At 68.1% G+C, this 230686-nt stretch carries 204 protein-coding genes, 3 tRNA genes, 1 other RNA gene and 3 pseudogenes (2 of these 211 only partly in view); 95 read left to right on the forward strand and 116 right to left on the reverse strand.

What is annotated here, in order from left to right; genetic code table 11:
- On the reverse strand, positions 1-186 hold the 5' end (the start) of the coding sequence (locus tag ACAG25_RS00550; RefSeq protein WP_370486350.1) for a cytochrome c oxidase subunit 4. Its footprint begins 234 nt before the window's first position; only the first 186 of its 420 coding nucleotides appear in the window; its start codon is at positions 184-186; the stop codon falls past the left edge of the window.
- An 8-nt stretch (positions 187-194) separates the two neighbouring features.
- Entirely contained in the window at positions 195-1247 is a 1053-nt protein-coding gene (locus tag ACAG25_RS00555) for a cytochrome c oxidase subunit II (RefSeq protein ID WP_370486351.1), read from the reverse strand.
- Positions 1248-1387: 140 nt separating this feature from the next.
- Here ACAG25_RS00555 and asnB point away from each other — a divergent pair, with 140 nt between their 5' ends.
- Positions 1388-3325 carry an asparagine synthase (glutamine-hydrolyzing) gene (gene asnB / locus ACAG25_RS00560; protein ID WP_370486352.1) on the forward strand — a complete coding sequence of 646 codons (1938 nt, stop codon included), beginning with the start codon at positions 1388-1390 and terminating at the stop codon, positions 3323-3325.
- Here asnB and ACAG25_RS00565 read toward each other — a convergent pair.
- The gene (locus ACAG25_RS00565) at positions 3322-4296 is read right to left on the reverse strand and encodes a carbohydrate kinase family protein (RefSeq protein WP_370486353.1); all 975 of its coding nucleotides are present in this window, start codon (positions 4294-4296) and stop codon (positions 3322-3324) included. The genes asnB and ACAG25_RS00565 overlap by 4 nt on opposite strands.
- A gap of 216 nt (positions 4297-4512) precedes the next feature.
- On the opposite strand from ACAG25_RS00565, the gene ACAG25_RS00570 reads away from it, so the two are divergent.
- Positions 4513-5172 carry a hypothetical protein gene (locus tag ACAG25_RS00570; RefSeq protein WP_370486354.1) on the forward strand — a complete coding sequence of 220 codons (660 nt, stop codon included), beginning with the start codon at positions 4513-4515 and terminating at the stop codon, positions 5170-5172.
- Positions 5173-5196: 24 nt separating this feature from the next.
- Here ACAG25_RS00570 and ACAG25_RS00575 read toward each other — a convergent pair whose 3' ends face one another.
- Both ACAG25_RS00575 and ACAG25_RS00580 read right to left on the reverse strand, forming a co-directional pair.
- Positions 5197-5556 (reverse strand): HesB/IscA family protein, encoded by a 360-nt coding sequence (locus ACAG25_RS00575; RefSeq protein WP_370486355.1) that lies wholly within the window; start codon positions 5554-5556, stop codon positions 5197-5199.
- Between the two features lie 91 nt (positions 5557-5647).
- Positions 5648-6709, reverse strand: coding sequence for a glycerate kinase (locus tag ACAG25_RS00580; RefSeq protein ID WP_370486356.1), 1062 nt, complete (start codon positions 6707-6709; stop codon positions 5648-5650).
- A gap of 98 nt (positions 6710-6807) precedes the next feature.
- Here ACAG25_RS00580 and ACAG25_RS00585 point away from each other — a divergent pair, with 98 nt between their 5' ends.
- Genes ACAG25_RS00585 through ACAG25_RS00595 form a run of 3 tightly spaced genes read left to right on the forward strand, consistent with a single transcriptional unit; the run spans position 6808 to position 9288 of the window.
- Entirely contained in the window at positions 6808-7503 is a 696-nt protein-coding gene (locus ACAG25_RS00585; protein ID WP_370486357.1) for a DUF3043 domain-containing protein, read from the forward strand.
- A gap of 8 nt (positions 7504-7511) precedes the next feature.
- Positions 7512-8555 carry a nicotinate-nucleotide--dimethylbenzimidazole phosphoribosyltransferase gene (gene cobT, locus ACAG25_RS00590; protein ID WP_370486358.1) on the forward strand — a complete coding sequence of 348 codons (1044 nt, stop codon included), beginning with the start codon at positions 7512-7514 and terminating at the stop codon, positions 8553-8555.
- A gap of 1 nt (position 8556) precedes the next feature.
- Positions 8557-9288 carry an adenosylcobinamide-GDP ribazoletransferase gene (locus tag ACAG25_RS00595; protein WP_370486359.1) on the forward strand — a complete coding sequence of 244 codons (732 nt, stop codon included), beginning with the start codon at positions 8557-8559 and terminating at the stop codon, positions 9286-9288.
- Here ACAG25_RS00595 and ACAG25_RS00600 read toward each other — a convergent pair.
- Together ACAG25_RS00600 and gcvT are read right to left on the reverse strand one after the other, a co-directional pair.
- The gene (locus ACAG25_RS00600) at positions 9281-10384 is read right to left on the reverse strand and encodes a branched-chain amino acid aminotransferase (protein WP_370486360.1); all 1104 of its coding nucleotides are present in this window, start codon (positions 10382-10384) and stop codon (positions 9281-9283) included. The genes ACAG25_RS00595 and ACAG25_RS00600 overlap by 8 nt on opposite strands.
- Before the next feature lie 53 nt (positions 10385-10437).
- Entirely contained in the window at positions 10438-11535 is a 1098-nt protein-coding gene (gcvT, locus tag ACAG25_RS00605; protein ID WP_370486361.1) for a glycine cleavage system aminomethyltransferase GcvT, read from the reverse strand.
- A gap of 41 nt (positions 11536-11576) precedes the next feature.
- Here gcvT and ACAG25_RS00610 point away from each other — a divergent pair, with 41 nt between their 5' ends.
- The gene (locus ACAG25_RS00610) at positions 11577-13094 is read left to right on the forward strand and encodes a leucyl aminopeptidase (protein WP_370486362.1); all 1518 of its coding nucleotides are present in this window, start codon (positions 11577-11579) and stop codon (positions 13092-13094) included.
- Here ACAG25_RS00610 and ACAG25_RS00615 read toward each other — a convergent pair.
- Complete coding sequence (locus ACAG25_RS00615) at positions 13091-13444, reverse strand: oxidoreductase (protein WP_370486364.1); 354 nt, start codon at positions 13442-13444, stop codon at positions 13091-13093. The genes ACAG25_RS00610 and ACAG25_RS00615 overlap by 4 nt on opposite strands.
- A gap of 168 nt (positions 13445-13612) precedes the next feature.
- On the opposite strand from ACAG25_RS00615, the gene sucB reads away from it, so the two are divergent.
- Genes sucB through ACAG25_RS00645 form a run of 6 tightly spaced genes read left to right on the forward strand, consistent with a single transcriptional unit; the run spans position 13613 to position 20573 of the window.
- Complete coding sequence (sucB, locus tag ACAG25_RS00620; protein WP_370486365.1) at positions 13613-15445, forward strand: 2-oxoglutarate dehydrogenase, E2 component, dihydrolipoamide succinyltransferase; 1833 nt, start codon at positions 13613-13615, stop codon at positions 15443-15445.
- Between the two features lie 12 nt (positions 15446-15457).
- A complete protein-coding gene (locus ACAG25_RS00625) occupies positions 15458-16369 on the forward strand; it encodes a TIGR01777 family oxidoreductase (protein ID WP_370486367.1) in 912 nt (303 codons plus the stop codon).
- 16 nt (positions 16370-16385) lie between these two features.
- A complete protein-coding gene (gene lipB / locus ACAG25_RS00630; RefSeq protein ID WP_370486368.1) occupies positions 16386-17081 on the forward strand; it encodes a lipoyl(octanoyl) transferase LipB in 696 nt (231 codons plus the stop codon).
- On the forward strand, positions 17078-18010 hold the full coding sequence (lipA, locus tag ACAG25_RS00635) for a lipoyl synthase (RefSeq protein ID WP_370486369.1): 933 nt from the start codon (positions 17078-17080) through the stop codon (positions 18008-18010). Before lipB ends, lipA begins: the two co-directional genes overlap by 4 nt.
- Positions 18011-18014: 4 nt before the next feature.
- The gene (locus ACAG25_RS00640; protein ID WP_370486370.1) at positions 18015-18767 is read left to right on the forward strand and encodes a DUF4191 domain-containing protein; all 753 of its coding nucleotides are present in this window, start codon (positions 18015-18017) and stop codon (positions 18765-18767) included.
- A 6-nt stretch (positions 18768-18773) separates the two neighbouring features.
- Complete coding sequence (locus ACAG25_RS00645) at positions 18774-20573, forward strand: amidohydrolase (protein ID WP_370486371.1); 1800 nt, start codon at positions 18774-18776, stop codon at positions 20571-20573.
- A gap of 6 nt (positions 20574-20579) precedes the next feature.
- Here ACAG25_RS00645 and ACAG25_RS00650 read toward each other — a convergent pair whose 3' ends face one another.
- Positions 20580-21047, reverse strand: coding sequence for an RDD family protein (locus ACAG25_RS00650; RefSeq protein WP_370486372.1), 468 nt, complete (start codon positions 21045-21047; stop codon positions 20580-20582).
- A 147-nt stretch (positions 21048-21194) separates the two neighbouring features.
- Here ACAG25_RS00650 and glnA (ACAG25_RS00655) point away from each other — a divergent pair, with 147 nt between their 5' ends.
- Together glnA (ACAG25_RS00655) and ACAG25_RS00660 are read left to right on the forward strand one after the other, a co-directional pair.
- Positions 21195-22631: a type I glutamate--ammonia ligase gene (glnA, locus tag ACAG25_RS00655; RefSeq protein WP_370486373.1), complete on the forward strand. Its 1437-nt coding sequence runs from the start codon at positions 21195-21197 to the stop codon at positions 22629-22631.
- Between the two features lie 197 nt (positions 22632-22828).
- Positions 22829-23374, forward strand: a complete 546-nt coding sequence (locus tag ACAG25_RS00660; protein ID WP_370486374.1) for a DoxX family protein — start codon at positions 22829-22831, stop codon at positions 23372-23374.
- Positions 23375-23382: 8 nt separating this feature from the next.
- Here ACAG25_RS00660 and ACAG25_RS00665 read toward each other — a convergent pair whose 3' ends face one another.
- From ACAG25_RS00665 to ACAG25_RS00690, 6 genes are all read right to left on the reverse strand, one after another.
- Positions 23383-24012, reverse strand: coding sequence for a PaaI family thioesterase (locus ACAG25_RS00665; RefSeq protein WP_370486375.1), 630 nt, complete (start codon positions 24010-24012; stop codon positions 23383-23385).
- A complete protein-coding gene (locus ACAG25_RS00670) occupies positions 24013-26988 on the reverse strand; it encodes a bifunctional [glutamine synthetase] adenylyltransferase/[glutamine synthetase]-adenylyl-L-tyrosine phosphorylase (protein ID WP_370486376.1) in 2976 nt (991 codons plus the stop codon).
- A 31-nt stretch (positions 26989-27019) separates the two neighbouring features.
- On the reverse strand, positions 27020-28360 hold the full coding sequence (glnA, locus tag ACAG25_RS00675) for a type I glutamate--ammonia ligase (protein ID WP_370486377.1): 1341 nt from the start codon (positions 28358-28360) through the stop codon (positions 27020-27022).
- 71 nt (positions 28361-28431) lie between these two features.
- The gene (locus ACAG25_RS00680) at positions 28432-29931 is read right to left on the reverse strand and encodes an alpha/beta hydrolase (RefSeq protein ID WP_370486378.1); all 1500 of its coding nucleotides are present in this window, start codon (positions 29929-29931) and stop codon (positions 28432-28434) included.
- 77 nt (positions 29932-30008) lie between these two features.
- Positions 30009-31544, reverse strand: a complete 1536-nt coding sequence (locus ACAG25_RS00685) for an alpha/beta hydrolase (protein WP_370486379.1) — start codon at positions 31542-31544, stop codon at positions 30009-30011.
- A 62-nt stretch (positions 31545-31606) separates the two neighbouring features.
- On the reverse strand, positions 31607-32998 hold the full coding sequence (locus ACAG25_RS00690; protein WP_370486380.1) for a wax ester/triacylglycerol synthase family O-acyltransferase: 1392 nt from the start codon (positions 32996-32998) through the stop codon (positions 31607-31609).
- 159 nt (positions 32999-33157) lie between these two features.
- On the opposite strand from ACAG25_RS00690, the gene panB reads away from it, so the two are divergent.
- The gene (panB, locus tag ACAG25_RS00695) at positions 33158-33997 is read left to right on the forward strand and encodes a 3-methyl-2-oxobutanoate hydroxymethyltransferase (RefSeq protein ID WP_370486381.1); all 840 of its coding nucleotides are present in this window, start codon (positions 33158-33160) and stop codon (positions 33995-33997) included.
- Here the strand turns inward: panB and ACAG25_RS00700 are convergent.
- The gene (locus ACAG25_RS00700; protein WP_370486382.1) at positions 33994-34773 is read right to left on the reverse strand and encodes an enoyl-CoA hydratase/isomerase family protein; all 780 of its coding nucleotides are present in this window, start codon (positions 34771-34773) and stop codon (positions 33994-33996) included. The two genes, panB and ACAG25_RS00700, sit on opposite strands and share 4 nt — an antisense overlap.
- A gap of 13 nt (positions 34774-34786) precedes the next feature.
- Positions 34787-36568, reverse strand: coding sequence for a fatty acyl-AMP ligase (locus tag ACAG25_RS00705; RefSeq protein WP_370486383.1), 1782 nt, complete (start codon positions 36566-36568; stop codon positions 34787-34789).
- Between the two features lie 141 nt (positions 36569-36709).
- Between ACAG25_RS00705 and ACAG25_RS00710 the strand changes: the two genes are divergently transcribed.
- Positions 36710-38203, forward strand: coding sequence for a CHAD domain-containing protein (locus ACAG25_RS00710; protein WP_370486384.1), 1494 nt, complete (start codon positions 36710-36712; stop codon positions 38201-38203).
- Here the strand turns inward: ACAG25_RS00710 and rnpB are convergent.
- Positions 38197-38633: RNase P RNA component class A (gene rnpB, locus ACAG25_RS00715), an RNA gene on the reverse strand. The genes ACAG25_RS00710 and rnpB overlap by 7 nt on opposite strands.
- Before the next feature lie 63 nt (positions 38634-38696).
- Positions 38697-39314: a class I SAM-dependent methyltransferase gene (locus tag ACAG25_RS00720; protein ID WP_370486385.1), complete on the reverse strand. Its 618-nt coding sequence runs from the start codon at positions 39312-39314 to the stop codon at positions 38697-38699.
- Positions 39315-39374: 60 nt separating this feature from the next.
- Between ACAG25_RS00720 and ACAG25_RS00725 the strand changes: the two genes are divergently transcribed.
- Positions 39375-39953: a helix-turn-helix domain-containing protein gene (locus ACAG25_RS00725; protein ID WP_370486386.1), complete on the forward strand. Its 579-nt coding sequence runs from the start codon at positions 39375-39377 to the stop codon at positions 39951-39953.
- On the opposite strand, the gene ACAG25_RS00730 is transcribed toward ACAG25_RS00725, so the two are convergent.
- Genes ACAG25_RS00730 through ACAG25_RS00740 form a run of 3 tightly spaced genes read right to left on the reverse strand, consistent with a single transcriptional unit; the run spans position 39944 to position 42866 of the window.
- Positions 39944-41008 (reverse strand): bifunctional RNase H/acid phosphatase, encoded by a 1065-nt coding sequence (locus tag ACAG25_RS00730; RefSeq protein WP_370486387.1) that lies wholly within the window; start codon positions 41006-41008, stop codon positions 39944-39946. The two genes, ACAG25_RS00725 and ACAG25_RS00730, sit on opposite strands and share 10 nt — an antisense overlap.
- The gene (locus ACAG25_RS00735; RefSeq protein ID WP_370486388.1) at positions 41005-41742 is read right to left on the reverse strand and encodes a zinc ribbon domain-containing protein; all 738 of its coding nucleotides are present in this window, start codon (positions 41740-41742) and stop codon (positions 41005-41007) included. The genes ACAG25_RS00730 and ACAG25_RS00735 overlap by 4 nt, the downstream gene beginning before the upstream one ends.
- A complete protein-coding gene (locus ACAG25_RS00740) occupies positions 41739-42866 on the reverse strand; it encodes a Nif3-like dinuclear metal center hexameric protein (protein ID WP_370486390.1) in 1128 nt (375 codons plus the stop codon). Before ACAG25_RS00740 ends, ACAG25_RS00735 begins: the two co-directional genes overlap by 4 nt.
- 94 nt (positions 42867-42960) lie before the next feature.
- Between ACAG25_RS00740 and ACAG25_RS00745 the strand changes: the two genes are divergently transcribed.
- Genes ACAG25_RS00745 through ACAG25_RS00755 form a run of 3 tightly spaced genes read left to right on the forward strand, consistent with a single transcriptional unit; the run spans position 42961 to position 44957 of the window.
- Positions 42961-43647, forward strand: a complete 687-nt coding sequence (locus ACAG25_RS00745) for an HAD hydrolase-like protein (RefSeq protein ID WP_370486391.1) — start codon at positions 42961-42963, stop codon at positions 43645-43647.
- Positions 43640-44131, forward strand: a complete 492-nt coding sequence (locus ACAG25_RS00750; protein ID WP_370486392.1) for a low molecular weight protein-tyrosine-phosphatase — start codon at positions 43640-43642, stop codon at positions 44129-44131. The genes ACAG25_RS00745 and ACAG25_RS00750 overlap by 8 nt, the downstream gene beginning before the upstream one ends.
- A 4-nt stretch (positions 44132-44135) precedes the next feature.
- Complete coding sequence (locus ACAG25_RS00755) at positions 44136-44957, forward strand: SURF1 family protein (protein WP_370486393.1); 822 nt, start codon at positions 44136-44138, stop codon at positions 44955-44957.
- On the opposite strand, the gene ACAG25_RS00760 is transcribed toward ACAG25_RS00755, so the two are convergent.
- Positions 44911-45870, reverse strand: coding sequence for a cobalamin biosynthesis protein (locus ACAG25_RS00760; protein WP_370486395.1), 960 nt, complete (start codon positions 45868-45870; stop codon positions 44911-44913). The two genes, ACAG25_RS00755 and ACAG25_RS00760, sit on opposite strands and share 47 nt — an antisense overlap.
- 64 nt (positions 45871-45934) lie before the next feature.
- On the opposite strand from ACAG25_RS00760, the gene ACAG25_RS00765 reads away from it, so the two are divergent.
- Complete coding sequence (locus tag ACAG25_RS00765) at positions 45935-47644, forward strand: amidohydrolase (RefSeq protein WP_370486396.1); 1710 nt, start codon at positions 45935-45937, stop codon at positions 47642-47644.
- Here the strand turns inward: ACAG25_RS00765 and ACAG25_RS00770 are convergent.
- Positions 47641-48246, reverse strand: coding sequence for a PepSY domain-containing protein (locus tag ACAG25_RS00770; RefSeq protein WP_370486397.1), 606 nt, complete (start codon positions 48244-48246; stop codon positions 47641-47643). The two genes, ACAG25_RS00765 and ACAG25_RS00770, sit on opposite strands and share 4 nt — an antisense overlap.
- Before the next feature lie 89 nt (positions 48247-48335).
- Between ACAG25_RS00770 and ACAG25_RS00775 the strand changes: the two genes are divergently transcribed.
- Both ACAG25_RS00775 and ACAG25_RS00780 read left to right on the forward strand, forming a co-directional pair.
- Positions 48336-50897: a multicopper oxidase domain-containing protein gene (locus ACAG25_RS00775; RefSeq protein ID WP_370486398.1), complete on the forward strand. Its 2562-nt coding sequence runs from the start codon at positions 48336-48338 to the stop codon at positions 50895-50897.
- Between the two features lie 7 nt (positions 50898-50904).
- On the forward strand, positions 50905-51345 hold the full coding sequence (locus ACAG25_RS00780) for a hypothetical protein (RefSeq protein ID WP_370486399.1): 441 nt from the start codon (positions 50905-50907) through the stop codon (positions 51343-51345).
- 3 nt (positions 51346-51348) lie between these two features.
- Here ACAG25_RS00780 and ACAG25_RS00785 read toward each other — a convergent pair whose 3' ends face one another.
- From ACAG25_RS00785 to ACAG25_RS00815, 7 genes and pseudogenes are all read right to left on the reverse strand, one after another.
- Positions 51349-52335, reverse strand: a complete 987-nt coding sequence (locus ACAG25_RS00785) for an SGNH hydrolase domain-containing protein (RefSeq protein WP_370486400.1) — start codon at positions 52333-52335, stop codon at positions 51349-51351.
- A gap of 23 nt (positions 52336-52358) precedes the next feature.
- Entirely contained in the window at positions 52359-53597 is a 1239-nt protein-coding gene (locus tag ACAG25_RS00790) for an acyltransferase family protein (RefSeq protein WP_370486401.1), read from the reverse strand.
- A gap of 489 nt (positions 53598-54086) precedes the next feature.
- A pseudogene (locus ACAG25_RS00795) lies at positions 54087-54316 on the reverse strand (cation-transporting P-type ATPase); the annotation flags it as partial.
- A 199-nt stretch (positions 54317-54515) separates the two neighbouring features.
- Positions 54516-55112, reverse strand: coding sequence for a hypothetical protein (locus ACAG25_RS00800; RefSeq protein ID WP_370486402.1), 597 nt, complete (start codon positions 55110-55112; stop codon positions 54516-54518).
- Positions 55113-55282: 170 nt separating this feature from the next.
- On the reverse strand, positions 55283-55666 hold the full coding sequence (locus tag ACAG25_RS00805; protein WP_370486403.1) for a hypothetical protein: 384 nt from the start codon (positions 55664-55666) through the stop codon (positions 55283-55285).
- A gap of 60 nt (positions 55667-55726) precedes the next feature.
- Positions 55727-56008 (reverse strand): SHOCT domain-containing protein, encoded by a 282-nt coding sequence (locus ACAG25_RS00810; RefSeq protein ID WP_370486404.1) that lies wholly within the window; start codon positions 56006-56008, stop codon positions 55727-55729.
- A gap of 426 nt (positions 56009-56434) precedes the next feature.
- Positions 56435-57887: pseudogene (locus tag ACAG25_RS00815) on the reverse strand (heavy metal translocating P-type ATPase); the annotation flags it as partial.
- Positions 57888-58214: 327 nt separating this feature from the next.
- Here ACAG25_RS00815 and ACAG25_RS00820 point away from each other — a divergent pair.
- On the forward strand, positions 58215-58541 hold the full coding sequence (locus tag ACAG25_RS00820; RefSeq protein ID WP_370486405.1) for an alkylmercury lyase: 327 nt from the start codon (positions 58215-58217) through the stop codon (positions 58539-58541).
- Positions 58542-58588: 47 nt separating this feature from the next.
- Here ACAG25_RS00820 and ACAG25_RS00825 read toward each other — a convergent pair whose 3' ends face one another.
- The gene (locus ACAG25_RS00825) at positions 58589-59275 is read right to left on the reverse strand and encodes a DsbA family protein (RefSeq protein ID WP_370486406.1); all 687 of its coding nucleotides are present in this window, start codon (positions 59273-59275) and stop codon (positions 58589-58591) included.
- 24 nt (positions 59276-59299) lie between these two features.
- On the opposite strand from ACAG25_RS00825, the gene ACAG25_RS00830 reads away from it, so the two are divergent.
- Positions 59300-59683, forward strand: a complete 384-nt coding sequence (locus ACAG25_RS00830; protein ID WP_370486407.1) for an ArsR/SmtB family transcription factor — start codon at positions 59300-59302, stop codon at positions 59681-59683.
- Positions 59684-59824: 141 nt separating this feature from the next.
- The gene (locus ACAG25_RS00835; protein ID WP_011780444.1) at positions 59825-60169 is read left to right on the forward strand and encodes a DUF3703 domain-containing protein; all 345 of its coding nucleotides are present in this window, start codon (positions 59825-59827) and stop codon (positions 60167-60169) included.
- A 48-nt stretch (positions 60170-60217) separates the two neighbouring features.
- On the opposite strand, the pseudogene ACAG25_RS00840 reads toward ACAG25_RS00835, so the two are convergent.
- From ACAG25_RS00840 to ACAG25_RS00855, 4 genes and pseudogenes are all read right to left on the reverse strand, one after another.
- Positions 60218-60785, reverse strand: a pseudogene (locus ACAG25_RS00840) (TlpA family protein disulfide reductase).
- A gap of 91 nt (positions 60786-60876) precedes the next feature.
- Positions 60877-61476: a cadmium resistance transporter gene (locus tag ACAG25_RS00845; RefSeq protein ID WP_370486408.1), complete on the reverse strand. Its 600-nt coding sequence runs from the start codon at positions 61474-61476 to the stop codon at positions 60877-60879.
- 64 nt (positions 61477-61540) lie between these two features.
- Positions 61541-63505, reverse strand: coding sequence for a cation-translocating P-type ATPase (locus ACAG25_RS00850; RefSeq protein WP_152517222.1), 1965 nt, complete (start codon positions 63503-63505; stop codon positions 61541-61543).
- Positions 63502-63909, reverse strand: coding sequence for a helix-turn-helix transcriptional regulator (locus ACAG25_RS00855; RefSeq protein ID WP_173012047.1), 408 nt, complete (start codon positions 63907-63909; stop codon positions 63502-63504). The genes ACAG25_RS00850 and ACAG25_RS00855 overlap by 4 nt, the downstream gene beginning before the upstream one ends.
- A 406-nt stretch (positions 63910-64315) precedes the next feature.
- Here ACAG25_RS00855 and ACAG25_RS00860 point away from each other — a divergent pair, with 406 nt between their 5' ends.
- Together ACAG25_RS00860 and ACAG25_RS00865 are read left to right on the forward strand one after the other, a co-directional pair.
- A complete protein-coding gene (locus ACAG25_RS00860; RefSeq protein WP_152517221.1) occupies positions 64316-64942 on the forward strand; it encodes a class I SAM-dependent methyltransferase in 627 nt (208 codons plus the stop codon).
- Complete coding sequence (locus ACAG25_RS00865; protein ID WP_370486409.1) at positions 64942-65586, forward strand: isoprenylcysteine carboxylmethyltransferase family protein; 645 nt, start codon at positions 64942-64944, stop codon at positions 65584-65586. The genes ACAG25_RS00860 and ACAG25_RS00865 overlap by 1 nt, the downstream gene beginning before the upstream one ends.
- Before the next feature lie 289 nt (positions 65587-65875).
- Here ACAG25_RS00865 and ACAG25_RS00870 read toward each other — a convergent pair whose 3' ends face one another.
- From ACAG25_RS00870 to ACAG25_RS00895, 6 genes are all read right to left on the reverse strand, one after another.
- On the reverse strand, positions 65876-66049 hold the full coding sequence (locus ACAG25_RS00870) for a hypothetical protein (RefSeq protein ID WP_370486410.1): 174 nt from the start codon (positions 66047-66049) through the stop codon (positions 65876-65878).
- Positions 66050-66668: 619 nt separating this feature from the next.
- Positions 66669-66944, reverse strand: a complete 276-nt coding sequence (locus ACAG25_RS00875; protein WP_011780453.1) for a hypothetical protein — start codon at positions 66942-66944, stop codon at positions 66669-66671.
- A 16-nt stretch (positions 66945-66960) separates the two neighbouring features.
- Positions 66961-67194 carry a hypothetical protein gene (locus ACAG25_RS00880; RefSeq protein WP_370486411.1) on the reverse strand — a complete coding sequence of 78 codons (234 nt, stop codon included), beginning with the start codon at positions 67192-67194 and terminating at the stop codon, positions 66961-66963.
- An 85-nt stretch (positions 67195-67279) separates the two neighbouring features.
- Positions 67280-67483, reverse strand: coding sequence for a hypothetical protein (locus tag ACAG25_RS00885; RefSeq protein WP_370486412.1), 204 nt, complete (start codon positions 67481-67483; stop codon positions 67280-67282).
- A gap of 232 nt (positions 67484-67715) precedes the next feature.
- Positions 67716-68531 (reverse strand): sigma-70 family RNA polymerase sigma factor, encoded by an 816-nt coding sequence (locus ACAG25_RS00890; RefSeq protein ID WP_370486414.1) that lies wholly within the window; start codon positions 68529-68531, stop codon positions 67716-67718.
- A gap of 1332 nt (positions 68532-69863) precedes the next feature.
- Positions 69864-70277, reverse strand: coding sequence for a hypothetical protein (locus tag ACAG25_RS00895; RefSeq protein WP_370486415.1), 414 nt, complete (start codon positions 70275-70277; stop codon positions 69864-69866).
- Between the two features lie 478 nt (positions 70278-70755).
- Between ACAG25_RS00895 and ACAG25_RS00900 the strand changes: the two genes are divergently transcribed.
- The 3 genes from ACAG25_RS00900 (at position 70756) to ACAG25_RS00910 (ending at position 73587) form a co-directional block, all read left to right on the forward strand.
- Positions 70756-71802 carry a tyrosine-type recombinase/integrase gene (locus ACAG25_RS00900; protein ID WP_216847980.1) on the forward strand — a complete coding sequence of 349 codons (1047 nt, stop codon included), beginning with the start codon at positions 70756-70758 and terminating at the stop codon, positions 71800-71802.
- Positions 71792-72124: a helix-turn-helix transcriptional regulator gene (locus tag ACAG25_RS00905; RefSeq protein ID WP_024449211.1), complete on the forward strand. Its 333-nt coding sequence runs from the start codon at positions 71792-71794 to the stop codon at positions 72122-72124. The genes ACAG25_RS00900 and ACAG25_RS00905 overlap by 11 nt, the downstream gene beginning before the upstream one ends.
- 128 nt (positions 72125-72252) lie before the next feature.
- Positions 72253-73587, forward strand: coding sequence for a hypothetical protein (locus ACAG25_RS00910; RefSeq protein ID WP_011856875.1), 1335 nt, complete (start codon positions 72253-72255; stop codon positions 73585-73587).
- 349 nt (positions 73588-73936) lie between these two features.
- Here the strand turns inward: ACAG25_RS00910 and ACAG25_RS00915 are convergent, their stop codons facing one another.
- Positions 73937-74629, reverse strand: a complete 693-nt coding sequence (locus tag ACAG25_RS00915) for a TetR/AcrR family transcriptional regulator (protein WP_011856876.1) — start codon at positions 74627-74629, stop codon at positions 73937-73939.
- A gap of 102 nt (positions 74630-74731) precedes the next feature.
- On the opposite strand from ACAG25_RS00915, the gene ACAG25_RS00920 reads away from it, so the two are divergent.
- The 3 genes from ACAG25_RS00920 (at position 74732) to ACAG25_RS00930 (ending at position 76455) form a co-directional block, all read left to right on the forward strand.
- Positions 74732-75244: a PaaI family thioesterase gene (locus tag ACAG25_RS00920; protein WP_011856877.1), complete on the forward strand. Its 513-nt coding sequence runs from the start codon at positions 74732-74734 to the stop codon at positions 75242-75244.
- Entirely contained in the window at positions 75241-75912 is a 672-nt protein-coding gene (locus ACAG25_RS00925) for a TetR family transcriptional regulator (protein ID WP_011856878.1), read from the forward strand. Before ACAG25_RS00920 ends, ACAG25_RS00925 begins: the two co-directional genes overlap by 4 nt.
- A gap of 78 nt (positions 75913-75990) precedes the next feature.
- Positions 75991-76455: a DUF6188 family protein gene (locus ACAG25_RS00930; protein WP_070351816.1), complete on the forward strand. Its 465-nt coding sequence runs from the start codon at positions 75991-75993 to the stop codon at positions 76453-76455.
- 48 nt (positions 76456-76503) lie between these two features.
- Here ACAG25_RS00930 and ACAG25_RS00935 read toward each other — a convergent pair whose 3' ends face one another.
- Both ACAG25_RS00935 and ACAG25_RS00940 read right to left on the reverse strand, forming a co-directional pair.
- Positions 76504-77553, reverse strand: coding sequence for an LLM class flavin-dependent oxidoreductase (locus ACAG25_RS00935; RefSeq protein ID WP_370486416.1), 1050 nt, complete (start codon positions 77551-77553; stop codon positions 76504-76506).
- Complete coding sequence (locus ACAG25_RS00940) at positions 77550-78146, reverse strand: TetR/AcrR family transcriptional regulator (RefSeq protein ID WP_011856881.1); 597 nt, start codon at positions 78144-78146, stop codon at positions 77550-77552. Before ACAG25_RS00940 ends, ACAG25_RS00935 begins: the two co-directional genes overlap by 4 nt.
- Before the next feature lie 73 nt (positions 78147-78219).
- On the opposite strand from ACAG25_RS00940, the gene ACAG25_RS00945 reads away from it, so the two are divergent.
- The 4 genes from ACAG25_RS00945 to ACAG25_RS00960 are packed head-to-tail and all read left to right on the forward strand — an operon-like array spanning position 78220 to position 80992.
- Positions 78220-79416 carry a cytochrome P450 gene (locus ACAG25_RS00945; protein ID WP_011856882.1) on the forward strand — a complete coding sequence of 399 codons (1197 nt, stop codon included), beginning with the start codon at positions 78220-78222 and terminating at the stop codon, positions 79414-79416.
- Between the two features lie 28 nt (positions 79417-79444).
- Complete coding sequence (locus ACAG25_RS00950) at positions 79445-79606, forward strand: hypothetical protein (RefSeq protein ID WP_156442342.1); 162 nt, start codon at positions 79445-79447, stop codon at positions 79604-79606.
- Positions 79591-80043 carry a PaaI family thioesterase gene (locus ACAG25_RS00955; RefSeq protein WP_011856883.1) on the forward strand — a complete coding sequence of 151 codons (453 nt, stop codon included), beginning with the start codon at positions 79591-79593 and terminating at the stop codon, positions 80041-80043. Before ACAG25_RS00950 ends, ACAG25_RS00955 begins: the two co-directional genes overlap by 16 nt.
- A gap of 58 nt (positions 80044-80101) precedes the next feature.
- Positions 80102-80992, forward strand: a complete 891-nt coding sequence (locus ACAG25_RS00960; RefSeq protein WP_011856884.1) for an alpha/beta fold hydrolase — start codon at positions 80102-80104, stop codon at positions 80990-80992.
- Positions 80993-81125: 133 nt separating this feature from the next.
- Here the strand turns inward: ACAG25_RS00960 and ACAG25_RS00965 are convergent, their stop codons facing one another.
- Complete coding sequence (locus ACAG25_RS00965) at positions 81126-81995, reverse strand: metal-dependent hydrolase (RefSeq protein WP_011856885.1); 870 nt, start codon at positions 81993-81995, stop codon at positions 81126-81128.
- A 104-nt stretch (positions 81996-82099) separates the two neighbouring features.
- Here ACAG25_RS00965 and ACAG25_RS00970 point away from each other — a divergent pair, with 104 nt between their 5' ends.
- The 5 genes from ACAG25_RS00970 (at position 82100) to ACAG25_RS00990 (ending at position 91769) form a co-directional block, all read left to right on the forward strand.
- A complete protein-coding gene (locus tag ACAG25_RS00970; protein WP_011856886.1) occupies positions 82100-82735 on the forward strand; it encodes a TetR/AcrR family transcriptional regulator in 636 nt (211 codons plus the stop codon).
- 330 nt (positions 82736-83065) lie between these two features.
- Positions 83066-86188: an RND family transporter gene (locus tag ACAG25_RS00975; RefSeq protein WP_073683302.1), complete on the forward strand. Its 3123-nt coding sequence runs from the start codon at positions 83066-83068 to the stop codon at positions 86186-86188.
- Between the two features lie 190 nt (positions 86189-86378).
- Positions 86379-90971 carry a MobF family relaxase gene (gene mobF / locus ACAG25_RS00980; protein WP_370486417.1) on the forward strand — a complete coding sequence of 1531 codons (4593 nt, stop codon included), beginning with the start codon at positions 86379-86381 and terminating at the stop codon, positions 90969-90971.
- Positions 90972-91037: 66 nt separating this feature from the next.
- On the forward strand, positions 91038-91367 hold the full coding sequence (locus tag ACAG25_RS00985; protein ID WP_370486418.1) for a type II toxin-antitoxin system RelE/ParE family toxin: 330 nt from the start codon (positions 91038-91040) through the stop codon (positions 91365-91367).
- Between the two features lie 6 nt (positions 91368-91373).
- Positions 91374-91769 carry a multiprotein-bridging factor 1 family protein gene (locus tag ACAG25_RS00990; protein WP_370486419.1) on the forward strand — a complete coding sequence of 132 codons (396 nt, stop codon included), beginning with the start codon at positions 91374-91376 and terminating at the stop codon, positions 91767-91769.
- 56 nt (positions 91770-91825) lie between these two features.
- Here the strand turns inward: ACAG25_RS00990 and ACAG25_RS00995 are convergent, their stop codons facing one another.
- Both ACAG25_RS00995 and ACAG25_RS01000 read right to left on the reverse strand, forming a co-directional pair.
- Complete coding sequence (locus ACAG25_RS00995) at positions 91826-92521, reverse strand: hypothetical protein (protein WP_370486421.1); 696 nt, start codon at positions 92519-92521, stop codon at positions 91826-91828.
- Positions 92522-92543: 22 nt separating this feature from the next.
- Positions 92544-93635, reverse strand: coding sequence for a hypothetical protein (locus tag ACAG25_RS01000; RefSeq protein ID WP_370486422.1), 1092 nt, complete (start codon positions 93633-93635; stop codon positions 92544-92546).
- A 934-nt stretch (positions 93636-94569) separates the two neighbouring features.
- Here ACAG25_RS01000 and ACAG25_RS01005 point away from each other — a divergent pair.
- On the forward strand, positions 94570-94734 hold the full coding sequence (locus ACAG25_RS01005) for a hypothetical protein (protein ID WP_370486423.1): 165 nt from the start codon (positions 94570-94572) through the stop codon (positions 94732-94734).
- Between the two features lie 185 nt (positions 94735-94919).
- Here the strand turns inward: ACAG25_RS01005 and ACAG25_RS01010 are convergent, their stop codons facing one another.
- Entirely contained in the window at positions 94920-95444 is a 525-nt protein-coding gene (locus ACAG25_RS01010) for a hypothetical protein (protein ID WP_370486424.1), read from the reverse strand.
- 616 nt (positions 95445-96060) lie between these two features.
- On the opposite strand from ACAG25_RS01010, the gene ACAG25_RS01015 reads away from it, so the two are divergent.
- The 4 genes from ACAG25_RS01015 to ACAG25_RS01030 all read left to right on the forward strand — a co-directional run bounded on the left by ACAG25_RS01015 (position 96061) and on the right by ACAG25_RS01030 (position 98476).
- Positions 96061-96336 carry a transposase gene (locus ACAG25_RS01015; protein ID WP_370486425.1) on the forward strand — a complete coding sequence of 92 codons (276 nt, stop codon included), beginning with the start codon at positions 96061-96063 and terminating at the stop codon, positions 96334-96336.
- Positions 96337-96392: 56 nt separating this feature from the next.
- Positions 96393-96920, forward strand: coding sequence for a CopG family transcriptional regulator (locus ACAG25_RS01020; protein ID WP_370486426.1), 528 nt, complete (start codon positions 96393-96395; stop codon positions 96918-96920).
- A 53-nt stretch (positions 96921-96973) separates the two neighbouring features.
- Entirely contained in the window at positions 96974-97210 is a 237-nt protein-coding gene (locus tag ACAG25_RS01025) for a hypothetical protein (RefSeq protein WP_370486427.1), read from the forward strand.
- A gap of 249 nt (positions 97211-97459) precedes the next feature.
- On the forward strand, positions 97460-98476 hold the full coding sequence (locus ACAG25_RS01030) for a restriction endonuclease (protein ID WP_370486428.1): 1017 nt from the start codon (positions 97460-97462) through the stop codon (positions 98474-98476).
- 110 nt (positions 98477-98586) lie between these two features.
- Here the strand turns inward: ACAG25_RS01030 and ACAG25_RS01035 are convergent, their stop codons facing one another.
- Both ACAG25_RS01035 and ACAG25_RS01040 read right to left on the reverse strand, forming a co-directional pair.
- On the reverse strand, positions 98587-99300 hold the full coding sequence (locus ACAG25_RS01035; protein ID WP_370486429.1) for a class I SAM-dependent methyltransferase: 714 nt from the start codon (positions 99298-99300) through the stop codon (positions 98587-98589).
- Positions 99301-99382: 82 nt separating this feature from the next.
- Positions 99383-99607 carry a hypothetical protein gene (locus ACAG25_RS01040; protein ID WP_370486430.1) on the reverse strand — a complete coding sequence of 75 codons (225 nt, stop codon included), beginning with the start codon at positions 99605-99607 and terminating at the stop codon, positions 99383-99385.
- Positions 99608-100273: 666 nt separating this feature from the next.
- Here ACAG25_RS01040 and ACAG25_RS01045 point away from each other — a divergent pair.
- From ACAG25_RS01045 to ACAG25_RS01055, 3 genes are all read left to right on the forward strand, one after another.
- Positions 100274-100702 (forward strand): helix-turn-helix domain-containing protein, encoded by a 429-nt coding sequence (locus ACAG25_RS01045; protein ID WP_370486826.1) that lies wholly within the window; start codon positions 100274-100276, stop codon positions 100700-100702.
- Between the two features lie 336 nt (positions 100703-101038).
- Positions 101039-101221, forward strand: coding sequence for a helix-turn-helix domain-containing protein (locus tag ACAG25_RS01050; protein WP_370486431.1), 183 nt, complete (start codon positions 101039-101041; stop codon positions 101219-101221).
- Between the two features lie 439 nt (positions 101222-101660).
- Positions 101661-103052, forward strand: a complete 1392-nt coding sequence (locus ACAG25_RS01055) for a tyrosine-type recombinase/integrase (RefSeq protein WP_370486432.1) — start codon at positions 101661-101663, stop codon at positions 103050-103052.
- Positions 103053-103061: 9 nt separating this feature from the next.
- On the opposite strand, the gene ACAG25_RS01060 is transcribed toward ACAG25_RS01055, so the two are convergent.
- The 5 genes from ACAG25_RS01060 to ACAG25_RS01080 form a co-directional block, all read right to left on the reverse strand.
- The gene (locus tag ACAG25_RS01060; RefSeq protein WP_370486433.1) at positions 103062-103904 is read right to left on the reverse strand and encodes a hypothetical protein; all 843 of its coding nucleotides are present in this window, start codon (positions 103902-103904) and stop codon (positions 103062-103064) included.
- A gap of 147 nt (positions 103905-104051) precedes the next feature.
- Positions 104052-104126 (reverse strand) — tRNA-Val (locus tag ACAG25_RS01065).
- 132 nt (positions 104127-104258) lie between these two features.
- Positions 104259-104720 carry a peroxiredoxin gene (locus ACAG25_RS01070; RefSeq protein ID WP_370486434.1) on the reverse strand — a complete coding sequence of 154 codons (462 nt, stop codon included), beginning with the start codon at positions 104718-104720 and terminating at the stop codon, positions 104259-104261.
- Positions 104720-105148 carry a DUF3052 domain-containing protein gene (locus tag ACAG25_RS01075; protein ID WP_370486827.1) on the reverse strand — a complete coding sequence of 143 codons (429 nt, stop codon included), beginning with the start codon at positions 105146-105148 and terminating at the stop codon, positions 104720-104722. Before ACAG25_RS01075 ends, ACAG25_RS01070 begins: the two co-directional genes overlap by 1 nt.
- A 94-nt stretch (positions 105149-105242) precedes the next feature.
- Positions 105243-105821 (reverse strand): hypothetical protein, encoded by a 579-nt coding sequence (locus ACAG25_RS01080; protein ID WP_370486435.1) that lies wholly within the window; start codon positions 105819-105821, stop codon positions 105243-105245.
- 192 nt (positions 105822-106013) lie between these two features.
- Between ACAG25_RS01080 and aceE the strand changes: the two genes are divergently transcribed.
- From aceE to ACAG25_RS01115, 7 genes are all read left to right on the forward strand, one after another.
- Positions 106014-108803, forward strand: coding sequence for a pyruvate dehydrogenase (acetyl-transferring), homodimeric type (gene aceE / locus ACAG25_RS01085; protein WP_370486436.1), 2790 nt, complete (start codon positions 106014-106016; stop codon positions 108801-108803).
- 96 nt (positions 108804-108899) lie between these two features.
- Positions 108900-110186: a PucR family transcriptional regulator gene (locus tag ACAG25_RS01090; protein ID WP_370486437.1), complete on the forward strand. Its 1287-nt coding sequence runs from the start codon at positions 108900-108902 to the stop codon at positions 110184-110186.
- A gap of 143 nt (positions 110187-110329) precedes the next feature.
- Complete coding sequence (locus ACAG25_RS01095) at positions 110330-111250, forward strand: ACP S-malonyltransferase (RefSeq protein ID WP_370486828.1); 921 nt, start codon at positions 110330-110332, stop codon at positions 111248-111250.
- Between the two features lie 67 nt (positions 111251-111317).
- A complete protein-coding gene (acpM, locus tag ACAG25_RS01100; protein WP_370486438.1) occupies positions 111318-111617 on the forward strand; it encodes a meromycolate extension acyl carrier protein AcpM in 300 nt (99 codons plus the stop codon).
- The gene (gene kasA, locus ACAG25_RS01105) at positions 111614-112864 is read left to right on the forward strand and encodes a 3-oxoacyl-ACP synthase KasA (protein ID WP_370486439.1); all 1251 of its coding nucleotides are present in this window, start codon (positions 111614-111616) and stop codon (positions 112862-112864) included. The genes acpM and kasA overlap by 4 nt, the downstream gene beginning before the upstream one ends.
- A gap of 48 nt (positions 112865-112912) precedes the next feature.
- Positions 112913-114166: a 3-oxoacyl-ACP synthase KasB gene (gene kasB / locus ACAG25_RS01110; protein ID WP_370486441.1), complete on the forward strand. Its 1254-nt coding sequence runs from the start codon at positions 112913-112915 to the stop codon at positions 114164-114166.
- A gap of 14 nt (positions 114167-114180) precedes the next feature.
- Positions 114181-115617 (forward strand): acyl-CoA carboxylase subunit beta, encoded by a 1437-nt coding sequence (locus ACAG25_RS01115; RefSeq protein WP_370486442.1) that lies wholly within the window; start codon positions 114181-114183, stop codon positions 115615-115617.
- A gap of 4 nt (positions 115618-115621) precedes the next feature.
- Here the strand turns inward: ACAG25_RS01115 and ACAG25_RS01120 are convergent, their stop codons facing one another.
- Both ACAG25_RS01120 and ACAG25_RS01125 read right to left on the reverse strand, forming a co-directional pair.
- Positions 115622-117154, reverse strand: a complete 1533-nt coding sequence (locus tag ACAG25_RS01120; protein WP_370486443.1) for a glycerol-3-phosphate dehydrogenase/oxidase — start codon at positions 117152-117154, stop codon at positions 115622-115624.
- Positions 117151-117729: a TetR/AcrR family transcriptional regulator gene (locus ACAG25_RS01125; RefSeq protein WP_370486445.1), complete on the reverse strand. Its 579-nt coding sequence runs from the start codon at positions 117727-117729 to the stop codon at positions 117151-117153. The genes ACAG25_RS01120 and ACAG25_RS01125 overlap by 4 nt, the downstream gene beginning before the upstream one ends.
- Positions 117730-117773: 44 nt before the next feature.
- Here ACAG25_RS01125 and ACAG25_RS01130 point away from each other — a divergent pair, with 44 nt between their 5' ends.
- Together ACAG25_RS01130 and ACAG25_RS01135 are read left to right on the forward strand one after the other, a co-directional pair.
- A complete protein-coding gene (locus ACAG25_RS01130; protein WP_370486829.1) occupies positions 117774-119354 on the forward strand; it encodes an FAD-binding oxidoreductase in 1581 nt (526 codons plus the stop codon).
- Complete coding sequence (locus tag ACAG25_RS01135) at positions 119351-120250, forward strand: diacylglycerol kinase (RefSeq protein WP_370486446.1); 900 nt, start codon at positions 119351-119353, stop codon at positions 120248-120250. The genes ACAG25_RS01130 and ACAG25_RS01135 overlap by 4 nt, the downstream gene beginning before the upstream one ends.
- On the opposite strand, the gene ACAG25_RS01140 is transcribed toward ACAG25_RS01135, so the two are convergent.
- From ACAG25_RS01140 to ACAG25_RS01165, 6 genes are all read right to left on the reverse strand, one after another.
- Complete coding sequence (locus ACAG25_RS01140) at positions 120247-120759, reverse strand: DUF3145 domain-containing protein (protein WP_370486447.1); 513 nt, start codon at positions 120757-120759, stop codon at positions 120247-120249. The genes ACAG25_RS01135 and ACAG25_RS01140 overlap by 4 nt on opposite strands.
- 128 nt (positions 120760-120887) lie before the next feature.
- Positions 120888-121712 carry a serine hydrolase domain-containing protein gene (locus ACAG25_RS01145; protein ID WP_370486448.1) on the reverse strand — a complete coding sequence of 275 codons (825 nt, stop codon included), beginning with the start codon at positions 121710-121712 and terminating at the stop codon, positions 120888-120890.
- An 11-nt stretch (positions 121713-121723) separates the two neighbouring features.
- Complete coding sequence (locus tag ACAG25_RS01150) at positions 121724-122629, reverse strand: homocysteine S-methyltransferase family protein (RefSeq protein WP_370486449.1); 906 nt, start codon at positions 122627-122629, stop codon at positions 121724-121726.
- Complete coding sequence (locus ACAG25_RS01155; RefSeq protein WP_370486450.1) at positions 122626-123702, reverse strand: class I SAM-dependent methyltransferase; 1077 nt, start codon at positions 123700-123702, stop codon at positions 122626-122628. Before ACAG25_RS01155 ends, ACAG25_RS01150 begins: the two co-directional genes overlap by 4 nt.
- An 87-nt stretch (positions 123703-123789) precedes the next feature.
- Positions 123790-125397, reverse strand: a complete 1608-nt coding sequence (locus ACAG25_RS01160) for a LuxR C-terminal-related transcriptional regulator (protein WP_370486451.1) — start codon at positions 125395-125397, stop codon at positions 123790-123792.
- 29 nt (positions 125398-125426) lie between these two features.
- Positions 125427-126203, reverse strand: coding sequence for a dioxygenase (locus tag ACAG25_RS01165; protein WP_370486452.1), 777 nt, complete (start codon positions 126201-126203; stop codon positions 125427-125429).
- A 29-nt stretch (positions 126204-126232) separates the two neighbouring features.
- Here ACAG25_RS01165 and ACAG25_RS01170 point away from each other — a divergent pair, with 29 nt between their 5' ends.
- The 3 genes from ACAG25_RS01170 to ACAG25_RS01180 all read left to right on the forward strand — a co-directional run bounded on the left by ACAG25_RS01170 (position 126233) and on the right by ACAG25_RS01180 (position 129151).
- The gene (locus ACAG25_RS01170; protein ID WP_370486453.1) at positions 126233-127318 is read left to right on the forward strand and encodes an S-(hydroxymethyl)mycothiol dehydrogenase; all 1086 of its coding nucleotides are present in this window, start codon (positions 126233-126235) and stop codon (positions 127316-127318) included.
- A 31-nt stretch (positions 127319-127349) separates the two neighbouring features.
- Positions 127350-127979 (forward strand): MBL fold metallo-hydrolase, encoded by a 630-nt coding sequence (locus ACAG25_RS01175; protein WP_370486454.1) that lies wholly within the window; start codon positions 127350-127352, stop codon positions 127977-127979.
- An 86-nt stretch (positions 127980-128065) separates the two neighbouring features.
- Positions 128066-129151, forward strand: a complete 1086-nt coding sequence (locus ACAG25_RS01180) for an SAM-dependent methyltransferase (protein WP_370486455.1) — start codon at positions 128066-128068, stop codon at positions 129149-129151.
- Positions 129152-129160: 9 nt separating this feature from the next.
- Here the strand turns inward: ACAG25_RS01180 and ACAG25_RS01185 are convergent, their stop codons facing one another.
- Positions 129161-129694 (reverse strand): hypothetical protein, encoded by a 534-nt coding sequence (locus tag ACAG25_RS01185; protein ID WP_370486456.1) that lies wholly within the window; start codon positions 129692-129694, stop codon positions 129161-129163.
- 130 nt (positions 129695-129824) lie between these two features.
- On the opposite strand from ACAG25_RS01185, the gene ACAG25_RS01190 reads away from it, so the two are divergent.
- The 7 genes from ACAG25_RS01190 (at position 129825) to ACAG25_RS01220 (ending at position 137611) form a co-directional block, all read left to right on the forward strand.
- Positions 129825-131363 (forward strand): ABC transporter substrate-binding protein, encoded by a 1539-nt coding sequence (locus ACAG25_RS01190; protein ID WP_370486457.1) that lies wholly within the window; start codon positions 129825-129827, stop codon positions 131361-131363.
- 1 nt (position 131364) lies between these two features.
- Positions 131365-132339: an ABC transporter permease gene (locus ACAG25_RS01195; protein WP_370486458.1), complete on the forward strand. Its 975-nt coding sequence runs from the start codon at positions 131365-131367 to the stop codon at positions 132337-132339.
- A complete protein-coding gene (locus tag ACAG25_RS01200; RefSeq protein WP_370486459.1) occupies positions 132336-133196 on the forward strand; it encodes an ABC transporter permease in 861 nt (286 codons plus the stop codon). Before ACAG25_RS01195 ends, ACAG25_RS01200 begins: the two co-directional genes overlap by 4 nt.
- Positions 133193-134803, forward strand: coding sequence for an ABC transporter ATP-binding protein (locus ACAG25_RS01205; RefSeq protein WP_370486460.1), 1611 nt, complete (start codon positions 133193-133195; stop codon positions 134801-134803). Before ACAG25_RS01200 ends, ACAG25_RS01205 begins: the two co-directional genes overlap by 4 nt.
- Before the next feature lie 12 nt (positions 134804-134815).
- On the forward strand, positions 134816-135556 hold the full coding sequence (locus tag ACAG25_RS01210; protein ID WP_370486461.1) for an SDR family NAD(P)-dependent oxidoreductase: 741 nt from the start codon (positions 134816-134818) through the stop codon (positions 135554-135556).
- Between the two features lie 79 nt (positions 135557-135635).
- The gene (locus tag ACAG25_RS01215; RefSeq protein WP_370486462.1) at positions 135636-135872 is read left to right on the forward strand and encodes a hypothetical protein; all 237 of its coding nucleotides are present in this window, start codon (positions 135636-135638) and stop codon (positions 135870-135872) included.
- A 101-nt stretch (positions 135873-135973) separates the two neighbouring features.
- Positions 135974-137611 (forward strand): DUF222 domain-containing protein, encoded by a 1638-nt coding sequence (locus ACAG25_RS01220; protein WP_370486463.1) that lies wholly within the window; start codon positions 135974-135976, stop codon positions 137609-137611.
- On the opposite strand, the gene ACAG25_RS01225 is transcribed toward ACAG25_RS01220, so the two are convergent.
- The gene (locus tag ACAG25_RS01225; RefSeq protein ID WP_370486464.1) at positions 137608-138681 is read right to left on the reverse strand and encodes a dihydrodipicolinate reductase; all 1074 of its coding nucleotides are present in this window, start codon (positions 138679-138681) and stop codon (positions 137608-137610) included. The two genes, ACAG25_RS01220 and ACAG25_RS01225, sit on opposite strands and share 4 nt — an antisense overlap.
- The gene (locus tag ACAG25_RS01230; RefSeq protein ID WP_370486465.1) at positions 138678-139712 is read right to left on the reverse strand and encodes a Rieske 2Fe-2S domain-containing protein; all 1035 of its coding nucleotides are present in this window, start codon (positions 139710-139712) and stop codon (positions 138678-138680) included. The genes ACAG25_RS01225 and ACAG25_RS01230 overlap by 4 nt, the downstream gene beginning before the upstream one ends.
- 71 nt (positions 139713-139783) lie before the next feature.
- On the opposite strand from ACAG25_RS01230, the gene ACAG25_RS01235 reads away from it, so the two are divergent.
- Positions 139784-140422 carry a TetR/AcrR family transcriptional regulator gene (locus ACAG25_RS01235; RefSeq protein WP_370486466.1) on the forward strand — a complete coding sequence of 213 codons (639 nt, stop codon included), beginning with the start codon at positions 139784-139786 and terminating at the stop codon, positions 140420-140422.
- Here the strand turns inward: ACAG25_RS01235 and ACAG25_RS01240 are convergent.
- Genes ACAG25_RS01240 through ACAG25_RS01250 form a run of 3 tightly spaced genes read right to left on the reverse strand, consistent with a single transcriptional unit; the run spans position 140389 to position 143951 of the window.
- A complete protein-coding gene (locus ACAG25_RS01240; RefSeq protein WP_370486468.1) occupies positions 140389-140718 on the reverse strand; it encodes a branched-chain amino acid transporter permease in 330 nt (109 codons plus the stop codon). The genes ACAG25_RS01235 and ACAG25_RS01240 overlap by 34 nt on opposite strands.
- On the reverse strand, positions 140711-141388 hold the full coding sequence (locus ACAG25_RS01245; protein WP_370486469.1) for an AzlC family ABC transporter permease: 678 nt from the start codon (positions 141386-141388) through the stop codon (positions 140711-140713). The genes ACAG25_RS01240 and ACAG25_RS01245 overlap by 8 nt, the downstream gene beginning before the upstream one ends.
- On the reverse strand, positions 141378-143951 hold the full coding sequence (locus tag ACAG25_RS01250) for a M4 family metallopeptidase (RefSeq protein WP_370486470.1): 2574 nt from the start codon (positions 143949-143951) through the stop codon (positions 141378-141380). Before ACAG25_RS01250 ends, ACAG25_RS01245 begins: the two co-directional genes overlap by 11 nt.
- Before the next feature lie 99 nt (positions 143952-144050).
- Between ACAG25_RS01250 and ACAG25_RS01255 the strand changes: the two genes are divergently transcribed.
- Complete coding sequence (locus ACAG25_RS01255; protein WP_370486472.1) at positions 144051-145673, forward strand: alkaline phosphatase D family protein; 1623 nt, start codon at positions 144051-144053, stop codon at positions 145671-145673.
- Positions 145674-145688: 15 nt separating this feature from the next.
- Here ACAG25_RS01255 and ACAG25_RS01260 read toward each other — a convergent pair whose 3' ends face one another.
- The 6 genes from ACAG25_RS01260 to ACAG25_RS01285 are packed head-to-tail and all read right to left on the reverse strand — an operon-like array spanning position 145689 to position 149501.
- On the reverse strand, positions 145689-146036 hold the full coding sequence (locus tag ACAG25_RS01260; RefSeq protein ID WP_370486473.1) for a cupin domain-containing protein: 348 nt from the start codon (positions 146034-146036) through the stop codon (positions 145689-145691).
- Positions 146037-146054: 18 nt separating this feature from the next.
- Positions 146055-146756 carry a helix-turn-helix transcriptional regulator gene (locus ACAG25_RS01265; RefSeq protein WP_370486474.1) on the reverse strand — a complete coding sequence of 234 codons (702 nt, stop codon included), beginning with the start codon at positions 146754-146756 and terminating at the stop codon, positions 146055-146057.
- 41 nt (positions 146757-146797) lie between these two features.
- Positions 146798-147616: a methyltransferase domain-containing protein gene (locus tag ACAG25_RS01270; protein ID WP_370486476.1), complete on the reverse strand. Its 819-nt coding sequence runs from the start codon at positions 147614-147616 to the stop codon at positions 146798-146800.
- 1 nt (position 147617) lies between these two features.
- The gene (locus tag ACAG25_RS01275) at positions 147618-148388 is read right to left on the reverse strand and encodes an ABC transporter permease (RefSeq protein WP_370486478.1); all 771 of its coding nucleotides are present in this window, start codon (positions 148386-148388) and stop codon (positions 147618-147620) included.
- Positions 148385-149050, reverse strand: a complete 666-nt coding sequence (locus ACAG25_RS01280; RefSeq protein WP_370486479.1) for an ABC transporter ATP-binding protein — start codon at positions 149048-149050, stop codon at positions 148385-148387. Before ACAG25_RS01280 ends, ACAG25_RS01275 begins: the two co-directional genes overlap by 4 nt.
- 7 nt (positions 149051-149057) lie before the next feature.
- Complete coding sequence (locus ACAG25_RS01285) at positions 149058-149501, reverse strand: hypothetical protein (protein ID WP_370486830.1); 444 nt, start codon at positions 149499-149501, stop codon at positions 149058-149060.
- A gap of 183 nt (positions 149502-149684) precedes the next feature.
- Between ACAG25_RS01285 and ACAG25_RS01290 the strand changes: the two genes are divergently transcribed.
- Together ACAG25_RS01290 and ACAG25_RS01295 are read left to right on the forward strand one after the other, a co-directional pair.
- On the forward strand, positions 149685-150254 hold the full coding sequence (locus tag ACAG25_RS01290) for a DUF2231 domain-containing protein (protein WP_370486480.1): 570 nt from the start codon (positions 149685-149687) through the stop codon (positions 150252-150254).
- 15 nt (positions 150255-150269) lie between these two features.
- On the forward strand, positions 150270-151154 hold the full coding sequence (locus ACAG25_RS01295) for an alpha/beta fold hydrolase (RefSeq protein ID WP_370486481.1): 885 nt from the start codon (positions 150270-150272) through the stop codon (positions 151152-151154).
- Here ACAG25_RS01295 and ACAG25_RS01300 read toward each other — a convergent pair.
- On the reverse strand, positions 151121-151744 hold the full coding sequence (locus tag ACAG25_RS01300; protein ID WP_370486482.1) for a TetR/AcrR family transcriptional regulator: 624 nt from the start codon (positions 151742-151744) through the stop codon (positions 151121-151123). The genes ACAG25_RS01295 and ACAG25_RS01300 overlap by 34 nt on opposite strands.
- Complete coding sequence (locus tag ACAG25_RS01305) at positions 151737-152990, reverse strand: cytochrome P450 (protein ID WP_370486483.1); 1254 nt, start codon at positions 152988-152990, stop codon at positions 151737-151739. The genes ACAG25_RS01300 and ACAG25_RS01305 overlap by 8 nt, the downstream gene beginning before the upstream one ends.
- Before the next feature lie 193 nt (positions 152991-153183).
- Here ACAG25_RS01305 and ACAG25_RS01310 point away from each other — a divergent pair, with 193 nt between their 5' ends.
- Positions 153184-153597, forward strand: a complete 414-nt coding sequence (locus ACAG25_RS01310; protein ID WP_370486484.1) for a nitroreductase family deazaflavin-dependent oxidoreductase — start codon at positions 153184-153186, stop codon at positions 153595-153597.
- Between the two features lie 226 nt (positions 153598-153823).
- On the opposite strand, the gene ACAG25_RS01315 is transcribed toward ACAG25_RS01310, so the two are convergent.
- From ACAG25_RS01315 to ACAG25_RS01340, 6 genes are all read right to left on the reverse strand, one after another.
- Positions 153824-153897 (reverse strand) — tRNA-Ile (locus ACAG25_RS01315).
- A 39-nt stretch (positions 153898-153936) separates the two neighbouring features.
- Positions 153937-154779, reverse strand: a complete 843-nt coding sequence (locus ACAG25_RS01320) for a carboxymuconolactone decarboxylase family protein (RefSeq protein ID WP_370486485.1) — start codon at positions 154777-154779, stop codon at positions 153937-153939.
- Between the two features lie 7 nt (positions 154780-154786).
- A complete protein-coding gene (locus ACAG25_RS01325) occupies positions 154787-156160 on the reverse strand; it encodes a metallopeptidase TldD-related protein (RefSeq protein WP_370486486.1) in 1374 nt (457 codons plus the stop codon).
- A complete protein-coding gene (locus ACAG25_RS01330; protein WP_370486487.1) occupies positions 156157-157674 on the reverse strand; it encodes a TldD/PmbA family protein in 1518 nt (505 codons plus the stop codon). Before ACAG25_RS01330 ends, ACAG25_RS01325 begins: the two co-directional genes overlap by 4 nt.
- Before the next feature lie 29 nt (positions 157675-157703).
- A complete protein-coding gene (locus ACAG25_RS01335; protein WP_370486488.1) occupies positions 157704-158543 on the reverse strand; it encodes a CbiQ family ECF transporter T component in 840 nt (279 codons plus the stop codon).
- Positions 158540-160591, reverse strand: coding sequence for a DUF2232 domain-containing protein (locus ACAG25_RS01340; RefSeq protein ID WP_370486489.1), 2052 nt, complete (start codon positions 160589-160591; stop codon positions 158540-158542). Before ACAG25_RS01340 ends, ACAG25_RS01335 begins: the two co-directional genes overlap by 4 nt.
- A 104-nt stretch (positions 160592-160695) precedes the next feature.
- Between ACAG25_RS01340 and ACAG25_RS01345 the strand changes: the two genes are divergently transcribed.
- Positions 160696-161154, forward strand: coding sequence for a MarR family winged helix-turn-helix transcriptional regulator (locus ACAG25_RS01345; protein WP_370486490.1), 459 nt, complete (start codon positions 160696-160698; stop codon positions 161152-161154).
- Here ACAG25_RS01345 and ACAG25_RS01350 read toward each other — a convergent pair.
- Entirely contained in the window at positions 161124-161885 is a 762-nt protein-coding gene (locus ACAG25_RS01350; RefSeq protein ID WP_370486491.1) for a VIT1/CCC1 transporter family protein, read from the reverse strand. The two genes, ACAG25_RS01345 and ACAG25_RS01350, sit on opposite strands and share 31 nt — an antisense overlap.
- A gap of 78 nt (positions 161886-161963) precedes the next feature.
- Here ACAG25_RS01350 and ACAG25_RS01355 point away from each other — a divergent pair, with 78 nt between their 5' ends.
- A complete protein-coding gene (locus ACAG25_RS01355; protein ID WP_370486492.1) occupies positions 161964-163928 on the forward strand; it encodes an acyl-CoA dehydrogenase in 1965 nt (654 codons plus the stop codon).
- 3 nt (positions 163929-163931) lie between these two features.
- Here ACAG25_RS01355 and ACAG25_RS01360 read toward each other — a convergent pair whose 3' ends face one another.
- Positions 163932-164402, reverse strand: a complete 471-nt coding sequence (locus tag ACAG25_RS01360; protein WP_370486493.1) for an LppP/LprE family lipoprotein — start codon at positions 164400-164402, stop codon at positions 163932-163934.
- Between the two features lie 30 nt (positions 164403-164432).
- A tRNA-Asn gene (locus ACAG25_RS01365) sits at positions 164433-164505 on the reverse strand.
- Positions 164506-164660: 155 nt separating this feature from the next.
- Between ACAG25_RS01365 and ACAG25_RS01370 the strand changes: the two genes are divergently transcribed.
- Positions 164661-164906, forward strand: a complete 246-nt coding sequence (locus ACAG25_RS01370; protein WP_370486494.1) for a hypothetical protein — start codon at positions 164661-164663, stop codon at positions 164904-164906.
- Positions 164907-164908: 2 nt separating this feature from the next.
- Here ACAG25_RS01370 and ACAG25_RS01375 read toward each other — a convergent pair whose 3' ends face one another.
- The 3 genes from ACAG25_RS01375 to ACAG25_RS01385 form a co-directional block, all read right to left on the reverse strand.
- Positions 164909-165199: a hypothetical protein gene (locus ACAG25_RS01375; RefSeq protein WP_370486495.1), complete on the reverse strand. Its 291-nt coding sequence runs from the start codon at positions 165197-165199 to the stop codon at positions 164909-164911.
- A 77-nt stretch (positions 165200-165276) separates the two neighbouring features.
- Positions 165277-167199, reverse strand: coding sequence for a DNA primase (gene dnaG / locus ACAG25_RS01380; protein WP_370486496.1), 1923 nt, complete (start codon positions 167197-167199; stop codon positions 165277-165279).
- A gap of 9 nt (positions 167200-167208) precedes the next feature.
- Positions 167209-168504, reverse strand: a complete 1296-nt coding sequence (locus ACAG25_RS01385; RefSeq protein WP_370486497.1) for a deoxyguanosinetriphosphate triphosphohydrolase — start codon at positions 168502-168504, stop codon at positions 167209-167211.
- Between the two features lie 54 nt (positions 168505-168558).
- Between ACAG25_RS01385 and ACAG25_RS01390 the strand changes: the two genes are divergently transcribed.
- Positions 168559-170562, forward strand: coding sequence for a TPM domain-containing protein (locus ACAG25_RS01390; RefSeq protein ID WP_370486498.1), 2004 nt, complete (start codon positions 168559-168561; stop codon positions 170560-170562).
- On the opposite strand, the gene ACAG25_RS01395 is transcribed toward ACAG25_RS01390, so the two are convergent.
- On the reverse strand, positions 170559-171962 hold the full coding sequence (locus tag ACAG25_RS01395) for a glycine--tRNA ligase (RefSeq protein ID WP_370486499.1): 1404 nt from the start codon (positions 171960-171962) through the stop codon (positions 170559-170561). The two genes, ACAG25_RS01390 and ACAG25_RS01395, sit on opposite strands and share 4 nt — an antisense overlap.
- A gap of 82 nt (positions 171963-172044) precedes the next feature.
- Here ACAG25_RS01395 and ACAG25_RS01400 point away from each other — a divergent pair, with 82 nt between their 5' ends.
- Both ACAG25_RS01400 and ACAG25_RS01405 read left to right on the forward strand, forming a co-directional pair.
- Positions 172045-172407, forward strand: coding sequence for an ArsR/SmtB family transcription factor (locus ACAG25_RS01400; RefSeq protein WP_370486500.1), 363 nt, complete (start codon positions 172045-172047; stop codon positions 172405-172407).
- Positions 172404-172802, forward strand: coding sequence for a Fur family transcriptional regulator (locus tag ACAG25_RS01405; RefSeq protein WP_370486501.1), 399 nt, complete (start codon positions 172404-172406; stop codon positions 172800-172802). The genes ACAG25_RS01400 and ACAG25_RS01405 overlap by 4 nt, the downstream gene beginning before the upstream one ends.
- Here the strand turns inward: ACAG25_RS01405 and ACAG25_RS01410 are convergent.
- Genes ACAG25_RS01410 through recO form a run of 3 tightly spaced genes read right to left on the reverse strand, consistent with a single transcriptional unit; the run spans position 172791 to position 174869 of the window.
- A complete protein-coding gene (locus tag ACAG25_RS01410; RefSeq protein WP_370486502.1) occupies positions 172791-173201 on the reverse strand; it encodes a hypothetical protein in 411 nt (136 codons plus the stop codon). The two genes, ACAG25_RS01405 and ACAG25_RS01410, sit on opposite strands and share 12 nt — an antisense overlap.
- A 2-nt stretch (positions 173202-173203) precedes the next feature.
- Complete coding sequence (locus tag ACAG25_RS01415; RefSeq protein WP_370486831.1) at positions 173204-174094, reverse strand: decaprenyl diphosphate synthase; 891 nt, start codon at positions 174092-174094, stop codon at positions 173204-173206.
- Positions 174033-174869: a DNA repair protein RecO gene (gene recO / locus ACAG25_RS01420; protein WP_370486503.1), complete on the reverse strand. Its 837-nt coding sequence runs from the start codon at positions 174867-174869 to the stop codon at positions 174033-174035. Before recO ends, ACAG25_RS01415 begins: the two co-directional genes overlap by 62 nt.
- A gap of 63 nt (positions 174870-174932) precedes the next feature.
- Here recO and ACAG25_RS01425 point away from each other — a divergent pair, with 63 nt between their 5' ends.
- From ACAG25_RS01425 to ACAG25_RS01440, 4 genes are all read left to right on the forward strand, one after another.
- Entirely contained in the window at positions 174933-176456 is a 1524-nt protein-coding gene (locus ACAG25_RS01425; protein WP_370486504.1) for an amidase, read from the forward strand.
- A gap of 13 nt (positions 176457-176469) precedes the next feature.
- Positions 176470-177003 (forward strand): CAP domain-containing protein, encoded by a 534-nt coding sequence (locus tag ACAG25_RS01430; RefSeq protein WP_370486832.1) that lies wholly within the window; start codon positions 176470-176472, stop codon positions 177001-177003.
- A gap of 55 nt (positions 177004-177058) precedes the next feature.
- Positions 177059-179668, forward strand: coding sequence for a LuxR C-terminal-related transcriptional regulator (locus ACAG25_RS01435; RefSeq protein ID WP_370486505.1), 2610 nt, complete (start codon positions 177059-177061; stop codon positions 179666-179668).
- Positions 179669-179763: 95 nt separating this feature from the next.
- Complete coding sequence (locus tag ACAG25_RS01440; protein ID WP_370486506.1) at positions 179764-179982, forward strand: hypothetical protein; 219 nt, start codon at positions 179764-179766, stop codon at positions 179980-179982.
- Between the two features lie 30 nt (positions 179983-180012).
- Here the strand turns inward: ACAG25_RS01440 and ACAG25_RS01445 are convergent, their stop codons facing one another.
- The 11 genes from ACAG25_RS01445 to hrcA all read right to left on the reverse strand — a co-directional run bounded on the left by ACAG25_RS01445 (position 180013) and on the right by hrcA (position 193774).
- Positions 180013-183168: an adenylate/guanylate cyclase domain-containing protein gene (locus ACAG25_RS01445; protein ID WP_370486507.1), complete on the reverse strand. Its 3156-nt coding sequence runs from the start codon at positions 183166-183168 to the stop codon at positions 180013-180015.
- A 78-nt stretch (positions 183169-183246) separates the two neighbouring features.
- A complete protein-coding gene (gene era, locus ACAG25_RS01450; protein ID WP_370486508.1) occupies positions 183247-184146 on the reverse strand; it encodes a GTPase Era in 900 nt (299 codons plus the stop codon).
- A complete protein-coding gene (locus ACAG25_RS01455; RefSeq protein WP_370486509.1) occupies positions 184143-184460 on the reverse strand; it encodes a cytidine deaminase in 318 nt (105 codons plus the stop codon). The genes era and ACAG25_RS01455 overlap by 4 nt, the downstream gene beginning before the upstream one ends.
- Positions 184457-185755, reverse strand: coding sequence for a hemolysin family protein (locus ACAG25_RS01460; RefSeq protein WP_370486510.1), 1299 nt, complete (start codon positions 185753-185755; stop codon positions 184457-184459). Before ACAG25_RS01460 ends, ACAG25_RS01455 begins: the two co-directional genes overlap by 4 nt.
- The gene (gene ybeY, locus ACAG25_RS01465; RefSeq protein WP_370486511.1) at positions 185752-186306 is read right to left on the reverse strand and encodes an rRNA maturation RNase YbeY; all 555 of its coding nucleotides are present in this window, start codon (positions 186304-186306) and stop codon (positions 185752-185754) included. Before ybeY ends, ACAG25_RS01460 begins: the two co-directional genes overlap by 4 nt.
- A 3-nt stretch (positions 186307-186309) precedes the next feature.
- Positions 186310-187350 (reverse strand): PhoH family protein, encoded by a 1041-nt coding sequence (locus ACAG25_RS01470; protein WP_370486512.1) that lies wholly within the window; start codon positions 187348-187350, stop codon positions 186310-186312.
- Positions 187351-187398: 48 nt separating this feature from the next.
- Positions 187399-190272: an RND family transporter gene (locus ACAG25_RS01475; RefSeq protein ID WP_370486513.1), complete on the reverse strand. Its 2874-nt coding sequence runs from the start codon at positions 190270-190272 to the stop codon at positions 187399-187401.
- Positions 190272-190703 (reverse strand): MmpS family transport accessory protein, encoded by a 432-nt coding sequence (locus ACAG25_RS01480; RefSeq protein WP_370486833.1) that lies wholly within the window; start codon positions 190701-190703, stop codon positions 190272-190274. Before ACAG25_RS01480 ends, ACAG25_RS01475 begins: the two co-directional genes overlap by 1 nt.
- A gap of 81 nt (positions 190704-190784) precedes the next feature.
- Positions 190785-191540 (reverse strand): 16S rRNA (uracil(1498)-N(3))-methyltransferase, encoded by a 756-nt coding sequence (locus ACAG25_RS01485; protein WP_370486514.1) that lies wholly within the window; start codon positions 191538-191540, stop codon positions 190785-190787.
- 12 nt (positions 191541-191552) lie between these two features.
- Positions 191553-192698, reverse strand: a complete 1146-nt coding sequence (gene dnaJ / locus ACAG25_RS01490; protein ID WP_370486515.1) for a molecular chaperone DnaJ — start codon at positions 192696-192698, stop codon at positions 191553-191555.
- A 44-nt stretch (positions 192699-192742) separates the two neighbouring features.
- Positions 192743-193774, reverse strand: coding sequence for a heat-inducible transcriptional repressor HrcA (gene hrcA / locus ACAG25_RS01495; RefSeq protein WP_370486516.1), 1032 nt, complete (start codon positions 193772-193774; stop codon positions 192743-192745).
- Positions 193775-193910: 136 nt separating this feature from the next.
- On the opposite strand from hrcA, the gene ACAG25_RS01500 reads away from it, so the two are divergent.
- Together ACAG25_RS01500 and ACAG25_RS01505 are read left to right on the forward strand one after the other, a co-directional pair.
- The gene (locus tag ACAG25_RS01500; protein WP_370486517.1) at positions 193911-194225 is read left to right on the forward strand and encodes a type II toxin-antitoxin system VapB family antitoxin; all 315 of its coding nucleotides are present in this window, start codon (positions 193911-193913) and stop codon (positions 194223-194225) included.
- A 183-nt stretch (positions 194226-194408) separates the two neighbouring features.
- Positions 194409-195896: a hypothetical protein gene (locus ACAG25_RS01505; protein WP_370486518.1), complete on the forward strand. Its 1488-nt coding sequence runs from the start codon at positions 194409-194411 to the stop codon at positions 195894-195896.
- An 82-nt stretch (positions 195897-195978) separates the two neighbouring features.
- On the opposite strand, the gene ACAG25_RS01510 is transcribed toward ACAG25_RS01505, so the two are convergent.
- Genes ACAG25_RS01510 through ACAG25_RS01545 form a run of 8 tightly spaced genes read right to left on the reverse strand, consistent with a single transcriptional unit; the run spans position 195979 to position 215490 of the window.
- A complete protein-coding gene (locus tag ACAG25_RS01510; protein ID WP_370486519.1) occupies positions 195979-196194 on the reverse strand; it encodes an MbtH family protein in 216 nt (71 codons plus the stop codon).
- On the reverse strand, positions 196172-197476 hold the full coding sequence (gene mbtG / locus ACAG25_RS01515) for an NADPH-dependent L-lysine N(6)-monooxygenase MbtG (RefSeq protein WP_370486520.1): 1305 nt from the start codon (positions 197474-197476) through the stop codon (positions 196172-196174). The genes ACAG25_RS01510 and mbtG overlap by 23 nt, the downstream gene beginning before the upstream one ends.
- Positions 197473-201771: an amino acid adenylation domain-containing protein gene (locus ACAG25_RS01520; protein ID WP_370486834.1), complete on the reverse strand. Its 4299-nt coding sequence runs from the start codon at positions 201769-201771 to the stop codon at positions 197473-197475. The genes mbtG and ACAG25_RS01520 overlap by 4 nt, the downstream gene beginning before the upstream one ends.
- A 44-nt stretch (positions 201772-201815) precedes the next feature.
- Positions 201816-207092, reverse strand: a complete 5277-nt coding sequence (locus ACAG25_RS01525; RefSeq protein WP_370486521.1) for an amino acid adenylation domain-containing protein — start codon at positions 207090-207092, stop codon at positions 201816-201818.
- Entirely contained in the window at positions 207089-209980 is a 2892-nt protein-coding gene (gene mbtD / locus ACAG25_RS01530; RefSeq protein WP_370486522.1) for a mycobactin polyketide synthase MbtD, read from the reverse strand. The genes ACAG25_RS01525 and mbtD overlap by 4 nt, the downstream gene beginning before the upstream one ends.
- Positions 209980-211281 (reverse strand): polyketide synthase, encoded by a 1302-nt coding sequence (locus ACAG25_RS01535; protein ID WP_370486523.1) that lies wholly within the window; start codon positions 211279-211281, stop codon positions 209980-209982. The genes mbtD and ACAG25_RS01535 overlap by 1 nt, the downstream gene beginning before the upstream one ends.
- Positions 211271-212014 (reverse strand): thioesterase II family protein, encoded by a 744-nt coding sequence (locus tag ACAG25_RS01540; protein ID WP_370486524.1) that lies wholly within the window; start codon positions 212012-212014, stop codon positions 211271-211273. Before ACAG25_RS01540 ends, ACAG25_RS01535 begins: the two co-directional genes overlap by 11 nt.
- Entirely contained in the window at positions 212011-215490 is a 3480-nt protein-coding gene (locus ACAG25_RS01545) for an amino acid adenylation domain-containing protein (RefSeq protein WP_370486525.1), read from the reverse strand. Before ACAG25_RS01545 ends, ACAG25_RS01540 begins: the two co-directional genes overlap by 4 nt.
- 110 nt (positions 215491-215600) lie before the next feature.
- Here ACAG25_RS01545 and ACAG25_RS01550 point away from each other — a divergent pair, with 110 nt between their 5' ends.
- Together ACAG25_RS01550 and ACAG25_RS01555 are read left to right on the forward strand one after the other, a co-directional pair.
- The gene (locus ACAG25_RS01550; protein ID WP_370486526.1) at positions 215601-217250 is read left to right on the forward strand and encodes a (2,3-dihydroxybenzoyl)adenylate synthase; all 1650 of its coding nucleotides are present in this window, start codon (positions 215601-215603) and stop codon (positions 217248-217250) included.
- Positions 217251-217278: 28 nt separating this feature from the next.
- Positions 217279-218751, forward strand: a complete 1473-nt coding sequence (locus tag ACAG25_RS01555) for a pyruvate kinase (RefSeq protein WP_370486527.1) — start codon at positions 217279-217281, stop codon at positions 218749-218751.
- Here ACAG25_RS01555 and ACAG25_RS01560 read toward each other — a convergent pair.
- On the reverse strand, positions 218713-223884 hold the full coding sequence (locus ACAG25_RS01560) for a beta-ketoacyl synthase N-terminal-like domain-containing protein (protein WP_370486528.1): 5172 nt from the start codon (positions 223882-223884) through the stop codon (positions 218713-218715). The genes ACAG25_RS01555 and ACAG25_RS01560 overlap by 39 nt on opposite strands.
- Positions 223885-224001: 117 nt before the next feature.
- Positions 224002-224385 (reverse strand): nuclear transport factor 2 family protein, encoded by a 384-nt coding sequence (locus ACAG25_RS01565; protein WP_370486529.1) that lies wholly within the window; start codon positions 224383-224385, stop codon positions 224002-224004.
- A gap of 46 nt (positions 224386-224431) precedes the next feature.
- On the opposite strand from ACAG25_RS01565, the gene ACAG25_RS01570 reads away from it, so the two are divergent.
- Positions 224432-225292, forward strand: coding sequence for an LLM class F420-dependent oxidoreductase (locus tag ACAG25_RS01570; protein ID WP_370486835.1), 861 nt, complete (start codon positions 224432-224434; stop codon positions 225290-225292).
- A gap of 1 nt (position 225293) precedes the next feature.
- Here ACAG25_RS01570 and hemW read toward each other — a convergent pair whose 3' ends face one another.
- Positions 225294-226481, reverse strand: a complete 1188-nt coding sequence (gene hemW / locus ACAG25_RS01575) for a radical SAM family heme chaperone HemW (protein ID WP_370486530.1) — start codon at positions 226479-226481, stop codon at positions 225294-225296.
- A gap of 84 nt (positions 226482-226565) precedes the next feature.
- Here hemW and ACAG25_RS01580 point away from each other — a divergent pair, with 84 nt between their 5' ends.
- The 5 genes from ACAG25_RS01580 to ACAG25_RS01600 form a co-directional block, all read left to right on the forward strand.
- Positions 226566-226679 carry an Ms4527A family Cys-rich leader peptide gene (locus tag ACAG25_RS01580; protein ID WP_370486531.1) on the forward strand — a complete coding sequence of 38 codons (114 nt, stop codon included), beginning with the start codon at positions 226566-226568 and terminating at the stop codon, positions 226677-226679.
- Positions 226680-226791: 112 nt separating this feature from the next.
- On the forward strand, positions 226792-228474 hold the full coding sequence (locus ACAG25_RS01585) for a nitrite/sulfite reductase (protein ID WP_370486532.1): 1683 nt from the start codon (positions 226792-226794) through the stop codon (positions 228472-228474).
- A gap of 70 nt (positions 228475-228544) precedes the next feature.
- Positions 228545-229252, forward strand: a complete 708-nt coding sequence (locus tag ACAG25_RS01590; RefSeq protein ID WP_370486533.1) for a phosphoadenylyl-sulfate reductase — start codon at positions 228545-228547, stop codon at positions 229250-229252.
- On the forward strand, positions 229231-229956 hold the full coding sequence (locus ACAG25_RS01595) for a sirohydrochlorin chelatase (RefSeq protein ID WP_370486534.1): 726 nt from the start codon (positions 229231-229233) through the stop codon (positions 229954-229956). The genes ACAG25_RS01590 and ACAG25_RS01595 overlap by 22 nt, the downstream gene beginning before the upstream one ends.
- A gap of 87 nt (positions 229957-230043) precedes the next feature.
- Positions 230044-230686 carry the 5' end (the start) of a hemolysin family protein gene (locus ACAG25_RS01600; protein ID WP_370486535.1) on the forward strand. 731 nt of this gene lie beyond the right edge of the window, so the window shows 643 of its 1374 coding nt (coding positions 1-643); it begins with the start codon at positions 230044-230046; its stop codon lies off the right edge, out of view.

The following is a 230686-nucleotide window of genomic DNA, read 5'->3' on the forward strand; positions in this document are numbered from 1 at the left end:
ACGACGAGCCACGAACCGGAAGAACGTGCCGGTGATCAACGTCAGGCCGGTGGTCAGCGTCAGCGCGGTGGTGCCCGCCCATTCGACGCCGCCCTGGGCGAACACCGCGGTCAGCGCACCGTAGACGATGGCAGACAGTGCGAAGAACGCCGTCAGGAACTCGAACAACCTGGCTTCGATATGCATCTACGGTCCTACCTGTTCGCCTGGGCAATCTCGGGCGCACCCTCGCCGCGCCGCGTGTCGAACGGGCGCGTGCTGGTGGCCACCGGGGACTGGTTGATCGCTTGCAGGGCCTCGGAGTTGGTGGCGCCGCCCATCCGCTGCTCGAGGTAGGCCTTGAAGTCGTTGGGTTCGACGACTCGGACCTCGAAGTTCATCATCGCGTGGTAGGTGCCGCACATCTCGGCGCAACGCCCGACGAACGCGCCGGTCTTCATGATCTCGCTGACCTGGAACTTGTTGTCCGAGTTGTTCTGCTCGGGGTTGGGGTTCACGTCGCGCTTGAACAGGAACTCCGGCACCCAGAACGCGTGGATGACGTCGGCCGAGGCGATCTGGAACTCGATGCGCTTGCCCTTCGGCAGCACCAGGACCGGGATCTCGTTCGAGGAACCGAGCGTCTCGATCTTGTTGTAGTTCAGGTAGCTGCGGTCCTGGGGATCCAGGCCGGCGATCGCGCCGACGCGCTCCTTGCCGTGGCTGTCGGTGCCGCTGGGACGCGACTCCACCGCCTGCTTGCGTTCGTTGTCGACGCCGTCATAGGTCAGCGTGCCGTCGGCGAAGTTCACCGACTGGTAGCCGAACTTCCAGTTCCACTGGAACGCGGTGACGTCGACCACGACCTCGGGGTTGGGGTCCTTGTGCAGCATCCTCTCCTGCACCACGACGGTGAAGTAGAAGAGCACCGAGATGATCAGGAACGGCGTGACGGTCAGCGCCAGTTCCAGCGGCATGTTGTACCCGAACTGACGGGGCAGTTCGGTGTCGCCCTTCTTCTTGCGGTGGAACAGGCTCGTCCAGAACAGCAGGATGTAGACGATCGCGCCGACCACGAGGGCGGCGATGAACGACCCGATCCACAGCTCCCGGTTCAGGTGGGCTTCCGGGGTGATGCCCTTGGGCCATCCCAGGCCGAGAACGTCTGACCAACTGCATCCGCTGAGCAGGACCGCCGTCCCTCCCAGGAGCAGGGACAATGCCACCAACTTAAGGCCGCGAGCGGACACGTTGGCGCCTCCTACCAAGTTCGTTGGACCGCCGTGCGGTCGACGGCTGCACTGAATACTACGCAGCGTAGACCACCCGATTCCAGCGAACCCCGGCGACCGTCCCTCCCGCGCCGTGTGAGACCGGAACAGCCTCGTCGATTAGGCATACTGGCGCGGTGTGCGGACTGCTGGCCCTGGTGACCGACCCTGCAACCGAGGTGTCTTCCGACGTGGTCGACACCGTGTCCGGAGCCACCGCCCTGATGCGTCATCGCGGCCCGGACGAGCCCGGCACCTGGAGCGACGACCGGGTGGTCCTGGGCTTCAACCGCCTGTCGATCATCGACATCGCCCATAGCCATCAGCCGCTGCGCTGGGGGCCGCCGGAGACGCCGCAGCGCTACGCGCTGGTGTTCAACGGTGAGATCTACAACTACCTGGAGTTGCGCGACGCGCTGCGCGACGAACACGGCGCCGAGTTCCACACCGACGGCGACGGCGAGACGATCCTGGCCGCCTACCACCACTGGGGCACCGACGCGCTGACGCGCCTGCGCGGCATGTTCGCGTTCGCGCTGTGGGACAGCATCGAGCAGGAGCTGCTGTGCGCGCGCGACCCGTTCGGCATCAAGCCGCTGTATCTGGCCACCAGCGCGGCCGGCACGATCGTGGGCAGCGAGAAGAAGTGTCTGCAGGCGGTGGCCGAGCCGCTCGGCATCGACCTCACCCTCGACGACCGCGCGGTGCAGCACTACACGGTGCTGCAGTACGTCCCCGAACCCGAGACGCTGCACCGCGGGATCCGCCGGTTGGAGTCGGGCAGCTACGCGCGAATCCGCCCCGGCCAGGAACCCCGGACCACCCGGTACTTCCACCCCACGTTCGACGCGGTGCCGTTCCCGTCGTCGGCGTCGGGCCGGCAGCAGCGCTACGACGAGATCACCGCGGTGCTCGAGGACTCCGTGGCCAAGCACATGCGCGCCGACGTCACGGTGGGCGCGTTCCTGTCCGGCGGGATCGACTCGACGGCCATCGCCGCGCTGGCGATGCGCCACAATCCGCGGCTGATCACGTTCACCACCGGTTTCGAACGAGAAGGCTTCTCGGAGGTCGACGTCGCGGTGGCCTCGGCCGAGGCGATCGGCGCCCGACACGTGACCAAGGTGGTCACCCAGGCCGAGTTCGTCGACGCGCTGCCCGAGATCGTCTGGTACCTCGACGAGCCGGTCGCCGACCCGGCGCTGGTCCCGCTGTTCTTCATCGCCCGTGAGGCGCGCAAGCACGTGAAGGTGGTGTTGTCCGGGGAAGGTGCCGACGAACTGTTCGGCGGTTACACGATCTACCGGGAACCGTTGTCGCTGAAGCCGTTCGACTATCTGCCGCGCGGCCTGCGCAAGTCGGTCGGCAAGGTGGCTGGGCCGCTGCCCGAGGGGATGCGCGGCAAGAGCCTGCTGCACCGCGGTTCGCTGACGCTCGAGGAGCGCTACTACGGCAATGCGCGTTCGTTTTCCGACACGCAGCTGCGCGCGGTGCTGCCCCGGTTCCGGCCCGAGTGGGTGCACACCGACGTCACCGCACCGATCTACGAGCGCTCGCAGGGCTGGGATCCGGTGGCTCGGATGCAGCACGTGGACCTGTTCACGTGGCTGCGCGGCGACATCCTGGTCAAGGCCGACAAGATGACGATGGCCAACTCGCTGGAGCTGCGGGTGCCGTTCCTGGACCCGGAGGTGTTCGCGGTCGCGTCACGCCTGCCGTACGACCAGAAGATCACCCGCTCGACGACGAAGTACGCGTTGCGCCGCGCGCTGGAGCCGATCGTGCCCGCCCACGTGCTGAACCGGCCGAAGCTCGGCTTCCCCGTACCGATCCGGCACTGGCTGCGCGCCGGGGAGCTTTTGGACTGGGCGTATGCGACGGTCGCAGCGTCGGGCGCCGGCGACTACGTCGACCTGGCGGCGGTCCGGACGATGCTCGACGAGCATCGCAGCGGCACCGCCGACCACAGCCGCCGTCTGTGGACGGTCCTGATTTTCATGCTGTGGTACGCGATCTTCGTCGACGGCTCGTTGACCCCGACGATCCGGGAACCGAACTACCCGGTGCAGCTCTAGGCCAGGGCCTGCGCGATCTCCTGGCCGGCCTGCTCGCCGTAGGCGGCGCTGAGCCGCTGCACCGCGGAGTCCTTGTCCCACGACCATTCCTGCGGTCCAGGTGCCTCGAGGACCAGCGTGGCGACCAGGGAGGCCAGCTGCGCTGCTCGTTCCAGCGACAGACCGGCGTCGCGTCCGGTCAGGAACCCGGCGCGGAACGCGTCACCGATGCCGGTGGGGTCCTCTTTGTGGGTTTCGGGCACCACGTCGACGTGGACGAAGGTACCGTCCCGGCCGACGAGGTCGACGCCCTTCTCCCCCAGCGTGGTGACCCGCAGCTGGATCTGGCTCATCACCTCGGCCTCCGACCAGCCGGACTTCTGCAGCAGCAGATCCCACTCGTAGTCGTTGGTGAACAGGTAGGTCGCGCCGTCGATCAGCCGGCGGATCTCCTCGCCGGAGAGCCGGGCCAGCTGCTGGCTGGGGTCCGCGGCGAACGGCAGGCCCAGGGCGCGGCATTCCTCGGTGTGGCCGAACATCGCGTCCGGGTCGTTGGCGCCGATGATCACCAGGTCGGGTGCGCCGCTGCGTTCGGCGATGTCGGCGAGCTTGATGTTGCGGGCCTCTGACATCGCGCCCGGGTAGAACGACGCGATCTGGGCCATGTCCAGGTCGGTGGTGCACACGAACCGCGCGGTGTAGGCGCTGTCGGAGACCAGGACGTGGTCGCAGTTGACGCCGTGGCTGGTCAGCCAGGTGCGGTACTCGTCGAAGTCCTTGCCGACCGCTCCGATCAGGGTGGGGTTGCCGCCGAGGATGCCCATGGCGTAGGCCATGTTTCCGGCGACGCCGCCCCGGTGCAGCACCAGATCGTCGACGAGGAAGCTCAGCGACACCTTCTGCAGGTGATCTGCCAGCAGCTGCTCGGAGAACTTCCCCGGAAAGCGCATCAGATGATCGGTTGCGATCGATCCGGTCACCGCAATGGTCACAGGTGTCCACCCTTCATGTCTGTTGTCACCGGCTCGAAGAACCTCGTCGACGAATCCCGTTCACCATAGTGTCGCCTTCCGCGTGGCTGTGTTCTCGCCCCGGTCAACCCCGAGCCTGCCCGCCTGATTGCGCTAGCCTGCCTAGAGTGCCCGCGCGGAGCAGCCGGGCACCTGCGTGCAGCCGCGTCCTGTCCTGCGATCCTCGGGAGTACATGTATGTCTGGTCCCTACCCGCCCCCATACGGCGCCGGACCAGCGGGCCCACAGAGCTATCCGCAGACCTATCCGCAGCCGCAGTACGGTGCGCAGCCCTATCCGGGCGCGTTCGACGGCGGGTATCCGGGAGGCCTGCCGCCGCCGCTGCCCTATCCGCCGAAGCGACGCAAGTGGTTGATCGGTGGGATCGCCGCGGTGGCGGTACTCGCGCTGGCGGGCACGGCGACGGCCGTCGCGCTGTCCGGTGACGATCAGGACTCACCGGTCGGCGGCCCTCTGACGGAGGCGTCGGCGCAGGCGGCTATCCAGGACTACATCGATGCGCTGAACAACGGCGACGCCGAGACGGTGGCGCGACACACGTTGTGCGGCCTGTTCGATGCGGTGAAGGAGAAGCGTTCGGACCTGGCGTTGGCGAGCCTGTCCAGCGACGCGTTCCGCAAGCAGTACAGCACCGCGCAGGTGACGTCGATCGACAAGATGGTGCAGTCGTCGCCGACGCAGGCTCAGGTGCTGTTCACCATCAAGGTCACGCCGAAGACGTCGTCGTCACGCAACCAGCCCAAGGAATCCGACGAGCAGGCCGTCGCGCAGGTGTTGTCGATCGACGACCAGGTGCTGGTGTGCTCGTATCTGCCGCGTACGGCCGGTCAGTACTGAGACCGACCGGCCGTCCCGGTCAGATCAGTTGAAGGAGTCGCCGCAGGCGCAGGAGCCGGTGGCGTTGGGGTTGTCGATGGTGAACCCCTGCTTCTCGATGGTGTCGACGAAGTCGATGGTGGCGCCCTGTACGTAGGGGGCGCTCATCCGGTCGACGGTCAGTTCGACACCGTTGAAGTCGACCGTCAGGTCACCGTCGAGGGTGCGGTCGTCGAAGAAGAGGTTGTAGCGCAGGCCTGCGCAGCCGCCGGGCTGAACGGCGATCCGCAGCGCGAGGTCGTCGCGCCCCTCCTGGTCGAGCAGCGCTTTCGCCTTGGCGGCCGCGGCGTCCGTCAGGATCACGCCGTGTTGTGCCTGCACTGCCGACTCGTCCTGAACAGTCATCGAATCTCCTGTGTGGATGTACGTGGGCGGAGCCCCTCCTACCCGTGGCTCCACTCCGTCAACCGTACCCGCTCGCGGCCGTATTCCCCATCTATCCCCAGCCTGTCGCCACCTCGGTCGCGAGGCCGCGCAGCTGCTCGGCGGCCTCGTCGAGGGCACGCTGCACCGATCCTGCGTGCTCGGCCAGCGAGTGTGCGGCGGTGATGCCGGCCGCGGCGGCGACGGCGGGGTCGATGGTGACCTGCCCGGCCAGCACGATGACCGGCAAACCGCGGGCACGGGCGGCGCCTGCCAGCGCGCTGACCACCTTGCCGTGCAACGACTGGTCGTCGAACCGGCCTTCCCCGGTGACGACGAGGTCGACGGAGGCGATGTCGTCGGCCAGCCCGGTGTGCGCGGCGATCACCGCGGCACCGGATTCTCGGCGGGCGCCGAGGGCGAGCAGTGCGGCACCGATACCGCCGGCCGCGCCCGCGCCGGCGTCCTGACTGACCGCGCGACCGGCGACGGCGTCGAGCTCGGCGGCCCATCGGGTCAGCCGGTCTTCCAGCACCTCGACGGTCTCGGGGTCGGCGCCTTTTTGGGGGCCGAATACCTGCGCGGCACCCATCGGTCCCAGCAGGGGGTGTTCGACGTCGCTGGCGGCGATCAGCTCGACCGGTGCCAGCCGCTCACGCGCCGCCGTCAGGCCGCCGAGGGTCTCGACCAGGCCCCGTCCGCCGTCGGTGCAGCAACTACCGCCCAACCCGACTACGATGCGACCGGCACCGGCGGCCTGCGCCTCGGCGATCAGCTGCCCGACGCCGGTGCTGTGCGCGTCGAGTGCGGTCTGCACGGTCGGCGGACCGTCCAGCAGTGCCAGGCCGCAGGCCTGCGCGCATTCCAGGTAGGCGGTCACCGGCGGATCGGGGTCGAGGACCCAGTGGGCCGTGACGTCGGTGTCGAGCGGTCCGCGCACCGTCGAGGTCCGCACCTCACCCACCCGTCCGGCCAGCACCTCGACGAACCCGGGCCCGCCGTCGGACTGCGGGGCCAGGATCAGGCGGTCGTCGGGCCGGGCCGCGGCCCAGCCCTCCGCGATCGCGTGCGCGGCGGCCACCGCGGTCAGGCTGTCGCCGAACGAGTCCGGCGCGACCAGCACAGAGCGGCTCATCCCGGCAGACTATGGCCTGATCACAGCCGTCGCACGCCGGGTGACCGGCAGCGGCCGCGGATTCGGGTCGGCGCGGGCGGGACAGTAACCTGGCAGGCGTGAAACTCCTGGGCCGCAAGAACGACGACGCCGGCGACCCCGGGGACGACTCGTCCTCCGCCGCAGACGATGATGCGCAGTCCGCGCCGCAGCAGAAGCCGCGCTCCGGCCGACAGACCACCGCACCCAAGGGCCGACCGACGCCCAAACGCAATGAAGCGGCGCGCACCCGACGTCCGGTGGCCCCTGCCCCGATGACGACCGCGGAGGCGCGTAAACGGCGCAAGGAGATGCGCGGCCCGAAGCTGTCGCGCGAGGAGAAGAAGGCGTTGCGCGCCGAGCGTCGTATCGAGATGAGTGAGCGCCGCGACCGGATGATGTCCGGCGAGGAGGCCTATCTGCTGCCCCGCGACAAGGGCCCGGTGCGCCGGTATGTCCGCGACGTGGTCGACAGTCGCCGCAATCTGCTGGGCCTGTTCATGCCGTCGGCACTGTTCTTGATCTTCGTGATGCTGGCCGTGCCGTCGGTCGAGGTCCAGCAGATGCTGTCACCGGCGATGCTGGTGCTGGTGGTCATCATGGTGATCGACGGGTTCATTTTGGGCCGCAAGGTCAACCGCATGGTTGACGAGAAGTTCCGCGACAACACCGAAACCGGTTGGCGGCTCGGCTTCTACGCGGCCAGCCGGGCCTCCCAGCTGCGCCGGATGCGCGCGCCACGGCCGATGGTCGAGCGCGGCACGCGCGTCAGCTGACGACAGCGGTGTCTTATTTTCCCGATATCGCCGCACCCGACGAGCAGGTCGCGGCAGCCGCGCGGGCCCGGCAGGCTCGGCTGACCAAACCGGCGGGCGCGCTGGGCCGGCTCGAGGAGCTGTCCGCGTGGGTCGCCGCGTGTCAAGGAGTGTGTCCGCCACGGCAATTCGAGCGCGCGCGCGTGGTGGTGTTCGCCGGTGACCACGGTGTGGCCGGTGCCGGGGTGTCGGCGTACCCGGCGGAGGTGACGGCGGCGATGGTGGCCAACATCGACGGTGGCGGCGCCGCGGTCAACGCCCTGGCCGACATCGCCGGTGCCACGGTGCGGATCGCCGACATCGCCGTCGACACCGACGAACCGCTGTCCGCGGCGATCGGAGCACACCGCGTTCGGCGCTCCAGCGGCAACATCGCCGTCGAGGACGCCCTGACTCCCGACGAGGTGGTCGAGGCGATCGAAGCCGGCCGACGGATCGCCGACGAAGAGGTCGACGGGGGTGCGGACCTGTTGATCGCCGGGGACATGGGCATCGGCAACACCACACCGGCGACCACACTGGTCGCCGCGATCACCGACACCGAACCCGTCGCGGTGGTCGGCCGGGGCACCGGCATCGACGACGCGGGGTGGGCACGCAAGACCGCCGCGGTCCGCGACGCGCTGTACCGCACACGCGGCCTGTCCGCGGATTCGGTTGCGCTGCTGCGGATCTGCGGTGGCGCGGACCTGGCGGCCATGGCCGGGTTCTGCGCGCAGGCCGCGTTGCGCAGGACTCCCCTGGTGCTGGACGGCCTGGTGGTGACCGCGGCGGCGCTGGCCGCCGACGGGCTGGCGCCGGGCGCCCGGCGGTGGTGGCAGGCCGGGCACCGCTCGACCGAGCCCGCGCACTCGGTGGCGCTGCGGCACCTCGGCCTCGAACCGCTGCTCGACCTCGGTATGCACCTCGGTGAGGGCTCCGGAGCGGTGGTGGCGGTTCCGGTGCTGCGCGCTGCGGTAGGCAGCCTGGCGTCGATGGCGACGTTCGAGGAAGCCGGGATCAGCGGGGGCTGACGTGATCCGTTCCGTCACAGGCGCGTTCGCTTTCGCCACCGTCGCCCCCACCCCGGCCGCACTCACAGGGCATGTCGGTCGGGGCGTGGTGACCGCGCTGCCGGTGGTGGGTCTGGCGTTGGGGACGGCGGCGGCCGGGATCCTGTGGCTGGGACAGCAGGCTTTCGGGCTCGGCAGCGCGTTGGCAGGAGCTTTGGTGGTCGCGGCGCTGCTGTTGGCCACCCGGGGACTGCACATCGACGGCCTGGCCGACACCGTCGATGCACTGGGCTGCTACGGACCGGCCGAGCGGGCGCTGGCGGTGATGCGTGACGGGTCGGCCGGCCCCTTCGGCGTCGCGGCGGTTGCGTCGGCGATTCTGTTGCAGGCTCTGGCTTTCGCGCAGCTCACCCTGGTCGGGGTGGTGGTCGCGGTCGCAGCCGGCCGGGTGGCGGCAGTCGCCGCGTGCCGACGTGGGGTGCCGGCCGCACCGGGTAGCTCGTTGGGTCGGTTGGCGGCGGGCACGCAGCCGCTGTGGGTGGTCTGCGCGTGGGTCGCGGCTCTGGCGGCGGTGGCGGTGTGTGCTGGGACCCGTTGGTGGCAGGGACCGCTGGTGGTGCTGGTCGCGGTGGTGGGCAGCGCGGCCTTGGTGGCTCATTGTGTCCGCCGGTTCGGCGGGGTGACCGGGGACGTGGTGGGCGCCGCGGTCGAGGTGACCACGACGGTGGCCGCGCTGGGGCTGGCGATCAGCTGAGCTTGGCCATCCAGCCGTGTGTGTCGGCGAAGGTACCGCGCTGGATTCCGGTGAGGGTGTCGCGCAGCGCCATGGTGATCTCGCCGGGTTCTCCGTCGGCGATGGTGAACTCGCCTTCGCTGTGCTTGACGTGCGACACCGGCGTGATGACGGCGGCGGTGCCGCAGGCGAACACCTCGGTGATCTCCCCCGCCGCGGCCTTCTTCTGCCACTCGTCGACGTCGATCTTGCGTTCCTCGACGGCGAACCCGGCGTCGGTGGCCAACTGCAACAACGAATTTCGGGTGATCCCGGGCAGCAGCGAACCGGACAGCTCCGGGGTGACCAGGCGCGCGCTCCCTCCGCTGCCGAACACGAAGAACAGGTTCATGCCGCCCATCTCTTCGACGTAGCGTCGTTCCAGGGCGTCGAGCCACACCACCTGGTCGCAGCCCTGTTCGGCGGCTTGGGCCTGAGCGCGCAGCGAGGCTGCGTAGTTGCCGCCGAACTTCGCGGCGCCGGTGCCTCCCGGAGAGGCGCGCACGTATTCGTGGGAGAGCCACACGCTGACGGGTTTGATGCCGCGCGGGAAGTAGGCGCCGGCCGGTGACGCGATCACCATGTAGCGGTACTGGTCGGACGGGCGCACCCCCAGGCCCGGTTCGGTGGCGAAGATGAAGGGGCGCAGGTACAGCGATTCCTCACCACCGGCCGGCGGCACCCACTTCTCGTCGACGGCGATCAGCTGCCGCAACGATTCGATGAACACCTCGTCGGGCAGTTCGGGGATGGCGATCCGGCGCGCCGACGCGCGCAACCGTGCCGCGTTGGCCTCGGGGCGGAACGACACGACCGAGCCGTCGGCCCAGCGGTAGGCCTTGAGTCCCTCGAAGACCTCCTGCGCGTAGTGCAGGACGATGGCCGACGGGTCGAGCTGGATCGGACCGTAGGGAACCACCCGGGCGTCGTGCCACCCTTTGCCGGCGGTGTAGTCGATCGTGACCATGTGGTCGGTGTAGTACTTGCCGAAACCGGGGTTGGCCAGAATCTGCGCGCGCACCTCGTCACTCGCCGGGTTCGCGGAGCGATCGACGGTGAACTCGAGGGCTTCAGTCATGGAGCGATTGTATAACCCGGGGGCCAGCGGATTTTCGCCCCCGACAGCGGGGCTCAGCGGGTCTTGGTGTCCACGAACGGCGGCTTGACGACCTCGCATTCGACGAGGCGTCCGCGGACATCGACGGCCACCGTCGCGCCGTCGGCGATGTCGGCGTCGGTGTCGATCAGTGCCAGCGCGATGCCGATCTTCAGTGTCGGCGAGAACGTGCCCGACGTCGTGAAGCCGACGCGACGGTCACCGTCGACGACGTCGAGTCCGGCGCGCAGCACGCCGCGGCCCCGTGCGCGCAGACCCCGCAGGGTGCGTCGCGGCCCGGCTTCCTTCTCGGCGAGCAGCGCCTCACGTCCCCAGAACGCGTCCTTCTTCCACCCGACCGCCCAACCGCAGCGGGCCTGCACCGGCGAGATGTCCAGCGACAGCTCGTGGCCGTGCAACGGATAACCCATCTCGGTGCGCAGCGTGTCGCGGGCACCCAGACCGGCCAGCTGTCCGTCGGCGGCCTGCACCCTCTCGACGAGAGCATCGAACACCACCGCGGCGTCGTCCCAGGACGGCAGGAGTTCATAGCCGTGCTCACCGGTGTATCCGGTCCGGCACACACGCACGTCGACCCCGTCGAAGGTCGCGTCGGCGTAGCCCATGTAGTCCATGTCGGTGGGCAGTCCCAGCGCGCCCACGACGTCGGCCGAGCGCGGGCCCTGGACCGCGAGCACGGCCCGCGACCGGTGTTCGTCGGAAACGGTGATCCCGGCGGGCGCGTGCTGCTGCAGCGCCGCGACGACGGCCGCGGTGTTGGCGGCGTTGGGCACCAGGAAGATCTCGTCGTCGGAGACGTAGTAGGCGATGAGGTCGTCGATCACTCCGCCCTGTTCGGTGCAGCACAGGGTGTACTGCGCCTTGCCGGGACCGATGCGGCGCAGATCGTTGGTGAACACCGAGTTCACGAAGCCGACGGCGTCTGGACCGGTCACCAGCGCCTTGCCCAGGTGACTGACGTCGAACAGGCCGACGGTGGTGCGGGTGGCGGTGTGCTCGGCGACGGTGCCGGCGTAGGACACGGGCATGAGCCAGCCTCCGAACTCGGCGAAGCTGGCGCCGAGCTCGCGGTGTCGATCCTCCAGGGGCCCGGCCAACAGGTTGTCGCTCACGGCGAACCACACTAGTGGTCGAGTGGATAGGCTGGGTGCCCGTGAGCACCGAAGTCGGTTACCAGTCCCCGTCCGTCACCGTCGCCGCCGCGCTTCCCGAGCAGCCGGTCGCGTCCTCGGTCCTGATCGTTCCGGTGGTCAGTGCGGGTGACGACGAGTCCCGCGCGTCCGTCGTCGACACGGGATTCCTCGGCGCCGAGCAGATCGGTGAGATCGAGAACGCCCTCGCGGCGCTGGGCGCCAAGGGCGGCGCCGAGCAGGTGACCCGGGTGGTCGTCGCGGGCCTGCCGGTGGACAGCGTGCTGGCCGTCGGCTTGGGCAAGCGCCGTGACGACGTGCCCGCCGAGACCGTCCGGCGGGCCGCCGGTGTCGCAGCGCGCGCGCTGTCCGGCGTGAAGACGGTCTACACCACGCTCTCGGCGCTCGACCTGTCCGCCGCGGTCGAGGGACTGGTGCTCGGCGCCTACCGGTTCACCGCATTCCGCTCCGAGAAGACCGCACCCAAGGATGCGCCGGTCTCGTCGATCGTCGCGATGACCACGCAGTCCGACGCCGAGACCGCCGCGGCACGCGCCGCCGCGATCGGCGAGGCGGTGGCCACCGCCCGCGACTTCGTCAACACCCCGCCCAGCCACCTGTACCCCGACGAATTCGCCACGCGCGCAAAAACTCTGGGCGAGGCGGCGGGTCTGGAGGTCGAGGTCCTCGACGAGGCGGCGCTGACCGATCAGGGTTTCGGCGGGATCGTCGGTGTCGGCAAGGGCTCGTCACGTCCACCGCGCCTGGTCCGACTGACCCACCGCGGCGGCACCGGGTCGGATGCCAAGACCGTCGCACTGGTCGGTAAGGGCATCACCTTCGACACCGGCGGCATCTCGATCAAGCCGGCCGCGAACATGCACCACATGACCTCGGACATGGGCGGTGCTGCGGCCGTGGTGGCCACGGTGGTCCTGGCGGCCCGCCAGAAGCTGCCCATCGACGTCATCGCCACCGTGCCGATGGCCGAGAACATGCCGTCGTCGACCGCGCAACGCCCCGGAGATGTGCTGACGCAGTACGGCGGTATCACCGTCGAGGTGCTCAACACCGACGCCGAGGGCCGGCTGATCCTGGCCGACGCGATCGTGCGGGCGTGTGAGGACAAACCGGATTATCTGATCGAGACCTCGACGCTGACCGGAGCGCAGACCGTCGCCCTGGGTTCCCGCACCCCCGGCGTGATGGGCAGCGACGAGTTCCGCGACCGCGTCGCGTCGATCTCGCAGGCAGTCGGCGAGAACGCCTGGGCGATGCCGCTGCCGGAGGAACTCAAGGACGACCTGAAGTCCACCGTCGCCGACCTGGCCAACGTCAGCTCGTCGCGCTACGCGGGCATGTTGGTCGCCGGGGTGTATCTGCGTGAGTTCGTCGCAGACGACGTTCAGTGGGCGCATATCGACATCGCGGGCCCGGCATACAACTCGAGCGGGCCGTGGGGCTACACCGGCAAGGGTGGGACCGGGGTGCCGACGCGGACGTTGTTCGCGGTCCTGGAGGATATCGCGGCCAACGGCTAGCTTTCGAGCTCTTCGCGGGCGGCGCGCTTGCGTTCGATACGTCGGCGCGCGTCGTAGTCGCGCATCCGTTGCGGGTAGCCGACCTTCTGGACGTCGTAGACCGGGATGTTCAGTTGCTTGGACAGCCGGCGCGCCCCGGCGTCCCCGCCGGTCTTGCGCCGGGTCCACTCGCCGTCGGCGGCGACCAGCACGACGGTCACGTCGGTGACGGTGGTCTTCGGTTCGACGAAGGCCTCCACCCCGTGGTGTTCGGCGACCCACCGCTGCAGGTAACGCAGGTCCGCCGCCGGGTCGGAGCCTTTGGCGCCCCGTGTGCGACGTCGACCCCGAAGCCTGTCGAACAGTCCCACCTGGGCGCTCCTTCCTATCGGAGACGACGGATGCCGGCAAACCGGCGTTTTCGATAGTGCCAGAGCAACCAGAACCTATGTCTGCGGCGAAAGCTGTGGCCGAACGTGACAGGATGGGTAAGCGAGACTTCGACCACTGCGATCGACCGTGCAAGGGAGCCACAACACATGGCCATCTCCGTTCAGATGCCCGCACTCGGTGAGAGCGTCACCGAAGGGACCGTCACCCGCTGGCTGAAGCAGGAGGGTGACACCGTCGAGGAAGATGAGCCATTACTGGAAGTGTCGACCGACAAGGTCGACACCGAGATCCCGTCACCTGCATCGGGTGTGCTGAAAAAGATCATCGCCCAGGAAGACGACACCGTTGAGGTGGGCGGCGAGCTGGCGGTCATCGGTGACGATGACGGCGGCAGCGATGACGACAGCGATTCGTCCGGAGACGACGGCGTCGAGGAAGAACCTGCCGACGAAGAACCCGCCTCCGACAGCGACGACAGCTCCGAGGACGAGACTGCCGAAGAGGAACCGGCCGAGGAGTCCGAGCCCGAGCCCGCCCCGGCGAAGAAGTCGTCGGGTTCGTCGGGCGGAGGCTCGGGATCGGCGACGCCGGTGCTGATGCCGGAGCTGGGTGAGTCGGTCACCGAGGGCACCGTGACGCGGTGGCTGAAGAGCGTCGGCGACACCGTCGAGGTCGACGAGCCGCTCGTGGAGGTGTCCACCGACAAGGTCGACACCGAGATCCCCTCACCGGTCGCCGGAACGCTGCTGTCGATCACCGCCGAGGAAGACGACACCGTCGAGGTGGGTGGTGAGCTCGCCAAGATCGGTGAGCCCGACGGTGAGTCCGGCGACAGCGAACCGGAACCCGAGCCCGAGCCGGAACCCGAGCCGGAGCCCGAGCCCGAGCCCGAGCCGGAGAAGCAGACGAAACCGTCGGCGAAGCCGTCGGAAGAGGCCAAGCCCGAACCCAAGTCGCAGCCGGAGCGCAAGCCCGAGCCCAAGCCGGAACCGAAGGCGGAGCCCAAGCCGGCCGCGTCATCGGGTGACTCCGCGCCCTATGTCACCCCGCTGGTGCGCAAGCTCGCCGCCGAGCACGACGTCGATCTGGCGTCGGTCAAGGGCACCGGTGTGGGTGGGCGGATCCGCAAGCAGGACGTGCTCGCCGCGGCCGAGGAAAAGAAGGACGCCGGCAAAGCCCCGGCCGCCGCAGCGGGTTCCGCACCGTCGGCCAAGACGTCGGCCGCGGCGCCGATCCCGGAGGGTGCGCTGGCGCATCTTCGGGGAACCACGAAGAAGGCCAACCGGATTCGTCAGATCACGGCGAAGAAGACCCGTGAGTCGCTGCAGGCCACCGCACAGTTGACGCAGACCCACGAGGTCGACATGACCAAGATCGTGGCTCTGCGCGCCCAGGCCAAGGCGCAGTTCGCCGAGCGCGAGGGCGTCAATCTGACGTACCTGCCGTTCATCGCGCGCGCAGTGATCGACGCGCTGAAGATCCACCCGAACATCAACGCCAGTTACAACGAGGACAGCAAGGAGATCACCTACTACGACGCCGAGCACCTCGGGATCGCCGTCGACACCGAGCAGGGTCTGCTGTCCCCGGTGATCCACAACGCCGGTGATCTGTCGCTGGGTGGTCTGGCGCGGGCGATCGCCGACATCGCGGCGCGGGCCCGCTCGGGCAAGCTCAAGCCCGACGAGCTGGCCGGCGGCACGTTCACGATCACCAACATCGGCAGCCAGGGCGCGTTGTTCGACACGCCGATCCTGGTGCCGCCGCAGGCGGCGATGCTGGGCACCGGCGCAATCGTCAAGCGTCCGCGGGTGATCGTCGACGAGTTCGGCAACGAGTCGATCGGCATCCGGTCGGTGAGCTACCTGCCGCTGACCTATGACCACCGTCTGATCGACGGCGCGGACGCCGGACGGTTCCTGACCACGATCAAACGGCGGCTCGAAGAAGGCGCGTTCGAGGCCGACCTGGGGCTGTAGGGGCGGGTGTCGATGCCATCAGATTCGGTCATCGCGGTTGCGGGGTCGTCGGGTCTGATCGGTACGGCGCTGGTCTACGCGCTGCGCGCCACCGATCGTCGGGTGCTGCGTCTGGTCCGACGGGCTCCGATGAACGCCGACGAGGTGTTCTGGAATCCCGACACCGGCGAATTCGACGCCGAGGCGCTGCGCGGAGTCGACGCCGTCGTCAACCTGTGCGGTGTCAATGTCGGACAGAAACGGTGGTCGGGGGCGTTCAAACAGAGCTTGCGCGACAGCCGCATCGGCCCCACCGAGGTGCTGTCCCGCGCGGTGGCCGAGACCGGGGTGCCGGTGCTGATCAACGCCAGCGCGGTCGGGTACTACGGCGACACCGGCAGCACACCGGTCGACGAGACCGTCGGGCCCGGCGACGGCTTCCTGGCGCGGCTGACCGTCGACTGGGAGGCGGCGACGGCGGCGGCGGCGACCCAGGGCGTGCGGGTGGTGCTGGCGCGCACCGGGCTGGTGATGGCCCAGTCGGGGGGTCTGCTGGGTCGCATCAAGCCGCTGTTCTGGTTGGGGTTGGGTGCGCGGCTGGGCAATGGTCGTCAATACATGTCCTGGATCAGCCTGGAAGATCAGGTGCGCGCTCTGCTGTTCGCCATCAACCGCGACGAGTTGTCCGGTCCGGTGAACTTCACTGGACCGGCGCCCGTCACCAACGCCGAATTCACCACCGCGTTGGGACGTACCGTGAATCGGCCCACCGCGCTGGTCGTGCCGGGCTTCGCGCTGCGCACCGTGCTCGGTGAGTTCGCCCAGGAGGGTGTGCTCAGCGGTCAGCGGGCCATCCCCGCCGCCCTCGAGAATGCGGGTTTCTCGTTCCACCACAACACCATCGGGGAGGCACTGGCGTTCGCCACGGCCCCCGGCAGCGACTGAGAGTAGCGTCGGATCCATGGCCGTTTCGGTTCGCGCGGACGACGCGCCGATTCAGGTGGAGCGCCTGGGCACCGTCGACTACGTCGCTGCCTGGGACATCCAGCGCGACGTGGCCGCCGCCCGCGCCGAGGGCGGGCCGGACACCTTGCTGCTGCTCGAGCATCCGCCGGTCTACACGGCCGGTCGGCGCACGCTGCCCGAGGAGCGGCCGGTGGACGGCACGCCCGTGGTGGAGACCGACCGCGGCGGCAAGATCACCTGGCACGGTCCGGGTCAGCTGGTCGGCTATCCGATCGTCGGGCTGGCCGAACCGATGGACGTGGTCGACTTCGTCCGCCGCCTCGAGGAAGCGCTGATCACGGTGTGCGCCGAGCTGGGCGTGGCGACCGGCCGTGTCGAGAACCGCTCCGGGGTCTGGGTCGACGCCGGCTCGCCGCGACCGCGCAAGATCGCCGCGATCGGGATCCGGGTGGCCCGCGCCACCACGCTGCACGGTTTCGCGCTGAACTGCGACTGCGACCTGTCGGCCTTCGGGGCGATCGTGCCGTGCGGGATCTCGGATGCCGGGGTGACGTCGCTGACTGCAGAGCTGGGCCGTCAGGTCAGCGTCGCCGAGGTGACCGACCGCGTCGCCGAGGCGGTTTCCGACGCTCTGGACGGCCGCATCGTCACCGCAGCGGCGACAACGGCACGCGTAGACTCGGTCAAGTGACTATCGCTCCCGACGGCCGCAAGCTGCTGCGTCTGGAAGTGCGCAACGCCCAGACGCCCATCGAGCGCAAGCCGCCGTGGATCAAAACCCGGGCCAAGATGGGGCCCGAGTACAAAGAACTCAAAAGCCTGGTGCGGCGCGAAGGCCTGCACACGGTGTGCGAGGAAGCCGGCTGCCCGAACATCTTCGAGTGCTGGGAGGACCGCGAGGCCACGTTCCTGATCGGCGGCGAGCAGTGCACGCGGCGCTGCGACTTCTGCCAGATCGACACCGGCAAACCCGCCGAGCTGGATCGCGACGAGCCGCGCCGGGTCGCCGAGAGCGTGCAGGCGATGGGGTTGCGGTACTCGACGGTCACCGGTGTCGCCCGCGATGACCTCCCCGACGGCGGCGCATGGCTGTACGCCGAAACGGTCCGCCAAATCAAGGCGCTGAACCCCAACACCGGTGTGGAGCTGTTGATCCCGGACTTCAACGCCGACCCCGACCAGCTCGGCGAGGTGTTCGCCGCGAGGCCGGAGGTGCTGGCGCACAACGTCGAGACCGTGCCGCGCATCTTCAAGCGGATCCGTCCCGGGTTCCGGTACGAACGCAGCCTGTCGGTGCTGACCATGGCCCGCGCGGACGGTCTGGTCACCAAGAGCAACCTGATTCTCGGTATGGGCGAGACGCCCGAGGAGGTGCGCTCGGCCCTGCGCGACCTCTACGACGCCGGCTGCGACATCGTCACCATCACCCAGTATCTGCGGCCCTCGCCGCGTCACCATCCGGTGGAACGGTGGGTGCATCCGGACGAATTCGTCGAGCACCAGGACTACGCGACGTCGCTCGGTTTCGCCGGGGTGCTGGCCGGTCCGCTGGTCCGCTCCTCGTACCGGGCCGGCAAGCTGTATGCGCAGACGGTGGCCTCGCGGCCGCCCGTATCCTGAAGCAATGGCGAAGAGGCGTAACCCGGCTGAGACGAAGGCGGCGAAGGCCGAGGCGAAGGCCGCCCGCAAGGCGGCGTCCAAGCAGCGGCGCAGTCAACTGTGGCAGGCGTTCCAGATCCAACGGAAAGAGGACAAGCGCCTCCTGCCGTACATGATCCTGGCGTTCGTCGGGATCGTGGGCGCCTCGGTGGCCACCGGTCTCTACGCCGGCGGTTTCACGATGTTCATGCTGATCCCGCTGGGGATCGTGCTTGGTGCGCTGGTGGCTTTCATCATCTTCGGCCGCCGGGCGCAGAGGTCCGTCTACAAGAAGGCTGAAGGCCAGACGGGTGCGGCGGCCTGGGCCTTGGACAATCTGCGCGGCAAGTGGCGGGTCACCCCCGGGGTGGCGGCCACGGGCCACTTCGACGCGGTACACCGGGTGATCGGTCGTCCCGGGGTCATCTTCGTCGCCGAGGGCTCCCCCAGCCGGCTCAAACCCCTGCTGGCGCAGGAGAAGAAGCGCACGGCGCGGCTGGTCGGTGACGCCCCGATCTACAGCATCATCATCGGCAACGGCGAGGACGAGGTTCCGCTGGCCAAGCTCGAGCGGCACCTGAACAAGTTGCCGGCCAACATCACCGTCAAGCAGATGGACTCGCTGGAGTCCCGGCTCGCGGCGCTGGGCACCAAGGTGGGTCCGGCGGCCATGCCGAAGGGTCCGCTGCCGGCCAATGCCAAGATGCGTGGGGTGCAGCGCACCGTTCGGCGACGGTGACGTTTCGTGTGCACCGCGTGTGAATGGGCTCCACATTTCGCACGCTTCGGGCACCGACGGCTGACACGTCGCACCGTCCTGCACGTCGCGGCCGTGACCGCCGTCGCAGCCGCGGCCACCGCCTGCGCAACGACGCCCGGCCCGGCAGCCCCGGACGACTCCGACGCTGATTTCGTCTTCCACAACGCGCGCGTCTACACCGTTTCCGACGCTCAACCGTGGGCGCAGGCGATCGCGGTCTCGGGCAACCGGATCTCCTATGTCGGTGATGACGCCGGCGCGCTGGCACTGGCCGGCGCCGACACCCGCGTCGTCGACATGCAGGGCCGCCTGATGCTGCCCGGCTTCGTCGAAGGCCACATCCACCCGTTCGTCGGGGCCTTCATGACCGCCGGCGTCGACCTCCAGGTACCCACCGGGGCCGACGCCCTGGCCGCCATCGCCGCCTATGCCGACCAGCACCCCGACGGCCCGGTACGCGGATTCGGTTGGCGTGTCGACATGTTCGGCCCCGACGGCCCGACCCGCACCGAACTCGACGCAGTGCTGCCCGACCGTCCCGGCTTCTTCTTCGCGATCGACGGCCACAGCATGTGGGCCAACAGCGCGGCGCTGCGGATGGCCGGCGTGACTCGCGAGACACCCGACCCGGTCCCCGGTTTCAGCTACTACGCGCGCGACGCCGACGGCGAACCGACCGGCTACGTGCTCGAGGTCCCGGCGGTACTGGGGCTCGTCGACGCGATCGAGCCGATTTCCGTCGAGGCGATGGGCACGCTGCTGACCGAGTGGCTGCCGCGCGCCTCCGCGGCGGGAATCACGTCGGTGTTCGACGCCGGGGTGCCGCCTATCGGCGACGACCAGGGCGCGCTGCTGGCCCTCTACACCGACGCCGAGGTCCGCGGCGCATTGCCTATGCGAGTGGTCGCGTCCTACAGCGTCAAGGCGGCTCCGGTCGATGACGTGGTGGCCCAGGCCGGCCGGATCCGCGAGGAGATCGCGTCGGAGTTGGTGTCGGCCCACGTCGTCAAGATCGTCGGTGACGGCACCCAGGGCGGCTACACCGCCTGGCTGCTCGAACCCTATGCCGACAAACCGGATTCGATCGGTGCGTCCCCGTTCACCGAGGCGCAGTGGCACCGACTCGTCGCCGACGTTGACGCCGCCGGAATGGATCTGCACATCCACGCGTGCGGGGAACGCACCGCGCGGGTGGCACTCGATGCGGTGGAAGCGGCCCTCGACGCCAACCCGCCCCGGGACCGTCGCCACACCATCGCGCATCTGGTGTACGTGGAGGATCCGGACAGCGAACGCTTCGCGAAGCTCGGTGTGGTGGCGCAGTTCTCCGCCAACTGGATGTCGGGCGACCCGGACACGCTGGAGAACATGGCGGCACGCTACGGACCACCGCGCCAAGACAACCTGTACCGCCCACGCAGGGTGCTGGATTCGGGTGGCCGGATCTCTCTGGGCACCGACTGGCCGGCCGCAGGCTACTTCTCCACCTACAAGCCGCTCGAGTCCATCCAGATCGGGGTCACCCGCCAGCTGATCGGGGATCTCCAAGGCCCCGTGCTCGCACCGGTCGACGAGAAGCTGACGGTTGCCGAGGCGGTGCATGCCAACACCTTGGGGGCGGCCTACCAGCTGCGGCTCGACGACAAGGTGGGCTCACTGGAAGTCGGCAAGCTCGCCGATCTGATCGCGTTGGACGCGAACATCTTCGACGTCGATCCCCGCGAGATCAGTGCCACCGCGGTCACCATGACGATGATGAACGGCGTCATCCGCCACCAGCAGTAGAGCGGTTCAGCGGCGCACCACGGCCGTCTTGGTCGCCAGGTCGTGCAGGCCGCGCAGATCGGAGTCGGTGAATAGTGCCGGGATGACCAGGGTGATGAGCAGCCCGCGCGCCAGTGCGCGGCCGCTGCCGACGTGGGTGCGATTGTCCACCGAGGCCACTCTCAACCCGAGCGCCCACTGGCCCGGGCTGAAACCGAACAGCCGGACCGACAGCACACCCAACACCAGCCAGACGACCAGGACGGCTGTCGACAGAGCGCCGTAGCTGATCAGCCCGAACGCCATCGCCAGCGTCGCCAGACCGTAGGACACCAGCCAGTCGGTCAGCAGCGCGGCCACCCGTCGGCCGAAGCGCGCGATCGAACCGGGCCCGTCGGCCGGCAGACCGAGGCGTTCGCCGGGATACTTTCCGGGACCCGGGGCGTCCGGTCCGGAAAGCCAAGATCGGAAACCTGAACCGGAACCGCGGGCCATGCAGTCAGGATAGGTGGGCTACCGGACAGCACCCAGTCCGGACGGGGTCCACGACGCGTAACGTCTACGCAACATGGGCTTGACTGCCGTGCAACATCGTGTCCATACCGTCACCGGCGGACTACCAAAGTCAAAGGAGAACAAGCAGTGGCAGAACAGACCGCCGACGACATCATCAAGCTGATCAGGGACGAGAACGTCGAGTACGTCGACGTCCGGTTCTGCGATCTGCCCGGCGTCGTCCAGCACTTCTCGATCCCGGCGTCGGCGTTCGACGAGAGCGTGTTCGAGGACGGACTCGCCTTCGACGGTTCGTCGGTGCGCGGCTTCCAGTCCATCCACGAGTCGGACATGATGCTGCTGCCCGACCCTGCGACTGCGCGTATCGACCCGTTCCGGGCGGCCAAGACGCTGAACATCAACTTCTTCGTCCACGATCCGTTCACCCGTGAGGCCTACTCCCGCGACCCGCGCAACGTGGCCCGTAAGGCGGAGAACTACCTGGCCAGCACGGGTATCGCCGACACCGCGTACTTCGGCGCCGAGGCCGAGTTCTACATCTTCGACTCGGTGACGTTCGACTCCCGCATCAACGGCACCTTCTACGAGGTGGACTCGGAGTCGGGCTGGTGGAACACCGGCGAGCCGCTGGAAGCCGACGGCAGCCCGAACCGCGGCTACAAGGTGCGCCCCAAGGGCGGCTACTTCCCCGTCGCCCCGTACGACCACTACGTCGACCTGCGCGACGAGATGGCCACCAACCTCACCAATGCCGGGTTCATCCTGGAGCGCGGTCACCACGAGGTGGGCACCGCCGGTCAGGCCGAGATCAACTACAAGTTCAACACGATGCTGCACGCGGCCGACGATGTGCTGCTGTTCAAGTACATCATCAAGAACACGGCGTGGAAGGCCGGCAAGACCGTCACCTTCATGCCCAAGCCGCTGTTCGGCGACAACGGGTCGGGCATGCACGCCCACCAGTCGCTGTGGAAGGACGGCAAGCCGCTGTTCCACGACGAGTCCGGATACGCCGGCCTGTCGGATCTGGCCCGCCACTACATCGGCGGCATCCTGCACCATGCGCCGTCGCTGCTGGCGTTCACCAACCCGACGGTGAACTCCTACAAGCGCCTGGTGCCGGGCTACGAGGCGCCGATCAACCTGGTGTACAGCCAGCGCAACCGCTCCGCCTGCGTGCGTATCCCGATCACCGGTAACAACCCGAAGGCCAAGCGCCTCGAGTTCCGTTGCCCCGACAGCTCGGGTAACCCGTACCTGGCGTTCGCGGCCATGCTCATGGCGGGCATCGACGGCATCAAGAAGAAGATCGAGCCGCTGGCCCCGGTCGACAAGGACCTCTACGAGCTGCCGCCCGAGGAAGCCGCCAACATCCCGCAGGCGCCGACGTCGCTGTCCGCGGTGATCGACAAGCTCGAGGAGGATCACGAATACCTCACCGAGGGTGGCGTTTTCACCGAGGACCTGATCGAGACCTGGATCTCCTACAAGCGGGAGAACGAGATCATGCCGATCCAGATCCGGCCTCACCCCTACGAGTTCTCGCTGTACTACGACGTATAAGTCGGCTCGCCGACGCGACGTATAAGTCGGCTCGCCGACGCGACGTATAAGTCGGCTCGCCTTTTCTGCGCGAGCAGACGCACAGGCCCCCAGAATCTCCGGATTCTGGGGGCTTTCGCGTCTGCTCGCGAGGCGTTAGCCGCGGGCTGTACCGCATTAGCCTTTTCGAGGCAGCCTCCCGCGAGTAACGTCGCCCTATGGTTCAGGGATTCGACGCGCGCCTCGCCGCATACTCGTCACCGATGCTGAGCATCTTCCGCATCATGTTCGGTCTGCTCTTCACTGTGCACGGCACCATCAAACTGTTCGGTTGGCCCGTCGGCGAAGCGGTTCCCGTCGGCTCCTGGCCGTTGTGGTGGGCCGGGTTGATCGAGGTGATCACCGGACTCCTCATCACCGTCGGCTTCTTCACCCGGATCGCGGCTTTCATCGCCGCCGGTCAGATGGCCGTGGCGTACTTCTGGAAGCACTGGGGCATCCTCGGCGGTGAACCCGCCAGCTTCTGGCCCACCGAGAACCGCGGAGAAGTCACCATCCTTTTCTGCTTCGGCTTCCTGCTGCTGGCCACCCTCGGTGCCGGTGCGTGGTCGGTCGACGGACGACGAGAGGTCGCGGGTGGCTCCGGCGTACGACGCAACCGGGTCGTCACCGGGACCGCTGCTCCCCCGGTCACCGCAACGCCCGTGCAGCAGCCGGTCCGTCGCGGCGGTCTGCTGAGCCGGTTCCGCAGACCGCGCTACTAGCCACGGGTTCAGCCCGCGTCGCGCGCCCACCCGGGTTTGATGAAGACGCCTTCGGCTTCCACGGTGGCGCCCTGCGCATCGAGCAGATAGCCGCGGGCGAAAGTCTTTACGCCCTCGGAGCGTTCGACGAACGCCTCGGCGCGCAGCGGCCCCAACGGCGTTCCGCGCAGGTAGCGCACGCTGATGGTGCCGGTGAACTTCGGCACGATCAGCCCTTCGCTGGCCGCCTCACCGAGAATATGGTCGAGCACCAGCGCGCAGATCCCGCCGTGCACCCACCCCGGCGGACCCTCGTAGGCCGGCCCGAGTGTGAACTCGCTCCAGCAGCTGCCGTCGGGCTCATGCTCGATGATCATCGGCGGAGCGATCGCATTGCGCAGTCCCACAGCGGGATTCGCCCACGCCACCGGCCGCCCGGTGTCTGCGTGCCGGAGTGTGGACCTGCCGGAGCGCCGCCGCTGCTCCAGGAGCGTGGTCGCGGCCTGCAGATGCGCCAGCGCCTCCGCCACGGTGTCGTCGTCGACCTCGGTGTGGATCCCGACGTCGATCAGTTTGCGCAGTGCGTCGGTCAGCGGGTCGTAGGAGCGACGCTGTTTCGCGTATTCCTCGTCACTGATCGTCTCGAACGCGACGTCCACTCAGCCTCCGAAAACCTTCCGTACCACGGCCTTCGCCCTTCGCGTAACCCGCAGATAGTTGTCCAGGAACTCCCCGCCGTCGCCGTCACGCCAACCCGCCGCAACCGCAACCGCGTTGAGCAGACGACCCGGTCCCGGCAGCTGATCGGTCGGCTTGCCACGCACGAGCACCAGCGCGTTGCGCGCCTTGGTGGCCGTCAGCCACGCATCGCGCAGCAGCTCGACGTCCCCCTCGGCGATGAGCTCGGCAGCGCCGATGGCGTTCAACGTCTCCAATGTCGAGGTGTTGTGCAGCGCCGGGATCCGATGAGCGAACCGCAGCTGCAGCAGCTGCACGGTCCACTCGATGTCGGCCAATCCCCCGCGCCCCAGCTTGGTGTGCGTGTTCGGATCGGCGCCGCGCGGCAGTCGCTCGGCGTCCACACGCGCCTTGATGCGGCGGATCTCACGCATGGCCTCGGCGGACATGCCACCGGCCGGGTAACGCGTCTTGTCGACCATCAGCAGGAAGCGCTCGCCCAGCGACATGTCGCCGGCCACCCGGTGCGCACGCAGCAACGCCTGGATCTCCCAAGGCTGCGCCCACTGCGAGTAGTACGCCTCGTACGACGCCAATGTCCGTACCAATGGGCCGTTTCGGCCTTCGGGACGCAGGTCGGCATCGACCTCCAGCGGCGGGTCCGCGCTCGGTGTGCCCAACCGTGCGCGGACCTGCTCGGCGACGGTCGTCGCCCAGCGCACGGCCACCGACTCCTCGACCCCGGGCTCCGGCTCACATACGAACAGCACGTCGGCATCCGAGCCGTATCCGAGTTCCGCGCCGCCCAGACGCCCCATCCCGATCACCGCCAGCCGTCCCGGCGCACCCTGCTCAGGGGTGTTCGCCCGGGTCACGGCATCCAACGCGGCCTGCAGCACCGCCACCCAGACCGAGGTCAGCTGCTTGCACACATCGGTCACCTCGAGCATGCCGAGCAGGTCGGCCGAGGCGATGCGGGCCAGTTCCCGCCGCCGCAACGAACGCGCGGCGGCGATCGCCCGTAGCGGGTCGTCGTGCCGTGCCGCCGACGCGACCAGCGACCGCGCCGCCGCCTCGGTGTCGACGTCGCAGAGCTTGGGCCCGTTGGGCCCGTCAGCGTAGAGCTGGATGACCTCGGGCGCCCGCATCAACAGATCCGGGATGTAGGCCGAGGTGCCGAGCACGTGCATCAGCCGTTTGGCCACGGCCCCTTCGTCTCTCAGCGTGCCGAGAAACCAGCGCTGGTCGGCCATCTCGTCGCTGAGGCGCCGGTAGTTCAGCAGACCGGCGTCGGGATCAGGTGTGTCGGACAGCCAGTCCAGCAGCGTCGGGAGCAGGACCTGCTGCACGCGGCCGCGGCGGCTGCTACCGCTGGTCAGCGCCCGCAGGTGGGTCAGCGCGCTCTGTGGGCCCTCGTAACCCAGTGCGGCGAGCTGACGTTCGGCCGCTTGGGCATTCATCCCGCCGGCAAGCCCGAGCTGGTCGGGTCCCACCGACTCCAGCAGCGGCTGATAGAACAGCTTGGCGTGCAGCCGCGACACGCGGTGGCTCTGCCGCTTGAGTTCTTCGCGGAGCACCCCGAGGGCGTCGTGCCGGCCGTCGGGTCGCATGTGTGCCGCCCGGGCCAGCCACCGCATCGCCTCGTCGTCGTCGGCCTCGGGAAGCATGTGGGTGCGTTTGAGGCGTTGCAGCTGCAGCCGGTGTTCGAGCAGCCGCAGGAACTCATACGACGCGGTCAGGTTCGCCGCGTCGTCACGGCCGATGTAACCGCCCTCCCCCAGAGCGGCCAGCGCGTTGACCGTCGACGCGACGTGCAGCGACTCGTCGTTGCGGCCGTGCACCAATTGCAGCAGCTGCACCGCGAATTCGACGTCGCGCAGCCCGCCGGTGCCGAGTTTGATTTCGCGCGAACGCTTTTCCGCCGGAAGCAGTTGCTCGACCCGGCGGCGCATCGCCTGCACCTCGGAGACGAAGTCCTCGCGTTCGCAGGCCGTCCACACCATCGGCATCAACGCCTCGATGTAGCGGGCGCCGAGTTCGGCGTCACCGGCTGCGGGCCGAGCCTTCATCAGCGCCTGGAACTCCCACGTCTTGGCCCACCGCTGGTAGTAAGCGACGTGCGAATCCAACGTGCGGACCAGCTGTCCCTGCTTGCCTTCGGGGCGAAGCGCCGCGTCGACTTCGAAGAACGCGTCGGCGGAAAGCCGCATCAGTTCGCCGGCGATGCGGGTCACCGTCGCCAGGCTGCTGTGGGCATCGTCGTCGGCGACGAAGATGACGTCGACGTCGCTGACGTAGTTCAGTTCGCGGGCACCGCATTTGCCCATCGCGATGATCGCCAGCGCCGGCGGCGTATCGTCTCCGCACACCGATTTCGACGCCACCCGCAGGGCCGCTCCCAGCGCGGCGTCCGCCAGATCCGACAAGTGTTCAGCCACGACGGTGAACGGCAAGACGGGTTCGTTCTCGACGGTGGACGCCACGTCGAGCGCGGCCAGCACCAGCAGCCGGTCACGGTAGAGCCTGCGCAGGGCCGGTACCACCGAGGGTTGCGGGTCCGCTTTGTCGACCGTGTCGCGGAACGCGTCGATCAGTCCGTCCCGATCGGGCAGCGCGACGTCGCCGGCGAGTAACCGCCACGAATCCGGGTGCGCCACCAGGTGATCTCCGAGCGCCAGGGACGAACCGAGTACGGCGAACAGCCGCCCCCGCAGACTGCGGTCGTTCAGCAGAGCCTTGTCGAGCTCCGGCCATCCGGATTCCAGCGCCTCGCGCAGCCGCATGATCGCCAGCAGCGCCGAGTCGGCATCCGGGGCGCGCGACAGCGACCACAGCAACTCGACGTGTGCCTCGGTGTTCCAACCCAGCTCATCGAGGTCGGCTTGCGCGTTGGGCTGGACCAGACCGAGCCGACCGACGCCGGGCAACCTGGGGCGTTGGGTCGAAGGTCTGGCCATCTTGTCGAATTTACGGCAGCGGTGGCGTGGCCTAGAGAGACAGGTAGTTCTTCAACTCGAACGGCGTGACGTGGCTGCGGTAGTTCTCCCACTCGGCCCGCTTGTTGCGCAGGAAGAAGTCGAACACGTGCTCGCCGAGGGCTTCGGCCACCAGCTCCGAGTTCTCCATCTCGGCCAGTGCGACACCGAGGCTGCCGGGCAGCTCCTTGTATCCCATGGCTCGGCGTTCCTCGGGGGTGAGGGTCCAGACGTTGTCCTCGGCCTCGGGAGCCAGGACGTAGTTCTTCTCGATGCCGCGCAGTCCGGCCGCCAGCAGGACCGCGAACGCCAGATACGGGTTGCAGGCCGAATCGGGGCTGCGCACCTCGACCCGGCGGGAGGACACCTTGTGCGGCGTGTACATGGGCACCCGCACCAGCGCGGACCGGTTGGCCGCACCCCAGGACGCCGCGGTCGGTGCCTCGCCGCCGTGGATCAGCCGCTTGTAGGAGTTCACCCACTGGTTGGTCACGGCGCTGATCTCGTTGGCGTGCTCGAGAATGCCTGCGATGAAAGACTTTCCGACGGCTGAGAGCTGCAACGGGTCATCGGGACTGTGGAAGGCGTTGTTCTCGCCCTCGAACAGGCTCATGTGGGTGTGCATGGCCGACCCGGGGTGTTCGGCGAACGGCTTGGGCATGAAGGACGCGCGCACCCCGTCGGCGAGGGCGACCTCCTTGACCACGTAGCGGAAGGTCATCACGTTGTCGGCCATCGACAGCGCGTCGGCGTAGCGCAGGTCGATCTCCTGCTGACCGGGCGCGCCCTCGTGGTGGCTGAACTCGACCGAGATGCCCATCTGCTCGAGCGCGTCGATGGCGTGACGACGGAAGTTCGGCGCGGCGTCGTGTACCGCCTGGTCGAAATAGCCACCGTTGTCGGCCGGTTCGGGCGGGGTGCCGTCGTTGGGGCCGCGCTTGAGAAGGAAGAACTCGATCTCCGGGTGCACGTAGCACGAGAAGCCCAGATCGCTGGCCTTGGCCAGCTGGCGACGCAGCACGTGGCGGGAGTCGGCCCACGACGGTGAACCATCGGGCATCGTGATGTCGCAGAACATGCGCGCCGAGTGCGGCTTTCCGGAGCCGTCGGCCCAGGGCAACACCTGGAACGTCGACGGATCGGGGCGGGCCACCATGTCGGCTTCCGATACCCGCGCGAATCCCTCGATGGCCGAACCGTCGAACCCGATGCCCTCCTCGAAGGCGCCCTCGAGTTCGGCGGGCGCGATCGCCACCGACTTCAGGTATCCCAGCACGTCGGTGAACCACAACCGGACGAAGCGAATGTCGCGCTCCTCCAGTGTTCGCAGCACGAATTCCTTCTGCCGATCCATGCTCGAAGCCTAGGTTCCGGGTGTTAATTCTGTGTTACACCGCTGATAGCAGCGCAATCCTGCTGCGCTGCTCAGCAGCGCAGTCCGGCCGGTGGGGTGACCGAGTCGACCAGGAAGGCCACCACCGCGCTGTCCACGCACCGATCGCCGTTGAAGACGACGGTGTGCTGGGCGCCCTCGAAGGTGATCAGACTGGCCCCCATCTGACGGGCGAGGTCGACGCCGGACTGGTACGGGGTGGCGGGGTCGCCGGTGGTCGACACGACCACGACCTTGCCGGGGCCGGGTGCGGTCGCCGGACCCACGATCGGGGTGGGCGGCACCGGCCACAGCGCGCACACGTCACGTGGCGCGTGACCGGTGAACTCGCCGTAGGACAGGAACGGCGCGGCAGCGCGGTTACGGCGGTCGAACTCGGCCCACACAGCCGGGTCTGTCGGGAAGGTCGCGTCCAGGCAGCGGACCGCGGTGAACGCGTCCTGCCGGTTCTTGTAGTGCCCGTTGCGGTCGCGCTGTTGGTAGTCGTCGGCCAGCAACAGCAGATCCACCGGATCGGTGCCGCGCTGCAGTCCGAGCAGCCCGCTGGTCAGATATGTCCAGTAGCGCGGTGAGTACAACGCGCTGGCCGTTCCGGTCAGTGCGTCCTGGTAGCTCAGTCCGCGCGGATCACTGGTGGCGGCGGGCTTCTCGGCCAGCGGGTCGACGAGTTCATGGAAGCGTTCGACGAAGCGGGCGGGGTCGGTGCCCAGCGGGCAACCGGGCGACTGTGCGCAGTCGGCGGCGTAGCGTTCGAACGCCTGCTGGAAGCCGGCTTGCTGCCGGAGGCTCTTGGTCAACGGATCGAGCGCGGGGTCGACGGCGCCGTCGAGGACCATGGCCCGGATGCGGTCGGGGTGGCGTGCGGCGTAGGCGGCGCCGAGTTGAGTGCCGTAGGAGAAACCCAGATAGTTGATCTGCTCGTCGCCGAGCGCGGCGCGCACGACGTCCATATCCTGTGCGGCAGTCGCCGTTCCGACGCTGGCGAGGAATTCCGGGCCCATCCGGTCCAGGCAGGACTGCGCGAGGTCTTGGAGGATCCGTTCGATCTGCGCGACGCCGGCGGGACTGTAGTCGACCATGGAGTGCGCGCGGAACGCGTCGAATTCGGCGTCGGTGCGGCACCGCAGCTGCGGCGTCGAATGACCGACTCCGCGCGGGTCGAATCCGACGAGGTCGAAGCGGTCGAGCAGGTCGGCGCCCGCCAGCGCAGCCGCCATGCTGGCCACAGTGTCCACCGCCGAGGCGCCGGGACCACCGGGGTTGACCATCAGCGAGCCGATCCGGTTTCCTTGCGCGGGCACCCGGATGACCGCCAATTGTGCTTGTGCGCCTTCCGGTTTGGCGTAGTCGACCGGTACGGAGACGGTGCCGCACTGTGCGGTCGGGATCCGCGCGGCCTCTTTGACGACGCCCTCGCACGAGCCCCAGGCCGCAGCCGGAGCGGCCGGTGCTGCCGATGCGGTCGGAACCAGCACTGCCGAGAACACGGCAAGCGCCGCCAAGATCCGTCCCGCCCGAAGCATGGCTGTCATCGTTGCATGCCGACGCCGCCCCGGGCCGCGCGGGAACGCAACGGTGACCCGGCCGTTATCGAGGTCTCAGCTGCCGCTCAGCATCGGGTGTCGGGCGGGGGCAGTGTCAGGTCGACCAGATAGCGGGTCGCGATGTCATCGACACACTTGTCACCCTGCAGCGAGACCGTGTGCTGGGTGCCTTCGTAGGTCAGCATCGTCCCGCCGAGCTGGCGGGCCAGGTCCACACCGGCCTCGTAGGGCGTGGCCGGATCGTTGGTGGTGGAGATCACCAAAACCGGTGGCAGACCGTTGACTTTGATCTCGCGCTGGTCGGTGGTGATCGGGACGGGCCACATGGCGCACGATCCCATCGGTGCGTACCCGGTGAATTCGCCGTAGGCCATGAACGGTGCGGCTTCGCGGGTGCGGCGATCGAGTTCGACCAGCTTGTCGCGGTCGGTGATCGCCGGCTTGTCCACGCAGTTGATCGCGATGCGGGCGTCGGTCTTGTTGGCGTAGTGGCCGTCCTGGTCGCGGCCCATGTACAGATCGGCCAACGCGAGCATGGTGTCGCCACGACCGTTCTTGATCTCGCTCAGCGCGACGGTCAGGTGCCGCCACAGCGTCGGCGAGTACAACGGCAGGATGGTGCCGACGACGGCGTCGTTGTAGCTCAGTCCGCGCGGGTCGGAGGTCTCTGCCGGTTCGTCGACCAACGGCCAGACCAGCGAATGGTATTCGTCGACGGCCTTGGCCGGGTCGGTGCCCAGCGGGCAGTCGGAGTCCTTGGCGCAGTCGGCGGCGTAGTCGTCGAACGCCTGCTGGAACGCGGCCGCCTGGCGGACGTCAGCTTCCAGCGGATCGGCGTTGGGGTCGATGGCGCCGTCGAGGAGCATCGCCCGGACGTTCTGCGGGTACGCCTCGGCGTAGCCGGCCCCGATGCGGGTGCCGTAGGAATATCCGACATAGGTCAGCTTCTCGTCGCCGAGCGCGACCCGCATCGCGTCGAGATCTTTGACCACGCTGGCGGTTCCGACGTTGGCCAGGAACTCCTTGCCCATCTTCTCCACACAGCGGTCGATGAACTCGCGGGTCTGCTTCTCCATGTGGGCCACCCCCTCGGGGGTGTACTCGACGACGTTGTCGGCGCGCAGCCGGTCGTTGTCCTCGTCGCTGTTGCACCACACTGCCGGGGTGGACCGCGCGACACCGCGCGGGTCGAACCCGACGAGATCGAACCGGCTGCGCAATTCCTGCGGCAGCGTCGCGATCATCCCGATCGCCGCGTCGACGCCGGACTCGCCCGGCCCGCCGGGATTGATCACCAGCGACCCGATCTTCTCGCCGGTGGCCTTGAACCGGATCATCGCCAACTGGGCGACGTCACCGGCCGGGGAGTCGGGGTTGTCCCAGTTGACCGGCACCGACAGCATCCCGCACTCCGCATCGGGCGGGATCCGTCCCTGGTCGGTGGGGGCGACGTCGTCACAGGACTGCCACTGGACAGGCGATCCGGGCGGCGGCACCGAGATGACCGCCGTGCCTTCCACCAGGTTGCTGCAGCCGGCGACGAGGGTCACCACCGCCGCGAGGGCCAGGCCGCTGCGCGCGACCCCGGTCTTGAGGCTCATGGCACCACATGCTGCCATGACGGCGCATCGATGCTGGCACGGCGGGTATTCGCCGCAGCGGCCTAGCGTGTCGCGGCGACCAGCTCGGCCATCGCAGGCGCGAACTGGTCGGCCAGGTCCCACAGATCGGGCAGCAGTTCGGGGCACGAGATGATGCCGACGTCGAGGTTGCCGTTCAGCGACATGACCGTGATGTTCAGGCCGCTGCCGTGGAAGATCGGCCCGAGCGGATACATGGCCTTGACCTCGCACCCGAGCATGTACAGCGACATCTGCGGTCCGGGCACGTTGGAGACCACCAGGTTGTGGACCGGACGTGCCCCGCTGAGCTTGCTGCTGGCGTACACCCGCATCGCCGCGCCGAATACCGCCGGCGCGGCGAACTGCGTCCAGTCCTGCAGCAGCGTCGCCCCGATCGCCGAGCTGTGCTGTTTGGCAACACCATTGGCCTCGGCGATGGCCCGCACGCGTTCGGCGGGGTCTTCGATTCCGGTCTCCAGGCGGGAGAACATCGCCGACACTTGGTTGCGGCCGGGCCGGTCGGAGCGGTCGTGCGTCGACACCGGAACCGTGGCGACCAGCGAGTTGTCCGGGAGTTCGCCGCGGCCGAGGAGGAACTGGCGCAGCGCGCCGGAGACCAGTGCCATCACTACGTCGTTGACCTTGACGCCGAAGTGGTTCTTGACGGTCTTGACGTCCTCGAGGTCGAGTTGGGCGAACGCCACGTTGCGGTGGCTGGTGACGTTGGCGTTGAACGCGGTCTTGGGCGCACTGAACGGCGGCGCCATGGTCAGCCCGTTGCGTGCGCGCTTCACCGTGTCGACGACCGTGGAGACGGTGGCCGGTACCACGTTGGCCAGCCGCAGCGGACGGGTGGCGAAGCGCAGCGCGCCGCTGACCGCGATCTCCAGACCGCTCGCGTCTCCGGGTCCGTCGACCGGGTCTGGGGGCGGCGCATCCGGTTCGGTCGAGCACAACTGCGACAGCAGGTTGGCGCCGGTGACGCCGTCGACGCTGGCGTGGTGGACCTTCGTCATCACCGCGATCCGGCCGTGTCCGTTCTCGGGGCCACCACCGAGGTTCTCGATCACCCACATGTCCCAGAGCGGACGCGTGCGGTCGAGCGGCAATGACGCCAGGTGCCCGCAGATCTCGGCCAGTTCGGTGCGTCCACCGGGCGACGGCAGTCCGATGCGGTGCAGGTGCCGGTCGACGTCGAAGTCCTTGTCCTCCACCCACACCGGGTGGTCGAGATTGAATCGGTTGTCCAGCAGCTTCTCTCGGAACTCCGGCATGGCCTTGATGCGCTGGGTCAGCCCGTCGCGCAACCGGTCGAACGTGTAGCCGCCGGGCATCGTTGTGGTGTCGAGTTCGAGGATGGAGCACACGTGCAGCGGCTGCGCCGCGGTTTCGAGATAGAGGAAGCTGGCGTCGAGCCCGCTGAGCCGTTGCATGACGAAATCGTAGGCGCGCGGCGGACGGGTGTGAGCAAATCCACTCAACAGGGGCTTCGCCTGGTCGGGCCACGGTGGCAGACTGGTGGACTGTCAGCGAACCCGGGGACCCGTCTGCGGCCTCGAGGATCGAACGACCGACCCGACGAGGGGACACTCATGTCTGAGCACACCGTCTACGGAGCCGCCGCGACGCCCAAGCCGCGGGTCAAGGTGCGAACCCATCACCTGCACAAGTGGAAGGCCGAGGGCCACAAGTGGGCCATGCTGACCGCCTACGACTACTCCTCGGCCGCGATCTTCGACGACGCGCAGATCCCGGTGCTGCTGGTCGGTGACTCGGCGGCCAACGTCGTGTACGGCTACGACACCACCGTGCCGGTCACCGTCGACGAGCTGATCCCCCTGGTGCGCGGTGTCGTGCGCGGCGCACCGCACGCGCTGGTGGTGGCCGACCTGCCGTTCGGCAGCTACGAGAGCGGCCCGGCGCAGGCGCTGGCCACGGCGACGCGGTTCCTCAAGGAGACCGGCGCGCATGCGGTCAAGCTCGAGGGCGGCGAGCGTGTCGCCGAGCAGATCGCCACGATCAGCGCGGCCGGCATCCCGGTCATGGCGCACATCGGCTTCACCCCGCAGAGCGTCAACGGGTTGGGCGGTTTCCGCGTGCAGGGGCGCGGCGACGCGGCCGAGCAGACGATCCACGACGCCATCGCCGTGCAGGAGGCGGGTGCGTTCGCCGTCGTGATGGAGATGGTGCCCGCCGAACTGGCCACTCAGATCACCGGCAAGCTGACCATCCCCACCGTCGGGATCGGCGCCGGCCCCAACTGCGACGCCCAGGTGCTGGTGTGGCAGGACATGGCGGGTATGACCAACGGCAGGACCGCGAAGTTCGTCAAGCGGTTCGGCGCGGTCGGTGACGAGTTGCGCCGCGCCGCCGTCGCGTACGCCGACGAGGTCGCCGGTGGAACGTTCCCCGCCGAGGAGCACTCCTTCTAAGCGAACTCCGCTTTCCGCTTCGCCAGGAACGCGTCCACGCCTTCGCGGCCGTCCGCGGAGTCGGCACGCCGGGCGATCAGCCGGGACTCCAGTTCCATCTGCTGCTCCAGACCGTTGCCGAAGGTGTCCAGCAGCAGAGCCTTGACGCCGCCGTTGGAACCGGCGGAGGTGGCGGCCATCTGGGTGGCCAGTTCGTCGGCGCGCGCGGCCAATCCGTCGGCAGGGACGACCTCGGTGACCAGACCCCACTCGGCGGCCTCCTGCGCCGTGAGGGTGCGGTTGGTCAGCATCAGTTCCTTGGTCTTGGTGATGCCGATCAGCCGCGGCAGGAAGTACGACGCGCTGCCGTCGGGGCTGAGCCCCACCCGGGTGTAGGCCATGGTGAACGACGCAGAGTCCGCGGCCAGCACCAGGTCGCCGGTCACCGCGAGGGAGAATCCCGCACCCGCGGCGGTTCCGTTGACCGCCGTGATGACCACGGCGTCCATCCGCGCGAAACTCGAGACGGCGCGGTGCAGGTCGTCGGCGACCCCTTTGACGTGGCTGCCCCGGCTCTCGGCGACCGAGAAGTCCTTCAGATCGCCACCGGCACAGAAGAACCGGCCGGCACCGGTGATCACCACGACCTTGGTGGCGGCGTTGTCGCAGCGGGCGGCGACGTCGGCCAGCTCCCGCGTCATGGTGCCGTTCATGCCGTTGGCGGCATCCGGACGGTTCAGCGTGATACGGGCGATCGCACCGGTCTTCTCGAAGGCCAGCGTCTGGTAGTCAGTCACACACCGGACTGTATTACAGCGTGCCGTCCAGGTATTTCGCCCGGCACGCCCGCCGCGCCAACTTGCCGCTCGTGGTGCGCGGAATGCTGCCCGCGGCAACGAGTTTGATGTCGGAGATGGGCAGCGCGTGGGTCCGCGACACCGCGGCACGGATCGCCTCGGCGACCGGTGCGGCGTCCACCTTGCCCGCCCCCGCGGCCCGCTCGGCGACGATCGCGAGGACCTCGCCGGTGGCGCCGGGCACCGAGAACGCGGCCACGAAGCCCGACCGCACCGCCGGGGACGCCTTGGCCACCGTCGCCTCGATGTCCTGCGGGTAGTGGTTGCGGCCGTCGACGATCACCATGTCCTTGATCCGGCCGGTGATGTGCAGTTCGCCGTCGATGTAGACGCCGAGGTCGCCGGTGCGCAACCAGTGCGCACCTTCGGCGCAGCCCTCGGCGTGGCTGCCGGTCTGCAGACGGGTCTGCAACTTGTTGACGAACGTCAGCTCGGTTTCCTCGGTGCGGCCCCAGTAGCCCCGGCCGACGTTGTCGCCGTGCAGCCAGATCTCACCGACGCACCCGTCGGGCAGCTCGGCCTCGGTGTTCGGGTCGACGATCACGGCCCACTGGCTGCGTGCGACGTGTCCGCAGGACACCTGCGGCACCGCATCGGGATGGTCGGACGGCACCCGGACCGCCCGTCCGGCGTTGAGTTCGTTGCGGTCGAGGTGGACCGCCTTGGGCGCCGAACCCATCGGCGTGGTGGACACGAACAGCGTCGCCTCGGCCATGCCGTAGGACGGCTTGATGGCCGACGGGCGCAGACCGTACGGGGCGAACGCGTCGATGAACTTCTCGACCGACGCCATGCTGACCGGTTCGGAGCCGTTGATCAGGCCGGCGACGTTGCTCAGGTCGAGCTCTTCGCCCTTCGGCGGCAGACCCCGGGTGGCGGCCAGCTCGAACGCGAAGTTCGGTGCGGCGGCGAACATCGGCTTGTCGGTGGCGCCGAGTTCCTTGATCCAGCGGTACGGACGGCGCACGAACGACACCGGCGACATCAGCGAGATGTGACCACCCGTCAGCGCCGGGAACATGATCATCAGCAGCCCCATGTCATGGAACAGCGGCAGCCAGCTCACGCAACGGATGTCCCACTTCAGCCCGATCGACATGATCATCTGCACCACGTTGGTGCACGCCGAGCGGTGCGTGATCTCCACACCGGCCGGGGTCCGCGTCGAGCCCGACGTGTACTGCAGGTAGGCGATGGCATCGGTGTCCAGGGGTACCGGCATGAAGCCCGCGCCGACGGTGTCGGGCACCGCATCGACGGCGATCATGCGGGGCCGGCGGTCGCGCGGCAGGGTCCGCAGGAAGTCGCCGACCGCCTTGGCCGCCGAGGTGGTGGTCAGCACCACCGTCGGTTCGGCGTCGTCGAGCACGGCTTCGAGGCGCTCGCTGTGGCCGGGCAACTCCGGTGCGAACAGCGGTACCGCGATCGTGCCCGCGTGGATCGCGGCGAAGAACGCGACCACGTAGTCGACGCCCTGGGGCGCCAGGATCGCCACCCGGTCACCCGGACGCGTCAGGTGCTGCAGGCGCCCGCCGATCGCGCACAGTCGCGCGCCCAACGCGGACCAGGTCAGCTCGACGGTGCGGTCGTGGTCGAAATCGAGGTAACGGTAGGCCGGCTCGTCTGCGAACTTCTCGACGTTGCGGTCCAGGAAAGACGTCAACGTGACACCTGCCGGAATCGCGATATTGCCTTCGGGGTCGAGATAGTCCTCAAGCCTCATCTCTGGACTCATAAGAACAGTCTAAGAGGTTGCTTTACGAAACACCGGTAGGGTGCGCGATCCTCCCTCGGCGAGTCCGTGACTGAGAGCTGATGTTCACCGTCCTGTGGCAGGCTTGTGATCTTTGAACCCGTTGCGAGATGAAGGTGGCCGATGGGCGCTGATTCGACGAAGACCTCCCGTTATACCGAGACCGAGCGCAAGTTCGAGGTCGTCGAGAACACCGTTGCCCCGTCGTTTGCGGGGCTGTCCGCCGTCGCTCGGGTGGAGCGATCGCTGTCACAGTCCCTCGATGCTGTCTATTTCGACACACCTGCTCGCGATCTGGCGCGGCATCGAATCACGCTGCGCCGCCGGACCGGCGGAACCGACGAGGGCTGGCATGTGAAGCTGCCCGCCGGGGTGGACACCCGCACCGAGATCCGCGCCCCGCTGACCGACGACGACACCGGCGAAGTCCCCGACAACATCCGCGATGTCGTGCTGGCCATCGTGCGTGACGCGCCGTTGGCCCCGGTGGCGCGCATCAGCACCGAACGCACCGTGGAGACGCTGTATGACGCCGACGGCGCGCAGCTCGCCGAGTTCTGCGACGACGACGTCCGCGCGAGCGCCGACGGGGGCGACGAACTGCGCTGGCGGGAATGGGAACTCGAACTGGTACCCGGCGCCGACACCGACGTCTTCGACCGGCTGACCGGCCGTCTGCTCGACGCGGGTGCGGAGCCCTCCGGTCACGGATCGAAGTTGGCTCGGGTGCTGGGCACCCCGCCGGCATCCGAGAAACCGTCCCCGACAGGTGATCAGCTGCACGACGCCATCGCCGGACATGTCGCCGAATTGCTCGAATGGGACCGTGCGGTGCGCGCCGACGCGCACGACTCGGTGCACCAGATGCGGGTCACCGTCCGCAAGATCCGCAGCCTGCTGCAGTCGGCCCCGGACACCGAGGCCCCGGAGTGGCTGCTCGACGAGTTGCGGGAGCTCGGCGCCGTGCTGGGGATCGCCCGCGACGCCGAGGTTCTCGCGCAGCGCTACGAGAAGGCGCTCGACGCGCTGCCCGCCGAACAGGTCCGTGGCCCGGTCCGCCGCCGGTTGGTCGAGGACACCCAGAAGCGCTATCAGACCGGGTGGAAGCGCTCTCTGACCGCGATGCGGTCTCCGCGCTACTTCCGTCTGCTCGAAGCGCTGGAGTCGCTCACCACCGCCGCACCGGCCGAACCCGCGCCGAAGTCCGCTGTGGCCGACCGGATCACCGAGGCCCACCGCCGGGTCCGCAAGGCCGCCAAGACCGCACGGAAACTGGCCAAGGACGGCGCCGACGACCGGGCCGCCGACGAGGCGCTGCACAAGATCCGTAAGCGCGCCAAGCGTCTGCGCTACGTCGCCGCGGCGTCGGACCGGCGCAAGGTCGCCGAACGCGCCAAGGCCGTGCAGTCGTTGCTCGGCGACCACCAGGACAGCGTGGTCAGCCGCGGCCATCTGTTGCGCCAGGCCGACCTGGCGCACGCTGCCGGCGAGGACACGTTCACCTACGGAGTGCTCTTCCAGCGCGAGATCGAGACCGCACAGCGCTGCGAAGACCGGCTCGACGACGCGCTGAAGGCGCTGGACAAGGTCGTGTCCAAAGCCACGAAGGGCGGATGAGCTGGCCTGTAAGCCGGATTCTGTTCCCGGACGTCATTGCTGACGACCGGGCGGCGACCATCCATCTGGGCACACCGTCGCCGGGTACCTCGAGCGGCCTACCCGCAGGCTCGGGCGAGCAGCCCTCGAGCGCCTGCGCTACCGCGCCCTCCACGCGGCATTCTTGGCCTTGCTTCGGGTGGGGTTTACCGAGCCGTCCCGGTCACCCGGGACGCTGGTGCGCTCTTACCGCACCGTTTCACCCTTACCTCCGCGCCGGCCCGAGGGCCGGTGCGGCGGCGGTCTGTTTTCTGTGGCACTTTCCCGCGAGTCACCTCGGATTGCCGTTAGCAATCACCCTGCTCTGCGAAGTCCGGACTTTCCTCGAACCGTCGACGACCTTCATCCCCCATCCGGCCGATCGACGGTCCGCGGCCGCCCAGCCAGCTCATCCGCGATACACAAGGTAGCCGGTTCGGGCGTCCGACGGTATCGAACGCCGTTCCTGGGCAGCTCAGCGGCGACGCAGCACGATCAGGTTGTCCAGCAGAACGCCCGATCGCCCGTCCGGTCCGACGGCGTCGCGTTCGACGGTGCCGGCATGCACCTGGTCCCACCCTGCGTCGATGCCCACGACGTCGAGCACGTCGCCGACGGTCGGGAAGACGATGTCGTGCGCGTGGTCGGCCCAGGGCGGCGCGGCGGCGTGGTCGACGATCAACAACGTCCCGCCGGGAGTTACCGCGGCTGCGGCGCGGGCGAAGATCCTCGCCCGGTCCAGGTGGACCAGGGACTGCAGGAAGTGCGCCGACACCAGGTCGAAGGTTCCGCCGGGGAAGTCCACCGACAGGTCGCACGGGACCAACCGCACCCGGTCGTCCACGCCGCGCTGCGTGGCTGCCCGCCTCGCGCGACCCAGCGCGGTTTCGGAGACGTCGACGCCGGTCACCTGCCAGCCGCGCTCGGCCAGCCAGACCGCGTCGGCACCCTCGCCGCACCCGAGATCCAGCGCGCGGCCCGCGGGTAGCGGCCCGGCCACCTCGGCGAGCCAGTGGTTGACCCGACCGCTGAACATCTGCGGCCGCTCCGAATACCGGTCCTCCCAGTGTTGTTTGACGTCCGGCTCGGTCATCGCGTCTTCTCCATGACCCGACCTTGCCTGGCATCCGAAGTCTTGCCAAGATCCCTTGCCATGGAGGCAAACGACGATTTCGACTCCCGGGTGCGGCGCCGGTTGCGCCAGCTGCGGCAGGAGCGCGCGATGACGCTCGAGGACGTCGCGTCGCGCGCGAACATCGACGTCTCCACGCTCAGCCGCCTGGAATCGGGTAAGCGACGCCTGGCGCTGGATCACCTGCCGCGGCTGGCCGCAGCGTTGTCGGTCAGCACCGACGAACTGCTCAACCCACCGACGGTGGCGGACCCGCGGGTGCGCGGCACCGCCCACACCCGCGACCAGATCACGTTCTGGCCCCTGACCGCCGACGGTCCGGCCGGTGGCCTGAACGCCTACAAGATCCGCATCAGCGCGCGCCGCCGCAGACCTCCGGCCGAACTACCGGTGCACGAGGGACACGACTGGATGTACGTGTTGTCCGGACGGCTGCGGCTGGTACTCAGCGACCGCGACTTCACCATCGAACCCGGCGAGGCCGTGGAGTTCTCCACGTGGACGCCGCACTGGTTCGGCGCGGTGGACGGGCCCGTGGAGGCCGTGGCGCTGTTCGGTGTGCACGGGCAGCGGGTGCACGTGCACACCGATCACAAATAGGCGGTCTGGTTGACCAGACGCACCGATGCCGCCCCGTCGGGGTAGAACTCGGCGACCGACAGCGACGCGAGATCCAGGTGCATCCGGTAGAGGACGCTCGGACCCGCATCGAGTGCCATGCGCAGCAGCGTTTTGATGGGCGTGACATGGGAGACCACGAGCACGGTGTGTCCGCCGTGGTCGGTGGTCAGCCGCTGCTGGACGCGGCCCACCCGTTCGGCCACCGCGTCGAAGCTCTCGCCGCCAGGCGGCGCAACGGCGGTGTCGCGCAACCACTTCCGGTGCAGCTCGGGATCGCGTTGCGCGGCTTCGCCGAACGTCAGTCCCTCCCACGCCCCGAAATCCGTCTCGATGAGGTCGTCGTCGACGACGACGTCGAGGTCCAGCGCCTTGGCAGCCGCCGCGGCGGTGTCGTAAGCGCGCTGCAGGGGTGAGGCGATCACGGCGTCGATACCGCCGCGGCTCGCCAGATAACGCGCGGCGGCGTCGGCCTGCCGCACGCCGAGTTCGGTCAGCGCGGGGTTACCCCGGCCGGAATACCGGCGATGCACCGACAGTTCGGTCTGCCCGTGCCGCAGCAGCAACAACCGGGTCGGAGCGCCCTGGGCGCCGGTCCAACCGGCGGGATTGGTGACCACGCGCGACGTGGTCTCGTCCTCGGCGTCCATCGCCGCGTTGGCCAGCGCGTCGGCATGGCTGTTCTGCGCGCGCGGGATCCACGTGTAGGTGACACTGTCGAAGCCGGCGGCCAGCTGCTGGGCCTGCCGATGCAGCGGCGCGAGGTCGGGGTGTTTGACACGCCAGCGGCCGGCCATCTGTTCGACCACCAGCTTGGAGTCCATGCGCACGTCCGCCTCGGTGGCCCCCGCATCGCGCGCGGCCTCCAGACCGGCGATCAGGCCCCGGTATTCGGCGACATTGTTGGTGGCCCGCCCGATCGCCTGCTTCGCCTCGGCGAGCACCGCGCTGCGATCGGCCGACCACACCACCGCCCCGTAGCCGGCCGGTCCGGGGTTGCCCCGCGAGCCACCGTCGGCCTCGACGATCACCTTCACGCTTTGAATCCCTTGACCCGCAACAGGATCGCCGAGCACTCCGGGCACCGCAACACGTCGTCGTCGGCGGCTGCGGCGATGCGCGCCATCTCCCCCTGATCGATCTCCAACCGGCACGCCCCGCACCGCCGACCCTGCAGGGCGCCCGCGCCCACCCCGTTGCGGTCGCGCTGACGTTCGTAGAGCGCCAGCAGCGCCTCGTCGATCTGAGCGGCCAACCGGTCGCGGCGCGCGGTGGCGTCCTCCCGGGTGGTCTCCAGCTCGGCGCGGGCGTCCTCACAGGTGCGCTGGGCGTCGTCGTGCGCCTTCTGCAGGTCCTCCACAGCCTGCTGCTGGCGCGCGATGTCGGCTTCGAGCTCTTCGCGCCGCTCCATGACCTCCAGCAGCGAATCCTCCAGGCTGGCCTGTCGCCGCTCGAGCGTCTCGAGTTCGTGCTGCAGTTCGGTGAGCTGCTTGGCGTCGACGGTGCCACCGGCCATCAGGGCACGGTCGCGGTCCTCACGCTGGCGCACGCCGTCGATCTCGTGCTCGAACTTCGCGACCTGGGCGTCGATGTCCTCGAGCGCGAGCTGCAGGACCGCGAGCTGGTCGCCGCCCTGGCGCAGCGCCGCCAACGCCTCGGACAGCGCGACCTGTTCGGGCAGATTCTTCAGCCGGTGTGCCACCCGGCCGAGCTGCGCGTCCAGCTCGGAAAGCTCCAGCAGCGAACGTTGTTGGTTGACATCGGCTTTCACGGGCAGTCTCCCTCGACGTTCCACGGGTCGGTGCGCACCTCGGACACGGTGACCGGCAGCGCCGCACCGAATCGTGCGCGCAGCAGCTCGGCGGCCTGGCCGCACCACGGTTGTTCACTGGCCCAGTGCGCCACGTCGACGAGCGCGACGTCGCTGACCCGGCGGTGCTCGTCGGCCGGGTGGTGGCGCAGGTCGGCGGTGACGTAGGCCTGCACCCCGGCGGCGGCGACCTCACCCAGCAGGGAGTCGCCGGCGCCGCCACACACTGCGACGCGCGTAACAGTCGCGGCGGGATCGCCGGACGCGCGCACGCCCCAGGAGGTCGCGGGCAGTGCGCGTCGCACCCGGGAGACGAAAGCGGCCAGCGGTTCCGGTGTGGGCAATGTCGCGATACGTCCGAGACCGACGTCGCCGGGCGGCGTCTGCAGCGTGATCACGTCGAACGCGGGTTCCTCGTAGGGGTGGCCGGCACGCAGCGCGGCGTACACGGCGGCGCGCCGGCTCGCCGGGGCCACCATCTCGACGCGGTCTTCGGCGACCTGCTCGACGGTCCCGACGGTCCCGATGGCCGGTTGGGCGCCGTCGTGGGGAAGGAACTGGCCGGTGCCCGGGACACTCCAGCTGCAGTGGGAGTAGTCACCGATGCGGCCGGCACCGGCGTCGAACATCGCCGTGCGGACCGCGTCGGCGTTCTCTGCCGGCACGAACACCACCCATTTGTCGAGGGCGGGACTCGAAGGCACCGGCGAGAGCACATCGGTGACGTGCAGACCCAGCGCCTCGGCCAGCGCATCGGAGACGCCGGGGGCGGCGCTGTCGGCGTTGGTGTGCGCGGTGAACAGGGCCCGACCGGTGCGGATCAGCGAGTGGATCAGCGCACCCTTGGCGGTGTCGGCGGCCACGGTGTCCACTCCGCGCAGCAGCAGCGGGTGGTGGGCCAGCAGCAGACCGCGCTCGGGCACGGTCGCCACCACCTCGGCGGTGGCGTCGACGGCCACCGTGACCGACTCGACGGGCTCCGACCGGTCACCGCAGACCAGTCCGACGGAGTCCCAGCTCTGTGCCAGCGCGGGCGGGTAGGCCTCGTCGAGGACATCGATGATGTCACCGAGCCGCACCGTCATCGCCTCACCCCGCCGTACTCGTTGGACCGCCTGACCACTGCCACGACACTAGTGCGCCGGTTCGGGCAGTTGGACATTGCTGGACAATGGGGTCGTGACCGATACGCTCGACAGTGCCCGCAGCCTCGTCCCGGTGAGCCGGGGCGACCTGGTGATCTTCGACCTGGACGGCACGCTGACCGACTCCGCCGAGGGGATCGTGGCCAGCTTCCGTCACGCGCTGGAAACCGTGGACGCGCCGGTACCCGAGGGCGATCTGGTCAGCCGCATCGTGGGACCACCGATGCCGACCACGCTGCGCCAGCTCGGCTTGGGTGAGCGGACCGACGAGGCGATCGCGGCCTACCGGGCCGACTACACCACCCGCGGTTGGCTGATGAACCGCCCGTTCGACGGGATCGCCGAGCTGCTGGCCGATCTGCAGACCGCGGGCGTGCGGATGGCGGTCGCGACCTCCAAGGCCGAACCGACCGCGCAACGCATTCTGGCGCACTTCGGCCTGGACGGATGTTTCGAGGTGATCGCAGGCGCCAGCCCCGACGGCACCCGGGCCCGCAAGGCCGACGTGGTGGCCCGCGCGCTGGGTGCGCTGGCTCCCGTGCCCGAGCGGGTGACGATGATCGGCGACCGCTCCCACGACGTCGAGGGCGCGGCCGAGCACGGCATCGGCACCATCGTGGTGGGCTGGGGTTACGGCGCCGAGGACTTCCGCGAGGACCCCGGTGGCGCGGTGGCGCATGTCGCCTCGGTCGACGAATTGCGCGGGGTGCTGGGTGTCTGAGCTGCTGCACGTCACGTTCGTGTGTTCGGGCAACATCTGCCGCAGTCCGATCGCGGAGAAGATGTTCGCCCAGCAGATCCGCGACCGCGGGCTCGGCGACGTGGTACGCGTGACCAGCGCCGGCACCGGCCATTGGCATGAGGGCGAGCCGGCCGACCGCCGCGCCGGGCACGTGTTGCGTCAGCACGGCTACCCCACGCAGCACCGCGCGGCGCAGCTGACCGACGACCACCTGTCTGCCGACCTGGTGATCGCGATGGGCCGTAACCATCTGCGGTTTCTCGCCGAGGCGGGGGTGCCGACCGAGCGCCTGCGGATGCTGCGGTCCTTCGACCCACGGTCGGGCGCACACACCCCCGATGTCGAGGACCCCTACTACGGCACGCAGGACGACTTCGTCGAGGCGTTCACCGTGATCGAGGCGGCGCTGCCCGGGCTGCACGACTGGGTCGACGAGCAGCTGTCGCACAGGAAGGTCAGCTGAGACCATGCGCCGCTTCGCATTCCTGCTGCGCCCCCAGTGGTTGGCGTTGTACGTCGTGGTGCTCGCGTTCGCCTACCTGTGCTTCACGGTGCTCGCACCGTGGCAGCTGGGCAAGAACACCAAGACCTCGCGGGAGAACGCACAGATCGCGCGGTCGCTGGACGCGGATCCGGTCGCGTTGACGAGCGTGCTCCCGCAGCAGGATTCGAGCGCGCACGACGAGCAGTGGCAGCAGGTCACCGCCACCGGGCGCTATCTCCCCGACAAAGAGGTGGTGGCCCGCCTGCGGACGGTCGAGGGGGAACCCGCGTTCGAGGTTCTGGTGCCGTTCGCGGCCGACGACGGTCCCACCGTCCTGGTCAACCGCGGGTTCGTCCGCCCCGTCGGCGGCTCGCAGGTTCCCGAGATCGAACCGGCACCCAGCGAGCCCGTCACGATCACCGCGAGGCTGCGCGACACCGAGGCCGTCGCGCAGGGCAAGACGCCGTTCGAGGCCGACGGCGCCCTGCAGGTGTACTCGATCAACACCAGCCAGATCTCCGAGCTCACCGGCGTGCCGTTGACCTCGTCGTATCTGCAGTTGACCGAGAACCAGCCCGGCGGGCTCGGCGTCATCCCGCTCCCCCACCTCGACGCCGGCCCGTTCCTGTCGTACGGCATCCAGTGGATCGCGTTCGGCATCCTGGCCCCGGTCGGGGTCGGCTACTTCGTGTACTCCGAGGTCAAGGTGCGCCGCCGGGAGAAGGCGCTCGCCCGCGCCGCCGACGACACCAGCGAACTCACCTCCGAGGAGAAACTCGCCGACCGGTACGGCCGCCGACGCTGATCGCGACGGCGAGCGCCGCGGCCGCGACCTGCACGGCGCGTGACAGTCGCACCGCGCGCGCCAGATCGTCGACCTCGGGGACGCGTCCGTCGCCCAGGGTGGGCCGGATTTCGAGTTGATGGGCGTACTGGGTCGGACCGCCGAGGCGTACGCCGAGCGCGCCGGCGAACGCGGCTTCGGCCACGCCGGCGTTGGGGCTGGGGTGTTTCCGCGCGTCGCGCCGCCATGCCCGCCAGGCCTGTCGTGGTGACCCGCCCACGAAGGGCGCGCACACGAGCACCAGCATCCCGGTGACACGGGCCCCGACGAGGTTGGCCAGATCGTCCAGCCGTGCTGCGGCCCACCCGAACTGGGCGTAGCGCGCATTGCGGTGGCCGATCATCGCGTCGAGGGTGTTGACGGCGCGGTAGGTCAGCACGCCCGCCGCTCCGGCTGTCGCCGCCCACACCAGCGGTGCGACCGTCGCGTCGGAGGTGTTCTCGGCTACGGATTCCAACGCCGCGCGCGCTAGACCCTCGGCGTCGAGCACCGAGGGGTCGCGCCCGCACAGCGACGGCAGTAACCGCCGCGCCCCGTCGACATCGTCGGCCGCCAACAGGTGCGCCATCTGTGCGCCGGTGCGGCACAGCGATGTACCGCCCAGCGCGATGTATGTCGCTGTCGCCACGACCGCCGCTTCGGCGACGGGCGCCCACCGGCGCGCCGACTGTTCGACCAGCGCGCCACCCAGACCGACCGCCGTGCACAGCGCGGCGGTGTGCCCCACGCCGGCCCACCGGGAGTCGGCGTAGGTGCGGCGTTCCAGTGCCGCGGCGCCCGTACCGAACAGCGCGACCGGGTGGCCGCGGCGGGGATCGCCGAAGACGGCGTCGGCGATCGCCGCCGCAGCGATTCCCGTACTCCGCGCGAACATTCCGGCAGCGTCTCACAGAGCGATTCGACCGGGACCGGGCAGGTCGCGGTGACACACTGGGCCGATGGACGACGTGATCTTGACCGCGGGCACTGTCATCACCGTCGACGACGCGGTCCCCCGCGCGCAAGCGGTGGCCGTCTGCGCCGGTCGGATCGTCGCGGTCGGAACGGTGGATGATTGCCGTACCGCGCTGCCCGACGCCGAGGTCGTCGACACCGGAGTACCGGTGCTGGCACCGGGTTTCGTTGAGCCGCATGGTCATCCGTTGATCAGCGGCGTCGCCACGCAAGCCCCGGCGCGTTCGATCGCGCCGTGGGACGCTCCGTCCTGGGCCGCGGTGCAGGAGGTGTTCGCCGACGCCATCGCGGGCACCGACCCGCAGACCCCGCTGTGGTTCGCCGGGTTCGACGCGCTGCTGCACGGCCATCCCGCGCCCGACGCCGAGGAACTCGACCGGATCTTCGGCGACCGCGTCGCGGTGGTCACCGACAACTCCGGACACGGCGTGTATTTCGACTCCGCATTGATCCGCCGGTACGGCTGGGACACCGCGCCCCCGCCGGACCCGGTCGCCGCGCACTTCGGACGCCGGCCCGACGGGACCCTCGACGGCCGCGGGTTCGAACTGCCGGTGCTTACGGCGGTCACGGGTCCGTTGATGGCGCAGATGGGTGACCCGCTGCTGAGCGCTGCGCGGTACTTCGCGCTGATGTCTCGCGGCGGCTACACCTCCGCGTCGGACATGACCTTCGACCCCAAGTTCGCCGCCGGATACGAAGCGCTGGCCGCTGCTCCGTCGTGCCCGCTGCGGGTCAGCATGTGGGAGATGTCGGTCACCGACTCCTACTGCGAGCCGGCGACTTTCACCGCCGACGACACATGGTTGACCAAGGCCGGGGTCAAGCTGTGGACCGACGGATCCCCCTGGGTCGGCAACATCGCGATCTCGTTTCCGTACCTGGACACCGACGCCACCCGCACCGCGGGCATCGACCCGTCGACCGCGGGCGGTGCGGGCTCGATGAACTACACCCGTCAGCAGCTCGACGCGATCCTGGACCGGGCCGCCCCGGCAGGTTGGCAGATGGCTTTTCACGCCAACGGCGATCTGGCTCTCGATCTCGCGCTGGACGCCTACGAGGACGCGCTGACCCGGCATCAGTTGCTCGGCACCGATCACCGCTGGCGGCTCGAACACTGTGGGGCGGGTACCCGCGCGCATTTCGACCGGGCAGCGCGCCTCGGCGTGCATGTGTCGTTGGCGCCGTTCCAGTACTACTACTGGGGCGATCTGCTCGACGGCGCGATGTTCGAACCCGCGCACGGAGCCCGTTGGGCGGCGTTCGCCGATGCCGTCGCCTCGGGGGCCTGCGTCTCGCTGCACAACGACGGCTCGGTGTCACCGCCCGCGCCGGTGGTCAACATCGCCACCGCGGTCACGCGTCGCACCCGTACCGGTCAGGTGCACCGACCCGATCAGGCCATCACGCTGGAGCAGGCCTGGTGCGCGCAGACCATCGACGCGGCCCGCACGCTCCGTCGTGAGCACCTCGTCGGTTCGATCACCGCGGGCAAGCTCGCGGATTTCGTCGAACTGAGCGCCGACCCGTGGGACGTCCGCCCGGATCGCCTGATCGACGAGGTTCGGGTGACCGGCACCTGGCTGGGCGGTCGACGGATCGACCTGGACGCGTTCATCGGCGCAGTCGGCGGCAACGACAACGCCGCGCACGCACACTTGGCCGCGCGGACCACGACAGGCTGCTGTTAACGGATGTTGCCGTCCTGCGCGTCGACGCGCACCTCGACCTCGGAACCGTCGGCACGCACCAGGTCGATCTTCCAGACCACCTGAGCACCGTCGGTGTCGATCTCCAGTTCGTCGAACAGGGTGTCGACCTCGCGGTCGGCCGCGGTCTGCAGTGCGCGTGCCGCGTCCACCGCCGCCGACTCGGCGCGCCGGGCGTCGTCGTCGGGCCCGTCCTGGCGGGTGGAGGAGATCACCCGGTTGCCTTCGGCGTCGACGACGACGTCGTACTGCTCGCCGTTGGACGCCACCTCGATCTCGAACACGCGTTGGCCTTCGCGCGTCTCGACCTGCACGTCGTAGGGACGTCCGTTCGTGACGGCACCGGCCGCGGCCCGCAGGGCCTGCTGCGCCGCCGGCACCGGCAACCCGGGACCGCCCGGTGTGGGCGGCAGTGGCGTCGGGCTCTCGGCAGGGCTCCCCCCGGGGCTGGTCGGGGCGACGCTGGTGGTGACGGTCTCGGTCACCGTGGTCGGGCTCGGTGTCTCCCCGGTGTTCCCGCATGCACTCACCGCGCATACGAGGGAGAACGCAGCCAATCCGACGCAGACCTGACCCAGTGCCATGAGCGGTGGCTACCCCGCCGTGCGTCCGGCCAACCAGATGGGGACCAATGCCCCTACAGCCGCGCCGGCCGGCGGGCTTGGCTGGAGGCGTGTCAACCGACGATCTGAGGACGCCGCAGGATCGGCGGCGCAACGGTCCCCGCGGTCCGGTGTTCGTCTGGGCCAACGTGGTGGTGCTGTGCTGGCTGGCCGTCGCCGCCGGGTTGCTGGTCGCGCACTCCACGCTGGGTATCTCGAGTTGGGTGGCGCTGCACGCGCTGCTGCTGGGTGCGGTGACCAATGCGATCGTCATCTGGTCCGAGCATTTCGCCGAGGCGTTCTGCCGCATGCCCAGTCCGCCGTCCCGACGGCTGGCGTTCGGTTTGACCGCGCTGAACACCCTGGTGGTCGCGGTACTGGTCGGGGTGAGCACCGACACCGCTGTGCTGGTCGGTGTCGGCGGCACCGGCATCGCGGTGATCGCCACGGTGCACGCGATCCATCTGCGCCGCGCGACGAAGGCGACCGCGCCTGAATCGTTCGACTATCTGCCGGGGTTCTACTGCGCAGCCAGCCTGACGCTGGCGCTGGGTGCGGTCGTCGGCGCGCTGCTGGCCCTCGGATCGGCCGACTGGTACGCCCGGTTGTGGTCGGCGCACGTGCATCTCACACTGCTCGGTTGGGTCGGACTGTCGGTTCTCGGCACGATGTTCACGTTGTGGCCGGTGACCCTGCACGCGCGGATCCGCCCGGATACCGCTGTTGCGGCACGGCGCGCGCTGCCCACGGTGTGCGCGGGTCTGGTGGTCGCGGTCGTCGGCATGCTGGCGTCGTCGGTCTGGCTGGCCGTCGCGGGACTGCTGGGTTACGCGGCAGGCATCGGCATCGCCGTCATCCCGTTGATCCGCAACGCCGTACAACGCAGACCCGAGGGACCGGCGGCGTGGATGCTCGGAGCAGCGATGGCGTGGCTGAGCGTCGCGGTGCTGACCGAGGCGGTACGACTGGCCGTCAGGGGTTCGCTGGACGCGCTACCGGCCATCGCGAGCGACGTGCTGCCCGTGTTGACCGTCGGGTTCACCCTGCAGATTCTGATGGGCGCCCTGACCCAGCTGCTGCCCGCGATCCTGGGCCGCGGGCCGCACCAGCACCGCCGCATGGCCGAGACCCTGTGCAGCGGTTGGCAACTGCGTGTCCTGCTGCTGAACGTCTCGGTGCCGCTGGTGGCCGGCCCCTGGCCGGCGCCCCTGCCGCTGGTCGGCTGGACCTTGGCCGCGGTGAGTCTGGTGACGTTCCTCATACAGGCTTTGCGTATCGCGATTCCGGTGGCGCGGCACGGGTCCCTCGAGCAGGGGCCGCGGCACATCGCCGGTACCACCAGCGGTGTCGTCGCGGGCCTGGCCGTGGTGGCGCTGGCCGTCGCGTTCGCCGGCACCGGCCAGATCGGGCCGCCCGCGGTCAGCACCGCGGAACAGGTCCGCACCATCGACGTCACGTTGGCGGACATGCGTATTCAGCCCGACGTCCTCGACGTCGCGCCCGGGACGCACGTGGTGCTGCGCGTGACCAACGTCGATGCCATGCCCCACGATCTGCGCGTCGACAGCGGCGCCCGCACACCCCTGTTGCGTCAGGGTCAGACCGCATTGCTCGACCTGGGACGGGTCGACGCCGAGATGCAGGGCTGGTGCACCGTGGCCGGGCACCGCGCCGCCGGGATGACGATGTCGATCCGCACCGGCGCGGCCGCCCCGACGCCGCACGCGATGCACATGGGTGACGAGACCCCCGACCCCGAACCGCTCGACCTGTCGGCGCGACCCGCGCCGGATTGGAAGCCCCACGAGGCCCGACTGGCGCCGGCCGACGGCCCGCTGCACAGAGTCGAGTTCACGGTCACCGAACGCGAGGTGGAGGTCGCGCCCGGGCGCACCGAACAGCGTTGGACCTTCGGCGATTCCGTGCCGGGACCCACCCTGCGCGGAAAGGTCGGTGACCGCTTCGAGGTCACGCTGATCAACGACGGCACGATGGGCCACAGCATCGACTTCCACGCGGGCATGCTCGCGCCCGACGAGCCGATGCGCACCATCGCACCCGGCGAGCGACTGACCTACCGGTTCACCGCAACCCACGCCGGAGCGTGGCTCTACCATTGCGCGACCATGCCGATGTCACTGCACATCGCCAACGGCATGTACGGCGCGGTGATCATCGATCCGCCCGACCTGACGCCGGCCGACCGCGAATACGTCCTCGTCAGTTCGCAGGTGTACCTGGGCGATCCGGGCAGTGGGTACCAGACCGACCGGTTACGCGCCGGACAGCCCGACGGCTGGGCGTTCAACGGGATGACCGCGCAGTACGACCACGCGCCGCTGCCGGCCCGCGTCGGTGAACGCGTCCGCATCTGGGTCGTCAACGCGGGTCCCGGTGACAGCACCGCCTTCCACGTGGTGGGCGGACAGTTCGACACCACGTTCGCCGAGGGGGCATGGCTGTTGCGGCCGGATCCGGAAACCCGCGGCGCCGCACAGGTTCTGAACCTGGCGCCGACACAGGGCGGATTCGTCGAGTTGACGTTCCCCGAGGCCGGGAACTACCCGTTCGTCGATCACGACATGCGCCACGGTGAGAACGGTGCGCATGGCGTCTTCGCGGTCACGGAGTGATGCGGCGATGTTCGACGTCTGGACCGTCGTGCGCTTCATCCACGTGGTGGGCGCGATCGTGTGGGTCGGCGGACAGCTGACCGTGACCCTGGTGGTGTTGCCGCAGGTGCGCGACCGACTCGGCACCGCCGAGCGGGCCGAGGTGATGCGCGCGGTCGGCAAGCAGTTCGCCCGGATCACGATGCTGTTGTTCCTGCCGGTGCAGATCGCGACGGGCGTTCTGCTGGCCTGGCATTACGGCGTCACCTGGGCCTCGCTGGCCCAGCCCGGCTACGGGCGCATCCTCGTGCTGAAGCTGGTGCTGTTCACCCTCGTGATGGTCGCTGCCGCGCTACACGGGATCGCCCAGTCGAAAGGTCACACTGACCGGGCGCGTGCCGCGTCGCTGGCGTCGTTGGTCGGATCACTCGGGGTGGTACTGCTGGCCACCTGGCTCGCCGAAGGCTGAGTGTCACGCCAGCGCGGGCGCCATGGCCTCCTCGAGGGCACCGGAGAGGTATCCGGCGTACCCGGACGTGACGTGGTACTTACCGGAGTAGACGAGCTGATCGGCGATCACCGCCGGGCACACCTCCGCGCAGAACCACTCCTTGACGTCGATGAACTTCGCCCCGGTGAGCTCTGCGGCATCCGTCCAGCCCGCTGTCGTGGGCAGCGCGTCGGTAGCCGGGGTGGCGCACCGGGTCAGGTCGGTCGGATTCTGGGCGACGCACTCCGACGGGCCCTCCGCGGGACGCGGAACACCGCCGAGCATGAATGTCTTTGTGCCCTGCGGAAGTTGGCCGATGGTCTTGGCGAGGGCGTCGCGCCAGATCTCGGGCGTCGTGGTCGTGCCGGGGCCCTGATTGCCGCCGTCGAACCAGCCGGCCAGCACCACGACTTCGGCCTTCTCCTGGTGGATGACCTCCATGCGCCACTTCTGCCACTCGTCGCACTCGGTGTAGGCCCGCTCGAGTTGGTACTGGTAGTAGGTCAGCGACGCGGGACCGCAGTTGCTCTTGGTCAACACGATCGCCCGCCAGCCGTTGCGCTTGCCGATGAGGTCGAAAGCGGTGTGCCACATCGCGGCTGCGGAGTCACCGATGACGGCCATGGTCCGCTCGCTGGTGGGGTCGCCGAGGATGCACGGCTCGATGTCGTCGAGGCGACTTTGCTCCAGCGCGGGTTCGCACCCCGGGACCGACCACTGCTCGGTGTAGTCGCCGCTGGCGGCCAGCAGCTGGTCGTTGGCGATACTCGGGGGAAGCTCACGCAGTTGCGTGGCGGCCTGCACGGCCTGCAACACCTCGGCAGCGGGCACCGCCGCGGGGACGGGCGCGGATTTCAGCTCGGCATCCGGGGGCGGCTGCTGCTCGGGCACCGCCTGGCATCCGGTGGTCAGCAGCGCAGCACACATGGCCACGCCGGCAAGGGTTTTGGCGGCAAAGCGCATCGCCATTCGTCGATCCTTTCGAAGAACACTCACAACAACTGCTGGACAAGAGGGACAGGCAGGGCCCATCGGTACCGCTCGAACGCGGCGACGGCGAACACGACAGCGATGCTGACCGGGACGATGGCCAGGCTGAGCCAGGGGCGGGCCGCCAGCAGGCGTGACCGGCGGATCGGGTTCTCGAACCCGTGGTACATGGCTGCTGCGGCCACGAAGGTCGCACCGATGAGGAGAATCTGCAGGGGCCACGAGAAGTCGTCACCGATGCATGCCGCGGTGATGACGAAGATCGGCCAGTGCACGAGGTAGAGCGAGTAGGAGATGTCGCCGATGTAGACCGCGGCGCGGCTGCCCAGGACGGTGGCCGAAACCGTGCGGTGGGCGCACATCCCGGCGACGAGAAGCGCTGCGGTGCCCAGCACCGGGACCGCCGCGACCCACCCCGGGAACCGGCTGGTCTCGTCGAGGAAGATCACCGCCCAGGCGATCGCCGCGATGCCCGAGACGCTGAGCACCGTGGCCGCGATCGGTCTGGCCGCGATCCTGGCGGCCAACCAGGGCTGCGTCACCGCGATCAGACAGCCGATCCCGAGTTCCCATGCGCGGGTCAGCGGAGAGAAGAATGCGGCCACCCCGTTGACCGAGGTCAACACGATCGAACACAGGAAGCTCGCCGCCACGACGGCCGTCAGCAGCCCGACCAGCAGGTGGCGCAGCGTGACCCGGCGTGCGCGGGCCGCGACGGCGATCGCCACGAGTACCAGCAGCGGCCACACCAGGTAGAACTGCTCCTCCACCGCCAGTGACCAATAGTGTTGCAGCGGCGACGGATCGGCGTCGAGCCGGGCGTAGTCGGTGCCGGTGGCGATGAAGTGGAAGTTCGCGAGGAACAACGACGCGGACGTCGCGTCCGGCAACACTCGGGCGCCGCGCAGGAAGTTGGTCAACTCGAACGTCGCGACGACGGTCAGCGCGATCACCAGGGTCGCGGCGGGAACGATCCGTCGCGCACGTTTGGCGTAGAAGTCGAGAAACCAGGCACCGCGCGGTGAATCGGAGCGCTGCAGCAGCATCCGGGTGATGACGTAGCCGGAGATGACGAAGAAGACGTCCACCCCGACGAATCCGCCCGTGAAACCGCGCATGCCGACGTGGTCGAGGATGACCACCAGCACCGCGATCGCGCGCAGACCCTGGATGTCTGCGCGGCGATGTGGGTGCGAAGAGGCGCGCTGGTCGTCACGGGCGGCACCGATTGCAACCGCCACCGAGTCCGCCTTTGCTGTGCCCATGAGTTCCCTGTGAAACTCCCGGCGGGGACTCTAACAGAGGTAAGGCTTACCTTTACTGCTACGTATCCGGGGGCGACGCGGTCGATGCTCGGTGGGCGCGGACGGTATCGAACCGCCGACCGCTGGTGTGTAAATCTCGCCGCACTGAATTCCCTGTAGTTCAAGGTCGTTGCATGGATGCACATACGTCCAGCTCAGCCGTCTCGTCCGTGTCCAAACGTCCATGGCTATAGCGACTGTCGCTGCACGTCCTGGCACACTCTCGGCACAGCGGGGGTAGGGCCTTCCGCTTCGCAATGACGCCCTCGGGCGACGAGCGACGTTCGACGGCGCACACGACTGAAGCCGGCAACCGGACTGGCACACGACACCTCCTACCTGCGACTACAGGAATCCTGTAACAGCAGTTCAGGCCCATTATCGGATCTGCCGAGACGTGCGCCGGCGCCGAAGCCGGTACGCGATGATCAAGCCCAGGGACAGCCCGACGTTTTGCAGCATGATCCGCCGCGCCCGGCGCATGGTTGAACGCTTGGGGCAGGTGGCGCAGGTCTTCGCCCATCAACGCCACGTCGGCGGTTTCGATGTCCACGTCGGCGCACCTCCCATCGCGACACCCACGTCGGCGGTGCCAGCGCAGGAGCGTCGTTCACGCCATCGTCGACCATCGCCGTGAGCCGCTGGGCCCGCAGTCGCGGCGCTGCTGATCAAAGTTGCTTCTACTTCACTGGACTTGTCAATGTTGTTAAGGGGGGCCGAAGGAAGGTTGTCTTGCGTAATCGCTAGTCGGGCCCGTGCGGTGCCCGCCGTGTCATTAGTCACCACATGGTGCCGTGCTGCGGCATCTACCAGTGCCTGTTGCGGCTCCGTCCGGTGGGAGTTGCTTGCTTCGGTTCAGCGGCCCGGTCCCATCGTGCCGTGACCCATGCCGGGACCCATCATTCCGTGGCCCATGCCAGGTCCCATCATCCCGCCGCCCATCATTCCGCTCATCATCGCCGGCATCCCTTCAACGACGAATCCGGTGACTTCGCGGGCGTGTTCGCGAATGGCGTTGGTCAGTTCGGGGTCGCTGGAGGTTTCGACCACCACCACGCCGCTGGCTGTGAGCGTGATCTGACGTTGATAATCGGCAGCGCGGCGGAACAGGGTAGGCAGGCTTGAGCTCATGCAGGTGACTTCACTGCCCTGATCGAGGTGGGTATACATCGATGAGACGTGGGCCTGCAGTTCGGCGACGAGGTCGGCGGAGTCAGATTCGGTGGTGGTGCGCACACCTCCGGGAATCTCTTCGACGCTGCGTCGAAGCTCGCCATGCCGCATGAACATGTTCATATAGGCGCGCATGTCCATACCGGTCGCGCCACCCATCCCGGGTTGGGCACGGCTGACCGGTATGTCGATCATGTTGCGCAAGACATACCCCAGCCCGAAGAGGGCCCCACCGGTGGCCAGCATTCTCAGCGCCGCTCGCCGGCTCATTCCGGTCATTTCCGATGATCCCTTCGCGTGCTCGACATGTGCGGTGAGTCGCGTTGTGGGCGAACGCGTGGTGCGAGTTGCGTCCGTCTTGGGCTTTGGCGGCTTCGTGGCCGATGATGGCCGACTCGACGCGACAACGTGAAATTGCTGCCGTCGCAGCGTGAACCTGTTCTTGTGCGCTACGGCCGAGGTGTAGTTGGAGTGGTTGTCGGCGGCTGCGACTGGCCGGGCCCCCAGGGGCCAGAGGGCCCCATGTTCCCCGGTGGCCACGAGCCCTGCGGCCCCATCATGCCGGGTCCCATCATGCCGGGTCCCATCATGCCGGGCCCCATCATGCCGGGCGTTCCTTGACAATGCCCCCGATTGCCGCCGAAGCCGTCGGTGGCCCTGCCGATGAAGAAGCCGGAAAAGAACACCACCGCGATGATGAACACCGCAGCGGCGGCAATGCCACTCCACGCCAAGGCGTGGTTCACCCCTCGGCGCTGTCCGGCTACGGCGATTCGTTCGCTCGTTGTTTCAGGTGTATCGGTCATTTTTCCAATCTCCTTCGCTACATCCATTTTTGAGGTCCTCGGTCGACTGGCGCGCTCTCGGCCGACCGTGAGCCCGCGGCACGTGAGTCATCGCGGTTCCTGGTGTTCGCGCAGCAGCGTCATCCGCCGCCGATACTCATCCTCGTCGATGTCGCCGCGCGCAAACCGTTGGGCCAGAGCATTCTCCGGCCGCGACCAGGTCCCTGAATCCGTGCGGTTGCGCTGTGCATCGCTACCGGCGAGATGCCGAACGGCCAGCACGACCGCGGTGATCAGGACGGCCGACAACAGCACCATCACCACGCCTATGAGGATCCAGCCGCCCCATCCCCAACCGCCCCACATGCAGTCGTCTGCGCCGTACATCATGGTTGTGAACCTCCTTCACTCGACTCGCCGGGGGAATGTCTCACCTGACACCAGGATGGACTGGCAGGGCGCTCGGACGGTAGGGCCGATGTGCCTCAACATGCCCGCAGCAGTGCGGAAACCTGAAAAGTGCCCGTCTCCATGGTTCGGCATCAGCTCGATCGAGGATCATTTTGCCCTGCTACTCGTCGGCGTGGACCCCATTGTCGAATACCCCTGCGGGTATATCAAGGACCCTTTTCGGGGGCGGATCCAACACGGCTTGGCGATCCGTGCCGCTGCGGCGACCCGGCGACCCGCGCCTATGCCCCTGACCGGCCCTGCGTGTGCGGTGTGGTGTGGTGGGCTGACATGCGGCCTCAGCCCGGTTCGCTTCCCTGCCACGGACGTATGCACTCACGGAGACTGTCGGACAACTCCCGCCGATCATGAGGGCGCCGCTGCTACGTGGGCCGTCGCTGGTTGGCCGGTCGGTGCAAGGGGCAGGGGCTTGGCGCGGCCGGCACGCACACCGTTGGCGATGACGACCACCTCGGCCAGCTCGTGGACCAGCACGACGGCGGCCAGACCAAGCACACCGAGCAGCGCCAGCGGTATCAACACGGTGATCAGCGCAAGTGACAGGCCGACGTTTTGCAGCATGATCCGTCGGGCGCGACGCGCGTGGCTGAACGCCTGCGGCAGGTGGCGCAGGTCTTCACCCATCAACGCCACGTCGGCGGTCTCGATGGCAACGTCAGTGCCCATCGCCCCCATCGCGATACCGAGGTCGGCGGTGGCCAGGGCGGGGCGTCGTTGACGCCATCGCCGACCATGGCTGTGTTGCGCTGAACACGCAGTTCTTCGACGAGCCGCGCCTCGTCCTCGGGGCGTAGCTCGGCGTGTACGTCATCGATACCCACATCTTTGGCGAGCGCGGCGGTGGTGGTGCGATTGTCGCCGGTGAGCATCGCGATGTGGAAGCCGTCGCGGCGCAGCTGGGCGACGACCTCGGCCGCCTCGGGACGCAGTTCGTCGCGCACGGCGACCGCGCCGACCGTTTGGCCGTCGTTTTCGACGAGCACGGCGGTGGCGCCGGCCTGCTGCATCCGTACCACGTCATCAGCCAACGCGCCCGCATCGAGCCACCTGGGGCGGCCCAGGCGAATCGTGTCGCCGTCGCGGCGGCCGGTGAGCCCGGCGCCGGTCACCGCCTGCACGTCAGTAGCCGGGGTGACCTCGTCGACGGCGGCCAGGATCGCCGCGGCCAGCGGGTGTTCACTGCGCGCTTCCAGCGCTGCGGCCAGATCGAGCACCTGCTCGCGAGTGGCGCCGTGGGTGGTGGCCACATCGACGACAGCGGGCCGGTTGGCGGTCAGGGTGCCGGTCTTGACCAGGGCGACGCCGCGCACCGCACCGATCGCGGCGACCACGGTCACGGGCACCGAGATCGCCAACGCGCACGGCGAGGCCGCGACCAGTACCACCAGAGCACGTTCGATCCACACGGCCGGATCGCCGAGCAGGCTGCCGATCACTGCAATCAGGGCCGCGGCGATCATCACCCCGGGAACCAGCGGCTTGGCGATGCGGTCGGCCAATCGCTGAGAGGCGCCCTTGCGGGACTGTTCGGCCTCCACAATCTTCACGATGCGGGCCAGCGAGTTGTCCTCGGAGGTGGTGGTGACCTCGACCTCCAGCACGCCGGTGCCGTTGATCGAGCCGGCGAACACCTCATGGCCGGTTCGGCTTCCACGGGCACCGACTCACCAGTGATAGCCGAGACATTTAGCGCGGTGCGGCCTTTCCGGATAATGCCGTCGGTGGCGATCCGCTCACCGGGCTTGACCAGCATTCGGTCTCCGACACGCAATTCACTTGAGGACACGACCATCTCGGTGTCGCCGACCTCGGCGACGGAGCGATGAAGACTTGACGCGGTTCGACACCAGCTGCGGCAAGCGCGATGAGCTACGGACCGAGGTCCTCTCCTGCGGTGCTCGAGCGTCCGGATCGCTTTGTCGCACCACCACCGTCTCGTTCCGACATCGAGGATCTAAGACATGCCGTGTGAGATAAGACATGAGACACCGCGACCTGGCGCGATGCGACTACAGCGTGAGCCATGCAAGGCCGTCTCATTTCTTTAGAAACGAGATTCAGGGTGGGGTGCGGAGAGGCCCCTGGTTGAGGGTGATCCCTTAGCGATGGCGTCCATAATTGGCACATGAGAGTGGAGATTCTCTATTTCGACGGATGCCCGAACTGGCAGGAAGTCGGTGCGCGTGTGGACGCGGCAGCAGCAGGACTGGTTGACGTCGAGATCACCTATCGGCGAGTCACTACGGACACAGAGGCGGCGGCCTTGCCGTTCGCGGGCTCTCCAACCATCCTCCTCGATGGCACAGACGCTTTTGACGATGCGCTGCCGGTGACCGAGTTGGCGTGCCGGCTGTACCAGACCGATGCGGGCCTGATGGGGTTGCCGACGGTCACACAGCTGACCGGGGCGTTGCGGCGCCGGGCTGCTGATCGACTCATTGACGGCTTGTGAACCGGGCTCTGTATTCGCGCGTCCTGCTAGAAGACGAGACAGTGGCCCTATCCACGTTCCAAGGCCTGGTCGAGTGCGGTGGTCAGGTCGTCGTAGCTGCGGGGCTGGATCCGTTCGTCGTTGATAAAAAAGGTGGGAGTTCCCTGCACGCCGAGTGCGGTGCCGTCGGCGATGTCGAGTTGGATGCGTTCCAGGGTCGCGGGGTCGTTGTAGGTGGCGTCGAAGGCCTCCATGTCCAGGCCCAGTTGTTGGGCGAAGCCGCGGAACACGTCATCGGCGGGGATCTGCTTTTCGCCCCACTGGGCTTGTGTCTCATACATTTTGCGGTACATGGCTTCGAGTTGGCCTTGCTGGGCGGCGGCTTCCACCGCGCGTGCGGCGCGTTCGGCGTTGAAGTGGGATCGCAGCGGAAAGTAGCGCAGCACGAAGTTCACCCGGTCGCCGTACTCGGCGCGCAGCTGCTCGACCGCGGGATAGAGCGCCCGGCAGCCTTCGCACTCGAAGTCGAGGAACTCGACGAAATAGACCTCGCTGTCGGGTACTGAGTTGAGCCGGTGACTGTTCTCCCTGACCGTCTGCCCGGCTGGTGACCCGTCAAGTGCGATGTCGGGAGCTGAGTCCTTGTCGCGAACGGAGAGAAACACCACGGTCCCCACCATTGCGACCGCGATGACGAAGAGCGTGAGGAGCACGCGGGTGTTGGCCAGGATCGAGCCGAGGCCCTTCATGTTCATATCAACGTACTTTAGTATATCGATATGGCCGAGCCGCTCGATACGTGCGATCTTCTGTGTTTAGGCCTGCTCCACGCGGAGGAGATCCGGGCCGCGGTGCCCGACAGCGCCACGGTGCAGGCCGCCGCCGCGGCCGCGCGTGGGTTGGGGGATGGCACCCGGCTGTCCATTACGGCCGCGTTGGCCGCGGGCGAGGAATTGTGCGTCTGCGACGTGGCCTGGGTGGTCGGGTTGTCTCAAGGTTTGGTGTCGCACCATCTGCGCCAGCTCAAGAATGCGTCACTGGTGTCCTCGCGGCGCCAGGGGAAGATGGTCATGTATCGGCTGACCGAGCGCGGGCGACAGTTGACGGCAGCGGTGCTGACCGGTATGGCCGCGGTTGCTGGAGTAAGCCCGAATCGTGGCTGATGCTTGCTGTAGCCCGCAGTCCGCGGCCGACTTCCGGGCGGACGTGAAAAGCGTTGACAAGTAACAGTTTTGCAGCTGGTCGCGGTAGCAGTCTTGCTGCGATGCCCGAGCTGCCGACCGCAGGATAGGAGCGTGAGTGTGATGCCGAGGATCAGTGCGCAGGCCCGCCTTGTGTATCGAGACGAGATGGACGCCGCCAGGAAAGCCGACGATTCGCTGGTGCGGTGGCGACATTTGGAGCGGGCTCACATCGTGTCGCAGCCAGATCCGTGGCTGCACACCGGCAACCACGCCGCCATGCTGGTGTTGGCCGTGCGCCAGCGCAACCGCCGCGAAGCACTCGGGCAGGTGCTGCGCCTCATTGTCGCTGCCCCCGGGTCGATGACCGGTCGGTATCCCGTCGGCAACACCGGCCGCGTCACGGCAGGACTGATGACACCGATGCCCATTCCCGACGACCTCGCCGCAGCCGTAACCAGCAGATGAACACCGCCACGGCGACCGGGCCCTCGAAGCTGCCGTCGGTGTGGGGTGTCAGGGCTCGGTGGTCAGCCGGTCGAGCAGTGGCCGTAGGTCTTCGGCGAGGAGCGCCATGAGGTACACCGCGGCGACCCTGTGTTGGCGGTCCAGGACCATGGTGGGGGGCACCACGCTGGTCGGATAGGTACGTCCCCAGAGTGATGAGGCTGCGCAGCGAGGGGTCGAAGATCGAGGGATATTGCACGTTGCGGTCGGTGACGAAATCGCATGCGGTGTCCCGGTTGTCGCGGACGTCGATACCGACGAACTGCACGCCCCGGTCGCGATATTCGCCGTACACCGTCTCCAGCTCCGGAGTCTCGGTGCGGCAGGGAGCACACCAGGAGCCCCACACATTGATGAGGACCACCTTGCCGGTGAAATCCGACAGCCGGATCGGTTCATCGGTGAACAGATCGGGTCGCTCAGATCGCCGATCGTGCCCCGCGCCGAAGGGAGGGTCATAGAAGATCGCGGTCTGCCCGCCGGGCGATACGAAGTCGAACGTGCCGCCTTGCGCTACGGCGTCCTCACCGGTGGTGCAGCCGGTGAGCGAGGCCGTAGCGGCGACAAGGGCTGCCACGACGGCGACAGATCGCTGGAGTCTAGGCACGAGAACGCCTCTCGCGACGACCACGTTGTCGCGGAGTTCCACTGCCGGTGTTGGTGGCTGCTTAGTTCTCAAAGGCGAGGCCGCTGACCAGGATGAAGATGCCCAGGGCGATCAGGACGATCGGGAACAGAATGTGTTCCCAGCGTTCGAGGACTTCGGCGATCGGCCGGCGGGTGGCGACGAATCGGGCGGCGATGACCAGCACCGCGACGAGCGTGAGGAAGACGACGCAGTAGGCCACCACGGCTGCCGGTTCCACGCTCAAGAAGACCGGAACGTAGACCCCGATGTTGTCCCCGCCATTGGCGAAGGTGACTGCTGCGACGGTTAAGACACCGACGTTCTTGCCGGCAACCTTGCCATCGTCGTCATCGTCGTCATTGCTACGCCCGGCTCCCCATGCCGCCCATAGTCCCAAGGCCAGGGGTATGAGCCCGAAGTACGGGATGACTTGCGGGGGAAGGAACGCTCCGGCACCCAACGTCACCAGCACAGCCGCGCCGAGGATTCCCGCGAACCCCAGGTATTGCCCTGCGGTGATCCGGGCGGTTGTCCCGCGTTGTCCCGCGCCGCGGGCGAAGAACAGCGAGAGCACGATGATGTCGTCGATGTTGGTGACGATGAACAGCCCAATTGCGGGCAGCACTGACGACAGGATCATGGGGTTGCTTTCGTGTCTGCGGTTTTGCTGACCCGCCGACTAGTCACAACGGCGGTGTGGCCGGTCACGACGACGCGCCCACTGCCGCGCGGGTATGGCTGGCTGCCTGATCGACCGGCGCGGCGGCCAGCGGTGTGGTGCGCCCGGCCCGCACGCCGTTGGCGATGACCACGATCTCGGCGAGTTCGTGGACCAGCACCACCGCGGCCAGCCCGAGCACGCCGAACAGTGCCAGCGGCACCAAGGCAATGATCAGGCCCAGGGACAGGCCTACGTTTTGCAGCATGATGCGCCGCGCCCGGCGGGCATGGCGGAACGTTTGGGGCAGGTGGCGCAGGTCTTCGCCCATCAACGCCACGTCGGCGGTTTCGATGGCCACGTCGGTGCCCATCGCGCCCATCGCGATGCCCACGTCCGCGGTGGCCAGCGCAGGTGCGTCGTTGACGCCGTCGCCGACCATCGCCGTGGGGCGTTGGGCCCGAAGCTGTTCGATCAGCCGCGCCTTGTCTTCGGGGCGCAACTCGGCGTGCACGGCGTCGATCCCGACGTCGCGGGCCAGCGCTGCGGCGGTGGCGTGGTTGTCGCCGGTGAGCATCGCCACGTGATAGCCGTCGCGGCGCAACTGCGCGATGACTTCGGCGGCCTCGGGCCGCAACTCGTCGCGCACGGCGATGGCACCGATCACCTGGCCGTTGTCTTCGACGAGGACCGCGGTGGCCCCGGCCTGCTGCATCCGGGTGACGTCGCCGGCGAGTAAGCCGGGGTCGAGCCAGCCGGGCCGGCCGAGGCGAAGCGTGTGTCCGTCGCGGTGGCCGGCGAGCCCGGCGCCGGTGACGGACTCGACGTCGGTGGCGGGAATGACGTCCTCGGCTGCGGCGAGGATCGCCGCGGCCAGCGGGTGCTCGCTGCGCGCTTCCAGAGCCGCTGCCACATCGAGTACCTGCTCGCGGGTCGCACCGTTGGTGGTGGCCACGTCGATGACGGCGGGCCGGTTCGCGGTGAGCGTGCCGGTCTTGTCCAGTGCGACGCCGCGGATCTTGCCCAGCCCTTCCAGTGCGGCGCCGCCTTTGACCAGCGCGCCGAGCTTGCTGGCGGCGCCGATGGCGGCCACCACGGTGACCGGCACTGAGATCGCCAGGGCGCACGGTGAGGCGGCGACCAGTACCACTAGCGCACGTTCGATCCAGGTGGCCGAGTCCCCGAGCAGGCTGCCGATCACCGCGATCAGCCCGGCGACGATCATGATTCCGGGCACCAGGGGTTTGGCGATCCGGTCGGCCAAGCGTTGCGAGGCGCCCTTGCGGGACTGCTCGGCCTCCACGATGCGCACGATGCGGGCCAGCGAGTTGTCCTCGGCGGTGGTGCTGACCTCCACTTCGAGTGCCCCGGTGCCATTGATCGACCCGGCGAACACCTCATCACCGGGCCCGGCCTCTACGGGAACCGACTCGCCGGTGATGGCCGAGACATCGAGCGCGGTGCGTCCGTGGCGGACGATGCCGTCGGTCGCGACACGCTCACCGGGCTTGACCAGCAACCGGTCGCCGATCCGCAAATCCGCAGGCGCCACGGTCTTTTCGGCGCCGTCGCGCAGCACGGTCGCCTCGTCGGGGACCAGCGACAACAGCGCGCGCAGCCCGCGGCGGGTGCGGGCCAGCGAGTACTCCTCCAGACCCTCGCTGATGGAAAACAGGAAAGCCAGCATCGCGGCCTCACCCACCTCGCCGAGGATCACCGCGCCCACCGCGGCAATGGTCATCAGCGTGCCGACCCCGATCTTGCCCTTCACCAGCCGCTTGAGGGTGGACGGCACGAAGGTGTAGGCGCCGGCCAGCAGCGCCACCGCTTCCAGCGCCACGACGACCGGCTCAGCAGCGTCGAGGAACCCGGCGATCACCGCTGCCAGCAGGAACACCCCCGAGAGGGCGGCGAACTGCAGTTCCTTGATCTGCCAGAGCCGCTCGGGCTCACGCTCCTGCTCCTCGGTGCCGCGGGGTTCGTCGTTGCCGCAGCCGCATGCATCACTCATCGGTGAGCCTCCTGCGTACCCTGCGTCGCGACGGTGCCGGAGCGGGCTCCGTAATTGGGGCACAGCGCGACGGCGTTGCCGGTGGCGGCCAACAGCGTCTCGGCCGAGACCAGTAGGTCGAGCAGCTCGGGGCGGGTCAGCGAGTAGAACACCTGCCGGCCTTCGGGGCGCCCGGTAACCAGGCCGCAGTCCCGCAGGCACGCCACGTGCGCCGACACGGTGGACTGCGCCAGGCCCAGCTCGCCGATCAAGTCGACCACGCGGGCCTCCCCGTCGGCCAGGCGGCGCACGATCGCCAACCGGGCCGAATCGGAGAGACTGTGAAACAGTGCCACCGCGGCATCCAGATTCGAACTTCCCGGGGTGGTTCCGGTGAGGCAGCCATCCGCCTTATTCATCGCCATATGACGATGATACCCGGTCGCCGGCGATATTTCGAAGTGAGGTCGGACTCCGAGCCGACCTCGATCCGGTGTGTCGCGTTGGCGGGCACGACCACCTCCGTGCCGCAGTGTCCGCGCGCCGTGCTCGTCGAGCACCGTGAACGCCGTTGTTGCGGTGATGATCTGAACGGCATGGTGGGCATGGGTGTCAGTGGGGCCGATCGATCCGGTGAAGGCCAGCAACCCGGCCGCAGCCGCGCCGCGCCGCCCCAGCGCGGACCGGCAGCTGCATTACCGCCAAGCCTATTCATCGTCACTAAACGATGATAGCGTCTACCATAGATCGTTTAAGGGCGATGCCACCGACGAAGGGCGATCATTCGGACGCTGTGGCAACCGCTACTGAGTGGAAGGAGTTGCGGTGTTGATGAACCGGGCAGAAACAGCTCTGATCAACTCGCCACCTCGGCGCTGGCTGCAGCGCCTCTATGAGGTGCCGGTGCTGCTGCGCTTCGGGGGTCGGCTTCCCCCGGGCAGCGGCGCCCTCGAAATTGGCTGTGGGTCGGGCTACGGCTCGCAGCTGGTGCTGCAGCGCTTCGGCGCCGCGCGGATCGACGCGGTCGATCTGGACCCGGCGATGATCGAGCGGGCACGAACCCGGCTCGCCCCCTACGGCGACCGGGTACACCTGGCTACCGGGAGCGCCACCGATCTGCGTGAGGCGCTCAACGCCGATGATGGCAGCTACGACGCGGTGTTCGACTTCGGGATCATCCATCACATCCCCGACTGGCGCGCTGCGGTCGCCGAAGCCGCCAGAGTGCTCATCCCCGGCGGGCGGTTCTACTTCGAAGAAGTCACCACCCACGCCCTGAGCCGCCCCACCTACCGGCGATTGTTCGACCACCCCACCGAGGACCGGTTCACCGCCGAGGACTTCCTCGACGAGTTAGGCCGGCACGGCCTGGTCATTCTCGGATCGGCGACCCGCATCCAAGGCGACTACCTGCTCGGCGTCGCCGCCAAGCCACTCACTGCGGACGGTGGGCGGTGATGGCCGCGGCCGCGCTGGCCCTGTTCGTGGTCATGATGCTGCTCGCCGGGGCGCTGCGCACCGTTATCCAGCGGCACCGCACCGGTGACAGCGGCAACCGGCGCACACTGTCACCGCGCGGCTCGCTGGGCTGGTCGGCACTCACCGCCACCGACATCGGCTACCTCATGGTGGGTGTCGGCGGCCCCTTGGCGCACTGGCTGGGGCTAGCGCCGGTGAGCGTGCTGCAGCACCCTCCCATTCACGTGCTCGGCGTGGTCCTGGCGGTTCTGGGCATCCTGGCCGCCTTCGGTGCGCAGATGGCGTTGGGCGCGTCCTGGCGGATCGGGGTCGACCAAAGTGAACGCACCGCACTGGTCACCAGCGGCCCATTCGGTTGGGTGCGCAACCCCATCTTCACCGCGGTGCTAGTCACGATCCTCGGCCTGGCGCTCATGGTCCCCAACCTCGTCGCACTCATCGGCTGGGTCCTTGCCCTCGTTGGGATCGAAACCCAAGTGCGCCGCATCGAGGAGCCCCACCTGCACCGCATCCACGGCGAACCCTATGACCGCTACACCGCCACAGTTGGTCGCTTCCTACCCGGACTGGGACGCCTCCGCACCGACCGTCGCGCTGCCACATCGAAAGGGGACAAAAGTTGATCACTCCTACCCAGTCCATACGGTCGATACCATCGCCGCCGCCCAAGCCTCTCGATGAGCAGGCCTGGCATCCCCGCGCCCAGATCGCCCGCATGCTAGGCATATATCCCAATCCGAGTGCGGGCATGAAAAAGCCTCGCGCGTCGAAATCGAGATTCGACGTCTGCGAGGCGAAAGCCAGCGTGGTGTGCGCATGCGGGGGCCGCTGACGGTGGCCGTCCGGCGCGCAGGCGGTTACGGCGGCATCGGCAGGATTCTCCCGGTGACAAGAGTGCTCATCAGAAGAGGGCTAACGCCGCCACTCGCGAAGCGCGACCGCGGCAGCGCCGACTAACTCGGCCAGCCCCTTCAGGAAGGCGATGATGCGCTCCATCGGCTCATCGCGCCGGCAGAACACCGCCCGGTTGACCATCACCAGTACAAGCAGAATCCAGACCAGATTCCACGCGTCCGAGACGACCACGTTGACCTCCTTGCGAGGTGTACCAACAGAAAAGTGCCCGACCGATGGCCGGGCACAAAAAAAGCCGGGAAGACCCCGACTTCAACGCGCAAATAAGCGCGCCCTTTCATGGTAAAACCATGAAAAGATCAGTCCAGCACTACATTTGGATGACTGGACGACATACGGAACTGGCTGTGTACGCCAGTTGTTCGGTGGACCCCGCCAGCAGGGGCGGGAGGAAGATTTCGCGGTAGCGACTGGATGTGGGCACAGTCGAGCTACTGCGCGCTAACCGGATTTTGGGCGCACTAACGGCACCTCATTCACTGTACTCGCAGGTAGATGCGCCAGCATGGAAGCAAGCATCCTGGGCGTGTCGCCTGGCTGGGAGAGCGGGCTGCCCAGTTCCTGCGCCAGATGTTCCGACTTCCCTATCCTGGAGACGTGACGAGCGAGTGCGGTGACACCGAGTCGACGCTGCCTCTGTCCCCCGCTCCCCCGCGCCGTTTCGGTCAGCTGCCCGACCTTGCGGTCTCAGATGACTTCGACGACCCACTACCCGAGACGGAGCTGGCCACGTGGGACGGACGCCCCTCCCGCGAGGGTTCAGAATTTGCCCGCGAAGGACGAGCCGCATTCAGATCAGGCGGGGGTCGCCGTCTTCGTCGAGCACGATGTGCGGATCGCCGCGCTGGAGCGCGTCGAGCGCAAGATCAATCTCATGGACGGCGAGATCGGCTATGCGGCTGGGCCCCAGGACGACGATCTGCTCAGCCTGATCAGCCCCGCCGCCAACCACCAGGCCGACGAACTCGGGATTGCCCGCGACGACGAACTGCAGATCCCAGCCGATGTGGCGGCCGACCTCACGGGCTCGTCGATCCAGTGTCAGCACGTCGTCGTCGGTCAACACGCGATGCCCTCCCTTGTCAGGTGTCGTTGGAGTTGTTGCCGCGCAGCGAGTTCAGCTCATCGAGCAGCTGCTGATAGCGCTGAATGGACATGACGACGGCCGCGGGCTTGCCGGCCGTATCGGCCAGGATGACGTTGCCTGCGCTGGTGGCCACCTGATTTATCAGGTGCTGGTGCAGTTCGCGGGCCGGGATCAGCTCACTGGGGACAGCTTGCGCGCCGCCCAGGGCTTCAACGGTGGTACGGATCATCGGATTGCCTCTCAGAAGTGGTCGGTCTGGTGTCCCCTCAGCCCGCCTGTCCAGCCGAGGGGACACCGCCGAATTCGGTTGATAATCAACCGCGTTCGGTGACCGTGGTGTTGGGGTGACGTGCGGCCGTGGAGCCCTTCACGAACTTGCCGGTGATGGCGCTGCGGTGATGAGTTCCACTGCTGCGGTTGGAGCCCCGTTCGGTGACCGTGGTCTTGGGGTTGCGCGCCGCGGTGGACGCCTTGACGTAGCGACCGGTGGCTGCGCTGCGGTTATGTCCCTTGGCCATTGTTTTGTCCTTTCGTGTTTTCCGGCCCGGTGTTGAGCCGGATACCGGTCTATAAGTGCGCTGGGCGGCTCGACCCTGAATTCCTGTGAGTCGTCGTGCCCATGGCCGCCCTCAGCCGCACGCCGGGCCAGTGCGTCGCCTTCGGCGGCGGTCACCGACCTGCGTGCTGCCCGCGCGGTGCGGGTGCCCAACGAGCTGGCGTTGATGAGTGCGGTGAGGTGCTTGATGGTGGTCACGACGTCCTCTTTCGGAGTTGGCGGAGTTGATAGCCGAGGAGGTTTTCCACGCTCTTGGCGTCAGGCAGGCCCAGCTCGTCGGCGATCTCGCGCTGGGTGAAGCCGTGCTCCTGCATGAACAGGGCTCGGCGTGCCCGGTCGGTGCTCAGCAGCGCCATCGCCTCGGCCACCGTGTCGTTGGCGACGATGGTCTCCTCGATGCCCTTGATGATGTCGAACCGGTCTTCGGGCAGCTCGGCCATCGGCGTGGTGGCCTCCTGGATTCGCTCTTTCTCGGCCCGCAGGGCGCTGCGGTAGATGTTGGCGAACTGATAGAGGCACTGGCCGATGAAGAAGGTGCCCAGCGACGCGCCTCCCGAGGATTGCCAGCGGTGGGTCATCAGCACCTTGTCTCGGAAGTAGATCAGCGCGGCGACCACGGTGTCGGTGGCGATGTCGTCGATGGTCTGATCGTCGGGCCAGCCCTCGATGCGGCCCAGCCCGTAGCCGGTCAGCGCCTTGGCCTTGCCGTAGATGGTGCCGTGGCGGATCCAGGCGCGCAGCACCCCGAGGCCGTAACGGGACAGCTCGCGGGAAAACCGCTCCCACAGCCGGCCGGTGAACTGGTGCAACTGCAGGGCCAACAGCAGCTCCTCGTCTGCTTGAAGACGCCGGATTCGTTCCAGTTCGTCAGCGAGTTCGGCGGTGAGATCAGGGTCGTCGAGCCAGGCACTGACTACGCCATCGTCGATGTGCTGGATGTCGGCCTGGATGTCCTGTTGTAAGCGCGCGGCATCAACGGGCGGGCCGGGGCGGCGGGCCGGTCGATCCATGGCTACATCTCCAGGAGGCGAGAAAGAGACAACCGATCCCTACGGTTGTCGCTTCCTCTTAAGTCCGCACGTACCGCGGACCCCTGAAACCCGGAGAAAGTTTTTTTCCAGGCAAGCGGTCGCGGCCGTGCTGGCGCCATTGTCCCAGGTCGAGCCGACAAACCTCGGCATAGAACGAGGGGCTACTGGCGGCCCAACCCAAAAGCGTCGTACGCGGCTTCTCGGGTCGCGGTCGCTCGTCGTCGTGCAGCTGCCAAGAAGGAAGGTGGGCTTTCAGCCGCGGGCAACGCTGTTCAAAGCAAAGAGCCCGGGTCGGTCGCAAGGACCGAATACCGGGCTCCTCCTGGCTTCAACCGGGCACGCGCTACACGTCACACCGGCCTGTATGAGCTCACCACCGCTGAACGCTGCAGCGGGGCCCTTGCTCAGCCCGTTCCAGCTCCTCGGCTCGGGCATTGCGACACGGCGCGCCACGGCCCGCGTGGGCCCCGGCCCCGGGGCCCACTGCCGACACCGCGTTCGAGCACCTCAGCGAGACGCAGTGCTCACCACAGCGTGGGCTGGTCGCCAAGCTGCGCCGCGTGCACCGCTGCAGCATTCCAGCCGTGCCGTACCGCATACGCAGCGCCACCGAAGGTCCGCGCCGCACATCGCGACTGTCGAAACGTTGCACCGTATGGCGGCCACCGCCGCGACGCATCCGCGCCATCTACTCCATGTTGTCCTGCGAGCCGGAAACGACGTGCTGTCGAACATCCGTGTCGGCCATGCACTTCACGCATACCGGGTTGTCGCACTCATGTAAGCCAGTCTCCCCCGCTGCCACCCTGCGACCTGCGATCGCCGACGCGGAGCGATACGGACGCACCCAGAACCCCACGCCGTCGCGCGTGAGGTAGAACCGGTCGTAGCCGTCCTTCCCGACCGCACGGGCCATATGTCGCAGTCCGAAGGCTTTGGCCCGCAGACGACGTGAATATGGAAGCGCGCAATCTCGGCGGCATGCAGCTGCCGATCGCAATCAGTAGGCCCGCGCTCTTCGTAACCTTCGACCCCAGAACCGGGCACCGACACACGCCGCGGCCGCAGTGGCGGACGCTGCCCACTCGGGCCGGCTACGTCGGACCAAGAGCTGACCGCCGCCAGCGCGGCTCCTTGTCGCGTGTCGGTGCGCTCGACAGCGGGCAGCTGAGCACCGTGCTACCCGTGCACCGCGGCCTGGTCGCGCCACTATGCTCCAGACTCTCGGCACACCGCCGCCCGGCATCTCCGCCGTCACGCCGAGTCTGCCCAGAGATTGTCGGGAGCGACACCGCTGGGGTTCGCTGCTGACTAGGCGACCCCATCGCCGCCGACAACTGCATGCGAACCGTTGCTGGGCGTGGACTTCTCGACTTTCGGAGCGTGCCGCAGAATGGTCCGCACCATTCCGATCCCGACGTCTGTCCGTGCGGCGATCGTGGTCAGCGTCTCACCACGGCCCTGCATGCGTGCAATCGCCGCGCCGGCCTTCGCTCGGTGGGTAGCGACTCGCTTCGCAGCTTCGGCGTCGACTTGCTCGCGCAGCTGGGCCATACGCTCCTTCTTCCAAACCTCGACCTCGGCGACCTTGCCGACCTCGTATAGAAAGTTCGTGGCGTCGTCGATGTTCGCTTTATCCCGCGCAGCGCACGCTTCGTTGGCGCGCCGGGTCGCTTCCACGGCCCGTCGCCGGGCTTCCAACTTGGACGTTCCTGCTGCTGTCATGACCGGGACACTAAAACCGGCCGGGCCCGACGTGCCACCACCACAGCCACATTCGCCACCCACCAGTTTTTTCGTTCGCCGCCCCTACCGCACCACCGCGCTCCGCTCACCATCCGTGCAGCCCGTCCCCTCACCACCGCCGCACCGCCCACTCAGCTCACCCCCTCACAGGCCCCTTCCACGACCCACAGAAAGCCCACACACCTCTTGCATGAAGGTCACGAAGGTCGCGAATCAACCTGAAGTTGACGCGTATATCTGGCGCATGGGACCAGCGCCGGATGCGCTTCATTGAACCACTTTCGTGTTCCTCCTGGTAGACGGATTTCGCTCGCAGGTGTGGTAACTTGCGGTTGTCATTGACAACTCTAAGTTGACGATAGATGGAGGTTCTCTTGTGAGCGTTCCGGGGTCGGCGCACTTGGTTCTTGCCTCGGGCGTGGTTCACCTGGACGAGGCCAGCGCAGTCTTCGAAGCGATGCTGTCTGGGTGGGGTCGTCAACAGGCGTCTCGGCTACTCGCTGCTGAGGCCACGATCGAGCCGCGGCTGGCGTTGGTGCGGCGGTTCGCAGAGTTCGCCGGGGCGCCTCCGTGGGACTGGACTGCCGGCGATGTCGAAGACTTCACGGCCGCTTTGATGTCGGGCCCGGAACGCAAAGCACCGTCGACCATTCGCGGCTATCACATGTCGTTGCGGATGTTCTGCGACTACCTACTCGATAGCCGCTACGGTTGGATCGCGCAATGCGAGAACAGGTTCGGACGGATCCCATCGCAGGTCTGTCACGACTACAACACCGCCGCGCATCTGGTCGACTACGAGGGCAAGCCCGCGCGTCGCCCGTTCACCTACGACGAACTGGAAACATTGTTCGATTTCCTCGATGATCGCGTCGATGTTCTCGCTCGGTCCAGGAACAAAGGCGCGTTCGCGGCGCTGCGCGACGCACAGATGATCAAGACGGCCTACGCCTTCGGTTTACGCCGCCGCGAGCTGTGCTATCTCGATCTCGCCGACCTGCGTCCGAACTCGCGGATGCCGGCCTGGGGCACGTTCGGCGCCGTCCACGTTCGCTACGCCAAATCACGTCGCGGCAGCTCTCCCAGGCGTCGCACCGTGCTCGCCGTTCCGGAGTTCGACTGGGTGATCGACGGACTGCGCCAATGGGTCGACCACGGCCGCCCACTCCTCAGCCCCGGGAACCGTCAAGAGCTCTGGCTGACCGAGCGTCGACGGCGCGTGGCGACCAAGACCATGGATAGGCGATTCGCCGTCGCACGGGTGCAAGCGGGACTGCCTGCCGAGCTCACCTTGCACTGCCTGCGGCACTCCTATGTCACCCATCTGATCGAGTTCGGTTATCCGGAGCGGTTCGTCACCGAACAGGTGGGGCACTCGTATGCCTCGACCACCGCGATCTATACCTCGGTGTCCGACGACTTCAAGACCAAAACACTGCAGGCGGCGCTGCGCCGCGTCTACGGATCATCCACGACGACAGGTGAAGGCGGAGATGAGCACTAGGACCGTGCTGCGGTGGAACCTGCGTCAGCTGATGGCCCAGAACGGAATGTTCGCCACCACCGACCTTGTCGCACCGCTGCACGAGCGTGGCGTGGAGATCTCCCGACAGATGGTGCACCGGATCGCGACCAAGCCCCCGCAGCGCATCAATCTCGACCTGCTCGCCGCCCTCTGCGACATCTTGTCGTGCACGCCCAACGACCTGCTCGAGCTCGTCGCCGAACAAGTCCGTGAGGCGCCCGCGGTCAACGACAGCGGACCCGGCATCGGCGACCTGCGACCCATCCGCGCCACCATCCGCCGCCCCCACGACAACCAGTGACTCAGCGGGCCTGCTGGGAGTGTGCAAGCACCATCCGGCTAACCCCACTGACGCACGGGCGTCGCATCTGTGTCGCATGCCGTCGCAGACGGCACTATCACCCCGAGAAATGCCCGCGGTGTGAGACCGTGCGGCCACTGGCGTGGCAGCTCGACGATGCCATCGTGTGCGCCTCCTGCGCCGGTGTCGCATCGATCTTCACCTGCAGCGAATGCGGCCGCGAAGAACACCCCTACGGGTTCTACCGATGCGCCCGCTGCTTCCTACGCGAGCGCCTCACCGAGCTGCTCACCGACCCGATCAGCGGCACGATTCATCACCGACTACGGCCCGTGTTCGACGAACTGATCAACGCCGACCGCCCACAGACGGTGCTCTGGTGGCTGCGAAAGAAGCCCGGTACCGGCCCGCAGCTCCTTCGCGACATGGCCTGCGGAACGCGTGAAATCAGCCACGACACCTTCAGCGATCTTCCCTCGGACCGAGCCCACGATTACTTGCGCAGCCTCCTGGTCGCGGTCGGCGTTCTGGGCCCGATCGACATCCGCGTCGAACGGATGCTGCCCTGGATCGAGGACGTTGTAGCCGAGCTTCCGGCCGAAGACGCCGCCATCGTTCGCCGATTCGCGCATTGGCATGTACTGCGCCAGATGCGCAAGGCCTCCCACGAGAACCGGCTGACGAGATCGATGACCGATGCCTGCCGTCGTCGCGTCCGCGTGGCGATTCAGTTCATGGCGTTTCTGCACACCCACGACGCCACTCCGGCGACAGCGACACAGGAGATGCTGGAGCGCTACCAGGCGCTCCACCGGAGGCCGCTCACTGCCGAGTACGCCTTCCTCGTCTGGCTACGCCAATCCCGCATCAACACCACACTGAGGGTCACCGATCCGCCACGGTCACCTCCCTCGGTAACCGTCTCGGATTCCCAGCGGTGGGCCGCCGTCGGGCGGCTGCTGCACGACGACACAATCCGCCGCAAAACCCGCATCGCGGGACTGCTCACATTGTTGTTCGCCCAACCTCTTTCGCGCATCGTCGCCCTGCGATCAAGCCAAATCTCGATCTCCGACGATCACGCCGTGCATGTCGTCTTCGCCGCCATCCCCATCCAAATGCCTCCCCTACTCGACGACCTCATCCGCGAGCATCTGGAGCAGCAATGCGAAAGCCGCTACACCCCATCCCATACGGGCTGGCTGTTCCCCGGCCGACTTCCCGGCACCCACCTGTCCACCGAGAACATCCGCACCCAGCTCGTCGCGGTCGGGGTGAAACCCTACGAACATCGCAAAGCCGCGCTCTTCCAGCTCGCCAGCGACATGCCCGCACCCGTGCTGGCCGAACTGCTCGCGATCACCACCAAGAACGCAGCCGCCTGGGCCAAACTCGCCGCCCGCGACTGGACCGATTACGTCACCGAACGCGGCAGATCAATGCCGCATCGAAGGCGGAGCTAACTCGCAACAGCGATGTCGTAACCACTCCATGCCGCCGAGGCCACGATTCGCCTGCTCTCGTCAAAGTTGTTCTTTGTCAATCCTCCTCGCCACAAGTCAAGCAATCGAGAAACGGGTTCAAGCAGTTGCGCGCCCTCAAGCGTCTGAGACGCCGAACCGCGGGTGACCTGCACTTCGGGTAGCTCACTACCCTGCTGCGAGTCTCCGCACCTCGCTGTGGAACGGAAACCAGCGTACGGCCTCGCCGATGATGGCGACGAATGGTCCTTCGATGCCATCACCGACGCGATTTGCGAGAGGCGAAAAGGGCCCGAAGACCAGCCGGCTCGACATTGTGATTTCGTTGTGCCTAGCGAGCTGAGCGCGCCGGGCGGCCCGTCTTCTTGGTGGCGATGTTCGATTTTATGGCGTCGCTGTCGGTGTTGCGGTGGGCGGCGAGAAAGTCATCGACGATGTTCGCGCAGTCATTGTGAGTGATAGTGCGAAGCCCGGTCATTCGGGCGAAGGCGAGTGGTCCGACGAGTTGGCAAAGCGCCAGTTCCTGGTCGAAGTCGTTGAGTTCGGCTTGAGCTTTTGGGCTGGTGAGTACGGCGTCAAATGGTTGACGATATTGATCGACAACTCGGGTCCGTAGCGCCCCGGATGTGTGGCGGTCTTCCGCTTGGGCATTGGAGCCGGTGGGCCCCAATGAGAGCCACGCGAGTGTCGTGACATGCAGCGGTGCGTCGTTGAAAAGGGCGGCTTGGCGGCTGAGCAATTCGATCAGCTGCTCACGGAGGGGTCCGCTGGTCGGTGCCGGAGTGGTCACTTGTGGAAGTAGGCGTTCGAACGTGGCTGCCAGTAAATGCGACGAACTGTGGAAGTGGCGGTACAGCGTGGTTCGGGCCACTTTGGATGCTTTGGTGACGGCATCGATAGTGACCGCTTCCACCCCACCGGTGCTCAGTAGCGTTGCCGCAGCATCCAGCAGCCGGGTGCGTGACCGGATGAGCCGAGGGTCCACGTCGTCGTCAGGGACGGGCACTGCCTGACTGTCGCTCACTCGTTCACCTCGGCGGTCGATCTTCACGCGATGCTGTCACGGCAGTCTAGCAGTGTGGTACTAACGGTAGCGCAGCGAAACCGATCGTATTGGAGGGTGACGGTGCCCGAAAGCCTGTTGCCGCCCGAGCGGCTGCCCTCGCACACCACGACATGCATGGGTTGCGGCCCGGACAACCCCCACGGACTGCGGTTGGTGGTGCATCGTAGCGGCGACGCGGTGTACACCGATGTGACGTTCGATGAGCGCCATATCGGGGCCCCGGGCCTGGCCCATGGCGGGGCAGTGGCCGCGGCATGTGATGACGTCCTGGGCTTCACGTTGTGGATCGCCGGAACCCCGGCGGTGACCCGCACCCTGACGGTCGAATATTTGCGGCCGGTGCCGCTGCATCAGACCCACCGGATTACTGCCCACATCGTCTCTCGTGAAGGGCGGGCGCTGCATGTCACGGCGACAGGCACGGGTGAGGGTGGGATCGCCCGCTTCACCGCCAGTGCAGTGTTCATTGTCGTCAGCCCTGAGCACTTCGCCGCACACGGCGATGTCAGCGCTTTCGGCGATCTTCTGGAGCAGTTCTCGCGCCGCGGCGGCCTCGACCCGGAGCCGTCATGACTGTCCCTCAGGCGCGCAGCCACGGGAAAACCCCGCCTTCGGAAGCGAACTCGGTCGCTGCAGAGAAGCGAGCCGCTAACGCGTCGCGTTCACGCGCGTCCGCACGGCGCCGGGAGACCATTCTTGATGCAGCTTTGGTCGTGGCCGCGGCGGGTGGTTACGAGGCGGTTCAGATGCGGACAGTTGCCGAGCGGGTCGGCATCGCCGTCGGCACGCTTTACCGCTATTTCCCGGCGAAAACCCACTTGCTGGTGGCAGCGCTGACGCGCGAGTTCCGTCGACTCGACTCGGCCGGGGACTGGGCGAGTGGTGAGGGCACACCGCTGGAACGGCTCGAACGGCTCACCGCACATCTGCATGACCGCTGGCAGCGCGACCCATGGCTGACGACGGCCATGACACGGGCCTTCGCAGTCGCAGATACCCGCGCCGCCGCGGAACTCGACCGCGCGGCCGATGAGATCCAGATCCTGCTGGCCCGCACGCTCAGGGGCGGCGAGCCCACTCCTACCGATCTGCACGTGGCTGGGATCATCTCCGACATCTGGCTGGCCAACCTCGTGGCCTTCAGCGGCCACCGCGCGACAGCCGCCGACACCCGCGACCGCATTGACCGAGCCACCAGGCGCGTCGTGACCAGCGCTGCTAGGCCAGCCGTCTACCGGTAACGATACTGCTGGTATCGCAGCGATACTTTGCGTACTCTTTGGGGATACGGCTCAACGATGCGTCGAAAAGAGACTGCCATGTACACCCAATGGATCGAAAACCCTGTCGTACAACGCCTCTCGCTGCACGGCGGCCTGGTTCTGGATTTCGATGATTACAACGAAATCGTCATCTCCTGCCCCCTACTATTGACGCTTCCTGCCGTCGGCACCTACCCCATCGAGGCGGTGCGTATTGACCCCCTCAGGATCGCGACCCACGAACGCCCGCTGCTGAACCTCGCCGGCGCACTGTGCACCCAGGCCTGGTCCAGCGACGATGGAGGGCTACACCTGAGCTTCTCGCGCGGACATCGCATCGATGTCGATCCCGACGCTGAACAGACAGCGTGGGAGCTCTATGGCATGCGCCACGGCTACATGGCCTGTCTACCTCAAGGACGGGTACGCGTGGTCCGCCATGACCTCCCCGACACCGACGACGCCAACATCGTCAACAGCGTCAGGCAATCATCGGCGGGGTCGGCGCGGCAGACCCACTAATCCGGCCGCGGACACTGCGACGGGTCGACTTGGGCGGCAATACGTGGATCAGGTTGAACGTGGACAGGACCGCCCTGGCGACATCGAGGCGGGCGAGCATTCCCGGATGATGCTGTCGAGGTTTTGTTGCACGCGTTCGGCAGTGATGCCGACCGATGGTGAATACAGCATGATGTGGTCGAGGACGCCGTTGTACCGTCTCAATTGTTCACGGACCTCGTGCGCCGTCCCGGCGACACCCATGGCGTCGATCATCTCCTCGGACACAGCGGCGAACATCGCCGGGAAATCGCGCTGGGCGAATGCTTGCCGGATGGCTCGGCCTTCGCTGGCGAAGCCGTTCACATCGAGTACCGTCTCGTAGGATTTGACCGAGGAGTAGAACGCAATCTGCTGCGCCAGTTCGCGCCTGGCGACCTCGGCGTCGTCGTGGATGGCGCACATCACCATGGAAATGATTTCCACGTCATTGGGGTCGCGGCCGGTGTGCGCGGCGCCCCTGGCGATAGCGGGCCGGACGACCTCTTCGACGTAGGTGGTTGTGAACAGCGGATGTCCGGCTAGGCCGTCGGCCACCCGCCCGGCCGCCTCGCACATCCGGGGCCGGACACCGGCAGTGACGATCGGGATCGGCCTGCTGGAGGGTCCCACGTCGCCGGTCGGGGTGAGATTCATTCTGTAGAAACGGCCCTCGTGATGGATCGGGCCTTCATGCAGGTTCCATATCCGGCGCAGCAGCATCACGAGTTCTTCCATCCGCAGGGCGGGTGCGGAGGTGTCGGGCACGCCGTGCCAGTCGCCCATCATCCGTTTGGTGCCGTTGCCGATGCCGAGTACCAGTCGTCCGTTGGAGAGTTCGTCGAAGTCGCGCGCCTCGGTGGCCAGCACCAGGGGGCTTCGGCCGACGCCGTAGAGAATGGAGGAACCGATCCGACAGTTCTGGGTGCTGTTGGCCATCGCGGCCATGGAGATCGATCCGGACCGAGAATAGAACTCCGAGGCCCATACGGCGTCGAACCCGGCCGCATCAGCGGCCTGGGCGGTCTGGGCCAGTGACTTCAGATCCGCGCCGAGAACCGACAGGCCGTAGGTGCTCATGACTGGTCTCCTGTGCGCGGGCGCAGCCCGTCGAACATGACGGCGCTGAGGGTGCTGGCGACCACCGTCTCGTCGAGGTGGTTATCGGTGACCAGGTACATGAGTGCATTGATGGTGACCGCGCCGAACAGCGCAATCGACGTCGATCGCGCATCGGGCTGAGCGACGAGGGATCCGTCGCGGGCCCCTTCGATGAGCAGGGTTTCGACGGGTTGTTGGTAGGCGGTATTGATCATCTCGGCGATAGCCGGCATGCGGGCCGCTCGTCCCAATTCGCCGATGAGTGCACGGCATACCGCTGGCCGCTGCGCCATTGCCCGCAGTTGTGCGCGGATCACGAGTTCGAGGCGTTCGGCACCGGTGCCGCCGGTGTGCACGATCGCGGTCACAGCATCGAAGATGTCCTTGAGGAGGTCTTCGAGCAGGAAAGCAAGGATGTCCTCTTTACCGGCGAAGTAGTAGTACAGCGTCGCTTTCGGCACACCGGTCACCGCGGCGACGTCTTCGATCTTGGAGTCGTTGAGCCCCTTCTCGGCGAACAAGTCCGCCGCGGCGGGAAGCCGGTCAGAGATCTGACGTGGAATCTTGCGCATTGCCCCCCTGTCCCGTTCGGCCGGTTTAGACTGCGAGTCTAAACCGTCGTTACTTTGGTGGTCGGAGGTCTTGGTGGTCTCGGTGCAAATTCGTTACGACCCGTTCGACGCCTCGATTCTCAACGACCCCTATCCGACGTATCGGTCGTTGCGTGACACGGCTCCGGTGTACCGCGCCGAGGAATCCCATACCTGGGTGTTGAGCCGGCACGCCGACGTCCAGGCCGCAGCACTGGATCACGGCACGTACTCCTCGGTGGACGGCATCTTCCCCACCCCACCGGGATCGGACTTCATCGGCTCGTTCCTGCCGATGATGATCGTGATGGACCCTCCGCGCCACGACCAGTTGCGTGCCCTGGTGAGCCGGGCGTTCACTCCCCGGCGGGTGGCCGGGCTGCAGGGCGCCATCACACAGATGGCCGCGGAGTTGTTCGAGCGCCTCGACGAGGGCTCTGGTTCGGCGGACTTCGTGACCGACTTCGCCGCGATCCTGCCCGCCGCGGTGATCGCCGATCTACTGGGCATTCCCGCCACCGATCGTGATCAGTTCCGATTGTGGTCGAGCCAACTGGTCCAGGTCGACGTCAACCACGGACAAACCACCGACGCACTGACCGCCGCCACCTCGATCTACGCCTACTTCACCGACTTCCTCGCCGACCGCCGCCAAACCCCCCGCGAGGACATGATGTCGGCGTTGGCGAACGCCACAGTCGACGGGATCAGACTGACCGACGAGGAAGTCCTCGGCTTCTGCGCGCTGCTGCTCGTCGCGGGCTACGAGACCACCACCAATTTGCTGGGGAACTCCGCGGTCGTGCTGGCCCAGCATCGGCAGACCCGCCGACGCCTGGCCGCCGATCGAACACTATTGGGGCCGGCAGTTGAGGAGTTGCTGCGCTACGACTCACCGGCACAGGGACTTTCACGAACCCTGACCCGCGACGTCACACTGCACGACACGACCATGCGTCAAGGTGAGAAGGTGCTGCTGCTGTTCGGGTCGGCCAACCGCGACGAGCGCGCCTTCCCCGATCCTGACGTGTTCGACATCGAGCGCACCAGTGAGCACCAGGTCGCCTTCGGTCGCGGCATCCACTTCTGTCTGGGCGCGGCACTGGCGCGGATGGAGGCCCGCATCGCTCTGGATGCTCTGTTGGACAAGGTGCCCGACTGGGAGGTCGATCTTGAATCGGCGCGGCGGCTGCGGTCCGGACCGATCCGCGGCTACACATCGCTGCCCATCACTTGGACCACACCGGTCTAGCCCGTGCCCCTCCTCGACGACGCGTCGTGTGCATCACCGCGCGGCCAGGTTCTTCATCGCCGTCGATATCGAGCACTCCGCCGCGCACGGCGACCTCGGCGCATTCGGCGACATGCTCAAACGATTCGCGGGCTCGAACGGTGATCGACCCATGACCGGACAGGAGAAAGGGGCATGGTGGTGGCAGTGACATTCGCGCACTTCGATGAGCAGATCGCCGACCAGCTGCTCAGATCGCCGAACACAGCAGGTGGACTGTCGAGGTTTCTGAGCTTTCGGCACACCGAACTCGCCGCCGGTCGGCTGGTGGCAGAGATGGAAACCCGTGCCGAACTGCTCACACCCTTCGGCACCCTGCACGGCGGATGTCTATCGGCGATGGTCGACCACTGTCTCGGAGTCGTGTTCTACCCCGTCATTCCGGCCGGATCATGGGTCGCCACCACCGAATTCAAGCTAAACCTGCTGCGACCCGTGTCCACCGGTGTGTGTGTCGCCGTCACCGACATCGTGTCGCTGGGCAAGCGCAGTGGAGTGGCGCGCATCGACATTAGCAACGGCGACAAAGCCGTCTGCGTAGCCCAGGGCACGGTCACGATCGTGAACGCCGCGGGCAACGCACTATGAAGGCGCTTGCTGCCGGGCCCACGCTTCGGGCGGACGACGATCTCGCCAGGAAGGTGTCATGACCTCCGCCGTGCAGCATCGGGTCCGAACCCAGGACGGGATCGCCCTGGCTGCGGACTGCTACGGCCACGATGACGCCCGTCCCGTCGTGCTGCTCCTGCACGGCGGCGGCCAGAACCGGCACGCGTGGAGCACTTCAGCGCGTCGCCTCCACGCATGCGGATACACAGTCGTCGCCTACGACACCCGCGGTCACGGCGACAGCGACTGGGACCCAGCCGGCAGGTACGACATCGAGCGACTCGCGACCGATCTTCTCGCCGTGCGCGAGCACTTCAGCGCCTATACCGCCCCTGCGGTCGTAGGTGCATCCCTTGGGGGCATGACCGTGCTCGGCACGCATCTGTTGACATCCGGGGCGTCGTGGGCGGCGGTCGTCCTGGTCGACGTCACCCCGCGACTTGAATTCCAGGGCGCCCGTCGCGTGGTGACGTTCATGGCCGCACATCCCGATGGCTTTAGCACCCTCTCTGACGCCGCAGAGGTGATCGCCGCGTACAACCCCCATCGCTCGCGCCCGGCCAACGTCGACGGCCTGCGCAAGGTGCTACGGCAGCGTCACGACGGCCGCTGGATCTGGCGGTGGGACCCGGCATTCATTCACTCCAACTTCGACTTTCTCCGCGACGAATCGACCACGGGAACGGAGCAATTCGACGCAATCAGCCACCTGCTGATCGACGGAGCCCGACGGGTCAATGCCCCAACACTTCTCGTAAGGGGCCTCTTGTCCGACGTGGTCTCCCAAGCCACCGTCGACGAGTTCAAGCAACTGGTTCCCCACGCCGAGACCGTCGACGTATCCGGCACCGGACACATGATCGCCGGCGACGACAACGACGCCTTCGGCTGCGCCGTCACCGAGTTCCTCGGCCGGAACCTCCTGTAGGTCGCGACGTTGGTCGAGCACCATCGATCGGCCAGTAGTCAGAACCGATCTTGACTTCACAGCGCGCGAAGCGGAGCCCATGAAGTGTTCTTCGGTTAAGGCCGACTTTGAACTGTGCCGGGCTCTGGTCGAGCTAGACGCCACTACGCACTTGCTGGCCACCATCGGCGTCGAAGAGTTCCTTGGTCCAGCGTTCGAGGATTTCTGCGCTGTCCCAGTCGTCGGGATGAAATCCGGCGCGGGTGTAGGAGCGAAAGCGCGCAATTGCTGCTGGGCTGAATAGCGGGTTATGACGGAAGGCTCGAAGGCTGCGCAGCAAGCGCACCGGGTTGTAGGCGGAACGGTCACCAGCCAGAGAGCGGGTGGTCTGGATGACCAACTCGCTGAACAAGAGGAGGCTGGCGATCCGCATCCCCCAGACCCTGGTGCGTTCGCTTCCACCGACCGTCTCGTAGACATCGAAAGCAACGGCCTTATGCTCGCATTCTTCCAGTGCGTGCCAGAGCAGAATAGGCCGCACTTCGGTGTCGCCGATCAGTTCTTGAGCTTCGTCGCTGGTGAGAATGATCTCGGCGAATGTCGCCGTGTAGTGCTCGAGGGCGGCCGTCACAGCCAGGCGCATCTTGGGAGAAAAACGCTTCTCAAGTCGGCCAACCAGCTTCTTGACATGCCGATCGATCCCCTCGGTGGGATAGCCCATTGCTTGAAGCCGATCGTTGAGCAGCCGATGCTGGTGTCGGTGGGTGGCCTCTTGTGCGATAAACCCCTTGACCGCCTCCTTGAGGTCAGCGTCGCTGATGTGGTCCCGGTACTCGCGGACTGACCGGATAAAGAAGTCTTCGCCTTCGGGGAACGTGGCCGACAAGGTGGACACAAAGTGGCTCATCACCAAGTCGCCATCAACGAAGTGCTGCCGACTGGTCCCAGCAGGCATATCGAATCGAACACGGCGGGGCTTCGGGACGACCCGTGCGGTGGGCCGTGTGGACGAATCGTCGCTCATGTTGTTCTCCCATTCGCCAAGGACGCGCTGTCAATCTGACTCTAAGCCTTGTCAGAATTAGATGGCAAGCTATCCACGTGGTTTCGGCGCGGGTGTATAGCGGAATGTCCGCCGAGGAGCGTCACCGGAACCGGCGCACCCGTCTCATCGAGGCCGCAACGGAGTTGATCGGCACGCGCGGCGTTGCCGCCGCCACTGTGACTGCCGTCTGCGCTGAATCGGGTGTCACGTCACGGTACTTCTACCAGCACTTCTCCGACCGAGACGCACTCCTGCGGGCTGTCTACCAGCAGCTCTATGCCACCTTCCAGGAGGTGATAGTCGACGCGATCCCCGATGCCGGCGAGCCACCGGAGGTATTGGCGTACGCGCCAATCCGCAGGCTGGTCGGCATGATCGACAACGACCCGCGGCTGGGTCGGATCCTGTTCGTGGAATCTGCAACCGAGCCGCTGCTCCGAGAGCTACGCAGCGAACTAATGGCAGGTTTCACCGACCTTGTCTTGCGCGAAGCCAGACTTCACCTCGACATCGCCGACTCTGCCGTGGGGGTTGCCCATTTGGCTTCGACCTTGGGCGTGGGAGGGCTATTCGAAGTCTTGCGCCGCCGACTCGACGGAGAACTGGAATTCACCACAGATGAACTCGTTCAGCACTGCGCAGGTTTCCTGGGCAGCCTAGGCAATTACGTGCTGCTGCAGAACACGGGCCAGTCGGCCACAACCGAAGCGCAAACCTAGAGCTAGCGGCCCCGCTACGCGATGTGGCCGTGCGTGCGCCCGACGACCAACGTCCGAGAACAGCAACAGCAAGACCCTGAACGGCATCCAAGGCCAGTGTCGTCGACTTACAGCGTCAGCCCTGGCTTCCAGAAACCCACTGAGTGTTCGATCATTCCTCTGCCCACTGCGACCGTCGGCCCGGTCCCGACTCGATAGCGGTCGCCGGCCCCTTCGCCAGCCGCGCGCTTTGCGCGGCCTGGCGACGACGGCCCCGCCACCACTTGCACTACATGCGGTAGCGTAGCGATACCGATAGTATCGCTACGATTCGCTACTAGTGGAGGCCCAGTGACCGACGGCACTGCAGATTCCCCAGGCCAGGCCACGCGCCGTGGCCAGCGGGACAACGGATCCCCCAACCCGGCCGAAACCCGCGAGTACAGCGAACGGTTGGCAGCGCTAGCCCGATTCACCCTCCGCCACAAAGCGCTGGTCATCGGGGTATGGCTAGGCGCCGCGGTCGTCCTCGCGTTGCTGTTCCCCCAGCTAGAAACCGTGGTGCGCCAACAGTCGGTGGACCTCATCCCTCGCGATGCGCCGTCCTTGCAGACGGTTGACCGCATGAGCGCCGCTTTCGGCGAAGAAGGCTCAAAAACCATGGTGTTCGTCGCCATGGAAGACCCCAATGGCTTGACTCCGACTGCACGGCAGCGCTACGGCGAACTCGTGCGCCGGTTGCAGGGCGAAGGCAACCACGTCCTGCTGGTGCAGGACCTACTGTCCGATCCGATTACCGAAGCCCAGGCAGTCAGCGCCGACCGCAAAGCTTGGTACCTGCCCGTAGGTGTCACCGGCACCCTCGGAGACCCCACGGCCGCCGAATCGGTAAACGCGGTGCGCAACATCGCCGCCGAGGTCTTCACCGGCTCGACCACGACTGTGCAAGTGACGGGACCACCGGCAACCTTCAGCGACATGATCGCATCCGCCGAGCACGACCTGCTGCTGATCTCAATCGCTACCGCGGGCGTGATCGCCCTGATCCTGCTGATCGTCTACCGGTCGGTGTTCACCGCGCTGTTACCGCTGCTAGTAATCGGGTTGAGCCTGGCAGTCGGGCGCGGCGTGCTGTCCGCCCTCGGCGAGATGGGCATGCCCGTCTCCCAGTTCACCGTCGCCTTCATGACTGCGATCCTGCTCGGCGCGGGAACCGACTACACCGTATTTCTGATCAGCCGATACCACGAACAGCGCCGCGCCCAAGTACCCGCCGATCAGGCCGTCATCCACGCCACCGCCAGCATCGGGCGCGTCATCCTCGCCTCCGCCGCCACCGTCGCACTCGCGTTCCTGGCCATGGTCTTCGCGCGGCTCAGCGTCTTCGCCGCCCTTGGCCCCGCGTGTGCCATCGCCGTACTGTTCGGATTTCTGGCCACCGTAACCCTGCTGCCACCGGTGCTGTCGCTAGCCGCCAAACGCGGCATCGGTGAACCCAAACCCGATCGCACCCGCCGCTACTGGAACAGCGTCGCCGTCGCCGTGGTCCGCCGTCCCGTGCCACTACTCATCGTCAGCCTGGTCATCTTGCTCGCCCTGTCGGCAGCGGCAGCAACCATCAAAATCAGCTACGACGACCGCAAGGGCCAACCAGACACCACGGCCAGCAACCTGGGCTACCACCTGCTGGACCGCCACTTCCGCAAAGACGTCGTCATCAGCGAATTCCTCGTCGTGGAAAATCCGACCGACATGCGGACCGGCAAAGGACTGGCCGATCTTGACGAGATGGCCTCCCGCGTCTCCCAGATCCCCGGCGTCACCAAGGTTTCCGGAGTCACCCGCCCCACCGGAGAGCGCCTCGACCAAGCAGAACTGGCCTGGCAGAACGGCCAGATCGGCGACAAAATGGCCGGCGCCGTCGCCGAGGGCAACTCCCGCAAAGACGACCTCACCAAACTCACCGACGGCGCCGACCAGCTCGCCGACGGCCTCGCCCAACTCGACAGCACCGTGCGCACCGCCTTCACACCACTAGCCGGAATCCTCACCCAAGCCCAATCCGCAGGAACTCAGGTCAACCAATTCCGGCCGCTGCTGCAACAACTTTCCGCCACTGCCCCCGCCGTCGACCAAGCCATCCAATCCGGCCCAGGACTACGACCGCTGGCCAACCAAGCCCAAAACGCAATCACTCAACTCGACCCACTCGTCGGCGCCCTCAACACCTCACCCTGGTGCGCCACCACCCCACAATGCGCCCAAATCCGCAACCAGGTCCAGATCCTGGTCACTCTGCGCGACAACGGATTCTTCAACCAAATCGCCGACCTCGGGGACCGCTACGATCCCGCCACCAATGCCACCGTTGGTGGCACCCTCGCCAACGTCCAGAACGCAGTCGCCTCACTGGACAAGGCATTCGGAGCCCTGGGTGACCCCGCCGACCTGACCACAAATCTCCGCCGATTGCAGGACGGAATCGGACAGCTGACCTCCGGCGCCCAAGCACTCGCCACCGGCGTCCGCACCCTCGCCGACAGCAACATCGAAATGCTGTCCGGCATGAGCCAGATCGCCACCCAACTACAGAACTCCTCGCGCGCAGCGGCCGACTCCGACTCCTCGAGCGGTTTCTACCTGCCCGCCAACGCATTCGAGAACCGGCAATTCACCGACGTCGCCGAACAATTCCTCTCACCGGACGGCAAAACAGCGCGGTTCATGATCGAAAGCAGCCACGACCCATACAGCGTTGAAGCCATGGACCTCGCCAGCCGCATCACCGACACCGCCAACACCGCACGACCCAACACGTCACTCGCCGACGCCACCGTGTCCGTAGCCGGCTTCCCCGCCGTCAACTCCGATATCCAACGACTCCTCTGGGCCGACTTCGCACAACTAGCCATCGCCACCATCATCATCGTCGGCGTCATCCTGGTCCTACTACTGCGCGCACTCCTAGCACCGCTCTACCTACTAGGCACCGTCGTGCTCAACTACCTCGCATCACTCGGCATCGGCGTCGTAGTCTTCCAATGGGGACTGGGCCACGAAATCGCCTGGCCCGTACCGCTGCTGGCGTTCATCATCCTCGTCGCCGTCGGCGCCGACTACAACATGCTGCTCGTCTCACGGCTCCGCGAAGAATCCGGAACCAACATCCGCGTCGGCGTCCTGCGCACCGTGGCAAACACCGGAGCCGTCATCACCTCCGCTGGCCTCATATTCGCCGCCAGCATGTTCGGCCTCATGGTCGGCTCAGTCGCCATCATGATCCAAGCCGGCCTCATCATCGGCTTCGGGCTGCTGCTCGACACCTTCCTCGTGCGCACCCTCACCGTGCCCGCCATCGCCACACTCCTACGCGAAGCCAGCTGGTGGCCCACCAAAGCAACAAACCCGCGACCCGGTCAGACCAACCCAGGAGGCATTAAGGACGCACCTCACGTGCTGGTCCAGGAGAGGTGAAAAGCGAACAGAGCAATACCCGGCGCTACATGCCGACCAGCGTGAAGGCGTATTCACCCCGAATGAATACGACCCCTGCGCCGGTAGGTTTGGTAACGGCCGTCGGGAATGTTCCTTTTGGTGGTGGTTTTTTCCGCGGCTGGCTCCGTACTTTCGGGCTCATGCAGACCGAGGGGTGCGCTCGGCGGTGATGTCGATGCACAAGCTGACCGCCGGGGACGGCTACCTGTACCTGGTGCGGCAAGTCGCGGCCGCCGACAGCACCGAGCGGGGCCGCTCCAGCCTGGCTGACTATTACTCGGCCAAGGGGGAATCGCCGGGCCGCTGGATGGGTCGCGGCCTGGCCGCGTTGGCCGACACCGGAGCCCGTGAGGTCAGCGACGAAGTGCGCCAACAGGTGTGGGCCGTCGAAGGCGGATCGGTGGTCACCGAGGAGCAAATGAAGGCCTTGTTTGGGCTGGGTTGGCACCCCAACGCCGACAAGATTTTTGCCCATCTGTCCCCGCGATTGCGCGTTCAACCCGCGACCGCGGCCGCCCAGTTAGGCCGTAAATACCCTGTGCGGGAGGAGCCCTCGTCGGAGTTCACCCGTCGTGTCGGGAAAGCGTTCCGCGCTCACAACATCGAGGCCGGTCTGGCGGGCAACGCCACCATCGACGATGACGTGCGGGCAGGCATCCGTACGCGGGTGGCCACCGAGATGTTCGTCGAGGAATTTGGCCGCGATCCGGCCGATGAACGGGAGCTGTCAGGGTTCGTTGCGCGGGCCACCAGGGCGCGCACTACGGCGGTGGCCGGCTATGACTTGACGTTCTCTCCGGTGAAGTCGATTTCGGCGCTGTGGGCGATTGCCCCGCCGGAGATAGCAGAGCAGATCGAGGCCGCTCACGAGGCCGCGGTGGCCGACGTGTTGGAGTGGCTGCAAGACAACGCCGCGTTCACCCGTACCGGCACCAACGGTGTCGCCCAAGTCGACACCGAAGGGCTCATCGCGGCGGTGTTCACCCATCGGGATTCGCGTGCCGGGGATCCCGATCTACACACCCATGTAGCGATCGCCAACAAGGTGTCTTACCTCGACGCCAATGGGGTGCGCCGCTGGCTCGCTCTGGATGGTCAACCGCTGCACCGGGTCATCGTGGCGGCTTCGGAGATGTACAACACCCGCATGGAAGCCCACATGATCGAGCGCCTGGGTGTGAGCTTCGTCGAGAAGGCCCGCGGGCGGGGTAAGCGGGCGGTCCGCGAGATCGCCGGGATGTCGATGGAATTGATGTCGCGGTGGTCGAGTCGCGGCATCGCGATCAAGGCCCGTACCGCCGAGCTGGCCAAGCAGTTTCAGCACGATCACGGCCGCGAACCCACCACCATCGAGTCCCTTGCGCTGGCTCAACAGGCGACGCTGGAATCGCGTGAAGCCAAGCACGAACCGCGCTCGTTCGCAGAGCAGCGCGCCACCTGGCTCAACCAAGCTATTGAAGTCCTCGGACACGATGGATTGAACCACATGCTGGCCACAGTTCTGGCCCCGCGTCGCGCTCAGAAGACACCCGAAATCACCGCCGAGTGGGTGGCGTCGCGTGCTGTCGCATTGATCGCCACTGTGGCCGAAACACGGGCTACGTGGCAGGCCCACCACGTGCGCGCCGAGGCCCTGCGGATGGTCCGCGCTGAGGGTGTCGCAGACGTGGCGGGGCTTGTCGAACGGCTCACCGACACCGCACTTTCCGAGGCTTTTTCGGTGCCCCATGCCTGCGTCGAGGACGGCGAGTTGGGTGAGCCTGTCGCATTGCGTCGCCGCGACGGTTCCAGCGTCTTCAGCCGCCACGGTGTGGCGACCTACACCAGCCGCGACGTCCTCGCCGCCGAGGCCCGCATCCTGGCCGCTGTCGCACGCTGCGACGGTCGTGTGGCGACGGCTTCCGAGGTCGATCTCGCGCTGTCAGATTCGGCCGCCCGCGGCAAGCCACTTAACCTCGGTCAGGCCGCGCTCGTCGAGCAGATGGCCACCAGCGGCCGCCGCGTCGCATTGGCTCTGGCGCCCGCCGGGGCGGGCAAGACCACGGCCATGGCCGCGCTGGCGCATGCGTGGCGCAGCTCGGGCGGACATGTCCTCGGATTGGCCCCGACCGCGGCCGCGGCGATCGTGCTCGGGGAGGATCTGGGCTCGACCACCGACACCCTCGACAAGTACGTCCACTGCGCTGATCCGGACAACGCTGCGACGTTCGGAACACCGCAGTGGTTCACCGACATCGGACCGGACACGTTGATCATCGTCGATGAGGCCGGCATGGCGTCGACCGCGGGTCTGGACGCGATGATCGCTGACGCTCAGCGCAAGGGCGCGAGTGTGCGGCTGGTTGCTGATGACTGCCAGTTGGCGTCGATTTCCGCGGGCGGGGTGTTGCGCGACATCGCCACCGAGACCGGGGCGCTGACGCTTTCGGAAGTCGTGCGGTTTCATTCCCGCGCCGAGGCCGCGGCGTCGCTGGCGCTGCGCGGCGGCGATCCGGCTGGGATCGGCTTCTACATCGACTCCGGGCGCATTCACGTCGGTACCGAACAGACCGCCGCGGACGCCGCGTTTTCGGCGTGGCTGGCCGACCGCAACGCCGGGCGCGACAGCCTGCTGTTGGGACCCACCAACGCGATCGTCGACGACCTCAACGCCCGCGCCCGCACTGCCCGTCTGGCCGCCCTCATCGAGGCCGATCCGGACTGGCGGCCGGGTCGCGAGACCGTGCTCGCCGACCAACTCCGGGCCAGTGTCGGTGATGTCATCCGCACCCGCCGCAACGCCCGCTGGTTGCCCCTGTCGGGCACTGATTACGTCCGCAACGGCTACGCCTTCGACATCCTCGATGTCGCCCGCGACGGAGCGCTCCGGGCTCGCCATCGCGGCACCGGGCATGAGATCACCCTGCCGGCCGACTACGTCACCGAACACGTCACCCTCGGCTATGCCGCCACCATCAACGGCGCCCAGGGCTCCACCGCCGGGCACAGCTGCCATGTGGTGGGTGCTGAGCACCTGACCCGCCAACAGCTCTACGTCGCCCTCACCCGCGGCCGCGCCGAAAATCACCTGTACCTCTCGACCGCCGAAACCGACCCGCACCGCATCCTGGCCCCCAGGGCCACCCACCCCGACACCGCCGTGGACGTCCTGTCCCGGATTGTGGCCCGCGATGGCGGCCAGGTCTCGGCCACCACCGCCGCCCGCCAGGCCGCCGACCCGACCCGCAGACTGGCCGCGGCCGCCGACATGTTCACCGACGCCCTCGGCGCTGCGGCCGAGCACCAGCTCGGCGCGGGTGCCCGCGACCGTCTCGACGCCATCGCTGAATCAGTGCATACCGATCTCAGTACCTGCGCAGCGTGGCCGGTACTGCGTCGTCGCCTGGCTATCCGGGCGCTCTCCGGTGCCGATCCCGGCGAACTATTGGCCGCCGCCCACGCTCGAGGCGGCCTCGACGATGCCGCCGACGCGGCCGCGGTGCTGGACTACCGCATCGATCCCACCGGTTCCGCCGGCCGCGACTGCGGGCCGCTGCGCTGGCTGCCCGCCATCCCCGCCGCCCTGGCCGGCGACCCGCAATGGGGCGACTACCTGCGCCGCCGCGAAAGCCTTGTCGAGGAGCTGGCCGCGCAGATCCGCGAACAAGCCCGCGCCTGGACCCCCGACACCGCGCCGAACTGGGCACAGCCCCTAGTCACGGCAAACCCCGCCCTGGCCGCAGAAATCGCCGTGTTCCGAGCCGCCACCGGGGTCGATGACGCCGACACCCGCCTCACCGGCCCAGCCCAATACCCTGTGGCCACCCGCGCAATCCAAGACCTGCTGCAACGCCACGGCACCGACGCCATCGAGCGCGACGGCGCCGACCCCACCCGCTTCAACGACCTCCTCGACCAGATCGACCCCCGCATCCGCACCGACGCCTACTGGCCCACCCTGGCCGCCCACCTCACAGGAGCCGCCCGCGGCAACGACATTCGCGATGCTCTCACCGCGGCGGCCCAGCGAGGACCGCTGCCCGATGAGATGCCCGCCGCGGCGTTGTGGTGGCGGCTGGCCGACGCGCTACCCCGCACCGCAGCCCACCCCGATCGGCACGCCGTCGACCACGCCACCGCCCAGGACGAAGGCGCGCACGCAAGCATGCATACCGACGAGCGTGCGCTCGTCGAGGTCCTGGCCGCCGCATGGCGCAACGCCGACCCGCTCACCCTCCCGCGGCGCCTCACCGACCCCGCCGCGGTCGCGCTCTCCGCGCCCTACGTCGTGGCCACCCTGTCGGCCGAGCGCTACACCCCCGAACTCGCCGAAGCGATCCACACAGCGGCCACCGACGCCAACCGCCACCACGTCCGCGTCACCGCGACACCACAACCCGACCTGCTCAGCCTCAACCACCTCGCCGAGCAGATCACCATCCACAAACCCACCCGGCGCGGACCCGTCATCGTCGTCGAGGACGCCGCGGCCGCCGACCCCGACGCCCTCGCAGCGGTGGCCACCGCCCTGGTCCCCGCACACGGCCGCCTCCTACTCATCGACAACGGACAGCCCGGACCCGCCCGACGACTCCTCGACGGACTCACCCTCCCCTGGGCTGAAAACACCCGCCCCGCACCGGACATCGACGATCCAACACTTGCAGCGACAGCAGACCGTCACCGCGCCGTCGCCGCGCGCAGCTGGCACACCCTCACCACCGGACCCACACGCGACCGAGGCAGAGAGCGAGAACGCGGACACGGCCTCGACATCGACTAACGGGCACACCCACCACACCCGGCATATATCGTTGACGGTATATACCGGAATCGATATAGTGGAGGCGTGGGTGAGTGGCGGATCATGCTCAGCGGCGAAGTAAAACGCTGGTATGCCGGTCTGTCTGAAAGTGAACTCGCCCAGGCCGATCAAGCCCTCGACCGGCTCACCGCCGAGGGCATCAACCTAGGCATGCCGCACAACCGCTATCTCTCAGAGAAACTGTGGGAGTTGCGGTTTCGCTGCGGACAGGTCAACCAACGCATAACCTACACCGCCGACCCCGACCGCCAGCTGGTCACCCTGACCGCCTTCCGCAAACAACGCCAAAACGAACGCAACGAGATCACCCGCGCACGCAAAGCGCTACGCCGCCACCAGACCAAGAAGGGATAACCTGCCATGACCGTCAACACCGCCACCGCGAAGAAGACCGCTGCCCCGAAGAGAGCCGCCAAGAAAGCCCCCGCCGCCGCGAAGAAGGCCGCCACCTCCAGCGGTGGGGTCGATTACCGAACTGCCCGCGCCCAGCGCCAGGCCGCCCTCACCGACGAGCAGCGCCAGACCTACAAGCAGGCCTACCACGACGCCGGCCGGGCGATGGACCTCGCCGGGCTGGTCTACACCGCCCGCACCGAGGCCGGCCTCACTCAAACCCAGCTCGCCGCCGCCATGAGCACCAGCCAATCCGCCGTCGCCGCCTGGGAGAACGGTGCACGCATCCCCGGTATCGACGCCCTGGAACGGCTCGCCGCAGCCTGCGGGAAACGCCTCCACATCGCCATCACCGCCGCATAACCCCTTCGCTCCTCAAACAGCGCTGGCAAGGGCGAGACCGGGCCACTCTTGGGCGCTCAACCATCGATCGTCGTATCGGCGGTCTGCGAGCCAGCTGCCCAGGTGGACAGCGCATCAATATGCTGGACGAGCACTCCGGTCTTGTCCGTCCGATTGCGGATAATTGCGCTTCTGGCCTCGGCCAGCGTCTCGTGAATCCTTCCCAGTCGCCGGGCATACCAGTCCTCAGTCGTATCGGCCAGGCCCTGACTGAAGCGGTCGTGGCGGCCAGCACGCTGGTCCTCGTTGATCTCAGTGAATTCCTCGTCAACGCTGCGCTCAAGTCGGCGGGCACGGTGGAGGTGCCGGAGCGCCGCCGGGAACGGTGGCGGCTCCCACGGTGGCGCGTGGGGCACGGTTTCGTGCTGTTCGAGCCGAAAGAGAGCCGCACCGTCCGCATCGCCGGACGCGTCGGACCATTGCTCGCCGATGCGCATGTCGGCAATGTGAAGTCGGGCGATCTCGTCGAGTACGTGATCGCTGACCCAATGGCAGTAATTCGCAGCAACGATCAACGCTGGCACATCGACCAAGAGAACCTGAACCAGGACACGCTGCGCGTCATCCGCGCCTCGGCCGGCGCACATCAAATCCCTGTCGAGTTCACTGGTGATCTTTACCAACCCATGACCAACATCGCCAAGCAGACCCGCGGCAAACCTCGCATACGTGTCCGAAAAAAGCGTGTCACCCACTGCTACTGTCGGGATCACGCCCTGACCTCCGCACTCATAGTCATAGTCGCTGTCGCTCAGCTTGGATGAAAAGGTCAGTGATCCAGTCGGTTCCGCGTCCGTCGAGGTGCGCGTGAGCGGCGGCGTACACGATATCCGCCATCGGCAGCTCGGTGGGCTTGCCGTCAGTGCCGGGGTCCGCGATCCACCCGAGTACGGCCTCTAACGCGCGGGAGATCAGCCATTGGCCGCTGTATTCGGTGACGATGCTGGCTGAGCGTTCTTGATCCCACCCAGGCTGGGCGATGCCGACGCTGAGCCACTGTTGCTGCACCGCCTCAGCGAATCGCGCCCGCTCACCCGCGGCGACCGCGCCCTCCGCCGCGGCCGGCCACACATCGTCGAAGTTGGCGGGCAACCGGGACTCTCCCGGCATCGTGCTGGACTTGACCACTACGAGGCGGGCCTCGGACACCAAGGCATCGGTGATCAGTTTCGCGGCTCGCTGGTCCAATCCCCTGGGCGCCAATTCCGCGACCTGCTTGGCCAGTGCGGGAAACTCACCCGACAGCCGGTGCGTGGTCTGGGCTCCGACCGTCAGTGCTTGCTTCTCGATGCCGGCCGGGATGTTCATCCCTGAGCAAGCGGCCCATTCCGTACCCCAGCGCTGCGCTGCCGTCATCAATGCGTCGACCTCGGCCCAGGTTGTAACGGCCGCGCCCAAACGCCATGCCGCAGACTCGCCAGCTTTGAGTTCGGCGTAGGCGACCAGCGTGGCCGCCGGATCCAGGTTTCCGGTCCAGCGTTGGCGGAAGGAGTCGCTGATGATGGGATCAGTCCAGGCCATTCGCAGTTCTGTGGGTATGGCGATTCCTGGCGGCACATAGCCTGCGCCGTGATGGCTCACTGCCACCACCTGGTGCTCCCCGGTGGCCGAATACATCACTCCGACCGCCCACAACGCGAATGAGCGACCCGATTCGCTAGCAGCCAGCAGTTGCCACGCCAGTCGTTTCACCATCTGTAGATCGCTGGACTCATTTCGCAGGCGCTCAAAATCACGCGCCGCCGCAGCCGCTACCCGCGACGGCAACGTCGCGACCGGCGTCGCTACCGCCGTTGCCGCCGTCACTGAGGTGGCAGCAGGCGTCATCGCCGCCGCAGTACCACCAGCCGGTGCAGCCGCCGCGCTCGCAGTGGGAACCGCAGATGGTGGCCCCATCGGTCCTGGAGGCAAAAGCGCAGCAGGAGCCCCGAGAGCCTGAGCCGGCGCACCAGAACCAGCCGCAGGAAGTCCCGAAATAGACTGCGGATTAACGACATTTGGAGCGGCCGCAACAGGTGAATGCGATGCGCCACTCGGCGCCGACATGAGCGGAGCTGCCGACGCGCTCACCGGCGGCGGTGCAGCAACCGTCGCAGGAGAGGACGCTGCATTGGCCCCGGATGCGAACGACGTCGGCGGAACAACCGGCAGCGCCCGCGAGAACGCGGCGGCCGGTGATGACGCTGATGAAGTTGCCGGACTTGCAGGCGACGCTGCGCCTCCAGACCCAGAGCCCAATAGACCTGCCCCTAGGCCCGTCGAGTCCTCCGGGCGAAACCCCTGAAGATGACAGCGATGAAGCTCCTCCGCCGAATCCGCCTCCGCCGCTGCCAATGCCTCCAAGTGCTGAGGTTGGACCTCTGCCTGTGCCAGGCGAAGAGGGCACAGGCGAACTTGACGACGGAGCAGAGGGTTGCCCGGGGCTCACCCGTGGCACCGCATTCCCAGACACGGAACCAGGCTCTGGTGTGTCTGGCGCGGAGGCTCGGTGCTGAGTTCCACCGCTTTCTTCGGACGTTCCGTAGGGCGGCTCGGGTGTTTCGTCAGTTCGCTTATCGGTCGACCGATCCGAGTCGTCACGACCTTCTGGGTCGCCGCTGGGAGGGCTTTCCGGTACTGAACCGAATCGTTGCCCGAAGTGCCCGGAGAGTGCGGTGATCTCCTCCGCAGCACCTACGGCTGTGCCGCGGGCCATCGTTGCTGCATTGGTGATGATGCCGATAGCTTGAGGGCTCCGGTTTGGTACAGACGCTAGTTGGTTGTGAGCATCAGCGTCGATCGAGTCGATCTGCTGTTCAGCGCCGTGCTGGATCGCTGCGATGTTATCCATCAAATCTGCTGCGGCACTGTCGATGTCAGCTTTATCGTCCGCATCGACTTGAAACCGCCAATACGCCTGATGCATCGCTTCGAACCCAGTAGTTGATTGCGCCACGCCGTCGGCCCGTAGACCGTTTAGGGCATTCCGGTGAGTATCTGCTGCCGAAGCTGTCGCATTGGCCACGCGACGCTGAGAAGAAGCCTTTGCTTCGCATGCTTCGCGAGTTGTCGGCCATACGTCTGGTGCCACGATAAATCGCGAGTACTGGCGATTAGGTAGTGTCGCCCCCATTAGCTCACACCCGCTGCCTTACAAGCATTTTCAACTTCATCCAGCGTCTGCGAATATTCGTCGACAATCTTGTTGGACACCGAGGCCGGTTCACGGCGTAAGTCGGCGTCTACTACAGCTGTAAGGGATGGCCGCAAACTGGCGATGGCGCTGGCGAGTTCCTTTGGTGTCTCAGGGCTCACCCTCGAATCGAGATAGTCCAGTTCCACGCCAACCGCGCTGAAGTAGTAGCCCTGGGTGCCGAGGCTTTGTGGTGACTCCCAGTCATTCGTGCGGTCGACCCTATCTATGAAGGCGCCGCGTGCAATCCCCACGCCGCTCTTGAAGCTACTGAAGCCGGCGCACGCGTCAGTGGCGGCCGCGCGGTAATCCTCTGGAGATGGTGCGGTTGTAGAGGCTGCGGAGGTCGTCGTGGCTGCTGGCGCTAGGGGTTCTGGCCGCAATAAAGCGGTCAGTCCCAACACAAGTCCCGCTACCCCGACCGTGGTGCCGAGTGCTCCGAGGGTGAGAGCTGCCTTACTCATGTATCCACCGCTACGGCGCTGAGTAGGTGGGCGTTGGTTTCGTCGACAGCGACCGCTGAGGTTACTGCGGTCGTAGCGGCGACCCCCAACGTCTCGGCTCGTGAGAGTAGTGCGCTTGCGCGGCTGGTGAGTGCGGTCACCGCAGCGAGGTCTGCGAGGCCGGCGGCCGCATCAATAATCGACATCGCGCCGGTCGCTACTGGTCCTGACGGTTCGATCGCTGCGGCGCCCTGCCCAGCGATGTGGGCTCTAGTGATCCCGGCTTGGGCGATGCCAGGCTGCAACTCGAAGGGTCGGTCCATGAGTTGAAAGTACCGCTGCTCGCTGACAGTCCGCCACCAGCGGAGCACACTTGACTCAAGAAATTCCTGCACTTCAAGGCGCTGCAAGGCAAATCAAGCAAATCGACGGGTCGACGCAGAATGTGTCTGAAATGACCATTTTCGGACACCCGCGCGCGCATCGATTACATGCCGAAAGTCCGAACAGGAAATCCGGACAGGGCGGGGCCGGCCCCTTCTGCATGCAGAGGACCTGCGGATTAAAGATCTATAGTTCTGCACTCCGGCCGCCTCAGCCCTCCACAACATGTAATACAATGTAGTACATTGAAGAGGTGTTTGAGACAGCCGATTGGACGCACCGGGGCGAATACATCGCCAAGCACGGCACCAATCCCGATGCGGCCAATGAGGCGCTCGCCGATCCGGATCGGCTCGTGATCAATCCTGATCCCGCGTCGAAGTCCGGGCGTAGCGTGCGCATCATCGGCTTCTCGATCACCGCGCAGGCGGTCCTGACGGTCATCGTTGTTGACGACGCAGGGATCACTCACGGCGTCAATGCGTGGGAGGCCAATGCGCGTGATCTGCGGCTGTACAACGGTCGCTGATCGTCCACATCCACACTCACATTCACATCGACCCACACACGCACAGGAACCCCAAAATGGAATCAAGGACGGATCAGTCCGTATCGTCTCTGCTTGCTGAAGAAGCTGACGCGATCGACGAGGATCGGGATGCCCCGATCACCGAGAAGTCGACCGTGACGCGCGGTCATCGCCGCTCCAAGGTGTTGCAGATTCGGTTGAACGACGAGGAGCTCGCGGAGCTGGAGCGCCTCGCGGAGACCCGCGGGTTGCCGGCGTCAACGGTGGCCCGTGAGGCGATCCTGCGGCAGCTGCATCCGGAGGTGGCAAGGGAGACCGAAGCTACCCGCCTGATCAACCAGTTCGCGCAGTTCGTGCTTGAGTTCGGCTGTGACACGCCTGCCAGCGATAGTCGCCCCGACTTCGTCGCGACCACTTCGCCAGGCGGCCAAATCGTCGTTGAGACGAAGGGCGGCGTTCACAGGTCCGCGGTCAGCGGTGTCTTCGTGACCGAGTCGACGGTCCGCGCCGGCAAAAGCAAAAGGGTGACGACTTTGCGCGATGCCAAGACCGGACGGAAATCGAAGACTGACCGCGTGAAGTAGTGCGTCCGCGCCATGAAATTGGCGGGGCCAATCACACTAGAGGAGAAGTACACATGAGCAAGAGTGAATTCAAGATCAACCCGGCCGGCATGGCCAAGCTGCAGCGCGACCTTGAGAGAAAATTTTCGGGCGGCGTCAACATCCCACTGGGAGGCGACGAGGCCGCCGCAATCCGCGACGTTAAAAAGCAACTAACTGATCTTGGTGTGGAGCCCAACGACGCCGAGGTGCGACGTCTGGTTCGAGAAAAGCGCCGGGCGGTAAATCGGCACTCCCCGAGGAACAGCTAGAGCCGTTCACAATCGCGATTGACCTTGAAATCCAGCACGAGATCGACTTACGTCGTTAAAAGTAGCCCAGCTGGTACGACAAGGTTTGAGACGCCGCGACCGGGGCGGACGGCACAGCGGAGCGCCCGCCGAATGTCTGTCTCGTTTCTCTAGATATGAGACTTGGGCAAAGTGCGTTGCGTTGCGACGCTTGGCCCCGGCGGGTGAGGGGTAGCGTTTTCACTGCATCAGCCAATGGAGTGGTGACACATGCCGAAACGGTCAAACGATTTCCAACGCCTTATCGCGATGCTTACTCAGCTGTCGAGCGGCGGCGCCGCTGTGCATGAGTCCGTCGAGGTACTAGAGATCGCCTCTGGTCAACGACGCGAAGTAGATGTCGTGGCGCTCGGGGAGGTTGCCGGACATCAAACTACCGTGTTCATCGAATGCCGGGACTGGCAGCGCAAGCAAGACGTGCAATGGGTGGAGCAGGCCCGCACAAAGTTCGATGACCTGGGCGCGAATGTAAAGGTCCTTGTCTCGTCTAGCGGATTCACGAAGTCTGCCCTTCAGAAAGCTGCTCACTACGGCATCAAGACCATCAGTCCAGGCGAAATCACGGACGAATTCGTCGGTCGGTTAGTTAACAGCGTCAGCGAAATTCAATACCACCACTGGGTCACCTTGACGCTGAAAGCTGAGGCGGTCATTACACGCGACGGAGTCACGCAGCAGCAGGAGCTGCCTGGCAACGTTCCCGTTTGGCTCGCTGACGGCTCACAAGCCTCCCTTTTCGTCGACCTTGTGCAGCATGTCACGTCCAGTCATACACGCATGCACGACGACGAGTGGGACGAGATGTTCCGTACTGGCCTGGAAAAGTACGGCGAGGGCAAAGTGAAATTCGTCGCGACCGGCGACGGCCCGGCCCCGGTGTTCAATGGCCAAAAGGTCTATCTCAAGGGAATATCAAGCCAAAGCGGTGAAGAGGAGCTATTTGAGATCGCTAATGTGATTGTCCAATTCGAGGCGCAGAGAACAGTAGTGGATGTGGGCGTGACTCACGGGGAGTACGACGGCACCTACTTTTCTACCGGTAAAGGCGTTGTCGGCCGGGGCAACTCCCTGCAACTTGTGTGCACCGAGAACGTCGATGGAGAATTCGACCTGATGGGGCGGATTGACGGAACCGTGGAATCTCTCGGTCCGTTGATCGGGGCCACAATGGGCACCAAATCGGAACCACCCGTAGAAGCCGAAGAGTCGGCTCGCATCGTCGAGTAGAAGGTCAGTTTCGTCCGAGACAGGATCCGATCGACCTCGAATCTTTAGAAACGAGACACCTCGTGCGCCTTTTCCGCACTTGCGAGTGGTAAGTACGGCGCCCATCCGACCTAGGTCAGCCGCGGATCTGGGATTGCCCTGATCGCCATGAAGCCGGTCGGCTCGCGGCACAGCCTGGCGTACCGGTCCGCATCAATGTCAGCGGCTTGTGTGGTGGGGCGCGGTTCGAGGAGACGCTCAATCAGAAATCCCGCATGGTGTAGTTCTTCACAGGTCTGCTCCAGCGGTGACAACCAGTAGCGGACCTGCCACCCCCGGCTCCAGGTCTCTTCGATAATCCGCGCTTGAAAGTAGTTCCCGCCGTGGCGAAGCCAGTCACCGGCCGGATGCTGACGCGACATCACCAGCGCCCCGTCGGGCCGTAGAACCCGACGCAGCTCCCGCAGTGCCGCGGTCCGATCATCGACGTATTCAATGGCCAGCGCGAACAACACCCGATCCACCGACCCGTCGGGCAGCCAGTCCAGCGGAAGGGTCAAGTCATGGGTACGAAAATCGCCAGAAGGGATGCGCTGGCGACACAAATCGACCATCCGCGGGCTCTGGTCAAAACCGATGACCCGAGCACCCCGGGCGTCCAGCTCGGCCGCATAAAGCCCAGGGCCGCACGCGGCGTCCAAGACCACACGGCCGCTGACGTCACCCAACAGCGAAAGACAGGCTGGGCGGTCGTAGTGCGCGTTGTAAAAGCCGTCGCTCGCGTGCTCGAAGTACTCATCGGCGAACACCTCGTACTGGGGACCAGGGCCAACGGCATCAGGCATGAGACTCATCTCCAGCTAAACATTGGGGTCCGTGCGACGTAGCCAGGCGCCGCGCCGCGGCCCGGCCAGGTTGGACGGCGCGTCACTCCGTGGGGGTGGCTGCAGGCTCGAATGCCTCGCCAGCGTTGAACTCGTCTTCGAGGCGGTCGCACAGGTCAGCGATCGCCTTTCGGATGAACTTCTGCTGGTGACTGATGCCGGTGTAAGGCCGCGTCCACGAGATGGTGTTGACCATCCGTTCTTTTAACTCCACGGGCAACGACAGCAGGACGTCGGCGGACTTATGGCCACGGTCGCTTTGAGGCATCCGGACATTTTGCCTGCCGCTTGATCATGTTCGTACGTAGTTACCGAATTCATCAAGGCTCCCACTAAAGGCAGGCGGCCTATCCTTCGACTATGACGGACGAGGAAAGCGGCACCGGAAGTGGGTCCACTCGGCCGCGCCGCTTCGGTCAACGGACCGACCTTGTTATCCCGGATAACTTCGATGAACCCCTACCACCGGACGAAATCGAAGCGTGGGAAGCGCCTGACTTGGAATCCCACGTAGATGTTGCACACGAGAATCTTGGCGACGACTAGCTACCGACACTACGGGCCTTCACGTCGCTCCCGGAGCCGGAGGCCGTCCCCGCAGCTGGCGTCTGACCTGAATGCAAATCTCATCGGAACCGCTCGAAATTCGCCGCGAACTGACGACGACGGAAGACAAACGGCGAATTTAATGCCAATGCGCCTCAGGTGTTGGACTACGCGTCAGGCGTCGACATACGTTCAGCCCCATGACAGATCACCTCCGAGAAACGCAGCTCGGTCGTCAGGAACGCTCGACAAAACGAACACTTCGTGCTCGTTGTCTTTTGGCACACGCAGCTAGTTCCGCCCGCGACTCCGCTCCGTCCCTCCCTGGCCTATGAGCTGGAAGGCCCTTGATTGGGCGACTGATATCGACGACGTCGGCTCGCCGACAATGAGGCTGATCTTGATACTTCTTGCGAACAAGGCCGACGAGCGATTCTCCTGCTTTCCATCGGTCCGGACGCTCATGACGGAATCCTGCGCGGCGCGGAGCACAGTCCTCAACGCGCTGAACCTGCTCGAGCAGGCAGGGCTTATTACGCGAGTCGCCCAGTATCACGAATCCGGTGCACGAAGATCCAGCCGGTACTTCCTCAATCATCCGCAGGCACCTCACATGCAGGTCGGCCGAGATCCTGATAGCCCGGGTCCACCCGCCGGACGGGGGGTATCTCGCTGTGAGACAGGGGGGGTCCACGATCTGGACCCCCCGGGGGTCCGGCAGCCGGACGCCTTGAACCCCTCATTAGAACCCCATCCGAACCTGCAGATTTGTTGCGACTTATGCCGACTCCGTGGCGACTCAGCCGTCGAGAGATAGCGAAACTTTCACCCGCAGTTGAGCGAGCCTTCGCTGCAGGATGGACCGCGCCGAGCCTGATGGCTCACCTATCGCGAAGTTCAGAAGGCATCCGCCATCCAGCTGCAGTCCTGGCCCAGCGGCTTGCTCAGCTCCCGCAGCCACCCACCATTTCGCGCCAGCGTCGCAAACCATGGTGCGGCGAATGCGGAGACGATCGGTCGCGGACCATCAACATCACGCTCCCCGACGGCACAGACGAGGTGCAGTTCTGCCCTCGCTGCAGTCCCCAATTGAACCCACCGCGAACCAGACCAAACGTATCCCATGCCCAGCAATTGAAGGAGTGAACATCAAATGGAGAACAGCGTTTTCGACAGATTGCCGCTACTGCTCGCTGTCCCCCGGGCTGCAGAAATCCTGGGGATCAGTCGCGCATCCGCCTATCGGCTGGTGGCCACTGGGGAGCTCCCGTCGCGACGACTAGGCGGCCGCGTGTACGTAGTAACGGCTGAACTGCGCGAGTTCGTTGCTGCGTGATCATCCAGCACATGCGAAGGCGCGGACACGCCCCTCGCCGAGGCTAGTCAGTCGAATGGGGTGAAGGCTTTGTTCCGCGACGCTAAACACGTTGAGGCGATCGAATGTCGTTGTCGTATAACAGAACCCGCAGCGCTAATCATGCCACTGGAGTACAGTATTGCAAGCCGGTCGCCGAGCCGCCCACCTGACAACAGTCTGTCACCACGGTCAGTACGACGTGCCGGCGTCGAGCAGCTTCAACGGATCCCGACTATGTCATTGACACAGTCCGTAAGGGAATTCGTTGCAGGGGACTACAGCACCGATCGCCACCACCTCGAGTCGTTTCGAATTGATGATTAGCGCGAGCCACCTCTGACCACGTCACGACCGCCGCCCGCCAAATATCTTCGGCGCGAAATCGACCTCTAGCAAACCGCCACTCAAAGGACCAGCGATGAGCAGCAACGGCACAAATGAACAGCCGCAACGACGCACCCGCCGCGCTGAGCCCATCACCCGGAAGGTCGCCCGTAACGGCGAGGTGGCCTACACATTCCAGACCGACGTGGGCACCCGGCCCAACGGCAGCCGCGACCGGCAGCGGTTCACCTACCCCACCCTGGCCGAGGCCCGGCGCGAGTACCGGCGCATCACAACCGAGGCCGCCGCAGGCACATTCGTCAAACGTCACCAGGTCACCGCGGCGAAATATTTGACCGAATGGCTCGACGGCCGCCGCGATGTACGACCCAACACCCTTGCCGGGTACCGGTATTCGCTCAAGCCGGTGATCGACCACCTGGGTGCCATCCCCCTGCAACACCTACGGACCGCTGACATCGACGCCCTGGTGACGGTACGGCTTAGTGGTGCACCGGTGGCCCAGCGGGACAAGCGCGGGCGCCGCGCCGCGGAGGTCTTGACGCTCCTGCGGCAGCACGCTGACGGTGTGCAGTACGCCGACATTTACGCCGCGCTGGGCAATCCCGGCATCAAGGCACTGGACCGGCTGGTCGCCGCCGGGGAGGTATTGCGGCCTTGCCGTGGGCGTTACGTCGCCGCCAACCCAGCTGACCCCGAACGCCCCAAGGTGTCGGGCGGAGTCAGTGCCCGCACCGTTGTCACCATGTTGGTGGTGCTGTCGTCGGCTCTGGACGATGCAATAAAGCAAGGCCTCGTCGCCCGCAACGTCGCGAGGATGGTTAAGCGCCCGGCAGTTGAGCACCACGAGATGGCGACCTGGACGCCCGAGCAGGCGGCTAAGTTCCGCGACCATGTGCGCGACGACCGACTAGTAGCCTGCTGGCTGCTGACGCTGGCAGGGCTACGCCGGTCGGAGGTACTGGGGCTGCGGTGGTCGGACGTTGACTTCGGCGTTGGCACGGTGTCGGTGACCCAAGGCCGCGTGGTCGTCCCTGGTGCAGGCACGGTGACCGGTGACCCGAAGTCGAAACGGTCCCGACGCGCGCTGCCTATGCCCAACGACGTCATGGTCGCGCTCAAAGCGCTGAGGGTTCAGCAGGCCGAGAAACGGCTGGCGCTCGGTGCGGGGTATCCCGATACCGGCCTGGTCGCAATCAACGCCGACGGCTCCCCCATCCGGCCGGAAACTTACTCGGCCGAGTTTACTCGACGGGCGAGCGCCGCTGGCGTGCCGGCGATCCGCCTGCACGACGTCCGGCACACCGCGGCCACCATGCTGCTGGACGGCGGGACCACACCGTCGGCAACGGCCAAGTGGCTGGGTCATGACCCGGCCATCACGCTGCGGGTTTACGGACACGTGTACGACGACGCGCTGGCGGCAGCGGGCGATGCCCTGCTCGGCCGGTCGCGAGCCACGTAACGCCGGGGGTTATTTGGTCTCGGTGTCGGTCTGCTGGCGTAATTCGTGAATGAGGTTGTACGCCGGACGGAAGTGCGGCGGCACCGGTCCTCCAATAGCCACATCGCCGGTGTCCGCGCCCACCTCACCCTCGTAGAGCGCGCCTTCGACCACGAACTCCGTCACACGAACTGCCACGGGGTCGCTGAAAGTGCCTACTGGGAGTGCGATCTCATCAAGCTCGACAAGCGCATTGATGTAATGCAATGTCTCGATCGCGACCACCGCCATATGCGAGAACACGCCCACCGCGGCCCGATAACGCTCGGTGACATCGAAATAGCCCGTGCTGACTTCGTCGCCGTGCGCGACGTCCTGGTAGAGCCACGCATAGGCGAGGTCGATATCTGTAAACCGGCCCTTCCCGCCTTCACCGTTCTCGCCAGCAACATAGCTACTCCAGAACGCACGCGTGCGCGAAGTGCGGTCGGTCGCCTCGGTCCATTCTTCTCGAAGGTCGCGTGACGAGGCGCGCAGGCTCTTGTCCTCCATATTCGTCAAACGATCAAGGGCATCAAGAGCCTTCACCCAGTAGAGGCGGTCTGACGCCAGGGTGAACGCACGCACGCGGGTGGCCAGCGACTCGAACTGCACCTCATCCGGCAACCGGGTGCGCAGCGTGGCGGTGCCGTCACTCCGCACCTCCGCCTCGACCGGCACTCGCATCAGCTTCCGAAGGAGGTCGCCTGGCATCGGCTGCTCCTCACCCGCTTGGTCATCTAAAGCGAGCGGGTGCAGTGCGACGCGCCGAAGACGACGGACGAAGTCGGCCACCACCGAGGTGTCCTTCTCTCGCTGCCCTCGGGCGGTCATGCCTAGGACGGTAGGTCTCAGCTCCGACAAGGCAGAGTAGGCACGGCTCAGCTCCGCCGGCCGCCGGTTGGCACGCTCTTGGCACAGCGGGTGTTCTGCCGGTGAGTGAGACTCATCAGACATACAGGGCTCAACCTGCAATAACTTTGGTGGGCGCGGACGGTTTCGAACCGCCGACCGCTGGTGTGTAAAACCAGAGCTCTACCACTGAGCTACGCGCCCGATCCCGGGCAGGCTACACGCCGTCGGGCCCCGACCGGAAATCCAGCACCATCAGCGCACCGATGCGATCGCCGAGTGTGCGCTCTTGGCGGGAAAACGCCCGAAAGTCCGCCCTGAGCGCACAACCGGCGCTCAGAGCCCCAGCGCAGCCCTCGCCGCCGCGAACACCGCCGCGTCCCGCTCCTCGCCCGGCTGACGGCAGTCGGCGAACCGCACCACCCCCGACCGGTCGACGGCGAACGTACCCCGGTTGGCGAAGCCCGACGCGTCGTTGAACACGCCGTAGGCCTGGCTGACCGCACCGTGGGGCCAGAAGTCCGACAGCACCGGGAAGGTGAACCCGCGCTCGGTGGCCCACACCTTGTGCGTCGGCGACGGCCCCACCGAGATGGCCAGGGTAGCCAGCTCGTCGGTGACGAAGTCCGAGACATGGTCGCGGACGTGGTCGAGTTCGCGTTGGCAGATGCCGGTGAACGCGAGCGGAAAGAACACCAGCAGAACGCTTTTCACGCCGCGGAAGGCGCTGAGGGTGACCGGCTGGTTGTTCTGGTCCTTGAGGGTGAAGTCCGGGGCGCTGTCGCCGAGCGCCGGCATCAGGCCCGCCGGCCGGCAGCCTTGGACTTGGGTTGCACCAGCCGGCTGGCGATCCAGTCCCCCAGGTTGGCCGAGGACGTCTGCATCAGACCGGCCGTGGGCGCCGACTCGGCGATCTCGGCGGGCTGCACGTGCCCGGGTTTACCGGTCTTGGGAGTCACGACCCAGATGACACCGTCATCGGCGAGTGGCGTGATGGCGTCCATCAACGTGTCCACCAGATCCCCGTCGCCGTCGCGGTACCACAGCAGCACCACGTCGACGACTTCGTCGGCGTCTTCGTCGAGCAGCTCGCCGCCGCACGCGTCCTCGATGTCGGCCCGGATGTCGTCGTCGGTGTCCTCGTCCCAGCCCAACTCCTGGACAACCTGATCTTTTTGGATGCCCAGCCTTCGGGCGTAGTTCGGGGGGTCACCCGCCGACACCACGGTCGTTCCTCCTTCGGTCAGTTCCCAGCACACGGTGCGCTGGGCCACACACGCGCTCTATCGTCGCACGCCATCGCTCATCGGCAAGCGCAGTTCACCGGTAAGCCGCGTCGCAGCGATCCAACGCGACGGTCTTGGTGTCGTTGAGGCGTGCGATGGCGGCGTTGATCTCCACGATCGGATAGTTTCCGGCGATCGCGTTGGCCACCCCCCGCGCCGCGTCGATCCAGCTGGTGAGCGGGTCGCGCAGGTCGGTGGGCAGTTCGTCGGACAGGGTGGCGTTCACCAGGTCGGCGCTGTTGTTGAGGGCGTCGATGGCCGGGCCCATCACCGGTGCCGCGGCAGCCGGATCCTCGTTCAGCGCGGTGACGAACGTGTTGACCGCGCCCACCGCGTCGGCGCTGCTGGAGCTCAACTCCTCACACGAGCGCCGGATCGCCTCGGCGGTCAGCGTCGCCTGGCGTTCGGCTTCGCGGGCACGGGAACTGGCCACTGCCGCGGAGCTCGCCGCCGTCACCGAGGCCCGGTATTGGGCAGCTTCGGCGGGTGCGGCCCCGGCGCCCCCATCGGTGACCTGCGTACACCCGACCACCACCATCGCCAGCGCGGCGAAGATCCCGACGGCGAACGCGGCAATGCGCACCCTTGGGCGGCTCACCCAACCGTTCAGCACGCTGGCTGACGTTACCGTTTCACCCCCGGTTTGACCCGCGGGTTGGGCGCGTCGCGATCAGCTTCGTCGCAGCACCTGACCCGGTGACGCGAATGGGGCAGGATTGGACAAGGATAGGACGTACACGCGCCCCGACAGCAGACCCACTCGACGGGTGCGTGCACACCCACACCTCCCAACAAGGAGCGGAAGTTGACCACCGAGTTCGTGCGCCAGGACCTGGCCCAAAACTCCGGCAGCACAGGCGAACCCGATCGCGTTCGAGTCATTCGTGAAGGCGTCGCCTCGTATCTGCCCGACATCGATCCCGAGGAAACCGGCGAGTGGCTCGAGTCGTTCGACGCCATGCTCGAACGGTCCGGGCCTGCACGGGCGCGGTACCTGATGCTGCGACTGCTGGAACGATCCCGCGAGAAGCGGGTCGCGATCCCGGCGTTGACCTCCACCGACTACGTCAACACCATCCCGACCGAGCTCGAACCGTGGTTCCCCGGCGACGAGGAGGTCGAACGCCGCTACCGGGCCTGGATCCGGTGGAACGCCGCGATCATGGTGCACCGCGCGCAGCGGCCGGGTGTCGGCGTGGGCGGACATATCTCGACTTATGCGTCGTCGGCGGCGCTCTACGAGGTGGGCTTCAACCACTTCTTCCGCGGCAAGAGCCACCCGGCCGGCGGCGACCAGATCTTCATCCAGGGTCACGCCTCCCCCGGCATCTACGCGCGCGCCTACATGGAGGGGCGGCTGACCGCCGATCAACTCGACGGGTTCCGCCAAGAGCACAGCCATCCCGGCGGCGGGATCCCGTCCTACCCGCACCCCCGGCTCATGCCCGACTTCTGGGAGTTCCCCACGGTGTCGATGGGCCTGGGCCCGGCCAACGCGATCTACCAGGCGCGCTTCAACCAATATCTGCACGCGCGCGGCTTCAAGGACACCTCGGGCCAACATGTCTGGGCGTTCCTCGGCGACGGCGAGATGGACGAACCCGAAAGCCGCGGCCTGGCACACGTCGCCGCCCTGGAGGGCCTGGACAACCTCACGTTCGTCGTGAACTGCAACCTGCAGCGCCTCGACGGCCCGGTGCGCGGCAACGGCAAGATCATCCAGGAACTGGAGTCGTTCTTCCGCGGCGCGGGCTGGAACGTCATCAAGGTCGTCTGGGGCCGCGAGTGGGACGCGCTGCTGCACGCCGACCGCGACGGCGCGCTGGTCAACCTGATGAACACCACGCCCGACGGGGACTACCAGACCTACAAGGCCAACGACGGCGGCTACGTGCGCGACCACTTCTTCGCCCGCGACCCGCGCACCAAGGCGCTCGTGGAGCACATGAGCGACAGGGAAATCTGGAACCTCAAGCGCGGTGGTCACGACTACCGCAAGGTCTATGCGGCCTACCACGCGGCGCTGGAGCACAAGGGTCAGCCCACGGTCATCCTGGCCAAGACCATCAAGGGCTACACGCTGGGCAAGCACTTCGAGGGCCGTAACGCCACGCATCAGATGAAAAAGCTTGCGCTGCAAGACCTCAAGGACTTCCGCGACGTGCAGCGCATCCCGGTCAGCGACAAGGAACTCGAGGAGAACCCGTACCTGCCGCCGTACTACCACCCGGGACCGGAAGCCCCCGAGATCCGTTACATGCTCGACCGTCGGCGCGCGTTGGGCGGTTTCATCCCCGAGCGCAGAACCAAATCGAAGGCACTGCCGCTGCCGGGCCGCGACACCTACAAAGCGCTGAAGAAGGGTTCGGGCAAGCAGGAGGTCGCCACCACCATGGCGACCGTGCGGACGTTCAAGGAACTGCTGCGCGACAAGAACATCGGGCCGCGCATCGTGCCGATCATCCCGGACGAGGCCCGCACGTTCGGCATGGATTCATGGTTCCCGAACCTGAAGATCTACAACCGTCTGGGCCAGCTCTACACCTCCGTCGACGCCGAGCTGATGCTGGCGTACCGGGAGAGCGAAGCCGGCCAGATCCTGCACGAGGGCATCAACGAGGCCGGCTCGACGGCCAGCTTCACCGCCGTCGGCACGTCGTATGCCACCCACAACGAGCCGATGATCCCGATCTACATCTTCTATTCGATGTTCGGGTTCCAACGCACCGGCGACGCGTTCTGGGCCGCCGCCGACCAGATGGCGCGCGGGTTCGTGCTGGGCGCCACCGCCGGGCGCACCACGCTGGTCGGTGAGGGTCTGCAGCACGCCGACGGGCATTCGCTGTTGTTGGCCGCGTCGAACCCGGCGGTCGTCGCCTACGACCCGGCGTTCGCCTACGAGATCGCCTACATCATCGAGAGCGGTCTGGAACGGATGTACGGGCCTGACCCGGAGAACGTCTACTTCTATATGACGATCTACAACGAGCCCTACGTCCAGCCCGCCGAGCCCGACGGTCTGGATGTCGACGGTCTGCTGCGCGGCATCTACCGGTACCGGCCGGCACCGGAGAAGCGCAGCCACGTCGCCCAGATCCTGGCCTCGGGCGTGGCGATGCCCTCGGCGCTGAAGGCCGCCGAGATGCTGGCCGATGAGTGGGACGTCGCCGCCGATGTGTGGTCGGTGACCAGCTGGAACGAACTGAACCGCGACGGCGTGCACATCGAGCAGCAGACGCTGCGGTACCCGGACAAGGACGCCGGCACCCCGTACGTCACCAAAGCGCTGGCGGATGCCGCCGGACCGGTGGTGGCGGTGTCGGACTGGATGCGCGCGGTGCCCGAGCAGATCCGGCCGTGGGTGCCCGGCACCTACATCACGCTGGGCACCGACGGGTTCGGGTTCTCCGACACCCGGCCCGCGGCGCGCCGCTACTTCAACACCGACGCCGAATCGGTGGTGGTCGGCGTCCTGCAGGGGCTGGCCCGCGACGGCAACATCGACGCTTCCCTTGCCGTCGAGGCGGCCAAGAAGTACGAGATCGACGATGTGATGGCGGCGCCGGAGCAGATGTCGGATCCCGGAGTCGCGTAGCGACGACATCGGGCTTGAGAGTCGCGTAGCGACGACATCGGGCCTGAGCGTCGCCCCTTGGAGGTTTTCGCCAGAAAACAGGCGTAGCTTTTAGGGATGCCCGACAACCGGTTCATACCGCCTCGCTCCACGGTGGAAATGCTGGAGAACGTCCCCGAGTCGGCGCTGCGTCGACTCAAGCAGTACTCCGGCCGTCTGGCGACGGAGGCCGTCCAGGCCATGGGGGAACGGCTGCCGTTCTTCGCCGAGTTGGAGGCCTCGCAGCGCGCCAGCGTGCAGCTGGTGGTGCAGACGGCGGTGGTGAACTTCGTCGAGTGGATGCGCCACCCCGACAGCAACGTCAGCTACACCGCGCAGGCCTTCGAGGTCGTTCCGCAGGATCTGCGCCGGCGGATCGCGCTGCGCCAATCGGTCGAGATGGTGCGTGTGACCATGGAGTTCTTCGAGGAATTCGTGCCCCTGCTGGCCCGCAGCGAGGAACAGCTGACCGCGCTGACCGTCGGCATCCTGCGCTACAGCCGTGACCTGGCGTTCGCCGCCGCGACCGCTTACGCCGATCAGGCCGAGGCGCGCGGCGCGTGGGACACCAGGATGGAGGCCAACCTGGTCGACGCGGTGGTGCGCGGCGACGTCGGTTCGGGCCTGCAGTCCCAGGCGGCGGCGCTGAACTGGGACGCCACCGCGCCGGCCACCGTCATCGTCGGGATGCCGCACCCCGACCGCGCCGAGTTCGCCGGTGACGACGTCCACGACGTCGCCAACCGGCACCAGCGGTCGGCGCTGGCCGACGTGCACGGCACCTGGCTGGTGGCGATCGTCTCCGGCGGACTGTCCCCGACCGACCGGTTCCTGGCCGACCTGATGCAAGCGTTCGGCGACGGTCCGGTGGTGGTCGGCCCGACGGCCGCGTCGCTGGCCGCGGCCAATCGCAGCGCGACGGAGGCCATCGCGGGGATGAACGCGGTGGCCGGTTGGGCGGGCGCACCGCGGCCGGTGCCCGCGCGCGAGCTCCTCCCGGAGCGTGCGCTGCTGGGTGACGTCACCGCGGCGACCGCACTCGAAGCCGAGGTGATGCGGCCGTTGTCAGACGCCGGACCGGCCCTGATGGAGACGTTGGACGCGTATCTGGACTCCGGCGGAGCCATAGAAGCTTGTGCACGCAAATTGTTCATACATCCAAATACGGTGCGGTACCGACTGCGCCGGATCGCCGACTTCACCGGCCGGGATCCCACGGTTCCGCGGGATGCGTACGTGCTGCGGGTGGCCTCCACGATCGGCCGATTGCACCGGCATGTGCATTCCAGCGCCGCGAGCGAAGCGCGATTCGGGCAGCTCAAAGGTGTTGCGCCGGTCACACCTGATCGCGATCCCGCACAGTGAGATATTGCATAGCGGTCTCGATGACGTCGCATCACATGCTGTTTTGTGGGGTACCTACAAAAACATAAGAAAGAGTTCATAGTCTCTTACACCCTGCAAAACCGTCTTCACAATGTTTTCTTAAAGACGTGCCTGACAAGACTGTGCTTGCATTCCTCGCGCCCGGACAGGGCTCCCAGACCCCCGGCATGCTCGCCGAGTGGGTCGAGCTCCCCGGTGCCGCGCAGCGGATCGCAGCGTGGTCGGAGATCAGCGGGCTGGACCTGAGCCGTCTGGGCACCACCGCTACCGCCGAGGAGATCACCGACACGGCGGTGACGCAGCCGCTGGTCGTGGCGGCCACGCTGCTGGCCTACGAAGAACTTCTCAACCGCGGAGTGCTGACCGGCGACGAGGAGATCGTCGCCGCCGGTCACTCGGTCGGTGAGATCGCCGCCTACGCGATCGCCGGCGTCATCTCCGCCGACGAGGCGGTCTCGCTGGCCGCAACCCGCGGTGCGGAGATGGCCAAGGCCTGCGCGTTGGAGCCCACCGGCATGTCGGCGCTGCTCGGCGGCGACGAACAAGAAGTGCTGGCGCGTCTCGAAGCGCTCGACCTGGTCCCCGCCAACCGCAACGCGGCCGGACAGATCGTGGCCGCCGGAGCGCTGGCCGCGCTGGAGAAGCTCGCCGAGGATCCGCCGGCCCGCGCCCGGGTCCGGCCGCTGGCCACCGCCGGCGCGTTCCACACCCAGTACATGGCCTCGGCCCTGGACGGGTATGCCACTGTGGCCGACCGCATCAACCCCTCGGAGCCCAGCGCGACGCTGCTGTCGAACGCCGACGGCCGGCCGGTGTCCTCAGCCGCCGATGCGATGGCCAAGCTGGTGGCGCAGATGACCAAGCCGGTGCGGTGGGATCTGTGCACCGCCACGATGAAGGAACGCGGGGTGACCGCGCTGGTGGAATTCCCCCCGGCCGGCACGCTGACCGGCATCGCGAAACGCGAACTGAAGGGGATCCCGACGTACCCCGTCAAGACCCCTGCAGACCTGGACGGGCTCGCCGAGGCGCTGCGCGCCTGAGCCCGCGACAAGTTCATATCTCGATTTCACCGTTCGAAGTAACAACCAAAAGATAGAAGGAGCCACCGTGCCCGCCACTCAGGAAGAAATCATCGCCGGCCTCGCCGAGATCATCGAAGAGGTCACCGGTATCGAGCCTTCGGAGGTCACCCCGGAGAAGTCGTTCGTCGACGACCTGGACATCGACTCGCTGTCGATGGTGGAGATCGCCGTGCAGACCGAGGACAAGTACGGCGTGAAGATCCCCGACGAGGACCTCGCCGGTCTGCGCACCGTCGGTGACGTCGTCGCCTACATCCAGAAGCTCGAGGAAGAGAACCCCGAAGCTGCTGCTGCCATCCGCGCTCAGATCCAGGGCGACAAGTGACCCGTCCTTCCACTGCTAACGGCGGTTTCCCCAACGTTGTGGTGACCGCGGTCGAGGCCACCACTTCGCTTGCTGCGGACATCGACAGCACGTGGAAGGGCCTACTGGCGGGCGAAAGCGGCATCCGCATCCTGGAGGACGAGTTCGTCGACAAGTGGGACCTTCCGGTGCGTATCGGTGGTCACCTCGTCGACAACGTCGACAGCCACATGACGCGCATCGACATGCGCCGCATGTCCTATGTGCAGCGCATGTCGAAGCTGCTGGCCGGTCGGTTGTGGGAGACCGCGGGCAAGCCCGAGGTCGATCCGGACCGGTTCGCCGTGATCATCGGCACCGGCCTGGGTGGCGGCGAGAAGATCGTCGAGACCTACGACGCGATGAACGAGGGCGGCCCCCGCAAGGTGTCCCCGCTGGCTGTTCAGATGATCATGCCCAACGGTGCGGCGGCGGTCGCCGGGCTCGAGCTGGGCGCCCGCGCCGGGGTCATCACCCCGGTGTCGGCGTGCTCGTCGGGCTCGGAGGCGATCGCACACGGCTGGCGTCAGATCGTCATGGGTGACGCGGACTTCGCAGTCGTGGGCGGCGTGGAAGGCGGCATCGAGGCGCTGCCCATCGCGGCGTTCTCGATGATGCGCGCCATGTCGACCCGCAACGACGAGCCGGAGAAGGCGTCGCGGCCGTTCGACAAGAACCGCGACGGCTTCGTGTTCGGCGAGGCCGGTGCGCTGATGATCATCGAGACCGAGGAACATGCCAAGGCCCGCGGCGCCAAGCCGCTGGCCCGACTCATGGGCGCCGGCATCACCTCCGACGCGTTCCACATGGTGGCCCCGGCCGCCGACGGTCAGCGTGCGGGTGCGGCGATGAAGCGGGCGATGGAGACGGCCGGGTTGTCCCCCAAGGACATCAGCCACGTCAACGCGCACGCCACTGCCACCCCGATCGGTGACACCGCGGAGGCCAACGCCATCCGCGTCGCCGGTGTGGAGCACGCCGCGGTGTACGCACCGAAGTCGGCCCTGGGCCACTCGATCGGTGCCGTGGGTGCGTTGGAGTCGGTGCTGACCGTGCTGGCGTTGCGTGACGGCGTCATCCCGCCGACGCTCAACTACGAAACCCCGGACCCGGAGATCGATCTCGATGTCGTTGCGGGCGAGCCTCGGTATGGCGACTACCAGTACGCCATCAACAACTCGTTCGGCTTCGGCGGCCACAATGTCGCTCTGGCCTTCGGTCGCTACTAGGAACACCAGCGTCTGAACCGGACCCGCAGAAAGGACGCGCGCTTCGACATGGCAACGCCGACAACAGGTAGCGGGCTGCCCGATGTGGTGGTCACCGGTATCGCGATGACGACGAGTGTCGCCACCGATGCCGAAGCAACCTGGAAGGCGTTGCTGGACGGGAAGAGCGGCATCCGGCTGCTCGACGATCCGTTCGTCGAGGAGTTCGATCTGCCGGTCCGCATCGGCGGACATCTGCTGGAGGAGTTCGACGGGCAACTGACCGACGACGAGAACCAGCGGATGTCCTATCCGCAGAAGATGGCCACGGTGCTCGGCCGGCGGGTCTGGGCCGACGCCGGGTCCCCGGAGGTCGACTCCCGTCGACTGTTGGTGTCGATCGGGACCGGTCTCGGCGGCGCCGAGGCGCTGGTCTTCGCCTACGACGGGATGCGCGACGAAGGCATCGGCGCGGTGTCCCCGCAGGCGGTCCAGATGTACATGCCCAACGGCCCTTCGGCGGTCGTCGGGCTCGAACGCGGCGCCCAGGCCGGTGTGGTCACACCGGTCTCGGCGTGCGCGTCCGGTTCGGAGGGCATCGCGCAGGCCTGGCGCAGCATCGTGCTGGGCGAGGCCGACATCGCCATCTGCGGCGGTGTGGAGCAGCGGATCGAGGCGGTGCCCATCGCGGGTTTCGCGCAGATGCGCATCGTGATGTCCACCAACAACGACGACCCCGCCGGTGCGTGCCGTCCGTTCGACAAGGACCGTGACGGCTTCGTGTTCGGCGAGGGTGGCGCGCTCATGGTTATCGAAACCGAGCAGCACGCAAAAGCAAGGGGTGCAAGGATTCTGGCTCGCCTCATGGGGGCCAGCGTCACCTCGGACGGCTATCACATGGTGGCCCCCGACCCCAATGGGGAACGTGCCGGGTATGCGATGTCGCGGGCGATCCAGCTCGCCGGGCTGACCGCCTCCGACATCGACCACGTCAACGCCCACGCCACCGGCACGACCGTCGGTGATGTCGCCGAAGGCCAGGCGATCAACCTCGCGATGGGTGGGCATCGGCCCGCGGTGTACGCACCGAAGTCGGCGCTGGGCCATTCGGTCGGTGCGGTCGGCGCGGTCGAATCGATCCTGACCGTGCAGGCGCTGCGCGACGGCGTCGTCCCCCCCACACTGAACTTGAAGAATCTCGACCCCGAGATCGACCTCGACGTCGTCGCCGATGCGGCACGTCCCGGTAATTACCAGTACGCCATCAACAACTCTTTCGGATTCGGCGGGCACAACGTCGCACTCGCCTTCGGGAAGTACTGACAGCAGGAGAATTCATGACGACAATCGAAAACCGGCTGGGGCCCGAAGCAGTCAGCGAATCGGTCGACCCGCGTGACCCGCTGCTGCGTCTGGCGACGTTCTTCGACGACGACAGTGTCGAGCTGCTTCACGAGCGCGACAAGTCGGGCGTGCTGGCCGCTGCGGGCACCGTCAACGGTGTGCGCACCATCGCGTTCTGCACCGACGGGACCGTCATGGGCGGCGCCATGGGTGTCGACGGTTGCAAGCACATCGTCGATGCCTACGACGTGGCCATCGAGGAGCAGAGCCCGATCGTGGGCATCTGGCATTCCGGTGGCGCCCGCCTGGCCGAGGGTGTGCGCGCGCTGCACGCGGTGGGCCAGGTGTTCGAGGCCATGATCCGTGCGTCGGGTTACATCCCGCAGATCTCGGTGGTCGTGGGATTCGCGGCGGGCGGCGCGGCCTACGGGCCGGCCCTGACCGACGTCATCGTGATGGCGCCCGACAGCAAGGTGTTCGTCACCGGGCCCGACGTGGTGCGCAGCGTGACCGGCGAGGACGTCGACATGGTCTCCCTCGGCGGTCCGGAGGCCCACCACAAGAAGTCCGGTGTGTGCCACATCGTCGCCGACGACGAGCTCGACGCCTACGAGCGCGGCCGTCGCCTGGTCGGATTGTTCTGCCAGCAGGGTCATTTCGACCGCAGCAAGGCCGAAGCCGGGGACACCGACCTCAAGGCGCTGCTGCCCGAGTCGGCGCGGCGCGCCTACGACGTGCATCCGCTGATCGACGCGCTGCTCGACGAGGGTGTGCCGTTCGACGAGTTCCAGTCGAAGTGGGCTCCGTCGATCGTGGTCGGTCTGGGCCGGTTGGCCGGTCGCACCGTCGGCGTGATCGCCAACAACCCGTTGCGTCTCGGCGGCTGCCTGAACTCCGAAAGTGCGGAGAAGTCCGCACGTTTCGTGCGGCTGTGCGACGCGTTCGGAATCCCCTTGGTGGTCGTCGTCGACGTGCCCGGTTACCTGCCGGGTGTCGACCAGGAGTGGGGTGGCGTGGTGCGCCGCGGCGCGAAGCTGCTGCACGCGTTCGGTGAGTCCTCGGTGCCGCGCGTGACGCTGGTGACCCGCAAGATCTACGGTGGCGCCTACATCGCGATGAACTCGCGTTCGCTGAACGCCACCAAGGTCTTCGCGTGGCCGGACGCCGAGGTCGCCGTGATGGGCGCCAAAGCCGCGGTCGGCATCCTGCACAAGAAGAAGCTCGCCGCCGTCGAGGACCCCGCCGAGCGCGAGGCGCTGCACGAGTCGCTGGCCGTCGAGCACGAGAGGATCGCCGGCGGTGTGGATTCGGCGATCGAGATCGGTGTGGTCGACGAGAAGATCGACCCCGCGCACACCCGGTCGCGGCTGACCCAGGCGCTGGCCGAGGCCCCGCTGCGCCGCGGCCGGCACAAGAACATCCCGCTGTAGATCCTCAACTCGCTTCGGCGAGGATCTCCTCGGCGGCTGCCTGTGCGCGTTCGCGGTCCTGGGCCACCAGACCGATCCGGGTGCGACGGTCGAGAATGTCGTCGACGGTCAGCGCGCCCTCGTGGGTGACCGCATACTCGAATTCCGCGCGGGTGACGTCGATGCCGTCGGCGACCCGCTCGGTGGGCCGGTCGCCACTGGCCTGGGCGATCACGTTCGCCGATTCGGCGCCGTATCGGGCCAGCAGCGATCCGGGTAGCTCCACCGGAGTACGCAGTGTGGCAACGGGATTGGATGGCGCCCCGACCAGCGGGACGTTGCGGGTGCGGCACGGTCCGGCGCGCAGCCCGCGCAGGGTCACGGCACGATCGAGGACGTCCTCGGCCATGTGCCGGTATTCGGTGAGTTTCCCTCCGATGATCGTGAGCACACCGGACGATGACTCCGTGACCGCATGCTCGCGTGAGATGTCGGCGGTGCGCCCGGCGCCGGTGTCGATCAGGGGACGCAGCCCCGCGTAGGCGCCGCGGACGTCGGCCGTGCTGAGCTCCGTCTGCAGCGCGGTGTTGACGGTGTCGAGCAGGAACGCGATCTCCTCCGAGGTGGGTTCGGGCACGTCGGGCACCGGCCCCGGCGCATCCTCGTCGGTCAGCCCGAGGTAGACGCGGCCGAGTTGCTCGGGCATCGCGAAGACGAATCGGTTGATCTCCCCCGGGATCGGAACCGTCAGTGCCGCAGTGGGATTGCCGAACGCTGCCGCATCGAAGACCAGGTGCGTGCCCCGGCTGGGGCGCAGTTTGATCGACGGGTCCACCTGGCCGGCCCACACGCCCGTGGCGTTGATGACGCTGCGCGCGGCGATCTCGAGCGTCTCACCGGAGAGCTGATCGCAGACGGTGACCGAGGTACCGGTGGCGGCGACGGCCGCGACACGGGTCAGGATCATCGCGCCGTGCTGGGCGGCGGTGCGCGCCACCGCGGTGACCAGGCGGGCGTCGTCGACGAGTTGCCCGTCGTAGGCCAGGAATCCGCCGTCGAGTCCGTCGCGGCGCACCGTGGGCACCAGGTCCACCGCGCGCCCGGCGTCGACGCGCCGCGACCGCGGCAGCGTGGCCGCCGGTGTCCCGGCGAGCTTGCGCAACCCGTCGCCGGCGGCGAACCCGAACCGCACCAACGCCCGCGACGCGGTGTTCATCTGCGGCAACAGCGGCACCAGCTGCGGCATGGCCTTGACCAGGTGGGGGGCGTTGCGGGTCATCAGGATTCCGCGCTCGACCGCACTGCGGCGCGCGATGCCGACGTTGCCGGTGGCCAGGTAGCGCAGACCGCCGTGCACGAGCTTGGAGCTCCACCTGCTGGTGCCGAACGCCAGGTCGTGCTTCTCGATCAGCGCCACCGACAGTCCCCGGGTGGCGGCGTCCAACGCGATGCCGGTTCCGGTGATCCCGCCGCCGATGACGACGACGTCGACGGTCGACCGGTCGCCGAGGCGCTGGAGTTCGGTGGTCCGCCGGGCGGCGTTGAGGGCTGTGGTCATGGTTTGAGGTATCCGCTCAGGGCTCGTTGCAGTTCGGCGTCGAGCGCGTCTGCGTCCAGCAGATGATCGACCATCTGTGCCGATTGGATCGTCGACTGGGTGATCAGCAGGCACATGGCCGCCATGCCTTGCGGGTCCCCGCAACGGACGCTGCCGTCGCGCTGTCCGGCTTCGATCGCGCCGGCCAGGGCGTCGATGAGGATCTGCTGACTGGTGCCCAGCCGGTCGGCGATGTAGGTCATCGCGATCGTCGGGGCGTCGCGGATCACCGCCATCACCACGTCGTCGCTGCGGACGTGGCGGGCGACGGCGATCACCCGCGCCACCGTCGCCTCGCGACTGGCGCCCGTCTCGGGGACCTCGTCGAGCACTCCCGCGATCCGGGTGGTCAGCAGTTCGGCCAGCACGAAGCGGACGTCAGACCAGCGGCGGTAGATCGTCGGTCTGCTGACGCGGGCGCGCCGCGCGATTTCGGTCATGGTGACGCGTTCCACGCCATGGGTCAACACGCAGTCCGCCGCCGCGGCGAGGATCCGTTCCTCGACCGACGAATCGGAGTTACGGATTGACATCATGTGTAAGACTGTAACGCATGAGTGCCCGTTCTCTCGAACCGCCGATGCAGTGGAACGCCTGGGGCGATCCCGCGCTGGCCAAACCGCTCTCGCCGGGTATCCGCAGCCTGCTCTCCCAGGCGTTGGGCATCGACGCCACCGACGTGGAGGCGCCGGACATCGACGAGGTACGGCTGCGTCCGTCCGCGCTGCCACCCAGCGACCGCGCCGGGCTCGCCGCCATCGTCGGCGCCGACCACGTGATCGTCGAGGACCGCGGCCGCCTGCTCCGTGCCGGCGGCAAATCCACGCTCGACCTGCTCCGTCGTAAGGACTTCGGGGTGCAGGACGCTCCCGACGCGGTCCTGCTGCCCGGTAACGAGCAGCAAGTCGCCGACGTGCTGGCGTTCTGCGCCGACCACAGCATCGCGATCGTCCCGTTCGGCGGCGGCACCAGCGTGGTGGGCGGTCTCGACCCACTACGCGGCGACTTCAAGGCCGTGGTCAGCCTCGACCTCCGCCGCCTCGATCAGCTCCATTTCGTCGACGACGTCTCCTGGGAAGCCGAGCTGGGCGCAGGCGTCACCGGCCCGCAGGCCGAGCAGCTGCTGGGCGAACGCGGCTTCTCGCTGGGCCACTTCCCGCAGAGCTTCCGCTTCGCCACGATCGGCGGGTTCGCGGCCACCCGCTCGTCCGGGCAGGGGTCGGCGGGCTACGGCCGCTTCGACGACATGGTCCGCGGACTGCGGGCCGTGACCCCCGCCGGGGTCCTCGATCTCGGGCGGGCTCCGGCCTCGGCCGCCGGACCCGACCTGCGACAGCTGCTCCTCGGCTCGGAGGGAACGCTCGGTGTCATCACCCGGGTCCGGGTCCGCATCCACCCGGTCCCGGCGGCCACCCGCTACGAGGCGTGGTCGTTCCCGGACTTCGCAACCGGCGCCGACGCCCTGCGCGCCGTCGTGCAGACCGGGACCGGCCCGACGGTGATCCGGTTGTCCGACGAAGCCGAGACAGGCGTCAACCTGGCGACCACCGAACACATCGGCGAGAACCAGATCACCGGCGGTTGTCTGGCCATCACGATGTTCGAGGGCACCGAGGCCCACGTCGCGAGCCGTCACGCCGAGACGCGGGATCTGCTCGCGGCCATGGGCGGTACCTCACTGGGTGAACAACCGGCACGCGACTGGGAACACGGACGTTTCGACGCCCCCTATCTGCGCGACTCCCTGCTGGCCGCCGGCGCACTGTGCGAGACGCTGGAGACCGCGACCACGTGGTCGAACCTGTCCGCGGTCAAGACCGCGGTGACCGAGGCATTGACCCGCTCTCTCGAGCAATCCGGCACGCCGGCACTGGTGCTGTGCCACATTTCGCATGTGTATCCCACCGGGGCCTCCCTGTACTTCACCGTGGTCGCCGCACAGCGCGGCAACCCGATCGACCAGTGGCGCGCCGCCAAGATCGCGGCGTCGGAGGCGATGGTGCGTAGCGGAGCGACGATCACCCACCACCACGCCGTCGGCGCCGACCACCGTCCCTGGATGCGTGACGAGGTCGGCGATCTCGGCGTCGACGTCTTGCGGGCGGTCAAAGCAACCTTGGATCCCGCCGGAATTCTCAACCCGGGCAAGCTGATTCCGTGACCGACCGCACGCGCGTCACCGTCCTGACCAACCCGGCCTCAGGACACGGCAGCGCGTCGCATGCCGCCGAACGCGCCGTCGCGCAACTGCACAAACGCGGCACCGACGTGGTGGCGGTCGCGGGACGCGACGCCGCGCACGCCCGGGCCCTGGTCGAGGGCGCGCTCGAACGCGGAATGGACGCGCTGGTGGTGGTCGGCGGTGACGGCATCGTCTCGCTGGCCCTGCAGGTGTTGGCCCGAACCGACATCCCGCTGGGCATCGTGCCCGCCGGGACGGGTAACGACCACGCCCGCGAGTTCGGCATCCCGACCGGCAACCCGGAAGCCGCCGCCGACATCGTCGTCGACGGCGTGGCCGACGCCGTGGACCTGGGCCTCATCGAGGGCGTGGACGGCACCCGCCGGTGGTTCGGCACGGTGATGGCGGCCGGGTTCGACTCGCTGGTCACCGACCGCACCAATCGGATGCGCTGGCCGCACGGGCGGATGCGCTACAACGTGGCGATGGTGGCCGAACTGTCGCGGCTGCGGCTGCTGCCGTTCCGGCTGACGTTCGACGAGAAAGAGGTCGTCACCGAGCTCACCTTCGCGGCCTTCGGCAACACCCGCAGCTACGGCGGTGGCATGTTGATCTGCCCGCACGCCGATCCGCGCGACGGTCAGATCGATGTGACGATGGTGGCCTCGGCGTCCAGGACCAAGCTGTTGAGGTTGTTCCCGACCGTCTTCAAGGGCACCCACGTCGATCTCGACGAGGTCAGCACCGCGCGTGCACGCGTCATCACGGTGGACTCCCCCGGCATCAACGCCTACGCCGACGGCGAATACGTGTGTCCGCTGCCGGTGCGGATCACCGCGGTCCCGGGCGCGTTGCAGGTCCTGCGCCCGGCCTAACCCACGCCCCTGCTGAGCCAGCTGACCTCGCCGCCCTCGCCGCCGTCGCGGTAGGCCTCGAGCGCCTCGTCCCACGCGGTACCGAGCACCGAGTCCAGCTCGGAGGCCAGCATGTCAGCGCCGCCGGCCATCAGCGCGCGCAGCCGCATCTCGCCGACCATCACATCGCCGTTGGCGCTCATCGCACCACTCCACAGACCGAGCTGCGGGGTGTGGCACCACCGGTGCCCGTCCACGCCGTGGCTGGGATCTTCGGTGACCTCGAAGCGCAGCACCGACCACGAGCGCAGCGCATTGGCCAACTGGGCACCGGTCCCGACGGGGCCGACCCAGTTGGTGACCGCGCGCAGCTGTCCGGGCATGGCCGGCTGCGGCGTCCACTTCAGATTCGCCCTCGCGTTGAGGGTCGACGACAACGCCCACTCGACATGCGGGCACACCGCCGCAGGCGAAGCGTGGATGTACACCACGCCCGTCGTGACGTCGGCGAATTGGTTCGCTGCACGCATCTGCTGCTCCTTCGGCTCCACGAGGGACGTCTTCCCCAACGACCTGGTGGTGTGCCGCAGCAACGAGAGTGAATGCAGATGAAGTTGTGGCTTGCGGGTCTATTGTGCCTCGTGAGACAGACGTTGCGCTAGTCCGGTCCCCACTCTCTCAGAGTTCTGTCAGACAACTCGGGCATCACGCTGTGAGCCCAGTCACCGAACTTGCGGTCGGTGAGCACCACCAGCGCCAACGCAGCATCCGGATCGACCCAGAAGAAGGTCCCGGACTGGCCGAAATGACCAAAGGTCCGGGGCGAGTTCGACGTGCCGGTCCAGTGCGGCGATTTCTGCCCCCGGATCTCGAAGCCCAGGCCCCAGTCGTTGGGCCGCTGCACACCGAACCCGGGCAGGACGCCGTCGAGTCCCTCGAAGACGACACCGGTCGCCTCTTCGTGCATCGGCGCCGACACGAGCGCCGGATCCAGCAGCTCCCCGGCGAAGACCGCCAGGTCCTCGACCGTGGACGTGGCCCCGTAACCGGCCGCGTCCGTACCGCCCTCGAACGACGTCCCCGACATGCCCAGGGGCACGAACACCGCCTCGCGCAGGTAATCGGTGAACGCGATCTCCGTAGCGCGTTCGATGGTCTCGGCCAGCACGGTGAAGCCGTAGTTGGAGTAGATCCGGCGGGCCCCCGGCGCGCCGATGACCTTCGACGAGGTCATGTCATACCCCGCGGCGTGCGCGAGCAGATGCCGCACGGTCGACCCGGGCGGACCCGCCTCGGTGTCGAGGTCGACCGCGCCCTCCTCCACGGCAACCTGCGCCGCACGAGCGACCAACAGCTTGGTCACCGACGCGAGCGCGAACGCATGCGAGGTGTCGCCGTGGCCGGCGATGACGCCGTCGGGTCCGACCACGGCCGCGGCAACGGTGGGGACCGGCCAATCGTCCAGCACATCGAGAGCGCTCATCGCGCCCGAGCCTAGTGCGCCTCCCACGCCGCGCACAGCGCGGCGACATGGCGGGCGTCGGTGCCGCAGCACCCGCCGAGCAGCGTGACCGCCGGCAGCCGGTCGCGCAGCGCCACGTGCCCGGCGGCGAACTCGTCGGGATCGCCCTCGTCGAGTTCGGTCGCGACGTCGAGTTCGGCGTGGCTGCGCGCCGAGGCGTTGGCGCGCAACCCGCCCAGCCGGTGCAACCACGGCCCGTCGTGCCGCAACGCCGAACCGAAGTGGGTGGGGTGCGCGCAGTTCACCAGGAAGAAGGCTGCCGCCCCGTCGGTCTCGGCGTCGGTCTGGAGGATCGCGTCGTGCAGCGGTTGGCCGGTCGGCAACCGGCCGTCGGTCTCGACGGTGAACGAGATCGCCGACGCGATACCGGCTGCGGTCGCCGCGCGCACCACCCCGATCGCCTCGGTCACGTTGGTCATGGTGATCGCCGTGACCCGGTCCGCGGATGTCTGCGCGAACGTCCCGATCTGCACGGCGTGGTAGTCCTCGGCCTCGTCGGCACTCATCACCGCGCCGGGGTCATAGCCGTCGCCGCGCGGGCCGACACACCCGCTGATCACCGACGGCACCCCGGCGCTCGCCGCCGCCGTACGCACGGACTCAGCGAAGTCCACTGCGGCGCGGTTGATCTCGTCGAGACGCTGCGCGGTGTACCCGAGCTTGTCCGCCCAGTCGGGATTGGCGCGCCAGGTCGGGGTCTCGATCACGAATCCCGCCTGGTGCCGACGCGCGATGTCGACGTATCCGTCGTAGTAATGGCGCAGCCGTGCGCACCCCTCGGCGTCCTCGAGCAACGGGAACGCCGCGAACGCCGGAAGGTCCCGACCGTCGTGGAAGACCAGTTCGGTCTCCAGACCGCCGTCGGTCACGAACATCATCGGTCTCGCTTCCGGCCGATGTAGTAGAAGTTCAGCGGATCGCTGTCGATCTCCCGCACCACCACCTCGTCGAACCCCGCGTCGGCGAGCATCGACGTCGCCAGTTCGCGGCCCCAACAGGTACCCAGACCGTCGCCGCCGAGACCGAGGGACACGCTCATGCAGTGCATCGTGGACACGGTGTACAGGTAGGGCGCGAACGGCACGCCGATGTTGTTCTCCAGCTGAGTCGACGCTTTGATGTCGACCATCAGGAACACCCCGCCCGGGCGCAGCGCCCGGTGGATGTTGGCCAGGACCTGCGCCGGGTGGGCCTGGTCGTGGATCGCGTCGAACGCGGTGATGAGGTCGAATGCGTCGGTCCGGGTATAGGTGGCCACGTCGGCCTGCTCGAAGGTGACGTTGGTCAACCCCAGTCTGCGGGCCTCGGCCGCACCGGTGGCCAGCCCTTCGTCGGAGAAGTCGACACCGACGAAGCGGCCGGCGGGGTAGGCCTGGGCCATCACGTTGACGGCATGTCCGCTGCCGCAACCGAAGTCGGCGACATCGATGCCGGCGGTCAACCGTGACGGCAGCCCGTCGACCATGGGCAGGATGACATCCACCAGGGCGGCGTCGAAGACCTGTCCGCTCTCCTCGGCCATCAACGTGTGAAAGCGTGGGTACTCGGCGTAGGACAGTCCCCCGCCGTGCCGGAAGCACGCGATCACCTTCTGCTCGACCTCGCCCAGCAGCGGGATGAACTGCGCGACGCGGGAGAGGTTGTCGGGTCCGGCGTCGCGGGTCAGCACCGCGGCGCGGTGCGGGGCCAGGGAGTAGGTCTGCGCGGCTGGGTCGTAGTCGACGATGGCGGCGCTGACCACCCCGCCCAGCCACTCGCGCACGTAGCGCTCGTCGAGTCCGGCGGCATCGGCGATCTGTGCGCTGCCGGCCGGGGGTAATTGGGCGAGGGTGTCGAACAGCCCGGTCTGGTGTCCGATGGACAGCAGGAGGGTCACGCTGGCGGCATCGATGGTGCCCACGATCCGCTGGGCGAAATCCTCGGTGCTCTCGAGTTCATGCAGAGTCGTCACGGTCGAGACGCTATGCCGCCCCGCGGTCTCCGGGCATCGGTCGCACCATGCAGGTCGTCGGGCGCGGATGGGGTGAATGATGCAGGCTCAGACGACGTTGTGGTCGCGCGCCCAGGACGCGGCCGCGGTCCGCGACGATACCCCGATCTTGGCGTAGATGTTGGCCAGATGACGTCCGATGGTCTTTTCGCTCAGGTAGAGCTGTTGGGCGGCTTGACGATTGGTGGCACCGCGCGCGATGCACGCCAGCACCTCGCATTCGCGCCGGGTGAGCCGGCCCGGCGGCGCCGACCCGCAGATACCGGCCGGTTGCACCCCCAGCTGGGCGTAGATCGCATCCGCGGTCGCAGCGTCTGCCGCGGCGACGTCGTCCTGACCGAGGCCGCGACGCGCCAGCACCATCCACTCGTAGACCTCGGCGGTGTCGTAACGGCACTGCTGCACCCGGTATTCGCGCAACGCCCTCCCCAACAGCGTCAGCGCCTGTTCGAAGTCACCGCTGCGGACCAGCAATGCGCCGCGGGCGTGCGCGGCCCACGCCAGAAAGCCCGGTGTGCCGAATGCCTCGGCATCGGATTCCAGCTCTGCGCAATAGCTTTCGGCTTCGGCCAGCGAGTTACGGGTGAGCGCGATCTGCACGGCTGCCCGCAACAGATCCACCCGGGCCAGGCGGTCGCCGTTGGCCAGCGCCAGCCGGATGGTCGTCCACGCGGCGGTGGCGTCACCACGGCGGCACGCCAGCAGCGCCTCACCGGGCTGCGGATCCATGCCCAGTGCGCGCGCTTGACCGAAAGCGTCTGCCGCACCGTCGAAGTCGCCCAGCAGGCGGCGCACCTCGCCGAGCTGGTAGTAACCCTCTGCCGCCGCCCAGCCGTTGACGTCCCGCAGCGCGTTACTGGCCGACGCGAGACGATTTTCCAGGGTCCGGTAGTCATCGGTTCCGGCCTGCACCTGGAGGCGGTGGACGTCGCAGACACCGCCGTAGGGCACCGACCCCGACAGCCCGCACCACTGCTCCATCGACTGCGTCCAGGACCGCAGCCGGGGCAGGTCGGCCAGCTTGTGGCAGTGGTGCAGCACCAGGCAGTACAGATCTCCGGCCCACTCGATGGGTACCTGGTCGGCCATCAACGGCAGCATCGCCTCGTCGATGAGCGCGTAGCCCTCGGCGGTGCGGGCATGCAGGATGGCGTCGATGCCGGCGGCGATCAGTCCCAACGCAGTGACCGCCGGGTTGTCGACGGTGTCGGCCAACTGGCGCAGCCGCAGGACGTGGCGGCGCAGCGCATCGAAGTCCTGGGTCACCGCCGCCACCGCCGCGTCGAGGTAGGCGAGGTAGCCGTGGGCGGCGCTGTCCTCGGTTCCGGTCAGCAACCGGCGGGCACGGTTCATCCAGCCCTGCGCGACGTTGACGTCGCCGCGCACCAGCCACGCCAGCGCCAGGTCGTTGGCCTTCATCGCCGCGGCGGCGGAGTCGCTGCGGGTCAGGTCGGAGTAGACGCGTTCGGCGGCGCGGCTGGACTCCCTGATGTGCCCCAACCTCCAGGCCGCGAAGGCGTACGCATCCAGGTCGTCGGTCGCCAGCGGGGCCTGGCGGCCGGCGAGCTCATAGGCCTCGAAGCTGGCGCGCCAGTCCCGCCGCCGGTGCGCGGCGCGCGCCGTGGTCAGCAGATCGGTCTGGGTCGGGGCCAGCATCGGCTCCCAGTATCACGCTCACAGGCAGCTCAGAACAGTTGGATCGAGCGTTTTGCCAATCCCATCCAGTAGCCGTCGATGACCTGCTCGGCGCCGCCGGGGTCGTCGGCGGCACCGAGCGCGACGAACAGTGGGGAGAAGTGCTCGATGGTCGGATGCGCGTAGGGCATCCCGGGTGCGGCGTGACGAAAATCGACCAGCGCATCGACATCACCGTCGGCCAACCGCTCCTGCGTCCACGCATCGAACTCGACCGACCAGCCCGGCGGCGTCGCGGCGGGGGTCCAGTCGGTCAGGAACGGTAGACCGTGGGTCGTGAAGCCCGACCCGATGATCAGCACGCCGCGGTCCCGCAGCGGACGCAGGCGCCGCCCCAGCGTCAACAACTCCTCGGGTTCCAGGGTGGGCAGCGAGATCTGCAGCACCGGCACGTCGGCCTGCGGATACATGACCGTCAGTGGCACGTAGGCGCCGTGGTCGAGGCGGCGATCCGGATCGTGGCGCACCGCGTCGTCACCGCCGAGCAGGCCCGCCACCTCGGTGGCGACGTCGACGGCGCCCGGCGCGGGATAGGTGACGTCGTAGTAATGCTCGGGGAAGCCCCAGAAGTCGTAGGTCAGCGGCCTGGCGGGGTCGGTCGAGCCGATGGTGACCGGCGCGGCCTCCCAGTGCGCCGACACCATCAGGACGGCCGACGGTCGGGGAAGTTGTTGCGACCAGGCGCGCAGCTGTGACACCCACAGCGCGTCGTCGACCAGCGGCGGCGCGCCGTGGGACAGGTACAGCACCGGCATCCTCGCGGGCATATTCCCAGTGTGCCCGATAGGTTGTAGTCATGACTCAGACTGTGCGCGGAGTGATCTCACGTTCGAAAGCTCAACCGGTCGAGGTAGTCGACATCGTCATCCCCGACCCGGGGCCCGGCGAGGTCGTGGTCGACATCCAGGCGTGCGGGGTGTGCCACACCGACCTGCACTACCGGGAGGGTGGGATCAACGACGAGTTCCCGTTCCTGCTGGGCCACGAGGCCGCCGGTGTCGTCGAGTCGGTCGGCGCCGGCGTCACCAACGTCGTGCCCGGTGATTTCGTGGTCTTGAACTGGCGCGCGGTGTGCGGGCAGTGCCGGGCGTGCAAACGCGGCCGGCCGCACCTGTGTTTCGACACCCACAACGCGGCCCAGCCCATGACGCTGACCGACGGCACGCCGCTGACACCGGCGTTGGGGATCGGCGCGTTCGCCGACAAGACCCTCGTCCACGAAGGTCAGTGCACCAAGGTCGACCCGGCCGCCGATCCGGCCGCTGCCGGGCTGCTCGGCTGCGGCGTCATGGCCGGTGTGGGAGCGGCGATCAACACGGGCGCGGTCAACCGGGACGACACCGTGGCCGTGATCGGCTGCGGCGGCGTGGGCGACGCGGCCATCGCGGCGGCCGCCCTCGTCGGCGCCAAACGGATCATCGCGGTGGACACCGACGCCCGGAAACTGGACTGGGCGCGCGAGTTCGGGGCCACCCACACGATCAACGCAAAAGAACAGGACCCGGTCGAGGCCATCCAGGACCTCACCGACGGCAACGGCGCGGACGTCGTGATCGACGCGGTGGGCCGGCCGGAGACCTGGAAGCAGGCGTTCTACGCCCGTGATCTGGCCGGCACCGTGGTGCTGGTGGGCGTGCCGACCCCGGACATGACGTTGGAGATGCCGCTGGTCGACTTCTTCTCCCGCGGCGGCGCGTTGAAGTCCTCCTGGTACGGCGACTGCCTGCCCGAGCGCGACTTCCCCACCCTGATCGACCTGTACCTGCAGGGCCGGTTCCCGCTGGAGAAATTCGTCTCCGAGCGCATCGGCCTGGACCAGATCGAAGAAGCCTTCCACAAGATGCACGCCGGTGAGGTGCTGCGGTCTGTGGTGGTCTTGTGAGCGCAGCATTGCTGCAGAACGGAGGAGACCGATGAACGGTGGACCGATCCATCGGCTGGTCACCAGCGGCACGTTCGAGCTCGACGGCGGCAGCTGGGACGTCGACAACAACATCTGGTTGGTCGGCGACGACAAGGAGGTCGTCGTGTTCGACGCGGCGCACACCGCCGAACCGATCATCGAGGCCGTCGGTGGGCGCCACGTGGTCGCCGTCGTGTGCACCCACGGCCACAACGACCACGTCACCGTCGCACCCGAGCTGGGCGCCGCGCTGGACGCCCCGGTGTTCCTGCACCCCGCCGACGACGTGCTGTGGCGAATGACGCACCCCGACAAGGATTTCCGATCCGTCGCCGACGGCGACACCATTCGGGTGGCCGGCACCGAGTTGCGGGCGCTGCACACCCCGGGCCACTCCCCGGGTTCGGTCTGCTGGCACGCGCCCGAACTGAACGCGGTGTTCAGCGGTGACACGCTGTTCCAGGGCGGGCCGGGCGCGACCGGCCGATCGTTCTCCGACTTCCCGACCATCCTGGAGTCCATCTCGGGGCGGCTGGGCAAGCTGCCGGGCGAGACGGTCGTCTACACCGGCCACGGCGACTCCACCACCATCGGCGACGAGATCGTCAACTACGACGACTGGGTAGCCAGGGGCCACTGAGCGGGCGGCGGCTTTCACGGCACGCCGACCGCAAGCGGGCTACGGTCGTAGGCGACGGATTGTCCCGACGCCCCCGGAGGTTCGCGATGCCTGAATCCAGCATCGTCGTGCGGCCGGAGCCGATGGACAGCGGCACCTACACCGCCGCGTCCCGGCTGCAGGCCGCGGGCCTGTCGCGGGCGATCGCGCTGTTCGAGCGGATCGCCGCGGACGTGCCGCTGCCCGAGCCGCCGCAGCCGATCGTCCTCGCCGACTACGGCGCGTCCACCGGACACAACTCGCTGCTGCCGATCGGGGCCGCCCTGAAGGTCATCCGGGGACGCACCCGGCCGGAGCACTCGGTGCTCGTGGCGCACACCGACCGCCCGGACAACGACTTCACCGCGCTGTTCCGCACGCTGGAAGAAGACCCCGACAGCTACCTGCACAAGGACCGGCTGACGTTCGCCTCGGCGGTCGGCCGCTCGTTCTACTCGCAGATCCTGCCGTCGAACAGCGTGCACCTGGGATGGAGTTCGTGGGCGATCCAGTGGTTGAGCCAGACGCCCGCGGTGATCGAGGGCCACGTTCAGGTCGCCTACTGCGACGACGACGGGGTGCGCGCGGCATTCGCCAGGCAGGCCGCCCGCGACTGGCACGAGTTCATCGCCTTCCGCGGACGCGAACTCTCGCCCGGGGCCCGGCTGGTCGTCGTGACGATGGCGATCGGCGAGGACGGCGAGTTCGGGTTCCGTCCCCTGATGTCGGCGCTGGTGGACGCCCTCAACGAGTTGGCCGGTACCGGGTTCCTGCAGTCCCACGAAGTGGCGCACATGTGCATCCCGACCTTCGCGCGCCGCGCGTCGGACTTCATGGCACCGTTCGCGCCGTCGGGCCGGTTCGAGGGTCTGCAGATCGAGCACCTCGAGGTGTTCGACGCCGAGGACCGGTTCTGGCAGCGCTACCAGGCCGAAAAGGATCCGCAGGCGTTCGGGGCGCGGTGGGCCGGCTTCGCGCGCGCGTCGGCGTTCCCCGCGCTGCTGCACGCGTTGGACGGCGGCACCGGCGACCCGCGCGCCACGGAGTTGTTCGATCGGCTGGAGAAGGCGGTGGCCGACCGGCTGGCGGCCGCGCCGGAACAGACGCAGATCCCGCAGGCCCACGTGGTGTTGACGAAACGTCCGAAGCCCTGAGCCCGGCCGTCAGAAGCAGCGCCGCAGACCGCCGGGTTCGCAGATCAGCGGGTAGCGGTCCACCGGCAGGGCCAGCGGTCCGCGATAGGCAAGGGTGAACGGCGACTTGATGATTCCCGGCTGCAGCCCGCAGTTGCCGTTGTGGGAGATGCTGCGGGTTCCGGACATGGTGACGTTGTCGAACGCCAAGGTGTCGACGGTCGGGGCCCACTGACCGTCGGGGCATTTCATGCCCTTGCCGTTCGGGGTGGTGAAGCTCCACAGCCCGCCCACCAGTCTGGCGTCCCCGCCGGGCGCCCCCTCGGCGCCGGCGACGTGCAGGGTGCAGCCGACCGGAAGGTGCAGCGGTTCACGCAGATCCCCGACCACGGGCACACACGTCGGGTAGATCGTCCAGGTTCCGGGCTCGCCGTCTTCGGGGGTGTAGGTGTAGACACCTTCCATCACGTCGGCGGCCTGGGCAGGCACGGCGGATCCGACGGCGAAACCGGCGATGACGGTCAGTACGGCCGACATGGTCGCCAAACCCCGCAGGATTCTCACTGTTGTTCCCTTCGGCGGACGTGGACGGTTTCTGGAGTATCCCAGCCGTGGCGGCGGGAAGTCACGTGTTTGTCAGGCTGGGACTACGGGTAGAGGTGCCCGAGCAAGCTCGAGTCCCGGGGTGATGCACATGGCGAGAACGGCGGCGCATACCGCTGTTCTCGCCGTTCTGATGCTCGTGGCCGCTTTGACCGGCTGTTCGACGGGGCAGCGCGTCGATCTGGGCGAGGGCGCAGCGGGCAGTCTGGTGGCCGCGATCGCCGGGGAGCCCGACCAACTCGACCCGCACAAGACCACCGCCTACTTCTCCTTCGAGGTGCTCGAGAACGTCTTCGACACCTTGGTCGAACCCGATGAGAACCTACAGATGCGGCCCGCGCTGGCCAAGTCGTGGGAGGTCAGTCCCGACGAGCTGACGTGGACGTTCCGGCTGCGCGAGAACGTGACGTTCCACGACGGGTCCCCGTTCACCGCCGAGGACGTCGTGTACTCCTACCGGCGCATCATCGACGAACAGTTGGCCAACGTCGACAAGTTCGCGGCCGTGACCGCGGTGGAGGCGCCGGACCCGCTGACCGTCGTTATCCGCGTGTCGCGGCCGACGCCGAACATGCTGACCAATCTCGGCGGTTTCAAGGGGATGGCGATCGTCTCCCGTGAGAACGTCGAGAGCGGACGCATCGCCACGCATCCGATCGGCACCGGCCCGTTCAGCTTTCGCGGTCAGCGCAGCGGCGATTCGCTCGTGTTGAGCGCCAACCCGCAGTACTGGGGTGGTGCGCCCGCGCTGACGGGAGTGACGTTCCGGTTCATCTCCGAGCCGTCCACGGCGCTGTCGGCGTTGCAGGCCGGCGAGGTGGACTGGACTGATTCGGTTCCTCCGCAACGGGTTTCACAGTTGCGTGACGACGACTCGCTGACGCTGGCGGTGACGCCGAGCAACGACTACTGGTATCTGGCGCTCAACCAGGCACGCGCACCGTGGAACGACGTGCGGGTCCGACAAGCGATCGCCTACGCCGTCGACCGCGACGCGATCGTCACCGCCACCAGTTACGGCACCGCGGCAGCCAACCAGTTGGCGATTCCGGAGGGCAACCCGTGGTACGTCCCGTACGACCGGTATGCCGACGGCGGCATCGACACAGCGCGAGAGCTGTTGCAGCAGAGCGGCGCCTCGCCGGGCAGCATGGACATGCTGGTCACCACCGAGTACCCGGAGACGGTGACCGCGGCGCAGATCATCGCCGACAACCTTGCGCCGCTGGGCATCACGGTCGACATCCGCACGGTGGACTTCGCGACCTGGCTCGACGAGCAGAACTCCGGCAACTTCGACATGCTGATGATGGGCTGGCTGGGCAACATCGACCCGGACGACTTCTACTACGCCCAGCACCACACCGACGGCACGAGCAACGCGCAGAAGTTCTCCGACGCTGAGGTCGATCGACTCCTCGATGCCGGTCGCGTCGAGACCGATCCCGGGGCCCGCTTCGACCATTACGCCAGGGCCGCAACGCTGATCGCCGACCAGGTCAGCTACATCTACCTGTACAACCCGTCGGTGATCCAGGCCTGGAACCCGGCGCTGGAGAACTACGAGGCGCGTCGCGACGGCGCAGTGCGTTTCCGCAGCGCAGGTTTCGCCGACGAGGACGCGAGCTGACATGACCGTCGCGCGGATCGTCACGCACCCGATCACCCGGTTCGTCGCCCGGCGCCTGGCCTATTCGGCGGTGGTGCTGCTCGGCGTGCTGGTGGTGGTGTTCGCACTGGTGCATCTGGTTCCCGGCGATCCGGTCCGCATCGCGCTGGGCACCCGGTACACCCCGGAGGCCTACGAGGCGCTGCGGTCGGCCAGCGGGCTGGACCGCCCGATCATCGTGCAGTTCTTCGCCTATCTCGGCTCGGCGCTGACCGGGGACCTGGGCGTGAGTTTCCGCAACGGCGACCCGGTGACGGTCACGTTGCTCGAGCGTCTGCCGGCCACGCTGTCGCTCGGGATCGTCGGCATCGCGCTGGCCCTGCTGTTCGCGCTGCCCGCGGGGATCTACTCCGCACTGCGGGAAGGCCGGCTCAGCGACACCATCGTTCGCATCACCAGCCAGTTCGGGGTGTCGGTACCGGACTTCTGGATGGGGATCCTGCTGATCGCGCTGTTCTCCACCACGCTGGGCTGGCTGCCGACCTCGGGGTACCGCCCGTTGTTCGACGACCCGGCGGGCTGGGCCCGCCACATCGTGCTGCCGGCGCTGACCGTCGCGGTGGTGGCCGGCGCGATCATGACGCGGTACGTCCGGTCTTCGGTACTCGACGTGACCGCCATGGGTTTCGTGCGCACGGCCCGGTCCAAAGGGCTCTCGCCGCGGGTGGTGACGTTGCGGCACACGGTGCGCAACGCGCTGGTGCCGATCCTGACCATCACCGGGATCCAGCTGGCCACTCTGCTGGGTGGTGTGATCGTGGTCGAGGTGGTGTTCGCGTGGCCCGGTCTGGGCCGGTTGGTGTACAACGCCGTCGCGGCTCGCGACTACCCGTTGATCCAGGGCGCGGTGCTGCTGATCGCGGCGCTGTTCCTGTTGATCAACCTGCTCGTCGACGTGCTGTATGCGGTGGTCGACCCGAGGATCCGGCTCGGATGAGGACGTCGTCCTGGCGGCTGCTCGCCCGCAACCCGGTCACCTTGGTCAGCGCGCTGGTGCTGCTCGGCGTGGCGGTGGTGGCGCTGACCGCCGATTGGGTTGCGCCCCACGGGGTCAACGACATCAACGTCCCGAATGCGCTGCAGCCGCCCAGCGGTTCGCACTGGCTCGGCACCGACGAACTGGGCCGTGACATCCTCTCGCGCGTCATCGTCGCGATCCAGGCGTCGATGCGCATCGCCGTGGTCAGCGTGGTGTTCGCGGTGCTGGTCGGGGTGACCGTGGGGGTGGTCGCGGGGTACCGCGGCGGGTGGCTGGACACGGTCCTGATGCGCGTCATCGACGTGATGTTCGCGTTCCCGGTGCTGCTGCTCGCGCTCGCGGTGGTCGCCATCCTCGGACCCGGGGTGACGACGACGATGCTGGCGATCGGGATCGTCTACACGCCGATCTTCGCGCGGGTGGCGCGGGCGAGCACCCTGGGTGTGCGTACCGAACCGTACGTGTCGGCGTCGCGCGCGATGGGCAGCGGTGATCTCTACATCCTGCGTCGCCACGTGTTGCCGAACATCGCGGGCCCGCTGATCGTGCAGACGTCGCTGTCGCTGGCGTTCGCGATCCTCAGCGAAGCGGCGTTGTCGTTCCTGGGTCTGGGCATCCAACCGCCGGAACCGTCGCTGGGCCGGATGATCTTCGATTCGCAGGGCTTCGTCACGATGGCCTGGTGGATGGCCGTCTTCCCGGGTGCGGCGATCTTCGTCATCGTGTTGGCGTTCAACATGTTCGGTGACGGGCTGCGCGACGTGCTGGACCCGAAGCAACGCACGACCGTCGAAGCCCGCAGGAGTGCGCAATGACCGGGCCCTCCCCCGTGCTGCGTGTCGAGGAACTCGGCGTGCGCATCGGTGACGCGACCATCGTCGACGGGGTGTCCTTCGAGGTGCAACGCGAGCAGACCGTGGGCATCGTCGGCGAGTCCGGGTCGGGCAAGACGATGACGGTGCTGGCCGCCACCGGCCTGCTCGACGCGCCCGGTGCGCGGGTGTCGGGCAGCAGCACGCTGGGCGGGATTGCGCCGGTGCAACTGGTGGGCGCCGACGCGCGCACGCTGCGGCGTGTGCACGGCGCCCGCATCGGATTCGTCTTCCAGGATCCCGGCACCTCGCTGAACCCACTGCTCACGCTGGAGCGGCAGATCACCGAGTCGCTCGAAACGCACAAGCGCATGACCCGTCGCGAGGCGGGTCGTCGGGCGCTGGAGCTGCTCGAAGCGGTCGGACTGCCTGACCCCGAGACCCGGTTGCACGCCTATCCGCACCAGCTGTCCGGCGGGCAGCGGCAGCGGGTGATGATCGCGATCGCGCTGGCGTGTGATCCGGAGCTGCTGATCGCCGACGAACCCACCACCGCACTGGATGTCACCACACAGGCGCAGATCATCGAGCTGGTGAAGCAACTGCAACGCGACTTCGGTACCGCGGTGGTGTGGATCAGCCACGACCTCGGGGTGATCGGGCAGGTGGCCGACGAGGTGACCGTGCTGCGCGAGGGGGTGCCGGTCGAGCAGGCCCCCATCGACGCGATCTTCGACCATCCCGGGGCGGACTACACGCGAGAACTGTTGGCCGCCCGGCCCGTCGTCGAGCGCGACGGCCCCGAACCGGTGCCGTCGGCAGAACCCCTGCTGCAGGTCGAGCACCTCGACGTCGAGTTCACCGTGTCCACCCCGGTCGGCCGTACGAAAGTCCATGCGGTAAAAGACGTGTCCTTCACCATCCGGCAGGGCACCACGTTGGGTCTCGTCGGCGAGTCGGGTTCGGGCAAGTCGACGATCGCGGCCTGCCTGACCGGACTGGTGACGCCGGACGCAGGCACGGCCACACTGGCCGGAGTGGATGTGTTGGGCGCGAAAGGCCGTGCCGCCAAGGCGCTTCGACGCCGTATCGGACTGGTGCTGCAGGACCCGTTCTCGTCGCTGGACCCGCGGGCGCGGATCGGCACCTCGATCGCCGAACCGCTGGTCGTGCACCGGCTTGCCGATAGCCGCGACGCCCGCCGCGCACGCGTGGCCGAACTACTCGACCTCGTCGGCCTGCCGACGGACTTCGCGCACCGCTATCCGCACGAACTGTCGGGCGGTCAGCGTCAGCGGGTCAGCATCGCCCGTGCGCTGGCCGCTGAACCGGACCTGCTGATCCTCGACGAAGCGACCGCGTCACTGGATGTCTCGGTGCAGGCGCGGGTGTTGGAACTGCTCGCGCGGCTGCAGGGAGAACTCGGACTGACGTATCTGCTGATCGGTCACGACCTGGCGGTGATCCGCCAACTCAGCCACGACGTACTGGTGATGCGCAACGGCGAAGCCGTCGAGAACCGGCCCGCCGACGACGTGTTCGCCGCACCGGAACAGGAGTACACCCGGGCTCTGCTGGCGGCGGTGCCGCCGGTTCGGCCGACGCCGTGAGAAGGTCGTCGCATGAGTCAACTCAGCGGCAAGGTCGCGTTGGTCACGGGTGCGTCGGCGGGACTGGGTGCCGCGACCGCGAAGTTGTTCGCCGAACGCGGGGCCAAGGTGTTCGGCATCGCCCGTGATGCGTCGCGTATGGCCGAGGTGTTCGCCGACCTGCCGGACGCGACATTCGCGTCGGTGGACATCACCTCGCCGGCAGCCTGCAGGCAGGCCGTGGACGATTGTGTGGCGCATTTCGGCCGGCTCGACGTGCTGGCCAACATCGCCGGTTTCCACCAGATGCGCCATACGCCAACGATGTCCGACGACGACTGGGAGCGCGATCTGGCCGTCAATCTGACGGGGCCGTTCTATCTGTGCCGGGCAGCGCTGCCTCATCTGCTGGAGACCGGCGGCAACATCGTCAACGTCTCCTCGATCGCCGGTGTCGAGGGCGAGGTGTACTCGGCGGGGTACTGCGCCGCCAAGCACGGGCTGGTCGGCCTGACCCGGGCGCTGGCCGTCGAGTTCACCAAGGAACGCCTACGCGTCAACGCGATCTGCCCCGGCGGCATGCCGACCGCGCAGACCACCGAGTTCCAGGCACCGGAGAACGCCGACTGGGATTTGATCATGCGGATCGCCTCTCCGCGCGGGTTCATGGAGACCGAGGACGTCGCCAAGACGATCGCGTTCCTCGCCAGTGACGACGCCGCCGCGATCCACGGCGCGGTGTACCGCGTTGACAACGGCAAAGGCGCAGGCTGACTTTCGAGTTATCCACAGGCCGAGCGGACCCGCTTCGGCCGCGCGTTCCTCATTGAGAATGCGCGCGTAGGCCGGATGAATGGGGTTGACGTTGGCTGAGCGCGCGGCAGTGGCGGAGGCGATGATGTGCGGTCCCACTCAGCGCCAGATCCACGCCCTGACCGCCAAGCTGTTCACCCTCGCCATTGACAAGGCCGGACACACCGACGAACCCCAGGTCAATAAGCGCGCACAATTACGTGAGGTAACGAAGACCCCTACGCGCGCATTTCGACATGAGGCAACAGGGGCATCGGGGATGCTCCTGCACCGTTGAGTGGAATGCAATGGTCAAGGCGCAAATCGACTTTCGAGTTATCCACAGGCAGGAAAAATCAGCGCGGCAGAACGTCGGTGCACCGAACTAGAATCGCTAGTATGTTCGAAACATTGTTCGCCGACGTCGCTGAAGAGGCGCTCGTCGAACTGATCGAACGGAGCGCCCGCGAAGAGGCCCGTATCTGCGCACAGCGCTCGGCCGCGATCGCAGAGTTGGTGCATCGCAAGGTCGATGAGAACGATGAGCGGGGCGGCTGGGTCATCGACCAGTGGGCGAACACGGCCGCCCAGGTCGCCGCAGCGTTGAATATCGGCCAGCGTAAGGCCTCGGGCCAGATGCACATCGCCGTTGCGCTGCGCTACCGACTGCCCAAGGTCGCCGAACTGTTCTCGCGAGGCGTGCTCAGCGCACGACTCGTTTCGGAACTCGCCTGGCGCACACAACTCGTCGATGACCTGGCCGCGCTCAAGCAGATCGATACTCGCCTTGCACAGTCGGCCGTGAAATGGGGTCGCCTCTCCGAGGAGAAACTCAAGAACGCGATCGACGCGGTGATCGAACGGTTCGACCCCGACGGTCTGCGTCGAAGCAAAGAGATCATGCGGGCTCGCGATATCCATATCGGTGCCAGCGATGACCCGAACGAGACCGCCGCCATCTGGGGTCAGGTGCTCGCCACCGACGGGGCGGTCCTCAAGGCACGCATCGCAGAGATAGCAGGTGCTCTCTGCGACGACGACCCGCGCCCGCTGGGTGAACGTCGCTCCGATGCGATAGGTGCGATCGCGCGCGGAGCCTCCCACCTGGACTGCCGCTGCGGCTCACCGGAGTGCCCCGCCCCGAAGGACAGCTCACGGTCCAACGTGATGATCAAGATCGTCGCCGATCAGGCCGCCGTCGACGCGGCTCACGCTGTGATCGAAGAAGAGAAAGCTGCCGCCGAGAAGTCCAAGAATCAGACGGCGAACGCCGAGCAGGAGCTCCACGAGAACAGGACTGAGACTGAGGATTCGACCGTGGTCGAGACCCCAGCCCCCACCAAGACAGTGAACCGGGGTGTCGCGATGCGCCTGGACGGACGGCCGGTGCCCATCGCGCTGCTGGCCGAAGCGATCCGCACCGGCGCGAAGGTGTCCGAACTGGTCCTTCCTGGCGCGGATCCCGAACCGCGCTACCGCCCGTCGGCTGCCCTGGCCGAGTTCGTGCGGATGCGCGACCTGTTCTGCCGCTTCCCGGGCTGTGACATCCCCGCCGACCGGTGCGACATCGACCATGTGACGCCCTACCCGTTCGGTCCCACGCACCCCTCGAATCTCAGCTGTAAATGCCGTGGTCATCACTTGTTGAAAACGTTCTGGTGCGGCGACGGCGGCTGGAATGACATTCAACTGCCCGATGGCACAGTCATCTGGACAGCGCCGACCGGACACAAGTACCTCACCAAACCGGGCATTCGCTTGTACTTCCCAGCCGCCGACGTCACGACCGCCGGTCTCCCGCCACCACCGAAACCACCACCCGGTTATGCGGCCGGCACCATGAAGATGCCGCGACGACGACGCACCCGCGCCGCGGACGAAGCTGCTCGGATCACCGAAGAACGCGCCCTCAACGCTGTAGATCGGGCTCTCGAAGAGGAACACGCCCGAGAACTGAACCGCCTCCGAGCCGAGCGCGAACAAGCCCGCACACCGGACCCACCGCACGACCCCGACGCGGACCCACCGCCCTTTTAGAGCTTGAACCGCCCGGCGAAGCCGCGCAGCGGCAGATCGGCGCTGGTGAGGATTCCCGGTGGCGCGGCCACCACCGACCGGATCGCGTTGAGCGCCGGCAGGCCGGTGACCGTCATCCCGATGGATGCGAACGCGGCGGGGTCCGACAGATCGACACCGGGCTTCGGGAAGATCATGTGCTTGTTGTAGATGTTGGGGTCACCTTTGATCTGGGTGATGTAGCAGCCCTTGATGTCCCAGCTCGGATCCGTGTAGGGCGTCATCTGCCATTCCAGATGTGTTTCCACGCGCGGTATTCCGTCGATCATGCCCTGGTACTTGATGTAGTTGCCGCCCAGCGACCCCTTGGGCAGCTGGTACCAGCCCAGGTCGACGTCCTTGGTGCAGGCGCCGAGTTCGTAGGAGAACTTCACCTCGTCGAGTTCCAGACCGAAGCAGTCGGCCATCAGCAGCACACTGTCGGCGAACACCCGTGTGTACTTCTCGAGCTTGCCGGGGATCTCGGGATCGTCGACGGGTTGGCCGTAGCCGACCTCGATCCAGGTGTCCTTGGAATGGTGACAGGACACGTCGACCGACTCGATGGTCGTCACGTTCTCGATCTCGGCGACGTCAGCCGAGCACACCACCCCGAGGATCTGGTTCAGTCCAGGATTCATCCCGGTGCCGTAGAACGTGGAACCTCCCTTCTCGCAGGCCTCTTGGAGTAACTGCGACACGGGCTTACCCGACGGGTGGGGGTGGTTGTGGTCGCGGTGCCAGCCGGTGATCCAGTCCGCGGTGGTGACGATGTCGATACCGGCCTCGAGGATCTGCACATAGAGGTCCTCGTCGGGGAAGACACCGTGGAAGGTCAGCACGTCCGGCTTGGCGGCGATAATCTCGTCGACGGTTCCGGTGGCGGTCACCCCGACGGGCGCCAGCCCGGCCAGCTCTCCGACGTCCCGGCCGACCTTCTCCGGCGAATAACAGTGCACACCGATGAGTTCGAGGTCGGGATGGGTCGCGATGCGCTTGATCATCTCGGTACCGACGTTTCCGGTCGCGACCTGGAAGACCTTGATCGTCATGGGGTTGCCTTTCTGCGGGCGGCCAATTCGGCGGCGCTGCCGCCCTTTCCGTCGGGATAGAACTTCATGGCCCACCGCCGGATCGCGGTGAACCCCTCGAGTTCCGAGCCGGCCAGTGCCGGCGGATCGGAGTAGCGCTGGTGCGCCCAGATGTGGATGTCCTGGCTGAACTGCCGGATGACCTCGGCCCCGAACTCCTCGGCCTTGGCCTGCGCGCGGGCCGGGTCGCGCACGTCGGCTCCGGGTCGGCCGATGTAGACCATGAACCGCACATCGGAGGTCGAGTCGTCGACGGGCGTGATCGCCGAGATCGTCCGGTTGTCGACCATCCCCCAGCTCTTGGTCACGGCGATGCCCAGACCCCCGTTGATGGCTTCCACGCCGCTACGGACGTCGTCGATGGTCTGTCCCTCGTCGCCCTCGAACGTGATGGTGAAGTCGACGTAGGACACCGGTCCGTCGAAGTCGTGGCGGGTGAACTTCGGCACGATCGGGGTGTTGTGCACGTACTTGAAGTGCGCGAAGTCGACGCCGTTCTCCAGCACGTACTGGGGGTGCATCTCCAGCCCCTGCCGGAACAGCCGCTGCTGCGGGTAGTAGTCGTCGATGGTCTTGTCGTCGCCGAAGTCGGCGAAGATGTCGGGGGCGTCGAAAAACGGTTCCCGGCCTTCGATGTCGTGCCAGATGTAGACCGATTCGTTGCGTTCGACCACCGGGTAGGTGGTAATACGCCGGCCACGATTGGGCCGGTCCTCGTACGGGATGCAGACGTTGCGGCCCTGCTGGTTCCACTGCCAGCCGTGGAACGGACATTGCAGCACTTCGCCTTTCACCGTGCCGCCGAAACCCAGGTGCGCGCCGAGGTGCTCGCAGTAGGCGTTCATCACGGTCAACTGCCCGGACTCCGCGCGCCAGGCGACCATCTCCTGGTCGAAGTACTTCATGGTGCGAACATCACCGACCGCGATCTCGTCGGACCACGCGACCTGAAACCAGCCGGTCGGCTTCATCGACAGGGGCGGCTTGGCCATGCACGGATGATAGGTCAGCGAGAACCAGAAACATAGTGGGTTCTACGAAACTTTGGCTTACGCTGTCGGCCATGACCGAGGTGTCCTCGACGCGGGTTCGACGGCCGAACCGGCGTGGCCAGGCCACGAGGGCCAACATGCTCGAAGCGGCGCTGAAGGCGCTGGCCTCTGGAGATCCCGCGTCCGTGTCGGCCAACCGGATCGCCAAGGACATCGGCGCCACCTGGGGTGCGGTGCAGTATCAGTTTGGCGACGCCGACGGGTTCTGGGCGGCGGTGCTGAACCTGACCGCGCAGCGCCGCGCCGACCTGTTCGGCAATGTCGACCAGGGCGCGCCGCTGCGCGACCGCGTGGCCGGCATCATCGAAACGTTGTATCGCGGTCTGGCCGCACCGGATTCGCGCGCGATCGAGAACCTTCGCGCCGCACTGCCCCGGGACCCCGGGGAACTCGAACGCCTGTACCCGCAGACCGCGGCCGAGTTGTACTCCTGGGGTCAGGCGTGGCTGCAGACCTGCCGCAATGCCTTCACCGGTCTGGACGTCGACCCCGAGCGCGTGCGCGAGGTGGCGGCGCTGATCCCCGGCGCCATGCGCGGATTGGCGTCGGAACGACAGCTGGGCTCCTACGCCGACCTCGACATCGCGCGCCGCGGTCTGACCAATGCGCTGGTGGCCTATCTCCAGGGCACCGACATCAACACCACGTAGCACGCGGTGCCGACCAGGATGCTCAGCACGGCGTTGCGCCGCCACAGGTGCAGCCCGGCGGTGAGCGCCACCGCGATCGCGAGGTAGACGCGCTGCAGGGCCGTCTCCCCCGCCACCGACGGCAGCGTGTAGATCGCCAGGATGAGCATGACCCCGACCGGCATGTGCAGGCCGAGATAGGTGATCAGGCGGCTCTGCCGCAGCGGGGCCAGCACCGCGAACGGCACCGCCCGCAACGTCCACGTGATGGCGGCGCTGACCACCACCAGCACCGCGATGTAGGCGTTGTCAGGCATGGCGGGTCCGCATCCGCGCCAGCAGGAGCACCGTGAACCCGGCGAAGGCGGCCACGAGCATCTGGCCGGGGACCAGGATCCAGGCGGCCACGGCGATCACCGTCGCCAGCACGGCGGTCAGCGGATCCGGTCGCTGTCGGTACGCGTCGATGGCGAGGACGACGAACAACGCCGTCAGCGCGAAGTCGAGCCCGACCAGGCGGTCGATCGGCAGCGCGGCGCCGACCAACCCGCCCAGCGTCGCGCCCGATACCCACAACGCGTGTAAAGCCGCCTGCATCAACAGGATCTGTCGGCGCGTCCACGTCTGGGCGGCCGGGCTGACACCGACCGCATACGCCTCGTCGGACAGCGTGTAGGTGCTGTACAGCTTGGCGGGCAGGCCGGGCACCCGGTGCAGCGGGAACGACAGCGCGTAGAACACGTGGCGGGAGTTGACGATCAGTGTGGTCAGCGCGACGGTCGCGATCGGTGCCGCCGACGCCGCCAGCGACACCATCAGGAACTCCAAGGACCCCGCGTAGATGACCGCGGCGAAGACCGGCGCCCACCACCACGCCAGACCCGCGTGCACGACCAGCAGCCCGAGAGCGAAACCCAGCGGGATGAACGCCAGCCCGACAGGTGCGGTGATCGCCAGGACCCGCCGCGGTGACCCCTCAGACGGCAATGGCCAAAGATGTACTGCCGGCGAGGATTCCGACGTCGTCGAACGCGGTCTGGATCGCGGTCACCTGCGCGTCGGTCCATTTCAGGGATCGCGCCGTGTTGACCAGGGCCGCGCGGCCGTCGACGAACGTCGCCGACGTTCCGAGCTTGCCCAGGGACTGGTAGAACACCGTCGCCCACATGTCGTCGGTCACGCGGGCTGTGGCGGGGTCGGTCATCATCCGGTAGACAGCGTGGCTGAAGATCGTGCTGTTGATGTGTTCGCCCCAGTCGTCCTGGCTGCCGGTGTACTTGTCCTCGTAGCGCGCGCGGTAGGGCCCCAACCAGGTCGTGATGGAGCCGGGGTCGGAGAGGTCGCGCAGCGCGCCGTCGTCGGAGTCCTCGCCGATCAGCCACCGGTCGCGGCCCTGCTTGCCTTCGACGAGCATGCCGAAGATGTCGGCGTAGGCCTCGTTGAGCGCGCCGGACTCCCCGGAGTCCAGGACCGCGTCGCCGCGACCGACCACCGATGTCACCACCGCGTGGGTGAACTCGTGGCCGACGACATCGAGCGCAGCCTGCAGGTTCCCCCGATTGCCGAACACGAACTGCGCGGCGGTCGGGTCCCAGTACGCGTTGTTGTAGGCCCGTGACAGCGACGGTGCATACCGGATGCTGACCTCGATCAGCGCGCCCGCGTTGTCGAACGAGGTGCGGCCCAGGACGGTGGAGAAGTAGTCGTAGACGACCGCGGTGTTCGCGTGCGCCGAAACCGCGGCCCGGTCCCAGCCCAGCCAGCCTCGTTTGACCACGGCGCCCGGCAGCCTCGGACCGAGCAGGCCCCACAGCGGGTACGAGGTGCGGTACGTGGTGATGTTGCGGGTGGTGTCGATCAGCTCGTTCACGCGCAACCACGACACCTGACGGGTCTCGGTGGTGATGGTGCGGGTGTTGCCGAGCCAGTCCCGCGCGTAGCCGGTCACCGAGTACGCCGAGGCGTTGGCATTGGTGACGATGACCTCGCCGACGAACGGTCCGTCGGCGTGGAACACCAACATGGTCCCGACCGGCTTCAACTCACCTCGGTCGGGTTGTTCGACCACGACGCGCCACGCCAGTCGCGGATCGGCGTCGTCGAGGGCGTAGACGATGAGATCGGCTGTGTGCAGGGAGGATTCGGGGAAGAGATCGCGGGTGAAGCGTCGCACCTCGTCGAGGTCGTCGAGGGTGGGGTCGGGTGTGACGTCGAAGTTCTGTCCCACGCCGCGGTAGTTGTTGAAGACCCCGTTGACACGGCCGTGCGCGTCGGTCACCAGGATCACATGGCTGCCGACCACCTCGACGCCCTCGACGGATTCGGTGAACCGGTAGGAGGTCTCGGCGGCCGAACCCACGCCGATCGTGTCGACGGTGATGCCGGACGGGTCGGCGAAGTTCGGTGCCAGACCGAGGACGGCGGCCACCTCGTTGAGCACGTCGGCCGCGTCGGCGGCGGTGGTCACGGTGCGGTCGGTGAACCGTCCGTCGACGGCCCGGACCCGGCCCCGGCCGTCGGTGACGACGGCGACGTCGCTCAGGCTGCTGGGCACATCCGCGGCGCTGGGGACGGTAGTGCCCGCGATGGACACGACGACCCGAGTGGGTCCGGACAGGCCCAGCAGTCCGAGGAGCCCGTGGACGTGGAACGGGTTGCCGACGGTGTCGTCGATGCTGACGGTGAAGGAGTCGGCCCGGCCCGAACCGTCCGGGGTGTAGACGAAGCCGCCCGAATCGTCGACGACGACGGTGCCGTGGGCGGGTCCGGTGCGCACGGCGTAGGTGAGTGCGGCGTCGTCGTGGTCGACGGCGTTGAGGTTGCCGGAGACCTCGCCGTCGGGGCCGGGTCCGGAGGTGGTGACATCGGCACGGGGGCGCTGGTTGTTCCAGGTGTACTGCGTCTGGCGCACGGCCAGCCACAGCGACTCCAGCAGTCCCGACACCGGGGCCGCGGGCAGCGGCAGGTTGTCGGCGAGACCGCGCAGCCCCACCCAGGTGAGCGTGTCGGCGACCATGTCGGAGACGGTGACGGGTCGTTGGGTCACGACGCTGCGCAGCGACGTCACCGCGCGGGTGGCGGGCGGGGCGGCGGAATCGGTGGTGTCCGGCTCGGCCGGGAGCTGCGCAGCGGTCGGGGCGTCCTCGACGGTTGGCGCCGGCGTCGACGCCGCGGCGTCGGTGTCCGTGTCGGTGTCGAGAAGGTCGCGGACTTCGTCGACGTCGGCTTTCGATGTCCGGGCGGTCGCGCGTTCGAGGGACCGCTCGGCGGTGCCGTCGCGCTCGGCGGCACGGGCGGATCGTCGACGGTCGATGCTGCGGGTGGTGTCGCCGGTGTCACTCTGCTCGGAGCGCGTGCGCCGGCTCTGGGAATCGGTGGCGTTCGCCGATCCGTCGGCGGATTCCGACGAGGACCGCGACGATTCGGAGTCCGACGGCGAGGCGACGGCGGTCGGCGCGCCCACGACGAGGGCCGCTCCCACGCCGGCCACGACGAGGCCGGTGCCGAGAACTCGCCGACGATCGCCCGGTTGTCGACCCCCGCTGGTCACCTTTGACTCTCCGATCACCGGTACCGGCCACTGAACGCTGACCGTAGCAAGGGAATTTACCGCAGGATTGCATTCGCAGAAAGCGGCTACTCTGGTCCGGTGGCACTGCTGCTCGGCCCCGTCCTGCGTCACGTCAGCGAGACCACCGCGACGGTGTGGGTGCAAACCGACTCCCCTGCCGAGGTCGCGGTCCTCGGCTGCACGGCACGCACATTCGAGGTCCAAGGTCATCACTACGCCCTGGTGGTGGTCAGCGGCCTGGCCCCGGACAGCACCACTCCCTACGACGTCACGGTCAACGGGGAAACATGTTGGCCGGAAAAGGATTCCGCGTTTCCCGCGAGCGTGATCAAGACTCGCGGCCCTCGCAGCGACGAGCGGCTGCGGATGGTCTTCGGATCCTGTCGCTACCCCAAGACCGGTGACACCTCTCTGGACGAGAAACTCGGCCTCGACGCGCTGGACTGTTACTCCACCCGGCTCAACGCGATGCCCGTCGAGAGTTGGCCCGATGCGTTGCTGCTGCTGGGCGATCAGGTCTATGCCGACGAGTTGACCCCCGAGGCCCGCCGTCACCTGGCCGGACGCCGCAAGAACCGTCGCCGCCCACCCGACGAGGTCGTCTCCTTCGGTGAATACGAGGGGCTCTACCGCCACACGTGGGGCGATCCGGAGATCCGCTGGATCATGTCCACCATCCCGACCGCGATGATCTTCGACGACCACGACATTCGCGACGACTGGAACACCTCGGCGGCGTGGCGGGCCGAGGTCAACACCAAACCGTGGTGGCGCGACCGCATCCGTGCGGGACTCAGCACCTATTGGGTCTATCAGCACATCGGTAATCTCAGCCCCGAGACGCTGGCCGCCGACGAGGACTACCAGAAGGTGCTCGCCGCCGAGGGAGACTGCTGGGACCTGCTGGTGGACCTCGCCGACCGTGCCGACCGGGAAGTCGACGGGGAGAAAGGACTGCGGTTCAGCTTTCGCTGGGATCTGGGACGCAGTCGGCTGATCATTGTCGATTCACGCAACGCCCGGATCCTCGACAGCGGTGAGCGCAAGATGCTCGGCGACTGCGAGTTCGAGTGGTTCGAGGAGCAGGTCTCCGACTGCGTGGACGAGGTGGACCACGTGGTCATCGGTTCGTCCCTGCCCTGGCTGCTGCCGCCGTTGCTCGGTGATCTACAGACGGTCAACGAGATCGCCGCCGACAAGACCGGATGGCGCGGTCATCTGGCCGAGAAACTGCGGCAGGCAGCCGATTTGGAGCACTGGCCGGCGTTCTGCAAGTCCTTTCTGCGGCTCAGCGAGGCGATCCGGCGGGCTGCCGCCCAGGACGGACGCGGACCCGCCACGGTGTCGGTGCTCTCCGGCGATGTGCACCACAGTTACGCGGCGCGCGCCGATTTCGTCGATGACGTCGACGCGCGGGTGCATCAACTGGTGTGTTCACCGGTGCACAACTATGTGCCCGCGTTCGTCAAGCCGGCGTTCCGGCTGGGTTGGTCTCCGCGGCTGGCCCGGCTCAGTCGGCGCTGGGCACGCCGGCGCGGTGCTCCCCCGCTGCCGATGTCGTGGCGCAACCTCAGCGGACCTCTGTTCGGCAACACCATCGCCACGCTGTCGATCGCCGGCCGTGACGCCGAGGTCTGGTTCGAACAGCCCCGCGACAACGGCGAGTTGACCACCGTGGCGAAGGTGTCGCTCACCGACTGAGCAGACCGGCCTCGGTCAACTCGTGGCTTCGCGAGTGCCGACCGCAACGGTCAGCAGGATCACCGAGTCCTCCAGCGTGGCCAGGCTGTGCCGCTCCATCGGGATCAGCACGTACTCACCGGCGGAAAGCTCGACGGATTCGTCCTGCACCTGCAAACGCACCCGGCCCCGCAGCACCTGAAGGGTTGCCTCACCCGGGCTTTCGTGCTCGTCGAGCCCGTGCCCCTCGGCCAGCGCGAGCAGCGTCTGACGCAGCGCGTGCTTGTGGCCGCCGAAGACCGTGTGGCCCGACCGGCCGGAGTTGGCGTTGCGCGCCTCCTCGAGTTGCTTGTCAGCGAGCTCGTTCAGAGAGATGACATCCACGTGTCGTTCCACCGTCCTTCATCGTCGTTCGCTTACCGCCGGTGTGTTCACCGGCGTCACCAGGAGGCTGACCTGGCATGCACCCCCACAAGGATCAGGGGTCACCTGCACTTGATACTTCTTACCCAGCGCGTCGGCGTTGATGTCGACGACCTCTTGGATGAGGCCCTGCTGGATGCCGCGCACCACCTCGGGCGCCGTCGACGCGATGTCGGCCAGCGGGCACGTGCAGATCTCGATACGCACCTCGCCGAACGAGTTCAGCACCGAACTCATCTGGAAACCGAGTTCGTCGAGCGTGGCCACCACCAGATCGGTGACCGAGGACTCCCCGCGGGTGCGCGCCAACCGGACGCGGTGGGCGAGGTCGGCGCCGATGCGCAGCGACCGCGCTTCCCGTTCCTCGGCGGACCCGCCGAGGTGCTGGGCGAACAGCGCCACGATGTCGGAGTAGTCCAGACGGGGCACCACCTCGTAGGTGACACGCGGCCGACCGGCGCCCTGTCGGCGCTGACCGGCGCTGCGCCGGATCAGACCCCGCTCCTCGAGCGCACCGAGATGGAACCGCGCGGTGGTGATGTGGATGCCCAGCGCGTCGGCCACGCGGTGCACGTCGAGCGGGACGTCCGCTTGCCGCAACAGGGCCAGCACCCGCTGCCGCTGCTGGCCGGCGGCGCGGTCACGGTCCGCGGTGACGGACTCGGTGCGGTGAAGCTGCACTCAACCCCCTCGACACGGTGGTGACACGCGACGGCCGACCGTCATCGTGTCACTTTATCTCTCGGGTCGGGGACGACTCCGACCACGGCGATCGCGGTGAGCGAATCGCGGTGACGCTGGAACACTCCACGCATGCCCAGCACCCGCTTGCGCGCCGAGGGGTGGCGGAGGATGTTGCCGACGATCTTCAGGGCACCGAAGAATCCCTCGTCGGCGATGACGCGTCTGGGGTTGAGCAGGGCCATGTCGGCGAAGTCGACGCCGGCGATCTCGAAGCCTGCATCGGTGAGCAGCTGCTTCCATTCGGCTGCGGTCAACGGCCGGGCGTTGACCTTGATGGAGCGGGCCAGCGCCTTGCGGATGTCGTCTTTGATGTCTGCCGAGATGGCGTCGGGTTTGAGGCCGAGTTCGTGGATGGCGTAGCGGCCGCCGGGGCGCAGTACCCGGAAGGCTTCCTCGACGATGGCGCGCTTGTTCTTGTCGCCCTGCATGGTCAGCATGGCCTCGCCGACGACGACGTCGACGCTGTTGTCGGGCAGGCCGGTCGCCGACGCGTCGGCGACCACCACGGTGCCGTCCACGGGCGCCACCACGGCACGCACCGCCTCGGTGGCCGCGGCGGTGTCGTCGACCCCGACATAGCTGCGCGGACGCAGCGCCACGATGTCGCTGGCGGTGCGGCCCAGCCCGGGTCCCAGTTCGGCGACGTCGGCGCCGGTGATGCGCGCCGATGACAGCAGCCGCGTGGTCAGTTCCAGGCCACCGGGGCGCAGCACCCGCTTGCCGAGGCGGGCCAGCAGCCAATGGCCAGGCAGATCGGCGATGGGCCGGTTGGCCAGGGGCAGTTCGTGCGCAGTCATGTCAGTTCCTCCTCATCAGTACCGCGGCCAACAAGGGCGCGGTGAACAGCGCACACGCATAGAGCAGTGCGCCGTTCGGGCTCCAGGGTGGGTGCAGCGCGATGTCCTGGCCGGTGGCGTACACCGCGTTGAAGACCGGCAGATAGCGCTGCAGCGACGCGCCGTGCGGTAGATACCCGGCGGCGGTCTCGGCGACGAACGCCCACAGCAGCACCGCGGCGGTCGACCCGACCGGGTTCGGGATCAGGGCTCCCACGCCGATGCCGGCGGCCGCGGCGAAGAACGCGTAGACCGGCACGGTCCACAACAGCCGCGCCCCGACGCTGTCGGTCAGCGACACCGTGCCGTAGACCATCGGCGACACCGCCGGCAGCGCGACCAGGACGACGACAAGCGTCACGGTGCTCACGACCGCGCCCAGCACGCCGTAGAACACCCAGCGCCCCAACAGCACCGGCGCCCGCTGCGGGATCGCCAACCGCACGTAGTCGCCGGTGCGGTGACGTCCGTCAGCGGATTGACCGTCGGCGGCCGCCACCGCCACCAGCACGACGGTGATGGTGATGACCCAGTACGCGCTGTTGGACGTCGGCACCGCCAGGACCGAGATCTGGCCCGGAATCCGCGCGAAACGCTCGGCGACCGCTGCGATGCCCAGCGTGATCACGATCGGCAACAGCACGGCCGTCGGGATCAACGCCACCCACAACCGGCTGGTGCCGCCGGTGCGGATCAGTTCGGCGTGGGCGCTGCGCACCGCAGCGGAGGTCACGCGGCCACCAGGGTCTGTTCCAGCCAGTGTTGGCGGTCCGCTCCATCGGGCACCAGGACACCCAGGGCGCCGGCGACCTCGAGGCGGCCGTCGACGAGGATCGCGGCGCGGTCGGCGGTCTGGACCACCTCGCCGAGCAGATGGGTGGCCAGCACGACGGTCTTGCCCTGATCGGCCAAGCGGCGCAACAGGTTCCGGAACCACAGGATTCCGGGCACGTCGAGTCCGTTGAGCGGTTCGTCGAAGATCAGCGCGTCGGGATCCCCCAGCAGTGCACCGGCGATCGCGATGCGCTGCCGCGCCCCGAGCGACAGGTCGCAGATGCGGCGACTGCGCCGGTCGAGCATGTCGGCCTCCGACAGCGCGTCGCGTACCGCGTCGGCCGGCAGGCCGTTGAGCGCAGCCCGCCAGGTCAGATGCCGCCATACCGTGTGCCGCGGGTCGAGTCCCGCCGGGTCGACGTGCACGCCCAGCGTCCCGGTCACGGTCACCGTCCCGCCGGTGGGGCGTTCCAGTCCGGCGATCACGCGGAGCAGGGTGGTCTTTCCGGCGCCGTTGAGGCCGAGCAGTGCGGTGACGGCGCCTGCGGGGAAGGTGACGGTCACGTCGTCGAGGGCGGTGCGGGGGCCGAAGCGCTTGCCGATGCGCGACAGTTCGATCACGGCAGTCTCACTGGAAGTTGCACGGGATGGGCAGTCCGAGTGTGGCGATGCCGTTGCACAGCGACTTGCTGGCCAGTTTCCACCGCCCGTCGATGCGTCGCCACTCGGCGACCACCTGGATCGTCGGCGAACCTTGCCGGTGGGCGTTGATGACGGCGGTGTGACGGTCGCCCTCATGGGTCTCGGGTCCTGTCACCTGGCTGTAACCCCTTGGCGGACGGAAGAATCCGATGCGGTAGACCATCTTCGGCACCACCACCGCCCGGTTTCCGCCTTCGAGTTGGGCGGCCTTGACGTGATCGGGCGCCTGGGTGGCGACCAGCAGGCGGATCTGCGCGTCGAGTTCCTCGAGTGTCGGCACCTCGGAGGTGATGGCGAAATCTTCCTGCGCCTGGACCACCGGGGCGAACAATCCCGCGGCGAGCACAGCCACGAACATCGCCGCCAGCATGCGCAACCGAGTCATCATGAACCGGACTCCTAATTTAGAGGAAACTTGTCCGGTAATTTACGAGCGCTGGCGAGATTAGGCAAGGCTTACCGACTTTTGGGGTTTGCGACGCTGGTCAGGCGTTTTCGGTGCGGTGATTCAAGTCCTGCGTGCCGGGTAACTCGTCCACAGAGGAGGCCCCCGATGAATGTCCATGCGTTGCTGCGTTCTGCAGAAAAAGTCCGAGCAGCCGACCAGCCGGCCGAGCGCGCCGCCGACACCGTGGAACGGCTGCTCGGTGACGGTGTGGCCGCAAAGACCTTGCGCGGCTCCTGGCTGGGCCATCCGGTCCATCCGCTGCTGATCTTTCTCCCTCTGGGATCGTGGATGACCGCGTTGTTGTTCGACGTGATGTTCCGCGACCACACCACCGCGCGCCGATTACTCGGTGTCGGATTGGCCGCGGCTCCGCCCACGGCGCTGGCCGGCTGGGCGGACTTCCCGTTGCTCAATCGCGAGCAGCGTCGCGTGGGTCTGCTGCACGCCGTGGTCAACGGGACGGGAATCGTCTTGTTCGGTCTGGCCTACCGGGCGCACCGCAAGGAGCACCATCGGCGCGCCACGACCCTGACGGTGATCGGCCTGCTCGTGGTCAGCGTGGGCGGTGCACTCGGCGGGCACCTGTCCTATGCGCAGGGCGCGGGCGTGCACCGCTTTCAATCACCGCACCACAGCGGCGATCTCGTGTCCTACGCCTTGGGCCGAGCGGCCTGAGGCGTTACCGACGTCATGACCGAGATGAAGTTTCTCGACCTACACGGCGACCGGATCGCCTATCAGGACAGGGGCGACGGCGATGAAGCGCTCCTGCTGATCCACGGCATGGCGGGCAGTTCCGAAACCTGGCGCGAAGTCATTCCGCAGCTGGCGAAGAAGTACCGCGTCATCGCCCCCGACCTGCTCGGTCACGGCCAGTCCGCCAAACCCCGCACGGACTACTCTCTGGGCGCCTTCGCAGTGGCGCTGCGAGACCTGCTCGACCAGCTGGGCGTTGACCGTGTCACCGTTGTCGGGCAGTCGCTGGGCGGTGGGGTGGCGATGCAGTTCGTCTATCAGCATCCCGATTACTGTCGGCGGCTGGTGTTGATCAGCAGCGGCGGCCTCGGACCGGACGTCGGGTGGACACTGCGTCTGCTCTCCGCACCGGGAGCCGAGTTCCTGCTTCCGGTGATCGCACCGCCACCGGTGGTGCGGTTGGGTGACAAAGTGCGGTCGTGGGTGTCGACGCGTGGAATCCAGTCGCCCCGTGGCGCCGAGATGTGGAGCGCCTATTCGTCGTTGGCGGACCCGCAGACCCGCCAGGCCTTCTTGAAGACGCTACGTTCGGTGGTCGACTACCGGGGCCAGTCGGTCAGCGCGCTCAATCGCCTGTATCTGACGAGCGACCTGCCTGCCATGGTGATCTGGGGTGACCAGGACGCCATCATCCCGATCGAGCACGGTTACGGCGTCTGCGAAGCCCGGCCGGGATGCCGTCTCGAGGTACTCGAGGGGGTCGGGCACTTCCCGCACGTCGAGCGCCCCACAACGGTGGTCGACCTGCTCGAGGATTTCATCGGGACGACCTCGTCGTCACAGACTCAACCTCGCAACGGCAGCAGCGTCAACCGCTGACAGAGGATTGCGGGTCCGAGCCACCGCGCCACGAAACGGCGCAGCGCAACCTCGTCGTGTGCCCATCGCCCGGGGTCGGTCAGCAGGGAATGCACGGTACGCAGGATCATTTCGGCGAGTTCACTGCGTGCCGCTGCGTCGAAACCGTGCAGCGTCCAGTCGACGTCGAGGCGGTCGAGGACCGACAGGCAGAACGCGATCGCGGTGTCGGATGTCAGTGAGATGACGTCGTCTTCGTCTGTTCGCCGGGTCAGCAGGTTCTCCAATTGTGGATCTCCGGCCAGGTTTTCGACACCGAACGACACACATTCGACGACTGCGGTGACGGGGTCGTTGATGCCTCGAGCATGTTCGGCGACCTGGTCGATGAACCCGTCGACCGCGCGCATGGCGCTGGCCACGAGCAGCGCGTCGGCGTTGGGGAAGTAGCGGTACACCGTCTGGCGGGTGACGCCGAGCTTCCGCGCCACATCGGCAAGGCGGATCGCGGGTCCGTGTTCGGTGACCACCTCGTCGACGGCGTCGAGGATGCGGGCGATCGCTTCCTCGTCCGTGGCGGGTGTCGCGCCCGCCCAGCCGCGACTACGCATCTGCCGACACCAACTTATCTGCGTCGAAGGCGATCTCGAGAACGGTCGGGCCGGTCATGCCCAGCAGCGATTTCCACGGTGCCGGGCCGACCCGGCGCGGCGCATGGAGGCGTTGGGTGAGGACGGCCAGCGCCTCGGCCAGCTCACGGCGTGCGAGGTTGGCCCCGAGGCAGTAGTGGGCACCGCCGCCGAAAGTCAGGATCGGCGGGAGGTCGTTGCGCGTGATGTCGAACCGCTCCGGGTCGTCGTAGATCGCCGGATCGCGGTTGGCGGCAAAGGTGTTGACGAGGACGAAGGTGCCGGCCGGAAAGGTGTATCCGCCGAATTCGACGTCCTCGGTGGCGGCTCGCGGCGCGATGCAGGCCGACGGTGAGTGACGCATGCTCTCCTCGACCGCCTGCATGGCCAGCTCCGGGTTCTCCCCCAGTTTCGCCCACTGATCCGGATGCTCGACGAGCACCTGCACCGACGCGGCAAGCTGGTTGCGTGTGGTGTCTGTTCCCGCCATGAGGAAGCCGGCGGCCAGCATGCGCAATTCGTCGAGATTGAGCCGGTCTCCGTCGGCTTCGGCGCGGATGAGCTCGGAGAGCAGGTCATCGGTCAGGCTGTTGCGGCGGTCGGCGACCATGTCGTCGACGTAGGCGTCGAGTTCGCCCCAGTTCCGCATGATCTCGGCTTCGTCGAAGTTGACGTCGGGCTGGAAGTTGAGGGCCTTGAAGATCTCGTCGGTCCACTGCGCGAACAGAGCCCAGTCTTCGCGGGGCGCGCCGAGCAGGGCGCACATGATGGGGGTCGGGTAGGGCCGCGCGATATCGGTCACGACATCACAGCGCCCCGCGTCCAGCACCCGGTCGATCAGACCGTTGACCACGTCGCGGATCGTCTCCTCGAGCCGCGCGGTCGCACGCGGGGTGAACGCCCGGGACACCAGCTTGCGCAGGCGGGTGTGCGGTGGGCCGTCGAGACCCAGCAGGCTGTTGGCCATCTTGTCGTACAACGGGCCCGACGTGATGCCCTGCGCTGCCAGTGTGATACCCGGCGGCAGCCGGAACCTGTTGTCGCGCAGCATGTCCCGAGCCAATTCGTAGGACAGGATCTCAGGTCCGAGTGGCCCGAGCGCGATGGGCATCTCGGCTTGCGCCTTCCGCACATCGTCGAGGATGTCGTGCGGGGTGGCGGTGAGGTCGTAGGTGAACGTGGGGAGATCGGCCTCGAGGACATTGGGTGCAGCTCGGTGCGCGGTCATTGCTACCTCGATTCCGTGGACGCCCGATCAGCGGGGACGGTTAGACACTTTCTCGACGAATGTATGACCACTGCAAACCCTCGGTCAATACTTGCGCGCCGATTCCTCGAATCTGGTCGTGCGAGTCCGATGTCGTCATACGATCTGACATCGAGTGTATTTTCCGAGCTGATCACCCGACGAGGAGGTTCCCATGCGGATGCCGAAGTCCGCCGCGAACTTCAATCAGCGGGTCACCAATCCCGCAGCTCGGGCGATCACGCCGTGGCTGCCCGGACTGGGGACGCTCGAACACGTCGGACGCAAATCCGGCCGCCGGTATCGGACGCCGCTGCTGGTGTTCCCCACGCCCGACGGCTTCGTCATCCTCATCGGCTACGGGATGGAATCAGACTGGCTGAAGAACGTGTTCGCCGGCGGACAGGCGGTGTTGCACAAGCGCGGCAAGAAGATCGTGCTGGCGGACCCTCGCGTCGTCAGCAAGGCGGAAGCCGCGCACCTCGTCATGGGGCCGGCCGGCGTGTTCTACCGCGTGTTCCCGTACAACGAGGCGGCGCTGGTGCTGACCAGGCCACGCGGTCATGTCGCGAAAGTGCCGCCACGGTAGCCGAACCCACGCAATCACAACCGTGAGTGCACTTTCGCGGCAAGGGGTCAGGTTCTCGCGCGACAAAGCCCCGGAACCGTCCACCGCGAGCGACTTTGTCGACGCTTCGGTAGACGCCCTACGCGTACCCCGACTCTGTCGCTCGCAGTGGGCAGCTACGAAGTCAACACTCACCCGACCGGTCCACCAGCCCGTCCAGGCCATCAGCCTCATACACGCTCTGAAGTGGGGCGGGCGGGGCTCGAACCCGCGACCAATGGATTATGAGTCCACGGCTCTAACCGACTGAGCTACCGCCCCCGGCGCCATCGCGCGGCCCCTATGTTCGCACACCGGCGGTCAGGCGAAGATGGTCTGGCCCGTCTCGTCGACCTCGTAGCGCTCGGTGCCCTCCGCGACACGTGGGGCGTCGGCGCCCAGCGCCACCATGATCTTGTTGGCCGCGTTGCGCATCGCGTCCAGGGTCAGCTCCAGTTGCTGCTTGCCGGTGTAGTGCTCGTGCATGCCGGCCACCACGTCGGCGCCGATCCGCGACGGCGTCCAGATCAACGCGTCGACGTAGCGCAGGGCCACCTTGTGCCCCTCGGTGAGTCCCTCGGCGTGCTCGAAGTCGTCGATCTGGTCGTACAACGCCTCGCTGCCGCCCGCATCGAGCGCGTGCCCCTCCCGCAGCGACTTGCACAGCCGGCAGTTGTGCGCCGCCGCGCCGCGTAACCGCACCACCTCGGTGGTGACCGCATCGAGGTCGCGCAGCCGCGCGACTGTGGGCACCAACCGGGCGAGCAGCGTCTCCACCGGGTCGATGTCGTCACGCCAGTCCACCGACGAGACGCATCCCGGCCGCCCGATGTCCAGCGCGTCGCACCCGGCCCACACCCGTGGCACGAAGTCGGCGAGGAACACCGCGACCACCATCCGAAACGCGTTGTCGCCGAAGGTATTCAGGAAGCAAGTGCGTTGATGCTCGCTGATGCCGGTGACGTCGACACAGAACTGCTCGGCGAAGGCCACCAGCACCCGCTCACCGTCGGTCAGCTCGTCGGGCACGTCGGCCGGCACCGGTAGCGGCGGCAGCGACAATGCACGACCGCAGGTCAGCCGGATCAACGTATCGGCGCGTCGGTCACCCGACGAGGAGGCCACCAGCTCAGCCAGCAGCTCGGGCACCCCGACATCGGTCACACAGCGATTATTGCGCCTGGCTGACCGAGGACATGTGAAAGTCGGGAATCCGCAGCGTCGGCATCTGCGCACGGGTGGCCCAGTCGCCCCACTCCCGCGGCAGGGTGATCTCACTGACTCCGGCCTCGGTCGCGCGGCGCAGCAGGTCCAAGGGGCTCTCGTTGAAGCGGAAGTTGTTGACCGCCGCGGTCACCTCGCCGTCCTCGACCAGGTACACCCCGTCGCGGGTCAACCCGGTCATCAACAACACCGACGGATCGACCTCACGCATGTACCACAGCGTGGTCAGCAGCAGGCCGCGTTCGGTGGTGGCGACCATGTCGGCCACCGACGCGGAGCCGCCGGTCATCACAAGGTTGTCGGCGCCCACCGCGACCGGCCGGCCGAACTCCGCTGCGGCCGCGCGGGGATACGACAGCGCGTTGATGACGCCGTCACGGATCCAGTCCACCCGCCCGATGTCCATGCCGTTGTCGAACACCGACGTCTGGTCCGAGGAGGTCGCGACCGCCACGAACGGCAGGCACTCCAGGCCCGGGGCCACCGGATCGGAGAACATCGTCAGCGGCAACGAGGTCAGCTTCTCCCCCACCCTGGTGCCGCCCCCCGGCGCGGAGAACGCCGTGCGGCCTTCCTGCGCGCCGCGACCGCCCATGGACCACGACAGGTAGATCATCATGTCGGCCACCGTCGAGGGCGGCATGATCGTCTCGTAGCGGCCGGCGGGAAGCTCGACCCTACGGTGCGCCCAGGACAACCTGGTGGTCAGCTCCTCGAGCATCGAATCCGTTGACACCGAGGCGAAGTCGGGTGTGTTCAACCCAGCCCATGCGCTCGCACCGCCACGCTTGGCGTTGATCTCCACCGAGCCGGTGGGCTGGGTGTATCGTCGCCGCAGCCCACTCGAGGTGGCGAGGAACGTCGTCTCCAGTACGTGGCGCGCATAGCCGAAAAGCGTCGCGTCACCGCGGAATCCGCGCGTCAGACCGTCGGCGACCCCGAGGAAGGCATCCACCCCGGTCCGCGGGATCGGGGCGTCCCAGTCCGGTGGGGCGTCGCCTCCCGGAAGTGGGGGCGCCGCGTCCTGCGCCGGGGTCGCCGCTGCCGCCGCACGCTGGGAGGTCGCGACCAGGTCGGCGATCACGGCCGGGTCGGCCGCGCTGGACCGCACCGACCCCACCTGTGCGGTGTCGCCGGAGCGCACGATCGAGATCACCGTGATCACCCGGCTGGTGGTCTCGCCGTTGGTGGTCATGGTGTTGTTGGCCCACCGCAGTGATGCATCGACCCGGTCGGTGACCAGGACGATGGTCTCGTCGGCCTGCCCGCGCCGACGTGCTTCGGCCAGCGCGAGTTCCACCACCTGCTGTGCGCCGATCATCGACCGCTCTCTTCTCGGGTGTTGAGCACGTTGACACCGCGGAACAGTGCCGAGGGGCAACCGTGGCTGACCGGGGCCACCTGACCGGGTTGGGCCTTGCCGCAGTTGAAGGCGCCACCGAGCCGCCAGGTGGACGGGCCGCCCACCGCTTCCAGCGCGCCCCAGAAATCGGTCGTGGTGGCCTGGTAGGCGACGTCGCGTACCTGGCCGTCGAGCTTGCCGTCGCGGATCAGGTAGAACCGCTGCCCGGTGAACTGGAAGTTGTAGCGCTGCATATCGATCGACCAGCTCTTGTCTCCCACGACATAGATGCCGTCGGCAACCCTGGCGATCAGGTCGTCGGTGCTGATGTCCTCGCGCACCGGCTGCAACGACACGTTGGCCATCCGCTGGATCGGGACGTGATGCGCGGAGTCGGCGTAGGAGCAGCCGTTGGAGCGGCTCTCGCCCAGCCGCGGCGCGAAAACCCGGTCGAGCTGGTAGCCGACGAAGACCCCATCGCGGACCAGGTCCCAACTCTGGGCCGCCACACCCTCGTCGTCGAAACCGACGGTGGCCAGGCCGTGTTCGACGGTGCGGTCGGCGGTCACGTTCATCACCTCCGACCCGTAACGCATGGTGCCGAGTTTGTCCGGGGTGGCGAACGACGTCCCGGCGTAGGCCGCCTCGTAACCGATGGCGCGGTCGTACTCGGTGGCGTGTCCGATGGATTCGTGGATGGTCAGCCACAGGTTGGTCGGGTCGATCACGAGATCGGTGGGACCCGCGACCACGCTGGGCGCCTTGGCCTTCTCGGCCAGTAACGACGGCAGTTCGGCGAGTTCGCTGTTCCAGTCCCACACCTGGTGGTCCACGACGGCTTCCCAGCCCCGGCCCGTCGGCGGCGCCAGCGTGCGCATGGTCTCGAACGAGCCGGCCGCGGAGTCGACGGTCACCGCCTGTAAGGACGGTTGGACGCGCACCCGCTGCTGAGTGATGGAAGACCCGAAAGAATCGGCGTAGAAGGTCTGTTCCTTGACCGCCTGCACGGCGGCGGTGACGTGGTCCACGCCGTCGGAGGCCAACAGCCGAGAGGAGTAGTCCTCCAGCACCGCGATCTTGTCGCGGCCCGAGATGGTGAACGGGTCGATCCGGTAGTCCGACACCCAGACCGCGTCGCGGTAGACCGGTTCCGGCGCCAGCTCGATGCGTTCGGCGTTCAACGCGGCCAGGGTCCGCGCGACGCGTACCGCGCGCCGGGCGGTGTCGGCCGCTGCGGCGGTGCCCAGCTCGGCGTGTGAGGCGAAACCCCACGCGCCATCGACGATCACCCGTACCGACAGGCCGATCTCGTAGTCGACCACCGCGTTCTCCAGCGCACCGTCGCGCAAATGCACGCTGTCGGTGGTGATGGCGTGCACGCGCAGATCGGCGTACTCAGCTCCGGCGGCGCGGGCGGCGGTCAGCGCGGCGTCGGCCAGCGCACTGCGCGGCAGAGCCAGGAAGTCGGCGTCGACGACGCGGGGGGCGTTCACGCACCCCACCGTAACGGCTCGGGGTCGGCTCAGCCGCGCGTGCTGCTGGTGCCCAGGATGGTCAGCTCGAGCGCCAGCGCGACGCCGCACACGACGGTGACGACGGCGAACGCGACCCAGTCCCGCCTGTGCGGCCGTGACGGCGCCGCCGAGATCTGGCCGGCTCCACCGCGGGCGGTGATCGCGTCACCCATCTCGTCGGCGCGGCGCAGGGCGACGGTGACCGCCGCGGCGAGCAGGTCGATCATCTCGCCGGCCCAGCGCCGCCAGCGGGCACGTCCGTCCTTGTCGACCTCGGCCGGACGGAGGCTGCGGGCGGCGTAGAGCACCCGGAACTCGTCGATCAGCATCGGGAAGGCGCGCAGCGCCAACGCCAGCGTCACCGCCCAGTCGTCAACCGGGATGCGCAGCGGCCGCAAGGGACGGCCCAGCACGGCAACGGCCGGCGCCACCTCGGCGACGTTCGTCGTCCACGACACCATCGCTCCCAGACCGAGCAACACGATCGACAGAGCGGTGATCCGCAGGAAGTTCAGCAGACCACCCAGCCCCAACTCGACTGTGCCGAGGGCGATCATGGGATCACCGCCGGCGAACGAGGCGGTCACCGCGCCCAGCAGCAACAGGAACCACAACCACCGCGGGACGGTCGGCAGCACGCCGCGGGGAATCCGCGCCAGGATGGCCGCCAACGCGATCAGCAACGCGACCGCGGCGATGGGCACCCATCCGGGATAGAACGTCAGCAGGATGCCGATGCCGGCGACGATGAGCAGTTTGGAGCCCGCCCACAGATCGTGGATGACGCTGCGTCCCGGTACCGGGCGCAGCAGCACGACCTCCCGTCGCTGCTTCCGCGGCGCGGTCATGACAGTCCTCCGGCGGGGGCGGAGGCCGGAGCCAGGCGGCCGTCGCGGATGTGCAGGGTGCGCGGACAGAGGTTTTCCAGTCCGGCGAAGTCGTGCGAGATGACGATGATGGTGAGCCGATTGCGTCGTCGCAGATCCTGGAGTAGGCGGACCAGGCCTTCCTGGGAATCGGCGTCCAGTCCGGCCAGCGGCTCGTCGAGGATCAACGCCCGCGGCGACCGGGCCAGCAGGCCGGCCAGCACCACCCTGCGCATCTGGCCGCCGCTGAGTTGGTCGATGCGTCGGGTCGCCAGCGAGGAGTCCAATCCGACTGTGGCCAACGCCTTCTCCACGCGGGCCCGGTCGTGCCGGGAAAATCCGGCGCTGGAGGCGATTTCGTGGTCGACGCGGCTGCGCATCAACTGCAGCCGCGCGGCCTGGAACGAGATGGCGACCGCTCCGACCTGTTCGGACACCGGCGCACCGTCGAGCAGACAGGTGCCCACCGTCGGCTCGGTCAGGCCGGCCATGATCCAGGCCAGCGTCGACTTGCCCGAGCCGTTGAGGCCGTGGATGAGCACCCCGTCACCTTCGTGCACCGCGAAGTCGATGTCGCTCAGTGCCGCCTTGGCCCACGGCGTTCCCTCGCCGTACTCGTGGCCGACGCCGTTGAGCTCCAACACCGGTGCACCGCGCGGGGTTTCGGGGACCGCTGCCGCGGGCGGCGCCTCGGCGGTCTCCACCAGACCCGGATCGGAGTCGGACAGGGAACCGTTGCCCGACAGATGGACGGTGCGGTCGGCGGCATCGGCTTCGTTGTTGTAGTGGGTGATGTGGATCAGCGCGGTGCGGTGCCGGTTCGTCAACCCGGACAGCACCGACATCAACGCCTCCCGCCCGTCCTGATCGACCATGCTGGTCACCTCGTCCGCGATGAGGAGGGCGGGGTCGCGGGCCAGCGCGCCGGCCACCGCCAAGCGCTGCAACTCACCGCCGGACAAGCCGCCGGTGTCGCGTTCACCGAGACCATCCAGGCCGACCTCGGCGAGCAGGCCGTCGACGTCGATGGTGGCGCCCGGGGGCAGTCCCCACACGATGTCGTCGGCGACGCGGGTGCCCAGGACCTGACTTTCGGGGTGCTGCATCACCACCGCGGTGCCGCCCTGTTTGCCCAATCCGACCGAGCCGGGGCGGGTCACGGTGCCGCTGCTCGGCTCCCGTCCGGCCAAAACGAGCATCAGCGTCGTCTTGCCCGAACCGTTGGCGCCCGTCACGGCGACGTGTTCGCCGGGTTCCACGCTCAGCGACACCGGCCCGAGGGCGTCGTCGGAGGCGTTGGGGTAACGGAAACTCACGTCATGCAGGGTCAGCGGCACCGGCGCGACCTCGTCGCCCTCCTGCGGCGGGTCGAGCTTGTGCACGTCGGGGACACCGGCGAGGCGCGACATCACCCGCGACAGTGCCCACCAGCCGATCAGGCTGACCGAGGTGATCGAGAAGATGCCGGCGGCGAAGAACAGCAGCGGCCAGTAGGTCAGCATCGTCGCGAAATCACGACTGAGCCGCTCGGCGGTGCCTTCCATGCCCGGCACCCGGGTGAGCACCGCCGCCACTCCGTCGACGTTGGCCGACACCGTGACGAAGATCAGATGCCGCAGCCGACTCAGCACGGTCAGCGCCACCACTATCACGGCGCCGAAGACGGCACCGGCGACCAGCGCTGCCGCGAACACCGTCGGGGTGCCCCGGCCGCGGCGCTTGACCACGCCGGTCAGCCCGCCGATGTAGGAACAGTTGACCACGGTCATGAAGCCGCCCATGCCGGCGATCAGGAAGGCGATCAGCCCGCCGGCCACCATGGCCGTGATCAGGACGCGCAGGCGATAGCGGTAGGCGAGCAGCGCCATCGGCACCGTTCCGAGAAACGACAGCCCCGCCGCGAACGGGACGACGACGGCGATGATCGCGATGGCCGCACACAGGGCAGCCATCACCGCGGCTTGGGCGAGCTCGACCGGTTGAAGAGAACCGGTCCGTCGCGAGGCTGTCGCCGGGCCGGCCGAGGTCATTTCACGATTCTGCCAGTTGCCTGGGCGCCGACCGTCGGCGCATGATGTGAGCGCCACCACGCACCCGGATTGATTGCATAGGTTATCTATGTAAATATGGGGACATGTCGTCCACCCTCGGCGCCGACCTGCTGTCCGTCGTCGCCCGCCTCAACCGGCTGACCAACCAACGGGTGCGCATCTCGCTACCGTTCGCACAGGCGCGACTGCTCTCGACGATCGAGGACCAGGGCGAGGCCCGGATCTCCGACCTCGCGGCGCTGGACCACTGTTCCCAGCCGACCATGACCACCCAGGTCCGTCGTCTCGAGGACGCCGGACTGGTCTCGCGCACACCCGACCCCCAGGATGCCCGGGCGGTGCTGATCCGCATCACCCCGGCAGGGGTGACGGCGCTGCAGCAGGCACGCGTCGACCGGGGGGCGGTCATCGACCCGCATCTGGAGCGCCTCGACGACGACGAGCGCGCCTGTCTGGCCAGGGCCGTGGACGTCATGCGTCGCCTGATCGACGACGCCACCGCCGGCGTCGATCAACCCGAGACCGCGCCGCCTATCAGATAACCGACCAGATAGGTCACCGCGATCGCGGCCGTGCCCAATGCCAGCTGACGGAGTCCGCCGAGCACCGGTGAACGGCGGGTGAAGGTCGCGGCCACTCCGCCGACCAGGAGCAGACCCACTCCGCCGAACGCCAACCCGGCCCACAGCGAGGCATAGCCCAGCAGATACGGGATCAGCGGGATCACCGCCCCGACGGCGAACATCGCGAACGACGACCCTGCCGCCACCCACGGCGACGGTTTCTCCTCCGGGTCGATCCCGAGTTCCTGCACCAGGTGGAAGTTGACCGCACGGTCGACGTCCTGATGAATCTCCTCGGCCGCTTTGGTCGCGGTCTCCGGCGAGACGCCCATGTCGGTGAACATCGATCTGAGCTCGGCTTCCTCGGCGTCGGGGTCGCGCTTGAACGACCGCTTCTCGACCACCACCTCGGAATCGATCTGCTCGTTGGCCGTGGTCACCGAGGTGAACTCGCCCAACGCCATCGAGAACGCCCCCGCCAACAGACCCGAGACCCCACTGATCACCACGGTGTCGGCATCCGCGGCTGCGGCCACGCCCGCGATCAGCGCGGTGTTGCTCACCAGACCGTCCATCGCGCCGAAGGTCGCAGCACGCAGCCACCCCCCGGTCACGTCCGAATGCCGGTGGTTGGGCACGTGCGGCAGACCGGTCGGCGACTTCGGGAACTTTGCGAATTCCGGCATGTCGACCATCTTCGGCCAGCTCATGATCCCTTGGCTAGCAAGGATGACCTTGGTTTGTGACATCACAGTTTGTCGGGGCGGTCAGCGGGCTACGGTTCGGACATGACCACGACTGCCGAGCATCTCCGCAATTCGCTGGACGGACGCTTCCGCGACGTGAAGAACAAGATGCGTGAGGAACTCGCCCACGACGTCTTTCGCCCGCACTACACGCCCAACACCGTCATCGCGCGGACGAAGGTCGCCGAGCAGATGCGGATCATGGCCGAGCGGGGCGCGGCAGAGGACGGGTTCAAGAAGGAACACGGCGGCAACGGGGACGTCGGTTCGGCGGTCACCCAGATCGAGATGCTCGCCATGAGCGACCTGTCGCTGATGGTCAAGGCCGGTGTGCAGTGGGGGCTGTTCGGCGGCGCCATCGAGAACCTCGGCACCGAACGCCACCACGAGGCCTACGTCCCGAAGATCATCAACCTCGAATTGCTCGGCTGCTTCGCGATGACCGAGACCGGGCACGGCAGCGATGTGCAGTCGCTGGAGACGACGGCGACCTACGACCCACAGACCCAGGAGTTCGTCATCGACTCCCCCACGCCGACGTCCCGCAAGGACTACATCGGCGGTGCGGCCGAAACCGCGCGGGTGGCCGCGGTGTTCGCGCAGCTGATCACCCCCGACGGCGAGGGCCACGGCGTGCACTGCTTCGTGGTCCCGATCCGTGACGACGAGGGCAACGACCTGCCCGGGGTGACCACCTCGGACTGCCACTACAAGGGCGGTCTGCCCGGCGTGGACAACGGCCGCATCCAGTTCGACAACGTGCGCGTCCCGCGGGAGAACCTACTCAACAAGTACGCCGACGTCTCCCCCGACGGCACCTACAGCTCCCCCATCGAGAACCCCGGTCGCCGCTTCTTCACGATGCTGGGCACGTTGATCCGCGGGCGCGTCACCGTCGGCGGGAGCGCCGGCGCGGCCGCCCGCGTGGCCCTGGACATCGCGACCCGATACGCGTTGCAGCGCAGACAGTTCGACAATCCGGAGACCGGTGAAGAAGTTCTCATCATGGACTACCTGGTGCATCAGCGCCGGTTGCTGCCGCTGATCGCGCGGTCCTACGCGTTGCAGTTCGCGCAAAACGAACTCGTGGCGAAATGCCACGAACTGCAGACCGCCGACGACCCCGACCCCGAGGAACAACGCGAACTCGAGTCCCGCGCGGCCGGATTGAAGGCCGCCAACACCTGGCATGCCACCCGCGCGATCCAGGAGGCCCGCGAAGCGTGCGGTGGGGCGGGATACATGGCCGAGAATCGGCTGATCGCACTGAAGGCCGACACCGACGTGTTCACCACGTTCGAGGGCGACAACCATGTGCTGACGCAGCTGGTGGCCAAGGAACTCCTGACTTCCTACGCCGACGACATCAAAGGCATGAGCCCGGTCGAATGGGTGCGGTTCGCGGCGAACTTCGCCGGCGAGCGGGTGCTGAAACGCACTGCGGCGCAAACGATCATGCAGACCATCCTCGATTCGCGGCAGGACAACGAGGAGGAGGGCAGCCTCTTCAACCGCGGCACCCAGGTCCAGATGCTCGAGGACCGCGAGGAGTACATGCTTGCCTCGGTGGCGCGGCGACTGCAGGCCAAGTCCAAGGAGATGAGCGCTTTCGACGCGTTCAACTCGGTGCAGGACCACGTGCTGCACACCGCGCAGGCCCACATCGAACGCATCGTCCTGGAAGCGTTCGTCGCCGGCATCGATGCCTGCGAGGACGAGGAAGCCCGGGAGATCCTTGGGATGGTGTGCGACCTGTACGCGCTGTCGGTCATCGAAGAGGACAAGGCGTGGTTCGTCGAGCACCGCTTCCTGTCCACCGAGCGCGCGAAGGCGGTCACCCGCGGCATCAACGACCGCTGCCGGCGGCTGCGACCCTACGCCGAACTGCTCGTCGACGGCTTCGGCATCCCCGAGCAACTGCGGTACGCCGAGATGTTGCACCCGGAGAACATCCCCGACGCGGATGAGCACACCCCGCAGGACGCCACCAGCGCGGGCGTCATATGAGGTTCACGGACCCGGGATCGGGTCCAGCACCGTCAAGCGACCCTCCTCGAGGGTGACGCTGATGCTGCCGATGCCTGTGGGACAGCACGGCGCGTCCTGACCCTGGCGCCACTGGTACTGCACCTGCGCGTGGTGGTTGCCCTGGGCGATCACGTTGATGTAGGGACGTGGCTCGGGGGTCGGCGAGCCGACGGGGTTCTCGCCCGCGAAGAACAGCACCTGCTGGGGTGCGTCGTGCGCCTGCCCGTCGGTGACGACCACCCAGTTCAGTTCGCAGTCAGGGGTGTTGCCGCGGGCGGTCTCGCGCCACTGACCGGGCGGCAGCGCCGCGGTCTCGGCCTCGATCGTCTGGGGCGCGGGGCCGGGCCCGCAGGCCGCCGTACTCGTCGGCGCCGGGCCCGACGGGCTCCAGCCGCAGGAAGCGGAGAGAAGTGCTGTGATGGCCAGCGCCGCAAGCGGACCGGGTTTCGCCATACCGCCAAAGATACGGGCCTCGAACATGTGCTCCCCCGGCTGGACTCGAACCAGCAACCCTTCGGTTAACAGCCGAATGCTCTGCCAATTGAGCTACAGGGGATTGCCCTCTCGCGAGCACTGCGCCGCGAGCCAGAGAGCACTCTAACCTACGTCGGTACGCCGGTGCCAATGCGCTCCCGACGCGGCGCGCAGCGCGTGGTGTGAGGCAGGATGGACACCGAACGTACGTCACCTATCCCGTCAGGAGGGAGCCCTGTGATCGGGTATGTCGCCGTGCTGGCTGTCGGCTACGTGCTGGGAACCAAGGCCGGCAGACAGCGCTATGAGCAGATCGCAGGCACCTACCGGGCGGTGACCGCCAGCCCGGCCACCAAGGCCATGATCGACGCCGGCCGACGCAAGATCGCCGAGCGCGTGTCGCCGGACCCGGCACTGGTGAAACTGACACCGATCGACCCCGGCACCGAGGTGCTGGAGCCGGAGATCGGGGAGACGCGCTAGCGCTAGCCGATGCCGCGCTGGATGGTGGTGCCGGGCAGCAGCGGAGGAGTCTGGACGTACAGGCCGCCGTTGCCGATGCCGATGCCCGGGGTGCCGATCGTGGCGCCGCTGCCGTTGGAATAGGACAGGCAGTGCCCGTCCTCGACGTTGCCGAACCACGCCAGGCACTTGGGCCCGGCGGTGACCTCGGCGGCATCGTTGCTGTTCAGGGAGGCATAAAGCGGGACCGCGACGACCGCGGCGGCGAACGCCCCGGCGATCAGCCGGGTTCCGTTGACCCGGAAGTTGTGCACCAGTATCTCCTGCCCGTTTTCTCCCCGACGAACGATGTATCGCTCGAACGGCCTCAACTGTAACGCCGCCCGCGACATCATGCAGTCATGTCGTTGCCGCTGGCCTGCTCCAGCAGGCTGCGCCGGTAGGCCTCCATGGCCACGAGGTCGCCGAACAGGGCGTGGTACTCGTCGCCCTGCTCCACGGGCGACATCCTTTGCAGCTTCGATTTGACCTCGGCGATCTGCCGGCCGATCCACACTTCCTGCAGACGCGCCAGCACGCCCCCGATGTAGCGGGGAAGCTGCTCGTCCTCGGCGTTGATCGCCTCGACGCTGAGCTCGTTGACCAAGGTCGCTGCCTCCGGGGACGGCAGCTGCGAGCGCACCGCCTCGATCCACTGGGCCCCACTCATTCCCGACGCGGTGCCGCCCGCGGCCTCGATCGCCGCCCGCACCGCGGCGTAGCCGGGATGGGTGAAGCTCTCGGCGGCCAGCGAGTCGAACACCGGGCCGGCCAGCGCCGGATACTGCAGCGCCGACTTCAGCGCTTCGCGCTGCGGCCACAACGTGGGATCGGCGGGATCCGGGCGCGCCGGCGCGGCAGCGGGCGCGGGGTTGCCGCGCACCGCCTGCGGCCGGGCCTCGGCACGGCGACGTGACCGGTCCGGCATCCCGCGCCGGGTGGCCTCTTCGCGCACCCGGGTGAGCACCTGAGCCTCGTCGCGCCATCCGGTCCAGCCGGCCAGGCGCCGCGCGTACTCGTCGCGCAGGGCGTAGTCGCGGATCCGCGCCACCAGGGGGACGCACCGCCGCAGCGCGTCGACCTGTGCCGACGGGTCGTTGTCCAGGACGTCGCCGCTGGGGATCAGGCTGCGGATCGCGAACTCGAACATCGGGATCCGGCGGGCCACCAGGTCGCGCAGGGCGCCGTCGCCGGATTTCAGCCGCAGATCGCACGGGTCCATCCCGTCGGCGGCGATCGCCACGAACGATTTTCCGGCGACCTGCTGATCGCCGTCGAAGGCCTTGAGCGCAGCGGCTTGTCCGGCGGCGTCACCGTCGAAGACGAAGATCAGTTCACCGCGGTACCAGTTGTCGTCCATCATCAGGCGCCGCAGCAACGCCAGGTGCGAGTCGCCGAACGCGGTGCCGCACGACGCCACCGCGGTGGTCTCGCCGGCCAGATGCATGGCCATGACGTCGGTGTAGCCCTCGACGACGACCGCGCGATGGCCTTTGGCGATGTCGCGCTTGGCCAGGTCCAGCCCGAACAGCACCGAGGACTTCTTGTACAGCACGGTCTCGGGTGTGTTGACGTACTTGGCTTCCATCGGGTCGTCGTCGAAGATCCGCCGCGCCCCGAAACCGATGACCTCGCCGCCCCCGGCTCGGATCGGCCACAGCAGCCGCCGGTGGAACCGGTCCATCGGTCCGCGCCGCCCCTCCCGCGAAAGGCCGGCCGCCTCGAGCTCCTTGAACTCAAATCCCTTGCGCAACAGGTGCTTGGTCAGGGTGTCCCAGCCCGACGGCGCGAATCCGCATCCGAAGCGCGTGGCGGCGGCGGCATCGAAATTGCGGTCGAGCAGGTACTGGCGCGCCGGCGCCGCCTCGGCGCTCTGCAACGCCTCGGCGTAGAACTCCGCGGCCGCGGAGTTGGCGGCCAGCAGCCTGCTGCGGCTGCCGCGGTCGCGTTGCACGTTGGTGGTCGAGCCGCCGGTGTAGGTGACGGTGTAGCCGACGCGGTCGGCGAGCAACTCGACCGCTTCGACGAAGTTGACGTGCTCGATCTTTTGCAGGAACGCGTAGACGTCGCCGCCCTCGCCGCAGCCGAAGCAGTGGAAGTGGCCGTGGTTGGGGCGCACGTGGAACGACGGTGACTTCTCATCGTGGAAGGGGCACAGGCCCTTCAGTGAGTCGGCGCCCGCGCGGCGCAGCTGGACGTAGTCGCCGACGAGGTCCTCGATGTTGACTCGCTCGCGGATAGCGGCGATGTCGCGATCTGGAATCCGCCCGGCCACCGCGTCAGTCTAGAGGTCAGCGACAAGGGGTCGCGGCGAACGGGCCTCGTGCACGCGCTCCAACCGGCCCTCGGTGTAGCTGGCCAGCTGGTCGACGACCACCCGCAACCGTGCGCCGTCGTCGGAGGCGGCGTCGAACTCCGCGGCGAACTGCGGATCCAGGCTGCCCGGGGCCTGCCCCCACAGCGCCAGCGCCACCTCGTGGACGCGGGTGCGCTGATCGGCCTGGATCTGCAGGTGCCGGTGATCGGACATGATGAACTGCAGGGCAAGGGTCTTGAGCACCGCCACCTCCGCGCGCACCAGCGTCGGCACTTCGAGGTCGGCGACGAACCGGCGCAGCGGCCCGGGTCCGGCGACCTCGCGGGTGGCGGTCACCGCGGCGTTGGCGAAGCGTCCCACCAGTTCGCTGGTCAGGGTCTTGAGCGCCACCGACGCTTTCAACGTGCCGTCGAACCTGCCCACCGCGGCGACCACGGGGACCTCCGAGAGCCGCTTGGCGGCGGCCGCCAACTCGTCGGGGGTCAACGAGCTGAACGACTGCGCACCCAGGCGGGCCAGCGCGGACGCGGCGTCGTCGTCGGCCAGGACCCGCAGGTCGATGCGACCGGAGATCACGCCGTCCTCGACGTCGTGCACCGAGTAGGCGACGTCGTCGGCCCAGTCCATCACCTGCGCCTCCAGACACGGCCGCTCCGCGGGTGCCCCGGCCCGCACCCAGTCCGCGGCGGCCATGTCGTCGCTGGAGAACCCGCCGTAGAACCCGAACTTGCGGCGCTCCCCCATCCGCGCCCACGGGTACTTCGTCACCGCATCCAGCGAGGCCCGGGTCAGATTCAGGCCCGCGCTGCGGCCATGCGGGTCAAGGACTTTGGGTTCCAGCCGGGTCAGGATCCGGAAGTTCTGGGCGTTGCCCTCGAAACCGCCGAAGGCCTTGGCGATCTCGTCGAGTGCGCGTTCCCCGTTGTGCCCGTAGGGCGGGTGACCGATGTCGTGGGCCAGCCCGGCCAGGTCGACGAGGTCGGGGTCGCAGCCCAACTCCACCGCCATGCCGCGGCCGATCTGGGCGACCTCCAGAGAATGGGTCAGCCGGGTCCGTGGCGTCTCGCCTTCGCGGGGCCCGACCACCTGGGTCTTGTCCGCGAGCCGACGCAGCGCGGCGCAGTGCAACACGCGGGCGCGGTCGCGCGCGAAGTCCGAGCGGTGCTCGGCGTCGGTGCCGGGCAGAGCGGCGCTCTTCGCCGGTTCGGCGACCAGGCGTTCGCGGTCGAACGCGTCGTAGCTGTGCTGCAGTTGGGGGCTCACCGCCCCACAGTCTGCCAGCACGCCGATCGGTATCCGCGCATTACATTGGCGACTATGCGCGCAACGCGAATGCTCGCCCTGCTGGGCGTGTTTCTGACCACCCTGCTGACCGGCCCGGCCCTGCTGGCTCCCGGCGCGGCCGCCGCGCCCCCGATGCGGCTGGCCGGATACGTCACCGACAACGCGAACGCGCTCGACCCGGCCGGCCGTGGCGCCGTGGCGCAGGCCGTCGACCGGCTCTACCAAAAGCAGCGCGTCCGCCTGTGGGTGGTCTACGTCGACACCTTCTCCGGCCAGAGCGCCCAGGGCTGGGCGGAATCGACCTACCGGCGCAGCGATCTCCGCGGCCGCGACGCGATCCTGGCGGTGGCCACCGTGGACCGCGCGTATGCGTTCCTGGCCGGACGCGAGGCGTTGCGCGGCGTCCACATCGACGCGATCCGCACCGACGAGATCGAACCTCGCCTGCGCGACGGCGACTGGGCGGGCGCGGCGGTGGCCGCCGCCGACGGACTGGCCGCCGAATCGAGCTCCGACAGCACGATCGGCTGGACCGGTGTGCTGGTGGCCCTGGGACTGATCGGCGTCGGCGTGGTGGCACTGATGCTGTGGCAGCGACGCCGCCGGAAGAAGCGCCGCGCGGCGGAGTTCGCGGCCGCGCAACGTGTCGACCCGTCCGACCCGAACGCGTTGGCCGCGGTCTCCCTCGACGCCCTCGACGACCTGTCCCGGCAGATCGTCGTCGAGGTCGACAATGAAGTGCGTACCAGCGAAAGCGAATTGGCGCTGGCCGTCGACGAGTTCGGCGAACGCGACACCGCAGCGTTCTCCCGCGCGGTCGACAACGCGAAAGCCACACTGGCCCAGGCGCTCAACGTGCGCCACGTCCTCGACGACGCGGTGCCCGAGACACCTCGACAGCGCCGCGACCTGCTGACCCGAGTGATCGTGTCCGCGGCCGAGGCCGACCGCGAGTTGGAAGCCCAGCGCGACGCGTTCGCCGAGCTGCGCGACCTGGTGATCAACGCGCCGAGCCGACTCGACAAACTCACTCAGCAGATGATCGATCTGACCGCCCGTCTGGATCCCGCCGCACAGACCCTCGCCGGACTGCACGACCAGTTCTCCGCGTCGGCGCTGAGCTCGGTGTCGGACAACATCGACGAGGTCCGGGAGCGGCTGGCGTTCGCCGAGCGCAACATCGACACCGGCCGCGAGCTCGTCGCGCGCCCGGCCGGTAGCCAGACCGGCCTGGTCGATGCGATCCACGCCGCCGAGGCCGCGCTCGGGCAGGCCCGCACCCTGCTCGACGCCGTGGACAGTGCCGCCACCGACATCAACCGCGCGATGAGCGGTCTGCCCGCGGCCATCGCCGATGCGCAGCGCGGCATCGAGCAGGCAGGCACCCAGCTCGCCCAGGGCCGGCTCGCGGTGGCCACCGAACTCTCGGCCGCCCGCGACGCCGCGGTGGAGGCGGTGGCACACGCGCAGACCGAGGGCCGCAGCGATCCGCTCGGCGCGTTCACGCGTCTGACCGAGGCCGACGCGGAACTCGACCGGCTGCTCGCCGACGTCGCGCAGGAACGCGAGGCGCGCGAGCGGTTGACGCGGACCTACGACCAGGCGCTGTTCACGGCGCAGTCCCGGGTGCGCGCGGTCTCGGATTACATCGACACCCGCCGTGGTGTCGTCGGCCCGGAGGCGCGCACCCGGCTCGCCGAGGCGGTACGACAACTCCAGGCCGCCCGGGACAAGCGGGAGACCAACCTCAACGAGGCCGTCGCGCACGCCAACGGGGCCGCCATGCTCGCGGGCCAAGCGCAGTCCCTGGCCAACGCGGACGTCACTGCCGCGCAGCGTCACTTCAGCGGGCCCTACGGCGGCGGGGGCGGCGGAGGACAGATGGGCGCGGTGATCGGCGGCATCATCCTGGGCAACGTGCTCTCAGGTGCGTTGCGCGGCGGGTTCGGTGGCGGCGGCTTCGGTGGTGGATTCGGCGGGGGTGGCTTCGGCGGCGGAGGCGGGGGCGGCCTCGGCGGTGGCGGCGGCCGCTTCTAGCAGCCCTTCAGACGGACGGCGAGGTAGTCGGAGACCTGGTCGATCGCCACCCGCTCCTGGGTCATCGCGTCGCGCTCGCGGATGGTCACCGCCTGGTCTTCGAGCGAGTCGAAGTCCACGGTGACGCAGTACGGCGTGCCGATCTCGTCCTGGCGCCGGTAGCGCCGTCCGATGGCGCCGGCGTCGTCGAACTCCACGTTCCAGTTCTGGCGCAGTTCGGCGGCCAGGTCACGGGCCTTCGGGGACAGGTCAGCGTGGCGGCTCAACGGCAGCGCCGCGGCCTTGACCGGGGCCAGTCGCGGGTCGAGCTTGAGCACGGTGCGCTTGTCGACGCCGCCCTTGGCGTTGGGGGCCTCGTCCTCGGTGTAGGCGTCGACGAGGAACGCCATCAACGAACGGGTCAGCCCGGCTGCGGGCTCGATCACGTACGGCACGTAGCGGGTGTCGTTGGCCTGGTCGTAGAACGACAGGTCGACACCGGAATGCTCTGCGTGCGTGGACAAGTCGAAGTTGGTGCGGTTGGCGATACCTTCCAGCTCACCCCACGGGTTGCCGGCGAAGCCGAACTTGTACTCGATGTCGGTGGTGCCGGCCGAGTAGTGCGACAGCTTCTCCAGCGGATGCTCGTAGAGCCGCAGGTTGTCGCGGTCGATGCCCAGATCGACGTACCACTGCAGGCGGGTGTCGATCCAGTACTGGTGCCACTCGGGCGCCGTGGACGGCTCGACGAAGAACTCCATCTCCATCTGCTCGAACTCGCGGGTGCGGAAGATGAAGTTGCCCGGGGTGATCTCGTTGCGGAAGCTCTTGCCGATCTGCCCGATCCCGAACGGCGGCTTCTTGCGCGCGGTGGTGACGACGTTGGCGAAGTTGACGAAGATGCCCTGCGCGGTCTCGGGGCGCAGATAGTGCAGGCCTTCCTCGGACTCGATGGGCCCGAGGTAGGTCTTGAGCATCATGTTGAAGTCGCGCGGCTCGGTCCACTGGCCCTTGGTGCCGCAGTCCGGGCAGGTGATCTCGGTCATCGGCACGGTGTCCGGATCCACGGTGGTGTCGCGCGTGCTCTTCTTCTCCGCGAACGCCTCCTGCATGTGGTCCTGCCGGTGGCGCTTGTGGCAGTTCAGGCATTCCACCAGCGGGTCGTTGAAGACGTCGACGTGACCGGATGCGACCCACACCTGCCGGGGCAGGATGATCGCCGAGTCCAGGCCCACGACGTCGTCGCGCGCGGTGACGACCGAGCGCCACCACTGCCGCTTGATGTTCTCCTTGAGCTCGACGCCCAGTGGTCCGTAGTCCCAGGCCGATTTCGTGCCGCCGTAGATCTCGCCGGACTGGAAGACCAGCCCACGACGCTTGGCCAGGTTCGCAACGGTGTCGATGATCGAAGACGGAGCCACGGCTCAACAGCGTAGCGAGCGCACCGACGTGACCCAGATCGCCGGCTGGACATGCACGGTTACGCATGTATCGTGGTCTTTAATGAAAATCGTTTCCAGTTCGACGGAGACGCCGGAGGCCCACGCCCACAGCGACTCTCCCGCGCCGGAGCTGCCGCCCCGCGCGGTACTCGACACCGCCGGCGACCTGCTGCGGGCGCTGGCCGCCCCGGTCCGCATCTCGATCGTGCTGCAGCTGCGCGAACACGCACGCTGCGTGCACGAGCTGGTCGACGCACTCGACGTCCCCCAGCCACTGGTCAGCCAGCATCTGCGCATCCTCAAAGCCGCAGGCGTGGTGGAAGGCGAACGCTCCGGACGGGAAGTGCTCTACCGGCTGGCCGACCAGCATCTCGCCGACATCGTGGTCGCCGCGGTGACGCACTCGGCGGAGGACCCGCCGTGACCGGCGCCGTGCGCGCCACCCGTCAGCGCGCCGCGATCGCCGCCCTGCTGGAGAAGCTCGACGACTTCCGCTCGGCGCAGGAACTGCACGACGAACTGCGTCGACGCGGTGAGGTCATCGGTCTGACCACGGTGTACCGCACGCTGCAGCAGATGGCTGCCAGCGGCGCGGTCGACACGTTGCGTACCGACACCGGCGAGTCGGTGTACCGGCGCTGTTCGGAGCACCATCACCATCACCTGGTGTGCCGGGCCTGCGGGGCCACCGTGGAGATCAGTGGCGGACCGGTCGAGACGTGGGCCACCGAGGCCGCACGTGAACACGGCTTCTCCGACGTCACCCACACCATCGAGATCTTCGGGCTCTGCGCCCGGTGCGGTCGGTCAGCCGACTAACGCGCGACGCACATCCGAACCGGTGGCCAGGACCATCAGCAGCAGCGTGCGCAACGCATCGTCGCTGAGGCCGGCGGCCGGGAAGTTGTACCGCAGCAGGACGTCACCGAGCTTCTTCGACCCGTTCTTGGCGGCTCCGACCTTCTCCACCAGACTCACCGTGCCCAGCAGGGTGTCCTGCGTGTACTGCGACACCGTGGTGCGGGTCTTGGTGTTCAGCGGTAGGTCCCAGGCCAGCACCTGCGTCAGCGACACCAGATCGAGGTTGGGTGCGACGGCGACCACGCGCAGCGACGCGAAGGTGTCGTCGTGCTTGACCGTCAGCGCGCCGTCGTCCTCCTCGGTCACGGGCAGGATCTCGCCGAGGATGTTCGACAGACGCTGCGGCAGGTTCGGCACGGTCAGGCCCTTCCGAAGCGTCGGTTGCGGTGGACGTACTCCTCGCACGCGGCCCACAGGTCGCGGCGGTCGTAGTCGGGCCACAGCTTGTCCTGGAACACGTACTCGGCGTACGCCGCCTGCCACAGCAGGAAGTTGCTGGCCCGCTGCTCGCCCGAGGTCCGGATGAACAGGTCGACATCAGGGATGTCGGCGCGGTGCAGGTGCTTGGCGAACGCCGCCTCGCTGATGCGGGACGGGTTGATCTTGCCGTCGACGGCCTGCTGCGCGAGTTGGCGCGCAGCCTCGACGATCTCGGTGCGTCCGCCGTAGTTCACGCAGTAGTTGATGGTGATGACGTCGTTGCCGACGGTCATCTGCTCGGCGATGTCGAACTCCTTGATCACGCTGCGCCACATCCGTGGCCGTGACCCGACCCAGCGCATCCGCACACCCATGTCGTTGAGGTTCTCCCGGCGGCGGCGCACCACCTCACGGTTGAAGCCCATCAGGAACCGCACCTCTTCGGTGCTGCGCTTCCAGTTCTCGGTGGAGAACGCGTACACCGTCAGGTGTTTGATCCCGATCTCGATGGCGCCGCACGTGATGTCGATGAGCACGGCCTCGCCCATCTTGTGGCCTTCGGTGCGGTGCAGACCCCGCTGCGTGGCCCACCGGCCGTTGCCGTCCATGACGACGGCGACGTGGTTGGGCACCTGGTCGGCGGGGATCTGCGGTGCCGCCGCTTTGGAGGTGTGCTGCGGTGGCCGGGCAAACCTGCCGTTGGTGCCGGCCGGGATTTCCGGGAAGACGACAGGCCAGGTGGACTTGTCCGGGAAGGTCGGGTAGTCGTCAGGCGCCGGGGGCAGCTGTGGGTAGCCGGCCCGGCCCCTCCGCCGCCCAGTCCGTTCCATTGCCATGCGCATCATCCTGCCTGATGGGCTGGTCACCGTTTCGTTGCACCCGTTCCACGAGCGGCAGTGTTCGCAGCTTGCGTTCGAGGTGCCACTGCAGGTGTGCGGCGATCAGCCCGCTGGCCTGGCTGCGATGGGATCCCGTGGTGGTCTCCGCATGTTCCCAATCCCCTTCGTAGAGCGCGGCCATCAGTTCCAGCACGGGTTGGGGCGGGGTCACCGACCCGGACGGTCGGCAGTGCACGCAGACGCTGCCACCGGCGCCGACGTGGAAGGCCCGGTGCGGGCCCGGGGTGGCGCACCGCGCGCATTCGGTCAACGCCGGCGCCCAGCCCGCCACGCCCATCGCCCGCAGCAGATAGGCGTCGAGGACGAGTTCCCGGGGCCGGCTGCCGTCGGCGATCGCGCGTAGGGCCGCAACGGTGAGCCGGTGCAGCGCAGGGGCCGGGGCCCGTTCCTCCCCCGCGAGCCGTTCGGCGGTCTCGAGCATGGCGCACGCACAGGTGTACCGGCCGTAGTCGCTGACGATGTCGGCGGCGAACGCGTCGATGGCGGCCACCTGCGTGACGATGTCGAGATTGCGGCCGGGGTGCAGCTGAACGTCGATGTGCGCGAACGGCTCCAGCCGCGCCCCGAACTTGCTGCGGGTCCGTCGCACCCCCTTGGCGACAGCCCGCACCAGACCGTGATCGCGGGTCAACAGGCTCACGATCCGGTCGGCTTCCCCGAGCTTGTGCTGGCGCAGCACCACCGCTCGGTCCCGATACAGACGCATCGGTCCAGTCTCCCACTGTGGGGGGACGATTTCGGTGGCGCAGCGCCGATACCCTCGTAGGTGATGGTCGAAAAACGTGCCCTTCGTTCCCGATTCCCCACGTTGGGCAATCAGCTGTTCGCTCTCGCCGCCGGCACCACCACCTCGGTGGAGCTGGTCCGCCGGTCGCTCGACGCGATCGAGGCGAGCCAGCCCAGCCTCAACGCGTTCCGGGTGGTCCTCACCGAGTCGGCGCTGGCCGACGCCGCAGCGGCCGACCGGCGACGCCAGGCCGGTGGGGATCTGTCCCGCCTGCCCCTGCTGGGTGTTCCGATCGCGGTCAAGGACGACGTCGACGTCGCCGGGGTGCCGACCCGCTTCGGCACCGACGCCGATCCGGCGCCGGCGGCGGCCGACGCGGAGGTGGTGCGTCGCCTGCGCGCAGCCGGGGCGGTGATCGTCGGCAAGACCAACACGTGCGAGCTCGGCCAGTGGCCGTTCACCAGCGGCCCCGGTTTCGGACACACGCGCAACCCGTGGTCCTCCGACCACACCCCAGGCGGGTCCTCCGGCGGCAGCGCGGCCGCGGTCGCCGCCGGCCTGGTGGCCGCGGCGATCGGCTCCGACGGCGCGGGCAGCGTCCGGATCCCGGCGGCGTGGACGCATCTGGTGGGCATCAAGCCCCAGCGCGGCCGGATCTCGACCTGGCCGCTGCCCGAGGCGTTCAACGGGATCACCGTCAACGGGGTGCTGGCGCGCACGGTCACCGATGCGGCGCTGGTTCTCGACGCGGCGTCGGGCAACGTGCCCGGCGATCTGCATCGGCCCGAGCCGGTGACGGTCTCCGACTACGTCTCCCGCGCGCCCGGTCCGCTGCGGATCGCGCTGTCGACGAAGTTCGCCTACAGCGTCTTCCGCACCACGCTGCATCCGGAGATCCGGGCCGCACTGCACGAGGTCGCCGGCCAGCTCGAGCAGCTCGGCCACACCGTCATCCACGCCGACCCCGACTATCACCTGCGCATGTCGTGGAACTTCCTGTCCCGGTCGACGTCGGGGATCCCGGAGTGGATGGACCGGATGGGTGCGAGCGTCCGCTGGGACCCGCGCACCCGGGCGAATGCGCGCACCGGACGACTGCTCTCCCAGCACGTGCTGCGCAAGGCCCGCGCCCACGAGAGCAAGACCGCACGCCGCATGGGATGGATCTTCAACATCGCCGACGTCGTGCTGGCCCCGACCACCGCGCTGCCGCCACCGAAGGTCGAGACGTTCGACCGGCTCGGCGGGCTGGCAACCGACCGGACGATGATCCGCGCCTGTCCCGCGACGTGGCCGTGGAACCTGCTGGGCTGGCCGTCGATCAACGTGCCGGCCGGCTTCACCTCCGACGGTCTGCCGATCGGGGTGCAGCTGATGGGCCCGGCCGAGAGCGAACCGCTGCTGGTTTCGCTGGCCGCGGCGCTGGAGGCGATCAACGGCTGGGCACGCCATCACCCCGACCCGTGGTGGGACGACCGGCAAGCACCGAGCATCGCGAGTTCGAGTGCTCCGCCCTCGCTCGCCGATTCGAGTGCTCCGCCCTCGGCCAGAGACGAGGTCGCGTAACCTCCCCGCTGTGATCGCCAGCAAAACCGCGCGTCTGGTACCTGCCGCCGTGCTCCTCGGCGCTGTCGTCGCCACCGCGCCGAGCGCCCATGCCGACAACCGCCGTCTCAACGAGAGCGTCGTGGTCAACGTGTACACGGTGCAGCACCAGAACGGCTGCGAGACCGATATCAAGATCAACCCGAAGCTGCGCCTGGCGGCCCAGTGGCACACCAACGACGTCCTGCACAACCGGGCGCTCGACGGCGACATCGGGTCCGACGGTTCCACGGTGACCGACCGCGCCCGCAAGGCCGGTTACGACGGGGAGGTCGCCGAGACGGTCGCCGTCAACCCGGCGCTGGCGATCAGCGGCATCGAACTGATCAACCGGTGGTACCACCGGCCGGACTACTACGCGATCATGTCCGACTGTTCCAACATCGACATCGGTGTGTGGTCGGAGAACCTCATCGACCGCACCGTGGTGGTCGCGGTCTACGGCAAGGGTGACTCCGCGCCGCCGGTGCAGGTCCCCGGCCGGGAATTCGGCCGGCCGCCGGGCTGACACCCTCGTTCCCGAACTCCTCCCCCGCGGCGGCTCGCGCTTCTAAGCTCGTCCCGTGCGGTTCTCGTGGCCGCTGATCGGTCGCACCGACGAGTTGCGGCGCCTTGAGGCCGCACTCTCGAACCCCGGCGTGTCCGGGGTCGTGCTGTCCGGCTCGGCCGGCGTCGGCAAGAGTCGGTTGCTGAGCGAGATCCGCACCACCGCCGACGCGCGGGGATTCCTCACCCGCCTGGCGGTCGGCACGTCGTCGGCGCGCACCGTCCCGCTCGGCGCACTTGCCCCGTGGGCTTCGCCGCAGGCCTCGGACACCCTCTCGTCGGTGCGCGCCGTGACCGCGTCGCTGTGCGCCGCACCGCGAGGGGCCCGCGTACTCCTGTTGGTCGACGACGCGCACCTGCTCGATGAGCTGTCGATGTTCGTCCTGCACCAGATCGCGCTGCGCCGCGCCGCGACACTCGTCTTCACCGTGTTGGACGATGCGCCGATACCCGCTGCACTGCAAGACATCTGGAAGCTCGGCAGGTTCGACAACCTGCGGCTGGAACCCTTGCCGCGCGACGCGACCGCGGAACTGTCCGCGGCAGTCCTGGGCGGCGCCGTGGCAGCCGACACGGCCGACCGGCTGTGGCACCTGACCCGGGGCAATGCGCTGTACCTCAGAACCATCCTCGAACAGGAGGTCGACCAGGGGCGGATCGTCGAACAACACGGACGGTGGTGCTGGACCGCAGACCCGGTGTTGCCTCCCAGCCTGGTCGCCCTCATCGAGACCCGACTGAGCGATCAAACCGCGGATGTGGCGGCTGTGCTGGACGTCCTGGCCGTCGCGGAACCGCTGGCACTGTCGGTGCTCGAGCCCATCGCCGGACAGGCCGCCGTCGAGGACGCCGAAACCCGCGGCTGGATCGCAGTGACCGGAGACAACGCCGACCCACAGGTGTACCTGGCGCACCCCATCTACGGCGAGGTGCGTCGCCGTCGCTCGCCGACGACCACGCTGCGTCGGCTGCGCAGCGCGGTCGCACAGGCACTGGCCGCGGCCAGCAACAGCAACGAGATCCACGTGTTGGTGCGACGCGCCGCGCTGATCCTCGAGTCCGATCTGCCGATCGAACCGCAGCTGATGCTCGAAGCGGCACACGGCGCGGTCGGACTGGCCGACCTCGAGCTGGCGGCCCGGCTGGCCCATGCCGCCATCGCCGCGGGAGCCGGGGTGGAGGCGAACTTCGTTCACGCGCACGTTCTTTCGTGGCTCGGCCGGGGTGAGGATGCCGACGCCACACTCGCCGCCCTCGACCTCGACTCGTTGGACCCCGCCCCACGGGCCCGGCTGGTGTTTCTGCGTTCCAGCAACGCGCTGTGGGCGCTGGGCGATCCCGCGCGGGCCAAGTCCCTCGTCGACGCCGCTGCGCCGGAGGTGCCGCCGCCCCACCGCGGCTGCCTCGACGCGTTCCTCGCGGTGCACAGCTTCGCGACGAACCGACCCGCAGAGGTCACCCTCTGGGAGACAGCGGACCTGCAGGCGCTGCCGGCGACCGCCGGCGCAGAGACCGCGTGGGTGATGACGACGGTCCACGGCGATGCCGGACGAACCTCAGCCGCGGTCGCTTCCGCCGAGACCGGCTACCGCGCCGTCGCGGAGGCGGCCGAGCCCCCGCATGTCGGCTTCAACATCGCCGACTCCCACATGGCCGCGCTGTGGTTGGCCGGGGACGTCGACGGTGCGAGCAGGATCGCCGAACGAGTCCGGGCGCAGGCCGCCGACCTTCCGGGCGTGGCCCAACCGCTCGGCATCGCGATCGCCGGCCGAGCCGCACTGGCGCGTGGCGACATCGCGGCGGCGGTGACCCTCCTGGACCGCGCCGCCGCCGGACTCGACGACGCCCGCGCGCTGGGATGGGGGTATCGCTACGGCATCCCACGGGTGACGAGTCTGGCGATGCGCGGCGCCGTCGACGACGCCTCTGCCCTGCTGAACTCCCTGACCGAGACGGTGCGGCCGTTCCGGCCTCTGGACGACGAGATCGACATCGCGCGCGCCTGGATCTGCGCGGCAGGCGGAGGAATCTCGGCTGCCGTGTCGCTCCTGCTCGCGGCGGCCGACCGGGCGCGCGGCGTCGGACGGTTCGCGGTGGAGGTGCTGTGTCTGCAACTGGCGGTCCAGTTCGGCGACGACCGTCGCGCGCCCCGGTTGCGTGAACTGACGACGATCGTCGAGGGTGCACGCGCGGGACTGGCAGCCCGGTTCGCCGAAGCGCTCGGTGTCGGTGATGCCACGCAATTGGCCTCGGTGGCAGAGGGTTTCGAGGACGCCGGTGATCTCGTCGCGGCACTCGACGCCACCGCACACGCCGCCGCCGCCTACCGCAGGCAGGACCGACGCGGATCTGCGCTGAGTTGCGTCAGTCGCGCCGAGGAGCTCGCGGCCCGCTGTGGGGGCGTCAGCACACCGGCCCTGGTCCAAACCCGCGAACCGGTCCCGTTGACCAGCCGGGAACGCGAAATCGTGCTGCTCCTCGGCCGTGGGATGTCCAACCGCGGCATCGCCGAGCACCTGACGTTGTCCGTGCGCACGGTGGAAAGCCACATCTACCGTGCGATGTCCCGTTGCGGGGTCAACACCCGGGAGGAACTCGCCGCTGTGCTGCGGCCCCGGTCACAGTAGACCGGTCTTGGTTTTGCAGTGCTGGACTACTGCTTCGATCCCCGTGGGCCGGAGAGACGATCGAGCCGAAACATATCCCACGAGGAGGCCGCGAGATGTCCGCTCTGTCCATGCATCCGGTCGGCACACCGACCATTGCCCACCACCACTTCGTTGCCGTGCACGATGCCATGCACCGGTGGTCGCTGTCCCTGCACGCCGCATTCACCCGAACCGTGGACGACGACGCGCCTCGCGTGCCCCGGCACTACCCGGAGCGGCGGTCGGCGTTCATGGAAAGCGCCGCCATGCAACGCGAGATGTTCCGGTTGTGAACAACTTTCGGCGTCGGCCCGGCCAGGTCCTCAGACCAGCGCCGCCGCCCATTCAGGATCGTTGTCGAGGCCGAGCGCCTCGGCCGCAGCGCAGTATTGCGCCAACAGGTTCCGCGCGCCGGGCCGGTCGCCGCCGGCCCACGCCAACAAGGTGCGCATCCGCAACAGGGTGAGCCGAGGAATCGCCTCGCTCTCATCGACGTGGTTCGCCCATACCTCGGTCACCCGGCGGGCCTCGGCCAGATCTGCCGTCCGGCCACGCGTCAGCAGCGATTCCACCAGCGCCGAGGCGCCCCACAGTCCGTAGTACACACGACCGGCCCGCCCGAGTTCGTCGACGCCCGCGCGCATCGCCTCCAGAGACCGTTCCGCGTCGCCGCTGCGGAAGTTCTCCCATGCGGTCCACAGATCGGCGACGGTCGCGAGGAAGGTCGCGTCCTCGCGCACGAACATCTCGCGCGCCCGCGCCATCACCTGCAGTCCGCGTGCCCGACGCTCGACATCGCGACAGTTCAGCAATGCCACACCATGGGTGTAGGTGATGAGGGTGACACCGACGTTGCTGGACCCTTCGGCGGTCCGCACCCCCTCTTCGATCAGTTCGAGCGTCGCATCGTCGGTGGGCATCAACCCGTAGTGGATTGCGGCGCAGGACCAGGTGACGATGGCGGCGAACGAGGTCGGATCGCTGCGGCGGGCCATGTCGACAGCCGCATCGAGGTCGTCCTGCCAACCGGGGCGGCCCAGCCACAAACCCGCGGTCCCTCGCCATACCAGGGCTGCCGCCAGCGGTGACCCGAATCCGAACCCGGAACCCATGGCGGGGTCTCCCTCCGCCAGCTCGACGGCCGTCTGCGACAACCGCCATACTTCACGGAACTGCCCCAGGTCGAACCACGTGCAGATCGGCACGATCACCAGACCGACGGTCGCGGCGGAATCGCCGATCGATTCCAGGAGCGCCATCTGTTCGGACGCCAGGTGCGCGCCCTCGGACGATCTCCCGGTGTACATCAGCTCGGTCATCGGACCGGTCATCCCGATGGCCAGCGAGAACTTGTCACCTGCCTGCGCGCACAGCGCACGAAGTTCCTCGAACCGTCCCTGGCCTGCACGAAGGCCCTGCCATTCGGTCGCGCACAGCATCGTGCGCGGAGCGATGCGCAACGCGAGCGCGTCGGGATCCTCGTCGGGCACCTGGTCGGCGATCCGCCGGGCGCGTTCCCAGCTGATCCGGGCGGCGCCCAGATCGCGCCCGGCCGACCACGCCGCGGCTCGCATGTGCCAGCCGTAGGCGGACCGCGACTCGCCGGCTGCCTGCAGATGCTCGGCGATCAGGGAGGCCTCTTCGTCGACCGATTCCCCGGCGGCCTCTTCCAGCGCCGCGGCTACTCGGCGATGCCAGTCGGCCCGATCGGATTTCAACTGCGACTCGTAGGCCACTGTGCGGATCAACGGATGACAGAACGCGTATTCGGCGACGGGGGTGAACCGGACCTGATCGATCATGCCGACGCCACAGAGTTCGTCGAAGACGGGCTCGACGTCCAACGCGGCGAGCAGATCCGCACGGAAGCGGATGCCGATCACCGACGCCGCACTGAGCGTCCGTTTGGCCGGCGAACTCAGACGGTCGAGTCGCGCCTCGATGATCGCGTGCACCGTCGACGGAACCGTGACCTCCTCGATGTTCGTCGCGCAGACGAAGGCACCTGGCTGACCGCTCAATACTCCCCGCTGTACGAGCTCGCGGACCATCTCCTCGACGAAGAACGGGTTTCCCGCCGCCCGAGCGGCGATCGCTGCCGCCGGCTCGGCAACCGAGGGGTGCGACCCCAGAAGCTCGGTCAGCAGAGCCGCGACTTCTGAGTCATCCAGGGGCGCAAGCGAGATGCGCTGCGCTTCGCTGATCTCTGCCAGCCTGCCGGCATACTCCGGTCGCGCGGTGATCAACACAAGCGCCGGTGTGCGCGAGACGACGGCGAGGAATTCGGCGAGCATCTCCTCGCTGACCGAGTCGATCCAATGCACGTCTTCGACGATGCACAGCGCCGGTCGCGTGCGGGCCAGCGCAATCGTGTTGACCAGTCCCGTCAGCCGGCGCCGGCGCGCCTCCGGATCGATCGGCGGTCGGGCCACACCGGCCTCGGCGATGCCGAGCAGGTCTTCGAGCAGCAACAGATCGTGCTCATCGACGCATCGCGGCACACTTTCGCGCAGCCGCATTCTCGCGACCTGGCCCTCGCTGTCGGCGACCCCGCTGGTGGCCCGCAGCAGGTGCGCCACGGCGTGCAACGGCACCTTGACGGTGTGCGACTCGCAGAAGCTCCAGAACACCTCGACGCCGCGCGCCTGCGCCATGACCGCGGCCTCGCGGGCCACCCGGCTCTTGCCGATGCCGGGCGGTCCCCCGATCTGGACCACACCCCCGCGACCGGCGATGGCGCGGTCGAGCATCGCGTCGAGCACCGAGCACTCCCACCCCCGACCGACCAGACTCGCCTCCATCCGTCCGGAGGTGTGGCTTCGCGGGCGGATCGACAGTAGTTGCCGGGCTTCGACCGAGGCGTCGGCGCCTTTGATGCGCACCAGCTGCGGCTCGGACAGCACCACGACGGCCTCGACCTGCTGTGCGGTGGCTTCCGAGAGCATCACCCCTCCCGCCGGGGCCACCGATTCCATGCGCTGAGCAAACCCGACGGTCTCGCCGGTGGCCGTGTAGGCCAGCGGGGCCGTTCCGATGTCTCCGGCGATCACCTGCCCGGAGTTGAGGCCCACCCGCACACGCACTGTCACACCGTCGGTCTGTTGCACCTCCTCGGCGAATCGCCCGACCTCCCGCTGCATCTCCAGAGCGGCCAGGCAGGCCCGAAAGGCGTGGTCCTCCATGGCGACCGGCGCGCCGAACACCGCCATCACACCGTCACCGGTGTAGTCGACCTGACCTCCGCCATAGCGCGCCACCACAGCGGCGACCCTGCTCACCAGGGCGCCCATCACCTCGCGGTAGCGTTCCAGCTCCAGTGTCGCCGCCAGTTCCATCGAACGGACCACGTCGGCGAACAGCACGGTGACGAACTTGTATTCGGCGGGGTCACCGACAGAGTCCAGCGTGGCGCCGCACTCGTCACAGAACTTCGCGTTCGCCCTTGACCGAGTACCGCAGGATTGGCACCGCACGCTCATCGCAGGACCGCCGATCCCGGGGGTTGCGACTACCCCGGTGCGCTCACCCTACGGCGCATGGGGTTCGACCGGAAGGGTTCAGAACCCGAGCCGGCCCAACTGTTTGGGGTCGCGTTGCCAGTTCTTCGCGACCTTGACGCGCAGGTCGAGGAACACCTTGGTCCCGAGCAACTTCTCGATCTGGGTGCGGGCCGCGGTACCCACCTCGCGCAGACGCGCCCCGCCCTTGCCGATCACGATGCCCTTCTGCGAGTCGCGTTCCACGTAGAGGATGGCGCGCACGTCGATGAGATCGTCTCGGTCGGGGCGTTGTTCGACCTCGTCGATGACGACCGCCAGCGAATGGGGCAACTCGTCGCGGACGCCTTCCAGTGCGGCCTCGCGGATCAGCTCGGCCATGAGCACTTCTTCGGGTTCGTCGGTCAGCTCCCCGTCGGGATAGAACGCCGGTCCCGGCGGCAGCTGTGCCACCAGCACGTCGGTCAGCACGTCGAGCTGGGCGCCGGAGGTCGCCGAGACGGGAACGATGTCGGTGTCCGGGCCGACGAGTTCGCTGACCGCCACCAGTTGTTCAGCGACGCGCTCCTTGTTGACCTTGTCGATCTTGGTGACGATGGCGATCAACCTGGTGCGCGGCGCCACCGCACGGATCTGCTCGTGGATCCACCGGTCCCCCGGTCCGATCCGCTCGTCGGCCGGGATGCACAGGCCGATGACGTCGACCTCGGAGTAGGTGTCCTTGACCAGGTCGTTGAGACGTTGCCCGAGCAGGGTGCGCGGGCGGTGCAGACCGGGCGTGTCCACCAGCACGATCTGGAAGTCGTCACGGTGCACGATGCCGCGGATGGTGTGGCGGGTGGTCTGGGGCCGATTGGAGGTGATCGCGACCTTGGAACCGACCAGCGCATTGGTCAGCGTCGACTTGCCGGTGTTGGGCCGGCCGACGAAACACACGAAGCCCGAACGGAATTCGGTCACTGCACGGTACCCGCACGGTCGGTGACGATGACGGCGGCGGCGGCGGACAACTCGCGCACCGCGGCGACGCCGGGATCGTCGGGAGATCCGCCGACCAGCACCGCGGCTTCCACTCCGGTGGCGCCGCTGGACACCGCGGCGGCGACCGCGGCCTGCAGCGCGGTCAGGCGCAGCGCGTCGAGCGTGACCGGCGCCGCGGCGTAGGTGCGTCCATCGCAATCACGAACGGCCGCACCGCTTTCGGCGTCGGCTCGACCCATCGCGCCACGCGCCAGGACGACCAGCTTGGCGTCCTCTGCGTCGAGTTCACTCATCTATCGACCTCTTCGACGTCGGGTTCGGGTTCGACACGGCTGACCAGGACGGTGCCGATGCGCACGCGTCCGCGCGGGTCTGGTCCACCTTCGGCACGCAGCAGCAGGCCGTCCCACCGCACCTCCGCGCCGGGCAGCGGCACCCGACCCAACTCGAGGGCCAGCAGACCGCCCACCGTGTCGACATCGAGATCCTCGTCGAACTCCACGTCGTAGAGCTCACTGAGGTCCTCGATCGGCAGCCGCGACGACACCCGGTAGCGGCCGTCGCCGAGTTCCTCGACCGGGGCGACCTCGTCGACGTCGTACTCGTCGGCGATCTCGCCGACGATCTCCTCGAGCACGTCCTCGATGGTGACCAGGCCGGCAATCGCACCGTATTCGTCGACCAGCAGCACCATGTGTACGCGGTCCCGTTGCATGTCGCGCAGCAGTTCGTCGAGCGGTTTGGAGTCGGGCACGAAGGCCGCGGCCCGCATCACATCGGAGACCTTGGTGTCCCGTCCGCCGGTCGTCGAGTAGTACGTCCGCTGCACAAGATCCTTGAGGTAGACGACGCCGACGATGTCGTCGACGTTCTCGCCGATCACCGGGATCCGGGAGTGTCCGCTGCGCACCGCCAAAGACGTTGCTTGGCCGGCGGTTTTGTCACTTTCGATCCACACCATCTCGGTGCGCGGCACCATCACCTCGCGCGCGGCGGTGTCGCCGAGCTCGAACACGGATTGGATCATCCGGCGCTCGTCGTCGGCGACCACGCCGCGCTGCTGGGCCAGGTCGACCACCTCGCGCAGCTCGATCTCCGACGCGAACGGCCCGTTGCGGAACCCGCGGCCCGGGGTCAGCGCGTTGCCCAGCAGCACCAGCAGCCGGCTGACGGGAAGCAACAACACCGAGATCGCTTGCAGCGGAAGGGCGGTCAGCAGCGCGATGGTGTAGGCGTTCTGCCGGCCGAGGGTGCGGGGACCGACGCCGATCGCCACGAAGCTGACCACCACCATGATCGCGGCGGCGGCCACCAGACCCCACGTCACCCCGAGGTGGCCGTCGAGGTAGGCCGCCAGCAGCACCGTGGCGCTGACCTCGCAGGTGATGCGCAGCAACACGATCAGGTTGATGAAGCGCGGCCGTTCGCCCATCACCCGCGACAGACGCACCGCGCCGGGACGCTCGTCGCGGACCAGTTCCTCCACGCGTGCCATCGATACGGTGCTCAACGCGGCGTCGATCGCGGCGAACAGCCCGCCGAACGCGACCAGCACGATCGCGCTGATCAGCTGACCGGCGCCGGTCACCGCTGGTCGCCGTCGGACAGCTCGTCGAAGTACCGGGACTTGTCCAGCAGCAGGCGGTCGCGCTGCAGTTGCCGGTCTTTGTGGTAGGCCTCGACCTGCTCGGCCACCCACTCCTCGAGCAGCTGACGCTGCAGGGCGAACATCTCTTTTTCCTCGTCGGGCTCGGCGTGGTCGTAACCGAGCAGATGCAGCACGCCGTGCACGGTCAGCAGTGCCAGCTCCTGGCCCAGCGTGTGGCCGGCGTCGGCGGCCTGTTTGGCGGCGAACTCCGGGCACAAGACGATGTCGCCGAGCATGGACGGGCCGGGATCCGGTGCGTCCGGGCGGCCACCGGGCTCGAGCTCGTCCATCGGGAAGCTCATCACGTCGGTCGGCCCGGGCAGGTCCATCCAGCGCATGTGCAGATCTGCCATGGCCGCGGTGTCGAGCAGCACCATCGACAGTTCGGCACCCGGGTTGACGTCCATCTTGCGGATCACGAACTGCGCGACGCTGATGAGTTCCTCTTCGGAGACGTCGATGCCCGATTCGTTGGACACCTCGATGCTCATGCCCTACCGCCTCGGCCGACTGCCGGTGCTGCGTCGTTGCGCACGGTTCATCAGGGTCGGTTCCTCGGCTCTGGCGTAGGCGTCGACGATCTCGGAGACCAGCCGGTGGCGCACCACGTCGGCACTGGTGAGCTCCGCGAAGTGGATGTCGTCGACGTTGTCCAGAATCCGCATCGCCGCACGCAACCCGGACGTCGCCCCGCCGGGCAGATCCATCTGGGTGACGTCACCGGTGACGACGATCTTGGAGCCGAAGCCCAGCCGGGTGAGGAACATCTTCATCTGCTCGGCGGTGGTGTTCTGCGCCTCGTCGAGGATGATGAACGCATCGTTGAGGGTCCGGCCCCGCATATATGCCAGCGGAGCCACCTCGATCACCCCGGCGCTCATCAGCTTCGGGATCAGCTCGGGATCCATCATGTCGTGCAGCGCGTCGTAGAGCGGCCGCAGGTACGGGTCGATCTTCTCGCTCAGCGTGCCGGGCAGGAAGCCGAGCCGTTCGCCGGCCTCCACCGCGGGACGGGTCAGGATGATGCGGCTGACCTGCTTGCTCTGCAGCGCGCTGACGGCCTTGGCCATCGCGAGATACGTCTTGCCGGTGCCGGCCGGTCCGATGCCGAACACGATGGTGTGGGCGTCGATGGCGTCGACGTAGTGCTTCTGGTTCAGCGTCTTGGGCCGGATGGTCTTGCCACGACGCGACAGGATGTCGAGCGTGAGCACCTCGGCCGGTGACTGCTCGCCGGTGCCGGTCAGCATGGCGACGCTGTGTCGCACGGTGTCGGGCGTCAACGGCTGGCCGCTGGCCACGATCTCGATCAGCTCCGAGATCGCCCGTTCGGCCAGCGCGACGTCGGCGGGCTCGCCGACCAGGTTGATCGCGTTGCCGCGGGCGTGGATGTCGGCGGCGAGCAGGTCTTCCAACGCCCGCAGATTCTCGTCCGATGAGCCGAGCAGGCCTACGACGAGGTCGGGCGGAACTGTGAGGCTGCTGCGGACTGTCTGGCCAACGGTGTCCGAGCTTGCGTTCTCGCGGGGCGCCACGTGGTGCTTTCTGCCTGCTTCCTGGTTCGGCGACGGGAAAGCCCCAGTTTAGCCCTGCTCTGTCTGCGTGCCCAACGGTTGTGGTTGCGGGCGCTGACGCAGCGGGCGCTCACGGACCACCTGCGGCCACCAGAACCAGCGGCCCAGCAGGGTCGCGATCGACGGCATCATGAACGCGCGCACGACGAAGGTGTCGAACAGCAGGCCCAGACCGATCGTGGTGCCGACCTGGGCGATCACCCGCAGGTCGCTGACCACCATCGACGCCATGGTCAGCGCGAACACCACGCCGGCGACGGTGACGACGCTGCCGGTGCCGCCGATCGAGCGGATGATGCCGGTCTTGATGCCGGCGTGGATCTCCTCCTTGAACCGTGACACCAACAGCAGGTTGTAGTCCGAACCGACGGCGATCAGCGCGATGATCGACATCACCAGCACCATCCAGTGCAGTTCGACGCCGATGATGTGCTGCCAGATCAGCACTGACACACCGAACGACGCACCCAGCGACAGCGCCACGGTGCCCACGATGACGATCGCGGCGACCAGACTGCGCGTGAGCACCAGCATGATCATCAAGACCAGGCACAGCGCGGCCAGGATCGCGATCATCATGTCGTAGCGCGACCCGTCGGACATGTCCTTGAACGTGGCGGCGGTACCGCCGAGTTGGATCTTGGCGTCCTCGAGCGGGGTGCCCTTCAGCGCCTCGATCGCGGCGATCTTGATCGGTTCGACGCGGGCCAATGCTTCCGGGGTGGTCGGGTCCCCGCGGTGGGAGACCAGCAGCCGAACGGTCTTGCCGTCTGGCGAGAAGAAGCTCTCCATGGCGCGCTGGAAGTCCTTGTTCTCGAACACTTCCGGCGGCAGATAGAACGAGTCGTCGTTGCGGGCCTCGTCGAACGCCTTCCCCATCTCGGTCGAGTTCTGGCTCATCTCGTCCATCTGGTCGTAGAAGCCGCCCATGGTGGCGTACGTCGTCAGCATCATGTGACGCATGTTTTCCATGGTCTCGATCATCGGGGGGAACGACACCAGCATCTGCGGCAGCAGCACCCGCATCTGCTCCATGTTCACCAGCGTCTTGTCGAACGACTCGGTCATGGTGCTGATGCCGTCCATGGAGTCGAACAGCGACCGGAAGGACCAACACAGCGGGATGTTGTAGCAGTGCGGTTCCCAGTAGAAGTAGCTGCGGATCGGGCGGAACTGGTCGTCGAAGTTGGCGATCATGTCGCGGATCTGGTGCACCGTCGTCTGCAGTTCGGTGAAGTCGTCGATCATCACGAGGGTGACGTTCGACAGCTTCGTCATCAGGTCGTACAGGTGGCGCATGGTCCCGATGGTGCGGCCCAGATCTTCGGCCTGGACCTTCATGTCGGCCATGCGGTCCTTCATCAGCTTCATGTTCTGCTGCTGACCGACGCCCTGCATGCTGATCAGGAACGGGATCGAGGTGTTCTGGATCGGTGCGCCGTCCGGCCGGCTCGGCGCCATCACCCGGGCGACGCCCTCGACGGCGAAGACGCGCTTGGCGAGGCGGTCGAGGACCAGGAAGTCCGACGGGTTGCGCAGGTCGCGGTCGGACTCGACCAGCAGGATCTCCGGACTCATCCGCGACAGCGAGAAGTGCTCGGTGGCGGCCTGCAGCCCGGCGTTGGCCGGGATGGACTCCGGGACGTACTTGGTGTCGTCGTAGCTGGTCTGGTAGCCGGGCAGCGCCGCCAGCCCGATGAACGACAACGCCAGCGAGGCCACCAGGATGGGTCCGGGCCAGCGGACCACCGTGGTGCCGACCCGCCGCCAGGCGCGGATCCGCATGGCGCGCTTGGGTTCCAGCAGACCGAACCGGCTGCCGATGGACACCACCGCCGGGCCCAGCGTCAGCGCGACGGTCACCCCGGCGATGATGCCGACGGCGCACGGCACGCCCATGCTCTGGAAGTACGGCATCCGGGTGAACGACAGACAGAACATGGCGCCGGCGATGGTCAGACCGGAGCCCAGCACCACGTGCGCGGTGCCGCGGAACATCTCGTAGTAGGCCTCTTCGTGGGTGGCCCCCGAGGTGCGCGCCTCCTGGTAGCGGCCGACGAGGAAGATCGCGTAGTCGGTGCCGGCGGCCACGGCCAGCGAGATCAGCAGGTTGGTCGCGTACGTGGACAGCCCGATGATCTCGTAGTGCGCCAGCGCGGCGACGACACCGCGGGCCACCAGCAGCTGGGTCACCACGACGCCGAGCAGCAGCAGCACGGTGGACACCGAGCGGTAGAAGAACAGCAGCAGCACGATGATCACCACGAAGGTGACCAGCAGCACGAAGGCCATGCTGGTCTCGCCCGCGATGTTCACGTCGGCGATCAGCGGCGCCGGCCCGGTCACGTGCACCTTGATTCCGGGCGGCGGCGGTGAGTTGGCCACGATGTCGCGGACTGCCGCGACGGCCTCGTTGGACTCGGTCTCGCCCATGTTGCCGGCGAGGTTGAGCGTGGCGTAGGCGGCTCGGCCGTCGGAGCTCTGGGCGGCGGCCTCGGTGAGCGGGTCGCCCCACAGGTCCTGGATGTTGCGGACGTGTTCGGAGGCGGCGGTCAGCTCGGCGATCAAGCCGTCGTAGTACGCGTGTGCGTCGTCGCCGAGCGGTTGGTCGGTCTCGCTCTCCAGCACGATCAACGCGACGGAGTCCGAGTCGGACTCCTCGAACAGCCGGCCCATGTCGGCCATCGCCTGCATCGAGGGGGCGTTGCTCGGGCTCATCGACACCGAGTTCTTGGCCGCGACGACCTCCAGCTGCGGAACCAACACGTTCAGCGCGACGGCCAGCAGCACCCAGCCCAGCACGATCGGTAGCGCCAGACGCCGGATCCACAGCGGGAGCGGACGGGGTTCCCGCAATTCCAGGCGGGTGCCGGCAGCACGCATCAGGCGGCCTTGGTGAAGCAGTAGATGTAGGCGCTGACGTTGGAGATGGTGCGTTCGTCCTTGACCTCGTCGTCGGCGGTGATGCGGCAGCCGATGAAGTTGCCGTTGCCCTGGGCGACGATGTTGCCCGATATCGCCACGGCATCGGTTTCGATGTCGATCGACCACGGCAGGGGCACGCCGACCAGCTGGTTGGGATCGCCCTCGTCGTCGACGTAGTTGATGTCGGCCACCGCGCCGGGTTCACCCCAGATCTCGTAGCGCAGGATCTTCGGGTCGGACTTGTCGGAATCCTCGGTCATGCTTCCCGCGTAGGTCGGTAAAGGGTTGGCGGCGAACATGTTCCGCAGCCGCCACACTGCGAAGCCGCCGACGACGAGCACGATCACCAAGACGAGCGGTATCCACGCTCGGGTCAGACGGGTGAGAATCGGAGGTCCTTCGAGAGGGGCGCAGGCCTGGCTTGTGACGGGTAGAGGGAAGGCTAACCTATCTAACTTCTCGCGCGGCGACTACCCCCCGGGGGTTTCCGGTCGCCACCGTGGGGTCAGGACGCCGAGCGCGCCTAGAGCCACCGCAGCGGCGGTGGACGTCCGCAGCACGGACGGTCCCAGCCGCACCGCGACGGCGCCCGCGGCGGTCAGCGCCGACAGTTCCTCGTCGGTGATTCCGCCTTCCGGGCCGACGACGAGCGTCAGCGATCGCGCCTGCGCGGGCACCGCCTCGGCAAGGAACACGGTGGCCGATTCGTGCAGCACCAGCACCGCACCCTCCGCAGCGCGCGCCAGGTCCACCACATCCGGTGTTCCGAGGACGCCGTCGACGTCGGGTATGTGCGGCCGCCGGGACTGCCGCGCCGCCGAGCGGGCCACCGCGCGCCAGCGTCGCAGCCCTTTGTCGACCTTGGCCGCACCATCCCAGCGGGCCACGCACCGCGCGGCCTGCCAGGCCAGCACTGCGTCGGCTCCGGCCTCGGTCGCCAATTCGACCGCGAGTTCGGAGCGGTCCGACTTGGGCAGGGCCTGCACGACGGTGACCGTGGGGGTCGGGCGCGCGACGGATCGCCGATCGAGCACCCGCGCAGAGAGCGCACTCTTGGTGACGTCCTCGACGACGCAGTGCGCCACGATGCCGGCCCCGTCGGACAGGTCGAGATGTTCTCCGGACCGAATCCGGCGCACGGTGGACGCGTGGAAACCGGCCTCACCGTCGACGGCCGCCAACTCACCGACCTCGGGCACCGCGTCGATGTAGAACAGGTCGCGCACGCGACGGACCCGCTAGCGCCCGGTGAAGGTCTCGCGCAGCCGCGAGAACAGGCCTCCGCCGTGGGAGGAGTTGTTGCCCGATGCGTTGCGCACCGCCGCGGAGTCGCGGGTGCGTTCCCGGAAGGCCCGCAACAACTCGATGTCCTCGTGGTCCAGTCGCGTCGGGATCATCACGTCGATGTGCGCATGCAGGTTTCCGCGCACCCCGGACCGCAGGTGCGGCATACCGTGGCCGCGCAACGTGGTCACCGAGCCCGGCTGGGTGCCCGCGGCGATCTCGATCTCGATCGGTCCGTCGAGAATCGCGTCGACCGTCACCGTGGTACCGAGGGCGGCGTCGACCATCGGCACCGAGATGGTGCAGTGCAGGTCGTCGCCGTCGCGCACGAACACGTCGTGCGGCTTCTCGTGCACCTCGACGTAGAGGTCGCCGGCGGGTCCGCCGCCGGGACCCACCTCGCCCTGCGCGGCCAGTCGCACCCGCATGCCGTCGCCGACGCCGGCCGGGATCTTGACGCTGATCTCGCGCCGGGCCCGTACCCGGCCGTCGCCGGAGCAGCGATTACAGGGGTCGGGGATGACTTCGCCGACCCCGCCGCACACCGGGCACGGACGCGAGGTCATCACCTGACCGAGCAGCGAACGCTGCACCGTCTGGATCTCGCCGCGCCCACCGCAGGTGTCGCACGCCACCGGCGTCGAATTGCCGTTGGTGCCTTTGCCGTGGCACAGGTCGCACAGCACCGCGGTGTCGACGGTGACCTGCTTGGTGACGCCGGTTGCGCACTCCTCGAGGTCCAGCCGCATCCGCAGCAGGGAATCCGAGCCGGGTCGGACGCGCCCGACCGGACCGCGGGATGCGGTGCCGCCACCGAAGAACGCCTCGAACACGTCCCCGAGGCCGCCGAACCCGCCGAACCCGCCGGGCCCGGCCGCCGCGGACTCCAGCGGATCGCCGCCCATGTCGACGATGCGGCGCTTCTCCGGATCGCTGAGCACCTCGTAGGCGGCGCTGATCTCCTTGAACCGCGCCTGAGCCTCTTCGTCTGGGTTGACATCCGGATGCAGTTCGCGGGCCAGCTTGCGGTAGGCGCGCTTGATCTCCGTGTCGCTGGCGCCTCTGCTCACCCCGAGCAGCCCGTAGTAATCGCGTGCCACGCTGTACCTTTCCCACCCACTGACCGGCGACATTCCGCAACGGGTCAGCGGCTACCTAGAACCTCGCCAATATAGAGAGCAACTGCGGCGACATTGGCGATGGTTCCCGGATAGTCCATCCGGGTGGGACCCAACACACCCATGCCGCCGAACACCTTGCCCGAACTGCCGTACGCGGTGCTGACCACCGAGGCTCCGGCCATCTCCTCGGCTTCGGTCTCGTGGCCGATGCGCACGGTGACCTTACCCGCCTCCTGCTGTTTTGCCAGCAGCCGCAGCACCACGACCTGTTCCTCGAGCGCCTCGAGCACCGACCGCAACGATCCGCCGAAGTCGGCCGTGTTGTGGGTCAGGTTGGCGGTACCGCCGAGCAGCAGCCGCTCCTCGCTGTGCTCGACGAGCGTCTCCACCAGCACGGTGGCCGAGCGTCCGACCGCGTTGGCGAGCCCCCCGTGACCGTTGATCTGGGACGCCAGGTCGCTGACGGCGATCGACGCCGCCGACAGCGGTTTGCCCTCCAAGGCGGCGCCGAGAAGGTCCCGCAGCTGCCCGAGTTCGTGCTCGTCGAGCGGGTCACCGAGCTCCACGATGCGCTGATCCACCCGACCGGAGTCGGTGATCACCACCAGCAGCAGCCGCGCCGGCGTCAACGCGACCACCTCGAGGCGGCGCACCGTCGACGTCGACAACCTGGGGTACTGGACGATGGCGACCTGGCGGGTCAGCTGCGCAAGCAGGCGCACCGCGCGGCGCAGCACGTCGTCGAGGTCGACCCCGGACTCCAGGAACTGCAGGATCGCGCGACGCTCGGCGCTCGACATCGGCTTGACGTCGTCGAGACGGTCGACGAACTCTCGGTAGCCCTTCTCCGTGGGGACACGCCCCGAACTGGTGTGGGGTTGCGTGATGTACCCCTCGGCCTCGAGCACCGCCATGTCGTTGCGCACGGTCGCGCTGGACACCCCGAGGTTGTGCCGTTCGACGAGAGCCTTGGATCCGATGGGTTCCTTCGTAGCCACGAAATCAGCGACGATGGCTCGGAGGACCTCGAATCTGCGGTCGTCCGCGTTGCCCACTGGTCACCACCTTCCCTCACCACTTGCGACCCGACCATTTTACGAGGCCAGCGCAGGTACACGCGCTGACGCGTCGGTTAATCTTGCAGCGCTAAGTATTTACCGCGGCGGCACGGGGCAAACGAGGCACACATCGATGATCTTCAAGGGAGTCCGAGACGGCAGGCCCTACCCTGACCACGGCCTGACACACCGCCAGTGGGCGCAGATCCCGCCCCGACAGATCCGCCTCGACGAGCTCGTGATGACCACGACGGTGCTGGCGCTCGACCGGCTGCTGTCGGAGGACTCGACCTTCTACGGCGACCTCTTCCCGCACGCGGTGCGCTGGAGGGGCAACGTCTACCTCGAAGACGGTCTACACCGCGCCGTGCGCGCCGCGCTGCGCAATCGCACCGTCCTGCATGCGCGCGTCTTCGACATGGACGGGCCCCTTCCCCAACCGAGCTGACCGCTCGTCACGGGCGCACAGTAAATTTCACACGTGTCAAATTAACTTCGCTGACGAGTACACGACCGCGCGTCGTCGCAGTGCATCGGATTAGGTAAGGCAACCCTCTTGTGACTGAGGTAACCCTCAGCTAATCTCAGAGCGCTTTCACAGCCATTTCACAGCTATCAACCAGGAGACCCCGTGCACGCTGACGTCCGTACCGGCACCGCCGAGTGCGACCAATGGACCGATCGAGGGGCGCGCACGTCGCGCCTCAACAAGTTCGCGCTCGCCGGCGCAACTGTGGTGACCGCGAGCGCACTCGCCGTGGCGCCCGTGACGGTCACACCGTCGGTCACCGCGGTGCCCAACCCGCAGGTCGCCTCGGAGGTGGACCTCTCGGCCTTCGAGAACCCGCTGACACTGTGGGTGGAGACGATCTCCAACACGCTGATCACCACCGGCGGGTTGGGTCTCGACTTCGTCGAGCAGGTCACCGCACTCGGCGACACGCTGGGTACCCCGGCCCTGCAGCGCGAGTTCTTCACGTCGGTGTTCGGCACCATCGCCGATCCGGTCAACCTCTTCCGCCAGACGCTGTCGTTCCCGTCGACGTACGGAAGCCGCATCCTCGCAGCGCTGCAGTCCTCCGGGGGTGCGTCCAATGACGCGTTCTCGAAGTTGCCGGCCGTCCTGTCGACCTCGATCGGACATCTGCTGCGCGGCGAGTTCCTGCTCGCGTTCGGCGAGATCAACATGTGGTTCCTGACCGACGGACTCAGCGACGGCCGTGGCGCGCTGCTCGACGCGCTGCGCATCCCCGGTGACTTCCTGGAGTCCATCGGTCTGGATCCGCTGGCGCGCATCCTCGGTACCTCGTGGATGGACGAGGGCACCAACGGGCCCGGGTTCGGCGCCGGTCTGCTCTCGCGCGGTGTGATCGGAAACTTCGGCCGTGCGCTGCTGGCACCCGCGGTCACCGCGATCTTCCAGACCATGGAGATCCTCGACAGCGCGCGCGAGGCGCTGTTCTCCGGTGATCTGGTGACGCTGGCCAGCGAGGTGATCAACGCGCCCGCAAAGATCCTCAATGCGTTCCTCAACGGATACGTGCCGGCGTTCAAGAGCGACCCGGACCACCCGTACAACGTTCCGGGTGCCCCCGGCCAGAGCTTCCCGGGTCTGCTGTCCCCCACCGGCACGTTCGACTTCTTCTTCGTGCAGATCCCGCAGCAGATCGTCCGCGCGCTGAAAATGCAGAAGCCGGCCGAGGATCCGGCCCCGGCTGCCGAGGCGGCAGCCCGGGTCGCGCTGGCCGAGGCATCGGCCTCGCCGGCTGACGCGTCGGTCACCGACGGTGCCGATCTCGTGCCCGTCGACCTCGTCGCCGCGACCACCGGGTCGGCACCGGACGGTGAAGCGCCCGCGGTCACCGCAGAGGGCGAAGGCACCGGCGAGGAAGAGGCGCCCGAGGAGGTTCCGGCCGACGCGGCCCCGGCTGACGAGGTGCCCGCTCCCGAGGAGGAGGCGGACCTCGAGGAGGCCCCGGTCGCCGAGACGGAGGACACCGAGGCCACCGAGACCGAGGATGACGACGACGCCGCGGCATCGTCCGGCGGTGACACCGGCAGCAGCGGCGGCGAAGGCAACCGCGAGCGTCGCAACGGTGGTGACCGCAGCGACGGGTGACCTGACAGGTCAGTGAGACACAGCCTCGGGGGCAGCCGGTTCGGTTGCCCCCGAGGTGTTTCCGGGATCAGGCCGTTTGGATTCAGTCCGAAGCCATTGCCTCGCGCAGGCTGCGGGGACGCAGATCGGTCCAGTTCTGCTCGACGTAGGCCAGGCAGTCCGCGCGACTGCTCTCGCCGAACACGATCCGCCACCCGGCGGGCACGTCGGCGAACACCGGCCACAGGCTGTGCTGGTCCTCGTCGTTGACCAGCACGTAGAACGTGCCGTTCTCGTCATCGAATGGGTTGGTGCTCATCACTTCTCCTCGTTGAGCCGGGATCTGTCTGCGGGGGTGCCACGCCGAGGTTCGCGCCCAGCACCCGATCCGACAGCAGCCCGAGACAGGACAGGTTGGGGAATCCGGGCCCCTGGTTGAGCCCTGAGAGCCCGGGCAGGAACACCTTGGGCGTCACACCGGAGACGGCCAGGTCGTATCCGATGGACTCCTCCAGCGCTTCCCCGGTCAGCGAGCGGCCCAGGCCGAGTTCCAGGAGATCGCGCGCGTCCTGGGAGAACAGCGGCAGGAACCACAGCGCATCCGCCCCGGAGCCGTCGATCACCAGATCGAACCCGTGCACGGTCTCGAGTCGCTCGCCACCACGATCGCTGTTGAGCGTCAACCGGATTCGTCCGTCCCGCGGCACCGCGTGGGCGACGCGTCCGCGCAGGTGCCGGATGCGGTCGTCGGCCAGCAAGGCGTCCTGGACGCGAGCCGAGAACACCCCGCGGTCGGTGCGCGCCATCGCGTCGCGCCGCTCGGCCAGGGTCAGCCCGGTCCAGCCGGTCGGGTCGGAGAACAGGGTGTTCTCGAAGAAGCTCTCGCCCCGCGTGAACAACGTGACCGACGGGGAGATCACGGTGATCGTCGAAACCCGGTGCCGGAACAGTTCGTTGAGCATCGACGCCGCGGTCTCGCCACCGCCGATCACCGCGACCCTTTCGGCCGCGATGCGCTCGTGCTCGGCGGCGCGGTGCCAGAACTGCGCGATCGACAGCACCCTCGGATGGCCGGGCAGGATGGAGCGCTCGGCCTGCCCCGGACCGGTGATCATCACGCCGTCGGTGTGCAGCACCGTCTCGTGGGTATGCAGCGCCCACTGTTCACCTGCTGTCGAAATGCTCTGCACCTCACCGGAAACCACGGTCATCCCGACCTCTTCGGCGACCCAGCGCAGATACTGCGCCCATCGACGGTGGGTCGGTGCGGGACGCCCACGGTCGATCCACTCGGCGAACTGGCCGGTACTGATCAGGTAGGACTGCCAGCTGTACCGGGTCATCCGCTCGTCGAGTTCGGCGTTGCGGCGGCGCACCAGCGCCGACCGGTACGGAAACCCGATGTCCTTCTCCGGGTTGGTGCCCAGACGGTGCTGTCCGTCGGTCCAACCGCCCACGGCATCCCAGTTGGCCGCCACCTCCGCGCGCTCGACCACCACCACTTCGGGTGCCTCGACACCCATCTCACGCAGGACGGCGGCTTTGGCGGCGACCGCCACCGCCTTGGCCCCGGCACCGACCACCGCCAGCGTCGCGCTCATGACGTGACCTCACGCAGCGCGTCGTCCCAGATCGCCTGCAGCTCCGCCACTTCGGAGGCGTCGAGAACGCCCGGTACGGTACGCCACTGCGTGACCAGAGCGGGCGAGTCGCCGTGCGCGACGACCGCCGCGACGATCGCGATCTCGTGGCGGACGGCGGCCTCGGGTGCCGGCACCGTCGACAGCCCGGTCAGCAGCAGACGATCGGCGGTCACCGCACCCCCGGAGGGCTGCAGGTCCGTCCGCCCGAGGTAGTTCAACAGCACCTGGGGTTCGGGTAGCGATCGCAACCTCTCACCGGTGTCCTTTCGCAGATACCGCAGCAGGCCGTAGTCGACACCGGGAGGAACGTCGGCCAGTTGCGCAGTGACGGCGGCGGGATCGTCACCGTTCAGTCGCAGCGGGTAGATCGCCGAGAGCAGCCCCACGGTGTCGGACAGATCGGCCCCGTCCAGTGGCGTGCGCCCGTGGGTCTCCAGGGCCACCAACGGCGGCGGGGTGGGCTGCCCGCGGCGAGTACGCCACCGCGTGATCGTGCGGCCCAGCGCGGCGATCAGCGTGTCGAACACCGGCTGCGGCGCGGCCAGCAACCGGGTGGTCACCTCGGCATCCGCGGCGGTCACGCTGACCTCCAGAGCACCGGCGCGATCGTCGGCGGGCTGCAGGCGACGCGTCCCCAGTGCGGGATCGGGGCCCTCGAGTTGACGGACCCAGAACGCGTCGGCGTAGAGGTCCTGAGCGCGCCGCTGCAGCAGCGTCGACCACTGCCGGTAGCTGGTGTGCTCGCCGGGCAGCGACGGGGTGCGCCCGGCCGCGACGGCATGCCAGGCCGCGTCGAGTTCGGCGATGACGATCTGCCAGGACACCGGGTCGAGAGCCAGGACATGCGCGGTGAGCACGAGCACACTGGTGGCGTCGGGCCCCCGTAGCCAGACGGCGTCGAACAGTGGCCCGCGCTGCGGATCGAGCCGCTCGAGTGCGGCGGCGGTGTGCCGAGCCACGTCGGCGGCCAGGTCCGGGCCCGCCTGCACCTCGGTGAACAGCCGGTCCACCGGATGCTCGACGAGGGTCATGGTGGCGCGGTCCAGCCGGGTCCGTAGGACAGGATGGGCGTCGATCACGCTGCGCAGCAGCGTCTCGAGTTGTCCGGCGTCGACGCCCTCGGGTAGGCGCAGCGCCTCGGTCGTGGCCATCCGGCGCGGATCGCCGTGCTCGTAGAGCCAGTGGGCGTTGGGCAACACCGGGATCGGGCCGCGGTCCTCGTCCCCGTCGCCCTGGGGCCGGGCGAGGTCGGCGTCGACCGCGGCCGCGAGTTCGCGCACGCTGCCGCACTCCAGCATCAGCTTGGCGCGCATCGCGACCCCGCGACGGCGGGCCGCCTGCACCACCGACAGCGCGACGATGCTGTCGAGACCGAGTTCCAGGAAATCCACGGTCACGTCGACGGTGTCCACACCGAGCACCTCGGACAGCACCGCAGCCAACTCGGCTTCGGTCGGCGTCTGCGGGGTGACGGTGGCGCCGTCCCCGGCCGGTTCCCGCTCGGCCAGTGCGGCCTCGTCGATCTTGCCGTGCGTGGTCAGCGGTAATTCCGCCACGGCCACAAGGTGATTCGGCATGAGATAACGCGGCAGCCGTCCCCGCAACCAGGTGCGCAGTTCCTCGACGTCCGGTTGCCCGGTCACGTACGCCGTCAGCCGGGGGCCGGTGCGGTGGCGGCGTACCGCGACGTGGGCCTGGGTGACCGACGGATGGGTGCCGAGCACCGCGGCGACCTCGGCGGGCTCCACACGGAAGCCGCGGATCTTCACCTGGGTGTCGGACCGTCCGAGGTAGACCAGCGTGTCATCGAGGTTGCGGCGCACCACGTCACCGGTGCGGTACATGCGCGCGCCCGGCACGTTCGGGTCGGCGACGAACCGGGTCGCCGTCTCCCCTGCCCGACCGAGGTACCCGCGGGTCAGCTGCCCGCCCGACAGGTAGAGCTCGCCGACGGCGCCGGGCGGTACCGGCCGCAGCCACGAGTCGAGCACGTAGGCGCGGGTGGTCGCGGTCGGGCGGCCGATCGTGGGCCGGTCGTGGGTCGCGATCGCCGCGACGACGGCCTCGACCGTGGTCTCGGTGGGTCCGTAGCAGTTGTGCGCGGACATACCGCTGCGGGCGCACTCTGTGCGGATGTGTTGCCACATGCCGGGATCGATGTTTTCGCCGCCGAGCGCGAGCACGGCCAGCGGAACGGTGGTGGTCAGCCCCACGTCGCGCAGCGCGGCGAACATCGACGGGGTGGTGTCGATCATGTCGATGCCGAAGCGGGCGATGGTCTCCACCAGCCGCTCGGCGTCGCGTTGGGTGGCGTCGTCGATGATGTGCACCGAGTGGCCGTCCAACAGCGCGGCCAGCGGCTGCCACGCCGCGTCGAAGGTGAACGACCACGCATGGGCGATGCGCAACCGACGCCGCAGCCGTTCGGCGGCCGGACGTAGGACCGCCGCGATATGGTCCTCGGCGTAGGCGAGCAGCGCCTCGTGGGTTCCGATGACTCCCTTGGGTTCTCCGGTGGTTCCGGAGGTGAACACGACGTAGGCGCCCTGGTGTGGCAGCGTGGTCGCGGCCCGGTAGTGCGCGGGTGGTTCGGTGGGCGCCGACTCCAACAGGTCCTCGTCGACGACCACGGCGGCCTGCGACCGGCGCAGGATCACCTCGACGCGGTCGGCCGGCATCGCCGGGTCCAGCGGCACGATCATGCCGCCCGCCTTGAGCACCCCGAACATCGCCACCACGTAGTCCGGACCCCGCGGCAATCGGATCGCCACCGGCGTCTCCGGGCCCACTCCGGAGGCGATCAGCACAGCGGCGACCCGGTCGGCCGCCTCGTCGAGCTGCCGGTAGGTCAGTTCGCCGCCGTCCCAGCTCAGTGCCACCGAACCCATTCGGTCGGAGACGATTTCGGTCAGCCGGGTGTGCACACCGGCAGCAGCCGTTGCCAGCGACGGGATGTCGGGGGTGTCCAGGTCGCCGGGCAGCACACTGAGCTCGCGCAGCGGGCGATCCCAGAGGTCGACGATCCGCCGGACGGTGGCCAGCAGTCGCCGGCCCAGCACCTCGGGGGTGATCGCGCCGAGGGCACCGTCTTTGGTTTCCACCAGCACGGTCAGCCGACCGTCGGTGAGGTGTGCGGCGATGGTCACCGGGAAATGCGCGAGGCTCTGCAGCGCCACCGGCGTGAACACCGCCCCGTTGGCCTCCAGCGGTCCGGCGCCCGCGATGGCACCGGGTGGGAAGTTCTCGTACACCAGCAGCGTGTCGAACAGTTCGCCGACGCCGCCGAGCGTGCGCAGCTCGGCGTGCCCGAGATAGCTGTGGTCGCGCAGGGTGGCCGCCTCGTGTTGCAGTGCCAGACACTGGGCGCCCACCGGGGCACGCGGATCCAGCCGGACGCGCAACGGGACCGTGTTGACGAACAGGCCGACCATCGACTCGACCCCGGCGAGTTCCCCCGGGCGCCCCGACACCGTCACACCGAAGGTCACGTCGGCGCGGTCGGTCAGTGAGGACAACGTGACGGCCCAGGCCAACTGGACCAATGAGTTCAGCGTGACACCGCGGGCCCGCGCCGCGTCGATCAACGCACTCGTGACATCCGGATCAGCCTGCAGCTCCGTGGTTTTCGGCAGGCCCGCATCCGGGGCTGCCGCACCGAGCGCCGGTGCCAGCAGAGTCGGGCCGTCGAGACCGGCCAGGTGCGCGCGCCACAACTGCCGGGCGTGTTCGTGATCGCGTCCGGCCAGCCAGCCGATGTAGTCACGGTAGGGGCGCGGCGCATCCGGCAGCGCCGACAGGTCGCCACCGGCGCGGTACAACGTCAGCAGTTCCGAGACCAGCAGCGACAGCGACCAGCCGTCGATGGCGATGTGGTGGGCCGAGATCACCAACCGCCAACGCCGCCGGGGTGATTCGAGCAGCAGGAAACGGACGGCCGGTCCGCGTGCGAGGTCGAAGCGGCGTCGGCGCTCGCGCACCTCGCGCTCCTCGAACTCGTCGTCGGAGCAGTGCTCGTGTTCCCAGAGCACCGCGACCTTCTCGGGGATGACCTGCACCGGTCTGGGCAGGTCCCCTTGGAAGAACGCGGCCCGCAAGTTGGGGTGGCGCACCAGGATCGCGGTCGCGCAGTCGTGCAGGAGCGCGACGTCCAGATCGCCGGCGATGTCGGCGCTCATCCCGATCACATACGGGTCGTCGCCGTCGCTCATCGCGGTCAGCGAGTACAGCCCGTGCTGCAGCGGGCTGAGCGCCATCACGTCGGCGATGGCGTTGGTGGACGCGCCGGTACTGGCTGCTGTCACGGGGATTCGGTCCGTTCCGCCCAGGAGGTCGCCAGCATCGCCAGCTCATCGGCGGACAGCCCCGATGCTTCCATCGGGGCGTGCCGGACGTCCTCGGTGTCGGTGACCGCGCCGGCGGCGTCGACCGCGGCGGCCAGATCGTGCACGACCGGATGCTCGAACACCATCCGGCCGGTGACCCGCAGCCCGGCTTCCTTGGCCCGCGCGGCCAACTGCACCGCGAGGATGCTGTCGCCGCCCAACTCGAAGAAGTCGTCGAAACGGCCGATCTCGGTGCCGTCGTGCACCTCGACGAGCACCTCGGCGAGCATCGCCACCAGCGCCTTCTCGGTCTCGGTGCGGGCCGGTTCGCTCGGACCCGCCGCGCGCGGCGCCGGCAGATCGCGCCGGTCGGCCGGCAACGCGTCGAGCACCGTGATCGTCGACGGCGCGGCTTCGGGTCCCAGGGCCGCCCGGACGGTCTCGGCGAACGCCTCGGGATCCGCGACGGGCTGCTCGGGGACGACGTACCCCGCCACGACCCTGCGGCTGCCGATCTCCCAGTTGCGGACGGCGGCGGCCGCGACCCCGGCGACCTCGCTCAGCGCGGCCTCCATCTCGTGGTCCACCCGGACCACGTACTGCAGCCGGCCGTCCTCGGTCCACCGCGCCCGGTCACCGCGCCGACCCGCGGCCGCGCCGGTGTAGTGGACATCGGCGACGACGCCGACCGGCACGGGCTTGCCTGCACCGTCGAGCAGGACCGCCTCGGCATCCGCGTCGGGCTGTACCGCCGGCCCGATCTCGACGTCGTCGACGTGGCGGTCCGGATCGTCGGCGAACGCGGTGATGACCCGTTCCAGCCAACCGGCGAACCGTTGCGCGGTGGCCCGCGAGTAGAGCTCGGTGCGGTAGATGACGTGGCCGCGATAACCCGCCTCGCCGGCGAAGAAGTTGACCGACAGGTCGGCGTGGGCCATGTCGAAGGTGGGCTCCAGGGCGGTGAACGTCGTGTCACCGTCGGGCCCGCTGCCGATCACCCGGCCCTTCGGCAGTTCCTCGCGCACATGCACGACGACGCCGAACAGCGGATTGCGCGACAGGGAGCGCACCGGGCTGACCGCGTCGACCACCTGGTCGAACGGCAGGTCCTGGTGCGCGTAGGCCGCCAGCGCCATCTCCCGGGAGCGGCGGCCGACCTCACGCAGCGTGGGGTTGGCGCGAAGATCGTTGCGCAGCACCAGAATGTTGATGAAGAAGCCGATCAGCTGGTCCAGTTCGGATTCCGTGCGTCCCGCGACCGGGGTGCCCAGCGGGATGTCGGCGCCTTCGCCGGCCTTGTAGAGGGTGACCGCGACGGCGGCCTGCAGCAGCATGAACTCGGTGGCGCCGAGTTCCCGGCTCAGTGCCACCAACTTCTCGCGCGTGGCGGCATCGAGGGTGAACTCCACGGCGTCGGCCGCGCCGCTGGGCACCGGCGGCCGGGCGAAATCGGGCTGCAGCCCCGTCTCGGCGGACAGCCCCTGCAGGTGCTCGGTCCAGTAATCCCGTTGGGCGGCAATGATTCCGGTGTCGTCAGCCAGGAGCTCGGCCTGCCATGCCGCGTAGTCGGCGTACTGCACCGGCAGCGGAGCCCAACTGGGCGCCTCCCCCGCGACGCGGGCCCGGTAGGCGGTGAGCAACTCGGTGAACAACACCGCCGCCGACCAGTGATCGGCCGCGATGTGGTGGATCACGATCGACAGGGCGTGCTCGCCGGGGATCGACAGCACGGCCGCGCGGATCGGCCACTCGTTCTCCAGGTCGAACTCGTGGCGGCGTTCGGCGTCGAGTTGTGCGGTCAGCCAGGCCTCGTCGTCGCCGCGGCTGCGCCGCACCGGGAACTCCGGATCCTCCTGGTTCACCAGTTGGTAAGGCACGCCGTCGATCTCGGTGAACGTGGTGCGCAGGCTCTCGTGCCGATTGACGACGTCACGCACCGCCGCCACCAGCGCGTCCACCTCGCAGGGCCCGGTGAACCGCGCGGCGAACGGGACGTTGTTGACCGGGCCCGGCCCCTCGATGCGGTACTGGAACCACTGGCGCAGCTGTGACGCCGACATCGGCGCCGGGCCGTCGTGGCCGACGGCGGTCAGGCGGGGGCGCAGCGGCCGGGATTCGCCGGTGGCCAGGGCGTCGACCCGTTCTGCCAGGCGAGCCACGCTGCCCAGTTCGAAGATCTCGCGGATCTCGATCTCGACGCCGCACCGGGCGCGCACCGCGGTGACGAGCTTGGTGGCCAGCAGCGAGTGGCCGCCGAGGTCGAAGAACGAGTCGTCGGCACCGACCCGGTCGCGGCCCAACAGTTCCGAGAACAGGGCTGCCAGTTCGCGTTCGGTGTCGGTTGCGGGTTCGCGGTACTCGGTGGTCGTGCTGATCTCGGGCAGCGGCAGGGCGGCCCGGTCGATCTTGCCGTGCGCGGTGATCGGGATCTCGTCGAGCACCACGTAGGCGGCGGGCACCATGTACTCGGGCAGCGCGGCGGCCACCCGGACCCGTACGCGGGCGATGTCGACGTCCTCGCCCGCGGCCGGGGTGAGGTAGCCGACCAGGCTCTTGCCGAGTCCGGGCAGGTCCTGGCCGAGCACCACCGCCTGACCCACCGAGGGGTCGACGCTGATGGCGGCCGCGACCTCGCCCAGTTCGATGCGGAACCCGCGGATCTTGACCTGTTCGTCGGCGCGGCCCACGAATTCGAGGTCACCGTCGGCGTTGCGCCGGGCCAGATCACCGGAGCGGTAGAGCCGGCCGCCGGGGGTGAACGGGTCGGCCACGAACCGCTCCGCGGTCAGGCCCGGGCGCCGGTGATATCCGCGCGCGACGTGGTCGCCGCCGATGTAGATCTCGCCGATCGCGCCGACCGGGACGGGCTGCAACGCGTCGTCGAGCAGATGCACCGTGGTGTTGATCTTCGGCTTGCCGATCGGCACGATCCGCGCGCCTTGGGTGCCCTCCACCTTGTAGCGGGTGGTGTTGATGATCGTCTCGGTGGGGCCGTAGAAGTTGTGCAGCAACGCATCGAAGGTGGCGTGGAACTTGTCGGCGAGTTCACCGGGCAGCGCTTCGCCGCCGATCGGCACGCGTTCCAGGGTGCGCCACCGGTTGACGCCGGGCAGCGACAGGAACAGCCCGAGCAGCGACGGCACGAAGTGCATCGCGGTGATGCCCTCGCGTTGCAGCAGTTCGGTCAGGTAACCGATGTCGGTGAGCCCGTCCGGTTTCGGGATGACCAGACGGCCCCCGCAGGACAGCGTCCCGAAGATCTCACCGATCGACACGTCGAAACTCGGCGAGGCGACCTGCAGCAGACGGTCGGCCTCACTGATGTCGTATTCGCCCTTGAACCACGCGAAGTACTGGGTGACCGGGCGGTGCGGCACCGGCACCCCTTTGGGCAGGCCGGTCGAGCCCGACGTGTAGATCAGGTAGGCGGCGTTGTCGGGGCGCAGCGGCCGGACCCGCACGGCGTCGGTGGGGTTCTCCGACGGGTAGCCGTCGAGCCCGGTGAGCGGCTCGGTGATGGTCATCGCCGGTTCGGAGTCGCTCAGCACGAACGACAACCGGTCCTCGGGGTAGCTGGGATCGACCGGGAGATAGACGGCGCCGGCCTTGACGATCCCGAGCGCGGTGATCAGCAGCTCGGGTGAGCGCTCCATCAGCACCGCCACCCGGTCCTCGGCCCCGATGCCCTGCTCGATCAGGCGGTGCGCCACCCGGTTGGCGGTCTCGTTGATCTCGCGGTAGGTGTAGCGGCGCCCTTCGTAGACCACGGCGACCGCGTCGGGCATCTGCGCGACACGCGCCTCGATCTGTTCGCCGAGCGTGGTCGCCGGCACCTCGAAGGCCTCACCGTGGGCCATCCGCTGCAGCCACTCGGCGTCGGCCTCACCCATCAGGTTCAGCCGTGCCAGCGGCCGGTCCGGGTGTCGCGTCGCGGCGTCGAGCAGCACGGCGTAGTGGTCGAGCATCTGCGCGGCGAGGGTGTCGTCGAGCACCTCCACGAGATACTCGGCCTCCAGCACCGCGCCGGAGTCGTCGAGTTCCACCATCAGTTCCAACGGCAGCTGGGTGACGTGCCCGCGCAGTTCGGCGCGGCGGCACGTCACTCCGGGCGGGCAGAAGCCGCCGCCGTCGGGTTCGCGGAAGCCGAAGCTGACCCGGGTCATCCGCTCGGTGCCGTGTCTGCGGTCCAGCGCGAGTTCACGGACCACGCGGTCGAGGTTGACCTGCTGGTGGGCGAACGCGTCGAGCGCGAAATCGCGGGTCTGCTCCAGCAATTCGGCGAACGTCTGCATCGGGTGCGGCCGCAGACGCATCACCGCGGTGTTGCCGTGGTAGCCGATCACCTCGTCGCTACCCGGGCCGCGCAGCAGCACCGGGCTGGCGACCAGCACGTCGTCGGTGTGGGTGTAGCGGTGCAGCAGCGCGCCGAAGGCCGCCAGCATCACCATGTACGGGGTCGCCCCGGCCGCGCGCGCCGTCGACCGCACCCGCTCGACGGTCTCGGCCGGCAGCGGCACGGTGACCCGCTGCGACCGGAACGTCGCCGGCACCGCGGACCCGTTGGGGCCGGGCAACTCCAGGGGTTCCGGGAGGTCGGTCATCGCCGCGCGCCAGAACGCGAGGTCCTCGTCGGAGGTTTCGGGTTCGGGGACCGGGGCGGGCGTCGGTCCGAGCGGCTCACCGACGTAGGCGCGGGTCAGGTCGGCGAAGAACACCCGCCAGCACCCGTCGTCCCACGCGATGTGGTGCACCACCAGCAGCATCACGTACTCGTCAGGTGCGGTGCGCGCCACCGAGATCCGCAGGGGCGACTCGGTGGCCAGGTCGAACGCACGGCCGAACTCGCGCTGCGCCAGCACTTCCAGGCGCAGTCGTCGCGCATGCTCGGAGAGGTCGGAGACGTCGGTGACCGCCCACCCGGGTCGCAGGCCGTCGTGCACGGTCAGTCGGGGCTCACCATCGTCGTCGGTCGCGAAGGTGGTGCGCAGCACCGGGTGCCGCTGCGCCACCGCGTCCACGGCCTCGTGCAGCCGGGCCAGGTCGATCTCGCCTTTGATGCGGTAGGACAGACACACATTCAGCAGGACGCCGCTTGGGTCCACGGAGTGCACGAACCACATGCGCTGCTGTCCGTCGGACAGTGTCCCGTCGGCGCGCTGCGCCCCGGTGCCTTCGTCCTCGCGCAAGCCGTGGCCCTCCAACCGACGGCGCAGCAGTTCCAGCCGCCGGGCATCGAGATCAGTGTCAGTCACGCGGGAATCTCATTTCGTCGTGGTTCGTCGCCGAGGCCGGCGATCAGCTCGGTGCCGGTCATTCCGCCGAGCATCGCGGCCAGGGGCACCGACCTGCCGGTGGCCCGGCGCAGTCGTTTCCGGAGGTCCAGGGCGAGAAGCGAATCCACACCCATGTCGAGCAGGGAGGCATCGAGGTCGACCGAGCCGGTGTCGACGCCCAGCACCGAGGTCAGCTCGGCGAGCACCAGGTCGGTGGTGTCACCGGTGCGGGCCGGCGTCGCCGACGAGTCCGGCACGGCCGTCTCGGTGAAGACCTGCAGACGGGCGCGGTCGGCGCTGTAGATCAACGGGTCGGCGGGATGATCGCGCAGGCTCGCCTCGACGGCGTCGTCGGCATCGAGCGGCACCAGGCCGGACCGGCCGATCTGCTCGACCGTGTCCCGGTCCACGACGCCGGCGCCGAACAGACCGAACCGCACCGAGGTGCAACGGATTCCGTCGGCGCGCAGCTGCGCGGCCAGTACGTCGAGGATGCGGTTGACCGCCGCGTAGGCCGCGTGCCCGCGTCCGCCCCACACCCCCGACAGCGAGCTGCACACGACCATGCGCACGTCACTGCGCAGCGGCCACTGCGCGACGAAGCGGGCCAGGCCGTCGACCTTGGCCGCCGCGGTCTCGGCGAAGTCGGCTTCGGTCAGCTCGTGGTGGTCGGCGAAACGCGCTGCGGCAGCGGCATGGACGACCAGGGAGGCGCCGTCGGCGGCGAACTCGGCGGCCGCGGCGGCGAGGTCGCCCGGGTCGGTGATGTCGCAGCGCACCGCCTGCACCGGCAGGCCGGCGAGGGCCTCGGGCAGTTCACCGGTGCGGCTGAGCAGGGTCACCCGGCGCGCGCCGCGCTCGACGAGGTGGCGCGCGTAGTGCTGCCCGACCGTCCCGGAGCCACCGGTGATCACGATGTCGTCCAGCACGCCGGGCTCGTCGAGCCAGGAGTCCGGGATAGTCACCGCCTCGTGCTCGACGCGGGTGAACACTGTCGGCCCGGAATCGGATCGCCGCAGCGCGAGGTCGTCACCGCGGCCGAGGACGGCGTCCAGCAGCGCGCCGGCGGTCGTGTCGTCGACCGGTGCCGAGCCCACGTCGAGATGACGGAACGCCCGGTCGGGGAATTCGAATCCGATACTGCGGTGCATGGCCGCCAGTGCCGCCTGGGCCGGTAACGCGGTGACGTCGTCACCCACCTGATCGGCGCCGCTGGTGATCAGCCAGAGGTCCCGACACTCGGCCCCCACACCGTCGACATAGTCCAGCAGTCCGGTGCCGATCAACCGGCCGAGTTCGGCGGCGGCCTGCTGCGGGTCGCGGCCGTCGAGTGCGGGCGCGACCGCGAGCACCAGATCGGCGTCGGTCGCCGACGCCGACTGCACACCGGGATGCCGCTCGACGGCGGCGCGTAGTTGCGCGGCCAGCCCGTTGTCCGGTCCGGCGAGCGCCAGCACGCCGGTGCGGCGCAACGCCAGACCCACCGGCGCGGGATCGTGCGGTTCCCATCGGTGCGCGCTCACCGTCAGCAGCGGCGGCGGGGGAAGCGGCTGCGGCAGCGCCCACAGGTGCACCTCGCGCATCGGGGCATTCGGGAAGCCGCGCAGCGCGGGTCGGGTCACCTCGACGGTGTCGGCCCACGGATATCCGCCGTAGTGGGCGGCCACGGCGGCCACCCCGGCCGACAACGTGTCCACGATCGACTCGTCGCGCCGTCCCGACCCCACGGCCGTTGCGTCACCGGCGCTCTGCCCCAGCGCGAACAGCAGAGCCGGGTGCGCGGAGAGCTCGACGAACAGGTCCGTGCCGAGCGCCGCGGCCGCCGACGCGGCCCGGTCGAAGCGAACGGTGTTGCGCAGGTTGGCAAACCAGTAGTCGGCGAAGTCGGTGTCGGCGGAGACGACCGTTCCGGTGGCCGACCCGATGAACGGCACCTCGGTCTGCTGGAAACTCGATGACGGGAGCCGGTCGAGGAATTCGCCGCGCAGACCGTCGAGCAGACTGGTGTGCGCGGGGAACGCCATGGTGACCGCACGCGCGAAGACGCCGCGCTCGTCGGCCTCGGCCAGCAGCGCCGCGACGGCCGCGCGCTCCCCCGACACCCCCACCGACGACTCAGAGTTGACCACGGCCAGCTCCAGCCAGCCCGGCACCGACGCGATCAACTGCTGCGCCTCGTCGGGGCTCACCCCCAGCACGACCATCCCGTAGCCCTCGGAGAGCTGTTGCAGGACGGTCGCGCGGGCGACCACCACCGCCGCCGCATCGGCCAGGGTGATCGCCCCGGCCACATAGGCCGCCGCCACCTCACCGAGGCTGTGCCCGACCGTCAGGTCCGGGGTGACCCCGCAGTGCCGCCAGACCGCGGCCAGTGCGGCCGCGTGCGTGAACTGCGCCGCCTGCGCCTCCACCTGCGACCAGTCCTGCCCGCCGTCCGCGCCGGTGAGGTAGGTCAGCGGGGACGGCGCACCCACTGCCACGAAGGCCGCGGCGCAGGCGTCGGCCTCGGTCCGGTAGACCTCCCACGCGCGGTGAGCCTCGGCGCCCATCGACGCCCACTGGTTGCCCTGGCCGGGGAAGACGAACGCGCACCGTTGGGCGTCGGGCTCCGAGGTGCGGGTCACCAACGGATGGTCGCGGCCGGCGGCCAGCGCGCCCAGGGCGTCGGCGAGTTCGTCGACGTCCGCGGCGCGTACGACCGCGCGGTGGCGGTGTCGCCGGCGCAACCGCAACAACGTCGCCGCGACCGCCTCGACCGACGGCCGGCGGTCGAGGTAGCCGAGGATGCGTGCGGCGTCCTGGGCGAGGAGTTCCTCGGCGTGCGCGCTGAGCAGCACCGGGGTACGCCCGTCGGGCAGAGCGGCCATCACGGCGTCCCGTCGTCGGGCACCGCGACGATCACGTGGGCATTGGCACCGCTCATCCCGAAAGCCGAGACCGCCGCCACCCGTCGTCCGTCGACGGCCGGCCACGGGGTCAGCTTGGTCGCCAAGCGCAGACCTTGTGCGTCCCAGTCGATTTCGTGACTCGGTTCGTCGGTGTGCAGGCTCTTCGGGATCGAGGCGTGTTCGGCGGCGACGAGGATCTTCGCCAGCCCGAGCGGCCCGGCGGCCGCCTGCGCATGCCCGATGTTGGATTTGAGCGAGCCGAGCACCGCGCCGCATCCCGGCCGGGTCGCACCGTAGGTGGCGGCCAGCGACTGCAGTTCGGTGCGGTCACCCAGCCGGGTGCCCGTGCCGTGGCCTTCGACCATCCCGATCTGCTCCGGCGCCAGCCCCGAGAGGTCCAGGACCCGGCGGAACAGGCGGGCCTGGGCCTGCCCGCTCGGGGCCGTCATGCCCTTGGTGCGGCCGTCGGAGTTCACCCCGCTGGCGAGCACCTCGGCGAGCACGGGATAGCCCTCACGCTCGGCCACCGACCGGCGGGCCAGCACGAACATCGCGGCGCCCTCGGCCCACACGGTGCCGCTGGCGTGCGCGCTGTAGGGCCGGCAGTGGCCGTCGTCGGACAGCGCGTGCTGTTTGGAGAACTCGACGAAGTAGCCCGGAGACCCCAGCACGCAGACCCCGCCGCTGAGCGCGACGTCGCAGTCGCCGGCACGCACCGCCGACACCGCGACGTGCAGCGCCGCCAGACCGCCCGTGCAGGAGGCGTCGATCGTCAGTGCCGGCCCACCCAGACCGAGCACATAGGCGATCCGGCCGGAGATCGCGCCGAGCGTGGTGCCGGTCAACAGGTGTCCGCTGTAGGCCGAGAACTCGGCGAGATCGCCGCCGTAGCCGAGATAGGAGGCGCCGACGTAACACCCGACGTCGTGGCCGGCCAGGCTGTCGGGGTTGACGCCGGCGTTTTCCAGGGCGCGCCAGGCCACCCGCAGCGCGACGCGCTGCTGTGGGTCGATGGCGGCGGCCTCGCGCGGCGAGATACCGAAGAACTCGGGGTCGAATGTCGCGGCGCCGGAGAGGAATCCGCCCATGTCGTGGATCCGCTTGAAACCTTCGCGCCGGGATCCGTCGAGCAGGTCGCGCACCGCCCAGCCGCGGTCGGTGGGGAACGGCCCCAGAACCTCGCGCTCTTCGGCCAGCATCGACCAGAACGCCTCGGGCGTGTCGATACCGCCGGGGGCCTCCAGCGCCACGCCGCAGATGACGACCGGGTCAACCACCATGGACCAGCTCCGCCACCGCGGCTGCCTGCTCGGTGATGTAGAAGTGCCCACCGTCGAACAGGTCGCGCGTGAACTCGCCGCCGGTGTGGTCGCGCCACTTCAGCAGCATGTCGGGGTCGATGCGGTGATCGGTGCGCCCGCCGAGGGTGCGGATGTCGGCGGCGATGCGGACGTCGCCGTCGCACGAATACCGGTTGAAGGCCTGGTAATCGGCGAGGACGGCCAGCAACAGCAGCTCGACGAAATCCTCGTCGGCGAGCAGGCGCGGATCGGTGCCGCCGAGATCGACCATGTGCGCGAGGACCTCCCGGTCCTCGGTGGGCAACCGGGGCGAGGCCGCGACCGCCGACGGTGCCTCGCTGGCCGAGACCCACAGCCGTTGCACGTCCACCCCGCGACTCTCGGCGATCCGCGCGAACTCGAAGGCCACCACCGCGCCCAGGCAGTGTCCGAACAACTGCAGCGGGCCGAGGCCGGCCCAGTCGCCGGCGTCGAACAGGTCCTGCGCCAGCCCTTCGACCGTCTCGGCGGCCGGGTGGGCCAGTCGCTCGGCGCGGCGCGGGTATTGCAGCGCGTAGGCATCGATCCCGCAGCGCGAGAACGCGGTTGCCAGACCGCGGTAGGTGGCTGCCGCGCCGCCGGCGTGCGGGAACACCAGGATGCCCCCGGGCACGGCCGGGGCCGCAGCCGGATAGCGCTTGATCCAGGGTTTGAGCGTCACGTCACTTCTCATTGCGCGGCAACGGTTTCCAAGGTGGTCGCCACCTCGGCGGCATCCATCTGCGCGACCTCCAGGTACACCTCGGCCACCTTCTCCAGCCGGCTGTCGCGAGCCGACAGCCGCGCCGCCAGCGCCGCCGCCGTGCGCGCGGCGAAGATGTCGGCGACGGTGATCGCCGAGGTGTCCAACCACGTACGGATCTGCGAGACGGCGCGTGTCGCCAGCACCGAGTCACCTCCGCCGGCGAAGAAGTCGTCGTCGACGCCGAGGCCGGACCGGTCGAGCAGCCCACCCAGGATCGAGGTCAGAGCGGATTCCAGCGAGGTTCGCGGAGCCCGGTGGCCCGCACTCTGCAGGGCCTTGGCCTCGGCGAGGATCCGCGCGACGGCGACCCGGTCGATCTTGCCGCCGACAGTGAACGGAATCCGCTCGGTGACGCTGATGATCTTCGGAATCATGTGCGGCACCACGAGATCGGCCATCGTCGTCGCGATCGTCTCGGCATCGACGGTCTGCCCCGGTACCGGTTCGACGAGCGCGGCGAGCACCTCGCGTCCCCCGTCGGGAGCCACCATGGCCGCCACGGCGGCCTCGACGCCGGGGACACGGCGCAGCGCGGCTTCGACCTCACCGAGCTCGACGCGGTAGCCACTGATCTTCACGCGGTGGTCGACACGTCCGACGAACTCGATGACGCCGCCGGGACGGTACCGGACCAGGTCGCCGGTGCGGTACCAGCGCCGGCCCTCGTAGGTCACGAACTTCTCGGCGGTCAGGTCCGGGCGGGCGCAGTAGCCGCGCGCGACACCTCGTCCACCCACCCAGAATTCTCCGGGCACCCAGTCGGGGCAGTCCAGGCCGTCGGGACCCACGACACGACATGTGTTGTTGGGCAACGGCACTCCGAGCGGGACCGACGTCCAGTCCGCCGGCGGGTCGCCGACGACCTCGCAGATCGTGTTGTGGGTGGCGGTCTCGGTGGCACCGCCCAGCCCGGCGAACCGCATCCGCGGGGCCCGTTGCTGCAGCGCGCGCACCAGCGCCGGGCGCACCCAGTCGCCTCCGGTCGGCACCACGCGCACCGAGGACAGATCGCCGTCGACGGCGGCGAGCATCTCCAACCAGCCGGGCATGAAGTGCAGCACGGTCACGCCGTGTTCGGCGATCAGACGGGCCCACACCTCGGGGGCGCGGCGCTGATCCTCGTCGACCACGACGATCGACGCCCCGGCCCGCAGCATGCCGAAGACGTCGAGCACCGACAGGTCGCATTCCAGGGTCGACAGCGCCAGGCAGCGATCGTCGGGCCCGATCCCGAAGTGGCCGTTGATGAACTCCACGGTGTTCATCGACGCGTCGTGGGTCACCTCGACGCCTTTGGGTTCACCGGTGGAACCCGAGGTGAACAGCACGTAGGCGACATCGGTGGGATCCACGGCGGGCAGCGTGTACCCGGTCTCGCGCCGGCCCACCCGCAGCGCCTCGGCCACGGTCAGAGCGCACAGCGTGGTGGGCGGCTGGTCGCCGCACACCAGGGCCATGCGCGCCCCGGCGGCGGCCAGCATGCGTGCGGCGCGGTCGGCGGGATGATCGACGCCGACCGGCGCGTAGGTGGCGCCGACCGAGGAGATCGCCAGCAGCGCGATGACCTGCTCGTAGTTCTTCGGGCCCATCACCGCGACGGTGTCGCCGGGGCGGATGCCGGCGACGTGCAGCGCGGCCGCCACGGCGAGAACCTGTTCGCGCAGTTCGCCGTAGGTCAGGTTGCCGTCCCGGCTCCACACGGCCGGCGCGTCGGGTCGGGCCTCGGCCTGCCGGAAGAAGCCGTCGTGCAGCGTGTCCCCGCTGCGCGCCTCGGTCACCGAGTTCACCCGGTCGCGTGCGGCCTGCTGTTCGGGGGTCACCGCCGCCACATCGACGGCCTCCCAGGCGGTTTCGTCGGTGGCCAGGCGCTCGAGCTCGGCGAGGTGGTGGGCGAACATGGCGTCGGCGACACCCGGCCGGAAGGCGTCCTCGCGGGTGTCCCAGTTGATCATCAGCCCCTCGGCCACCGGGGTCGCCTGCGCGTCGAGCAGCACCTGCGGTCCCTGCGAGATCGTCCACACCGGGCGGCCGAAATGCTCGGTCACCTTGCCCGCGAACAGATCTCCGAGACCGATCGCGCTGGTGTACACGATCGGGGCGAGCACCGGGGCGCCGTGGTGGCGGGTCAGGTCCCGTAGCACCGACAGCCCGGAGTAGCTGGAATGGCGGGCGGTGGTGTGCAGGGTCTCCTGCAGCACCCGGCACCGCGCGATCGGGGTGTCCGCCCCGGTGAGGTCGACGTCGAGCATCAGCGACGAGGTGAAGTCGCCGACCAGCTTGTCCACGTCGGGGTGGAACTGTTCGCGGCCGAACATCGGCAGGTTGAGCAGGAAGCGCCGACTGGTCGACCACCGCGCCAGGGTGCCGGCGTAGGAGGCCGCGACCGCCATGGCCGGGGTGATGCCGCGCCGCTGCGCTGCGGCGAACAGCGCGTCGCGGGTGGCCACGTCGATGATGTGCCAGCGTCGCCGTGACCGCTTGGGGTCGGCCTGCTCGGCGCGCGGCACGAGCGGGAGCGCGGGGCCCTCGGGCAGTTCGGGGATGCGCTGGGCCCACCAGCGCCGGTCCTCCTCGGTCTCGGTGACCGTCGAGGTGAGTGCCGCCCGGTACTCGCGGTAGGTGTAGCCGAGCTCGGGAAGTGTTCCGCCGCCGTAGAGTTCGGCCAGGTCGGCCATGAAGTTGCGGTAGCTGACCGCGTCGACGGCCTGCATGTCCATGTCGACGTGCAGGCGGGTCCGGCCGTCGGCCAGCAGCGACAACGAGAACTGCACCACTTCGCCGTGCATCATCTGGTGCGACTTGGCGTCCCGGATCTCCTCGAGTCGCGCCGCGGCGGCGGCCTCGTCGAGGTCACGCAGGTCGTAGACGGTGACCGGCAGTCCGCGGTCGGTGATCCGCTGGGTGCCGTCGGGCAAGATCTCCACCCGCAGCATCGGGTGTCGCGCGGCCAGCTCGGCGGCCGCGGCACGGAGCCGTTGCGGATCCACGCCGGTGCCGTCGAACTCGACGTACAGGTGCCCGGCCACGCCGCCGAGTTGCTGGTCGTCGTTGCGCCCGATCCACATCGCGTGCTGGATCGGAGCCAGCGGGAAGGTCTCGGAGGTGTCGGTGTCCTCGCCGCCGGTCCGGGTCTGCGAGGCGTCGTCCTGCGGCTCGACCGGTCGCGGGGCGGCACCGGAGGACAGCAGCTCCGTCCATGCGGCTATGGTCGGGTTTGCCGCCAGCGCTGCGAACCCGACATCGATGCCCTGGCGGCGCCATCGTCCGGACAGGCTCATCATCCGGATCGAATCGAGACCGGACGCGATGAGGTCGGCTTCGGGATCGAGGTCGGCGGGGTCCACGCCGAGAAGTTCGGCAACCTCGTCGCGGACGGACTGTGCAGTCGTCGACGCCAAACTCACCGGTCCTCCTCGGGCCACCTCAGAATTAAGTGCAGGCTGTCCTAACTTTGAGGAGGCTACCTTATATTCGGGTCACCGAAAACTCCTACCCAGAGCGGCGATTTTGACTGATGAGCAGTGAATTCCGGACCGACCACGACGATGACCTGGCACGCGGCTTCGTGCCGTTCCCCGAAGACCGGGCCGAGGTCTATCGGCAGGCCGGGTACTGGACCGGCCGGCCCCTGGATTCCATCCTGACCGACGCCGCCGCGGCCTGGCCGGACCGCCCGGCAATCATCGACTCGGCGCAGACCTACACCTTCGCCGAGTTGGACGCGGCTGCCGACCGGGCCGCCGCAGGGCTGGCCCGCGTGGGCATCCGGCCGGGCGACCGGGTGCTGCTGCAACTGCCGAACTCCTGCCAGTTCGCCGTTGCCCTGTTCGGGCTCCTGCGCGCGGGAGCCGTGCCGGTGATGTGCCTGACCGGGCACCGGACCGCCGAGCTCGGCCACTTCGCGAAGGTCAGCGGCGCGGTGGCACTCATCGTGGCCGACCAGGCCGGCGGGTTCGACTACCGGGACATGGCCGCCACCCTGGTCGACGAGCACCCCGCCCTGCGCCACGTGCTCGTCGACGGGGACCCCGGGCCGTTCCTCGCGTGGTCCTCGGTCTGCGCGGACACCGGCCCGCGGGTCGACCGGGGACCGGTGGACCCCGCGCTGCCGGCGCTGCTGCTGGTCTCCGGCGGCACCACCGGCCTGCCCAAGCTGATCGCCCGCACCCACGACGACTACGTGTACAACGCCACCGCATGCGCCCAGGCCTGCGAGATGACCGGCGACGACGCCTACCTGGTGGCATTGCCGGCCGGGCACAACTTCCCGCTGGCGTGTCCCGGCCTGTTGGGCTCGATGACCGTCGGTGCGCCCACGGTGTTCACCGCCGACCCCAGCCCGGAGAACGCGTTCGCGCTGATCGACAAACACCAGATCACCGTGACCGGCCTGGTCAACGCGCTCGCGAAATTGTGGGCGCAGGCCTGCGAATGGGAACCGGTACTGCCGACCTCACTGCGGTTCGTGCAGGTCGGCGGTTCCCGGATGAGCCCGGAGGACGCCCGGTTCATCCTCGAGCGGCTCACGCCCGGGATGTCGCAGATCTTCGGCATGGCCGAGGGAATGTTGAACTTCACCCGGCCCGGCGACCCCGAGGACGTCGTCGTGCACACCCAGGGTCGGCGGATGTCCCCGCACGACGAGATGCGCGTCGTCGACGAGGACGGCAACGACGTCGCCCCCGGGGAAGAGGGCGAGCTGCTCGTGCGCGGGCCCTACACCCTCAACGGGTACTACCGCGACGACGACGCCAACGCCCGCGCCTTCTCCCCCGACGGCTTCTACCGCACCGGCGACCGGGTGCGCATCTTCACCGACGGTGCGCGCGCCGGCTACGTCGAGGTCACCGGCCGGATCAAGGACGTCATCCACCGCGGCGGGGAGACGGTGTCGGCGACCGACCTCGAGGACCACCTGCACACCCATCCCGCCATCTACAGCGCCGCCGCGGTCGCACTCCCCGACGAGTACCTCGGCGAGAAGATCTGCGCCGCCGTGGTTTTCCGGGGTAAACCGATCAGCCTGGCCGACCTCAACGCGTTCCTCGACGAGCGCGGCGCCTCCACCCACGCGCGGCCCGACGTGCTCGTCCCCGTGCCGTCGCTACCCCTGACCGCGGTCGGCAAGGTCGACAAGAAGCAGCTGGCGGCCAGCCTGGTTTGAGCCCCGCTCACGCGGTTATGCGGCGGGCATGAAGCTCGACGCTCTCGCCACCGAGATCGACGCGCTGCGCGGCGACCTCGCCTCCGCCGAGAAGGTGTGGGAACCGTGGGCGGCCCACGTCGCGCCCCGGCATCGCCGCAGCGCGCAGAACATGATCCACTACTGGGCCATCCGCCAGCACGACCTGCGCTATCTGCAGCAGCGGCTCTCCGAGGCCGGTCTGTCGTCGCTGGGCCGCTGTGAATCCCACGTGCAGGCCACCCTGGACCTGATCTCCGCGGCGCTCACGGCGATGCGCGGCGGCGAGTACCGCGCGCCGACCGAGGCCGCGGTCAGTGTCACCGAGGGCCCGGAGCTGTTGGCCCACCGCGCCGACGAACTGCTGGGCCCGCCCCGCGACGAACGTTCCGTGCGGATCATGGTGACCCTGCCCAGCGAGGCAGCCCACGACCGCACGCTGGTCACCGACCTGGTGGCCGCCGGGATGGACGTCGCGAGGATCAACTGCGCGCACGACGACGCCACCGCCTGGCGTGCGATGGCCGCACACGTGCGCGCCGCGGACCCGTCGTGCCTGGTGGCGATGGACCTCGCAGGACCCAAGCTGCGCACCGGCCGCATCGAGCACCCCGACGGCGCGCTGCGCCTCGGCCCCGGCGACCGGTTGCGCCTAATGCCCGAGGAGCGCGACGCCCCGTCCGGTCAGGACGACATGCCGTGCGTCGGGGTCACGTTGCCCGAACTGTTCGACCACGTCGGTGCTGGCGACGCGATCTTCTTCGACGACGGGAAACTCGGTGGTGTGGTCGAGTCGGTGGACCCCGACGCACTGACCGTACGCATCTCCCATCCCGGGCAGGGCACCGCAAAGCTCAAGAGCGGCAAGGGCATCAACGTACCCGACACCGAGCTGTCGATCTCGGCGGTGACCGACAAGGACGTCGAGGACCTGGCGACGATCGTCGACATCGCCGACATCGTCGAGGTGTCGTTCGTCCAGGATCCCGACGATGTGCTGCGACTGATCGACGAACTCGACCGCCGCGACGCCGATGCCCTCGGGGTGGTCCTCAAGATCGAGACGCGCCAGGCGTTCGCCAAGCTGCCGCAACTCCTGCTCACCGCGATGCGCCGCCGCCGGGTGGGCGTCATGGTCGCGCGCGGTGACCTCGCCGTGGAGGTGGGTTACGAACGCATGGCCGAGATCCAGGAGGAGATGCTGTGGTTGTGCGAGGCCTCGCATCTGCCGGTGCTGTGGGCCACGCAGGTGTTGGAGCGGCTGGCCAAGAAGGGTCAGCCGACGCGGGCGGAGGTGTCCGACGCCGCGATGGGTGTACGCGCCGAGTGCGTGATGCTCAACAAGGGCCCCTACATCACCGACGCGGTCAGCGCGCTGGACAGCATCCTGCGGCGCATGGAGGCCCACACCTACAAGAAGCGCAGCCTCCTGCGCACGCTGCGGTCATGGCGACCCGACGCGTCCACGCTCCCCCGCGCCTGATGCCGCTCCGTCGGTCGCCGAGAGCATCTCGACGATCCGTGCGCTGACCGCCGCGGCGCTGGGGTGCTCCCACAGCAGCGTCGGCGGAAGCGTCAGGCCGGTCCGCTTCTCCAGCGCCCGCCGCAGCGCGACGGTCATGATCGAGTCCACGCCGGTCTCGATCAGCGGCACCCGCGGATCGACATCGGCATGGTGCACGCCCAGTTCGGCGGCCACCACGTCGATGACCTGATCGGACACCCACTGCTCGACGTCCTCGTCGCCGGGGCCCACCGTCACCCCGTCCTCGAGGGTCTCCTCGCGCGCCGGCGCTACGGCGGCGAGCATCGGGACGGCCGCGGCCTCGGGAAGTACCGGCAGCACAACGGTATTCGGGTCGTCGCGACGCATCGCGGCGTCCAGCGCCCGCATCGCGTCGTCCGCCCCGACCGTGCCCATGCCGAGCGCCTCCAGCTGCGCGGCGATGTATCCCGACGCCGAACCCATGCCCATGCCCCGCCACGCCGTCCAGGCGACCGCGACGGTCCGGTCGCCGCGCGCATGCCGGTGGCGCGCGAACGCGTCGAGGTAGGCGTTGGCGCACGCGTAGGCGCCCTGGCCGGGGAACCCGGCCAGATACCCGCACGAGGAGTACAGCACCATCCAGTCCAGCACTCCGGGCGGGAACACCTCGTCGAGCATCATCGCGCCGTCGACCTTCGGCCGCATCGCGGCGCGGATGTCGTCTGCCGTCGTGTTCATCAGCAGCGCACCGGCTTCCACGCCCGCCGCATGCACCACGCCACGCACCGGCGGCAGTTGCGCCAACAACTCCCGCAACCGCGTCGCGGCGTCGGATGCGGCCACGTCGACCGCGGCCACGTGCACGCTGACTCCGCGTTCCTCGAGCGCGGTGATCGCGCCGATGAGCTGCTGGTCCGGGTGGCCGGGCCAGTCGCGGCGGGGCGGAATCCCCCTGCGGGACAACAGGACCAGGCGCCGGGCGCCGAGGTCGGTCAGGCGCGACGCGATGTGCAGCCCGAGCGCACCGGTGCCCCCGGTGATCAGATACGTGCCGGCCGGCGTGCAGGTCATCGGCGTGGCGGCACCGGGCTCGGCATGGGTCAGTTGCGCGGTCATCGCCACACCGCCGCGCACCACCACCACACCGTGCCCGGGCAGGTCACACAGCACGGCCGCCGGCAGGGTGGCGTCGGGGGCCAGGTCCAGCACACCTCCCCACGCCTCGGGATGTTCGGCGGCGGCGACCCGGGCCAGACCCCACAGCGGCGCGTGGACGAGAGCGTCCCCCTCGTGGACGCCGCGCGTCAGCACCCACAACCGGACCCCGGCCGTCAGATTCGGCATCTGCCGGCAGGCGTCGAGGACGAGTTCGGCCACCGCCTCGGGGGCGGCATGTCGCGGTGGCGCCAGCAGCACCACCGACCCGGGGGCCGCCGCGGAGATCTGCGCGATCTCCGAGCAGCGTCGGCTGGTGACCCCGGATCCGGCGAGATCGGCGGCCAGCGCATCGGTTTCGGCGTCGTCTCCGACGAGCACGACCTCGGTGGGACGCATCTGCGGATCGAACGCGATCTCGCGCCACTGCAGACGGTGGACCATCCGCGAGGTGTCCGGACCGCCGGGGTTCTCCAGTTCCTCGAACGTCATCGCGCTGATCGCCGCGCGCACCACCCCGGACTCGTCGGCGATCGCCACGTCGGTGCTGGTGCCGCCGCGGTGCCGGATGTGCAGCAACGCCACCGCGGGCGGCGCTGCCGCGACCTGGACGGCGCCGATGCGGGCCGGCATCCGCAGCCGCGCCGGCCCGTCGAAGATCGTCGACGCGGCCGAGGTCGCCGCGTCGAGCAGGCCGGCCCACGTCGCGGGTTTCGATCCGTCCGCGTGGGCCGCGACCCGGACCAGCATTTCGCCGTCCCCGCAACAGATCTCGCGGATCTGCCAATCGAATCCCATCGCCGCGACACCCACACCGGCCAGCGCGTCGACGACATGGCCGGGCGGCAGAGCCTTCGCGCAGCGGCGCCACAGCGCGTCCTCCAGCCTGGCCCCGATGGTGCTGTCGGCGACGATGCCGTCGGCGGCGACGACGGCGCTGCTGTGGGTCAGCCACCCGCCGCCCGTGTCCTCGGTGTCGTCGGTCAGCCGCGAGGAGAGCCGCAACTCGCCGTCCTGGCGCACCACCTGGATGTCGCGCTCGCGGGCGGGCGCGACCGGGGTGCGAAGGTGGACGTCGGTCAGCGCGCCACCCGCCGCGGTCAGGAAGGTGTTCAGTAGCACCGCCGCCGGCACGATCTCGGTCTGCTGCACCGGATGATCGCCGGGATAGGGGCGGTTGGACATGTCCAGGCGGGTCTGCCACATCCGGGCCGGGACGGCCCCGGTCACCTCGGTCATGCCGCCCAGCAGGGTGTGGGAGTCGACGTCGTGCAGGGCGCGGGTGCCCGGCGGAGGCGTCGGGGTGCGCCAGAACCTGCGGTGTTGCCATTGGGTTCCGGGCAGGTCCGGCATCCACGGGCCGGCGGCGGTGTAGCCGTGCGCCACCGGCGCGCCGTGACAGTAGAGGGCGCCCAGCGCCGCACCGATGGCTCTGCGCTCGGGCTGGTCGCGGCGCAGCACCGGCACCACGGCGTAACTGTCGGGTTGTACGTCGTATCCGAGGTGCCCCAGCGTCTCGGCGATGGAATGGGCCACCACGGGATGCGGGGACACCTCCAGGAACAACCGGTGTCCGTCCTCGGCGGCGGCCGTCACGGCCTCGGCGAAGCGTACCCGGCCACGCAGGTTGGTCGCCCAGTACTGCGGGCCGCGCTGATCATTGGACCGCGGGTCACACAAGGCGGTGGTGTACAACGGGATTCGCGCCGACCCCGGTACGGGCAGCTCGCCGACCAGGCGCGCGAGTTCGGCGGTCAGCGCGTCCATGGCGGGGCTGTGGAACGCGACGTCGGTGTTGACGCGACGCGCCATCATCCCCTCGCCGCTCCACCGGTCGATGACGGCCTCCACCGCGGCGAGAGCACCGGAGATCACCGTGGACTGCGGCGAGGCGCTGATCGCGGCGACGACGTCGTCGTCACCGGCCAACCGTTCGGCGGCCTCCTCGAAAGGCAGGCGCACCAACGCCATTGCGCCCTGGCCGGCGACGTGCCGGAATCCGCGGGCTCGGTAGCAGGCCACCGCCGCGCCGTGGGTCAGGTCGAACACACCGGAGACTACGCAGGCGGCGACCTCGCCGACGGAGTGACCGATGACAGCGGCCGGCGTGACGCCCCGGGCGCTCAGCACCGCGGCCAGACCGACCTGCATCGCGAACGTCAACGCCTGCACCTGGTCGGTCCCGCCGAGGTTCTCGGCGGTGAGGGCCTCGCGGGCACTGAAGCCCAGTTCCCGACCGAACACCTCGTCGACGGTGTCGATGGTGGCGGCGAAGGCGGGTTCGGTGACCAGCAGTTCCCGTCCCATGCCGGCCCAGTGGGAACCGTGACCGGAGAACACCCAGACCGCACCCGTCTCGGCGCCGGGCAGGACCCTGCCGGTGACCAGGCGCGGGTCGCGCCCGTCGAGGGTCAACGTCTCCAGGGCGGCGACGACCGCCTCCGCGCGTGGCCGACCGGTCAGGCCCTCGGTCACCACCGCGGCGCGCACCGGTTCGGCGGAGCGCCGGGTCCACAGCGTGGCCGCGATGCGGTCGACGTCCACCTCGGCGTCCTGCAGGTGCTCGGCCAGTGCGGCCGCCTGCCGGATCAGACGCTCCTCCGAACGCCCGGACAGGGGAAGGAAACTCGCTGCGGGAATTCGGATTTCGACGGCCGGCGCGGCCGGCGCCTCCTCGAGCAGGAGGTGGGCGATGGTGCCGCCGTAGCCGTAGCTGCACACCGCGGCACGGCGTGGGGCAGACCCGCGCGGCCACGCCTCGATCTCGGTGGGCACCCGCAGGCCGCTGCCGTCCCAGTCGATCGCGGTGCTGAGCTTGCGCACACCCGCGGTCGGCGGCAGCGTCTCGTGGTGCAGCGCCAACACCGTCTTGATCAGTCCGATCACCCCGGCGCCGCCCTCGAGGTGTCCGGTGTTCGGCTTGACCGACCCGATCGCGCACGGCCGCTCGGCGCGCCCGGCGCCGTATACCGCGGAGAGGGCCGCGACCTCGATCGGGTCCCCTGTGGGCGTGCCGGTGCCGTGCGCCTCGACGTAGTCGACGCTGTCCGGCGCGATCCCGGCGCTCTCGCAGGCCCGGCGGAAAAGTTCCTGCTGGGCTTGCCCGTTGGGGCTCATGATCCCGACCGTGCGGCCGTCCTGGGCGACTGCGCCACCGCGGATGACCGCGAACACGCGGTCGCCGTCGCGCAGCGCGTCGGAGAGCCGTTTGAGGACGACGACACCGGCGCCCTCGCCGCGGCCGTAGCCGTCGGCGGCGTCGTCGAACGTCTTGCACCGCCCGTCCGGCGCAGTGGCACCGGCGACGTCGAGCACGCGGGTCAGCCCCGGCCCGATCAGCGCGCTCACACCCCCGGCCAGCACCAAGGACGACTCGCCGTCGCGCAGCAGCTGGCACCCCTGGTGCACGGCCACCAAGGACGCCGCGCACGCCGCGTCCAGCGCGACACTGGGTCCGCGCAGATCGAGCAGGTGTGACACCCGGTTGGCCACCCCGCACAGCGAGGTGCCGATCCCGGTCCAGGCTTCGATGCCGTCGAGATCCTCCATCAGCAGCTTGCCGTAGTCGTCGGAGTTGACGCCCATCAGCACCGCGGTGTCGGTCCCGGCCAGCGAGCGCGGAGCGATACCGGCATGCTCGAGCGCCTCCCAGGACACCTCGACGGCCAGGCGCTGCTGCGGATCCATCAGTTCGGCCTCGCGCGGGGACACCCCGAAGAAGTCGGCGTCGAAGCCGTCGAGATCGTCGAGGAAGGTGCCCCAGGGTGTGGTGGCCTGGAGGACCGCCGCGTTGCGCGGGTCGCGGTGCAGGTACGGCTCCCAGCGCTCAGCGGGGACCTCACGTACCGCGCTGCCGCCGTCGAGGAGGAACGACCAGAACTGGTCGACGGTGTGGATGTCGCCCGCCACTCGGCAACCGATGCCGACGACGGCGATCGGCTCCGGAGCCCGGCTCAGCGACACGTCGGCAGGCATGGCCGGACCACCCGTGGCGCCGACGAGATGTGGCTAGGCTGCCCTAACTGACGCATGCGCGTCATCTTGGCACAACGCATGCACAATCAGGAATCCACCTCGGGCCCCGAGGTTTGCTCAGACCCGCGGCGGCGGTTGCGCACCGGGATCGTCGGGATCCACCTCGACCGCGTACGACGTGATCGCGGCGATCTGCTCGCCGTCGAACTCGTAGATCGCGCAGCTGGCCACCGCGGTCATCCCGTCCGGACGCACGTAGCGCACCAGGGTGTCGACGGCGACGACGTCGCGATCTCCGACGGTCACGCGTCGGTCGAACTCCACCCGGGCACCCTCCAGACTGACCGAGGTGTCCCGGCAGGTGCGACGGACGGCATCGGCGCCCTCGAGGACCATGCCACCGACGATCGTCCACTTCACGTTCGGGGCCAGGTGGTCCAGCGCCTCGTCGAACCGGTGCTCGGAGAAGGCCAGCGCCACGGCGACCGGATCGATTGACATGACCCGACCGTAGCGTCCATCAGATCGGCACGGTATGAGTAGACATATGGAGCTGTCCGGGATCGGGTTGTGGAGTTCGCAGTTGCGCTACGGGAACCCGGGGGAGGCGGCCGAAGCAGCAGCCGAACTCGACGGTCTCGGTTACACCGCCCTGTGGATCCCCGACGTCGGCGGCCCCGTCCTCGACTCCGTCGAGAACCTGCTCGCCGCCACCCAGAAAACGGTGATCGCCACGGGCATCCTCAATCTCTGGATGCACGAACCCGGCGAGGTCGCCGACCGGTACGCCGCCCTGACCGACGCCCACGGCGAACGCTTCCTGCTCGGTATCGGCTGCAGCCACGCGCCGCTGATCGATTCCCAGGAACCCGGCCGCTACCGCAAGCCCCTGGCCGCGACGAAGGCATTCCTCGACGGCCTCGACGCCGCCGCCAAGCCGGTACCCGAGAGCAACCGGGTGCTCGCCGCGCTGGGCCCGAAGATGTTGCAGCTGTCCGCCGAACGCGCGCGCGGCGCGCATCCGTACCTGACCACACCCGAACACACCCGGCAGGCCCGCGAGGTGCTCGGCGACGGACCGCTGCTGCTGCCCGAGCAGGGCGTCATCCTGACCACCGACCGCGACGAGGCCCGCGCCATCGGAACCGATTGGCTGCGTTCGTATCTCGCCTTGCCGAACTACGCCAACAACCTGCTGCGGCTGGGCTTCACCGAAGAGGACCTGACCACGGTCAGCGACCGCGTGTTCGACGCGCTGCTGGCCTGGGGGGACGAGGACACCATCCGGCGCCGCGTCGACGAGCATCGCCAGGCCGGCGCCGACCATGTGTGCGTCCAGGTGCTGACCACCGACCCGCGCGAGTTCCCGCGCGAACAGTGGCGCCGGCTGGCCGACGCCCTGCTGTAGGTCAGTCCAGCAGCGAGCGCACCACCGCGTCGGCGAGCAGCCGGCCGCGGTCGGTGAGCACCAGCGCGTCACCGTCGGCGCGCAGCAGACCATCGGCGACCATGGTCTCGGCGCGCCGCCGTTCCCGCTCCGAGAGCACGGCGTACGGCAGGCCACTGCGCAGCCGCACCCGCAGCATCACGTCCTCGACGTGCACGGTGTCGGGGTCGAGGCTCTCCAGGCCGGCGACCGGCAGCCGGTCGGCGGCCAACATGTCGGCGTAGGTGGCGGGATGCTTGACGTTCCACCAGCGGGTGGCCGCGACGTGGCCGTGCGCGCCCGGCCCGGCGCCCCACCACTGTCCGCCCGTCCAGTAGCCCAGGTTGTGCCGGCATTCGCCGCCCGGGCGGCTCCAGTTCGACACCTCGTACCAGTCGAATCCCGCGTCGCCGAGATACCGGTCGATCAGTTCGTAGCGCCGCGCGGCGACGTCGTCGTCGGGCACGGGCACCTCCCCGCGACGGATCCGGCGGGCCAAGGCGGTGCCGTCCTCGACGATCAGGGCGTAGGCCGAGACGTGGTCGACCCCGGCATCGAGCACCGCGTCCAGGGAGCGGCGCAGGTCGTCGTCGCTCTCCCCCGGTGTGCCGTAGATCAGGTCGAGGTTGACGTGGTCGAAGCCGGCGTGGCGGGCTTCCTTCGCCGCCTCGACCGCGCGCCTCGGTGAATGCACCCGGTCGAGCACCCGCAGCACGTGCGGTGCGGTCGACTGCATGCCCAGCGACACCCGCGTATAGCCGGCGGCGCGCAGCCCGGCGAAGAACTCCGGCGACGTCGACTCCGGATTGGCCTCGGTGGTCACCTCGGCGTCGGGCGCCAACGGGAAGTGCGCCCGCACCGCGTCGAGGACCCCGGCCAGGCCGGCCGCCCCCAGCAACGACGGGGTGCCACCGCCGACGAACACCGACGACGCCGGGGGTACCTCGCCCAGGTGCGCGGCAGCCAACCGCAACTCGGTCCGTAACGCCTCCGACCAGCCGTCGGGGCTGGCGCCGCCGAGTTCGGCCGCGGTGTAGGTGTTGAAGTCGCAGTACCCGCACCGCGTCGCGCAGAACGGGACGTGGACGTAGAGTCCGAACGGCCGATCCGGGGCCGCCGCCATCGTGGGCAGAGCCACCGGCTCAGCCTCGTGCACAGCGCCGACCGACATGCCCACCAGTGTGGCAGAGCGACTTCTACTCAGCCCGAGCGCAAATATGGGCCGGTTAGGGGCATCGGCGGTGTTCGTGGCACAATGGCCGACGTGATCGACGCCCGCATCCTGCCTACCCGCACCGTTCTGGTAGCTCGGCGTCACATCGACTTCAAGCGCGTCTGCACGTGCTGTTGTCTGCCTTGTTGCGCCTGATCCAGGTCCCAGCCCACCCCCCACCCTCCCAGCTGGCCGCCGGATCTGCGCCGCCGGACAGCCCCCGGTGAAACGCGCGGTCCGAACGCCGGCTCCAACTGAGAGCCACATCATGACCACAGCCAAGACACCCCCCGCCAAACCAGCCAAGCGTCAGCGCGGCGAAGGCCAGTGGGCGCTGGGCTTCCGCGAGCCGCTCAACGCCAACGAGCAGTTCAAGAAGGACGACAACCCGCTCAACGTGCGGGCCCGCATCGAGAGCATCTACGCCCACACCGGCTTCGACGGCATCGACAAGAACGACCTGCGCGGCCGGTTCCGCTGGATGGGTCTCTACACCCAGCGCAAGCCGGGCTACGACGGCACCTGGACCGGCGACGACAACACCGACATGCTCGAGGACTCGCACTTCATGATGCGGGTGCGCTGCGACGGCCAGCCCCTCTCGGCGCAGGCCCTGCGCACCCTCGGTGAGATCTCCACGGAGTTCGCGCGCGACACCGCCGACATCTCCGACCGGATGAACCTGCAGTACCACTGGCTGCGCATCGAGGACGTCCCGGAGGTCTGGCGTCGCCTCGACGAGGTCGGGCTGCAGACCACCGAGGCGTGCGGCGACTGCCCGCGCGGCATGCTCGGTTCGCCGCTGGCCGGCCTGTCCCTCGACGAGGTGCTCGACCCGACCCCCGCGCTCGACGAGATCGTGCGCCGCTACATCGGCAACCCCGAGTACTCCAACCTGCCGCGCAAGTTCAAGACCGCGATCTCCGGGCTGCAGGACGTCGCCCACGAGGTCAACGACGTCTCGTTCATCGGGGTCAACCACCCCGAGCACGGGCCGGGTCTGGACCTGTGGGTCGGTGGCGGGCTGTCGACCAACCCGATGCTGGCCCAGCGGGTCGGGGTGTGGGTGCCGCTCGACGAGGTGCCCGACGTGTGGGAGGCCGTCACTGCGGCGTTCCGCGACTACGGCTACCGCCGGCTGCGCTCCAAGGCCCGGCTGAAGTTCCTGATCAAGGACTGGGGCGTAAAAAAGTTCAGGGAAGTTCTCGAACAGGAATACCTGCACCGTCCCTTACTGGACGGGCCCGCGCCGGAGCCGGTGAAGCACCCGATCGACCACGTCGGGGTGCAGAAGCTCAAGAACGGCCTGAACGCGATCGGCATCGCGCCGATCGCCGGGCGCGTGTCGGGCACGATCCTGTCGGCCGTGGCCGACCTGATGGATCAGGCCGAAGGCGTCACCGCGAGCTTCACCCCGTACCAGAAGCTGATCCTGCGCAACGTGCCCGACGACAAGGTCGACCTGATCACCGCGGGACTCGACCGACTGGGCCTGCAGTGGCAGCCGTCGCACTGGCGGCGAAACCTGATGGCCTGCACCGGCATCGAGTTCTGCAAGCTGTCGTTCACCGAGACCCGGGTGCGGGCGCAGAGTCTGGTGCCGGAGCTGGAGAAGCGGCTCGAGGACATCAACGCCCAACTCGACGTGCCGATCACCATCAACATCAACGGCTGCCCGAACTCGTGCGCCCGGATCCAGGTCGCCGACATCGGGTTCAAGGGCCAGATGGTCGACGACGGCAACGGCCCCGAGGAGGGCTTCCAGGTCCACCTTGGCGGCAGCCTGGGCCTCGACAGCGGGTTCGGCCGCAAGCTGCGCCAGCACAAGGTGCTGTCCACCGAGCTCGGCGACTACATCGACCGTGTCGTGCGCAACTTCGTGAAACAACGCGAGCAGGGTGAGCGTTTCGCTACGTGGGCGTTGCGGGCCGACGAAGCCGACTTGCGATGAGCCGCTTGCGCGAAGAGCAGAGACTTGCGATGAGCCGCTTGCGCGAAGAGCAGGAACCGAGGTAGGGCGCATGAGTGACACGCTGACCGACATCGATCTGCAGCAGCTGGCCGAGCGCGGGGCAGCCGAGCTGGGTCCGGACGCCACTGCGCAGGAGCTGCTTGAGTGGACCGACCGTAATTTCGCCGGCAACTACATCGTCGCGTCGAACATGCAGGACGCGGTGCTGGTGGACCTGGCGACGAAGGTGCGCCCGGGCGTGGACGTGCTGTTCCTCGACACCGGCTACCACTTCGCCGAGACCATCGGGACACGCGACGCGGTCGAAGCCGTCTACGACGTCAACATCGTCAACGTGCGTCCCGAGCACACCGTCACCGAGCAGGACGCGCTGCTGGGACGCAACCTGTTCGAGCGCGACGCCAACGAGTGCTGCCGGCTGCGCAAGGTGGAGCCGCTGACGAAGTCGCTGCAGGGTTATGCGGCATGGGTCACCGGCATCCGCCGCGTCGAGGCCCCCACCCGGGCCAACGCGCCGCTGATCAGCTGGGACAGCGCGTTCGGGTTGGTGAAGATCAACCCGATCGCGGCCTGGACCGACGAGGACATGCAGAACTACATCGATACCCACGGTGTGCTGGTCAACCCGCTGGTCGACGAGGGATATCCGTCGATCGGCTGCGCCCCGTGCACGAGGAAACCGATCCCCGGCGCGGATCCGCGCAGCGGCCGGTGGGCCGGCCAGGGCAAGATCGAATGCGGGTTGCACGCCTCTTGAGCACGTTGGTGTTGACGGCGCACGGCAGCGCCGATCCCCGCTCCGCGGTGACCGTCCGGTTGATCGCCGACTGCGCGCGCCGCCTGCGGCCCGGTCTCGACATCCGGGTGGCGTTCTGCGAGAACAGCACGCCGAACCTGCGCGACGTGCTCGCCGCGGTGCGGCCCGGCCACGCCGTGGTGGTGCCGTTGCTGCTCGCCGATGCGTACCACGCCCGCGTCGACATCCCGGCGATGATCGACGAGGTCGGGGTGCCGGTCCGGCAGGCCGGCGTGCTCGGGGAGGATGACCGGTTGATTCACGTGCTGCGGCAACGACTGGAGCACGCCGGGGTGTCGCGCCTAGACTCCCAGGTCGGGGTGCTGGTGACCGCCGTCGGGTCGTCGCGACCGGAGGCCAATGCGCGTACCGCGACGGTGGCGCGCGAGCTCACCTTGACCACCCGCTGGTCGGCCACGACGGCGTTCGCGACCGGACCGCACGCGAACCTGGCGCAGGCCGCCCAGGATCTCCGCGCGCGCGGAGCGCATCGCCTGGTGGTCGCCCCGTGGTTCCTCGCCCACGGCCGCATCACCGACCGCATCGCCGATTTCGCTGCCGCACAAGGCATTCCGATGTCGGCGCCGCTGGGTGCGCACCGGCAGGTGGCCGAGACGGTACTGGACCGCTTCGACGCGGCGACGGCCGTGTCCGCCGCAGCCTGACGCGCATCGGTACAGTCACCGTCATCAGATTCGTCGCATTCGACCGAACCAGGACTTGATGCCTCCTCATAGACCCGAGGCGGTCACATGTTGACCGCCGTGCTCGGAATCGTCGTCGGCTTCCTCGTCGTATTCGCCATCACCGCGCTGACCGGATATTTCGTCGCGCAGGAGTTCGCCTACATGGCCGTCGACCGCTCCCGGCTCAAGGCGCGCGCCGAGGCCGGTGACACCGCGGCCGAGCGGGCTTTGGGGGTCACCCGGCGCACGTCGTTCATGCTGTCGGGCGCCCAACTCGGCATCACCGTCACCGGTCTGCTGGTCGGCTACGTCGCCGAACCGCTGATCGGCCGGGGCACCGAGACCCTGCTCGGCGGTACCGGCATCCCGACCGCGGTGGCCGTCGCCATCGGCGGGGTGTTCGCGATCGTGGTGTCGACGGTGATCCAGATGCTGTTCGGCGAACTGTTCCCGAAGAACCTCGCGATCGCCCGGCCGGAGCCGCTGGCCCGTTGGCTGGCCCTGTCGACGACGCTGTACCTGAAGCTGTTCGGTTGGCTGATCTGGTTGTTCGACCAGTCCTCGAACCTCCTGTTGCGGCTGCTGCGCATCGAACCCGTCCATGACGTCGAACATTCGGCCACCCCCCGCGATCTCGAACACATCGTCGCCGCGTCCCGCGACGCCGGCGAGATCCCGCCTGAGCTGTCCGCGCTGCTCGACCGCATTC

The sequence above is a fragment of the Mycobacterium sp. pV006 genome (assembly GCF_041287115.1).
GTDB lineage: Bacteria > Actinomycetota > Actinomycetes > Mycobacteriales > Mycobacteriaceae > Mycobacterium.

Bases quoted from the DNA above. Each gene is read 5' to 3' on its own strand.
- ACAG25_RS01195 (WP_370486458.1), top strand. From the start codon at position 131,365: ATGACCGTCGCGCGGATCGTCACGCACCCGATCACCCGGTTCGTCGCC.
- ACAG25_RS01590 (WP_370486533.1), top strand. From the start codon at position 228,545: ATGAGTGACACGCTGACCGACATCGATCTGCAGCAGCTGGCCGAGCGC.
- ACAG25_RS01090 (WP_370486437.1), top strand. From the start codon at position 108,900: ATGCCCGACAACCGGTTCATACCGCCTCGCTCCACGGTGGAAATGCTG.
- ACAG25_RS00685 (WP_370486379.1), bottom strand. From the start codon at position 31,544: ATGAGCCTCAAGACCGGGGTCGCGCGCAGCGGCCTGGCCCTCGCGGCG.
- ACAG25_RS01290 (WP_370486480.1), top strand. From the start codon at position 149,685: ATGAATGTCCATGCGTTGCTGCGTTCTGCAGAAAAAGTCCGAGCAGCC.
- ACAG25_RS01140 (WP_370486447.1), bottom strand. From the start codon at position 120,759: ATGCGTGCAGCGAACCAATTCGCCGACGTCACGACGGGCGTGGTGTAC.
- ACAG25_RS00805 (WP_370486403.1), bottom strand. From the start codon at position 55,666: ATGGATGTAGCGAAGGAGATTGGAAAAATGACCGATACACCTGAAACA.
- ACAG25_RS00625 (WP_370486367.1), top strand. From the start codon at position 15,458: ATGCCATCAGATTCGGTCATCGCGGTTGCGGGGTCGTCGGGTCTGATC.
- ACAG25_RS01120 (WP_370486443.1), bottom strand. From the start codon at position 117,154: ATGACCACAGCCCTCAACGCCGCCCGGCGGACCACCGAACTCCAGCGC.
- ACAG25_RS00925 (WP_011856878.1), top strand. From the start codon at position 75,241: ATGACTGTCCCTCAGGCGCGCAGCCACGGGAAAACCCCGCCTTCGGAA.
- ACAG25_RS01070 (WP_370486434.1), bottom strand. From the start codon at position 104,720: ATGCCGGCGCTCGGCGACAGCGCCCCGGACTTCACCCTCAAGGACCAG.
- ACAG25_RS01345 (WP_370486490.1), top strand. From the start codon at position 160,696: ATGTCGTCCACCCTCGGCGCCGACCTGCTGTCCGTCGTCGCCCGCCTC.
- ACAG25_RS00905 (WP_024449211.1), top strand. From the start codon at position 71,792: ATGAGCACTAGGACCGTGCTGCGGTGGAACCTGCGTCAGCTGATGGCC.
- ACAG25_RS01360 (WP_370486493.1), bottom strand. From the start codon at position 164,402: ATGGCGAAACCCGGTCCGCTTGCGGCGCTGGCCATCACAGCACTTCTC.
- ACAG25_RS01585 (WP_370486532.1), top strand. From the start codon at position 226,792: ATGACCACAGCCAAGACACCCCCCGCCAAACCAGCCAAGCGTCAGCGC.
- ACAG25_RS00865 (WP_370486409.1), top strand. From the start codon at position 64,942: ATGGCCGCGGCCGCGCTGGCCCTGTTCGTGGTCATGATGCTGCTCGCC.
- ACAG25_RS00760 (WP_370486395.1), bottom strand. From the start codon at position 45,870: ATGTTCGCGCGGAGTACGGGAATCGCTGCGGCGGCGATCGCCGACGCC.
- ACAG25_RS00705 (WP_370486383.1), bottom strand. From the start codon at position 36,568: ATGAGTCCAGAGATGAGGCTTGAGGACTATCTCGACCCCGAAGGCAAT.
- ACAG25_RS00710 (WP_370486384.1), top strand. From the start codon at position 36,710: ATGGGCGCTGATTCGACGAAGACCTCCCGTTATACCGAGACCGAGCGC.
- mbtD (WP_370486522.1), bottom strand. From the start codon at position 209,980: ATGGCCGCTCTGCCCGACGGGCGTACCCCGGTGCTGCTCAGCGCGCAC.
- ACAG25_RS00580 (WP_370486356.1), bottom strand. From the start codon at position 6,709: ATGAGCCGCTCTGTGCTGGTCGCGCCGGACTCGTTCGGCGACAGCCTG.
- ACAG25_RS00825 (WP_370486406.1), bottom strand. From the start codon at position 59,275: ATGAACATGAAGGGCCTCGGCTCGATCCTGGCCAACACCCGCGTGCTC.
- ACAG25_RS00835 (WP_011780444.1), top strand. From the start codon at position 59,825: ATGCCGAGGATCAGTGCGCAGGCCCGCCTTGTGTATCGAGACGAGATG.
- ACAG25_RS01150 (WP_370486449.1), bottom strand. From the start codon at position 122,629: ATGATGTTCGTGACCGACGGCGGTCTGGAGACCGAACTGGTCTTCCAC.
- recO (WP_370486503.1), bottom strand. From the start codon at position 174,869: ATGCGTCTGTATCGGGACCGAGCGGTGGTGCTGCGCCAGCACAAGCTC.
- ACAG25_RS01440 (WP_370486506.1), top strand. From the start codon at position 179,764: ATGTCCGCTCTGTCCATGCATCCGGTCGGCACACCGACCATTGCCCAC.
- ACAG25_RS00770 (WP_370486397.1), bottom strand. From the start codon at position 48,246: ATGGCACTGGGTCAGGTCTGCGTCGGATTGGCTGCGTTCTCCCTCGTA.
- ACAG25_RS00850 (WP_152517222.1), bottom strand. From the start codon at position 63,505: ATGAGTGATGCATGCGGCTGCGGCAACGACGAACCCCGCGGCACCGAG.
- ACAG25_RS01170 (WP_370486453.1), top strand. From the start codon at position 126,233: ATGACTCAGACTGTGCGCGGAGTGATCTCACGTTCGAAAGCTCAACCG.
- ACAG25_RS01010 (WP_370486424.1), bottom strand. From the start codon at position 95,444: ATGAGTAAGGCAGCTCTCACCCTCGGAGCACTCGGCACCACGGTCGGG.
- ACAG25_RS00690 (WP_370486380.1), bottom strand. From the start codon at position 32,998: ATGCAACGGCTCAGCGGGCTCGACGCCAGCTTCCTCTATCTCGAAACC.
- ACAG25_RS01570 (WP_370486835.1), top strand. From the start codon at position 224,432: ATGGAGCTGTCCGGGATCGGGTTGTGGAGTTCGCAGTTGCGCTACGGG.
- glnA (WP_370486377.1), bottom strand. From the start codon at position 28,360: ATGGATCGGCAGAAGGAATTCGTGCTGCGAACACTGGAGGAGCGCGAC.
- mbtG (WP_370486520.1), bottom strand. From the start codon at position 197,476: ATGAGCGCGACGCTGGCGGTGGTCGGTGCCGGGGCCAAGGCGGTGGCG.
- ACAG25_RS01415 (WP_370486831.1), bottom strand. From the start codon at position 174,094: ATGGAACGGACTGGGCGGCGGAGGGGCCGGGCCGGCTACCCACAGCTG.
- ACAG25_RS01055 (WP_370486432.1), top strand. From the start codon at position 101,661: ATGAGCAGCAACGGCACAAATGAACAGCCGCAACGACGCACCCGCCGC.
- ACAG25_RS01295 (WP_370486481.1), top strand. From the start codon at position 150,270: ATGACCGAGATGAAGTTTCTCGACCTACACGGCGACCGGATCGCCTAT.
- ACAG25_RS00670 (WP_370486376.1), bottom strand. From the start codon at position 26,988: ATGGCCAGACCTTCGACCCAACGCCCCAGGTTGCCCGGCGTCGGTCGG.
- ACAG25_RS01390 (WP_370486498.1), top strand. From the start codon at position 168,559: ATGCGCGCAACGCGAATGCTCGCCCTGCTGGGCGTGTTTCTGACCACC.
- ACAG25_RS01305 (WP_370486483.1), bottom strand. From the start codon at position 152,990: ATGACCGCGCACCGAGCTGCACCCAATGTCCTCGAGGCCGATCTCCCC.
- ACAG25_RS00935 (WP_370486416.1), bottom strand. From the start codon at position 77,553: ATGAGCACCTACGGCCTGTCGGTTCTCGGCGCGGATCTGAAGTCACTG.
- ACAG25_RS00830 (WP_370486407.1), top strand. From the start codon at position 59,300: ATGGCCGAGCCGCTCGATACGTGCGATCTTCTGTGTTTAGGCCTGCTC.
- ACAG25_RS01350 (WP_370486491.1), bottom strand. From the start codon at position 161,885: ATGAGCTGGCCGAAGATGGTCGACATGCCGGAATTCGCAAAGTTCCCG.
- ACAG25_RS01595 (WP_370486534.1), top strand. From the start codon at position 229,231: ATGCGGGTTGCACGCCTCTTGAGCACGTTGGTGTTGACGGCGCACGGC.
- ACAG25_RS01500 (WP_370486517.1), top strand. From the start codon at position 193,911: ATGATCTTCAAGGGAGTCCGAGACGGCAGGCCCTACCCTGACCACGGC.
- ACAG25_RS01285 (WP_370486830.1), bottom strand. From the start codon at position 149,501: ATGCTGGCGGCGATGTTCGTGGCTGTGCTCGCCGCGGGATTGTTCGCC.
- ACAG25_RS01400 (WP_370486500.1), top strand. From the start codon at position 172,045: ATGAAAATCGTTTCCAGTTCGACGGAGACGCCGGAGGCCCACGCCCAC.
- ACAG25_RS01325 (WP_370486486.1), bottom strand. From the start codon at position 156,160: ATGATCGGCGCACAGCAGGTGGTGGAACTCGCGCTGGCCGAAGCACGT.
- ACAG25_RS00860 (WP_152517221.1), top strand. From the start codon at position 64,316: ATGAACCGGGCAGAAACAGCTCTGATCAACTCGCCACCTCGGCGCTGG.
- ACAG25_RS00990 (WP_370486419.1), top strand. From the start codon at position 91,374: ATGACCGTCAACACCGCCACCGCGAAGAAGACCGCTGCCCCGAAGAGA.
- ACAG25_RS01000 (WP_370486422.1), bottom strand. From the start codon at position 93,635: ATGACGCCTGCTGCCACCTCAGTGACGGCGGCAACGGCGGTAGCGACG.
- ACAG25_RS00785 (WP_370486400.1), bottom strand. From the start codon at position 52,335: ATGGCGATGCGCTTTGCCGCCAAAACCCTTGCCGGCGTGGCCATGTGT.
- ACAG25_RS00970 (WP_011856886.1), top strand. From the start codon at position 82,100: ATGTCCGCCGAGGAGCGTCACCGGAACCGGCGCACCCGTCTCATCGAG.
- ACAG25_RS01235 (WP_370486466.1), top strand. From the start codon at position 139,784: ATGACCGAGGTGTCCTCGACGCGGGTTCGACGGCCGAACCGGCGTGGC.
- ACAG25_RS01180 (WP_370486455.1), top strand. From the start codon at position 128,066: ATGCCTGAATCCAGCATCGTCGTGCGGCCGGAGCCGATGGACAGCGGC.
- ACAG25_RS01540 (WP_370486524.1), bottom strand. From the start codon at position 212,014: ATGAGAAGTGACGTGACGCTCAAACCCTGGATCAAGCGCTATCCGGCT.
- ACAG25_RS01555 (WP_370486527.1), top strand. From the start codon at position 217,279: ATGAAGCTCGACGCTCTCGCCACCGAGATCGACGCGCTGCGCGGCGAC.
- ACAG25_RS00600 (WP_370486360.1), bottom strand. From the start codon at position 10,384: ATGACTGAAGCCCTCGAGTTCACCGTCGATCGCTCCGCGAACCCGGCG.
- ACAG25_RS01340 (WP_370486489.1), bottom strand. From the start codon at position 160,591: ATGACCTCGGCCGGCCCGGCGACAGCCTCGCGACGGACCGGTTCTCTT.
- ACAG25_RS01025 (WP_370486427.1), top strand. From the start codon at position 96,974: ATGAGCAAGAGTGAATTCAAGATCAACCCGGCCGGCATGGCCAAGCTG.
- ACAG25_RS01225 (WP_370486464.1), bottom strand. From the start codon at position 138,681: ATGACGATCAAGGTCTTCCAGGTCGCGACCGGAAACGTCGGTACCGAG.
- ACAG25_RS01510 (WP_370486519.1), bottom strand. From the start codon at position 196,194: ATGAGCACCAACCCATTCGATGACGAGAACGGCACGTTCTACGTGCTG.
- ACAG25_RS00895 (WP_370486415.1), bottom strand. From the start codon at position 70,277: ATGACAGCAGCAGGAACGTCCAAGTTGGAAGCCCGGCGACGGGCCGTG.
- ACAG25_RS01210 (WP_370486461.1), top strand. From the start codon at position 134,816: ATGAGTCAACTCAGCGGCAAGGTCGCGTTGGTCACGGGTGCGTCGGCG.
- ACAG25_RS01215 (WP_370486462.1), top strand. From the start codon at position 135,636: ATGGGGTTGACGTTGGCTGAGCGCGCGGCAGTGGCGGAGGCGATGATG.
- panB (WP_370486381.1), top strand. From the start codon at position 33,158: ATGTCTGAGCACACCGTCTACGGAGCCGCCGCGACGCCCAAGCCGCGG.
- ACAG25_RS01535 (WP_370486523.1), bottom strand. From the start codon at position 211,281: ATGGTGGTTGACCCGGTCGTCATCTGCGGCGTGGCGCTGGAGGCCCCC.
- ACAG25_RS01445 (WP_370486507.1), bottom strand. From the start codon at position 183,168: ATGAGCGTGCGGTGCCAATCCTGCGGTACTCGGTCAAGGGCGAACGCG.
- mobF (WP_370486417.1), top strand. From the start codon at position 86,379: ATGTCGATGCACAAGCTGACCGCCGGGGACGGCTACCTGTACCTGGTG.
- ACAG25_RS00820 (WP_370486405.1), top strand. From the start codon at position 58,215: ATGAGAGTGGAGATTCTCTATTTCGACGGATGCCCGAACTGGCAGGAA.
- ACAG25_RS00880 (WP_370486411.1), bottom strand. From the start codon at position 67,194: ATGATCCGTACCACCGTTGAAGCCCTGGGCGGCGCGCAAGCTGTCCCC.
- ACAG25_RS00780 (WP_370486399.1), top strand. From the start codon at position 50,905: ATGTTCGACGTCTGGACCGTCGTGCGCTTCATCCACGTGGTGGGCGCG.
- ACAG25_RS01550 (WP_370486526.1), top strand. From the start codon at position 215,601: ATGAGCAGTGAATTCCGGACCGACCACGACGATGACCTGGCACGCGGC.
- ACAG25_RS00725 (WP_370486386.1), top strand. From the start codon at position 39,375: ATGGAGGCAAACGACGATTTCGACTCCCGGGTGCGGCGCCGGTTGCGC.
- ACAG25_RS01165 (WP_370486452.1), bottom strand. From the start codon at position 126,203: ATGCCCGCGAGGATGCCGGTGCTGTACCTGTCCCACGGCGCGCCGCCG.
- ACAG25_RS01050 (WP_370486431.1), top strand. From the start codon at position 101,039: ATGGAGAACAGCGTTTTCGACAGATTGCCGCTACTGCTCGCTGTCCCC.
- ACAG25_RS00940 (WP_011856881.1), bottom strand. From the start codon at position 78,146: ATGCGCAAGATTCCACGTCAGATCTCTGACCGGCTTCCCGCCGCGGCG.
- ACAG25_RS01130 (WP_370486829.1), top strand. From the start codon at position 117,774: ATGCAGTGGAACGCCTGGGGCGATCCCGCGCTGGCCAAACCGCTCTCG.
- ACAG25_RS00900 (WP_216847980.1), top strand. From the start codon at position 70,756: ATGCTGTCTGGGTGGGGTCGTCAACAGGCGTCTCGGCTACTCGCTGCT.
- hemW (WP_370486530.1), bottom strand. From the start codon at position 226,481: ATGTCGGTCGGCGCTGTGCACGAGGCTGAGCCGGTGGCTCTGCCCACG.
- ACAG25_RS01175 (WP_370486454.1), top strand. From the start codon at position 127,350: ATGAACGGTGGACCGATCCATCGGCTGGTCACCAGCGGCACGTTCGAG.
- ACAG25_RS01125 (WP_370486445.1), bottom strand. From the start codon at position 117,729: ATGATGTCAATCCGTAACTCCGATTCGTCGGTCGAGGAACGGATCCTC.
- ACAG25_RS00570 (WP_370486354.1), top strand. From the start codon at position 4,513: ATGTCTGGTCCCTACCCGCCCCCATACGGCGCCGGACCAGCGGGCCCA.
- ACAG25_RS00765 (WP_370486396.1), top strand. From the start codon at position 45,935: ATGGACGACGTGATCTTGACCGCGGGCACTGTCATCACCGTCGACGAC.
- lipB (WP_370486368.1), top strand. From the start codon at position 16,386: ATGGCCGTTTCGGTTCGCGCGGACGACGCGCCGATTCAGGTGGAGCGC.
- ACAG25_RS01230 (WP_370486465.1), bottom strand. From the start codon at position 139,712: ATGGCCAAGCCGCCCCTGTCGATGAAGCCGACCGGCTGGTTTCAGGTC.
- ACAG25_RS01300 (WP_370486482.1), bottom strand. From the start codon at position 151,744: ATGCGTAGTCGCGGCTGGGCGGGCGCGACACCCGCCACGGACGAGGAA.
- ACAG25_RS01565 (WP_370486529.1), bottom strand. From the start codon at position 224,385: ATGTCAATCGATCCGGTCGCCGTGGCGCTGGCCTTCTCCGAGCACCGG.
- ACAG25_RS01355 (WP_370486492.1), top strand. From the start codon at position 161,964: ATGACCACGACTGCCGAGCATCTCCGCAATTCGCTGGACGGACGCTTC.
- ACAG25_RS01580 (WP_370486531.1), top strand. From the start codon at position 226,566: ATGGCCGACGTGATCGACGCCCGCATCCTGCCTACCCGCACCGTTCTG.
- ACAG25_RS00575 (WP_370486355.1), bottom strand. From the start codon at position 5,556: ATGACTGTTCAGGACGAGTCGGCAGTGCAGGCACAACACGGCGTGATC.
- ACAG25_RS01475 (WP_370486513.1), bottom strand. From the start codon at position 190,272: ATGCGTGCTGCCGGCACCCGCCTGGAATTGCGGGAACCCCGTCCGCTC.
- ACAG25_RS01425 (WP_370486504.1), top strand. From the start codon at position 174,933: ATGGTCGAAAAACGTGCCCTTCGTTCCCGATTCCCCACGTTGGGCAAT.
- ACAG25_RS00660 (WP_370486374.1), top strand. From the start codon at position 22,829: ATGGTTCAGGGATTCGACGCGCGCCTCGCCGCATACTCGTCACCGATG.
- ACAG25_RS00810 (WP_370486404.1), bottom strand. From the start codon at position 56,008: ATGATGTACGGCGCAGACGACTGCATGTGGGGCGGTTGGGGATGGGGC.
- ACAG25_RS01310 (WP_370486484.1), top strand. From the start codon at position 153,184: ATGCGGATGCCGAAGTCCGCCGCGAACTTCAATCAGCGGGTCACCAAT.
- ACAG25_RS00855 (WP_173012047.1), bottom strand. From the start codon at position 63,909: ATGGCGATGAATAAGGCGGATGGCTGCCTCACCGGAACCACCCCGGGA.
- ACAG25_RS00965 (WP_011856885.1), bottom strand. From the start codon at position 81,995: ATGAGCGACGATTCGTCCACACGGCCCACCGCACGGGTCGTCCCGAAG.
- ACAG25_RS01200 (WP_370486459.1), top strand. From the start codon at position 132,336: ATGAGGACGTCGTCCTGGCGGCTGCTCGCCCGCAACCCGGTCACCTTG.
- ACAG25_RS01335 (WP_370486488.1), bottom strand. From the start codon at position 158,543: ATGACCGCGCCGCGGAAGCAGCGACGGGAGGTCGTGCTGCTGCGCCCG.
- ACAG25_RS00720 (WP_370486385.1), bottom strand. From the start codon at position 39,314: ATGACCGAGCCGGACGTCAAACAACACTGGGAGGACCGGTATTCGGAG.
- ACAG25_RS01020 (WP_370486426.1), top strand. From the start codon at position 96,393: ATGGAATCAAGGACGGATCAGTCCGTATCGTCTCTGCTTGCTGAAGAA.
- ACAG25_RS01145 (WP_370486448.1), bottom strand. From the start codon at position 121,712: ATGAGCGCTCTCGATGTGCTGGACGATTGGCCGGTCCCCACCGTTGCC.
- kasB (WP_370486441.1), top strand. From the start codon at position 112,913: ATGGCAACGCCGACAACAGGTAGCGGGCTGCCCGATGTGGTGGTCACC.
- ACAG25_RS00640 (WP_370486370.1), top strand. From the start codon at position 18,015: ATGGCGAAGAGGCGTAACCCGGCTGAGACGAAGGCGGCGAAGGCCGAG.
- ACAG25_RS01270 (WP_370486476.1), bottom strand. From the start codon at position 147,616: ATGACTGCGCACGAACTGCCCCTGGCCAACCGGCCCATCGCCGATCTG.
- ybeY (WP_370486511.1), bottom strand. From the start codon at position 186,306: ATGAGCATCGAGGTGTCCAACGAATCGGGCATCGACGTCTCCGAAGAG.
- ACAG25_RS00680 (WP_370486378.1), bottom strand. From the start codon at position 29,931: ATGACAGCCATGCTTCGGGCGGGACGGATCTTGGCGGCGCTTGCCGTG.
- ACAG25_RS01455 (WP_370486509.1), bottom strand. From the start codon at position 184,460: ATGAGTGAACTCGACGCAGAGGACGCCAAGCTGGTCGTCCTGGCGCGT.
- ACAG25_RS01115 (WP_370486442.1), top strand. From the start codon at position 114,181: ATGACGACAATCGAAAACCGGCTGGGGCCCGAAGCAGTCAGCGAATCG.
- ACAG25_RS00890 (WP_370486414.1), bottom strand. From the start codon at position 68,531: ATGGATCGACCGGCCCGCCGCCCCGGCCCGCCCGTTGATGCCGCGCGC.
- ACAG25_RS00800 (WP_370486402.1), bottom strand. From the start codon at position 55,112: ATGACCGGAATGAGCCGGCGAGCGGCGCTGAGAATGCTGGCCACCGGT.
- ACAG25_RS00740 (WP_370486390.1), bottom strand. From the start codon at position 42,866: ATGACGGTGCGGCTCGGTGACATCATCGATGTCCTCGACGAGGCCTAC.
- ACAG25_RS01035 (WP_370486429.1), bottom strand. From the start codon at position 99,300: ATGCCTGATGCCGTTGGCCCTGGTCCCCAGTACGAGGTGTTCGCCGAT.
- ACAG25_RS01560 (WP_370486528.1), bottom strand. From the start codon at position 223,884: ATGCCTGCCGACGTGTCGCTGAGCCGGGCTCCGGAGCCGATCGCCGTC.
- ACAG25_RS00845 (WP_370486408.1), bottom strand. From the start codon at position 61,476: ATGATCCTGTCGTCAGTGCTGCCCGCAATTGGGCTGTTCATCGTCACC.
- ACAG25_RS00955 (WP_011856883.1), top strand. From the start codon at position 79,591: ATGGTGGTGGCAGTGACATTCGCGCACTTCGATGAGCAGATCGCCGAC.
- ACAG25_RS01220 (WP_370486463.1), top strand. From the start codon at position 135,974: ATGTTCGAAACATTGTTCGCCGACGTCGCTGAAGAGGCGCTCGTCGAA.
- ACAG25_RS01040 (WP_370486430.1), bottom strand. From the start codon at position 99,607: ATGCCTCAAAGCGACCGTGGCCATAAGTCCGCCGACGTCCTGCTGTCG.
- ACAG25_RS01160 (WP_370486451.1), bottom strand. From the start codon at position 125,397: ATGCTGGCCCCGACCCAGACCGATCTGCTGACCACGGCGCGCGCCGCG.
- ACAG25_RS01060 (WP_370486433.1), bottom strand. From the start codon at position 103,904: ATGACCGCCCGAGGGCAGCGAGAGAAGGACACCTCGGTGGTGGCCGAC.
- ACAG25_RS00960 (WP_011856884.1), top strand. From the start codon at position 80,102: ATGACCTCCGCCGTGCAGCATCGGGTCCGAACCCAGGACGGGATCGCC.
- ACAG25_RS01520 (WP_370486834.1), bottom strand. From the start codon at position 201,771: ATGGCGCTCAGCCCGCTGCAGCACGGGCTGTACTCGCTGACCGCGATG.
- sucB (WP_370486365.1), top strand. From the start codon at position 13,613: ATGGCCATCTCCGTTCAGATGCCCGCACTCGGTGAGAGCGTCACCGAA.
- ACAG25_RS01045 (WP_370486826.1), top strand. From the start codon at position 100,274: ATGAGGCTGATCTTGATACTTCTTGCGAACAAGGCCGACGAGCGATTC.
- ACAG25_RS00650 (WP_370486372.1), bottom strand. From the start codon at position 21,047: ATGGCCCGCGGTTCCGGTTCAGGTTTCCGATCTTGGCTTTCCGGACCG.
- ACAG25_RS01205 (WP_370486460.1), top strand. From the start codon at position 133,193: ATGACCGGGCCCTCCCCCGTGCTGCGTGTCGAGGAACTCGGCGTGCGC.
- ACAG25_RS00755 (WP_370486393.1), top strand. From the start codon at position 44,136: ATGCGCCGCTTCGCATTCCTGCTGCGCCCCCAGTGGTTGGCGTTGTAC.
- ACAG25_RS00885 (WP_370486412.1), bottom strand. From the start codon at position 67,483: ATGGCCAAGGGACATAACCGCAGCGCAGCCACCGGTCGCTACGTCAAG.
- ACAG25_RS01190 (WP_370486457.1), top strand. From the start codon at position 129,825: ATGGCGAGAACGGCGGCGCATACCGCTGTTCTCGCCGTTCTGATGCTC.
- ACAG25_RS01030 (WP_370486428.1), top strand. From the start codon at position 97,460: ATGCCGAAACGGTCAAACGATTTCCAACGCCTTATCGCGATGCTTACT.
- ACAG25_RS00930 (WP_070351816.1), top strand. From the start codon at position 75,991: ATGTACACCCAATGGATCGAAAACCCTGTCGTACAACGCCTCTCGCTG.
- ACAG25_RS01240 (WP_370486468.1), bottom strand. From the start codon at position 140,718: ATGCCTGACAACGCCTACATCGCGGTGCTGGTGGTGGTCAGCGCCGCC.